Origin of the sequence: Streptosporangium becharense (assembly GCF_014204985.1) — a bacterium.
GTDB classification, from domain to species: domain Bacteria; phylum Actinomycetota; class Actinomycetes; order Streptosporangiales; family Streptosporangiaceae; genus Streptosporangium; species Streptosporangium becharense.
This window is the reverse complement of the sequence record NZ_JACHMP010000001.1, coordinates 5,790,187-6,019,086: the sequence shown is the minus strand read 5'-3', so window position 1 is coordinate 6,019,086 and position 228,900 is coordinate 5,790,187. Positions and strand designations below refer to the sequence as shown.

Genomic DNA, 228,900 nt, shown 5'->3' with positions numbered 1-228,900 from the left:
ACCATGGGGAAGTAGTCGTCGCCGTACGTCCCCCAGGCCAGCCAGTCGGAGGACAGGTTGAGCTGTTCGGGGGTGGCGTCCGCGTGGATCATCGCGGCGCAGTGGGCCAGGTCCATGCCGAGGAAGCGCCGCTCGTCCCAGACCCCGCCGAACTCCACGCCGGGAACCGCGTCGAACATGCCCATCCTGTGTGCCCAGCCGACCGCGTAGCGGCGCGCGGCGTCGAGGTGCGGGCTGGTGCGGATCGGATAGGGCATGTGGAAGCCGGGCAGCGGCAGATGCCCCACCGGCCGGAACGGCACATGGGAGTGCTGCCGGGACCTCCCGCGCAGTCCCGGCCCCGCCGGGGACAGGAGCGCCGCGACGGCGGAGGTGCCCAGGCCGGTCGGGCCCCCCGGCGCACCGAACGGCACGCGGGCCGCCCCCGAGGTGACGCCCTCGTTCATGTATCGGCTGGATCGCGCGTGCCACTCGTGCCCGCCGGACTGCCAGTCCTGCAGGCCCTTGACGTAGGCGACCACCCCGGCCTGCTCGTGCGGGGGCACGGCGTGCTCCGCCAGGAGCGCCGGGACCTCGGTCAACGCCGTGTTCTCGAACTGCTGCAACCGTGAGGTGAGCAGGTCGTTGACGAGCTCGGCGGCCTCCTGCGTGGAACAGTCGAGGAACCGCTCGAAGACGAGCACCGCGTTGGAGTTCTCCCCCTCCTCACGGACCTCGCGCTGATAGGAGAACAGGTCGTTGCGCAGGTGCACCGCGTCCGAGAACGCGTCCGAGAGGACCCGCATCGGCCTCGTGTCGGCGAGGCCGGCCGGGATCTCGGCGTGGACGGCGTACTCGACGAGGTTCGCCGACCACGGCGCCCCGCCGACCCTGCGCCGCATCTGCACGTACTCGATCGGGTTGGCCACACGCCCCCGGTCGATGTTGTCCAGCTCCCACATCGACTCGACCATGAGGTTGTGCGTGCTGGTGACGAAGCGCCGCCGCCATTGCGGTGACATCTCCGGCACCGTGCGCTCCCACAGGTCCTTCAACCCCGCCTCCGCCGCGTTCTCCGGCTCCGGGGGCGTCTGACCGTCCGCGGTCATGAACAGTTCGAGGCGGTCCAGGTACGCCTTCGCGCCGCGCAGGTCACGGGAGTACTTGAAGTGCTCGAGGAAGTGGTCGTCGAAGAAGAAGACCCAGACGTACCAGTCGGTGATCAGATCCAGGGTGGGGCCGTCGCAGTCGGGATGGGTGTAGGCGCACATCAGCGCGTAGTCCATCCTGGCCAGCGCCTCCTCGTCCCAGACGACGCCGCCGCCCGGCGTCGGCGCGTCGAGCATGCCCATCCGCCGGGCCCAGGCCGTGCTGTGCTCGCGGGAGCGCTCCAGGTTCGGGTTGAGCCTGGCCGGATGCGGGATGTAGAAGTCGGGCAGGGTGAAAGCCTGCATGAAGGTGCCTACTCTCTTGAACCGACCGCCGTCTCCTGCCGGGTCAGCGGTCGCGGCGGGTGACAAGGCGAGCGAGGGCGTCCAGTTCGGCGGCCGGACGCGGGCATGGATCGGCCGACCGCAGGTGGCATGTCGCCTGCGCGAGCATCTCGTCGGCCTTCGCCTGGCTCCAGGCCCGCCCGCCGGCGGCCTCGACCAGCTCGGCGACCCGGGCCAGGTCCGCCTCGGCCAGCGGCGCCTCCCCCCGGTAGAGGACGGCCAGTTCGTCCCCGGCCGGGGTGCCCGAGGCGAGGGCGGCGACGACGGGCAGCGACTTCTTGCGGCTGCGCAGGTCGGAGTGGACCGGCTTGCCGGTCGTCTCCGGGTCGCCCCAGATGCCCAGCAGGTCGTCGACGAGCTGGAAGGCCAGCCCGAGATCCCTGCCGAACGCGGCCAGGCGGTCGATCTGCTCGGGGCTGCCGCCGCCGGCCAGCGCACCCAGGGCACACGCGCACCCCAGCAGCGCGCCGGTCTTGCCCGCCGCCATGGCCAGGCACTCGACCGGATCGACGTCGTCGCGTTCCTCGAAGGCGAGGTCGGCGCTCTGGCCGTCCAGCAGTTGCTGCACCGCGGCGCTGAAGATCTTCGCCGCCTCCGCGGCGGCCCGGTCTCCGGCCGTGAGCACGTCGAAGGCGAGCGTCAGCAGGGCGTCGCCGGCGAGGATGGCCGGGCTGACACCGAAGACGGTCCAGGCGGCGGGCCGGTGCCGGCGGGTCCGGTCACCGTCCATCACGTCGTCGTGCAGCAGGGAGAACTCGTGCGCCAGCTCCACCGCCGCCGCCGGACGCAGCGCCGTCCCGGCGGCGGCGCCGACGGCCTCGGCCGACAGCAGGACCAGCGCCGGGCGGATCGCCTTGCCCCCGGCGGCCGTGATCGGCCGGCCGTGTTCGTCCCACCAGCCGAAGTGGTAGCCGGCGATGCGCCGCATCGACGCGGGAAGCGTCTCCGCCGCCGGACGCAGCACGGCCTCCACCGCCTCCCGGCTCCGGGCCAGCACCTCGCGGGTGGGCCGGACGCCGACCGGCGGGTGGACGCCGGAGAGCTCCAATGGCTGCATGACGGGCACCCTCAGTGCCCGATCTCGACGTCTTCGAGGATGCCGAGCGCGTCGGGCACCAGGACGGCGACCGAGTAGTAGGCGCTCACCAGGTAGGAGATGATCGCCTTCTCGCTGATGTTCATGAACCGGACCGAGAGGCTGGGCTGGTACTCGTCGGGGATGCCGGTCTGGTGCAGGCCGACGACGCCCTGGTTGTCCTCGCCGACGCGCATGGCCAGGATCGAGGTGGTGCGGGTACCGGTGATGGGGATCTTGTTGCAGGAGAAGATGGGGACGCCGCGCCAGGCGGGCACCCCGCTGCCGCCGACGTCGACCCCCTGGGGGTAGAGCCCGCGCTTGTTGCACTCACGCCCGAACGCGGCGATGGCGTGCGGGTGGGCCAGGAAGAAACTGGTGCTCCTGCGGCGGCTGAGCAGCTCGTCGAGGTCGTCCGGGGTGGGCGGCCCGGAACGGGTGTGGATGCGCTGCTTGAGGTCGGCGTTGTGCAGCAGCCCGAACTCACGGTTGTTGATCATCTCGTGCTCCTGCCGTTCGCGGAGCACCTCGATCGTCAGCCGGAGCTGCTGCTCGATCTGGTCCATCGGGTCGTTGTAGAGGTCGGCCACGCGGGTGTGCACCCGCAGGACGGTCTGGGCGACGCTCAGTTCGTACTCGCGCGGGGAGAGCTCGTAGTCGACGAAGGTGCCGGGCAGTTCGGCCTCGCCATGGTGACCTGCGGCCACCTCGACGGCGGCCTCGCCGTACTTGTTCTGCGGCCCCCTGGCGGCGCTCTCGACCCGGCGCAGGTGGGCCTGGAGCGTCTCGGTCTGCTCGGCCAGCTCCAGGAACGTACGCCGGGGCAGCACCAGGGCGGTGCCGTTGGTGACCGCCTTGGCGGTGAACTCCCAGTCGCGGTCGGGGCCGACGAGCGTCTCGTCGCCGAAGTGGTCGCCGTGGGCCAGCACCTTGAGGATGATCTGGTCGCCGTACGGCCCCGTGCCGATCTTGTTGACCTTGCCGTGCGCGATGAGCACCACCTCGTCGGCCGGACGCCCGCTCTCGGCGAGCACGTCCCCGGCGCGGAACTCACGCTGGACGAAGTGGCCGGCCAGGGCGGTGAGCACGTCGGTGTCGTCGAACTCGCGCAGGACGGGCAGCTCGCACAGCTCGGCGGGGATGACCGCCGCCTGCGACCCCGTGGTGGTGAAGCTCACCCGGCCGTCGCCGACCGTGTAGGTCAGACGGCGGTTGACCCGGTAGGTGCCGCCGGACACCTGCACCCAGGGGAGCATCCGCAGCAGCCACCGCGAGGAGATCTCCTGCATCTGGGGCGTCGACTTGGTCGTCGTCGCGAGGTTCCGCGCGGCGTCCGTGCCCAGGCTCAGCCGCGACCGGCCGGCTTCGAACTCCGTCACAACACACACCACCGATCCGTACTCGTAATGACAGGGGAGAGTGAAACAGGAATGGAACAGGGGAGACGTCGCACACGGCGACGGAAATACGGATTGCCCGGTTCGGTGCGCGGAAAGAGGCGGGCACACCGTGGACGCCTCAATACTGGGTGGCCGTTAAATATCCTGTCAAGCATCGGGCATCTCCGGGTCGAGATTTGTCGCCGCCCCCTCGCCGGACAATGAGAAAAATGCTCGATGTCTTGTTTGTGATGATAGATCTATCTCTATGGAGATGCCTACCAGCTGGGCGTTCTTCCGTTCACCTCTCCCACGGAAGGCTCCGCTCCCGCCGGGAGGCCGGGCCGGACAGCGGACATCGGATCGTTACCTCGGAAATCCGGCACACCGCGCTTACGCGGCTCCTCGAAAGGGCCAAGCCGGACGAAAAAACGAGGAAAACAATTATCTCCCGACAATTTTCGGGAGCGCGGCTCCGGCGTGACAGGTCCGGAAAACGGTCCCGGCGTGATGGACGCGGGAACCGGCCCCACCGCACCCGACACGGAGGGGGCACCGGCACGGCGGCAGGGGAATCCCGTCGGCGCACCCGACGCATACGGGAGAGGGTGGAAGGCACCGGGCACTCCGCCGGAGGCTCGGCCGGGGTTCCCGGGGTCTCTGGGGCTTCCGGGGTCTCTGGGGCTTCTGGGGCTCAGCCGGGATTCCCGGGGTTCCCCGGGTCCCGGCCCAGGAGGTCGGCGAACAGCCTCTCCCAGACGGGCATGATCACCGAAGGCGAGTAGTCACGCGCGGTCACGGCGGCGGCGGCGCCCATCCGGTCCCGCAGATCCCGGTCCTCGACGAGCCGGATCATCGCCGCGGCCAGCGCGTCGACGTCCTGGGGCGGGACGAGCAGGCCGTCGATCCCCGGGGTGATCAGGTCGCGCGGACCGGTCGGGCAGTCGAAGGCCACGACGGGCAGCGCCTGGGTCATCGCCTCGATCATCACCATCGGCAGCCCCTCGAACCGGGAGCTGAGCACGTAGAAGGACGCCTTGGCCAGCTCCTCGTCGAGGTGGTCGGTCCGGCCCATCAGGGTGACGTTGTCCCGCAGCCCGCACTCCCTGATCAGGGCCCGCAACCGGTCCTTCTTGGGACCGGTGCCGTAGATGCGCAGCCGCCAGTCCGGGTGCCGGTCGACCACCTGGCGGAAGGCGGGGATCAGCAGGTCGAAGCCCTTCTGCCCGACGAGCCGCCCGGCGGCGACCACGAGCCGGTCCTCCTGCCAGGACGGCGGCGGGGCGGCGCCGTGCACCGCGTTGGGGATCCGCACGACCGGGGTGCCGGGCAGGAGCCGCTCGTACGCCCGCCGGTCGGCCTCGGTGAGCACCACCACCGTGTCCAGCCCGCCGTAGTGCCGGGCGATCGCCGCCCGGACGCCGTCGGGGTAGGTGGCCAGGTTCATGTGCTCCTGGGCGACCCGCACCACCCCGGGGGCGGCCCGGCGGGCGGCGATGAGGTTCAACGCCGGGCGGGTGGTGACGAGGACGCCGTCGTCCAGCGCGGAGACGTAGTCGATGACGGCCTTCTCCACCCGTTCGGTGAAGTAGGACGCCGCGAACTCCCCCGCGGGCACGATCTTGCCGCGGACCCGCCGCCACGCCCGGCGTGCCAGGGAGTCGACCGGCCTGCCCCCGCGCTGGTCCGACAGCGCCATGAGGCGGACCCGCCCGTCGATCGGGAACTGGGGCCGGTCCCGCCGCCGTACCACGCTGACGATCTCCACCCGGTGCCCGGCGGCGGCCATCGCGTTCGCCTGGTTGACCACGGTGCGGATCGTGCCGCCCATGCCGTACGCGTGCAGGAGCAGGTAGCGGATCCGCATGGGCCCGAGCCGCGGCGCCGTCGTCACGCCCGCTCCACGGTGCCCGGCAGGTAGCCCCAGCTCTCGCACATGGGCCGGAGCGAGGACGGTATCTCCGCCGGGGAGGGCGGCTCGCGTCCGGGCTGGACGCTTCCGGTGCGGATCTTGTCCTTCCAGTCGCCGAGTCCCTTGCGCAGCACGGCCTGCTCACCGTAGGCGAGCATCCCCGCCTCCCACGGAACTCCGAGGAACTCGCAGACACGGCGCGTCTCGGTCTCGGGGTCGGCGGTGAGGTCCTCGTACCGCACGGTGCACCCGGGCAGGGCCCCCCGCGCGCGCTGCACCGCCTTCATGTACCGCAGCGCGTCGAGCGCCGCCTCCTCCGGCGTCCGTTTGCCGGCGCCGGCCTCGTACCAGGACCGGGCTATGGACGCCGGGTGGCGCAGCAGGAAGACGAACCGGGCGTCCGGCCAGCAGGCGGCGATGCGCTCGTACGCGAAGGCGTTGGCCGGGGTCTTGTCCACGACGACGGCCTTGCCGCTCCTGACCAGCTCGCGGTGGAGCACCCGGTCCCAGAGCAGGTGCTCCAGGTCGGCCCGGTCGTGACCGAGCTCTTCCATCGCCCGCTCCGCGAGCGAGGTGCCGAACTCCACCCGGAGGCGCCGGACGTGCAGCTCGTGCGGGGCGTGCAGCATGGAGTGGGCGTTGAGCAGCGCCCGCAGCAGCGTCGAGCCGGATCTCACCGGAGACAGGACGAACACCGGGGCGACCAGGAGCCGGTCGGCCGCGGGGTCGGCGGGCGGGCGGAACGCCTCCCGCGCCGGAGGGGCGGTCCTGGGGTGAGCCGGGCCGGCGGCCTCCGCCGCCCGGCTGACGCGGAATCCGGTCAGCCTGACCAGGACGTCGTTGGCCTTACGCTGCCAGTTCATGCCGAGGGAGGCTACCCGCCTTTTCTGGGGTTTCACTGTGTGTTTCCACATGACCCCGCTCAGGTCAACGGAGAAGAGGGTGGTTCGCCCGCCTCTGACGGGGTTCGGACGCTGGTTCACCACGACCCGCGCGGACGGGAACCGGAGACTCACCACGACCGGCGCGGACGGGAACCGGAGACTCACCACGACCGGCGCGGGCGGGAATCGGAGATTCACCGCGACCGGCGCGGGTAGGGAAACGTCTCCGCAGCTCATGCGGCACATCCGGTGCCGTGCGAAGGAGGTCGAGTGACTGGCGACGTACGACCGCAGACGCCCGCCGACCGGTTGGAGACGCCCGTCCACGAGGCGTCCGCCGACCAGCGCAGGCCGCCCGCCGAGGAGCCGCCCGCCGACCGGTGGAAGGCGCCCGTCGACGAGGCGACCGCCGAGGCGCTGGGCAAGCTGTCGGAGGCGCTGGAGACGACCGAGCGGGCCCGCGGCCACCTGTACTCCTTCCACCAGCTGACCGGCCACGCCGACCTGCAACTCGACGAGGCCGTGGAACTGCTGCGCGCCGCCGGGCACCCCGAGGCGGCCGACATCGTGGTCTCGGAGCTGGTCGGCCGCGACGTGCTGCCCGGCCGGTGGACCTTCCAGATCGTGGAGGAGTACGAGGACGGCTACTACTCCGTCTTCGCCGACGTGGAGCGGCGGATCCGGGAGCGGCTGGCGGACGGGCGCCGCCACCTGCACGAGGCGCGGATGAGGGAACGCCGCCAGGGCCGCCGGACCATGGAGTGACGTGGCCGGCCGGACGCCCCTCGGCCGGACATCGGGCCGCGGGGTGACGCCGGTCGCCGGACGTCCTTCGCGCGGGCGATGGGCCACGGCTCGTGGACCGGCCCGGGCTTCCGCGTGTGCGCTCCCCGTACAGTGGGGTCCATGGGGATGGTCAAGACCGTAGGGCTGGTTCTGCACCCGCGGCGCGACTCGAAGGTGGCCATCGACACGATCGTGAAGTGGGCCCAGGCACACGATGTCACGGTCTACGGGCTGCCCGAGGAAGTGGGGCGGATCGACTGCAGCGCCGTCCCGGTCGACGCCGCGACGCTGGTCGAGCGCGCCGACCTGCTCGTCAGCCTGGGCGGCGACGGCACGATGCTGCGCACCATGCGGCTCATCCAGGGGCGCCCCACCCCGATCCTCGGGGTCAACCTCGGCAAGCTGGGCTTCCTGGCCGAGATCGACGTCGACGAGTTGCCGCCCGCGCTGTCGGCCATCGACGACCACGACTACACGGTCGAGCCGCGCATGGCGGTCCGGGCCTCCCTCCCCGACGGCACGACGGTGAACGCGTTCAACGACATCGCCCTGGTGCGGATACCCGGCGCCGGGCTGTCGGCGGTGTCGATCACCGTGGAGGGCCATCCCTTCGTGCGGTACGCCGCCGACGCCGTCATCGTGGCCACCCCCACCGGGTCGACGGCCTACAGCTTCTCCGCGGGCGGGCCCATCGTCTCCCCCACCGTCGAGGGTTTCCTGGTCGTCCCGGCCGCGGCGCACTCGGCGTTCAACCGTGCCCTCGTGCTGTCGGCGGACGAGAAGGTCGAGCTCGACCTGCTGCCGACGAGCGGCCGGCTGGCCGTGGAGGTGGACGGCGGGGTGGCCGCCCACCTGCTGCCCGGTGACAGGCTCACCGTCACCTCCATACGCGCCGCCGCCTGGGTGGTCCGCCTGGGCACCAAGAGCTTCTACGACCGGGCCCGGCGCAAGCTCCGCGTCAACGGCAGCGCCGAGGTCGACTGACCGGTCCCGGCCCTCGTCCCCCCCTCGTTCCGGGCGGCGTGCCGGCCGCCGCGCCGAGCGCCGCGCCACCGGATGCCGGGATATCAGGACACCAGGCATGGAAGATCACATTTGACATGAAACTTTCACAAAGGATTGACATCGGGAAAGCGCTTACCTACGGTGTGACTGTTCGCTCACACGTACGTGATCACAGATGTGAACGGCGAGTACTCGCTGGGGGGATTCGGATCGCAGGCCGCACCGGCCTGCCGGACCAGCAAGGAGCTCAACTGTGCGACGCAGAATCAACCGCAAGGCCGCCGGAGTGATCGTCGCCGGCATGACCCTCGCCCTGTCGGGAGCGGCGGCCGGAGTCTCCACCGCCTCCGCCGCCCCGGCTACCGGGAACCACACCCCGGCGAAGTCGGCGGCCGCTCCGGCCGGCCTGGTCGGCTGGGCGACCCAGGGTGGCGGTACCACCGGCGGCGGCAGCACCCCGCCGGTCACGGTCACCACCTCCTCCGCGCTGGCCAGCGCGGTCTCCGGCACCAACGCGGCGGTCGTCCGGGTCTCGGGCACGATCTCCTGCTCCGGAATGATCAGGGTCGGCTCCAACAAGACGATCGTCGGCAACTCCGGGGCGACCATCGACGGCTGCGGCCTCAACATCTCCCGGGCGTCCAACGTCATCGTCCAGAACCTGACCTTCCGCGACTGGAACGACGACGCCATCAACGTCCAGTACTCCACGCGGGTGTGGATCGACCACAACACCTTCAGCAACGGCAACGACGGCGCCGTCGACATCAAGCGGGCCAGCGACTACATCACCGTCTCCTGGAACAAGGTCTACGACCACGACAAGTCCATGCTGCTCGGCCACAGCGACGGCAACGGCGGCGAGGACATCGGGCACCTGCGGGTCACCTACCACCACAACTGGTTCGACGGCTCCACCCAGCGCCACCCGCGCGTGCGGTTCGGCAACCCGGTGCACGTCTACAACAACTACTACGGCGGCGTCACCGGCTACGGCGTGGCCTCCACCGAGAACGCGGGCGTCCTGGTCGAGGGCAACTACTTCGAGAACACCGAGGACCCCTACCACCTGGGTGAGGGCGACTCCGGGCCGGGCACGCTGGTCGCCCGCAACAACCACTTCGTCAACTCCGGCACCGGGCAGACCGGCGGCAGCGTCGCCTCCATCCCCTACTCCTACACGCTCGACGCCGCCTCCAGCGTCAAGTCGATCGTGACCGCCGGCGCCGGCGCCCACTAGGTCTCCGTCCGATTCCGGCGGCGCTTCCCTCCGCGACCCGGCACGCCGCTCCCGGCCACGGGAGCGGTCCGGCGCGGCGGAACGCGACACGGCACCCGCCCCGAGCGTGACCGGACCCCTCGCACGGGGCCCGGTCACCGGCGTTCACGCCCACGGCCCGGGGCCACGGACCGGAAACCAGGGCGGAGAACGGCGGTCGGATCCGGGGACCCGCGGTCAGCGGCCGGGGGACGAGCCGTTCACGGTCAGCACCTGCTCGGTCTCGATGGCGGGGAAGGTTCCGGTGTCGACGATGCCGTGCTCGTTGTAGGCGGCCTCCAGCAGGGCGTGCGCCTTGGGCTCCAGCTTCCACAGCGCCCGGTACTCGCGGGCGGTGGCCGGCGAGATGCCCACCTCGTGGGCGATGTCGGCCGCGCGCGGCACGAACCTCCGCTCGATCTGCTTGTCCCAGTACTCCCGCGCGGCGCGCATCAGGGCCGCGCGCTGCGCGGTGTCGACGACCGGCGACGGGACCTCGTCCACCACGTGCGGCTCGTCGTCGTCATCGTCGTCCACCACCTCCGCGGGCGGTCCGGCGGCCACCGCCTGGCGTACCGGCACGGCCCGGTGCGCGGGCCGCTCCGGTGAGTCCGGGTTCCACGGCACCGGCGGGGACAGGTCGATCAGGGCGGAGGTGTTGTAGAGCGCCCCGATCTGGGAGAGAAGCGCCTCCTGCCGGGCGGAGTCGACCGCCAGCCCGCTGTGCTCCACCGCCTGGTCCATGGCGCGGTCCAGCTTGGCGAGCGCCGCGCGCATCTTCCGCTCGGACGCGCCGGAGGCGCGGAGCGCGCGGGCCCGCTTGGCGGCCAGCGCGACCCGGGTCAGCCTGCGGTGGGCGTCGACCTCGCTCGCCGTCCGGTCGCTGACCTCGGCCAGCCCGATGCGGACCAGCGCCCGTTCCGGGGTGATCCGCCAGTTGATGCGGGAGCGTCCGGTGATGCGGTGCCGTTCGATGGCCATGCCGCGCTCCCAGAGCCAGGCCGCCACCAGCGGCGCGGCGAGCCGGAAGACGGCTTCGGCCGCGCTGCGGGCGTCCATGCTCGACAGCACCGCGGTCAGGCCGGTGAGCACCCACACGGCGACGCCGTCGATGCCCGCGGAGAAGTTCTCCCGCATGTTGCGGCGGGCCCGGACGGCGCTGGTGATGACGGCGACCTCGATGAAGGCGAAGAGCAGCAGCCGCAGCGGCCCGTCGAAACCGAGGACGTCGCTGGAGAAGCGCCACATGCCCTGCGCGGAGACGCCGGTGGCGATGCTGGCGGCGACGATGGTGAGGATGTCCTCCGCCGGGCGGGGGGCGACCTGCCGCTGGTAGACGTGGACCGCGAGGCGCAGCAGCGCGCGGAGCGCGAAGTAGGCCACGGCCAGCAGGACCAGGCCGAACACGGCGATGACGACTGTTAAGACCGGCTGGTCCTTGGCGAAGGCGGTGATCTGGTCGATGGGGGGCATCAGTCACTGTCCGTCAGTCTCGATGTCCGACAGATAACCAGCCGATCATTCCAGAATGTCGGCACCTTGTTTGCGAAACGGGCGCTCACGCATGTGACAGAAGTGAACAGAAGCCCCGGCACCCTGGCGCTTCCGTGTTGCTTTCAGTTGCTCTCATGTTACTTTCAGTTACCTTCTGGTTGCTCTCAGTTGCTCCCGGGTTGCTCCCGGGTGCTTCCTCAGGAGCGGTACGCGCGCCGCAGGTGCTCGACGACCCGGTCGAGCGTCTCGGCCGGCGCGGTGTACGGCACCCGGAGCCGGTCGGTCAGGGTGCCGTCCGGGGAGAACGCCGGCCCCGGGAGCAGGTTCAGCCCCGCCTCCGCCGCCCGTCTGGCCACGGTCTCGCCGGACACGCCGTTGAGGCGCAGCCACAGCGTCAGGCCCCCCGGAGGCAGGGAGAAGGTCCAGCGGTCGTCGCCGCCCAGGGCGGCCGCCAGGTGGTCACGCTGGTGCCGCAGCTCGGCCCGGCGCCGGACCAGCAGCTCCCCGAGGAGGGGGATGATCTCGCAGGCCACGAGCTGCTCCATGGGCGGCGGGGTGTGCAGGCCGCTCACCGGGTTGAGGAGCAGGGCCCTGACCAGCTCGGCCGGGCCGCGGATCCACCCGATCCGCAGCCCGCCCCACACGCTCTTGCTCAGCGAGCCGATCGTGATGGACCGGGGGACGCGGGGTTCGGGCGCCGGGTGATCGCGCAGATCGAGATCGCTCGTGGTCTCGTCGACGATCACGGTCACCCGGTGCCGGGCGGCCAGCTCGGCCACCTCCCGGCGGACGTCGGACTCCATCAGCGCGCCGGTCGGGTTCTGGAAGTCGGGGACCAGCACGGCGATGCCCCCGGCGGCCTCGCGGAACGCGGTGGTGAGCTGGCCCGGGTCCCAGCCCCGCGTGGTGACCCGCACCGGGACGAGCCTGGTCCCGGAACGCCGCAGGGTGGCGAGGGTGTCGAAGAAGGCGGGGTTCTCCACCACCGTCCTGCGCGGGGCGAGATGCGCCACGAGCAGCGCGAGCGCGGCCCGCGCGCCTGAGGTGACCAGAACCTGCTCGGGCCGGGTGGCGAGCCCCTCTGCGGTGTGGCGCCGGGCGATCAGCTCCCGCAGCTCGGGCAGGCCGGCTCCGGACTCGCCGCTCTCCAGGAGCAGCCGGGCCGACCGGCCGAGCGCGCGGGTGACGGCTTCGGTGACGATCGAACGCGGGGCGGCGGGGACGGCGCGGCGCAGGTCCAGGATGTCCTGCCCGTCCACCGACAGAGGCGCGTAGCGCTCGCCCAGGTCACGGGGGAGCCGCACCCCGCTGCCGCTGCCGCGTCCGGTCACCAGCCAGCCCTCCTCGCGCAGCGCGGAGAACGCCGCCACGATCGTCCCCCGGCTCACTCCGAGCTCGGCGGCCAGGCGCCGTTCGGAGGGCAACCGGTCGCCGACGCGCAACCGCCCGTCGAGCACCGCCTCGCGCACCGCGCGGGCCAACGCCTCGGCGAGCGGCACGCCGGGACGCCGCCAACCGGTCAGAACATTCGCGAACACTGGTCCAGTTTGCCGCAAGTGGACCAGGACACAGCCATGACCTGCGCTCTAACGTCGAAGAATGAACACCCGACCCGACACCACCGCCCTCGGCCCCACCGCCTCCGACGCCGGCCCCACCGCCGCTCCCGATCTCCTCGACGCCGACCACACCCGCGAGCCCGAACTGCTAGAGGCCGTCCGCGCGTACGCCGTCCGCATCCTGAACGGGCTCGACGACCGGCCGGCGGCGCAGACCCCGGCGAAGCACCGGCCGGTGCCGTTGCCGGAGCGCGGCATCGGCCTGAAGGGGGCGATGGAGGCGTTCGCGCGGCGTTGGGAGCCCGGCTTCTCGGGCAGCGCGGGTCCCCGTTACCTGGGGTTCGTCACCGGTGGTGTGACCCCGGCGGCGCTCGCCGGTGACTGGCTGACCTCGGTCCTGGACCAGAACCCCAACTCAGGACTGGACTCGCGCGCCCCCGACCTCGAACGGGAGGCGGTCGCCTGGCTGCGCGAGCTCTTCGGGCTGCCCGCCGAACACGAGGGGGCCTTCGTCAGCGGGGCGACGATGTCCAACCTCGTGGGCCTGGCGATCGCCCGGGAGTGGGTGGGCGAGCGGCGCGGTGTGTCCGTCGCCGAGGAGGGCGTCGCCGCGCTCGGCCCGGTGCCCGTGCTGTCCGGCAGCCCGCACTCCAGCATCGGCAAGGCGCTGTCCGTGCTCGGCCTGGGCCGCTCGGCCGTCCGGCACGTCGGCGTCCTGCCGGACCGCGAGGCGGTGGACGTGAACCGGCTCGACGAGGAGCTCGACCGGCTCGACGGCGCGCCGGCGATCGTGGTCGCCAACGCGGGCACGGTCAACACGGTCGACTTCGACGACCTGCGCGCCATCGCCGCCCTGCGCGAACGCCACCGCTTCTGGTTGCACGTGGACGCCGCGTTCGGAGCCTTCGCCGCGCTCTCCCCCGGCCACGCGCATCTCGTCGCGGGGCTGGCCGAGGCCGACTCGGTCTGCGTGGACCTGCACAAGTGGCTGAACGTGCCCTACGACAGCGCGGTCCAGTTCACCCGGCGCCGCGATCTGCAGACCCGCGTCTTCCAGAACTCCGCCGCCTACCTCGGACCGCTCGGTCCCGACCCCGACTTCGTGCACCTGACACCGGAGAACTCCCGCCGCCTGCGCGCGCTGCCCGCCTGGTTCACCCTGGCCGCGTACGGGCGTGAGGGACACGCCGGGATCGTCCGGCGGGACGCCGATCTGGCCGCCGCGTTCGGTCTGCGGATCGTCATGATGCCCGCCTACCGGTTGCTGGCGCCGGTCCGGCTCAACGTGGTCTGCTTCACCCTCGCCGACTCCCCCTCCGCCGAGCGGGTCGCGGAGGTGGTCCGGGCGGTCACCGACTCCGGCGAGGCGTTCCTCACCCCCACCGTCTACGCCGGGATGCCGGCGCTGCGCGCCGCGTTCAGCAACTGGCGCACCACCGAGGCCGACGTCGACCGCGTCGCGAAGGCCCTGGAGGCGGCCGTCCCGCCCCGGCCCTGACCCCGGCCCCGACTTCGGCGCGGGCCTGCCCCGTCCGGCGGAGCCGCGCCGTGACGCGGACCGCCTCACGGATCACATCCGCGGTGGACCCGCTCCCGGAGGTCAGCGAAGAAGTACGCCCCGCGCCGGGGTGGGAAAAACCGGCCGGGGCGTAATCCTCAGGACACTCTAGTAGCGGTAGTAGAGGTCGTACCCGGGGTTGACGGGCGTGCACTTGAATTCGATGTTGGCGCCGTTCTTGATGGCCCTGATGGCGGTGTTGACGCAGTCGCCGTAGTAGTTGTAGTGACCCACGAACTGCCAGCCGTCGGAGAGCTGAGCGTGGGTGGCCGTGGCAGCCGTGGCGGGAGCGGCCATGGTGCCGGCGAGGATTCCCCCGGCCATCAGCGCCGTTGCGACCAGACGACGAGCTTTCATTTTTTTCTGCCCTTCGTGAAGAAACACGTGCCGCGTGGAGGGCGATTCCGGTGGGAATCGCGTCCCGGACACGTGGCGTTCTGCCGTCAGAGTGCACGGGCACGCTTGGGAACAGCTTGGGAAGTGCCAGGAAGGCCGCTAGGAATGGCCGGTCCTCGCCGGGCCCGCGCCACCGCGGGCAGGCCCGGCCCGTCATCGGGCCCGCTGTGCCGCGGCTCAGCTGTTCGCGCGGATGGTCTTGTTGATCCAGTCGCTGTAGGCGGGCACATTGGTGTAGAGGCCGGGACCCTGCTCGCAGGAGGGGCTCTTGGCGCCGGGACCGGAGGTGACGCCGATCAGCTCCCAGCGGCCGCCGCGGCCGCGCTGGATCTGGGGGCCGCCGGAGTCGCCGTTGCAGGCCATGGCCTTGGGCTTCTGGCTGACCGTGCACAGGCGGGTGTCATCGGCGAAGCCGGGGCCGCACTCGGAGACCGCACCGCGGCGGGTGTCGAGCTGGCGCAGCTTCCTGGCCATCTTCCACTCAGCCGGGTCGGTGCTGAACGTGGTGATGCCGAAGCCGATGATCCGGGTCGGCGTGCCGGGCCTGCCCGCCTGCTCGGCGATCTTGATGGGCTTGATGCCGACCGGGCGGTCCAGGCGAATCAGCGCGATGTCGTTGTCGTTCGGCGAGTTCTGGGCGTAGTCCGGGTGCAGGAACGCTTGCGCGATCTTGCGGACGGTTCCGCCGGACTTGCGCTGGTCGCTGCCGATGCGGACCGTGCCCTCCGAGATCGAGCCGATCTCCATGTCGAGGCAGTGCGCGGCGGTCACGACCCACTGCGGGTCGATCAGGGCCGCGCCGCAGTTACCGTCCGTCAACCCCATGAGCGGGGCCGTGGTCGGGACGGTGGCCATGAAGGGGTAGGACTCGGTGGGCTCGGAGCCGTTGATGATCGCTCCGGCGCTCCCGGCGGTGACCGCGAGGCAGGCCACACCGGCCAGTGTGACGACGGCGGAACGGGTGACGATACGGCGGAACGGCGTGGTGCCAGACACGAGCGAAGCCCTTCATCGGTTGTTTGTGAGGTTATGAAGCTATATGTCTGACTGCGCCGAGGTGATCATGCCAGCAGGCCGATACTCGGTAGGGATAACCTCACCCGACCAGGGCGGATGTGCCCAGTGGTGCGCCGCAGCCATGGTTGTTCGATACGTCTTGCGGCCCCGCTTACGCTCCACCGTGCCAAGGACGTCCCCGAGGACGGTCCCTTCCACTTCTCCCTCGACCGCCCCTGATCCACAGTCACAGGAAGGCGGTCAAGCCGGTTCTCACCTTCGCCCGACACCGCAGGTTCCCGACCGCCCGTTCAGGCGTAGCGTCCCGGCGTGCGGTCAATCCCCGCCCCCGGCACTTGCGACCCCCGGCATCCGGCGCCAGGCGACCAGCTGGAACCAGACCGATTTTCCGTAGGGGTTGAGAGTCCAGCCCCAATTACGAGAAAGTTCCTGGACTATGGCGAGGCCCCGGCCCGACACCTCCAGGTCACCGGCTCGCCTCATTCTCGGAACCGCGATGCACGAGTCGTGGACATCCACGGTCAGCAGTTCCTTCTCCCCGCTGACCGTGATGCGGATGGGGCTTACGGTGGAGGTGTCCCCCGAGCCGTAGGCCATGGCATTGGTGACGAGTTCCGAGGTCAGGAGTTCGGCGATTTCCGGGACGTCCCCCATCGCGTTCCAGTCGGCGGCGACGTCGCGCACGAACCGGCGGGCGGAGGCGATGTTCCGCGCTTCGCGCGGCACCCACTTCTCGCCCAGCGGGGAAAGGGCGGGGTTCATTGTGTAACGGCATTCGGTCAGCGCCGCGCTCGCCTTGACGGCCTCTTCCATGACTTCCCTTCCCGTCTCGGAATTCGTGTGGCCAGCGTGCCGAGACGTAGATACCCTCGGTAGTCAAATGATTACGAAGGTCGCAGGCTGGAGTTCTCCAGCATTCTGTTGAACTCCGGCGGGGAGGGCGTCATGGGCAATCTCTACACACCCCAGTCGATCTGGGGCAGGGAGCTGCGTCACTACCGGAAGGCCGCTGGTCTCACCCAGGGCCAGCTGGCGGAGAGGATCCACTTCAGCGAGTCCCTGATCAGCGGGGTGGAGACGGGGCAGCTCCCGGCCAGCCCGGAGTTCGCAGAGACCTGCGACAGGACCCTCGACACAGGCGGCGCACTGGGCCGTCTGCTCGACTGGCGGAAGGGGCAGATCTTCCCCTCCTGGTTCGGGAGATGGAGGGACAAGGAGCAGGAGGCGATCGCACTACGCGCTTACGAACCGCTCGTCTTCCCTGGGCTGCTCCAGACCAAGGCATATGCTCGCGTGCTGTTGCAAGGGGATGAGACGGCCGTGGAAGCCCGCCTGGACCGCCAGAGCATTCTCACACGCGAAGATCCCCGGCCTCCGACACTCCGCTGCGTGATAGACGAGGCGGTTCTCTACCGTCCGATCGGCGATCCTGAAGTGATGAAGGAGCAGTTGGAGCACCTCACGTCGGTGATCAGTCCACGGCTTAGCGTTCAGATAGTCCCTCACGGAATGCACTCAGGCTTGATGGGCGGGTTCGCAATCGCCACTCTGGCCGCAGGAAGCGACGTACTGTATGCAGAGACGGCTGTGCGCGGTATCACCACAAGCGACCCGGAAGACGTCACCATAGCCGTGGAGCGTTTCGAGGCCATCCGGAGTGAAGCGCTGCCAATGAGTATGTCTATCGATCTCATTCAGAAAGCGGTAGTGGAAAAATGGACCTGACCGGCGCCAAATGGTTCAAGTCAAGCCTCTCCGGTGACAACGGCGGAAACTGCGTCGAGGTCGCGGAGCTCACGGACACCGCCGACGGCCCCGCCCACAAGGCCGGACACCCCGACCTGATCGCCGTGCGCGACTCCAAGGACCCCGACGGCCCCAAGCTCTTCTTCACCCCCGCCGAGTGGGCGGCCTTCGTCAACGGTGTGAAGGCCGCCGAGTTCGACCCGCCCCACCACACCTGAGACCCCTTGTCACCCGCGTCTCCCGCCGCGGCCACCGTGCACGGCGAGAGGCGCGGGTTCGTTTTCCCGTCTCCTACGCAGGACCGGTTCCCCGACCCGGTTCGGCGTCCGGTCCGATCGCGGTTCGTGCGGCGCGCGCTCGGAGTGACACGGCCACCATCACGATCCCCAACGCCGTGACACCGGCCCCGCGGATGAGGCGAAGGTCATCCCCCGGCGATGGCCTCGCGGGCGGCGGGGACGACCTCCTCGGCGAAGATCTGCGACTGGCGCTCACGGTCGCGGCTGGGCCAGAACACGAAGGTGTTCATCCCGTACTCGGTGTAGAGGGCGGTCAGCGTCTCCACCCACTGCCCGACCGGGCCACCGAAGGTGTCGCCGCCCGCAGCGTCGATGGTTCCCATGACGTTGTAGAGGCGGACGATCCGGCCGGGGTCGCGACCCGCCTCCTCGGCGGCGGCGGTGATGACGGCGTTGAGTTCGGGAAGCCTGGGCGGTGGGACGTAACCGGAGGAGACCGACCAGCCGTCCGCCTTGGCGCCGACGAGCCGCACGGCGCGCGGGCCGACGACGCCCAGCCACAGGCCGATGTCATGGGCGGGCTGCGGTCCGGGCTGCGCGCCGGGGATGCGGTAGTGCTCGCCCTCGAAGGCGAAGGGCCGGTCCGCCCAGCTCGCCCTGATGATGTCGACGGCCTCCGCGAGCGCCGCCCTGGCCTGCCCGGTGTCGCGGCTGGGGCCGCCCATGCCGGTGATCCCCTCGGGGAAGGCCCCCGCGCCGAGGCCGAGTTCGAAGCGTCCGCCGGTGAGGATGTCGATGGTGGCGGCCTGCTTGGCGAGCATGACGGGCGGACGCAGCGGCAGGTTGGCCACGTTGGGGAAGAAGTGGACGTTCCTCGTCTCGGCGGCCAGCCAGGTGATGAGGGTCAGGGTGTCGAGGAAACCGGTGTTGTACGGGTGGTCCTGCACTCCCACATACTCCAGACCGTTGTCATCGGCGATCCTGCTGATGCGCCGGGCGATCGCCAGGCCACCCGTGTTGGGGTCGACGTTCAGGCCGAACTGGACCGGTCGGTTCATGGAAGGTCTCCCTGGTACGTGTCACGGCCACCCGGGCCGGCCTGCGGACGTCACCCCCCTGCCCGCCACGGGGCCTGTCAGGCTCGACCGTATCGGGTGGATGTTCCGCCGCGGGACGCCGCACCGGATATGACGATCTACCGGAATCTTGCCCGTCCTGCCCGGCGGCACCCTTGCCGGGCACGAACCTCCGGTGCGCGGGCGTCACCTGGCGTAGTCATTCGCGCGCTCTCGGCTTCTGTCCGCTGTCGGAGAGTAATCCGAGCGGCTCAAGGCTTTGAGCTTCCCTAACCGACCGCCGAAGTCTCCTGCCTTTAACGTGGGACTCAGGTTCTCACGCCGTGTCGGCGTCGCCTTCGAGATCGGCTCGGCGTGCCGTCAGCCCGGGCAGTGCCCAGGGCGCTACCAATTACGACATGGAGTGATTCGCCATGCCCACGATCAGGAACGCTCTCGCCGCCGGGACGATGATGGCCTCCGCCCTCGTCATACCCATGACGATGCCTGGCGCGTTCGCCGCCGACAGCGCGGCCGTGACCGCCTCCGCCTCCCCCGTCCTCACCTCCGCCGAGAAGCCCTGCCGTCAGCACAAGAACCCCGAACGATGTCGTGCCCGCCGCGGTGCCGGTCACGGCCTCGATCGGGACACCGGCGGCGGCATCGACGACAGCCTCGAAGAAGACCGCGAGGGCCGCGGCGGCGGTGGAGGTGTCAACAACTGACGGACGACGGCCGGGACGGAGCGGGCCACCCGCATCCCGTCCCGGCCACTGTGTCCGGATCTCGTGCGGTCACCGGCCGGACGGGCCGTCTCGTGCGGTCACCGGCCGGACGGGCTCACCCCTTCCGGTCGCACGATCATCGTCGGCTCGTGGGCGGCGACCAGCCGCTGGGGAGCCGTCAGGAGCCATGCCTCGGTGACCAGCTCGAACAGTTCCTCCGCGTCGATCTTCGCGAGGTGCACCACGACCCAGCCGAACCGGCCCGCGGTGAACTGTGCCTCGAACACCTCCGGGCGCTCGGCCACCAGTGCGATCTGCTCCTCGATCGTCGACTTGAGACCGACGGTCTCCGTCTTCTCCCACAGGTAGCCGAACCCCTTGTCATGCACCCTCAGCGAGATCCAGTTTCCGCCGTCGGCCTGCTCGGTCTCGGGCAGCTTGGCCACCATGTCCAGGAACTCATCGACACTCACACCCATGGCGCACATCTATCAGACCATGCTGACATTTCCCTCGGGAGGATCGAATCGGGCAGGTGGCGGCGGGTGAGGACCGAGCCGGACAGGAGGTGATCACGACCGGGAGCGACAGCCGGGGCGAGGTTGTCCCGTCCGCGCCACCGGTTCCACGCATGACCGGATTGATCACGGGTAGTCCCCGCTGGCCCCACCGACCGAAAGGACTCCCGATGCTCACCCTCATCCTGCTGATCTTCGCTCTCGCCTGCTTCCTGCTCGCCGCGTTCAACATCGGCGGGGCCCGGGTCAACCTGGTCGCCCTCGGCCTGGCCCTGTGGGTGCTGAGCGAGCTGATCCCGCAGATCGGCGACCTCTGACCGCGCACCGCGGCGTCCGGCGGTCCCGGCCGACCGGGCTCCGGAGGTCCCGCCCGGCCGGCCGGGAGATCCGGCGGTCCCGCCCGGCCGGGACGGGAACGGGGGTCTCAGCCGAGACGGGAGCGGAGGTCGAGCGCGATGTCGACGATCATGTCCTCCTGCCCGCCGACCATCCCGCGGCGGCCCACCTCGACGAGGATGTCGCGGGTGTCGAGGCCGTAGCGTTCGGCGGCGTCCTCGGCGTGGCGCAGGAAGCTGGAGTAGACCCCCGCGTAGCCGAGCGTCAGCGTCTCCCGGTCGACCTGGACGGGACGGCTCTGCAACGGGCGGACCAGGTCGTCGGCGGCGTCCATCAGCGCGAAGAGGTCGCAGCCGTGTTCCCAGCCCATCAGGTCGGCCACGGCGACGAACGCCTCCAGCGGGCAGTTCCCCGCACCGGCGCCCATCCCGGCGAGGGAGGCGTCGACCCGGGTCACCCCGTGCTCGACGGCGACCACCGAGTTGGCGACCCCGAGCCCCAGGTTGTGGTGGGCGTGCACGCCGACCTCGGTCCCGGCGTCGAGCACGTCGCGGTAGGCGCGGACCCGTTCGCGCACGCCGTCCATGGTGAGCCGCCCGCCGGAGTCGGTGACGTAGACGCAGCGCGCTCCGTACGACTCCATCAGCTTCGCCTGCCGCGCCAGCTCGGCGGGCGGCGCCATGTGCGACATCATGAGGAACCCGGCCACGTCCATGCCGAGGTCGCGGGCGACCCCGATGTGCTGGGCGGCGATGTCGGCCTCGGTGCAGTGCGTGGCCACCCGCACCGAGCGCACCCCCAGCGCGTGAGCGCGGCGCAGGTCGGCGACGGTGCCGATGCCGGGCAGCAGCAGCGTGGTCAGCACGGCGCCGGACACGGCCGAGGCCGCCGCCTCGATCCACTCCTCGTCCGCGCACGCCCCCGGGCCGTAGTTGACGCTGCCGCCGGCGAGCCCGTCGCCGTGCGCGATCTCGATCGCGGCGACACCGGCCCGGTCGAGCGCACCGGCGATCTTCGCGACCTGGTCGGCCGTGTAGCGGTGCCTGATCGCGTGCATGCCGTCCCGCAGCGTCACGTCCTGCACGTAGAGCCTCATCGGGCGGCCATCCTCTCCGCGACGCGGAGCGCCGCCGACGTCATGATGTCCAGGTTGCCGGCGTACGCGGGCAGGTAGTGGGCGGCGCCTTCGACCTCCAGGAACACCGAGACGAGCAGGCCCGCTCCGCCGAGGCCGGCGAGCGGGTCGCCGGCGCCGACCCGGCGGAACTGCACCTCCTGCTTGAGCCGGTAGCCCGGCACGTAGGCGCTCACCTCGGCGACCATCTCCTTCACCGAGGCGGTGACGGCGACCGGGTCGCACTCCTCGACCAGGCAGTACACGGTGTCCCGCATGATCACGGGCGGGTCGGCCGGGTTGAGCACGATGACCGCCTTGCCGCGCCGGGCTCCGCCGACGACCTCCAGGGCCCGCGCGGTGGTCTCGGTGAACTCGTCGATGTTGGCCCGGGTCCCGGGTCCCGCCGACTTCGACGCGATCGAGGCGACGATCTCGGCGTACGCCACCGGGGTCACCCGGGACACGGCGGCGACGACGGGCACGGTGGCCTGCCCGCCGCAGGTCACCATGTTCACGTTGTCCTCCGCCAGGTGGCGGCCGAGGTTGACCGCGGGGACGACGTAGGGGCCGATCGCCGCGGGCGTCAGGTCGACGAGCCGCTTGCCGTACGGACGCAGCGCCGCGTCGTTGCGCCGGTGCGCACCGGCCGAGGTCGCGTCCAGGACCACGGAGACCTCGTCGAAGCAGGGGAGCCCGATCAGCCCCTCGACGCCCTCGTGCGTCGTCGCCACACCCAGGCGCGCGGCCCTGGCCAGGCCGTCGGAGCCGGGGTCGATCCCGGCCATCGCCGCGACCTCCAGCGACGTCGACGTCCTCATCACCTTGAACATCAGGTCGGTGCCGATGTTCCCCGACCCGATGATCGCTACCTTGGCTCTGCTCATTCCTCTGCCTCCTCGCCGCGGCAGAACCGGGCGAACTCATCGGTCATCGACCGTGCCAGTTCCTCCACCTCGGGTCCCGAGCCGGTGAGGGGACCGCCGTGGGTGCCGAGGTAGAGGGGTACGTCCACGAGATGGCACGCGCCGAGCGCGACCCCGCCGTGGCTCATGGGTGAGCGGTGAGCGCAGACCAGGTGCCGGGCCGGGCCGCGGTGCATCCGGACGATCTCCTCCGCGGGACGCCCGAAGACCTCCCGCGTTCCGGGGTCCCTCCCGCCGATCGCGACGAACAGCCGCGTCTCCTCCGTCGTCGTCGTCACCAGCAGCGGCACCGGGGCCGCGTCCCCGGAGCGGATCGCGTCCACGGGGTGGGCGGTCAGCAGGTCGCCGTCTATGACGGGCGCGACCGGCAGCAGCCCGCCGACCGGTGGCGCGGACCGTACGGCCGCGCTCTCCGCCGCCAGCAGGTCCTCCAGCGGGGCGGCGGCCGGGTCCGCGCCGAGCGCACGGCGGGCCGCCGACGTCCAGGCGCTCGCCTCGGCCGGGGTGGCGAAGCCGTACGGCACCGGGCTCATGGCCACGGCCCGCGCGAACAGTCCCGGCGCGCAGGTCAGCAGGGCCAGCACGCTGGTCCCGCCCGCCGAGTGGCCGCCGAGGGTCACCTCGGCCGGGTCCCCGCCGAACGCCGTGATGTTGTCGCGCACCCACTCCAGCGCGGCGATCTGGTCGCGCAGGGCGAGGTTGGCGGGGACGCCGTCGCCGTACCAGAATCCGGGCAGGCCGAGCCGGTAGTTCACGGTCACCACGACGAGCCCGTGGTCGCGGGCGAGTGCGGTGCCGTCGTACATCGGCTGCGCGCCGGAGCCGAACACGAACGCGCCGCCGTGCAGGAACACCAGCACCGGCCGCCGCCCCTCGCACGAGGGGGTCCAGACGTTCAGGTGGAGGCAGTCCTCGCGTCCCGTCGAGGGGTCGATCTCCAGGCCGGGCACCCAGCCCATCCGCCCCGGCCGTTGCGGGGCGGGCGGGCCGGGGACGGCGGCGTCGGCGATCCCCCGCCAGGACGGGGCGGGCGACGGGGCGGTGAGACGGCGGGCCGGGGCGGCGTACCGGACGCCCCTGAACGCGCAGACCCTGGCGGAGCGGACGCCGCGCAGCGTGCCCAGGGCTGTGTGCGCGAGGGGTGCGGCCCCGCCGTCGGCGTCGTTCCCGTTCCCGGCCCCGCCGCCTGCGGTCCCCTTCCCGTTCCCGGCCCCGCTCCCGGCCCCGAGGGTCATGCCCCCAGCCCGAGGAACCTCGCCGCGTTGCCGCCGAGGATCGCGGCCCGGTCGGCCTCGTCGAGGCCGGGGCAGTCGCGGACGACCGTGCCCGGCTCCTGCTCGCCCAGCGGGAACGGGAAGTCGGTGCCGAGCATGACCCGTTCGACGCCCATCACGTCGATGAGCAGGCGCAACGCCCGCGGGTCGAAGACGGCCGAGTCGACGTGGAAGCGGTCGGTGTACGCCGAGGGGGGTTTGGGGGAGTCCTTCCGGACGATGTCGCGGTTGCGCCAGGCGTTGTCGGCGCGGCCGAGGAGGAAGGCGAAGCTGCCCCCGCCGTGGCAGAAGCACAGCCGCAGCGACGAGGGCAGCCTCTCGAACGCGCCGGACAGCATCAGCGACAGGATGCCGAGCTGGGTCTCCGCCCCCATCCCGACCAGCCACGGCAGCATGTACCGTCCCATGCGGTCCGCGGCGAGCATGTCCCACGGGTGCACGAGCACCGGCATGTCCTCGTCGGCGCAGTGGGTGAGGAACTCGACGATCTCCGGATCGTCCAGGTCGCGCGGGCCGACGTGGTTGCCGATGTGCACTCCCCGGTGCCCCGCGGCCTTCGCCTTGGTGACCGCCGTGACGGCCAGGCTCAGGTCCTGCAACGGGACCTGGCACAGCGGCAGCAGGCGGTCGGGCTCCTGGGAGCAGTAGGCGAGGATCCGGTCGTTGACCATCTCGCACCAGTCGGCGGCGCGTTCCGCCTCCGCCGCGTACCCGAACAGCAGCGGCGTCGACGAGACCGCCTGCACGTCCACGCCGGAGCGGTCCATCGCCTCCAGCCGCGCGCCCGCGTCCCACAACTCGGGGGTGACGGGCCGGTAGTCCTCCTCGCCGCTCATCATCATGCCCTCGCGCAGCCAGGGCTCGCCCGCCCCGGCGAGGATCCGGCCCTCCTCACGCGAGATCCGCGGGAAGACGTGGGCGTGCACGTCGATGACGGTCATCGGATCACGGGCCGCAGGTGCTCGGGCCATTCCTTGCCGGGGTGCGCCGCCCCGCAGTGCGGGCAGACGGGGTCGCCGGCGTAGAACGCCCGGAAGACGGGCGGCAGGTCGTCGACGATCGACTCCAGCTGCACCTCGGCGCGGTGGACGAGCCGGTGGCAGTTCACGCAGTACCACTCGAAGGCGTCCAGCGCGCCTTTCGGGCGGGCGTACTCCACCACCAGGCCGATCGAGCCGGGCACCGGCCGCTGCGGGGAGTGCCGGACGTGCGGCGGCAGCAGGAAGACGTCGCCCTCCTTGATCTGCACGTCCACCGGGGGCTTGCCCTCCTCCTCCATCACCCGCAGCACCATGTCGCCCTTGAGCTGGTAGAAGAACTCCTCAATCGGGTCGTCGTGGAAGTCGGTGCGCTGGTTGGGGCCGCCCACGATGGTGACCATCAGGTCGGCGTCCTTCCAGATCTGCACGTTGCCGACGGGCGGCTTGAGCAGGTCCCGGTGCTCGTCGATCCAGGTGTTGAGGTTGAAGGGCGGGATCATGCTGCGCTCCTCTGCGGGATGTGGGCGATACAGGAGATCTCGATGAGCAGGTGCGGGTGCGGGAGCTGGTGGACCGCGACGGTGGTGCGGGCGGGGCCGCTCTCGTCGAAGTACTCCCCGTAGACCTCGTTGTAACCGCCGAAGTCGTTCATGTTGACCAGGTACGTCGTCACGCTGACCGCGTCCGACAGCTCACCGCCCGCGGCGGCGAGCAGGTCGCGGATGTTCTCGATGACCGCCCTGGTCTGTTCGCGGATGTCCAGGGTGGTGGTGCCCATGGCGTCCGCGCTCGCCCCGGCGAACGAGCCGTCGGGGCGGCGCGAGCTGGTGCCGGAGACGAACACGAAGTCACCGGCCCGCCTGACGTGCGGGAACCTGCCACGCGGGGTGGCCTTGCCCTCGACGAGCAGCGCGTCGCTCATCGTGTCGCTCATCGTGTCGTCACCTCCACGTGACCGAGTCCGGCGGCGCTGACGCGGACGTGCGCGCCACAGGGAAGCGGGACGGCCGCCGTGGCCGCACCGGCGAGGACGACCCAGCCGGGTTGCAGCTCGATCCCGGCGGCCTGGGCCAGCCGCGCGGCGGCGGTCAGCGACCGCAGCGGGTCGCCGAGGATCGCCGCGGACGACCCGCTCGCCACCGGACGGCCGTCGATCTCCATGAGCAGGCCGACGTTGCCCACGTCCCCGAGGGGACGCCAGGGGCCGTGGCCGAAGCCGCAGGCCGAGGCGTTGTCGGCGATGACGTCCGCCAGGGTGAAGTCGAAGTCGCGGTAGCGGGAGTCGATCACCTCGTAGCCCACCGCGACCCCGCCGACGGCGGCGACCGCGTCGGAAGGGGTGCGCACCGGCCGGTCCAGCAGGAACGCTATCTCCGGTTCGATGCGCGGGTGGATCAGGCCGCCGGTGTCCAGGTGGGACTCGACCAGCATGGTGTCGGTGAGCAGGCCCCAGATGACGTCGTCCACGCCCATCTGGGCCATCTTGGCGCGGCTGGTGAACCCCATCTTGACCCCGATGAGCCGCTCACCGCGCGAGCGCCGCCGTTCGATTCCCGCCCGCTGCACCTCGTAGGCGGCGGGCACGTCCAGGGGGACCATGTCGGTGAGTTTGGGGACCGCCCGGCCGGACAGCGTCGCCTCGTCCAGGATCTCGGCGAGCCGGTTCATGATTCCTCCTCGTGGGCGAACGCGGTCCGCACGTCGCCGAGCCCGTCGATGCGGGCTTCGAGCACGTCGCCGGGCTTGACCGGGACCACCGGTCCGAGGGCCCCGGTCAGCACGGTGTCCCCGGCGCGGAGCGGGGTGCCGAGCCGGGCCAGCGTGTCGGCCAGCCACACCGCGGCGTGCAACGGGTGGCCGAGGCAGGCGGCGCCGACGCCGGTCGACACCTGCTCGCCGCGCCGCTCGATGACCATCCCGGCCATCCGCAGGTCGACGTCGCGCAGGAGCACCGGCCGGGTGCCGAGGACGTACATGCCGGCGGAGGCGTTGTCGGCGACGGTGTCGGCCAGGGTGATGTCCCAGTCGCGGATGCGGCTGCCGACCACCTCGATCGCGGGCAGCGCGAAGGCCGTCGCGCGGATCACGTCGGCGACCGTGTGCCGTCCGTGCGTCAGGTCGCGTTCGAGCACGAGCGCCACCTCGGCCTCGGCACGCGGTTGCAGGACCGCCCCGGCCGGGATCTCCTCGCCGTCCGGTACGGCCATGTCGGCGAGGAGCACCCCGAAGTCCGGCGAGTCCACCCCCAGCTGCCGCTGCACCGCCCTGCTCGTCAGACCGATCTTGCGGCCGGTGAGGCGCCGCCCGTCCGCCAGCCACCGCTCGGTGAGCAGGTGCTGCACGGCGTACGCGGAGTCCACGCCGTCGATCAGGTCGCGGACCGGTTCGCACGGGCGGCCGGACGCGTACGCCTCCAGCAGCCGGGACGCGGCGGCCTGTTGTCTGTCTGTCACCGATGACCTCATATCTTCACGCACACGTTGACGGGCTCGGAGAAGAAGTCGAGCGAGTACTCGCCGCCCTCACGCCCGATGCCGGACGCCTTCACACCGCCGAAGGGCGTCCGCAGGTCCCGCAGGTTCCAGCAGTTGACCCAGACGATCCCGGCCTCGACGCGCGGCGCCACCCGGTGGGCACGTGACAGGTCGGTGGTCCACACCGTGGCGGCCAGCCCGTACGGGCTGTCGTTGGCCAGCCGGACCGCCTCGTCCTCCTCGTCGAACGGCGCCACGTGGCAGACGGGTCCGAAGATCTCCTCGCGGACCGTCCTGGCGCTCTCGGGCAGCCCGGTGAGAACGGTCGGCTCGACGTAGAACCCGCCGTCGCGCTCGTCCCCGAAGCGGGGCACGCCGCCTCCGGCGACCACGGTGGCACCCTCCTCGCGGGCGAGACGGTAGTAGGAGAGCACCTTGTCGCGGTGCTCGGCCGAGATCATCGGCCCGTAGTCCCGCTGTGCCCTCGCCCGCTCGGCGAGGGCCTGCACGAACTCCTCGTACACGGGACGCTGCACGTAGACCCGCTCGGTGCACAGGCAGATCTGGCCCGAGTGGGTGAAGGTGGACCGGGCGGTCCCCTCGACCGCCTCCGCCAGGTCGGCGTCCGCGAAGACCAGCGCCGGGTTCTTCCCGCCGAGTTCGAACGAGACCGGGGTGACGTGGTCGGCCGCGTTGCGCATGATGGCGGCTCCGGTGGCCGACGCGCCGGTGAAGGCGATCGCGTCGACGCCCGGGTGCGAGGTGAGGTACTCCCCCGCCGCGTTCGCGCCGTGCCCGTGCACCAGGTTGAAGGCGCCGGGCGGCAGTCCCGCCGCGTCGATCACCTCGGCGAGCAGGGTCGCGGTGGACGGGGTCTCCTCCGACGGCTTGGCGACGACCGCGTTGCCGGCGGCGAGCGCGGGCGCCACCTTCCAGGTGAGCAGCAGCAGCGGCAGGTTCCACGGCGAGATGACCGCGACCACGCCGAGCGGGCGGCGTACGGTGTAGTTGAGCGCTTGGCCGCTGCCGCTCCAGCCGGGCACGGTGGTGGGGTAGGCGCGTTCCGGGCGGCCGTAGGCCAGGTCGGCGTAGGCGCGGAAGTTGCCGATCGCCCGCGGGATGTCGACCGTGGCGGCCAGTTCACGCGGCTTGCCCGTGTCGGCGACCTCCGCGTCGACGAACTCCTCGAACCGGGCCTCGACACCGTCGGCGATCCGCCGCAGAAGCGCGCATCGCTCCCCGACGTCCGTCCGCCCCCAGGCGCCGGCGAGCGCCGCCCCGGCCGCGTTCACCGCCTCGTCCACGGTCTCGCGGGTGGCTTCGGGGACGACGCCCATCTGGTTTCCGTCGACGGGTGAACGCAGCGGGAACGCCGCTCCGGACGTCGAGAAGACGCCGTTGACGTAGTGCGCGGGCTTCATGGCCGTCATTGTGCTGCCCGCCAGACATAACAGTCCAATACCTGAACGCGCGGTAGATATGCGATTTCCGTCATATGTCGAGACAGTTATGGCGGACGCCCAGATGAGTATTCGTCCTGGCATAGCACCTGCGTGCATCCTCGTCCCTACTCCCGACCGGAAGGCACAGGTGTGATGGACACAGACCGCCGCCAGGCCGCGCGCCGCGTCTCGTGGGCGACCTTCATCGGCACGACCATCGAGTGGTACGACTTCTTCCTCTACGGCACGGCCGCCGCGCTCGTCTTCAACAAGCAGTTCTTCCCGGCGATGGATCCGGTCGCGGGCTCCATCGCGGCGTTCGGGACCATGACCGTGGGCTTCCTCGCCCGCCCCCTCGGCGGCATCGTCTTCGGCCACTTCGGCGACCGGATCGGCCGGCGCAACACCCTCGTCGTCTCACTGCTGATCATGGGGATCGGGACCACGCTGATCGGCCTGCTCCCGACCTACTCCAGCATCGGGGTGTGGGCCGCGGTCCTCCTCGTGGTGATGCGCGTCGCCCAGGGCATCGGCCTCGGCGGCGAGCTGGGCGGTGCCGTGGTGCTGACCATGGAGCACGCCCCGAAGGGCCGCCGCGGGCTCTTCGGCGCCTTCCCGATGATGGGCACGCCCGCCGGGATGCTCTGCGCGAACCTCGTCTTCCTCGGCACCTCGTCACTGCTCGGCGAGGAGAGCTTCATGGCGTGGGGCTGGCGGGTGCCGTTCCTGCTCAGCATCGTGCTGGTCGGGGTCGGGCTGTACCTGCGGCTGCAGATCGAGGAGAGCCCCGACTACGAGAACCTCGTCGAGCGCCGCGAGCCGGTGCGGCTGCCGATCGCGATCGTGCTGCGCGACCACTGGCGCGGCGTCCTCCACACCATCGCGGTGATCATCGGCAACAGCTCGATCGCCTACGTCTTCATGGTCTACATCCTCAACTACGGCCAGGCCGAGGTGGGGCTGTCCCGCACCTACCTGCTGACCTGCGTGATCGGCGGTGCCGCCGTGTGGCTGGCCACCGCGCCGCTGTGGGCCCACCTCGGCGATCGGCGGGGGCTGCGGGCGATCTTCACCTGGGGTTCCGTGGTCCTCCTGGCGGGGGCCGTGGCGATCCTCCCGGTCGTCGAGACCGGCGACACCGTCCTGATCGCGGTCTTCATGGTGGCGATGGGCGCCGTGCTGGCGATGACCCACGCGCCGCAGGGCACGCTCACCGCGAGCTTCTTCCCGGTGGCCATCCGCTACTCGGGCACCTCCGTCGCCTACCAGATGGCCTCGCTGCTGGGCGGCGGCATCACCCCGCTGATCGCCGCCTCGCTCTACGCCTCGACGGGCACCTCGCTGTCCATCACCGGCTATCTGACCGCCGTGGCCGCCGTCAGCCTGGTCGCCGCCCTGGTGATCCCACGCAACGACGCCGAGCGCCTGGGCGACCGCCCCCTGGCCGATATAGCGAAATGAGGCGGGATTCCCCACCTCATATGATGCGCTGGTGACATCCCGCCCGCTGGACCTGCTGAGCGGCCGGCTCAAGCTCCGGCACCTGGTGCTCGTGACGACCATCGCCGAGCAGGGCAGCGTCCTGCGCGCCGCCGAGCACCTGCACCTGGCGCAGCCCGCCGTGACACGCGGGCTGCGGGAGGTGGAGCAGATCCTCGGGGTGGAGCTGTTCTCGCGCGGGCCCCGCGGCGTCACCCCCACCCTCTTCGGCGAGGCGTTCGTCGACCACGCGAGAGCCGTGCAGGCCGAGCTGCGCCGGGCGGGCGACCGGATCGCCGGTCTCGCCGACGGAGAGACCGGCACCGTCACCGTCGGCACCCTGCTGGCCGCCACCAACGTGCTGCTGCCCCGCGCCATCGCCTCCCTCAAGGCCGAGCGGCCGGGCATCACGGTGATCGTCAAGGAGGGGACCTTCGACTCGCTCGTCCCCCGCCTGATCGACGGGGAGACCGACCTGGTGGTCGGCCGGCTCAACCCCATCGAGGACCGGCCGGGCCTCCGCCAGATCCCCCTCTACAACGAGCCCGTCACTCTGGTCGCCCGAGCCGGGCACCCGGCCGGGCAGGCGCGCACCCTGCCGGAGCTGCTCGACTACCCGTGGATCCTCCCCCTGGAGCAGACCGCCCTGCGGCACGAACTGGAGCAGGTGTTCCACCGGGAAGGGCTGTCGATGCCCGGCAACAGGGTCGAGTGCACCTCCATCCTGACGATCCGCTCACTGCTCCTCGAAACAGACATGATCGCCGCTCTTCCGGCGCTGGTCGTCAGGACCGACAACCGACTCGCCGAACTCCCGGTGCCGCTCCCCTCGGTACGACGCTCGGTCGGCGTGACGCTGCCCGACGCCCGCGCGCTCACCCCCGCGGCCAAGGCCATGCTCGACCACCTGCGCCACCAGGCGGAGACGCTCCAGCGCGGGCTGCCCGCCGGCCCCGAAGGGTCGGACCTCGAAGGGTCGGACCTCGAAGGGCACCGTGACCGCCCCCGTGCCCGACCCTGAAGGTCACCGTGACGCCGACTCCGCGACCGACCCTAAGGAGGCAGCGTGACGCCGACTCCGCGACCGACCCTGAAGGTCACCGTGACGCCGGCTCCGGGAGCCGGTCGAGGATCCAGGTGCAGAGCTCTTCGGTGACCAGCGAGTGCTCCTCGTTTGCGGACGCGCACCGAAACTCGTCCAGCTCGCTCTCGGACGGGGAAAGAGCGCTGATGTCGGCGTACACGTCGTCCTGGCGGTCGAGGTCACGGATCGCCACGGCGCTGACCGCGGGGACGAAGCAGACGGAGCGGTGGTACACCTCGGCCCGGCCGTACTCGTTCAGGGCGTCGGCCAGGATGCCGAAGGACTCCAGCGTCCCGCCGGGCGCGCCGTCCATCTCGGGCAGCCCGCTGGTGTAGATGTCCTCGGCCCCGCCGAGGATGCTCCTGAGCGTGGCCACCTGCTGGTCGTCCCCGGTGGACTGGGTGTAGAGCACGGTGCCGTTGAACACCAGGCCGGTGCACTTGAGCGCCTCGACACCGGCCGGGACCCCGTTGCCGGTGCCGTTCCCCGACCCGTTGGCGACCCCGATCCGCCTTGGGATCTTCGGCCACGAACCGACCGCGTCCAGCTCGTCGAGGAAGGCCGTGCGCAGCGGGTCCTGCTGCGGCTCGTTGTCGACCTCGGCGATGTGCCGCCACAGCAGCTGGCGCGCGGCCGGGCTGTTGATCTGGTTGGAGAAGGCGGCGTCGCCCTTCCGGAGGAAGTGCGCGAACGCCTGCAGCGAGATCGGGATCCACGCACCCCGGTGCGGGCTGTCGTAGGAGACGTAGAGGTCGGTCTGGTGGGCGATGCCGTCGTGCTCCATCTTGGCCAGCGCGTAGCGGGTGACCAGGCCGCCCATGCTGAAGCCGCCGACGGTGAGCCGCGTGTCCCCGAACCGTTCCGCGATCGTCTGGGAGATGGCGGCCATCGCGGTCCGCGCATTGTCCAGGATCGACGCGCTGCGCTCGGCGAAGCCGAGAATGATGAGATCGCGGCCGCGGCGGCGCAGCTCACTGGCGAGGGGGTAGCCCTTCCGCTCCAGGAACTGCCAGGCCCCGTGCAGGTTGGACGGACCGGAGTTGAAACCGTCGGCCAGGATGACCGGGTTGACCAGGCACTGGTTGCCTTCGCCGTAGTAGATCCAGGCGGTGCCACCGGGAAGCTCCCAGGCCCTGTCCGGCCTGGGAGCCGGTTCCGTGACCTCCAGTGGCGTCATCAGCCCGATCGGGCCGACGGCCTGCTCCGCCTGTACTGCCTGCTCTTCGCTCATCGGCTTGCCTCTCTGGTGCGTGCCGGCGACCTCGCCGGATCATCGCAATCATCACTCGGTGTGACATGGCGGCCACGACAAGGAATCGCACGACAGAGACAGGAATTTACTATCCGTCACAATCTGATGACGCAGACGTGTTCTCCCTGGCGCCGGGAGTGTCCGGGTGTATGTCGCGCCGCCGGTACGCCATGAGGTCCTCGGCGACGACCCGGCGGTGCCTCCCGACCATCCGGTAGGGGATCTTTCCGGTTTCCAGCAGTCCGATCAGGTGCGGACGGGACACGTTCAGCACGTCCGCCGCCTACTGGGTGGTCAGTTCGGCGTGTGACGGGACGACCGACACGCCCCGCCCGCCGCGCGACCTGGAGAAGAACGTGGGCGAGCAGGCCCACGACCTCGCGCGGGAGGACCAGATCCCCCTGGTCGCCAGGCCGTCCGGCGATCGGGACGACCTCCGCACCGGGGTGCCGCACGAGGTGTTCCTCGACCCGGCTCAGGGCACGGGCCGCGATTCGGGCGTCCACCGCCCCCGGTTCGATCGAGCGCTTGACGCGAATGACGGCCACGTCTATCTTCCCCTCTTAATCGCATCATTCGAAACGAATGAAGTAAACGAAAGAACGACGACGGGAGCGCAGCGCTGACAGGGGCCCACCCTTGTCGATATGAATAGTTAGTATTCAGTGTGATATTCGGCTTTTTCTTCCATCGCGGAGTCCTGGAGAGGACGGGGGCGGCGTGGCCGAGCCGATGGTGCCCAACCCCTGGCACGAGCGGTTGAGACACCTGCTCGTGGAGGCCGAAAACCGGTCTCACGAGGTGCGGCAGGCATACCAGCGCGCCTTCGGCGCGATGCGGGCGGGACAGGTCTGGACAGGGCCGACGGCCGTCGCCTGGGCCGCCGAGCTGGAAGAGCGACACCACCGGCTGGCGCGGCTCGCACAGCGGGTGGTCGACGCGATCGAGGAGGAACTCCACCGGCACCCTCCGCTGGTGACCGAGACCGAGGCGAACGCCGCACGCCGGGAGATGGCCGGACGCATGTGACCGCGCCGACCGCCTGCTCCGCCGCAGGTGACCACACCGGCCGCAAGAACCACGGCGGTGACCGCGCCGACCGCGGACGGCCTGAAACCTGCGGTGTCCACACCGACCGCACGACCACGCCGACCGCGAAGGGGAACGCTCCATGGCACCCACCGACGAGTTCTGCGGGATCGACCCCGGCGAGATGGGGAAACTCGCCGCCTCCCTGCGCGGGGCGGCCGACCGGCTGACCGCGTTCCACCAGGAGTTCGGGAGAAAGCTCGGCCAGCACGGGATCAGCACCCCCGCGCTGCGGGAGATCGCCGACATCGCCGACTGGGGCCGGACGCAGGTCTCCATGCTCCATGGCCGAGCCGAGCTGATCCAGGCACTGGACGCCGAGGGCGGCCCGGGGTCGAAGGGAGCCAGCGGGCAGGGGCTCGTCCGCCTCCCCGACGAACTGGCGGGCTTCGAGTTCGCCCAGGCACTGGCCAGGACATACGGCGACGACATCCTCGTGAAGCACAGCGGCGAGCTTCAGGCCGCGCTCATCCACCAGCACGCGGGCGAGATCGCCCAGCTGGCGGAGAACCCCCAGGCCGCCGCCGCGTTCTTCGCCCTGCTGCCCGCGAAGGCCCGCGACGCACTGCCCACCGTCATCGCGGCCACGGGCAGCAAGACCGCTGAGCAGGACCTGGCTGCCTTCAGCAAAGCCCTGGGCGCCGCGCTGCGTGCCCCCACCCTCGTCCCGGCGTTCGCCAAGGTCAGGAGCGACCTGGTGAAACCGGTCAAAGGGAAGATCGTCGCATGGAACCGGCTCGCCCTGCTCAAGGGTGCGAACGCCCCTTCCGGCGTCCGCAGCGCGGCGGCCCGCGCATTGGTCCTGGACGACTTCACCGAGAACCCTCATCAGGACTGGCGCGCCGGAACCATCGGATCCCAACCGCACGGCCTGCCCCCCGACCTGGTCGCCATGGGCCTGGAGGTGCTCACCGGCGACGGCGCGGCCACCCGTGACGCGTTCGCCAAGATGGGCGGGGACGGCGTCACACTCAACCAGTCCGAGAAGATGAAAAGGTTCCTCGACTACGCCAAGGAGGTGGCCACCGGAGACGACGTCGCCGACGCCTTCGGCCGGGTGATGGAGGCGGGCAGCGAGGCCACGACCGAGAAACCCGGACAGCACAGCCCGGCGGCCGCCGCCTTCACCCTGGACATGATGAAGGTGGCGGGGTCCTTCGGCGACGACCTGCCGCAACGGGCCAAGGACTCCATGGGTGTGATCGCGAAGTCGTACATCCACGAACTGGCCTCGGGTGCCCGCTTCGACAGAGCCGCCAACCGAGCATCGGGCATGGAAATCCCTCGGCACTGGAACCCTCTTCCCGGGGTGACCCCCGCGTTCTACCTCAGCCCCGGTGACACGTCTCGATTCTTGAAGACCTTCGTGGGTGAGGAGCAGGTCGTCAAGGAATTCAACTCGGCGGTGGCACGGTTCCGTCATGACACCTTGCTGTCCGCCGCTCGCCTGGACGCACAAGGCAGCGCTGACTACTTCAGCGACACCTCAATAATGTTCGGCGACCTCGGCAGTGTGGCATTCAAGACCGCGAAAGACGTACTCGGCGCGGAGGACACCGTCTCCGACATGGCCCGCAACTTCACCAAGAACACCGCAGCCTTCATTCTTGGCGGTCTTCCCCTCGCGGATCCGATTGTCGATTCGGTTGCCGAACTCGGATGGGAGATCACCCAGGCTTACATCATCAGCTCTGCTTCGGACGAATGGGCCGACAGTTTCGAGACACAGGTTCAAGCAGCCACCAACGAACGGGCTGATCTTGCCAAGCGTCTGAAGTACGACATGGCGTACCTGCTTCACAGCGGTGGTTACCCGGCGAATGAGCTTCCTGAAGAACTCGTCAGCACCACTACCGGCGCCCTCAAGACCTATGACGAGTTTGTGGCCGACGCCAAGCACGAAGCCACAGATGGTAAGAAATGGGAGCAAATACTACAAGAAAAGCTGACCGTTTATGATGACTGGATGGACAGCAACGACACACTCGACAAGAAGATCGAACGATCTTCACGCACTCAGACCAGCGATCTGGCTGAGAATCTACTAAAGGCCGTGAATTGACAGGCCGATCCCTTTAGCGTGGCAGGCATATGGTCTCCGCGCGAAGTCGCCAGGTCGGCGCCTCCGGCGCTACATACACATTCACCACGACCCCTACTTGCTTCCTGCCATGAATAAACCTTCCCTCCAAGGCATCCAACTGCGTTAAATCCTCTTCCACCTCGTAATCCAGGATCTGAGAGAGAGTGTTCTCCATAACCTGCTCAGATTTGTCCAGGTGAGAGTCCAGGTCTTCTCCCTTGACGCGCTCGTCGTCCGCCGTCGCCCGTAGCACTCGCTTGAACCTGTCCTTGGCGCAGGGAATGTCTTCATCCGGACGCTGGAGGATGCGGAGTTTCATGAGCGGGTTCTTGAAGAGGTCGTCGGTCTCCAGCCTCTTCGTGTCCTTCTGCAACTCCGCCGCCGCCTCTTTCAGAGAAGGCCCGGAAGCGCATCCCGATGCCACCATCACCAGCATCGAACCGATGGCCAGTAACCGGACGACGCGCATGCCATACCTCCGAGGGTGATCGACATCGAGATATATCGATCTTCACCCAATCGGCCGCCCGCCGCCACACCCTCCGGATATCCGCTCGTCAACATTCGGCCACTCTGAACCAGACCGATCCGCCGGATTCACCGCGATATGACCCCCATGTGGTCGCGAGCAGGTTCACCAGCCACAGGCCGCGGCCGCCGTCCTCTTCGAGGTCCGGCACACGCACGGCCGGCGCGCTGACGGCCGAGCCGTCGTCGATCACCTCCACGTGGACGTCACCGGAGACGCAGGCCATCCGCACCGCCACCCGGCCGCCCGCCGTACGTCCCGAGTCCGAGTGCGCGATCGCGTTGGTGACCACCTCGCTCAGCAGGAGCAGCACGTCGTCGAGGACCGGGGCCGCGATCCGCCCGGCCAGCAGTTCCCTCGCCCATTCGCGGGCGGCGGGGACGGACATCTCCTTTCCCGGGAATTCCCGCTGCCAGGTGCGGTCACGTGAATTCACGGACCTCTTCCCCGGCGGGTCACCGTGATCGCGGGTCGGCCTCCGCCCTCTCACCCGCCCACCTCCGCCATGATGATGTCGGCGGCGTTCTCGGCGTCGGCCACCACCCACCTGTCCCGCCGCCACAGTCGTGCCCGCCACGGGCGCCAGGTGAAGACCCAGCCGCAGTAACGCCGTATGGCGGTGATGTGGACCGGGGCACCGAACGCCGGCTGAATCTCCAGAACCGGCTGTCCGGCCACGGGAAGCACCAGCGACGTGTGAACGCCGAGGCCGTGCAGTGCCCAGCCCAGCCGGACCAGATGATCGAACCTCTCGTACTGCCCAACCGCCGCCACGGCCCGCCTCCAGAGTGATTTCCGATAAACACGACCGGGGCCCGGAATGACATCGCGATATTCGTGCGCACCCCGGCCCGTTCCCGATTGGAAAGGTGATGACTTGCTTTCTTCCCTGCGATTTCCAGAAGATCTGCGTTTAGACTGCCCTCCGGGTAACGGGTTGACGACCGGTTCGGCAACCCAGGGCAGGGTGGATGATGACGGCGCCCGGTCTGCCCCGGGCTGAATTCGGCATCGCGACTTGGCCCACAGGTCCGCTTTTTCTAATTCGGGAGGAATGCGATGGATGTGGTGCCGTCTCTCGACCCCGGGTCCCCACGGGTGCGGTTCGGCGTCGAGATGCGCCGGTTGAGGGAGGCGGCGCAGCTCTCCCAGGCCGCCGTGGCCTCCCGCCTCGGCTGCACCCAGACCCAGGTGAGCCGTCTGGAGAAGGCCACCCGGACCCCGTCGAGGTCCGACGCCGAGAGGCTGGACCGCCTCTTCGGCACGGCGAACGGCGTCTCCTTCATCCGGCTCCACCAGCGCATCATCACCCAGCCGGGTGGCCCGACCTGGTTCCGGAGCTGGGCCGAGGAGGTCGAGCCCACCGCCCGCGTCCTGCGTTCCTGGGATCCCCTCCTCGTGCCGGGACTCCTCCAGACGGAGTCCTATGCCCGGTACGTACTCAGTCAGGAACCTCGGATCACTTCTGAGGATGTGGAGGAACGTGTTCAAGCCCGCATACAGCGTCGGCAGATCCTCGAAGGGGACGCCCCTCCACTGTTGCTGGCTCTCATCGACGCAGGCGTACTACGTCGTCCAGTCGGGGATCCCGCAGTGATGCGTGAACAGCTTGACTACCTGCTGGAGATCGAAAAGCACCCCAGCGTCTTCATCCAACTCGTCGATCAACGGTGCCTGTCAGGGCTCCTCGGCGCATTCATGATCGCTGAACTTCCGAACGGACAGCCAGATGCCATCCACTCAGATTCATCAACCGAGGGGAAGATATCCACAGACTCCGAACTCGTAGCCTCGATATGGAATCGATATGAGGCGATTCGACGTTGGGCTTATCCTGATCACATGTCCCTCAAAATGATCGAGGATGCGAGGCAGGAATGGACCTGAGCACTGCCCTATGGCGGAAGTCTTCGCGTTCCGGATCGAACGGTGGCCAGTGTGTCGAAGTGGCCACCAACCTGCCCGGGGTCGTGGCCGTCCGGGACAGCAAGGATCCCGGCGGCCCCAAGCTGCTCTTCACCCCCGCCGACTGGCAGGCGTTCGTCGGAGGGGTCAAGAACGGCGAGTTCGACCGCTGATCCGGGCCCGGTCCTGCACGGACCGGTCCCGCACGGACCGGTTCTACACGGACCGGTTCTACACGGACCGGTCCCGCACGGACCGGACCTGTATGGAGGGGTCGTCTCCTCCGCACCGGATCCCGCCGGTCGCTCCCGCTCACGTCCACCACCCGAGCGGCGGCCCGTCTTCCGGCGCGAGCGAACTCGCGCATCGCTTCAACCGCCCGGCGGACGGGCCGGCGACCGCAGGTTCAACGGTGATCGACGTCGGTGGAAGTCCTGTCTTCCCAACCCCATATGTGCATGTTCAAGCCGCTTCTCAGTTTCTCCTCCACCTCAGCTGAGCTGGCGGAAGGCAGTGCGCTTTCCATGATGCGGATGGGGGCTGGGCCGCAGAACCAGCGGTCCAGCGAGACCTGCCACTCCTTGTCGTGGTCCATGAAGTGCTCGAACAACCGGATGTGCTTCGCGACATGCAGTGCCGCGGCCTCGTTCCCGGCGCTCTCCTCCCACTTGGTCAGGTAGGCGTCCAGGTCGAGACCGAGCATCTCCACGATGATTTCGAGCATCTCCACAATGTCGATGTCCGGTGGGTCTCCGGCGGCACGCGGCGGCCGGTGCAGCGTGAACCGCCACCAGGCGTCGATGACGGCCAGGACGGCCTCCTGCTCGTCCTGCGGCCAGTCACGCCAGTGTTCGCCGAGCATGCGCATGAGCATCTCGCCGTAGTAGGAGTGGTCGAATTCCCCCCTGACCAGAAGCTCCATCACGCGGGGAAGGTAGTACTTGAGGTCCCTCACATCGCCCCACGTGCCGAAGGGGGCGTTCGCCGCGTAGCGTTCCAGCGTCGACGCGGAGAGCGTGCGGAGCGGCTCCGTGCGGGCCGCGTGGATCGTTTCCGGCAGGACGCAGTGGTCGCACGCGACGCTGTCCTCCGGAATCGAGTGACGCGCGAAGGTCCGGTAGAGGTTCTCCAGCGCCGGGCCTGGACCAAGGTCGGTGTCCACGAGGCCGGATGCTACTACTCCCCGAACGGCTCCGACCCGCGCCGACGGGCACCGGGCGATCTCCGATCCGGAGTCCGACGGTCACGAATGGCGTGCCAGGCCGTCCGGTTACCAGGCGATGTCGTACAACGCCCGCTCGCCCTGCCAGACCCTGACCCTGGGCAGGTCGAGAGAGGGAACGTCTCCGTGGCGGTACGTGTTGGACACCGTCGAACCGGACCTGCCCTGCAGATCCACCCGGAACAGCTCGTACGGCGGGGCGTCTCCGCAGGCGGGCTCGGGCGGGTCTCCCACCAGCATTCCGGCCTGGTTGTCCACACCGACCAGTAGGTACCGGCCCGAAGGATCCAGCGTGAACGCCGCGATGCCCCCGCACCCGGAGGCGAAGACCGATCCGGTCGGTCGTTTCGCGGGCGGCTCGACCACGACGATCCCCTGGTCCCGGTCGCGCGATGTCCCCACCTGCGAGACGACCATCCGGGTCCGGCCGGGGAGCGTGAGCGCGGTGCCGTCGCCGAAGGTCTCCATGGTGTGGAGCGTCTCGACGGCGAGCAGGTCCGTGCCCGGCCGGCGGACGTCGAGCATCACCAGGCGGGGTGACTCGGCCTTGGGCGGCACGGCGTGGAACACCAGCCGGTCCGCATCCCGCCAGTGCAACCCCAGCGCACCGTCGCGGGACATGCCGACCCCGTGACCGCCCGGGGAGGCGAGGGTCGGTTCTCATCTGTACGGTGGGCGTCCATCAGGGCCTCCTGCGAAGTGGCCGCCTGGAGTGACCTCCGCCTCCTGAGGAGAGCTGCGACGTCGACCGGTTCCTTGTCGTGGCGGTTCAGCGCGACGGTGTCGGCCACGATGGGCAGGCTCACCTCCACGGCCACCGCCGCGTCTCCGGTCTCGGCGCGGGCTTTGACCAGGATGCCCCGTACCAGGCACGATCGCGCCTGTAGCTCTCCGGCAGACCGGACAGCCCTTCCGTCAGCAGGTCGATCGCCTTCGGTCAACTGGCAAGGTGCAGCTCGATCATGCCGTGCTGGAGGTGGAACCACGTCTCGTCGTAGAAGTACATCCACACCTGCTCAGCGGCTTGGCGGATCAGCGCCTCGGCCTCGTCCAGGAGCATGTGGGCAGGTCTGGCCTCGCTTTGACGGGCATGGAGCCGAATCCGCCGACGCCCGCTCTGTCTCACTTGCCGGCCTGCTTTTCGCTGATCAGTAGTGTGGAGGCATGCCGGACGAACAGACCCAGCGGCCACGCCCCGAGCCTCCGTCTGAGTGGCAGAACGTGTACGGCTTCCTGGAGGAGGTGCGACACCGGCCAGGGATGTGGCTCCGCGACGGTTCTCTCCGTGACCTGGAAATGATCCTGATCGGGTATCGGGTCGCGCTGGATGTTCACGGTGTTGAGGAACGGTTCGACTTCTGGCCGAGCGGGCCTTTCTCTGCATGGCTCGCTCGCTACGGCCGGTGGAGCGCGCTGGGCTGGGCAGCCGAGATCGAACGCCAGGTGGAGCCCGGCACTACCCCCTTGGAGTCGTTCTTCGCCTTCCTGGACGAGTATCGAGCTGAGCAGCGCGAGGACAACGACTCCACAGCGAAATAGCGCACCGTCCTCCATCAGGGGACTTCTTTCGGCGTTGCGCTGAATCACCACAGCTTCGTCTCACCGCTGTCGGCCTCCGGCGTCCCGATCGAGGACATCTCGCGCCTGGTCGGCCACCGCAACACAGTGGTCACCGAGACCGTCTACCGCAAGCAGATCCGGCCGGTGCTCATGCAGGGCGCGGAGGCCATGGACGACATCTTCGGGAGTCAGTCACCCGGTTGGTCACCCACGCCCCGTTCCGAAGATCAGGAACGGGGCGTTTTTGCTGGTGGGCACTACTGGGTTCGAACCAGTGACATCTCGCTTGTAAGGCGAGCGCTCTACCGCTGAGCTAAGCGCCCGAAGGTCCCGTCGGACAGACGGGACAACACCTTACGCTACACGCGGGATTTCGGCACATCGACGGACCATGCGACGCCCGCGTCGGCGAATCCGGCGGCCCGCCAGCCCAGGAGGGCGGCGCCGAGCATTCCGGCGTTCACGCCCAGCGCGGCGTGGCGCAGCGGCGGGGCGTCGCGGAAGCTCAGGCGCCCGCGGAGGCGTTCGGTCAGGGGGTCCGAGAGCAGGGGGCCCGCCTCGGCGAGGCCACCGCCGAGGACGATGACCGAGGGGTCGAGCAGCAGCGTGTAGGTGGCCAAGGCGAGGGAGAGCGCCTCGACGGCGTCGTCCCAGACCTCGCGGGCGACGGGGTCGCCGGCGGCGGTGAGCGCGGCGATCCGCTCGGCGGTGACGGCTGCGGCCCCGGCGGGGGCTGCGGAGGCGACCGCGGCCCCTGCGACCGTGGTCCCCGTGCCGGGGACCACCCCGGCGGAGGCGGCTCCACCGGAGAGCGTCTCGGGGAGCGTGACCCCGGCGCGGGCCTCGGCGGAGATTCCGGCGGCGGTGGTCGCCTCGGCCTCCGCCGTGTCCGTGCCGGCGGCCAGGCGGGCGGCGTAGCGGCGGGCCACGGCGGAGGCCGAGGCGTAGGTCTCCAGGCAGCCGGTCTGGCCGCAGGCGCACGGCTCGCCCTGCGGGAAGACCGGGATGTGGCCGATCTCCCCGCCCCAGCCCGCGGCGCCGCCGTACGGCTCACCGTTGACGATCACGGCGCCGGCGATGCCGGTACCGATGGGCAGGAACAGGAAGTCGGACACCCCTCGGCCGGCACCGAGGACGCTCTCGGCGAGACCGCCGGTGCGTACGTCGTGGCCGAGCATGACGGGCACGTCCAGTGGAACGAAGTCCGCCGCGGGGACGTCACGCCAGCCGATGTTGGCGGAGTAGAGCGCCGCGTCCGCGGCGACCAGGCCGGGGACGGCGAGGCCGACTCCTTCGGGGGTGCCGCCGCCCCGCGCGGCGAGGTCGTCGATGAAGGAGCGGATCTCTCCGATCACGGCGACCGGTCCCCTGTCACGCGGGGTCGCGCGGCGGTCGATGTGCAGGATCTCGCCGGTGCGGCCGACCAGGCCGCCCTTCATCGACGTTCCGCCGACGTCGAGGGCCACAACGAAGGAGCTCATGCACCCATCCAGCGCGTAGGGGAGCGGGACCGAGCCGACCCTAGCGCACGCCGGGACGACCGCATACGCGGGGAGACGATCACATACATTGAAAGATGATCACATATCCGGAAAATCTGCCATACGTTCCTAAAGCAGGGCAGATGACCGTAAAACCGCCCGCGCGCAGAGGGGCCGGATGCGCGGAGACGCACCGCGACACACCGGCCGGGGAAACCTCCGTAAGTGTCAGGGGACCCGGCGCAGGACCCTGGCCAGGGCGGCCTCCACCTCGTCGGCCAGGCCGGGAGCGCAGGAGTGCGGCAGTTCGTCCCCCTCGCGTGCGAGCCACACCGCGCCGCACGAGCGGCACTCCACCTCGCCGAGCCGGCAGATGAGGGTGGCCGAGCCGCAGGAGGAACACGTGTCGAGGTCGAGGTCGCGCGTGCGCCGGCAGTCCGGGCAGATGAGCACCTGCGCCTGGTGGCGCACCCCGCGTGTCCACGGGCTGGCGCCGCGGACCGGGTCGGTCTGCCTGGCCCCGCAGGAGAAGCAGGGCATGATCGCCTCCGAGAAGGTCGAGCCCGGTGGACGCCCCGGAGAGCGGCCGCCGGATACGCTCAGGGAAGGTCGGCGAGCACCTTGCGGTACTCGGCGAGGTCGCGTGCCTGCGAGATCGGGTTCACCACGCTCCAGCGGACCACACCCTCACCGTCGATGACGAAGGTGGCGCGCCGCGCGACACCGCCCTCCTCATCGAACACACCGTACGCCTTCGCCGCCGCTCCGTGCGGCCAGAAGTCGGAGAGCAGCGGGAAGGTGTATCCCTGCTGGTCCGCCCAGGTGCGGTGGGCGAACATCGAGTCGACCGAGACGGTCAGCAGCAGCACGTCGTCGGGCAGCTCGGGGGCGAACTCGTCGCGGACGGCGTCGAGTTCGCGACCGCAGACGCCGGTGAAGGCGAGCGGGTAGAAGATCAGCACAATCTTTTTGCCCCGGTGCTGCGACAGCTTGACCGGGGTGCCGTGCTGGTCCTTCAGTTCGAAGTCCGGAGCCTGGGCTCCCACCTCCACGGCCATACCCGATGGTCCTCTCGTCCGATGGCGGCAGGCACCATCATCCTGCCGTACGGCTCACCCGAGCCGTACGGCAGGGCGGACCTTCAGCGGCGCGCCTTGGGCGTCGCCAGACGCGTCCCCGACCAGTCGGGGGCGGCGCTGATGCTGCTGGTCTGCGACAGACCCGCGGTCGTGGCGTCCTCCCCGATGTCGCTCGGCTCCACGTGCCCGTCCCGGCCTGCCTTGGGAGTGAGCAGCCAAATCTGGCCACCGTCGGTCAGGTTGGTCATCACGGTGCTCAAGGCGTCGAACAGATCACCGTCGCCGTCGCGCCACCAGAGCAGCACGACGTCGACGACGTCCTCGAAGTCTTCGTCGACCAGCTCGTTGCCGGTCAGCTCCTCGATGGAGTCGCGCAGATCGTCGTCGGCGTCTTCATCCCAGCCGACCTCCTGCACCACCTGACCCGGCTTGAGGCCGAGTCGTTCGGCCAGGCTGCGTTCGCCCTGCGCCTGACCCGCGGTCGCGCTCACGTTTGTCCCTCCTGCTTGAATGGCCCCGCAATCACACGGTGCTCAGAGTGCTTCGGCACAGTCCACACGCTGTGACCCTCAGTCGTCAACGGTCGCCACGGCAACGAGTGGGCTACGTATGAACTAGTCCGACAAAAATGACAAACGGATCTGGCGTTCCCGATTGTCGACATTGAGATCCACCAGGGCGACGGACTGCCAGGTGCCCAGTGCGAGCCGCCCCGACAGGACCGGGACGGTGGCGTACGGCGGAATGAGGGCGGGCATGACATGCGATCGTCCATGCCCCCTGGATCCGTGCGCATGCCTCCATCTGTCGTCGGCCGGCAGGAGGTCCTCCAGAGCCGCGAGCAGGTCGTCGTCGCTGCCCGACCCGAGTTCGAGCAGCGCGACCCCCGCGGTCGCGTGGGGTACGAAGACGTGCAGCAGCCCGTCTCCCCCGCATGACCGGACGAAGCTCTCGCACTCGGAAGTGATGTCGTGCACCCGTTCCCGGGAACCCGTCACCACCTCGATCGTCTGAGATCTCACACACCGATCCTACGATCCATCCTGAGCTGGGATGACGACCGTGCTCGGTCTGTGACACACCGCGGGGGCCCGGTCCCGGCGCGGACGGCCGCCCGCGCATCGCGCTGTACGGTTTCCTTTCACCGCTTCCACGGCGGGTTCCCCGAGGGGCGGGCCCGGATCCGGCTCAGGCGGGGGGCGGCGGATTCCCGGTGAGGGGAGCCTGTAAAAAGAGAGCAACCTCGATGTAACCTTTGGTAGCAATTCGTCCTACCATCGGTGGTCTAGGCCACTTATACACCCCTGCCAGCAGGGATATCCTGGTTACCGGTCAGTAGAGATGCACTTTCCGGGGTAAGCGACCAGGATGGAAGACGACCTACACCAGACAAAAGTCCATCCTCGGAAGGCGAGACCCAGTGGCTTCCGGACGCCAGCGTTTCTCGATCATCAGCGACGGCCTACCCAGCCAGCTTCCTGATGTCGACCCCAGCGAGACCCAGGAGTGGCTCGAGTCGCTCGACAACGTCGTCAAGACGGAAGGTCGCACTCGCGCCCGTTATCTGATGTTGCGGCTGTTGGAGCGGGCCCGCGAGCACCAGGTCGGTGTTCCCGGTCTGCGCAGCACCGACTACATCAACACCATCCCGCCGGAGCGCGAGCCCTGGTTCCCCGGCGACGAATACGTCGAGCGGCGGATCCGCGCCTACACACGGTGGAACGCCGCCGTCATGGTGACCCGCGCCAACGCCCGCACCAACGTCGGCGGGCACATCGCCACCTACGCCTCGGCCGCCTCGCTCTACGAGGTGGGCTTCAACCACTTCTTCCGTGGCAAGGACCACGGGGAGTCCGGGGACCAGGTTTTCATCCAGGGCCACGCGGCGCCGGGCATCTACGCCCGCGCGTTCCTGGAGGGCCGCCTCAACGAGTCCCAGCTGGACGCCTTCCGGCAGGAGCTCTCCCACGGCTTCCGGGGGCTGCCCTCCTACCCGCACCCGCGCCTGATGCCCGACTTCTGGGAGTTCCCCACGGTCTCCATGGGCCTGGGCCCCATCTCGGCGATCTACCAGGCCCGGTTCAACCGCTACCTGCTGAACCGGAAGATCAAGGACACCAGCCGCAGCCACGTCTGGTGCTTCCTCGGCGACGGCGAGATGGACGAGCCCGAGTCGCTCGGCGCCATCGGGCTCGCCGCCCGTGAGGAGCTCGACAACCTCACCTTCGTCATCAACTGCAACCTGCAGCGTCTCGACGGACCGGTGCGCGGCAACGGAAAGATCATCCAGGAGCTGGAGTCCTACTTCCGCGGCGCCGGCTGGAACGTCATCAAGGTCGTCTGGGGCCGCGACTGGGACCCGCTGCTCGCGGCCGACGTCGACGGCGTGCTCGTCAACAAGATGAACACCGTCCCCGACGGCCAGTTCCAGACCTACTCCGTCGAGTCGGGCGCCTACATCCGCGAGAACTTCTTCGGCGACGACCCGCGCCTGCGCAAGATGGTCGAGCACCTGTCGGACGAGGACATCCGCAAGCTGTCGCGCGGCGGCCACGACTACCGCAAGGTCTACGCCGCCTACAAGGCCGCCCGTGAGCACGTCGGCCAGCCCACGGTCATCCTCGCCCAGACCATCAAGGGCTGGACCCTCGGCAAGGACTTCGAGGCGCGCAACGCGACGCACCAGATGAAGAAGATGTCCAAGGCCGACCTGAAGGAGTTCCGCGACCGGCTCTACCTGCCGATCCCCGACTCCGCCCTCGAGGCCGACCTGCCGCCCTACTTCCACCCGGGCGAGAACGACCCCGAGATCCAGTACATGAAGGAGCGCCGCGCGGCCCTGGGCGGGTTCCTGCCCCGGCGCGTGGTCCGGGCCAAGCCGCTCGCGCTGCCGGGCGACAACGCCTACGCGCAGCTGAAGAAGGGCTCCGGCAAGCAGAACGTCGCCACCACCATGGCGTTCGTCCGCCTGCTCAAGGACCTCATGCGCGACAAGGAGGTCGGTCACCGCTTCGTGCCGATCATCCCGGACGAGGCCCGCACCTTCGGCCTCGACGCGATCTTCCCGACCGCGAAGATCTACTCGCCCCACGGGCAGACGTACGAGGCGGTGGACCGCGAGCTGCTGCTGTCGTACAAGGAGTCGACCGAGGGTCAGATCCTGCACGAGGGCATCAGCGAGTCCGGCTCGATGGCCTCGACGGTCGCGGTCGGCACGTCGTACGCCACGCACGGCGAGCACATGATCCCGATCTACATCTTCTACTCGATGTTCGGCTGGCAGCGCACCGCCGACCAGATGTGGCAGCTCGCCGACCAGATGGGCCGCGGCTTCCTGCTGGGTGCGACCGCCGGTCGCACCACGCTGAACGGTGAGGGCCTCCAGCACGAGGACGGCCACACCCCGCTGATCGCCTCGACGAACCCGGCCGCCGTGTCGTACGACCCCTCGTGGGCGTTCGAGGTGGCCCACATCGTCAAGGACGGCCTGCGCAGGATGTACGGCGAGCAGGCGGAGAACGTCTTCTACTACCTGACCGTCTACAACGAGCCCTACGCCCAGCCCGCCGAGCCGGCGGACCTGGACGTCGACGGCCTGCTCAAGGGCCTGTACAGGTTCGCGCCCGCACCGCAGGTCCAGGGCCCGCGGGCCAACATCCTGGCCTCCGGCGTCGCCGGGCCGTGGGCGATGGAGGCCCAGCGGATGCTGGCCGAGGAGTGGGGCGTGGCGGCCGAGGTCTGGTCGGCCACCTCCTGGTCGGAGCTGCGGCGTGAGGCGCTGGCCGTGGAGGAGCACAACCTGCTCAACCCCGACAGCGAGCAGCGCGTGCCGTACGTGACGCGGGCGTTGTCGGCGGCGCACGGGCCCTTCGTGGGCGTCAGCGACTACATGCGGGCCGTGCAGGACCAGATCTCCCAGTGGGTACCGGGTGACTGGGCCTCCCTGGGCACCGACGGCTTCGGCCTGTCGGACACCCGGTCGGCGCTGCGCCGTCACTTCCACGTCGACGCGGCCTCGATCACCCTGGCCGTGCTCACCCAGCTGGTCAAGCGGGGCGAGCTCGACTCCCGGGTGCTGAGCGACGCGATCGCCAGGTACCACCTGAAGAACGGCGTGACCGAGGCCGGTGGCGCCGAGAGCAACGACACGCAGTCCATGGGTCTGTGATCGCTTCCGGGCGGGTTCTTCTTTCTTAAGAGGGGTCCGCCCGGTTAGTGTGGAATCGCTTCCCCCGGCGATCGAGACCAGGGGGGCAGTTCATGCCAGTGAAGCTGAAAGGGGCCGCGGCTGTCGCGGCCCTCTCCACCGCGCTCGCCGCCTGTAGCGTGAGCTCCGGGGAGGGCGGCACCACCGCGCGAGTCTCCGGGCCGCCCGGCCCGCCGGCCGCGAGCCCGTCCCCGGCGGCCCAGACGATCGCCTGGGGCCCGTGCACCGACCTCAGGCGCCCCTCCGGGCAGTCCCCGCGGGCCGAGCCCGCGCAGCAGTGCGGCAAGCTCAGGGTCCCCCTCGACTACGCCAAGCCCGACGGCGAGTCCGTGGAGCTCGCGTTGATCCGGTACCGGGCCGGCGACCCCGGCCGGCGGATCGGCTCGCTGGTGTTCAACTTCGGCGGTCCCGGCGCCTCGGGCGTCGACACCCTCGCCCAGGCGTCCAAAGTCTTCGCCACCCTGAACGCCCGTTACGACCTGGTCAGTTTCGACCCGCGGGGCGTCGAGCGCAGCTCCGGCGTCCGGTGCGACGGCAGCGCGGTCATGGACAAGTACACCTCCATGAACACCCCGGCCCGCGACGCCACCGAGCGGGCCGAGACGGATGCGACCACCAAGGAGTTCGTGACCGCCTGCATGCGGACGTCGGGCAAGCTCCTCCCCCACGTCGGCACCGTGAACGCCGCCCGCGACATGGACCGGATCCGCGCGGCCCTGGGCGACGCGCGGCTGCACTACTTCGGCATCTCCTACGGCACTCAGCTCGGCGCGGTCTACGCGACCCAGTTCCCGCGGAACGTGGGCCGGTTCGTACTGGACGCCCCGCTGGACCCGAGCGTCACCCTGGAGCAACGCGCGATCGTCCAGACGAGAGGGTTCCAGAAAGCCTACGAGGCGTTCCTGAGAGACTGCGTGCGCGAACCCGGCCAGTGCGAGATCGGCTCCGACCGGGACGTCGCGAACAAGAACGTCGACCAGCTCCTCGACGACCTGAGGAGTTCCCCGATCCCGGTCGGCGACCGGCGGCTGACCCAGGGGCTGGCCGGCACCGCCATCGCCGCGGCGCTGTACTCGGAGCTGACCTGGCCGCTGCTGGACCAAGGGCTCGGCCAGGCGATCAAGCAACGTGACGGCCGGCTCCTGATGGCCCTGGCCGACAACTACAACGGCCGCCAGGCCGACGGCCGCTACACGACCCTGATGAGCAGCTTCCCGGCGATCAGCTGCGTCGACACCGCGGAACGGCCCGACCGTGCGCAGCTCACCGCGATCGAGGACAGGACCCTGAAGATCTCCCCGCTGTTCGGCGGCGCGGGCATGGGCGCGGTCTGCTCGGTGTGGCCGGTTCCCGGCGACAACGAGGCCAAAAGGGTCGACGCCTCCGGCTCCGCACCGATCGTGGTGATCGGCGGCACCGGCGACCCCGCCACCCCGTACGAGTGGGCACCCAAGCTGACCGACCAGCTCAAGACGGGGGTGCTGGTGACGTACAAGGGCGAGGGGCACGGCGCCTACCTCTCCGGGGACGCGTGCGTCAAGAAGGTCACCGACGACTACCTGCTCGGCGGGAAGGTCCCCGAGACGGGCACCACCTGTCCCACCTCCTGACCCCGGCCGGTCACGCGGGCGGGGTCAGGACAGACGCGCCGCGGAGCGGCGGAGCCGGTCGAGGGCACCGGGCAGGCCGGCGTGGCGGAGGCGGCCGGCGCGCTTCACGACGCGGCCCGCGACGACCACGGCGTCCACGTCCGCGGTGCCCGCGGCGGTCACCACGGCCGCCACCGGGTCGCAGGCCGGGGCCATGGCGGGTGAGTCGGCGCGCAGAAGCACCAGGTCGGCCTGCTTGCCCGGGCGTAGCGACCCGATCCGGTCGGCCATGCCGAGCACCTCGGCACCCCCGATCGTGGCCATCCGCAGCGTCTCGGCCGCGGTGAGCGGCTCGCCGCGCAGGCGGGCCGCCGCGAGGGCGGCCCGCATGACGGAGAACATGTCGCCCGGCGCGTCGGTCACGGTGTCGACGCCGAGGCCGGTGGGGATCCCGAAGGCGCGGAACCGTCCGGTCTCCGGATGCCCGTGTCCCATCTGCGACTCCACCACGGGTGCGACCGAGGCGGTGCCGCCGCTGTCCGCGACGAGCTTCATCGCCTCGTCGGAGAAGCCGTTGCCGTGCACGAACATGACGTCCGATCCGAGCAGGCCACCGGCGTGCAGTCGTTCGACGGCGCCGGTCCCGGTGGCGTGCAGACTGATCCGCAAACCGAGCTCGCGGGCCAGCCGCCAGTCGGCCGCGGCCGCGGAGAGTGAGCCGTAGACGGGGCCCCACGCCGCCAGCGCGGGCGTCACGAGGCCGGACGCGGTGAGCGAGGCGACGCGCCGCACCTCGTCCTCGCGGCGCGCGCCGTCGTCGACGGCCGGGTGCGCGTAACCGAACACCGCGCGGATGCCGGCTTCGCGCAGGCCGTCGAGCGCGGCGTCGGTGTGGGCCGGGGTGAGCTGGATGTGCGACCAGTCGTAGACCGTGGTGACGCCGGAGTCGAGCGCCTCCAGCGCACCCCACAGGTTCGCCGCGTGCACGTCTTCGGCGCGGAAGGCGGGGGCGAGTTCGCCCAGGACGAGTGTGAGGTAGTCGCCGAGCGTCGCGTCGGCGGCGATCGAGCGGAGCACGCTCTGCCAGACGTGCCGGTGGGTGTCGACGAACCCCGGCAGCAGGATCCGGTCGGTCGCGTCGAGGGTCTCGGCTCCGGCCGCGGTGAGCCCCCGGCCCACCTCGGTGATGACCCCGTCCTCGACGAGCATGTCGGTCGCGGGCAGGACACGGGGATGCGGCTCGGTGTCGACCATGGTCGCGTCGGTGATGAGCAGGCGCACGGCGCTTCTCCAATCGGAAAGCAATAAAGAAAGCTTTTACGAAAGCTATCACCGCAGGGGGATATCCTCAACACCATGGGCCGGCAGGAAGCGGGGCGACGCGACCGCGTCGACGAGATGATGGACGGCTGGCGGGCGGAGCTCCCCGAGGCGGCCACCGTCCAATTGGAGATCATCAAGCGCGCCTCACGCTTCAAGGCCCTCGTCGAGGAGGTCACCCAGTCCGTACTCGGCGAGTACGGACTGACGTACGCGGAGTTCGACGTGCTGGCGACACTGCGCCGGGCCGGTGCCCCATACCGTCTCAAGCCCAGCCGGCTCGCCGCGCGCTCGTCGCTCACCACGGGAGGAACGAGCAACATCCTGCAGCGACTCACGGCCGCCGGCCTGGTCGAGCGTGAGCCCGACCCCGACGACGGCCGCAGCTCCTGGGTGCGCCTCACGGACCTGGGCGTGCGGCGGGCCGAGGAGTTGGCCATGGCCACGACCGACGCCCACGGGAATCTGCTGGCCGGCGTGCCGGACGAGACCGCGCGGGCCCTGGCCGACCTGCTCCGGGAGGTGCTCGTCGCGCTCGGCGACCGGCCCGTCCCTCCACATCGGGCCTGACCGGCCAGGCGGCCCGGCGAACGACCGGAGCCGCCCGCGGGGGATCCGGCCGGTCCGGCTCGCCGTGCCCCCCCGGGGCCGGGCACGAACCACGTGCGCCTCAGGACACCCGGGCTCGCCGTGTCCGGCCCCGGCCGGTGTCAGGCCCCGGCGGGCCGCGGCGGGGTGAAGACGCCGAAGAGGTTGCCGGAGACGTCGCGGATGTAGGCGAAGTCGGGGCCGTTGGGGTTGTCCAGCAGCTTGAACGTCACCTCCCCGCCCAGAGCCTCGGCCCGGTCACAGGCGGCGGCGGTGTCGGCGACGACGACCGAGAAGACCGCGTGACCGGGCGTGGCGCCGCCGGTGGCGTAGACGCCGCCCGCCGGCCCCTCGGCGCCCGGGTAGCCGATGAGCCGGTAGTCCATCCCTCCCTGCGCCGCGGCCTCGTCGGCGGCGAAGGACCAGCCGAACAGCTCCCCGTAGAACTTCTCCGCGCCTTGCGGGTCGTCGGTGGCGATCTCGAACCAGGCGACGGTGTTGATCATCAAGTGTCTCCTTGAACCGGTTTCTGCGGACGGACCCACGATGAACCGGTCGGGCGACACCCTTATGTCGGTGTTTTATGGCGAATTCCGGTCGATCCTCAATCGAGCTTCGGGTTCCACGTGGTGATGCCGGGGATGTCCGGGGCGAAGAGCTCGGGCGGATGCTCGGGAGCGGTCTCGTCGGTCTCCTCGGCCCAGGCGATGCGGTCGAGGCGGAAGACCCGGACGTCCTCCCGCAGGCGGCACATCCCCACGAGATACCAGTGGCCGCCTCGCCCGCCGACGAAGATCGTCGGCTCGACCTCGCGGACGGTGGTCCGGCCCTTCTGGTCCTCGTACCGGAGCCGGAGCACACGCCGGTGGAGCAGTGACCGCTCGATCACCCGCGACACCCGGGGGTAGGGCTCCGGCTCGGCGACCATGTGCACCCGGGCCGCGAGCGCCCTGGCCCCGGCACCCTCGGACGGCGACATCGCGGCGACCAGTTTGCGCAACGCGCTGTGGGCGTGGCCGGCGAAGGGGTTGTCCCGGGCACGGCCCAGCGCCACCGCGACGGCCACCGCCTCGGCGGAGGTGAAGTTCAGCGGGGGCAGGGACATGCTCTTCTCGAGGGCGTACCCCCCGCGCCTGCCGGGCTCGGCGTACACGGGGACGCCGGACTGCTGGAGCGCGGAGATGTCACGCTCGATCGTGCGGGCGCTCACCTCGAACCTCGCGGCCAGCTGACGCGCCGACCTGCACCGAGGCGCGACCGCGCGGAGCTCCTCGACGATGGCGTAGAGCCGGTCGGTGCGGTTCACAAACGTCACGCTACGCCTCCGCACCGACGTTCTCCGCCTCCTAAGATCGGGTTGAACAGACAAAACCACCTCGATACCCTGTTGCGACGCATCTCATTGGAGCCCGATGGCCGAACGACCGAAGCACCCCCTCGCCGCGCCTCCCAACCGTCCACGCGGACACACCTCGTCGTCCTCCGGCCCCAAGGCCTCGACGGTCATCACCCTCACGAGCATGGGAGTGGTCACGCTGCTCCTGGTCGGATACTGCGCCGCGCAGGGCGACTACGAGGAGGTGGGCGCCGAGTGCGTCGACCTCAGCAGCCCGCAGCCGGACGGCACATACCTGATCGTCGACGAGGACTACTGCGACGACGACCACGGCTCCGGTCACAGCTCCGGCCACGGCTACTACAGCGGCTCGCGCGGCGCCTACGGCTGGTACTACGGCGGCACGAGGAGCGGTAACCACGTGCGCTCCGGCACGACCGTACGGCCCTCGGACGTCAAGATCGTCACCGGCAAGGGCACCGTGATCCAACGCGGCGGCTTCGGCGGGCGCGGGTCGAGCGGAAGCTGACCCGGCGCAGATGAGACGCGAGACCGCGCTCCCCCGCGACGGCTGGGAGAGCATCATCGAAGGTCATGGCCTGGCCTACCACCGTTCGGCGCATCCCGTCGGCCTCGACCGCCCCTACTGGGACGAGAGCGTCCAGTACGTCTTCTCCATGGACGAGGTCCTCGAACTGGAGAACCAGGTCGAGGAACTGCACCGGATGTGCCTGCACGCCGTGGAGCACGTCATCGAGCACGGCCGCTACGCCGACTTCGCCATCCCCGGATGGGTGGCGCCGGAGATCGCCGCCTCCTGGGAGCGCAACGACCCGCACCTGTTCGGCCGCTTCGACCTGCGCTACGACGGGACCGGCCCGGCCAAGCTGCTGGAGTACAACGCCGACACCCCCACCAGCCTGCTGGAGAGCTCGGTGGTGCAGTGGTTCTGGCTGCGCGACCGCTACCCGGCCGACGACCAGTGGAACTCCATCCACGAGCGGCTGATCGACCGCTGGCAGCAGATCTCGGCCGCCCTGCCCACCGGCCCGGCGCACTTCGCCTGGACCAGCATGGACTCCTCGGGCGAGGAGGCGATGACCGTCGCCTACCTTCAGGAGACCGCCGACCAGGCCGGTCTGAAGACCGTCGCGGTGGCCATGGAGGACATCGGCTGGGACGCGCTCAACCTGCGGTTCGTCGACATGGAGCACCGGGTGATCCGCACGCTCTGCAAGCTGTACCCGTGGGAGTGGGTGGTCGCCGACCCGTTCGGCGAGCGGGCGCTCCGCCAGCAGGCCTCGATGACCTGGATCGAGCCGCTGTGGAAGATGCTGTTGTCCAACAAGGCGCTGCTGGCGGTGCTCTGGGAACTGTACCCGGGGCACCCGAACCTGCTGCCCGCCTATCTCGACGGCCCTCGCGAGATGTCCTCCTACATCGTCAAGCCGCTGCTCGGCCGTGAGGGGGCGAGCATGCGGATCGTGACCCCCGGCGACCGCGTCGAGACCTCCGGCGGCTACGGCGCCGAGGGCCACGTGTACCAGGAGTTCCAGGCGCTGCCCGACTTCGACGGCTGGCGTCCCGTACTCGGCGCGTGGGTGATCCACGACGAGGCGGCGGGAGCCGGCATCCGCGAGACCTCGGGATTGATCACCGACAACACGTCGTCCTTCGTCCCCCATCGCATCGAGCTCTGAGTCCCGGAAAGAGAAGACACCCACATGAGTCCCACCCCCGCGCCGTCCCCCGCCTCCTCGCCCGGCACGGCCGGCGTCGACGCGTTCTCCCTCGCCGAGCACCTGGGGCTCGGCGCGCTGGCCATCGTCTCCTACGCCGTGCTCGGCGTGCTCCTGCTGATCATCGGCTTCTACGTGATCGACCTCGCCATCCCCGGCAAGCTCAGCAAGATGATCAAGGAGGACCGCAACCCCAACGCCACCCTGCTGACCACCTCGGGGCTGGCCGCCGTCGGGCTGATCGTCGCGGCCTCCATCTGGTCCGCGGGCGGCGCCCTGCACGAGGGCCTGCTCGTCACCCTCGTCTTCGGCCTGGTCGGCATCGCCGTGCAGACCGTCGGGATGGTCGCCTTCGACAAGGTGGCGGGGATCTCGGTGCGCGAACTGGTCCAGGAGCCCGAGCTCCAGCCGGGTGCCCGCCTCCTCGCGGTCACCCACCTGGCCATCGGTCTGGTCACCGCCATCGCCGTCATCTGAGCGTCACCGCCATCGCCGTGATCCGAGCGTCGGGTCCGGCGCATCCTCCGCGACCTGGCACCCTTAGGGGCGTGAGGGAACGGAACGAGTCAGCGGTCAAGCACGACGACGTGGCCGGCGTCCGCGCCGGGGAGGCCGGGCCGGACGCCGAGGACTCCAGGCTGGACCAGACCCGCCAGGACACCACGCGCCGGCTGGAGCGGGCCATGGGAGCGCTGGGCACGGCCGCCATGGCCCGGATGGACGAACGGCTGATGTGGTTCCGCGCCTTGTCCGCCGAAGACAGGTCGTGGGTCGGGCTGGTGGCCCAGGCCGGGATCGCCGCGTTCGTGGAGTGGTTCCAGCACGCCGGCGAGGGCCGTCCGACGCCCAGCATCGAGTTCTTCGGCACCGCCCCCCGGGAACTGAAGCGGTCCATCTCGCTGCAGCAGACCGTCGACATCGTCCGGGTCGTGGTCGAGGTGGTCGAGGCGCAGACCGGGGATCTCGCCGCTCCGGGCGGCGAGGACCAGCTGCAGCAGGCCATGCTCCGCTACACCCGCGACGTCGCCTTCGCCGCCGCCCAGGTCTACGCCCGGGAGGCCGAGGCGCGCGGCGCGTGGGACGCCCGGCTGGAAGCGCTGATCGTCGACGCGCTGGTCAGGGGCGAGGTCGACGACGGCCTGCACTCGTGGGCCGCCGCGCTCGGCTGGACCTCCTCCCCCGTCGTGGTGCTGGCCGGGCAGACACCCGACAACGACCCGCAGGCGGTGATCGACGGGTTGCGCGAACGGGGCCGCAGGTCGGGGCTCGACATGCTGGCCGGGGTGCAGGGCGACCGGCTGATCGTGATCGTGGGCGGGGCCGACAGCGTCGCCGCGGCGGCCAGGCACGTGGTGCCGCGCTTCGGACCGGGGCCGATCGTGATCGGCCCCGAGGTGCCCGACCTGCACGCCGCGGCGCGGTCCGCGCGGGCGGCGATGGCCGGGCTGCGGGCCGCCGCGGGGTGGCCGGACGCCCCCCGGCCGGTTCACACCGAGGATCTGCTGGCCGAGCGGGCCATCGACGGCGACGCCGACGCCCGGGCCCAGCTCGTCGAGAACGTCTACCTGCCGCTGGTCGGCACGCCGCTTCTCGACACGCTCGCGACCTACCTGGAGCAGGGCACCTCGCTGGAGGCGACGGCCCGCCTGCTCTTCGTCCACCCCAACACGGTGCGCTACCGCCTGCGCAAGATCACCGAGCTGACCGGCTACCAGCCGACGGAGGGCCGGTCCGCATTCACCCTGCAGGTGGGGCTCATCTTGGGACGGTTGTCCGAAACGATCGTGACATAGCCGCTTTAACGTAATCTTGAGGAAACCCAAGTTGTGGGCTTCCTACAAAATAATGCGGACAAAGTTCGTTCGGATCTCCACCCGGTATTGGACTCCTACAGGGCAGGCTAGGTTTCGTGCTCGTCATCGTCGCTCCGGGCCAAGGCGCCCAGACCCCAGGATTCCTGAACCCCTGGCTCGAACTCCCGGGCCTGGCGGACCGTCTGGCCGCATGGTCCGATCTCGTCGGACTCGACCTGATCACCTACGGGACCACCGCCGACGCGGACGAGATCCGTGACACCGCCGTCGCCCAGCCCCTGCTCGTGGCCGCCGGGCTCGCGGTCGCCGAGGTCCTGGGGGCCTCCCCCGGTCTCGTGGCCGGACACAGCGTCGGCGAGTTCACCGCCGCGGCCCTGGCCGGGGTGCTCACCCCCGAGCAGTCCCTGACCCTGGTGCGCGAACGCGGACAGGCGATGGCCAAGGCCGCCGCGATCACCCAGACCGGCATGTCCGCCGTCCTCGGCGGCGCCGAGGAGGAGGTGCTGGCGGCCATCGCCGAGCACGGCCTCACCCCCGCCAACACCAACGGCGCCGGCCAGATCGTGGCCGGCGGCACGCTGGAGCAGCTGGCGGCCTTCAAGGCCGCGCCGCCCGCCCGCGCCAGGGTGATCCCCCTGTCGGTCGCCGGAGCGTTCCACACCGTGCACATGGCCCCCGCCGTCGACCACCTGCGCGAGGCCGCCTCGGGCGTCACCCCGGCCGACCCCGCCGTGACCCTGCTGTCCAACGCCGACGGCGCGGCGATCGCGAGCGGCGCCGAGTTCCTGCGGCGCCTGGTCTCCCAGGTCGCCAGCCCGGTCCGCTGGGACGCCTGCATGGCGACCATGGCCGACCACGGCGCCACCACGATGATCGAGCTCCTCCCCGGCGGCACGCTCACCGGCCTGGCCAAGCGTGCGCTGCGCGGGGTGGCCACCGTCGCCCTGAAGACCCCCGCCGACCTGGAGGCCGCGCGCCAGGCCATCTCGTCCCACGAGTCCAGCGAAGAACGGTGATCGGCGAATGAAGATCTCTCAGGGTGCCCCCGGGGCGAAGATCCTGGCCTTCGGCCACTACCAGCCCTCCAACGTGGTCACCAACGACGACCTGTCGGCGACGATGGAGACCAACGACGAGTGGATCCAGAGCCGCGTCGGGATCAAGGAGCGGCGGATCGCCCCGGACGGCGAGTCCGAGATCGACCTGGCCGTGCAGGCGGGCGGCAAGGCCCTCGCCGCGAGCGGCCTGTCGGCCTCCGACATCGACCTGGTGATCGTGGCCACCTGCACCCTGGAGAGCCAGATCCCCAACGCCGCGGGCCGGGTGGCCACCCGGCTGGGCATCGACGCCCCCGGCGCGTTCGACGTCAACACCGCCTGCTCCGGCTTCTGCTACGCCCTCGCGGTCGCCAACGACGCGGTCCGCGCGGGATCGGCCACCCACGTGCTGGTCGTCGGCACCGAGAAGCTCTCGCAGTGGATCGACTGGACCGACCGGGCCACCGCGGTGATCTTCGCCGACGGCGCGGGCGCCGCGGTCGTCGGCCCGTCCGACACGCCGGGGATCGGCCCGGTGGTCTGGGGCAGCGCCGGCGACAAGTTCGACGCGATCATCATCAAGGACCGCGACTCCTTCCTGCACCAGGAAGGTCAGACCGTATTCCGCTGGGCGACCACCGCTCTCCACCCGGTGGCCAAGGAGATCTGCGAGCGTGCCGGGGTCGACCCCGCCGACCTCGCGGCCTTCGTGCCCCACCAGGCCAACCTCCGCATCATCGAGTCGATCGCCCGCAGGCTCGGCGCCGACAAGGCCGTCGTCGCCAAGGACATCGTCCTGGCGGGCAACACCTCGGCGGCCTCCATCCCGCTGGCCCTGTCAAGGATGATCGAGCGCGGAGAGGTCCAGTCGGGCGGGCTCGCCCTGCTGCTGGGCTTCGGCGCGGGCCTGACCTACGCGGGTCAGGTCATCGAGATCCCCTGAAGCCTCCACCCAGTTCCCCCGCCCGGCGGTGCCGGGCGGAACCCGAGAAAAACCGATTCAAGGAGAGAACGCGACATGGCTCTTAGCGAGCAGGAGATCCTGGCCGGCATCGGCAAGATCGTCAACGAGATCACCGGGATCTCGGCCTCCGAGGTCACCCCGGAGAAGAGCTTCGTCGACGACCTCGACATCGACTCGCTGTCCATGGTCGAGATCGCCGTCGCCGCCCAGGACGAGTTCGGCGTGGAGATCCCCGACGACCAGCTCAAGAACCTGAAGACCGTCAAGGACGTCATCAACTTCATCCAGAACTGAGATATCCGAAGCATTTCCGGCCCTGACCCGCGATTCAGAAGGAGCGCAGAAGTGAGTAAAGACCAGGTTCGTGTCGTCGTCACCGGGCTCGGCGCGACGACGCCCCTCGGTGGGGACGCCGCCTCGACCTGGTCGGCGCTCCTCGCCGGTCGGTCCGGGGTCCGTCCCATCACCGAAGACTGGGTCGACTCCGTCCCGGTGAAGTTCGCCGCCGTCGCCGCCGTCGACCCGGCCGAGGTACTGCCCCGACCGGAGGCGCGGCGGCTGGATCGGGCCGAGCAGTTCGCTCTGATCGCCGCCCGTGAGGCCTGGGCCGACGCCGGGATCGAGAAGGTCGACTCCGAACGGCTCGGCGTCGTCGTGGGCAGCGGCATCGGCGGCATCACCACGATCCTGTCGGCCTACGACACCTTCAAGGAGAAGGGCTGGCAGCGGCTGTCGCCGTTCACCGTGCCCATGCTGATGCCGAACGGCGCCGCCGGCTGGATCGGCATCGAGGTCGGCGCGCGCGCCGGCGTCCACGCCACGGTGAGCGCCTGCGCCACCGGTGCCGAGTCGATCGGCTACGGCATCGAGATGATCCGCTCCGGCCGGGCCGACGTGGTCGTGGCCGGTGGCACCGAGGCGGCCATCCACCCGCTGAACATCGGGTCCTTCGCCGCCATGCGCGCCATGTCGACCCGGAACGACGAGCCCGAGCGCGCCTCACGGCCATGGGACAAGAGCCGTGACGGCTTCGTCCTCGGCGAAGGCGCCGGCATCGTCGTACTGGAGTCCGAGGAGCACGCCCGGGCCCGCGGCGCCAAGATCTACGCGGTGGCCGCCGGCGTCGGCTACTCGGCCGACGCGCACCACATCGCCCAGCCCGAGCCGACCGGCGCCGGGGTCATGCTGGCCATGCGCCGAGCCCTGGAGTCCTCCGGCCTCACCGGGCAGGACATCAAGCACGTGAACGCGCACGCCACCTCCACGCCCGCGGGCGACGTGGTGGAGACGGTGGCGATCCACCAGGTCATCGGCGACCACCCGCTGGTCACCAGCACCAAGTCGATGACCGGCCACCTGCTCGGCGGCGCCGGCGGCATCGAGTCGGTCTTCACCGTCCTCGCACTGCACGAGCGGCGGGTGCCGGGCACGATCAACGTGGACGACCTCGACGACGGCGTCGTCGTCGACATCGTGCGGGGTGAGTCCCGCGCGCTGCCCGAAGGTCAGATCGCCGCGATCAACAACTCCTTCGGGTTCGGCGGGCACGACGTCGCCGTGGCCTTCGCCAGCATCTGACAGGGAGCCCGTGATGACCGTGCTCGACAACAGGGTGGTGGACGAGGCCTCCGACAAGGAGTCCGCCGATCCCCGTGACCCCCTGACCCGCCTGGCCGCCCTGCTCGACGAGGACTCGATCCGGCTGATCTCCCCGGTCGACCGCAGCGGCTTCCTCGCCGCGACGGGCCGGGTGGAGGGCGTGCCGGTCGTGGCCTTCGTCAGCGACGCCCGGATCCAGGGCGGGGCGATGGGCAGCGAGGGGTGCGAGCACATCATGCACGCCTACGACGTCGCCCTCCGCGAGCGGCTCCCGATCATCGGCGTGTGGCACTCCGGCGGGGCCCGGCTCGCCGAGGGCGTCGAGTCGCTGCACGCGGTCGGCCGCGTCTTCGCCGCGATGACCCGCGCCTCCGGCGTGGTGCCGCAACTGTCGGTGGTGGTCGGTCCCGCGGCCGGCGGCGCCGCCTACGGGCCGGCGCTGACCGACATCGTGATCCTGGCCGACGAGGGCCGCATCTTCGTGACCGGTCCCGACGTGGTCCGCAGTGTCACCGGCGAACAGATCGACATGGCCGCGCTGGGCGGCCCCGAGCCGCACAGCAAGCGCAGCGGTGTCGTCCACGTGGTCACCAAGACCGAGGCCGACGCCTACGTGCAGGCCAGGCGCCTGGCGACGCTCCTCGGGCACCAGGGCCAGGTCCGCACCGAAGTGGAGGAGGTCGACTTCTCCGGCCTCCTGCCGGAGAACCCGCGCCGCGCCTACGACGTGAAGCCGCTGGTGAAGGGCCTGCTGGACGAACCCGGCGTGGAGCTGCACGCCAAGTGGGCGCCCAACATGGTCACCACCCTGGGCCGCATCGGCGGCCGGACGGTGGGCGTGGTGGCCAACAACCCGATGCGTCTGGGCGGCTGCCTGGACGCCACCTCGGCGGAGAAGGCCGCGCGGTTCGTCCGCATGTGCGATGCCTTCGGGGTACCCCTGGTCGTCCTGGTGGACGTCCCCGGTTACCTGCCCGGCGTCGGTCAGGAGCACGACGGCGTGGTCCGCCGCGGCGCCAAGCTCCTGCACGCCTTCGCCGAGGCCTCGGTGCCGCGGATCACCCTGGTGACCCGCAAGGCCTACGGCGGCGCCTACATCGCCATGAACTCCCGCGCGCTGGGTGCGACCCGGGTCTTCGGCTGGCCGACGACCCAGATCGCGGTCATGGGAGCGGTCGCCGCCGTGCGCATCCTCAAGCGCCGCGAGCTGGCCGCCGCCCCCGAGGAGGAGCGCGCGGCTCTGGAGACCAGGCTCGCCGAGGAGCACGAGATCCTCGCCGGCGGTCTCGGCCGGGCCGTCGAACTCGGCGTGGTGGACGAGGTCATCAAGCCCGAGGAGACCCGCGGTGCCATCGCCAGGGTGCTGGCCACGGCCACCCCCGCCCGGGGCGCCCACGGCAACATCCCGCTCTGATCTCCGATTCGCTCCACGAGCCCCCGCCTGGCCCTCGCCGGCGGGGGCTCGCCTTTTCCCGCCCCACCGGCGTCGAGGGCGTGGGAAACCAGGGAAGGCGCGGAAAGCCGGGAGAGTGAAAGAGTGAAGGGGCGCACTCGGCTCAGCGGGCGGGCGGACCGGCACGCCTCAGCGGACCGGCCCGGCAGACCGGCGGGACTCCGGCAGGCCGGCGCTCAGCGGACCGGCCCGGCAGGCCGGCAAGACTCCGGCAGACCGGCTCAGCGGGCGCCGGATCAGACGGCGGCGTGCAGCCAGCGCACCGGGGCTCCCTCGCCGGCGTGCCGGAACGACTCGAGCTCGGCATCCCACTGCTTGCCCAGGAGCCGGTCGAGCTCCTCCTCCAGCACCACGCGGCCCTGGCGGGCCTGGAGCATGACGGAGCGTAGCCGGTCTTCGGGGATGAGGATGTCTCCCGTGGCGCCGATCAGCGCCGTGAAGGCGCCCAGGGACGGCGTGTAGGCGTGCCGGGACCCGTCGGCGCCGGGTGAGGCGTCCTCGGTGATCTCGAACCGGATCCGCTGCCACCCCATCAACGACGAGGTGATGGCGGCCGCGGTCCCGGCTCGGCCCACCCACTCGGCCTGTGCGCGCACGTGACCGGGCGCGGCGGGCTGTGGGGTCCAGGTCAGGTCTACGGGCACGCCAAGAACACCTGCGACCGCCCATTCGATATGAGGGCACAGCGCAGGCTGAGCTGAGTGGACGTAAAGCACGCCACGAGCAGACACCGGACCTCCCGTTTCGTACGAGGTGCGCCTTCCCCAACGGCCTCATACCAGGATGATCACAAGTGACTGAAGGAGAGACTACCGTCGGTTGTGACGCCGCACCAGAGGGGGGTCATACCGAGATGTTGCGACGTTAGCACTTGACGCCCCGGGTCCCGGGGAATGATCCGGAGCCCAGCGAGCCGGCGGTCGATCTCCGGAGGACCGAATGGACGACGACATCGAGCGGGTGGAACCCACCCCCGGAGCCCCCGCTCTGATCAGGAGGGGGCAGGTGCTCACCGACGCCTCCGGTACGGCCGCCGTCGCCCGGTGGGCCGTCGCCGTGGTCGAGGCCGACGGGATCCACCGGGTGCGGCTCTCACCGGGTGTGGACGTCTGCGAGCTGGTGGCGACGCTCCGCGATCGGGGCGTGCGCGCCTCCCCCAACCACGTGATGACGGGCCAGCCGCTGTTCTTCGGCGGCCCGGCGTCCCGCCCCTTCCCCATCGACGCCCTCCCGGTTCCGGAGGAGGGTGAGACCGGCGCGGACCGGGTCACGGTGGCTCTGGCCGACACCGGCCTGGCCGCCCATCCGTGGTGGCGGGAGAAGCCGTGGTTCACCGGGCGCGAGCACGACGGCGCCGAGGTGCCGGACGGTGACGGCGACGGCGAACTGGACCCCCAGGCCGGGCATGGCACGTTCATCGCCGGGTTGATCATGCGGTCCGCACCCGGAGTGCGGATCCGGCCGGTCCGCGTGCTGGACGGGCGGGGCGTCGGGGACGAGGCCGGGCTGCTGCGGGTGCTGGGCAGGCTCAGGGACGATCCGCCCCAGGTGCTCAACCTGTCCTTCGGCGGGCACACCTTCGACGACCTCCCCTCCCCTCTGGTGGAGACGGCGCTGGCGGAGCTGGCCGGCACGGTCACGGTGGCATGCGCGGGCAACACGGCCTCGCAGCGGCCGTTCTGGCCTGCGGCCTGCCCCCGGGTGATCGCGGTCGGGGCGCTCGACGCGGCGGAGCGGGCCAGGGCACCGTTCTCCGCGTACGGGCCGTGGGTCGACGCGTGCGCGCGGGGTGAATGGCTGCCGAGCACCTTCCTGGACCATGGAGCGTTCCACGGTTACGCCCGTTGGAGCGGGACCTCCTTCGCCGCGGCCGTGGTCAGCGGGGCCGTCGCCGCGGCGGCGCGGAACCTGTCGCCGGGGGAGGCGGCCGCGCGGGTGCTCGCCCGGGAAGGAGGCAGGCTGATCCCGGATTTGGGGGTCGCTATCCCGACCTCGGGCTAAAATCTCACTCTTGGTATCTGATCGAACACGTAAAGTGTTCAGAGGTTCTGGAGGTGCCGGTGAGCGACCAGCGCACGATCGACGGCGTCCTGGCGGACGACCAGACGGCCTGGGACACCCTGGTCGCCCGGTTCACAGGTCCGCTGTGGTCCGTCGTCCGCGCCTACGATCTGAGTCCGGCGGACGCCGCGGACGCGGTCCAGGGCACGTGGCTGCGCCTGGTCGAGAGCCTGCACACCATCCGCGATCCCGCTCTGATCGGTCCCTGGCTGTTCACCACGGCCAGGCGGGAGGCGGCCCTGCTGAGCAGGCGCCGGCGAGGCGAGCGGCTGGTCGCGGATCCCGCCGACGCCGAACACGCCCGCTCCGCGTCGGCCGACTTCGGGCAGGCCCACGCCGATCCGATGCTGGCCGTGCTGACCGCCGACGAGGGGCGCCGCCTCTGGCAGGCCGTGGACGAGATGCACGAGCCGTGCCGCTCGCTGTTCCGGCTGATGGCCAGCGCTCCCGACGCGGGCGTTCGCCAGTTGGCCGGCCGCCTCGGCATGCCCAGCGGCAGTTACGGCCCCACCCGGGGCCGCTGCCTGAACCGACTCCGCACCATGCTCACCGCCCGGGAGGCGACACCGTGACCCGACATCCGTCGACGATCGACGACGAGTTCCTGATAGCGGCACTCCGCCTGGCCTCCGGTAGCGACCCGGTGCCCGCCCGGGTGACGGAGGCTGCCCGCGCGGTCTTCGGCCTGCGGCTGCCCGGCGCGGCCACGGCGCACCCGATGGCCACGCCCGTTCCGCGGGGTGTGCGCTCCACCGGGCAGCCTCAGCTGCTGCGGTTCGGCGCCGGCGAACTCACGGTGGAGCTGGAGGTGTCGTCCCTGGACGGCCTGGTCGACCTGGCGGGCCAGATCTCCCCCTGCCCGGACGCCGGGGCGCTGGTCGAGATCCGCACCCTGCACGTCGTCGAGTCGCGCAGGCTCTCCCCCACGGGGCAGTTCGCCGTCACCGGCCTGCCCCCCGGCTGGTTCAGCGTGGTGTGCCACCGGCCGGAGCGCTCCCCGGTGGCCACCAGCTGGACCCGGATCCGCCCGTAGGTGACCCCCGACGAGATCCTCTCCGCCGCCGAGCACGCGGTCGAGCTGTCCGGTAGCGACCCGGCCGGCGCGCGTTCCCTCGCCCGCACCGTACTGGACCGCCTGCCCCCGTCATGCGCGGGCACGGCGATGTTCTCCACCGCGACGACGGCGGACACGACGGTGCTCCCCACAGGCACGATGGTGCTCTCCACGGGTACGGCGGTGGACACGACGAGGAGAACGGCAACGGACGCGGCAGCCGCCACCGCGGGTGCGGCCGGGGACGTCGCGGGCGCCGGACACGGCGCGGACCGGCCGGGTTGCCGGTGGTGCGAGGCCGCAGCGGTGGGGCACCGCGCCTTGGCGGTGGCGGCGCGGGAGCTGGGTGACCTGCCGATGGCCGCGGAACACCTCGGCCTGGCGGTGGGTGTGGCGCTGGCCGCGGGATTACCGCACCGGGCGGCGCAGGCGCGCCTGTCGTTGGTCCACGTCCGCACCGAACTCGGGCACCCCGAGCAGGCCCTGGCCGTCGCGGCGGTCGCCGAACCCGACCTGCCTCCAGCCGAGGTGGGCAGACTCGACGTGCACCGGGCGGTGGCGTTGAGCAGGCTCGGCCGCTACCGCGAGGCCGTCGAGTGCTGCGACCGCGCCGCGGGTGTGCTCGGCGACGACGTCAGGTTCCTGGCCGGGGCGATGCTGAACCGGGGGCTCGCCCGGGTCTTCCTCGCGGAGTTCGAGGCCGCCGAGGCCGACCTGGGCCGGTGCGCCGGACTGGCCAGGGGGGCGGGCCTGGACCACGTGCTCGCGCTGGCCGAGGGCAACCTGCCGTTCCTGGCGGCGCGGCGCGGTGACCTGCCCGCGGCGTTCACCGCCTACCGGCGGGCGGAGGAGAGCCTGTTCGGCTACCCGGAGCGGCTGGCCACGGTCCGCTGCGACCTGGCCGAGGCGCTGGTGGCCGCCCGTCTGCCCGGAGAGGCGCGGGCGCTGCTCGACCTGGCGGTCCCGGAGCTGGCCGCGGCCGGCGCCGAGGTCGCCCTGGCCGAGGCCCGGCTGCTGCTGGCCCAGGTCGAGCTGGCCACCGGCGACCCGCGCCGGGCGCGGGAGAGCGCCGAGCTGGCCGCGGCGGGGCTGGCAGCGCAGGGCCGGACGGTCTTCGCGCCGCTGGCCGCGGAGATCCTGCTGCGTGCCCGGCTCGCGCTGGACCCGCCCGATGAGGCGCTGCTCGCCGAGATGCTCGCGTGCGCCGCCGACCTCGACGCCGCAGGGCATCGGAACGCCTCGGCCGCGCTGAGGCTGACCGGGGCGGAGGTCGCGCTCCGGCTGGGCGACCGGGCGTTCGCCGACGGGCAGCTGACCCGCCTCGCCCGCTTCGCACCGGGGGTGGTGGGTCGCCAGGCGACGGCGCTGCGACGGGCACTGGCCGGAGACCGGCGTGGGGCGTTCGCCGCGGTGCTGGCCGGTCTGGCGGAGGTGGGCGCCGGGACGAGGACGCTGACCGACCCCGTGATCCGCGCCCACGCCGTCAGAGCCGGCGAGTCGCTCGCCGCGCTGGGACTGGCCCTGGCCGTGGAGAGCAGGCGGGGCCGCGCCGTCCTGGCCTGGGCCGAACGGTGGCGGGCGGTCGCCGGCGGCGCCGTGCGGCCCGTCGCGCCGGACCTGGCCGCGCTCCGGGCCGCGCTGGGCGAGTCGGCACTGGTGGAGTTCATCCGCCACGCCGGCGAGTTGGTCGCGGTGGCGGTCACCCCGTCCCGCGTGGCGCTGCGCCGGTTGGGCCCGGCCGGGCCCGTCGCCGAGGCCACCGTCCGCCTTCGGTATGGTCTGCGCCGGACGCACCTGCTCGACGGGAGCGCCGCCCGGCCCGCCGCGGGGGCCGGGGTGGAGGCCGCCGAGCTGGAACGCCTGCTGTTCGGATCGCTGCGCGGCCCGCTCGGCGACCGCCCGCTGGTGATCGTGCCGACGGGGGCCCTGCACACGCTGCCCTGGCCGCTGCTGCCGATGAACTCCGATCGGCCGGTGACCGTGGCGGCGAGCGCCGCGTCCTGGCTGGCGGCCCACCCGGCGCCGCCGTCCCCGCCGCCGGAGAGGGGGGCGAGGGGACGGCTCACTCCGTCGCCGGAGAGCGCGCCGTCCCCACCGCCGGGCGGAAGGACGCGGGACGCCCGGGTCGCGGTGGTGGCCGGCCCGGGGTTGCGTTGCGCCGGCGCCGAAGCCGACATGGTCGGCGCGTGCCATCCGGCGGCGGTCCGGGTGGCGGCGCGGCGGGCGGAGGTGCTGGCGGCGCTGGAACGGTCCGACGTCGCGCACCTGGCGGCACACGGGATGTTCTCCCCGCGCAGCCCGCTGTTGTCGAGCATCGACCTCGACGACGGCCCGCTGATGGCCTACGACCTGCTGCGGCTGCGCACCCCGCCCGGGCTGGTGGTGCTGTCCGCGTGCGACGCGGGGATGGCGCACGCCCCGGCCGACGGGGCGCCCCTCGGGCTGGCCGGGACGTTCCTGTCGCTGGGCACGCTGTGTGTGATCGCCAGCCTGGTGCCGGTGCGCGACGAGGAGACCCTGACGTTGATGACGGCCTTCCACGAGGCGCTGTCTGCAGGCGACCCGCCCGCCCGGGCACTGGCCACCGCGAGCGGCAAGACCGGCGTGGCGGGTTTCGCCTGCTTCGGGTACGGGGATCAGCCGGTGGCGACCGGCCGGGACGGATCGCTCACCCAGTCGGACCACGAACCGACGTAGAGGGCGGCGGGGATGCCGGCCACCTCCAGTGCCAGCACCTGGTGAGCGGCCGTCACCCCCGAACCGCAGTAGGCGCCGACCTCCACTCCCGGGACGGCGCCCAGGGTGTTGAAGCGCTCACGCAGGAACTCGGGCAGGTGGAAGCGGCCGGAGGGGTCGACGTTCTCCCCCGTCGGGGCGCTCACCGCGCCGGGGATGTGCCCGGCCACCGGGTCGATCGGCTCGACCTCCCCGCGGTAGCGTTCGGCGGCCCGAGCGTCCAGGAGCAGGCCGTCCGCGGCGAGCCGGGCGGCCCGGTCGGCGTCGAGCACGGGCATACCGCCGGGGCGGGCGGTGAAGTCGCCGGGTTCGGCGGCCTCGTCGCCCTCGGCGAGCGGCCTGCCTTCGGCGGTCCACGCGCGCAGGCCGCCGTCGAGGACGCGCACGTCGGGGTGGCCGAAGTGGCGCAGCGCCCACCAGGCACGGGCGGCGGCGGTGGAGTCGGCGGCGTCGTAGACGACGACGGGCCGGGAAGCGGAGACGCCGAGACGGCGCATCGACTCCTGGAACGCCTCCGGGGAGGGGAGCGGATGGCGTCCGCCCCGTCCGGGGGACGCGGCCAGGTCGGCCTCCAGGTCGCAGAAGACCGCGCCGGGGATGTGCCCCGCCCGGTAGGCATCGATCCCGGGCGGCCCGCCGAGCTTCCATCGCACGTCGAGAACGGCCGCCCCGGCCATGCCCGCCAGCTCGGCGGGGTCGATCAGCGGGCTCATCGGGTGCTTACCTCCAGTAGCGGGACGTACTGCTCGGCGGGGGTCAGCGAGCCGTGACAGCCGATGGCCGCCGACTCACGCGGCTCGGTGACCGTGGCGACGATGGCGGAGTGGTCGGACGGCACGGCGACGACGTCGCCGATCCTCGGCAGCCACTCGTCGCGGACGCGGGGCCCGAACCAGCCGGAGTCGACCGCCTCCTCCCGGGAGACCACCCACGCCCTGCCGTCGAGGACCCCGCGCCAGGCGTCGAGGACGGCTCCGGCCCGGCCCGGCACGGCGTAGACGTGACGGGACCGGGAGTCGCCGCCGAGGAGGGCGACGCCCTCGCGCAGCTCGGGGAGGGCGTCGACGTCGATCCGGTCAGTGGCGTTGATCATGCCGTGGTCGGCGGTGACGTACATCACCGAACCGGGCGGGAGGGTCTCGGCCAGCCGCTCGGCCATGCAGTCGACCAAGGCGAGCTGTTCGAGCCAGGCGGGGGTGCCCCAGCCGGCCCGGTGGCCGGTGGAGTCGAGGTCGCCGTAGTAGACGGAGACGTGCGCGCGGGGTTCGGCCAGTGCGCGGCGGGCCGCGGCGACCCGGTCGTCGATCTCGTCGGCGCCGATGAAGGTGACGCCGCGGTAGACGGCCCGGTTGAAGCCGGTCGTCTCGAACCTGGTGGGACCGACGTAGCTGATGGGGACGCCGGACGCCGCCGCGCGCTCGTAGACGGTGGGGGTGGGCTGCCATTCGGCCGGTTCGATCAACGGGCCCGTGCTGGTCCAGCCCAGGCAGTTGAGCAGGTGGTCGGTGCCGGGCACGGCGAGCTGGTAACCGAGCATGCCGTGCTCGCCCGGCGGCAGGCCGGTGCCGAGGGTGCCCAGGCTGGTAGCGGTGGTGGCGGGGAAACCCGCGGTGAGCACCCTGCCGAGCAGGGACGACAGGAACGGTGCCGTCTCCGGGTGGGCACGGAGCAGCTCGGCGCCCATTCCGTCGACGAGGAACAGGAGCACCCGCTCGGCCGGGGCGAGATCGAGGGGGTTGTCCTCACCTATCCCGAGTGCGGCGAGCAACGAGGAGGACAGGTCGGCGAGGGAGGTTGCGCCGTACGCGGGAACGAGGGGCGTCACGAGGCGGCACGCGCCGTGGCCTCCGACAGTGCCTTGGCGAAGGCCAGCACGTGGGAGACCGCCTCGGATCCGTCCGCCGCCTCGCTCACCCGCAGGGAGAGGTCGTCGGCCGTGATGGCGCCGGTGTACCCGTGGTCGGCTTCGCAGTTCTCGTCACCACAGGTGGCCGGTTCCAGGTCGACGTGGGAGATGGCGCCCCAGCCGATGGTCAGCGTGACCTCCGTGGGCGGCACCCCGGGCACGTACGAGGCGGGGTCGGGGACGACCCGCGTGACGGCGACCGACTGGATCCGGTTCAGGCGTACGGCCTCGGTGGTCGTGGACGCGTGGGAGGGTGCGGTCCCCTCCGCCGGAGGGTGTTCGTCGGTGTGGCAGACGAGCAGCCGGGTGGGTGAGAGCACCAGCACCGTGACGTGCCTGCGGACCTCCATGGCCGGGTCGAAGGTGGCCTCGTGGTGCACCACGTAGGCGTTCACCTGCTCCTTGCCGAGTGCGGACTCGACCGCGTCGGCGACCAGGTCGGGATAGTAGCCGCTGCGGTCGATGGCGTCGCGCAGGCCGGTGGACGAGAGTCGGGTTTCCCTCATGGGTCCATCCTGCCCTGTCCGGGGCGGCGCTTTCACCTGGAGCGCGCCGGTCCGGGCCCGCCACGTGAATCGTGATCGTTCCGCGCCGCCGCCGTGGCTCCCGCCCGGGACGGCACGGGCCCGCCGTCCCGGCACCCCCGGCGGCACCGGCCGGGGCGGCGGAACCGCCGGGCGGCCGGGACGCGGAGCTGCCGGAACGGCAGGGCGAGGGGCGTTGGGCGAGGGCGATCAGCTCAGCCGGCGGGGGCCGCCGTCCGGACGGGGGCCCTCCGGGTGGCGCAGCACGGCGCGGGCACCCAGCACGACCACCTCGGACTCCCCCACCAGCACCGGGTCGAGGTCGAGCCGAGCGACCTCGGGCAGGTCGTCGGCCAGCCGGCCGAGGCGGATCAGCAGCTCCTCCAGCTCCTCCACCGCCACCGGCGGGTAGCCGTACTCGCCGAAGAGCAGCGGAGCCGTGCGCGGCGACCTGATCAGGGCAGCCGCGTCCTCCCGGGTCAGCGGAGCCAGCCGGTACGCCTCGTCGCGCAGCAGCCTGGCGGTCACCTCGCCGAGCCCGAAGGAGACCACGGCGCCGAACGCGGGGTCCTCCATCACGCTGGCCAGGGCCGGCACCGCGGGCTGCGGCGCCATCCGCTGCACCGCGAGCACCACGCCGGGCCCGAGCTGGCGGGTCAGGTCGGCGAAGGCGTCGCGTACCCCGTCGGGGCCGGCCAGCCCCAGGCGCACGGTTCCGGCGCGCTTGGCCGCCTCGGGGTCGGCGGCCTTCAGCACCACCGGCCAGCCGAGCCGGGCCGCCGCCGTGACGGCCTCCTCGGGCGAGGCCACCACTTCCGACGGCCAGACGTCCACTCCGTAGCAGGCGAGCAGCTCCGAGGCGTCGATCTCGGCGGGGGCCTCGCCGAGCCGCGCGAACACGAGGTCACGGGCCGCGGCGGTGTCGACGCCCTCGATCTCCTCGGGCAGACCGGCGGGATGTTCCAGCCAGCGCGCGTACCGCACGACGTGGGCGAGCGCGCGGACCGCCTCCTCGGGTGCCGCGTAGGAGGGGATCGACCCCCGTTCGGGGACGGCGCCGGCCTGCAGCTCCCGCAGCATGCCGATCCTGCCCTCGAACGTGGCCAGCACCGGTTTGCCGCAGTCACGGGAGACCCGCAGCAGTTCCGCGGCGATCTCGTCGGCCGGGCCGGGGATGGGGGGCATGTAGATCGCGACCACCGCGTCGACGTCCGGGACGACCGATGTCAGGGCCGCGCCGAACTCGGCCGCGCCCGCCCGGGCACCGAGGTTGACCGGGGGCCGGGGCTCCAGCCCGGCACGCACGCAGGCGTCGGCCGCGAGCAGCGCCAGCGCGTCGGAGTTGCTCACCACGCCCACCCTGGGCCCGGCGGGCAGCGGCTGGTAGGCCACGAGCTGGGCCACGTCGAACTGCTGGATCAGGTCGTCGACCCTGATCACCCCGGCCTGCTCGAACAGAGCGCTGAGGGCACTGTCGGGCAGGCCGAGCACGGGAGCGGCGTGCCCGCTGGGGACGTTCTGGGTGGTGCCGCCGCTCTTGACGACCACGATCGGTTTGCGCCGCGAGATGCGCCGGGCCAGGCGGGCGAACTTGCGCGGGTTTCCCAGCGACTCCAGATAGAGCAGGATCACGTCGGTGTGCGGGTCCTCCTCCCAGTACTGCAGCAGGTCGTTGCCGGAGACGTCGGCGCGGTTGCCCGCGGACACGAACGAGGAGATGCCCATGCCGCGCTGGGCCACCCGCTGCAGCAGGGCGGTGCCCAGGGCTCCGGACTGGCTGAAGAAGCCGACCCGGCCGCGTCCCGGCACGGTCGCGGCGAGCGTGGCGTTCAGCCGGACCGACGGGTCGGTGTTGGCGACGCCGAGGCAGTTGGGGCCGACGACGCGCAGGCCGTACGCCCTCGCGATGCGGACCAGTTCCTCCTGCCTGGCCCGTCCCTCGGGGCCGGTCTCGCCGAATCCGGAGGAGACCACGATCAGCCCGCGCACGCCCTTGCGCGCGCACTCCTTCACCACGTCGATCACGCCGTCGGCGGGTACGGCGAGCACGGCGAGGTCCACCTCGCCGTCGATGGCCGTTACGCTCGGGTAGGCCCGCACCCCGGCGACGGCCCGCGCCTCACGGTGCACCGGGTAGACCGGGCCGGTGAAGTCGGCGGCGAGCAGGTTGCGCAGCACGGTCTGGCCGACGCCGCCCGGCTCGCGGCCGGCGCCGACGACCGCCACCGAGCCCGGGGAGAGCAGCCGCTCGATGGAGCGCGCCTCGGCCCGGTGCTCGCGTGAGGCGGTCACCGCCTGGGCGGTCTCGGTCGGGGTGAGGTCGAGGGTCATCCGGACGACACCGTCGGCGAAGCGGCTCTGCGCGGTGTAACCCGCCTGTTTGAGCACCGCCATCATCTTCTGGTTGGCGGGCAGCACGTCGGCGATGAAGCGGGCGATCCCCCGCTCCCGCGCGGTCTCGGCCAGGTGTTCCAGCAGCACCGATGCGACCCCCCGGCCCTGGTGGGCGTCCTCGACGAGGAACGCCACCTCCGCCTCGGCCGGCTCGATCCGGTCGTAGCGGATCACCGCCACCATGTCGGTGCCGATCGTCGCGATCAGCGCCACCCGGTCGACGTAGTCGACGTTCGTGAACCAGGTGATCTCACGGTCCGACAACCGGGGGTGGGGCCCGAAGAAGCGGAAGTAGATCGACTCGTCGGACAGCCGGCTGTAGAAGGACCGCAGCCGATCGGCGTCGGCGGGCCGGATCGGGCGTACGTGTGCGGTTCCGCCGTCCGACAGGACGACGTCCGCTTCCCAGTGAGCAGGATACTGAGCAACCTCCACAGTCCCGAGAGTAGACGCGAATCCCAAATGACGGACGAACTGGTCGAATTCCCGCAACGCTTGTGCATCGACTCCGGTCCGGTCTCCGTTCAAGACCCCATACGCTGGCCGGTAGCTGTTAAGTTTTTCGCGGCTACAGGCATGTCCACAGGCACGCAGGCATCGAAGGCAGCAAGGTGGTGGCATCATGACGCGGGTGGTCGTGGTGGGCGATCTCATGACCGACGCGGTCGCGCGGGCCCGCTACCCGCTGGCCAGAGCCAGCGACACCCCGGCGATCGTCACCATGCACGGTGGCGGCTCGGGTGCGAACATCGCTTCCTGGCTGGCCGTGGAGGGCACCGAGGTCGCCTTCATCGGCCGCCGCGGCGCCGACATCACCGGCCGCAACCGCGACATGGAGCTGATGGGATACGGCGTCGACGCCCGCCTGGTCATGGATCCCGAACGCCCCACCGGCACCTGCGTCGTGCTCATCACCCACAAGGGTGAGCGGACCATGCTGTCCGACCCCGGAGCCAACGCCGCCCTCGCACCCGACGACCTGCCCCGCGACCTGTTCACCCAGGGCGCCCACCTGCACCTGTCGGGTTACACGCTGATCAACGAGGGGTCGCGCGAGGCGGGTCTCGCCGCCCTGGAGACGGCCCGTCGGGCGGGGATGTCCGTCTCGGTCGACTGCTCCTCCTCCGCCCCGCTGGAGCGCACCGGGGCCGAGCCGTTCCTGGAGTGGACCGAGAGCGCCAAGCTGCTGTTCGCCAACGCCGACCAGGCCAAGGTCCTCACCGGCCGCGACGACGCCGCCGCCGCGGCCAAGGTGCTCACCGCCTGGTTCCCGCAGGTCGTCGTCAAGCTCGGCGAGGAAGGCGCGCTGTGGTACGGCAACAGCCGCCCCGAGCCGGTGCAGGTGCCCGCCGACACCGTGGAGCGCGTGGTCGACGGCACCGGCGCGGGCGACGCCTTCACCGCCGGTTTCCTGCCGGCCTGGCTGGGGGGCAAGCCCCCGGCCGAGGCGCTCACCGCGGGCTGCCAGCTGGCCGCCAGGGCCATCTCCCACCTGGGCGCCCGCCCCCGCCTCTGAGCCCCCGCGGTCAGCCGGTGACGGCCAGGGCCAAGGGCAGCACGGCCGGGGCACCGGCGTGACGGAGCATGGCGGCGCCCAGGGTCATCGTCCAGCCCGTGTCGACGAGGTCGTCCACCAGCAGGACCGGACCGCCGGCCGAGGCGACGGCCGCGCTCAGGGCGGCCGGCATGGCGAGGGTGGCCCGGACGGCCTGGACCCGCTGCGCGCTGTTGAACTGCCGTCCCGGCGGCCCCGAGCGGTAGCCGAGATCTCCCAGGTAGGTCAGACGGCCCACCTGAGCCAGCCGCTCGGCCAGGCTGCGGACCAGCTGAGGCCGGGCGGCCGAGGGCACCGCCACCACGCTGGAGGGACGCTGCGTCCACTCCCACGACGAGAGCACCTTCACGACGGCGGCGAAGACGTCGTCGGGGACCGGCCCGTCGGGTGCCCCCTCGGCGAGCATGCCACGCAGGCGGTTGCCCCAGCCGATGTCGGTGAGCCGGCCCAGTGCCCGGCCCGTCTCGGCACCCAGCTCCGGCTTGATCCGGCCCTTGAGGTCGGCCAGACCGGTGGGCCACTGGCGGCGCGGCTCGATCTCCACACCGGGCCGGCGCAGGCGGTCGGCCGCCGCCCGCACGGCCTCCTCCTCCACCTCGGCCGAGCGGTGCGTTCCGGTGCAGTTGTCGCAGCGCCCGCAGGCGACGGCCGCGTTGTCGTCGAGGCGGCGGCGCAGGAACTCCTCACGGCATGCGGTGGTGTCGAGGTATTCGAGCATGGCCCGCTGCTCGGCCTCGCGCTCGGCGGCGACCCGGGCGTAGCGTTCGGCGTCGTAGGCCCACGGCTCGCCGGTGGCCTCCCAACCGCCCTTCACCCGGCGTACCGCGCCGTCGACGTCGAGGACCTTCAGCATGGTCTCCAACCGGCTCCTGCTGAGATCCACCCGGTTCTCCAGGGCGGCTGTCGACATCACCCCGCCCTCTTCCAGGGCGGCGAGCACGGCCCGCACGACCGGCTCGGGCGGGAAGGCCAGGGAGGCGAAGTAGGCCCAGATGTCGCGATCTTCCGCACCGGGCAGGAGGATCACCTCGGCCCGCTCGACCCCGCGGCCGGCCCGGCCCACCTGCTGGTAGTAGGCGACCGGCGACGGCGGCGCGCCGACGTGGACGACGAAGCCGAGGTCGGGCTTGTCGTAGCCCATCCCGAGTGCGGACGTGGCGACCAGCGCCTTGACCTTGTTGTCGAGCAGCGCCTGCTCGGCGGCGAGCCGTTCGGCCTGCTCGGTCTGCCCGGAGTAGGCGATCACCTCGTGCCCCTGCTCGCGAAGGTAGGCGGCGATCTCCTGGGCCGCGGCCACGGTGAGGGTGTAGACGATCCCCGAGCCGGGGAGCTCGTGGAGCGTCCGGGCGAGCCACGCCAGGCGCTGCTCGGCGCCGCGCAGGCGCACGACCGACAGGTGGAGGCTCTCACGCTCCAGGGGCCCGCGCAGCACGAGGGTCTGCTCGCCCATCTGCTCGGCGACGTCGCGGGTCACCCGGGCGTTGGCCGTGGCGGTGGTGGCCAGGACCGGCACGCCTTCGGGGAGGTCTTCGAACAGGGTGCGCAGCCGCCGGTAGTCGGGGCGGAAGTCGTGACCCCAGTCGGAGATGCAGTGCGCCTCGTCGATCACGACCAGGCCCGCGCTCTCGGCCAGCTCGGGCAGCACCTGGTCGCGGAAGTCGGGGTTGTTGAGCCGTTCGGGGCTGACCAGCAACACGTCGACCGTGCCCTCGGCGACCTGCCCGTAGACCTGCTCCCACTCCTCGGGGTTGGCCGAGTTGACCGTGACGGCGTGGATCCCGGCGCGCTCGGCGGCGGAGATCTGGTTGCGCATCAGGGCCAGCAGCGGCGACACGATGACGGTCGGCCCCTCGCCCAGCTTGCGCAGCAGCGCGGTGGCGATGAAGTAGACCGCCGACTTGCCCCAGCCGGTGCGCTGCACCACGAGCACCCGCCGCCGGTCCTCCACCAGCGCCTTGATGGCCGCCCACTGGTCGTCGCGCAGCCGGGCGTGCTCCCCGGCGAGCGCCCGCAACCGCTCTTCGGCTTCTTCCCGCAGCATCAGCTCTTCGCTCACCCGGTCATTGGTACCAGGTCCGGCCGACTGTTCGCCTCCGGCGGGGACACAGCCGGGGACACAGCCGGGGACGCGGCGGGCTCGGCGCCCGTCCGGCGGGGGCGGGCGTGCCACCGGAAGGGCGGGGACGGGCGTGCCACCGGAGCGCCGGGCGGGTGGCGGGTACGGTGTCGGAGCGGCGTGCCGGGCGGGCGGCGCGGGTCAGGCGTCCCGGTGCTCGGGGAAGGCGTCGATCGTCACGCGGTGCATACGGCGGCGCTCGGTGTAGTCGGCCACCGCGTAGTGCTGGGTGCTGCGGTTGTCCCAGAAGGCCAGGGTGCCGGGGCGCCAGGTGAGCCGGACCTGGTACTCGGGCGAGCGGATGTGGTCGACCAGGTACGGCAGCAGGGCCTCGTTCTCCCGGTCGGACAGCTGCACCAGCCGGGTGGTCGAGGCCCGGTTGACGAACAACGCCCTTCGCCCGGTCTCCGCGTGCACCCGCACCACCGGGCGCTCGATCGGCGGCCACCTGGCCTGCACCTCGGCCAGGTCGAAGTCGTGGCCCTTGGCGATGGCCTTCCTCATGGAGGCGGTGATGTCGTGCACGGCGGTGAGTTCCTCGCACAGCCGCCGGACGGGCGGCGAGAGGGTCTCGTAGGCCAGTTGGGCGTCGGCCCAGAGGGTGTCGCCGCCGACGCCGGGCAGCCGCACACAGCGCAGCAGCGAGCCCATGGGCGGGACCGGCTCGAAGGTGCTGTCGCTGTGCCACTCGTCGCCGCCCTCGCCCTTGGGGTCGGTCTGATCGAGGACGTGGACGGCGCCGTCCCCCGCTTTCTTGAACGCGGGGTGGTTGACCGTGCCGAAGTTCTCCGCGAACCGGATGTGCTCCTCGTCGGTGATGTGCTGGTCGCGGAAGAACAGGACCTTGTACTCCAGCCAGCCCCGGCGGATCCGTGCGACCTCGTCCTCCGCCAGCGGCCCGCGAAGGTCGACGCCGCTCACCTCGGCACCGATGTTCCTGGTCACGGGCCTGAACTCGATCATGATCGGATGCCCCTCCGTCGGCGGTCGCGTGCCGGGTGGGAAGGCCGGGCCCGTCTCGCCCCGGCCCCTCCGCCGAGCGTAGCCCGGCCAGCCGAATCAAACAATCGCTTGGTTGAACAGTCGTGGAGGCGGCCGGGCCGGGGAGCGCGGGACGGTTCATGTTCCACGCCGTGGTTGGATGCACTCACTATGGACGTCACCACCTGGTACCTCGAACAGACCTCGCACTCGGACTTGATCGCCGCCAAGTCGCCGTCGATGGAGGTCGACATCGTGCGCGCCGAGGTGCCATCACCCGAGTTCGGCCGCTTCCTGTACACGGCCGTCGGCGGCGACTGGAGCTGGACCGAACGGCTGCCCTGGACATGGCGGGAGTGGGCCGACTGGCTGGACGGCGTCGAGACGTGGGTGGCCTACCATCGCGGCACCCCGGCGGGCTACGTCGAGCTCGCCCTCCAGGAGGACGCCACGGTGGAGATCACCTATTTCGGCCTCCTGCCGTGGGCGACCGGCAAGGGCGTCGGCGGGCACCTGCTGGAGGTCGGCACGGCCCGCGCCTGGGACATCGCCGAACGCCGGCCGGAGCGCGAGCCGACCCGGCGGGTGTGGTTGCACACCTGCTCCCTGGACGGCCCCGCCGCCCTGGCGAACTACCGGGCGCGCGGCTTCCGCGTCTACGACACCAGACTCAACGTCCCCGGCGACGAGTACGAGGGCGACCCTCCGGGGCCGTGGCCCGGCGCCGGTCCGCGCACACGCGGCGGCTCCGGCGCCGTGGATTCCGAATAGCCCTCGCGGACAGCACCGGAAGGCCGGGAAGTGTCGGGCGGGCTGGGTATGGTATCGGTCTCGGCACGATGCCCGGTCAGCCCTTCACCGGCCACCCGCCACCCGCCCCGGCCCAGGGCTCTCCCAGCGAGCCGACGGCCACTGACACACCACGAAGACAGAAGGAGGATGCGCTCCCCCTCGGCCTGACGGCCGAGGCGTCCGCGCAGGAAATCAGATGGCTCGACGGACGACCACACCCCCGACCGACGAGGGCTTCGAGGAGCGGATCGTCGACATCGACGTTTCCACCGAGATGCGCACCAGCTTCCTCGAATACGCATACTCGGTGATCTATCAGCGTGCGCTGCCCGACGCCCGGGACGGCCTCAAGCCGGTCCAGCGCCGCATCCTCTACTCGATGAGCGAGATGGGCCTGCGGCCCGACCGGGGTCACGTCAAGTCGTCGCGGGTCGTCGGCGACGTGATGGGCAAGCTGCACCCCCACGGCGACACCGCCATCTACGACGCGCTGGTCCGCATGGCCCAGCCGTTCTCGATGCGCCTGCCGCTGATCGACGGGCACGGCAACTTCGGCTCCCCCGACGACCTGCCCGCCGCGATGCGTTACACCGAGGCCCGCCTGGCCTCGGCGGCCATGGCGATGGTGCAGTCGATCGACGAGGACACGGTCGATTTCAAACCCAACTACGACGGCCAGGAGACCGAGCCCACGGTCATGCCGTCGGCCTTCCCGAACCTGCTGGTCAACGGCGCCACCGGCATCGCGGTCGGCATGGCCACCAACATGGCGCCGCACAACCTGGTCGAGGTCGTCGCGGCCGCCCGCCACCTCATCAAGAAGCCCGACGCGACCCTTGACGACCTGATGCGGTTCATCCCGGGGCCCGACCTGCCGACCGGCGGCACGATCATCGGCCTCGACGGCGTCCGCGACGCGTACGCCAAGGGCCGCGGCACCTTCCGGATGCGCGCCAGGTGCAGTATCGAGCAGGTCAGCCCGCGCCGCAAGGGCATCGTCGTCACCGAGCTCCCGTTCAACGTCGGCCCCGAGCGCGTGGTGACCAAGATCAAGGAGCTGGTCACCGCCAAGAAGCTCCAGGGCATCTCCGACCTCAAGGACCTCAGCGACCGCCACAAGGGCCTCAACCTGGTCATCGAGATCAAGAACGGCTTCATCCCCGAGGCCGTGCTGGAGGAGCTCTACCGGCTCACGCCGATGGAGGAGAGTTTCGGCATCAACAACGTCGCGCTGGTCGACGGCCAGCCGCGCACGCTGGGGCTGCGCGAGCTCCTCCAGGTCTACGTCGACCACCGTATCGACGTGGTCCGCCGCCGCTCCGAGCACCGCCGGCGCAAGCGCCAGGAACGCCTGCACCTCGTCGAGGGCCTCATCGTCGCCCTGCTGAACATCGACGAGGTCATCCAGGTCATCCGCTCCTCCGACGACTCCGCCCAGGCCCGCGAGCGCCTGACGCAGGTCTTCGAGCTGACCGACACCCAGGCCCACTACATCCTCGACACCCCGCTGCGCCGCCTGACCCGCTACGACAAGTTGGAACTGGAGAGCGAGGGGCAGACCCTACGCGACGAGATCGCCGAGCTGACCGAGATCCTGTCCTCCGACACCAAGCTCCGCAAGGTCGTCTCCGACGAGCTCGCCCAGGTCTCCAAGACCTTCGGCACGCCTCGCCGCACGGTGCTGCTGGAGTCCTCCGGTGTCACCCGGAACACCTCGGTCCCGCTCGAGGTCGCCGACGACCCCTGCATGGTGCTGTACTCCTCGACCGGCCTGCTGGCCCGCACCGCCGACGCCTCCCCGCTGCCCGCGGAGGGTGACCGCTCGGCCCACGACGTGCTGGTCTCCGCCGTCAGGAGCACTGTGCGGGGCGAGATCGGCGTGGTCACCAACCAGGGACGCATGATCCGCATCCAGGTGGTCGACCTTCCGACGCTGCCGCCCACGGCCAACCCGCCGTCACTGTCCGGCGGCCACCACGTCTCGGAGTACGTCGCCTTCAACCCCGGCGAGACGGTCGTCGGCATCGGCTCGCTCGACCCCGACGGGCCCGGTCTGGCACTCGGCACGGCGCAGGGCGTGGTCAAGCGGGTCGTCCCCGACTACCCGGCCAACCGCGACGACTTCGAGGTGATCGGCCTCAAGGAGGGCGACACCGTGGTCGGGGCCGTGGAGCTGACGAGCGAGGAGCACGACCTGGTCTTCATCACCTCCGACGCCCAGCTGCTGCGCTACCCGGCCTCGGTGGTCCGCCCACAGGGCCGCCCTGCGGGCGGCATGGCCGGTGTCCGGCTCGACAACGGCGCCTCGGTGATCTGGTTCGGCGTGGTCGACCCGTCCCGCGAGTCACGTGTGGTGACGATCGCGGGCTCCTCCACAGCGCTTCCCGGCACCCAGACCGGCGGGGCCAAGGTCTCCGACTTCGCCGAGTACCCGCCGAAGGGTCGTGGCACCGGCGGCGTCCGCGTCCAGCGGTTCCTCAAGGGCGAAGACGTGCTGCTGCTCGCCTGGGCCGGGCCGGCCCCGGCCCGCGCGGTCTCGACGGTCGGCAAGCCCGTGCCACTGCCGGAGGAACTCGGCCGACGCGACGGCTCCGGTGTCCGGCTCACCCACAGTGTCGGCGCGGTGGGCGGCGCCATCGGGGCGGGCCCGGCGCCGGCCACCGGGCTCACGGACGGCACAGCCGACACAGCCGACGCCTCCGCCGAAGAGTGACGGAAGGCATGTGATCACGCGCAGGGCCCGCCGACCGGCGGGGCCCTGCCCTTCCCGTGAAGCCTCCCGCGCTGTCGCTCTTGCCGTGAAGCCTCCCGCGCTCCGTGAAGCCTCCCGGGCTGTCGCTCTTCCCGTGAGCCTCCTGCGCGCTCGCGCCGTCGCGCCTTCCATGGTCTCCCGCGCGCTCGCGCCGCTCGCGGCCCCTTCGCTCCGGGATTCTCTCTGGCCCTTGACGCACCCCGCGGGCCCCGCATGTGCCCCGGGCCGTCGCGAAGGGCACGCACTGCGGGCCGAGGGTCACCGCCGAGGAGGCCGTCGGCAGAAAAGCCCGCAGAGCGCTCAGGACGGCCTGTCGACGCAGAGGCAGAACGGATGCCCGGCGGGGTCGAGATAGACCCGGAAGGCGTCGTCCTGGCTCGGCTGGTGGGCGTGCTTGATCCCGCCGAGCGCGAGCACGCTCGCCTCAGCCGCGTCCAGATCGTCCACCGTCAGGTCGAGGTGGAACTGCTGGGCCCGCTCCGCGCCGGGCCACTCCGGTGGCCGGTAGCCGGGCACCAGCTGGAAGCAGAGCCGCTCCGGCTCGCCGTCGGTGACCACCACCCACTCGGGCTCGACACTGGTGATCTGCCAGCCCAGCAGAGCGCTGTAGAAGTCGGCCAGCTGCTTGGGATCGGGACAGTCGACAACGACCGATCTCATTCGTGCGATTGCCATGCTTCCTCCCCGTTTGACACCAGTGAAAATATTATGCCGGTGTTACGGGAACCTCAAGGGAGCCGACACCGATGGGCCGTGACCGCCGGCCGCCCCGGCCGACCGCCTCACCGCCCCTGCCGACCATCTGGCGTCCCGGCCCGCTACCCACGTCCCGGCCAGTCATTCACCGTCCCGGCCCGCCATCCCAGCCAGCCGTCCCGGCCCCCGCCACCCACCGTCCCAACCCCCGCCACCCACCGTCCCGGCCGCCTCACCGTCACGCCGGAGCCTCCTGGAGCGCGAACCGGATCGACGCCAGGAGTTGCCGGGGCTCTCCCGCCTCCCAGAAACGGACGACCATGGCCACCTCACTCGTCGGCCGAAACCCGTCGCGCCCGTACGGGCCGAAACAGCCGGCCTCGACGAGAGCGAGCAGCACCGGGTCGTCCTCCTCCAACGCCCGCGTGTAGACGGCCGCGTCGAGCAGGGCCAGCGCGGAGCGCGCGTTGCGTCCCCCGTCTCTCGCCTCGACCCGGTCGAGCTTCCACCTGCCCTGGTCGCGGAGGTATTCGGCCAGCGACTCACTCCTGCTCATGACCCTCCCCACACTTCCACACCTTACGTCACGACATCATCACGCATCGTGATGGACGGTTGTGGGATCTTCACCGGGTCGCCGCGCAACAAGGACCCCGAAACCTTCGCGAAACGGGCATGAAGCATGATTGAGCCGCCGATTCCACCGACTGAGGGGACTTGACGTGACCGCATTCGACGACCTGCTGTCCGCCAACGAGGAGTTCTCCGCCACGTTCTCGGACGCCGAGCTGACCGGCAGAGCCGCGCGTGGCCTCGCCGTGGTCACCTGCATGGACTCACGGATCGACCCCCTGGGTGTCTTCGACCTAAAGCCTGGAGACGCCAAGATCCTGCGCAACGCCGGCGCCAGGGTCACCGACGACGTACTGCGTACGCTCGTACTGGCGGTCTATCTGCTGGGAGTCGAGCGGGTGCTGGTCATGCCGCACACGGACTGCGGCATGACCAAGGTGACCGACGACGACGTGCACGCGATCGCCGCCGAACGCGGGGTCGACACCCGCAGCCTGGACTTCCACACCGTCCCCGATCAGGGTGCGGCGCTGCGCCACGACCTCACCAAGATCACTACCAGCCCGTTCCTTCCGGCGGGCATGCCGGTCGGCGGCGTCATCTACGACGTGCGGACCGGGAAACTGATCCCGATCGAGCTGTGAGATCCGCGCCGGGGCGCCTCGCGGGCCACAGCCGCGACGCTCCGGCGCCAGGACCGCCCGCCCCGGGGCTCGGAGCGGGCGGATCCGATGCTCGGAGTGAACGGCTCCGGCGCCGAGAACGGTTGCCCGCCCCCGGGTCGGCCGCTCCGGCGCCTCCGGCGCCCGGCGGGCGGCCGGGCGCCGTCAGGCGTCGATGTGGTCGCGGTCGACCTCGGCCGCGTTGCCCACGATGAACTCCCGCCGCGGGGCCACGTCGCTGCCCATCAGGAGGGCGAAGATCTGCTCGGCCGCCTCGGCGTCCTCGATCCGGACCCGGCGCAGGGTACGGTGACGGGGCTCCATGGTCGTCTCGGCCAGCTGGTCGGCGTCCATCTCGCCGAGACCCTTGTACCGCTGGACCGGGTCCTTCCAGCGCTTGCCGCGACGCTGCAGGTCCGCCAGGACCTTGTGCAGCTCGGCGTCGGAGTAGCAGTAGACGTACTTGCTCTGGCCACGGCCGGGATTGGTGATCTCGATCCGGTGCAGCGGCGGGACCGCCGCGAAGACCCGGCCCGCCTCGATCATCGGGCGCATGTAGCGGTGGAACAGGGTCAGCAGGAGGCAGCGGATGTGCGCGCCGTCGACGTCGGCGTCGGCCATCAGGATGACCTTGCCGTAACGGGCGGCCCCGATGTCGAAGGAGCGGCCGGAGCCCGCCCCGATGACCTGGATGATCGCGGCGCACTCGGCGTTCTTCAGCATGTCGGCGACGGACGCCTTCTGCACGTTCAGGATCTTGCCGCGGATCGGCAGCAGCGCCTGGAACTCCGAGTCGCGGGCCGCGCGGGCCGTGCCCAGCGCGGAGTCGCCCTCGACGATGAACAGCTCGCTGCGGTCGACCTCGTCGCTGCGGCAGTCGACCAGCTTGGCGGGGAGCGCCGAGTTCTCCAACGCGGTCTTGCGGCGCTGGTTGTCACGGTGCTCACGGGCGGCGATGCGGGCCTTGGCCGCAGCGGCGATCTTCTCCAGCACCGCGCGAAGCTGCTGCTTGGCCGCACGTGACGCGTTGGTGAAGATCTCCTTCAGCTCACGCGAGACGACGTGGGCGACGATCCTGGACGCCGCGGAGGTGCCCAGCACCTCCTTGGTCTGCCCCTCGAACTGCGGCTCGGGCACCCGGACCGTGACGACCGCGGTGAGCCCCTCCACGATGTCCTCGCGGGTGACCGGGGCGTCGCCGTTTTTGAGCAGGCGGGTCTCACGGAGCTGCTCGTTGAGCGTGCGGACCAGGGCACGCTCGAAGCCGTTGACGTGGGTGCCGCCCTTGGGGGTGGCGATGACGTTGACGAAGGAGCGGACGGTGGAGTCGTAACCCTTGCCCCATCGCAGCGCCACGTCGACGGTGAGCTCGCGCTGGACCTCGGTGGGGATCATGTGCCCCTGGTCGTCGAGGACCGGCACGGTCTCGTGGAAGTGACCCACGCCCTGCAGGCGCAGCACCTCGCAGACGGGCTCGTCGCGGGCGAGGAACTCGGTGAACTCCGAGATGCCGCCGTCGAAGCGGAACTCCTCCTCGGTGACCTCCTCGCCGCGGCTGTCACGCACGGCCAGGGTCAGGCCGGGGACCAGGAACGCGGTCTGGCGCAGGCGCACGTGGATCTCGTCGAGGGAGACCTCCGCGTCGGGCAGGAAGATCTGGTGATCGATCCAGAAGCGGACACGGGTGCCGGTCACCCCGGGGGCGACGGCGCCGCCGTCGCGCAGGCCCGACTTCTTCTTGAACTTGGCCTTGGGGCCCTCGCCGTCGAAGACGCCGGGGACCCCGCGGCGGAAGCTGATCTCGTGGACCTTGCCGTCACGGTCGACCTCGACGTCCAGCCGCGCGGAGAGGGCGTTGACCACCGAGGCGCCGACGCCGTGCAGGCCGCCGGAGGCGCTGTAGGAGCCGCCACCGAACTTGCCGCCCGCGTGGAGCTTCGTGTAGACGAGCTCGACACCCGGCAGGCCGCTCTTGGGCTCGATGTCGACGGGGATGCCACGGCCGTTGTCGCGGACCTCGATGGAGCCGTCGGCGTGGAGCTCGACCTCGATGCGGTTGCAGTAACCCGCCAGGGCCTCGTCGACCCCGTTGTCGACGATCTCCCAGAGGCAGTGCATGAGACCGCGACTGTCGGTTGACCCGATGTACATGCCGGGGCGCTTGCGAACGGCTTCGAGGCCCTCCAGCACCGACAGGTGGCGGGCCGTATAACCAGTCTCCGCCCTAACTGCGGTCACTCCCACTCCCACTCCTATCGAACACGTGTGCGCAGCTTACCGTCCTTCCCGCTGCGGCGGGTACCAGCTTGCCATCGGTGGACATCAGCGTTACCTCTGACAGCTTGATCGTTACTTTCGGCCACTTTCCGCTCTGGGCGTAGCAGGGGGTCGGTTGGGAACGTTCGAATCGGGTTAGATGTTCTCTCAAGTGACTGACGCCAGATCCTCTACCTCAGGGGATGACCTGAAAGGCGATACGTGACTGGAACCCTCGCCCCCGCCAAGCAGCTGACGCCCGCGGACCGCTGTGACCGGTGCGGCGCCCAGGCCTACATCCGCGCGACCCTGCCCGTCGGTGGGGAGCTGCTGTTCTGCGCCCACCACGGGCGGCAGCACGTGGCCGTGCTGAGAGACAAGGGTGCCCACATCCAGGACGAGTCGGCACGTCTCAGCGACACCCCTGCGAGCGCCCGCAACGACGAAAGGTAACCCGACGGTGGGGTCACCGGACCCGGTAGTGATAGCGGCCCGCGACGGCGAAACCCTGTCGCTCGTAGAGCGACCTGGCCACAGCGTTCGACTCCACCACGACCATATATGCCCGTCGCGTGCCCTGCCTGCGCGCATGTGAGAGCAGGGCACGCAGAACCCTCCCACCGAGGCCGGAGCGCCGCGCGTGCGGAACGACGGCCATGCAGTAGACACCGAACCACTCACCCTGCACCACACCCCGCCCGACGGCCTGCCCGTCGAGCGAGGCGTACGTGGCGGGCACGCCGGTGAGGATCCGCGCCGCGGTCGCCAGGCCGTCGTCGCCGAACCTGCCGTCCACGCTCCACCAGGCGTCGAGCCATGCCTGGGAGGGGGCCTCAGCGAGCTCGACACCCTCGTCCTCCGCCGCCGTACCGTGGTCCAGCGGGGCCGTCATCACCAGCGTGGGGTCGACCACGCGGTAGCCCCGCGCCTCCAGCGCCGCGTCCAGGCCGGACGGGGCGCCGCCGCCGACGGAGAAGACGCATGGCAGACCCCGGTCGGCGTAGAACTCCTCGGCCTCACCGATGGCCGCCGCCAGGTCCGCACGCTCGCCCAGCGGAAGCACGGAGTTGGCCCGCTTGGTCACCCCGGCTGCGGCGCGCAGGGACCAGCCCCCGGCGTCCACCCGCTCGATCGCCGGCCACGCCCGGTCGACGAGCCGGTCGAAGACCTCGTTCGCCATGTTCAAGAATCCTTAATCTCCGGTCGCCGCACTACGCTCGGCGACTGTGCTGATTCTGCTGCCCCCATCCGAGGGAAAGGCCGCGCGGGGTGACGGCCCTGCTCTCGATCTGACCCGCCTGAGCTTCCCGTCCCTGAATCCGTCCCGGGAGGCCGTCCTCACCGCACTCGGCGCGCTCTGTGAAGGCCCCGGCGCGCAGGCGGTGCTCGGACTGTCGCCGGGGCAGCTCGGCGAGATCGACAGGAACCGCGTCCTGCGGGCGGCACCCACCCTGCCGGCCGGCGAGCTCTACACGGGCGTGCTCTACCACAACCTCGGCCTGTCCTCGCTGCCGGCTGAGGCCGCCGCACGGGCGGCGGAGAGCCTGGTGATCTTCTCGGGGCTGTGGGGCCTGCTCCGCATCACCGACCGCGTGCCGCCGTACCGGCTGTCGATGGCGGTGCGGTTGCCGCCGCTGGGCGGGCTGGGCGTCTTCTGGCGAAGGTCCGTCACATCGGTGCTGGACGCCGAACCGGGCCTGGTGGTCGACCTGCGCTCGGGCACCTACGGCGCGGCCTGGCGGCCCGGCGTCCGAGCCGTGGCCGTGCGCGTGCTCAAAGACGGCAAGGTGGTCAGCCACATGGCCAAAGCCACCCGTGGCACGGTCGCCCGTCGCCTGCTGGAGAGCGGCGCGAACCCGCGGAGCCCCGAGGAACTCCTCAAGGTCCTGGCCGACCACGGCCATATCGTCACTCTGGGTGATCGTCCTCGCGACGGGAAACCGTGGACCCTGAATATCGAGGCGTGATTTTTGTCACATGTTCCGGATTCGGTGGTGTCCGGCCGCCGGAGCGGACCTGGACCGCTCGACCCGGCCACCCGCCGGGCCCGAACTGCCGCGACCGTGTCAACGCCGCCGGAGGACCCTCGCCCGATGGGTGGGGCCCTCCGGCGGGGAATCAGTCGAGGTAGTCGCGCAGGACCTGCGAGCGGGAGGGGTGACGGAGCTTGGACATGGTCTTGGACTCGATCTGCCGGATGCGCTCACGCGTCACCCCGTAGACCTTGCCGATCTCGTCCAGAGTCTTCGGCTGGCCGTCGGTCAGGCCGAAACGCATGGAGACCACACCCGCCTCACGCTCGGACAGAGTGTCCAGCACCGAGTGGAGCTGCTCCTGCAGGAGCGTGAAGCTGACCGCGTCGGCGGGAACGATCGCCTCGGAGTCTTCGATGAGGTCACCGAACTCGCTGTCGCCCTCCTCACCCAGGGGGGTGTGCAGGGAGATCGGCTCGCGGCCGTACTTCTGGACCTCGACGACCTTCTCGGGGGTCATGTCGAGCTCGCGGGCCAGCTCCTCCGGGGTGGGCTCGCGGCCCAGGTCCTGGAGCATCTGGCGCTGGACACGGGCCAGCTTGTTGATCACTTCGACCATGTGGACCGGGATGCGGATGGTCCGCGCCTGGTCGGCCATGGCGCGGGTGATCGCCTGCCGGATCCACCACGTGGCGTAGGTGGAGAACTTGTAGCCCTTGGTGTAGTCGAACTTCTCCACCGCGCGGATCAGACCGAGGTTGCCCTCCTGGATGAGGTCCAGGAAGAGCATGCCGCGGCCGGTGTAACGCTTGGCCAGCGAGACCACGAGGCGGAGGTTGGCCTCCAGCAGGTGGTTCTTGGCCCGGCGCCCGTCTTCGGCGATCCACTCCAGCTCGGCGCGGACGTCGACCGGGAGTCTCTCACCGTCGGCACCGAGCTGTTCCTCGGCGAACAGACCGGCCTCGATGCGCTTGGCCAGCTCGACCTCCTGCTCGGCGTTGAGCAGGGGGACCTTTCCGATCTGCTTGAGGTAGTCCTTGACCGGGTCGGCGGTGGCGCCCGCGGCGGCGACCTGCGGCACCGGAGCGTCGTCGTCGTCGTCGGAAAGGATCAGGACCTCGTCCTCGTTGACCTCGACGGCCTCGGCCTTGGGCTCCTCCTCGACCTCGATCTCGGCGTCGGGCTCCACCTCGACCTCGACGTCGACCTCGACGGATTCCAGATCGAAGTCCTCGATCTCGACGTCCTCAAGGTCGATGTCCTCGTCGTCCTCGGCGGCGACGGCCGACTTCGGCTTGGGCTCGGCGGCGGGAACGGGTGCGGCGGCCTCCGGCCCGGCCTTCTTCGGCGGGGCGGGGACCGGCTTCTTGGCGGCCGGTGCGGCCTTCTTCGCCGGAGCGGCCGGCTTGCCCGCGGCGGGTGCCGGCTTCTTCGCGGCGGGCTGCGGCTCGGACCCGCCGACGACCGCGGTGACGGTCTCCGGCTGTTCCTTGGCCGCGGCGGCGGTCTTGGTCTTCCTGACGGTGGCGGGAGCGGCGGGGGTGGTGCGGCGCTTGGCAGAAGTGCGGGACTTCTTCGGGGCCGCGGAGTCCTCAGCGGTCAGCCGTACGGTGATGCCCTCTTTGCTGAGGCTACGCAGGATCCCAGCGACCTGCGCCATCGGAATGTCCGCTTCCTCGACGGCCTTGCGGACATCCTCGGACTCGAGGAACCCCTGCGAGCGTCCCCGCTCCATCAGCTGCTGAATGACGGGCTCGTTCAGCTCGGATGGCTTCGAGCGAGTCGAACTTGCAGGCGACACGAACACCTCTCGAAGGAAAGCGTGACGAGAATGGACCCAGATGCCCAACTAGGGGCGGTTACCTCTAGTTGTGATTAGCGAGGCCGCGCGGACCGCGACGTACCTGCCCAGCATTGTGACATGACACCGTGATCCATACGGCCGCCTCCTGGCGGTTGCCCTCCACCCTAGGCCGACCAAGAGAGTAGTGCGTACGGAAGCGAGGCACCGATACCCGAAAGCAACCGTTATGACTGTTTCATTCAGTCACTCTTCGTGGTGGCGGGCACGTGAATCGCGAGCACTGTGACGTCGTCGTCCTGCTCATATCCAGACAGCATGCGGTCTACCAGAAAATCTAGCAACATATGCGGACTTGCCACCACCTCAGGTGGCGCTTCGGTCACAACAGAGCAAAGATCCGCGAGTCCGGCGTCCAGCCCGCGCTTCCGGTTCTCCACCAGACCGTCCGAGTACAGCACGGCTGTGTGGCCCGGCGGGACGCAGAACCTGAACTGCCTGCGGCTGGTCGGCCAGCCGAGCGGGGTGCCCGGCTCGCCCTCCACCAGCAGCGGAACGCCCTGCGGCGAGACCAGCAGCGGCGGCGGGTGGCCCGCGAGCGCCAGCGTGCCCTCACCGGTGCCGGGCTCGACCACCATGTAGGCCAGAGTCGTGACCTGCTCCTCCTCCTCGGTGGCCTCGAAGACCCGGTCGAGACCGCTGAGGACCGCCGCGGGAGGCGGGTTCGTCAGCGCCAGGGCCCGCATGGCGTTGCGGATGCGGCCCATCCCGGCCGCGGCCTTGACACCCTTGCCCATGACGTCGCCGACCACCGCTGCGACCCGGCCGTCCTGGAGCACGAAGGCGTCGTACCAGTCGCCGCCGACCTGCACGTGACGGCTGCCGGAGCGGAACCGCTGGGCGAGCACCAGGCCGCGGACCACCGGCAGGCGGTCGGGGAGCAGGCTGCGCTGGAGCGTCTCGGCGGTGCGGTGCTCACGCTCGAACAGCGTGGCCCGCTCCACGGCGAGAGCGCACTGCCCGGCGAGCGCCTCCAGGAACACCCCGTCTTCTTGGGAGATCTTCTGCGGCCGGGTGAAGGAGAAGCGCAGCGCGCCGAGCGCGCGCCCGGCGGCCAGCAGCGGCAGGCCCACCCAGGCCCGCTCGTCGCTGTGGGCGAGGAAACCGGCGATGCTCCCTTCGTCGCCTCCGGCGTCGACCAGCTGGGAGCGCAGGCTCTCCGGCGATTCGGCGAAGACCGGGCGCCGGCTGTTGACGGCCATGGTCATCACGCTGGAGTGCGACAGCGGGATCTCCTCCCCGGGTGCGCCGGGGACGTCGGGGATCCCGCCGTTGTTGACGAGTTTGAGCGCGGCCCGGTCGACGTCGAGCAGCGCCACGGCCGACCGGTCCGCGGCCAGCGCCGTGCGGCCCACGTCAATGATCACCTGGACGACCTGCTCGACCGTGAGCGCCTCGGCGAGCATCGCGGTGGCGCCCTGCAGGCGGGCGGTGCGCAGGGCAGCCGCGCCGAGCTGGTCGGTCAGGCGGCCGCGCATCTCCTCGGCCTCGCGCTGCGGGGTGACGTCGGTGTTGGCGCCCACCCACTCCACCACCCGCCCGTGCCGGATGATCGGCACGGCGCGCACCTCGAAATGGCGATAACCGCTGGCCCGGGTGCGGACCCGGTAGTTCCACTCGAACATCGTCCGGCCGCGCAGGGCCTCGCGCCAGGCCTCCTCGGTGTGCGGGCGGTCGTCCGGGTGGACGGCCTCCAGCCAGCCGTGGGCGAGATACTCCTCCAGCCCCTGGCCGGTGATGGCCCGCCACTGCGGCGCGTCCTCGACGACGGCGCCGTTGGGTGCGGTGATCCACACGAGCTGGGACTGCGCCTCGACCAGCGAGCGGTAACGCTCCTCGCTGCGCCGCAGGTCCTCCTCGATCTGCTTGCTCTCGGTGACGTCGACCCCGATCAGGCAGATCGCGCGCAGGGTGTTGTCGTCGTCGCGGACCGGGGAGAACGTCAGCGACCAGTGGCGGGTCCGGCCGTCCTCGGTGCGCACGCGGATCCGCTGGTCGCCCTCGATCTCGGTCTCCTCGGCGAGGCCGCGGACGCAGCTCTCGATGAGCGCGGTGAGATCGGCGGAGAGCACCTCGCCGGGCGCCCGGCCCGTCAGCTGCTCGGCGGGCAGGCCGACCAGGCCGGCGAAGACGTCGTCGACCCGCTGGAAACGACCGGCGGGGTCGAAGAACGCGAAGGCGAACGGCGACTGCGACAGCAGGCCCTGCAACAGGCCGGAGTCTGAGATGTCCACACCCGACTCCCGGGGACGGGGCACGGAGGTTTCGGCGCTCACTGTCGGCACCTCCGTCGCGTGCCAGGGTCTCCCACGAGGCACATCTCCAAACTTGCGAATTGGCGTAACGCGGCTCCGGGGGACCGGATCCTGCAGTACATCATCGGCGATGGGCGGGCACGGACGGAAGCCCCGCCCAGGATGCGGTCCGCCCGTCCCACGAACATCCCCGGTCCTGCGGCCGTAATCCGCACGGCGTCCGCCCGAACCGGCCCGCGCGAGCGCCGACCGGCGTGGCGCCTTCGAACGTTCGCGGCCAGGACCCTAGCAGGATCGGGCCGGACCGTCCGGGCAACCGCGCACCTCGCCCTCACCGGGGCCGCGGACGGGATCGGGGTGCGACTCCGCCACCCGCCGGGTCTCCCCCTCGACCACACCCGCCGACCCCCGAGTTGAAGATTTCAGTCAAGACACGGGATCAGCTTTCCATATCACAAGCTCGAGGGTTGACACTCACGAGATAAGTTGTGAAATGAAAACGCACATCCCCGCCGACCACCCGGGGAATGCCCCCCGGATAGACCGGAGGAATGCGACATCCATGCCGACTCTCGCCACCAGCCGGCTCACCGGCACGCCGACGTCGTTCCACGAGCCCGTGAGCGCTCGCCTGGCCGATGAGTTCCTGACCGTCTCGGTCGACACCGTGGACAGATGCGTCACGGAGGTGTGGGCCTGTGCCGAGCACCTCGGCATCGAGGCGACGCCCGAGGTCGTCGAGCGTGTCGCCCGCGAGCACCTGCTCGCCCTGGTGAACTCCGCGCCGCCGCCCCGGGGTCCCCGGTAACATCGGGAACACCCGGCCGTCTTCCGCGCACCGTTTGGCCCGGGAATGCGAGAAGGTTGGGGCGTGAGCGAGCGAAGCGAGCGGGCCAATCAGCGCGCCGGAACCGGCCGCGGCGGGCTCACGCATCGGCCCGGGGAGGCTGAGACCGCGTGACCCGGCGATATCGTCGAGACCCCCGGGAGAGCCAGTCTCCCGACGCGGTCTTCTCCGAGATGCTGGTCGCCGCCCGCGAGCTGCTGGCCGTGCGCAGCCCCCTCGACGCCGAGCTCATGGTCTCCGACATGGTCGGGGCCTGGTGGGGGCGCCGCCTGCGGCGCGGGGACGCCGAGCAGGTCCTCGGCGAAGGCCTGGTCGACTACGCGGCCAAGGCGGGCTCCCCCGCGGCGCTCACCCTGCTGATCGCGCTGGCCTACCTGGGCACCGCCCGCCAGGCCGCCAAGGCGGAGGGGGCGGCGCTGGCCCTGATGGAGCGCGGCGTGGCCAGGCCCCTGTGGGCGGAGCGCCTGGGCGCGGTCAAGCCGACCGGCTGCTACGTCTCCCGTGACGCCTACGGCGACCAGGACACCGTGGTGTGCACCTTCGCCTACCGGGGTTCCGGCGGCGGCGAGGACCGTCACGCCCTGGTCGTGATCGTCGACTACAACATGCGGGGCATCGCCCGCGACGCCTGGGTCTCCTCGCACGTCGACAAGCTGCTGGAGCAGGTCAGGGCCGAGGCCGAGGGCAACCGGATGCTCATGTTCGGCGAGATCGAGCCGCAGCAGGCCAGGGCGTTGCTGGAGTCGGCGATGAAGGCCACCGTGGAGTACGGCCACCGCCGGACCGCGGCCCCGGTCAGCGACAGTTACAGCGCCTACCACGCCTTCGCCAGGGCCCGGATCAAGGCGTTGCCCCCCGGCCGCAAACGCCCCGCCCCGTTGCACAGCGAGGCCCCCTACAGCCGCGACCGCCGGGCGATGCTGGCCGCCGAGTTCCTCGCCTCGGACGCGGCCGAGCACCTGTCGGACCCGTCGGCCGCCTCCCGCTGCGCCGACCACATCATCGACTACGGGTGTGACCAGGATTTCGGCCGCCCGCTGCGGGTAAGTCCGACCAAGTGCGAGACGTTCCTCCTCGACTGGCTGCCGCGCAAGGTGATGCTCACCACCGCCGAGCAGGAGGCCGTGCCGCACGTGCTGGGTGCCTGGGCGCGCTTCGCCGCGGGCCGGACCGGGTTGCCGGAGGAGGGGCTGCGCGCCACGCTCGACGCGATCTGGGAGGCGACGGGCAAGTTCGCCGAGGCGTACCGCGACCCGACGTCCTTCGGGATCGACCGCGTCCTGCTCGACCGGCTGCTGCCGGACGGCGACCTGTCGGCGCTGGCCAGGCGGGTGTTCGCGTTCCCCTTCCTGGAGGGCACGCACGGCGAGATCAACCTCGACCTGCTCGACCCGGCCGACGACGCCGACCGGCGGATCCTGCTGGGCATCGACCACGGCCACGAGCTCAGGCGGCCCGACTACGACGAGCACCTGGCCTGGCACGGGGAGATCGCCGGGCGGCTCTGGGACGGCGACCCGCCGCAGCTGTGGGAGGCCGCACAACGGCTGCTGGACCTCGGCCACGACCGGCACGACGTGCTGCACGTGCTGATCGAGATCATCGAGCGGATCGGCGACGACCCGGAGGAACTCGCCATCGCCCTCGACGACATCGCGGACATTCCCGACGAGCCTCCGGTGTAGGTGAGCCATGGTGATCGATCTCAACGCCGACCTGGGCGAGGGTTTCGGCGTCTGGCGGCTGGGTGACGACGAGGCCCTGCTCGACGTGGTCACCAGCGCCAACATCGCCTGCGGGTTCCACGCGGGCGACCCGCTGACCATCCGCCGCACGTGCGCGGCGGCGGTCGACCGGGGCGTGACGATCGGCGCCCAGGTGTCCTACCGCGACCTGGTCGGGTTCGGCCGCCGCGAGATGGACGTCGAGCCGGAGGAGCTCTGCGCCGAGGTGCTGTACCAGCTGGGGGCGGTCGACGGCATCGCCAGGGCGATGGGCGGCGCGGTCTCCTACGTCAAGCCGCACGGCGCGTTGTACAACCGGATCTGCCGCGACCCCGAGCAGGCCGAGGCGGTCGTGGCCGCGGTCGCCGACTACGATCGCGCACTGCCGGTGCTTACCCTGTCCGGCTCGGTCGTCCACGAGATCGCCGCCCGCGAGGGGGTCACCACCGTCGTCGAGGCCTTCGCCGACCGCGCCTACACCGGCGCGGGCACCCTGCTCTCCCGGCGTTTCCCCGACGCGGTGCTGCACGACCCCGGCACGGTGGCCGCCCGGGCCGTGCGCATGGCGACCGAGCGGCTGGTCGACGCGGTCGACGGCACCCGGGTCACCGTGGACGCGCGCTCGATCTGCGTGCACGGCGACACACCGGACGCCGTGGCGCTGGCACGGGCCGTGCGCGAGGGCCTGATCGCCGCCGGGGTGACCCTGAAGGCGTTCGCTTGACCCTGCGGCGGGCGGGAGAGCACGGACTGCTGGTGGAGACCGGTTCGCTGGAGGTCTCGCACCGGTTGGACGCCCTGTTGCGGGCGGACCGCCCCGCCGGTGTGGTGGAGATCGTGCCCGGCCCGGCGACCGTGCTCGTCACCATGCTCGTCACCATGCCTGGCGCCGACCTGCCGCCGCTGCGCGCGCTGCTGTCCCGGCTGCTGGACGAGGCGCGTCACGGTGACGCGGGCGGCGGGGCGGCGGCCCGGACCGTGACCGTCCCGGTGATCTACGACGGTGCGGACCTCGGGGACGTCGCCGCTCTGTGCGGCCTGTCCACCGGCGAGGTGGTGGCGCGGCACACAGGGCGAGAACTGGTGGTGGGCTGGCTGGGCTTCTCGCCCGGGTTCGCCTACCTCACCGGACTGGACCCGGCGCTGCACGTGCCGCGGCTGGACACCCCCCGCACCTCGGTGCCCGCCGGCGCCGTCGCGGTCGCCGGCCCCTACTCCGCGGTCTACCCCACGCCCTCCCCCGGCGGGTGGCGGCTGCTCGGCCGCTCCCCCATGACGGTCTGGGACACGAGCGCCGACCCGCCGGCCCTGCTCACTCCGGGCACCCGGGTGCGTTTCCGGGCGGTCACCGGGCCATGATCGAGGTGATCGCGCCGGGGCCTTACGCCACCGTCCAGGACCTCGGCCGACCCGGATACGCCCACCTCGGGGTGCCACGTTCCGGTGCGGCGGACACGCCCAGTCTGCGGCTGGCCAACCGGCTGGTGGGCAACCCGGAGGGCGTCGCCGGGGTGGAACTGACCTTCGGCGGGGCCAGGCTGCGCTTCACCGCCGGCGCCTGGGTGGCCGTCACCGGAGCCGCCTGCCGGGTGACGCTCGCCCGGACCGGCGGAACGGACGCGGGGGCAGACCCGGGTACGGGTGCGGGTACGGGTGCCGGCGTGGGTGCGCCGGGAATGTACGCGCCGTTCTGGGTGCCCGCGGGCGGCGAGCTGCGGATGGGGACTCCCTCGTCCGGGCTGCGCACCTACCTGGCGGTCCGGGGTGGCGTCGACGTGCCCGCCACCATGGGCAGCCGGTCGACCGACTCGCTCTCCGGGCTGGGTCCCGCTCCGCTCCGCGCCGGCTCCAGGCTCCCGGTGGGCCCCACCGGGGCGCTGCCGCCGATCACGGTGGACGCCGCCCCGCAGCCGGCACCCGTCCCGGACGTCCCGTCTGTCCTGCGTGTCCTGCCGGGGCCCCGGGACGACTGGTTCGCCCCGGGTGCCCTCGCGGTGCTGTGCGGCGGGCCGTACGAGGTCGGCCAGGACAGCAACCGGGTAGGCGTACGGCTGAGTGGCGCCGCCCTGGAGCGGGCCCGGCCGGGGGAGCTTCCCAGCGAGGGCATGGTGGCCGGGGCCGTCCAGGTGCCGCCCGGCGGTCAGCCGATCGTCTTCCTCGCCGACCATCCACCGACCGGGGGCTACCCGGTCATCGCCGTTCTGACCTCAGCCTCCCTGGCCGGAGCCGCCCAGCTCCGCCCTGGAGACCGGGTCCGCTTCCGCCTCTGACGCCTCCTCGCGACCCGGGGGACGCCACAGCCCACGGGCGGCCTCACGCACCGGCGAGCTCGTCGACCGCGGCGCGCAGGTCGGCGCTGGTGATGGTGGTCAGATCGTCGGCCGTGGCGGCGCCGCTCAGGGCGGCCAGGCGGACGTCCCTTCGCATCGCGGCGCGCTCGAACAGCGAGCGTGCGAAACGGCCGTTGCCGAGCCCGTCGATCAGGCCTTCCCGGCAGACCCAGGTGAAGACCTCGATCAGATCGCGCCGGGCGGCGTCGTCGAACCGGTCGCCCGAGCCCTCGGCGAGCAGCACGGCGATGTCGGCGAGCTCCTGCGGGGTGTAGGAGGGGAACAGCACCCGCTGGTTGAACCGGCTGGACAGGCCGGGGTTGGAGGACAGGAAGGAGGACATCTCCTTCTCGTACCCGGCCAGGATGATCACGAGCCGGTCGCGGTCGTCCTCGGCGCGCTTGAGCAGGGTCTGCACGGCCTCGGCGCCGAAGGCGTCACCGCCCGTGTAACCCGGGTTGATCAGGCTGTACGCCTCATCGACGAACAGCACCCCGCCGAGCGCCCGGTCGACCAGCTCGTTCGTCTTGATCGCGGTGGCCCCGAGGTGCTGGCCGACCAGGTCGGCCCGCTGGGCCTCCACCACGTGCGGCTGGGAGAGCAGGCCCAGCGCGGCGAAGATGCGGCCCACGATGCGGGCCACGGTGGTCTTGCCGGTACCGGGCGGCCCGGCGAAGACGAAGTGCCGCATCTGCGGCGGAGTGGGCAGGCCGCGTTCCTGGCGCATCTTCGCCACGCGCAGCTGGGCGGCGATCGCGTGCACCTGGCGTTTCACGGGTTCCAGACCGGCCATCCGGTCCAGGTCGGCGAGTGCCTCCTCCAGGGACGGCGCCTCCTGGTAGCCGCGGTAGCGGGCGGTGAGCTCGTCGAACGCCTTGACGACGTCATGCTCGACCGTCGTCACCAGGTCGTCGGTGGTGGGCGAACCGCCCGCCCCGACCACCCGGACGTCTCTGGCCTGGGCCGCGGCCTCCACCAGGCTGCGGACGAACCGGGCGTTCCCCAGCTCGTCGACCAGCGCGCGCCGGTGGATGTCGTCGTACCTGGCCAGCAGCGCCGACCTGGCGTCACCGGTCATCCGGTCGCCGCGCCGCAGCTGCAGCAGCTCGGTGATCTCCAGCAGCTCCTGCGGGGCGTAACCGGGGAAGTTCACCCGGGTGGAGAACCGGCTGGACAGGCCGGGGTTGGAGGACAGGAAGGAGGACATCTCCTTCTCGTACCCGGCCAATATGACGATCAGCCGATCACGGTCGTCCTCGGCGCGTTTGAGCAGGGTCTGCACGGCCTCGGCGCCGAACCGGTCGGGCTGTCCGTCGCCGGAGTTGATCAGGCTGTACGCCTCGTCGACGAACAGCACCCCGCCGAGCGCCCGGTCGACCAGCTCGTTCGTCTTGATCGCGGTGGCTCCGAGGAACTCGCCCACCAGATCGGCCCGCTGGGCCTCCACCACGTAGGGGGTCTCCAGCAGGCCGAACGCGTAGAAGATCTTCGCGACGGTTCTGGCGACGCTGGTCTTGCCGGTGCCGGGCGGGCCGACGAAGACGAAATGGCGCATGGGCGGCTCGGTGGCGTACCCCGCCTCCCTGCGCAGCCTCGCCGCCTCGATCGAGGCGGCGATCGAGCGGACCTGCTCCTTCACCGGCTCCAGGCCGATCATCGCCTCCAGCTCGCCGAGCGCCTCCTCCACCGTGATCGGCGGCGGCCCGGCGTGTTCGCCGGGCCCCGCGGCCGGAACGGCGTGGCCGCCCTCGCGGACCCTGTGCCCGGCCTGCCGCTGCTCCCCCGCGACCACCGCCGCCCGCACCCGCCGCGCCTGGAGGAACCGGTGGACGAGCACGGCGGCGGCCGCGGCGTACGCGGTCCAGATGGCGACGGCGGGCCCCAGGACGCCGAGGAGCGTGCCGAGCACGGCGGCCACCAGGCCCGCCGGGGCCAGCGCCATGACGGTGGTCAGCCAGGGGGGGACCCAGCGGATGAGGTGGGCGGCCCCGCCCACCAGGGGGCCCAGGAACATCAGGGCGGTGATGACCGGCGAGCTCCAGCCGTATCCGTCCCGCATGAGCGTGAGCATCGCGAGCCAGGCGAACACCACCAGCACGGTGGCGGCGGCCCGCGGGAAGCGCAGGGTCAGCACCGCGAAGGAGAGCAGCGTCAGGGTGACGAAGAACGCGGCGAGCGGCGACCAGCCCATCCCGAACGCCAGCCCGACCGCCGCGACCAGCACCCCGGCGTAGATCAGTCTGCGCAGGGGCGGAGCGAGCCGGAAGTATCCCAGCCGCACCTGCTCGAACAGATCCCGTGCCGCCGCGCGCCCCGCCGGCCGGGCCCTGCCGGATTCCCGCATCACGCCTCCCCGGTCCGCCCCCCGGTTATACCGCACCGGAAGGCCGATTGCGCGTGCCTGAGCGTCGCGCCACGCCGCCCCGCGGCCACGATCCGATATGTGGATGAGGACGGATGAACATCACCATCCGGGCGGCGATTTCCGGTCCGGTGTCGCGCCGGGCGCCTCCCGGCACCGCCACCCTGCCCCGCGACGGGGGCCGGGCGACGGCCGGGCAGAGGAATGTCACCAACCGGCAAGCTCGCCCCCCGGCAGGCCCTGCTCCGGCGGCCTTCCGGCCCCGCCCTCCGGCGCACCCGAAGCCCTGCCCTCCGGAGCCGCACCCCCGGGCCCCGCCCTGTCGCTTCCTCGATGCCGCCCGTCAGGGCCGGAGAGAGCGGCCCCGGTGGACGTGGGGCCGGTCACCCACCACGACCTGCTTGGGGGTGACCCGCAGCAGGCCGGTCTCGGTGTCGCCGACGGCGACGCCCCGCACCTCGGCCCGGAAGGGGCGGCCCAGCGGGCCGGTGACGAACACCGCCACTCTCGGGTCGTGCTCGGCGGCCTCCCACGCCTCGGGGGCGGCGGCCAGGCGCAGTTCGCCACTCGGGGTGACCGAACTGACGGCGCCGACGGCCAGCGCGCGCGGTCCGGCAGGGCCGAGGCAGGCGAGCACCACGTCCCGCCCGCGGGTGAAGGCCGCGCGCACCTCCGCGCCGAGCTCCACCGGCGGCCCCACGTCACCCGGCAGGTGGCTCCCGCGGCTCTCGCACATCACCAAGGACGCGCGCCACGGCCCCGGCACCCCCCGCCACCAGGCCCGTGCCGACCTGCCGGCGAACACCGCCACCGGGCCGCCGAGCAACACGGCCCCGGCCCACCAGGGACCGTCCCCGGCGGACGGAAGCGTCCCCGACGTGGAGACGACGGCCGACGCGCCGAGCAGGAGCGCCGACACGACGGACAGGGCGAACGCCGCGGCCAGCCCACGGTCCTCGGCCAGTGCCCCGGCGGTCAGGGAGGCCGCCCCGTCCAGGCCGCGGAGGCGGACGAGCGTCCAGCCGAGGGCGAGCGGCGCGACCAGCGCGGCCAGCGCCCAGCGCCGGTCGTCCAGGACCGGCGCGACGCACGCGACCACCGTGGGCACGGACCAGATCCGGCCCGCCAACAGCCAGAGCGCGACGCCGGCGTCGCGCCGGGCCGTACGGTCACCGCGGGCGGCGGCGAAGTGGGCCAACGCCCGCACCGGCCGTCCGAGCCATGCCTCGGCCACCACCCGCAGCACGAGCACGGCGAGACCGTTGAGGAGCACGAGAGCGGCGAGAGCGGCCCAGAGCCCGCCCCGTCGGTCGGGCGCCGGGCCGGTGAGGGACGGCAGGATCAGCGGAAGCCCTGCGGGAAGGGTCGCGATCGCCGCGACGTACGCGGCCACCGAGACCAGGGTGATCGACACCGAGACGGCGAGCCACAGGTCCCGGGCGAGCATGCCGGGCACGTACGGCCAGAGCCTGACCCGGTGCGCCCGCCGCAGGGTGATCACCAGGACGGCCGCGAGCACCAGCCAGCCGCCGGTCTTCACCGCGGCGGCCGGCCCGGGGCCGGAAGCCGTCGCGCAGACCGCGACCAGCGCCACGGCCAGCAGGAGACGGATCTGCCGGGACCACGTCTCCAGGGCACGCCTGGTCCGGCCGGTCTCCTGCGGATCGACCGGCCATGCGGGGTCGTGGTGGCCGCGCGGGCGCCTCCAGCGCAGCGCGGCCAGGCCGAGGTTGACCCGGGCGCCGGGATGGTCCGGCATGCGGCGCAGCGCGTCACGGTAGGCGGCCTCCGCGCGGCGGTGCTCACCGCGCAGCAACTCCAGGTCTCCGAGGAGGACGTGCGGCTCCGGCTCCTCCGGTGCGTAGCGGACGGCCCTGACCGCCTGGGCCCACGACTCGCGCCAGCGGCCCGGCACCCGGCGCAGCGCCGCCCCCAGGCGCATCCGCGCGGCCCAGGACCCGGGCGCCAGCCGCACCGCTTCTTCGGCGGCGGCCACGGCCTCGGCGTCCCGGCCGAGCCGCTCGAAGGCGAGGCTGGCCAGACGGTAGCTCCAGTCGGCCCCGGACTCGGCCCGCGGGTCGAGGTCCATCGCCGTACGCGCGGCCTCCAGCGCGGCCTCCGGCTGGTCACGGCCGAGCCGGGCGGCGGCGACCGCGCACCAGTCCCGTGGGGAGACCGGGTCGCGGGGAGGGTCGTCCGCGTCCTCCCCGGCATGTGAGGGCCGCCGGAGCCCGTTCGATACGCGGCCGGACTCCCGGAGATCGTCCCGGTCGTCCCGGGTGCCCCGATCGCTCCGGGTGCCCCGGTCGTCCTGGCCATCCTGGCCATCCTGGTCGTCCTGGTCGTCCCGATCCTTCCGGTCGTCCTGGTCGTCCTGGTCGTCCCGGTGCCGGACCCGTCCGGGATCCGGCCCGCCGGACCCGTTCACCGCCGCGGCTCACGGACCGCGCGCTGACTTCTCACGACCGCCATGCTGGGTGCGAACTGACCGATTTGCCTAGGCGACGGTACAGGGCTGTAGCTCTCTAGAGAGGTCGCGGACACCGGTCGCCGGATTCGCAAACCAGCGCGAACGGATCGGCCGATGCCGACCCATCCAGTGCCGGACTTCGCCTAAGCTGCGACGCATGTTCGTCCAGGCCGAGATCTCTGAGCAGCCATGATCACTGTGGGTGCCGCGGCCGGAGTCGGGCACGCCGGAGACGACCCGCGGGCGCACGGTGCCGGCCGGTGGTCGATCCTGGTCCTTCTGTGCTTCAGCCTGCTGCTGATCACGGTGGACTCCACCGTGCTGCACATCGCCGTGCCCGCGCTGACCGCGGCGCTCGAACCGTCCTCGGTGCAGCTTCTGTGGATCATCGACGTCTACTCGCTGGTGGTCGCCCCGCTCCTGCTGACCTTCGGCACGCTCGGCGACCGCTACGGGCGAAAACGCCTGGTGCTCGCCGGTTACCTGGTCTTCGGCGCCGCCTCGGCGGCGGCCGCGTTCGCCTCCTCGCCCCCGGCGCTGATCGTCGCGCGTGCTTTCCTGGGCGTCGGCGGGGCGATGATCATGCCGGCCACCCTGTCCATCATCCGGCAGGTCTTCACCGACCGGCAGGAACGCGCGTTCGCGCTGGGAGTGTGGAGTGCGGTCGCGGCGGCCGGCGCGGCGGTCGGGCCGGTCTTCGGCGGGCTGCTCGTCGAGCATGTCTGGTGGGGCGCCGTCTTTCTGATCAACGTCCCCGTCCTGCTGGTTCTGCTGCCCGCCGCGGCCAGGATCCTGCCCGAGTCGGGCGTGCGCGCCGGCCACCCGTGGGACGCCCCCGGCGCGCTGCTGTCCGTCCTCGGCATCCTGGGGGTGGCCTTCGGCGTGAAGGAGGCGGGCTCCGGGCATCCCGGCGGGGTGGCGGCCCTGCTGTGCGGGGCGGCGTTGCTGGCGTGTTTCGTCCGCAGGCAGCACCGGCTGGCCTTCCCGCTGCTCGACCTCGGCCTGTTCCGGCGCAGGGCGTTCTGCGCCGGCGTCGGCGGCGTGCTCCTGACGGTCTTCGCCCTGGTCGGGCTACAGCTGATGCTGGCCCAGTATCTGCAGCTGGTGCTCGGTGACAGCCCGCTCCAGGCGGCGGCGCGCATGCTGCCGCTGATGATCGCCGCGATCACGGGCGGACTGACCGGATCGCGGCTGCTGCGCCGGTTCGGACTGCGGGCCACCATGACCGGCGGTCTGGCGCTGACCGCCCTGTCGCTGGCGCCCACCCTGGCCTGGGGCACCGAACGGCACTCCGTCGCGCTGCTCCTGTGCTTCGTCGGCATCGGCTTCGGCATCCAGGTGACCCTGCTGGCCGCCTCCGACACGATCATGTCGTCCGTCCCGGAGTCGCGGGCGGGCGGTGCCGCCGCGATCGAGGAGACCTCCTACGAGCTGGGTGCCGGACTGGGAGTCGCGGTGCTCGGCACGGTCACCACGGCCGTGTACGCCCCCGCGCTGGCCCCGGTCCGGGGAGTTCCCGCCGCGGAGATGACCCAGGCCCGCCAGTCGCTCGCCTCCGCCGCCCATGTCGCCCACGAGGTCGGCGGACCCGCCGGGCGGGCCCTGCTGGACGCGGCCCGCGTGGCGTTCGTCGGCGGTCTGCACTCAACGATCATGGTGAGTGTGTTCCTGCTCGGCGCCACCGCGGCGGCCGTGGCCCTGCTGGTGCCCCGCCAGCCCAGCCACGACGGAGAGGATTCACCATTCGAGGCCGTCGTGGAGGCATCCCGCCGCGAGGGGTGACACCCGGCCCGCCGGTCCGGTGAGGCGGCCCTGCCCGCCGTATGGGGTTTGGACGGCCCCCGTTCGGTCATCTAACGGTCAAGCGCCGGCAGGAACGGGGAATCCGACCAGGATGAGGAGTCGTGCGACGAACCCTCCATGATCTCGCCTCCCTCGCCGCCCGGCTGGGCGTCGGCGGGATCTTCTTCGCCAACGGCTGGCACAAGCTCGAGGCGGGCCTGACCGCCACCGCCGGGCAGTTCGCCACGCTGGAGGCCCCCGCCCCGGGTGTGTGGGCCGCCGTCACGATGTTGACGGAGTTGCTCGGCGGGGTGCTGATGGTGGCCGGCCTCGCCGTCGCCGTGTGCGGGCTGCTGCTGTTCGCCGAGGCCCTCGCCGTGTTCGTCGTGGCCAGCGGCGGGACGGGCCTGCCGCTGACCGGGGGCGACGTCAAGCTGATCGTGGCGCTCGGCGCGGCCTCCGTGCTGCTCGCGGTCGGCGGGGCGGGCCGCCTGTCGGTCGACCACCTGGTGGTGATCAAGCGACGCGAGGCCGAGGCCGCCGAGGACTTCGCCGCCGAGACCGAGGCCGACGACGTCATCGCCTCGCTCCGCGAGCCGGAGACCTCCGCGGCCTCCACCTCGGCCTCCACCGGGAGGAGACCCTACGGCGCGGACGGGCCCGCCCGGCCCGGCCCGGCGCCTTCACCGGTGAGCCCGCCGGCTGCGGGTCGCGCGGAAACCCCGCGAAGCCCAAGCACCGGGGAAGACCCGGGGGCCAGAGGAAATCCGGAGAGCACCGTCGACACCGCGGAGTTCCCCGCCGTCCCCCGGACCGGGACCCCTCCCCGTCGCGACCCTGCCCCCGCCCCCGGTACGACCGACGACATCCTCGTGGCGGGAAAGAAGGACGGCTCCCCCGAAGGCTGACCGCCCCCGCCGGTACCGGCGCCCCGAAAGGGGACGCCACATCCGGGCCCCGGCGACGCCGCTTTCCAGCGCGACGGCGGTGCGCGGCCGGGGCCCGGGCAGCCTGATCGTTTCTTTTCCGGTCCGGTCGGGTAGGGAGAACGGACCGGGCCGCCCGGCTCCGGCCGGGCACGGGCCCGGCATGGCGCGCAGGCCGGCGGTGGCCCGGTGAGGCCGCCGCCCGGGCCGGACGGGACCACCGTGTCGCCGCGGCCCCGGCGGGAGGTCGTCGTCTACGCTCTGCGCATGATCAACCGAGGATGGGGGGCTTCCGTGGCGGAGGAACTGGCCGGGTTGACGGATCTGCTGTATGAGATCGGCCTGCTCAAGCGGTACAGACGCACGGGCTGGCTGGTCGCCGGAGTCCGGGATCCGGAGAGCATCGCCGACCACTCCTTCCGGACGGCGGTCATCGCGAGCGTGATCGCGGCCCTGGAGGGCGGCAACCCCGAACGGGCGGCGTTCATGAGCCTGTTCCACGACACCCAGGAGACGCGGATCACCGACATCCCCTACCTCGGCAAGCTCTACCTGAAGGCCGCGCCGAACGAGGAGGTCACCGCCGAGCAGGTGCGTGACCTGCCCGAACGTGTGGCGGAGATGGTGACCGGCGCGGTCGGCGAGTATGAGGAGAAGACCACCCTCGAAGCCGTGTGCGCGCGCGACGCCGACAAGCTGGAGTGCCTGCTCCAGGCGGTCGAGTATCGCGAGCAGGGACACCAGAACGTCCAGCCGTGGATCGACAGTTCCCTGGCCGCTCTCAGGACCCCCTCCGCGAAACGTCTGGCGGACGAGGCGCTCAACACGGGGTCGCTGGAGTGGGTGACCCGCGTCCTCAACGGCGGCCGGGAGAGCTGACGGGGAACCGGCCGGGCCGCCGGGGGCTCCCGGCCGAGCCCGGCACGGGCCGGTCGCCTCACACCCCCGCTTCGACGCGGTCCACGATCGCGGCGGCCCCCTCCTGGCGGGCGCAGTGCGCGCAGCAGAACCAGCGCCGACCCGCCTGGACCCCGTGCCCGACGATCCGGACCTGGCAGTGCTCGCAGATCGGCGCCATCCGCTGGATGGCGCACTCGAAGCTGTCGAAGACGTGCACCTTCCCCTGGGCGTGCACCTCGAAGCTCATGTCGTAGTCGTTGCCGCAGACCTCACACTGAGCCATGTTCTCCCCCGAAGGACGTCGGTGACGGCGGACCGGTCCCCGGCCCGCCTGGGGGGATATCAACTACTTTGACCCTGAAAAGGACGACTTCGTCCCTCCAGCAGTCTCTCATGGCCTCCCCCCGGCGCATGGAGGGCTCGCCGTTTCCAAGACGAGTCCGGTCAGCGGAAGCCCGCCAGGGTGAGCACGGAGGCGAGCAGGGCCAGCACCACGAGGACGGCCAGCACGACGGGGACGGGCCGGGCGGGGCGGGGATCCCGGCAGCCGTGCGGGGGTGCCGGCTCTCCTGCATCCATCGGCCCAGCCTCGGCCAGGCGTACGGAAGCGCCGGATGGACCAGGCACGCCTCACTCCCCCGCCGGACGATCAACTGTCCGAACGCCTCGACGATCTCCTCCTCCGGCACCGGTGCCCATCGGAGGGCGGGCTCGCCGTCGGCGGACAGGGTGACGAGCCGGAGGAACACCTTCGATGCGAGCTCGCGTCCGGCCGGGTCGAGCGCCGCGTAGGCGTTCTCGGCGATCGCCCCCAGCCCGGGGTCGTCGTACGACGTGCGCAGTCCCGCCGCCACGTCGCCACCCCTGGCGAACAGGGCTGGCAGGACGGACTTATCGGACGGATCGGGCAGGGAGGGCACAGCAAGCGCGGCAGGCACGGCAGGCGCGGTCTCCCCTTCCAGCAAGATGTTCAGCAGGTCGCGGGCGGTGGGCCGGTCGTCCGGGTCCTTGGACAGCGCGGCGGAGGCCAGGGAGCGCAACGGGCCGGGAAGCGGACCGAGGTCGGGGTCGGTGCACAGGACGCGCTGCATGACGGCGCCCATGCTGGGCGCCTCGAACGGGTCGGTGCCCGTCGCGGCGTAGAGCATGATCGCCCCCCAGGCGAACACGTCGGCCGCGGCGTCCCCCGGTCCGCCGGTGAACTGCTCGGGTGCCGTGTAGGCCGCGGTCCAGGTTCTGAAGCGCGGGGACGTCGGCACCGCCACCAGAGCGGACGCGATCCCGAACCCGGTCACCCGGGGCCCCTCGGGACCGAGCAGCACGGTGTCCGGGTTGAGGTCGCGGTGGACGACGCCCGTGCTGTGGATCGCGGCCAGCGCGGTCGCCACGGCGGTGGCCAGGCGGTACAGGTCGTCGCCGCCGAAGACGCGGCCGGCCCGGCGCAGGGTCGGCCCCGGGACGTACTCGCTGACGACGTACGGTCTGGGCCCGTCGAGCTCGGCGTCGAGCACAGCCGCCGTGCAGGCGCGCGGGACACCGCGGGCCGCGGCGATCTCCCGGCGGCAACGCTCGCGCAGCGCCGGATCACCGGAGAGCGTCACCCGCGCCGGGGTGCGGTCCGGGTCGCCGTACAGCGCCTTCAGCACCACCCGCCGCCCGGCCGCGTCGTACGCCTCGTACACCACTCCCCGCCGGGCCGTCCCCAGACGCCCGGCGATCCGGTACGCCCCCAACCGCCATGGATCGCCTTCGATCGGTCCCTCCACCACTCTCATGCGATGTTGGATGCGGGTTTCGGACATTAGGTTGCCGCTAAGCAGGACAAACGTTGCGATATGGCAGATCGTTCAGGTAGGTGCGCCACTCCTGGCGGGACAGGGTACGGCCCGCCCGCCCGCAGACCGCACGGGCGACGTCCTCCGGCTGCACCGGGTACTCCGTCAGGGTGCCGGCCGCGTCGACGACGACCAGCCGGGATCCGTCGGCGCTGAAGGCCAGGGACCGGAAGTCCCCCATATGGGTCGCGATCGGCGGCCCCAGGCGCTGCCCGGTCGCGATGTCCCACAGGGCCACCGACCGGTCGCCCACCGCCGCGGCGATCACGTCGCCGCGGGGCGAGTAGGCCAGGCCGCGCTCGCTGGTGGCGCCGCTCCGGATGAGGGTGCCCACCCGGCCCCTGCCGCCCGTCGCGAAGACGGACATCCGCCCGACCTGGTCGGCGGTGACGAAGCGGGCGCCGCCCTCGCCGAAGGCGATCGCGACGGTCGGGATGCTGCCGCTGGGCGAGCCGTAGACGTCGCCGAACGGTTCCCCGGTCGAGGCGTCCAGCATCCGGTGCTCTCCCCCCGCGACCGCGACGGACCTGCCGTCCGGGCTGAAGGCCAGCGCATTGACGGAGTCCTGGGGTCGTGACCAGCGCAGCCGGCCGCCGGGCACGTCCCAGACGCGGATCTCCCCGGCGGGTTCGATGTCGGCCTCGTAGTAGGAGATGTAGGAGGCCACCGCGGTGCCGTCGGGGCTGATCGCCGCGGCGAGCACCTTGCCCTCGCGGCGGGTGGCGACGGCGGCGACCCGCTTGAAGGTGGAGGTGTCCCACACGGTCAGCCGGGAGCTGTCGCCGCCGCTGTTGACCGCCAGCCGGCGGCCGTCGGCGCTGAAGGCCACGTCGAAGTAGTATTCGGCGCCGCCGGGGCCGGTGTTCAGGGAGCCCAGACGGGTGCGCCGCCGCACGTCCCGGAGCACGACCTCGTCCGCCCCGTCGTCCCGCGAGGCCAGCAGACGCCCGTCGGGGCTGAGCTGCGCCCAGCGGGTGCCGGCCCCCTTCAGGGTGACCGGTGTGATCAGCGTGGCGATGTCGAGGGTCGTCACCGAGTCTTCGGTCAGGTAGCGCAGCACGCGCGCGTCCAGGTCGAAGGCCACGACGGGCGTGATCGCGTCGATCCTCTGGGTGAGGAGGATCCGGCCGTCCCGGACCCGCCAGACCCGGATGGCCGTGTCGGTCACCCCGGCCAGGAAGCGCCCGTCGGAGCTGAAGACGAGATCGTCGGCGGCGCCCTCCTCGAAGGTGCGGCCGAGGTCCGCCCCGGTGGCGGCGTCGCGCAGCTCCAGCTTCTTCCCGCGCAGGACCGCGACGGTCCTGCCGTCCGGGCTGTAGGCGACGCGCAGCGCGCAGCCACAGTGGGCGCCCAACGGGACCTTGCGTGCGTCCTGCAGGGTGTAGGCGACCGGATCCCCGTCCAGGCCGCCGAAGGCGAGACCGCGCCCGTCGGCCGAGACGTCGTAGTCGGCGCCTCCGGCGATCGAGCTCTGGGTCCTGCCGGTGACGAGGTTCCAGACGGTGAGCCCCTGCCCGTGGGTGACCATGAGCCACTCCTCCGACTGGCCGAAGGCCACCTCGCTGTCCCCCAGCGCGTTGCTCAGGTGCACGGTGAGGGTACGCCCGGTGGGCTTGCCCGTCGGCACGTCCCATACCTTCAGCTCCGTGCCGTCGACCACCGCGAGGAGCCTGCCGCCCGGGCTCAGCGCGATCGAGCGCAGGTTGCCGCCGAGGCCGCCGAAGACGCCGACGCGTCCGCCGGTCCGCATGTCCCAGACGCGCGCCTGGCCCTCGCTCACACTGACGAACGTGTGCCCGTCACGGCTGAGTGCCCTGAGGGTCTGTATCCCGGTGGCCGGATCGTGGAAGGCCGCCGTCTCCCGCTGGGTCAGCGACCCGGTCAGACCCGCTCTGGCCTCGGTCACCGGGGCCAGCCGCCAGGCGGCGACACTGAGCAGCATGGCCCGGACCGGCTCGGCGGTCCGCAGCGAGTCGGCGGTCGCGGCGAGCCGGGCCGCCGTCGCCTGGTCCCGCTGGGAGGCGATGGTGGCGTTGCGCGCCTCGGCGACCCTGCTCTGCTGCACCGCGAGCGCCCCGGCGGCCAGCGCGGCCACCAGCGACACGGCCAGCGTGGCGGAGAGCAGCCGGCCCCGGCGGGTGCGGCGCCGGGTGAGGGCGGCGCCCGCCTCCAGGAAGTCGCGCTCGACCGGACTGAGCGTGATGTTGCGGCGGCCGGTCGCCGCCCACCGCATGGCACGCTCCAGGCTGCCGCCCTGCAACAGGTCCCCGTCCCTGCGCCCCTGCACATGCCAGCGCCGCGCGGCGGTCATGATGGACCGGTGGACGGCCAGGCCGTCCCGGTTGGCCCGCACCCACGCGCGCAGCCGCGGCCACGCCTGCGGCAGTGCGGGCCGCGACAGCCAGATCTCCTGGTCGTCGTGGACGACCAGGTACGCGAAGACCTGGAGCAGGCGCCGGACGGCGTCGGCCTCCTCGTCCCGGCGGCCGTCGAGAAACTCGGCCCATTGTGCCCGCCGCATGATCAGCTGGTCGTCGTCGGTCACCGTGACCAGCCGCAGGAAGACCTCGGGGGCGATCTCGCGCTCGTCCGGGCCGAGCGCGGCGTAGGCGTCCTCGGCGAGGGTGCCGAGTTCGGGATCCGCGGAGGCGGCGCGGATCCGGGACCCGGCGTCGCTTCCGGCCGCCAGCAGCCGGGGGACGTCGGCGCCGCCATCAGCGCTGACCAGGGCGAGCAGCAGATCTCTCGCGGTGGGCCTGGCCTCGGGGTCCTTGGCGAGCGAGGCGGCGACGAGCGGCCGCAGCAGCTCGGGCAGCATGTCCAGCTGCGGTTCGACGGACAGCACCCGGTGCATGATCCCGCCCAGGCTCTCCGCCCGGAACGGATCGGAGCCGGTGGCGGCGAAGACCACGATCCCGCCCCAGGCGAAGACGTCGACGGCCGAGGTGGCCCGCCGGCCCATGAAGATCTCCGGGGCCATGTAGGTGGGGGTGCCGGCCACCATGCCCGTCGCGGTCAGCGACATGTCCTCGGTCCGGGCGATACCGAAGTCGATCACGCGCGGGCCGTCCGGCCCCAGGAGCACGTTGTCGGGTTTGAGGTCGCGGTGGATGACCCCGGCCTCGTGGACGGCGGTCAGCGCGGTGGCGATCGCGGTCGCCAGACGGTGCAGGTCGCCCCCGGTGAAACGACGCCCCTGCTCGACGGCCCCGCGCAGGCTGGGGCCCGCCACGTACTCGGAGACGATGTACGGCCGGGGCCCGTCCAGGTCGGCGTCCAGCACGCCCGCGATGCAGAAGGAGGCGACACGGCGGGCGGCGGCGGCCTCACGGCCGAACCGTTCGCGCAGTCCGGGGTCGCCGGCCGCGTCGCCGTGCAGCACCTTCACCGCGACCCGCCGTCCCTCGGCGTCGTACGCCTCGTAGACCACGCCCTGACCGCCCGCCCCCAGACGGCCGGACAGCCAGTAACCGCCCAGCCGCTGCGGATCCCCGTCGATCAGCCCCGTGCTCAACCCCGCACTCCGTTCGACGGCGCGGTTCGCGGGATGTCACACACTCGGGGCATGTCTCGTCCTCCTTACGTGAACAGCGATGAAGATCTCGCAGCCGAGTTCGGCACCATCCGGCCCCGGCTGGTGGGCGTGGCCTACGGCCTGCTGGGCAGCCTGGACGAGGCCGAGGACGTCGTCCAGGATGCCTGGTTCCGGCTGGGCCGGGCGGACCGTTCGGCGATCGAGGACGTCACGGGCTGGCTGGTGGTCACAGTATCCAGGCTGGCGCTGGACGTACTGCGTTCGGCGCGCGTGCGTCGTGAGGAGTACGTCGGCCCGTGGCTGCCGGAGCCGGTGGTGACCGACGGCGACCCGGCCGACCGGGTGACCCTGGATGAGTCGATGAGCCTGGCGATGCTGGTCGTCCTGGAGTCGCTGAGCCCCGCCGAGCGCACCTCGTTCGTGCTGCACGACGTGTTCGGCCTGTCGTTCGGGGAGGTGGCGCGGGCGGTGGGCCGCACCCCCGCGGCCTGCCGCCAGCTCGCCGCCCGTGCCCGCAGGCACGTCGCGGCGCGGGCGCCGCGGTTCGAGGTGGACGCCGCCGAACACCGCCGGGTGGTCGAGGCGTTCGCCAGGGCCAGCCAGGGCCGGGACATCGACGCCCTGCTCGCGCTGCTCGACCCGGAGGTGGTGCTGCGCAGCGACGGCGGCGGCGTGGTGCGGGCGGCACGCCGGCCCATCCACGGCGCGGCGCGGGTGGCCCGCTTCCTGGTCGGGGTGGCCGAGCGGTACGGCGCGGGCAGGCGGCTGGCCCCGGTCACGGTCAACGGCCTGGCCGGCCTGCTGTGGTCGTGGAACGGCGAGGTAGGCGGCGTCTACGGACTGACCGTCTCGGACGGCCGGATCACCGAGATCGACATCGTGATGAACCCGGAGAAACTGAGGAGTGTCCGATGAAGGAACGCATCAACGTCGCCCAGCTCGCCCCCGAGGCGTACCGGGCGATGCTGGGACTGGAGAAGTTCCTGGCCGGCAGTGGGCTGCCGCACATCACGAAGGAGCTGGTGAAGCTTCGGGTCAGCCAGATCAACGGCTGCGCCTTCTGCGTGGACATGCACAGCCACGACCTGAAGCAGGCCGGGGAGAGCGACGAGCGGCTGTTCGCGGTGGCGGTCTGGCGCGAGACGCCGTTCTTCACCGACGCGGAGCGGGCGGCGCTGGCCCTGGCCGAGGAGGCCACCCGACTCGCCGACCGCGGGGAGACCGTACCCGACCACGTCTGGGACGAGGCCGCGGCGCACTACGAGCCGGAGACGCTGGCCGCGCTGGTGGTCGCGATCGCGACGATCAACGCGTGGAACCGGATAGCGGTCACCACCCGCATCGTGCCGGGGTCCCTCCGCCGGGAGGGCTGACCCGGACGGTCGGCGTGGGGTTGACCGGCGCGGAGATCCGGCCGGTCGGCCCTGCAAGCCTCCGACAACCGGCTGTCAAGTGATGTGGCGCACAGTGGGCCCAAGGAAAAGGGGGCAGGAAATGCGACGTATCAGGATCAGCCATACGAGCCCGCGCCGTCCGGCCCGGCCGACCGAGGTGGATCTGCGGACACCGGCGGGCCGCCGACTTCCCTATTGATCGTCTCTTTACACCAGCTTTATGGGTGGATCTGTAGATATTTCATATAACGGAACCATCACGCCGGGGGGCTCAATGAAGAGACTTGTGGTTGTGCCACCGTATGTCGCGCGGCTCAAGACCAGGGACATCCGTTCCGCGGCGCGTCACGGGCGGAACAGGGGGGGCGGCGAGGCGAAGGTCGTCGACCTGCGCGCCTACGCCGGGCGGAACGTCGTGCGGTTCCCACGTCCGGGCGGGCCCACGTCCGCCGCCTGACGATCTTCCGGAAAGACCCGCCTCGCGGGTCTTTCCGCATTTCCCGGCCGGTACATCCCCGGCCGGCCGGACCGCCGCGGGACCGCACGTCGGCCGCTACGGGACCGCGCACGGATCGCCGCAGGCCGGCACGCCGACCGCGGCGGGGCCGCACACCAAGTGCGGCGGGGCCGCACACCAAGTGCGGCGGGGCCGCACACCAAGTGCGGCGGGGCCGCACACCGGCTGCGGCGGGGTCGCCGCCCGGCTTCCGTGTCGGCCGGTTCGTCACCGCGAGGCCCGCACCTGATTGAATGCCGACCCATGACCGATCTGTCCTCAACGGAGCGCACCCGGCACCGGCGCTTCTCCGAGAAGGGCCGCACCGACCGGGCCGCCCTCCACGAGGTGCTGCGCGCCGGATTCGTCTGCCACCTGGGCGTGGTCGTCGACGGCGTGCCCATGGTGGTTCCCACGGTGTACGGCTTCGACGTCGACCATCTCTACGTGCACGGCTCAGTGGCCAGCAGGAGCATGACCGGCGGCGGACCCACCGGACGGCGACCGACCGCGGAGATGGGGACGGTCTGCGTGACGGTCACCCATGTGGACGGCCTGGTGCTGGCCAGGTCGGTGTTCGAGCACGGGGTCAACTACCGCTCCGCCATGATCTATAGCGAGCCCCGGAGACTGGAGGGCGAGGAGAAGCTGGAAGGGCTGCGGATCCTGACCGAGCAGGCGGCCCCCGGCCAGTGGGACTACGCCAGACGGCCCAGCCGCAAGGAGTTGGCGGCGACGACCGTCCTCGCGATCCCCCTGGCCGAGGCGTCGGTCAAGGTGAGTTCGGGCCCGCCCGACGACGGCGACGGGCCCGACGCCGAGCTGGGACTGTGGGCCGGCGTGCTGCCGCTGGCCACCACCTGGCTTCCCCCGGTGCCCGACCCGCTGCTGCCGGAGGGGACCGCGCTCCCCGGCCACATCGCCGGACGCGCGGGCACACCGCTCACCTGACACGACGGTGCGGGCCCCGATCCCGGCGCTCGCGGGCTCCGCGGGATCCGGGCGGCAGGCGATCCCGCCGGGCCGTACGGATGACTCACCCGGTCGAACCGTGCGGGCGGTTCACCCGGCCAGGCCGTACGGACGGTTCATCCGATCGAACCGTGCGGACGGTTCACCCGGTCGGGTCGCCCGGTGCGAACAGGTCGACGCCGTTGCCGTCCGGGTCGTGGACCAGAGCGTACCGCTGCCCCCAGAACGCGTCCCACGGTTCCCTGACCCCTTCGTACCCCAGGGAGACCAGCTCCCGGTACGCCTCGTCCACCTCGGCGGGGGTGTCGAACCGGAACGCCAGCGAGACGCCCTGCCCGCTGCCGGGCTCCCAGTCGGGGTGGAACGAGCGGATCGTCTCGACCGTGTCCCAGGCGATCCGGAGCCCGCCGGGCAGGGTGGCCTCGACGTGCGGCCGGCCGTCGGCCTCGGGCGGCACCTCAAGGCCGAGCAGCCGGTAGAAGGCCAGCGAGCGGCCCATGTCCTCCACGACGATGCCGATGACGTCCAGCTGGGCTTTCATGGCAGATATCTCCGATCGGAACGCGAACGGTGGGATGTCACGGTTGACGGGAGCGGACGGCGTGAAACGCGCCCCCTGCCCGTACGGCCCAACCTAGTCACGCCTCCTGCCGCGGTCTTGTAGGAAACGGACACCCGCCGCCCGAGACTCTCCGCACGATCCCTCGCGCCCGCCTTGACGGAAACGACGCGAGAACGGCCACGGGGGATCCGGAACGACTCCGGACCCCCCGCTGATGAGAACCGTCAGGCGTTATGCGATCCTCTCCGCCCCACCGGACATCTCAGCCGATGAGGCATCGTGCACATCTCAGCTGCAGCCGCTGGTGGAGCCGCAGCCCTCGCAGACGTAGCAGCTGCCGGCCGGACGCATCTTGGTGCCGCAGGTCATGCAGAGCGGCGCGTCGGCGGTGCGGCCCTGGTGGGACTCCAGAGAGCCGGGCTGCCGCGGCGCCTCCACGGCGACGGTCGCGGACCGGGGCTGCGGCTGAGGCTGAGGCTGCTCCTCGATCGGCGCCGAGGTGGCGAGCTCGGCGATGACCTCGTCGGTGTTGGCCGGGGCAGGGTCCTCGCCGCGCTGCTGGGCGGCACGCTCGGAGGCGGAGAAGATGCCGAGGGCCGCGCGCTCCTCATACGGCAGGTGGTCCAGGGCCAGGCGGCGGAAGATGTAGTCCATCACCGAGGCGGCCATGCGGATGTCCGGGTCGTCGGTCATGCCGGCCGGGTCGAAGCGCATGTTGACGAACTTGCCGACGTAGGTCTCCAGCGGCACGCCGTACTGCAGGCCGATGGAGATGGCCACCGAGAAGGCGTCCATGACGCCCGCGAGCGTGGAGCCCTGCTTGGACATCTTCAGGAACACCTCGCCCAGGCCGTCGTCGGGGTAGGACGAGGCGGTCATGTAACCCTTCGCGCCGCCCACGGTGAAGCGGGTGGTGGTGCTGGGGCGCTGGTTGGGCATGCGACGGCGGGTCGGGCGGCTGATCTCCACGACCTGGATCGCGGGCTCGGCGGAGACCGCCTGCTCCGCGACCTGCTCCCCGGCCTTCTCCTCGGTCTTCTTGCCGGCCGCGGAGAGCGGCTGGCCGACCTTGCAGTTGTCGCGGTAGACCGCCAGGGCCTTCAGGCCGAGCTTCCAGCCCTCCAGGTAGACCTGCTCGATGTCCTCGATCGTCGCGGACTCGGGCAGGTTGACCGTCTTGGAGATGGCGCCGGACAGGAACGGCTGGACCGCCGCCATCATGCGGACGTGGCCCATGGGTGCGATCGCGCGCTCACCCATGGCGCAGTCGAACACCTCGTAGTGCTCGGCCCGCAGGCCGGGGGCGTCGACGACGTGGCCGTGCTCGGCGATGTACTCGACGATCGCCTCGACCTGCTCCTCCTGGTACCCGAGGCGGCGCAGGGCACGCGGGATCGTCTGGTTGACGATCTGCATGGAGCCGCCGCCGACGAGCTTCTTGAACTTGACCAGGGCGAGGTCGGGCTCGATGCCGGTGGTGTCGCAGTCCATCATCAGGCCGATGGTGCCGGTCGGGGCGAGCAGCGAGGCCTGCGCGTTGCGGTAGCCGTTCCGCTCGCCGAGCCGCAGGCACTCGGCCCACTGCTTGGTGGCCTCACGGTGGATGGACTCGTCCATCGCCTCGAAGGTGGGCAGGACGTCGTTGGCGTCGCTGTGCTTGCGCATGACCCGCTTGTGGGCCTCGGCGTTGCGGGCGTACCCCTCGTACGGCCCGACGACCGCGGCGAGCTCGGCGCTGCGCCGGTAGGAGGCGCCGGTCATCAGCGAGGTGATGGCGCCGGCGATGGCACGGCCGCCGTCGGAGTCGTAGGCGTGGCCGGTGGCCATGAGCAGCGCACCCAGGTTGGCGTAGCCGATGCCGAGCTGGCGGTAGGCCCGGGTGGTCTGGTCGATCTTCTCGGTCGGGAAGTCGGCGAAGGTGATGGAGACGTCCATCGCGGTGATGATCAGCTCTGTGATCTTCACGAAGCTCTCGACGTCGAAGGAGTCGTCGTCCCTGAGGAACTTCAGCAGGTTGATGCTCGCCAGGTTGCACGAGGAGTTGTCCAGGTGCATGTACTCCGAGCAGGGGTTGCTGGCGGTGATGCGGCCGGTCTCCGGGCTGGTGTGCCAGTCGTTGATCGTGTCGTCGTACTGGACGCCGGGGTCGGCGCACTCCCAGGCGGCCTTGGCCATCTTGCGGAACAGGCCCTTGGCGTCGACCTTCTCGAGGATCTCACCGGTGAGGCGGGCACGCAGACCGAAGTCTCCGCCCTGCTCCACTGCGCGCATGAACTCGTCGGAGACGCGCACGGAGTTGTTGGCGTTCTGGTACTGGACGGAGACGATGTCCTTGCCGCCCAGGTCCATGTCGAACCCGGCGTCACGGAGAGCGCGGACCTTGTCCTCCTCGCGCGCCTTGGTCTCGATGAACTCCTCGATGTCGGGGTGGTCGACGTCCAGGACGACCATCTTGGCGGCGCGACGGGTGGCGCCGCCCGACTTGATCGTGCCCGCCGAGGCGTCGGCCCCGCGCATGAAGGAGACCGGGCCGCTGGCCGTGCCACCGCTGGAGAGCAGTTCCTTGGAGGAGCGGATCCGGGAGAGGTTGACGCCGGAACCCGACCCCCCCTTGAAGATCACACCCTCTTCCTTGTACCAGTCGAGGATGGACTCCATCGTGTCGTCGACCGACAGGATGAAGCAGGCGCTGACCTGTTGCGGCGAGGCGGTGCCGACGTTGAACCAGACCGGCGAGTTGAAGCTGAAGACCTGGTTGACCAGGGCGTGCTTGAGCTCGTGGTCGAAGATCTCGGCGTCCTCGTCGGTCGCGAAGTAACCCTCCTCGACCGCGGTGCGCGTGTAGACGCCCACGACGCGGTCGACGAGCTGCTTGAGACTCCACTCGCGCTGTGGGGTGCCGACCGCGCCGCGGAAGTACTTCGTCGTCACGATGTTGGCGGCGTTGACCGACCACGACTCGGGGAACTCGACCCCGCGCTGCTCGAAGTTGATCGAACCGTCGCGCCAGTTGGTCATGACGACGTCACGGCGCTCCCATGACACCTGGTCGTAGGGATGCACACCCGGCGTGGTGAAGATGCGCTTCATCTTCAAGCCCTTGCGCACCCGCTTGCCGCCACGTGAAACTGCGCCACTGACGGTCTCCGTCATGACTTCCCCCTCCCGGGGCCCCGTAGAACCCTCGAATCGGACCACATCAACGCGCCGCTTCACCCCCGGCGCCCGGGGTTTGCATTCAGTCCTGCTTTTCGGAGCGCTCCGCACGGAGCTGCTTGATCTCCGCCTCGAAGTCGGCCAGGGTCTCGAACCCCCGGTAGACGGAGGCGAAGCGCAGGTAGGCCACCTCGTCCAGTTCGCGGAGCGGGCCCAGGATCGCCAGCCCGACCTCGTGGGCGGGGATCTCCGCGCACCCGGTCGCCCGGATGCTCTCCTCGACCCGCTGGCCCAGCTGGGCCAGGGAGTCCTCACCCACCGGCCGGCCCTGGCAGGCCCGCCGGACGCCCGCGATCACCTTCTCCCGGGAGAACGGCTCAGTCACGCCGCTGCGCTTGCTCACCATGAGCAGGACGGTCTCCTGTGTGGTGAACCTGCGTCCGCACTCCGGGCACGTGCGTCGACGCCGGATGGCGCCACCGTCATCAGTGGACCGGCTGTCGATGACCCGTGTATCCGGATGACGACAGAACGGACAATGCACGCGCGCCGCCTCCTTGACCTGCCGAGCGGCTCACTCGTCTCCCCTGCCCCACAGCATGCGCGCCGGGACGCTCGCGCGCGCCCCCCGAATAGTCGAGATGCGGTAATAGAAACACAATTTGTGGTGCAGTGCCTTGATTAAGCCACTAGATGTTGTGGTCCAACCGTAGAAGTGCGCGACCATGAACGCAAGTTGGCCGGGCCCCGCCACGCGAAGTGGCTGATCAGCACAGGCGCCCCGGCGTGTCGCCCGCGCATCTCACGTCGCGGCCGTCTCCGATGTCGCCCGAAGCCCCATGAGCACCTCGCCCACCCGCCTCCGACACCCCCGGCCGCCTCCCGGCGGGCCTCCGGACGCCCTTCCGGGAACCCTTCTCCCAGAATGCTCCGCGGGTCCGTGGGCACGCCCGGCGCCTGCGGAGGCGTTCCCGCGGGCCTCATGAGACGGACGTGCGGCCCGCCCGGCAAGACTCCGGACACCCCCCGCGACGGGCCGCCCCGGGGGCCACCCGGCATCCAGGGGACACCTCCGGGAGTCAGGCCCCGTCCGCGCCTCGCGGAACGCCCGGCGGAGCGGGACGCCCTCGGACACACACCGGGCGACCGCCCGGGACACCGGCACCGCGACGGCACAGCACCGACACGGCGACGGGCCCCTCACACCCGAGCCCGGGACGGGCGACCCCTGGGATCGCGGAGACTCCTGGGATCCTAGAGACTTTCACGACCGCCCGCGGACGGCACCCCGGGAAGAACCGCTCCGCCGGCCCGGACGGCGCCGATCGACATGGGGCCGTTCACACAGAGCCGACCGGCCACGCGGAGCCGTCACGCACGGAACCGGCCGGCCACACGAAGCCGGACGCTCGCACAGGAGCCGGTCGGTCACACGGAGCCGATTGGCCACATGGAGCCGGTCGATCGCACGCAGAGCCAGAGGATTCCGAAGGCGAGCAGCACGACCACCGCCGCCACGGTGGCCTTCCCCCGGCGGGTCAACCGGAGCGGCGGACGGGCGGAGCCGCGAACGGGGCCGCGAACAGAGCCCCGCGTGCGCTCCGGCGCGGGACGCCGCCCGGGAGGGAGCGGCCCGCGGCCCGCGCCACGTGACGGCCGCGGGTTGCGTCCGCCCCGGCCCGGACGCGCCTCGGCGCCGCCCGAGGAGCCCCGCGCGGACCCGGAAGCCCCGCGGCTCGGCACGGAAGGCGACCGGACCCCGGCGATCTTGACAACCCCGGCCGTCCCGGCGACCTTGGCGGCCCTGGAGGCCTTGGTGGCGCCAGCGGATTCGGCGGATTCGCCGGGCCCGGTGGCTCGGCGCGCACCCCCCGGGGCCCTGCGAGCCGGAGATGCGGGCCGGCGTACCTCCGGCCTCGGCGGCGGGACCAGCCGGAGATGCGGCACCTCCGGCGGGGACGGCACCCCCTGAGGTCGTGGCGCCTCACCGGGACGCCACCCGTTACGCACTCCTGCCGCGGCCCTGGATCGCCGTGGTGTCGCGGTCGGCTTCACGATGGCCCCCCATCCCCTCGACCTGGCCGAACACATGTCGAAGAAAGATCGGTGAATCGAACACGATGTCGATCGAACTCCCGTACGATGTTGTACACCACGACGTCGCCGATTTCGAGGACATTCGAACATCTGTTTGAGTATGATCTTCGACCGCGATACGGTCGCTGCGTGCGACGCATCAGATACAGACCGGGAGGCGAGGAGTTCGTATGAGCGAACGCAACGAGAACGGTTCGGCCGCCGACGACCTGGCGGTTCGCAGGCGTGACTCCCTCGGCCTCACCCCCAGGCAGCGGAAGATCCTTGAGGTGATCCGCGACTCCGTGCAGCAGCGGGGCTACCCGCCGTCCATGCGCGAGATCGGTGAGGCGGTCCAGCTCACCAGCACCTCCAGCGTGTCGCACCAGCTGACGGCGTTGCAGCGCAAGGGCTACCTGCGGCGCGACCCGCACCGCCCGCGCGCGCTGGAGGTCCGCCTTCCCGGCGAGCCCGTGCTGTGGGTCGACCCCGACTCCAACAACGAGGACGAGACGCCGGTCAGCCGCCCGACCGCCGCGTACGTCCCGCTGGTGGGCCGGATCGCCGCCGGTGGGCCCATCCTCGCCGAGGAGAGCATCGAGGACGTGTTCGCCCTGCCCAAGCAGCTCGTGGGCGAGGGCACTCTCTTCCTGCTCCAGGTGAGCGGTGACTCGATGATCGAAGCGGCCATCGCCGACGGAGACTGGGTGGTCGTGCGCCAGCAGCCGGTGGCCGACAACGGCGACGTGGTCGCGGCGATGATCGACGGCGAGGCCACGGTCAAGACCTTCAAGCGCAAGGACGGCCATGTCTGGCTGGTCCCGCACAACCCCAACTACGACCCGATCCCGGGTGACGAGGCCACCGTCCTCGGCAAGGTCGTGGCGGTGCTGCGCAAACTCTGAGACGCCGCGCTTCAGGAGCGGATCCCCACCACCGGGGGACCCGCTCCTTTTTGCGTCACCGCTTCCCGCACATCGTTCCCCGCACGCCTCTTCGCGCACGTCGCTCTCCGAGCGCCGCTCTCCGCGTGCCGTGCCGGGCGCCCATGCCCCTCGCGGTCCGGGACGGCTCCCGGTGGACCCGCACGCTCCCGGCGGGCCGTCCCCGGGGCTCCCGTGGAGGGACGCCCCGGGAGACCGCTACGGAACGATGTTGACCAGCTTCGGCGCGCGGACGATGACCTTGCGCGGCGTGCCGGACAGGAACGCCTTGACCTTCTCCGAGGCCAGCGCCAGCGCCTCCAGGTCGGCGTCCGAGATCTCCGGGGAGACCTCCAGCCGGTCGCGCACCTTGCCCGCGACCTGGACGACGCAGATGAGGGACTCCTGAACCAGCAGGGCCGGGTCGGCGACCGGCCAGCCGGCCCCGGCGACCGAGGCGGGGTGCCCCAGCCGCTCCCATCCTTCCTCCGCCGTGTACGGCGCGACCAGCGACAGCATGACCGCCAGCGCCTCGGCGGCCTCCCGGACCGCCGGGTCGGCGGCGCCGGGCCCGGAGTCGATCGCCCGGCGGGCCGCACTCGTCAGCTCCATCATGCGGGCCACCGCGACATTGAAGCGGTAGGAGTCGACCAGCTTGGTGACCTCGTCGACGGTCCGGTGGACGATCTTGCGCAGCTCCGGGTCGCCGCCGGCGAAGTCGGCTCCCGGCGCGGAGGCGGCACCGGCCTCGGCCATGACGCGGAACGCTCGGGCCAGGAACTTCTGCGAGGCGGCCGGCGACAGGTCCGCCCAGTCGATGTCGTCCTCCGGCGGGCCGGCGAACACCATCGTCAGCCGGACGGCGTCGACACCGTAGGCGTCGATCTGCTGGCCCAGGTCGACGCCGTTGCCCAGCGACTTCGACATCGCCTTGCCCTGGTTGATCACCTGCCCCTGGTTCAGCAGGCGGGTGAAGGGCTCGGTGAAGTCGACCATCCCCATGTCGTGCAGGACCTTGGTGAAGAACCGTGAGTACAGCAGGTGCAGCACCGCGTGCTCGACGCCGCCGACATACTGGTCGACCGGGCCCCACTGGCGGAGCTTCTCCACGTCGAACGGGCCGTCGGAGTAGTCGGGGTCGACGTAACGCAGGAAATACCACGACGAGTCGACGAAGGTGTCCATGGTGTCGGTGTCACGCTGCGCGGAGCCGCCGCACTTGGGACAGGAGACGTTGACCCACTCCCCGGCCGAGGCCAGCGGGGAGACGCCCTTGGGAGACAGGGCCTCGCCGCGCAGGTCGGGCAGGGTGACGGGCAGCTGGTCGTCCGGGACGGGGACCTCTCCGCAGTCGAGACAGTGGATGATCGGGATGGGGCAACCCCAGAAGCGCTGGCGGGACAGCAGCCAGTCGCGCAGGCGGAAGTTGACCGCCGCCTTGCCGGTGCCGCGCTCGCCCAGCACCTCGATGATCTTCCGGATCGCGTCGGCCTTGCTCAGGCCGTCCAGGGGGCCGGAGTTGACCAGCGCGCCGTCGCCGGGGGTGGCCACGCCGGTCTCGCCGGGGTCGGCCAGGCCGGTGTGCACCACGACCCGCACCGGCAGGTCGAAGGCGCGGGCGAAGTCGAGGTCGCGCTGGTCGTGCGCGGGCACGGCCATGATGGCGCCGTGGCCGTAGTCGGACAGCACGTAGTCGGCCGCCCAGACCGGCATCCGCTCACCGTTGACCGGGTTGACGGCGTAGCGGCCCAGGAAGACACCGGTCTTCTTCTTCTCGGTGGACAGGCGGTCGATGTCGGACAGCTTCGCCACCTCCGCGCGGTACGCCTCGAACGCGGCGCGCTGCTCCTCTGCGACGATCTCCTCGGCCAGCGGCGCGTCCGGGGCGACCACGAAGAAGGTGGCGCCGTACAGGGTGTCGGGGCGGGTGGTGTAGACGGTGACCGGCTCGTCGCGGCCCTCGATCACGAAGTCGACGTCGGCGCCCTCGGAGCGGCCGATCCAGTTGCGCTGCATGGCCAGCACGCGCTCCGGCCAGGTCTCCTCCAGCTGCGCCATGTCGTCCAGCAGCCGGTCCGCGTATTCAGTGATCTTGAAGTACCACTGGGTCAACTCACGGCGGACGACCTCGGCGCCGCAGCGCTCGCACCTGCCGCCGACGACCTGCTCGTTGGCCAGCACGGTCTGGTCGTTGGGGCACCAGTTGACCAGGCCGCCCTTGCGGTAGGCCAGGCCGCGCTCGAAGAAGCGCAGGAACAGCCACTGGGTCCAGCGGTAGTAACCGGTGTCGCTGGTGTGCAGGCGGGTCGACCAGTCGAAGGAGACCCCGTACCGCTTGAAGGAGGCGGCCTGGGTCTCGATGTTGGCGTACGTCCACTCGGCGGGGTGCGCGTTACGCTTGATCGCGGCGTTCTCCGCGGGCAGACCGAAGGAGTCCCAGCCGATGGGGTGCAGGACGTTGTAGCCCCGCTGGCGCCAGTAACGCGAGACGACGTCGCCGATGCCGAACGCCTCGGCGTGGCCCATGTGCAGGTCCCCGGAGGGGTAGGGGAACATGTCGAGCACGTAGCGCTTCTCACGCGTGTCGGCGGGGTCGTCGGAGGCCCGGAAGGGGTCGATCTCCTCCCACCGCCGCTGCCACTTGACCTGCAGCGCCTGCGGGTCGTAGTGCTGCTCGTCGCTCGCCGTGTCGGCTCTGTCGCTCACTGAATCTTCCCTCGGTCTACGTCTGCGCGGATGATCTGACCCGTCCGGCCCAATGAAAAACCCCCCGCTCACGCGGAGGGCAGCCGCATCGGCCGGGCGCTCAGAGACGGGAAAGCCGATGCGGCCCGGTAAGCAGGGTCGCGGCACGCATAGTCCAAGCCTATCGCAGCCCGCAAGGCGTATTCATGGGCTGGGAAAACATGTGCGATCATGCGAAACGAGGGACAGGCGGGTCCAGGGTCAGCAGAATGGGGCTCGTATCCATACCGAGATGGATGAGATCCGATGGCTACGTGCCTGTTGTGACCTCGTTTGTCCTTCCCGTCTACTCTTTTCACCGTGGCACATTCAGTCGAGCCGGGGCAGGGCCCGGATCCGTTGGAGGTCGGTCTCCCCTTGCAGGACCCGCCGACCGATCCCACCGGGCTCCAGTTCAGGGGTGCGTTCTCCGGTTTCCCTGCGAACCCCCCCGTCTCACGTGAGACCATGCCCAATACTCATAATTCGGGCAACCGCGCGGGAGGTAAGGAAAGCATGGCCTCGGAGCAGTCCAGCCAGCCCCACCCGCCTCCGGCATGGCCGGAGGCAGCTGAGCCGGTGCCCTCCTGGGCGAACGACCCGCTGGGCACCGGCCCGCGGCTCCCCCGCCCCCAGGAGGACGCCGAGAACGGTGCCCGGCAGAACGCCTCCCCCGGCGGTAACGGCTGGCCCCAGCCCACCCCGGCGCAGGACGGCACCCGGCAGAACGCCTCAGACCCCCGGAACGGCGGGCACGGGAGCACCTCCCCCGGCGGCTGGGCACAGGCCACGGCACCTCAGGGCGACGTGTGGCAGAACTCGTCGGGTGCGCAGGGCGACACCTGGCAGAACACCTCGGGTGCGCAGAGCGATGTGTGGCAGAACGCCTCCACCCCGCGCAACGACACCTGGCAGAACACCTCGGGATCCCAGGGCGACGTGTGGCAGAACACCTCCGGCCCGCGCAACGACGGACACGGGCAGGGTTTCGGGGCGCCGCAGAGCGATCCCGGCCGGGCCGCAGGACACCCGGAAAGCGGCTCCCGGCCGTCGGCTTCGCCCGCGGAGAGCGCCGTGTGGCCGCCCGCGGGCAACGGCTCCTGGCCGCCTGCGGCGTCAGCGGACGGCTCCGCGTACGGCACCGGCACCGCCGGAACACAGGACCGGATGTTCTCTCCGCCTGCGTGGGCGAGCGCGTCGATCGACGCCCCCGCCGACCCCGGCGGGGCGTCCTTCGGCGGCGCCGAGCAGAACGGCCGCGGCGAGTACGGCGGCCCCGGCGCGCACAACGAACCCGGCAGGTCCGGCGGCTCCGGGAACGGTGACGCCTTCGGCGCCGGGAACGGCAACGGCGTAACCGGCGGCACCGGTCACGGCGGACTCGCCAACGGCGGGGCGGCCGAGCAGACCGTACGCCTCAGCTACGGCGTACCGGACAACCCCGCCATGTGGGCCATGGCCGCGGCCAGCGCCGCGCAGGCCGCGCCCGCCCCGGCGCCCCAGGAGTCTCCGGGCCGGCCCGGCGGCACCGGTCCGCATCCCACGCACGGCCACCCCACGCATTCCGGGCAGCCGGGTCAGCCCGGACAGTTCGGTCACCCCGGGCAGTTCGGCCGGCCGGACGGCACCGGCCAGCCCGACCACCGCGGGCAGCCGGGACAGTTCGGCCGTCCCGACCAGCCCGGGCATCACCTGAGCCGCGACCCCTCCGACCCGAGCAAGCCGTTCGTGACCGCGGGTCAGATCAGCGGCCCGAAGACGCCTCCCCCGGAGCGTCAGCAGGAGCTGTGGGACACGGTCTTCGGCGAGAGCTACGAGGGTCTGGCGGAAGGCGAGCTCGAGGGCCGGGGCAGGCCCGTATGGATCTTCGCGCTGGCCGGGTCCGTGGTCATCGCACTGGTCGGTGCGACGGTCTGGGCGTTCCTGGCCGGGCCCCTGGCCTCCGACGAGGAGATCGTCGCGGACTCCCCCAAGCCCTCGGCGACCGCGAAGAAGACCACCAAGCCCGCCGCCGTCGGCCGCCTGCCGCGGTTCAGCGGTAAGGCGTCCCCGGTGGCCGGTACGCTCACCGACCAGCCGGCGGGGATCACGCTGGCCAAGCTCGGCGCTCCCTGGCGGCAGGATCAGCGTCCGACGGTGCCCACCAGCTACGGCTTCACGACCCGCCAGTACCTGCCGGCGGGTACCGACTCGACGGGCAAGGCCCAGTTCGCCCAGATCATGTCGGGTCCGCTGTCGCCGCGGTTGAAGAGCAAGTACACCTCGCCGAAGAACCTCGCGCCGGTCATCAACGCGGTGGCCTCCACCGGCCGTAAGAAGTTCTTCCCGGAGGACAACAGCGCCCGCAAGACCGCGCAGCAGACCCTGTCGGTGAACGGCATGCCGGGTCAGCTGGCGGCGTACGAGATCACCTCGGGTGACACCAAGACGACCATGGTGGTGGCGGCGGTGAGCACCGGTGCCGACGTTCCGGCGATCGTCTACATGTCGGTTCCGGACAGCAAGAAGGAGCTGCTGCCCGACGTGAACACCGTGTTCAAGTCGATCAAGGTGCAGGGCCAGTGAGTCAGAACGTGCAGCCCATGTGCTTGATGCCGTTGATGAAGCTGGACCGCAGGCGGTCGGGCTCACCGACGGAACGGATCTCCGGCAGGCGGGTGAACAGCTCGCGGAACATCACGGTGATCTCCCGGCGAGCCAGGTGAGCGCCTAGGCAGAAGTGCGGGCCCGGGCCGCCGAATCCCACGTGCGGCCCCTCCGTGCGCGTGATGTCGAAGCGGTACGGGTCGGTGAAGACCGCCTCGTCGCGGTTGGCGGCCCAGTAGAAGAGCAGCACCTTGTCGCCCTCGCGGTAGAGGTGGCCGTTCATCTCGTGGTCGCGGGTGAGGCTGCGGCGCATCCAGGCCACGGGCGAGGCCAGCCGGACGATCTCCTCGACCGCGCCGGGCATGCGTCCGTCGAGATCCTCCCGCAGCAGTGCGCGCTGGCCGGGGTTCTCGGTGAACAGGTGCAGGCCGTGGGAGATGGCGTTGCGGGTGGTCTCGTTGCCCGCCACCACCAGCAGGATGAAGAACGAGCCGAGCTCCTGCATCGTCAGCTTCTCACCGTCGATGTTGGCGCTGGTCAGGGCGGTGGTGAGGTTGTCGCCGCCCTCCTCGGCCAGGGCGACGACGAGTTCCTGGAGCGTCTGTCCCGCGCCGAGGAGCAGTTCGGCGGCGCGGGAGACGTCGGTGATGAACTCCGGGTCGCCGCCCGAGAGGATGATGCTGGTGGCGTCGAAGACCTTCTGGTAGTCGCGCTGCGGGATGCCCATCATGTCGCAGATGATCTTCAGGGGCAGCTTGGCGGCCACCTCGGTCACGAAGTCACAGCCCGGCCCGGTGGCGATCAGGTCGTCGACGATCCGCACGGCGGCGGCCTCGACGTCGGCCTCGAACTGCTTGATCATCTTTGGGGTGAACGCCCGGGAGACGATCCGGCGGAGGCGCGCGTGCCGCGGGTCGTCCATATTGATCATCGAACCGAAGTACTCGTTGAACTCGGGTCCGAGGTCCTGGATGGACGTCGACCCACGCCCGGAGGAGAAGATCTCGGGGTGGCGGCTGGCCTCGATGATGTCGGCGTGCCGCACCAGGGCGTAGTAGCCGCGACCGGGAGGCGCGAAGGGGATCTCGGGCTCGGAGAACAGGACCGGACCCGGCTGGGCACGGAGCACCGCGAAGGCCGCCTCGCGCTCGGCCATCGGCCGCTCCCAGAAGGCGATGTCCGACAGGTTGATGTCCGCGAGCGAAACCGACACATCAGCCTCCACTAGAATGGCATTCTGTTTTGCAGATCCTGCCACATGACGCTCAGGCCAACCAGCCCAGAACGAGATTGTTGACCTCGCGGGGTCGCTCCAGGTGGAGGAAGTGCCCGGCTTGTAGAACATGTTCCATCCGGGAGCCGGGTGGGAGGAAACTCACCGCCCCGTCGACCTGCTCCACCCCCAGGCAGCCGTCACGCACCCCGTGCAGATAGAGGATCGGCACGTCCCGGCCGGCCGCGGGCCGTCCGGCGGCATGGTGGCCGGTGGGTGCCACCGTGCCGAGCATGGCGCGGTAGTAGCCGATCGCGGCGGTGAGGTTCGCCGGGGCGCCCAGGCTTCGCCGGACGAACGCGACGTCCTCGGTCGCGTCGTAGCCCGGTGACCAGTCGCGCCACAGTCCTTCGACGAACCCCTCCCGCGCCGCCGCGGTCTCGGCCAGGCCGGTCTGGAAGAGGAAGACGTAGAACGACCGTTTGAGCTGCTCGTAGTCGAAGAACGTCTCCAGCAGGGTGCCCGCCGGGGGCAGCGCCATCGCGATCCCGGTACGCCAGCGCTCGGGGGCGAGGGCGGTGGCGCCGTAGACGGGCAGGGCCCCCCAGTCGTGTCCGATGAGCACCGCGTCACCGTCACCGCCGAGCGCCTCGTGCAGCGCGCAGGCGTCGGCGACCAGGGCGTCACCCTCGTAGGCGCCGTCCGGAGGGACGGAGGTCGGCGCGTAGCCGCGCATGAAAGGCGCCACCGCCCGGTAGCCGCGCGCGGCCAGCTCCGGCATCAGGTGCCGCCAGGTGTACGCGGTGTCGGGGAAACCGTGCAGGCACAGCGCCAGCGGCCCCCGCCCCGCCTCCAGGTAGGCGAACTCGACACCGTTGGCGGTGACGGTCTTGATCTCTCCGGCGTGCCCGCCGTCTGCCGGGCGGATGTCCATGAGGTGGAACCTAGCACCTGCTTGGCCTTCCGGAGCGGGGATGCCGCGAGGTCGCCTGCTGCGTGGCCGCCCGGCATCCGGCTTCCCGGCGGCGGACTCTCCCGGACGATCCGGTCGATCCGGGGGCATCGGCGCGATGTCGTCGGACGAGCACCGACCCGGGGCCGCACGGCGGTCGTCGGCGTGAGACGGCTCGCCGGAATCTGACTCACAACCGCAGGACCGCGAGTCCGGAGTCCTCCGGCAGGATTTCCTCGACACGCCGCTGCAGGTCCGTCACGAGCCGCTCGTACTCGGGCGTCCCGCCCCTCGGCGCGCGGGAGACCAGGCGCATGGTCTCACCGTAGAAAGAGGAGTAACGGTCCGCCTCGGGGTGCTCCACCCAGCCGGTGCGCCGGTGCCATCCACTGTCCGCGAAGGCGACGCCGACCAGCAGTCCGGCGTCGAACACCCTCCCGACGGCGATGGCCGCGGCCAGCAGCGTGTCGGCGAGTTCCCCGTCGTGCACACGGCCGGAGAGGAGCAGCCGCCCGACCTCGAAGATCGACTCGTTGTCCGGCGCCATCGCCGCGATCGTCTCCTCGCGCCACCTGGGCCCCAGATAGCGCCGGCTCTTGAACAGGGAGCTCAGCTCCGGCGGCACGAGGCGGACGCAGGCGGCGATCCTGGTGTCCGACCCGAGGTGCGCGCTGATGTGCCAGGAACCGAAGTCGATCTCCTCGGCGTCGATGTAGCGGCCGACATCGTCGCAGAAGTACGGTCGCCTGCCGTTGTCGTACATGATCTTCCCGCGGAACTCGCGGATCCGGGTCAGCCACGCCTCGATCGGGCCGAGCGCCGACTGGCGGCCGATTCGCAGCTCGATCCCGTCACCGCGGGCGGAGATGGGTCTCACCCGCGGCTCCGGAGCGGGAGACGGGACAGGACGGACGTCCGCCGCCCTCACGGGCATGTCGCCGAGACCGTTCCCCCGCGGGGTCCGGCACTGATCCGTCATGCGTTTCACGCTGCCTTCTTCGTCGTCACTCACCTGACACGAGTCGGCGGCCACGACCCGTGAGGCGCCGGAGGACGCGCACCGTCCCCGGTGTCCCGCCCGCGCACCGCACGACGACGCGCGCCGCGACCCGCCCCATCGCCGCTTCGCGGGGATCGCGCGGGTGCGTCCTCACGCTAGGGCCGGGCGGACTCTCGCTCACTCCCCCGGACGACCGATTTCCGATCATCCGTCAGGTTGACGACTCACGACGTCCGGCGAGCGGGATCGCACCCCGCCCTCCGGACGAGCCCCGTCGCGGGCACCGTCACCGGAACCGGCACGGGCACCGGCCTCGACGGCGGCCGGTTCCCGTGCCGGCCGGGCTCCTGCGCCGGCGGGTGCCGGTGTCAGCCCCGCTGCGCCGGGCCGTTCAACACGATGTCGTCGACCGCCATGGCGCCGCCGTTGTGCAGGGTCCAGAGCAGGTAGTAGTCGGCGAACTCGCCGGTGGTGAACGTGACCGTCTTCGACCGCACGTCGCCGTCCGCGGGCTCGGACCAGCTCGTGACCCCGAGGTCCTTGGAGAAGCCTCCGGTGGCGCTGCGGACGAGGAAATAGGGGTTCGTCCGGGTCCCCTCCGCGCCGAGGAGCCGATACTTGAACGTCACCGTGTAGGTGGTGCGGGGTGCCAGCTTCAGCTTGGTCCGATCCGACCACAGGAACTCGTGCCATTCCTGCGTGACCGGGGACTCAGCGTAGACGGAGTGGCCACCCGCCACCCGCCTGGCCTGGTCCGACGTGATCTGCCCGCCGTGCGCCGGGGAGTAGAGCGACCTGTCGAACGTGCCCTCCTCGAAGTTCTCCCGGACGCAGCGGCACGGCCCGGCAGAACCGTCGTAGCGCTTCTTCCACTCGCTGTCGAAGCCCACGGAGACGTTCTTCGCCGTGACGGTGATCTCCTGTCCGTCCAGGGTCGCGGGGATCGTCGTCTCGAACCCGTGGGCCGGTCCGTACTGGGGGTACCTGATGGCGACATCCGGCCGGTCGGCGTTCGCCGAGACGGTCTTGACGACCTTGCCGTCGGCGCGGATCGTCACCGAGACGGGGCCCGTCGTGTCCCAGTCGATCGCCCAGCCCCGCACCAGGATGTTCTCGCCCTGCCAGCCCACCTCGTCGAGATACCCGTGCGGGTTGTGTCTCTCGTCGTGGTCCTCGCAGGCCACCATGGTGCGCACGCCTGCGGAGAGGCTGTGCACGCACACCATGTGGTTGCCGTCCGCGGAGACGTGCTCGACCCACACCTCGTAGCCGTGGTCGGGGCCGAAGGCGGGGAACGCCCCGGCCGCCTTCGGGTGCGGGGCGGACGCCGACGCCGTGAGGCGCGGTGTCCCGCCCACGGTGACGTCGAGCTGCGCCGGGCCCGCGGTGTAGGGGTCGATCAGCCAGCCGCGGAAGACCGAGAACTGCCCGTTGGGGGTCGCCACGCTGCGCAGGTGCTGCTCCAGCATGCCGAACGGCCGGGTGTCGTAGCCGATGCAGCCCAGGCTCGTGTACGTGGAGGCCGCCTGGGCGGACACGCACACGGTGTGCGCACCCCGGCCCGGAGGGAGGGGGACGGTGAAGTCGAAACCATGGTGGTCACCGTGTCCGACGTCGGGCCGGTACTTGTCCGCCACGCTCCAGACCCTCACCCCGTTCTCGCCCACGGCGAAGACCCGGAGACCCGTCGCGGGGGCGAACTCGTCGAGGGCCCATCCCCTGAGCCTGAGTTTCCCGGGCTCGAAGGTGACCTCGTCGAAGTACCCCACGACGCTGACCTCGGGGAGGGCGGCGGCTCCGCGGGCGGGGGCCGGCGGTGTGGGCGTGGGGAAGCCGGCCGGGGGCTCCTTCAGCCTGGTCGTCGCGGGGGCCACCGGCGTGCCGTCGGGCGGCGCCGGGAGTGCCCTGCGGTCGAGCTCGCTGGGCGTGTAGGGCTCGACCTCGCCCTTCCTTTTCCCTTCTTCCTTCTTTCCGGGTTTGCCGGAGAACGGGTGGTCCGGGTCCTTGCCGGTGGCGGCCCGGAAGAGGCCCGCGGGCTGCGCCGCCACCCGGCCTGGCGGACCGGCCGGGACGGCGGGCGCCGCCGGGTCGGCCTGGGCCGACGGAGCCGTCAGGGCCAGCAGCAACGGGCAGAGCAGACTCGCCGCCAGGGTGGCGGCCGTTCTTCTTCGCATCGATGTTCCCTTGGTTGCCTTCGCAGGCGGTCGGTTCCACGGGGATACCGGCGGGATGCGGACCGGATGCGGTCCGCATCCCGCGGAGGGGCGGTGCTACGCCGCGTCGGCGCGGAACAGCGCGTCGACGCCCTGCAGCAGCTTGATCGTGTCCTTGACCTCGGGGATGCCCTCGGTGTAGACGCCTTCGGCGATCTCCTTGGAGTGCTGTTCGTACTGCGCCAGCAGGACGCCCGTCCCGTGCCGCGCGAACGCCAGGAGCGTGTTCCCGATCGGGTCGCCGGTCCACGCGTCGACCGGCAGGCGGCTCCTGCCGTACCAGCTCGTGCAGTCGAGCAACCACTGGCGGGACTGGCCCACGAACGGGTCGAAGGCGACGGAGTTCCCGCAGGGCGAGCCGGTCCCGGCGGAGGGGTTGCATTCGGCGTAGTTCTGCTGGGCTCTGCGGAAGATCTCGGTGATCACCGCCTCCTCGCCCACGTCCGACGGCAGCCGCTCGGCTCCCGCCAGCACCGTCTGCATGATCGGGTCCTTGGCGAACGCGGTCGCCCAGCCGGCCCGGGTGTACGCCTGGAGCAGCCGCATGGTCCTGGTCACCGTGGCGTTGGCCTCGGACAGGGGCTTGCCCGCGGTGGTCAGGTCACCGACCACCCTGTCGTAGTAGGCCTTCTGCCGCCCGGCGAGGAAGCGCGCCGCCCTGTCCCGCACGGAGGCCAGGACCGCGGCGTCGTCGGTGACCGTCGCGAGCGCCTCGAAGTACTTCCGGTAACCGTCCTCCGCCCACCGGTCGAGGTAGTGCTTGTCCTCGTTGCAGAAGTAGACGGTGGTGTCGCCCTGCTGGGGCGGCCCCAGACGGGTCCGGCAGACCACGCCGAGGGGCTGGGCGTGCGACCACGTGCGATAGGTCTCCACCTTGCCGTCCGGCCACGTGAGCTGCATCTTCATCACGACGGACAGGTCCGCCGTCTTCGTCAGCACCTGCCCCTCGGTGCTCGACTGCTGGTTGGTCAGGCCCGAGGTGTGACAGACCGTCAGCGTGGGCCGGTCGGCCTCGGGGAAGGCGTGCTCGGCCAGCAGGATCGCGTTCGGGAGCTGTCCCTTCACGACCTTGAGCCTCGGGCGGGCGAGCTCTCGGGGCGGGGCGGGTGCGCACGACGGGACGGTGTCGGGCCACTCCTGTGTGGTGCCCGCGGGCAGCGCCTGGTCCGCCGTGCCGAACAGCCGGTAGTCCTTGCCGTCGGTGATCTCCTCCTGGATCGGGACCAGCGCCGCGGACAGGTCGCCGACGGCCTTCCGGTAGTCGCCGACCAGGCCGGTGAACAGCCTGTTGGTGCGGGTTTCGTCATCCTGGGGCTTGCTCAGCTCCTGCGCCAGGCCGTCGATGTCCAGTCCCGCGGCGACGATGTCCGCGGTGCGCTTGGGGTCGAGCTCCTTGGCGTAGACCGGGTTCTCCGTCATCAGCTGCACGTAGCCGTGGGCCATGGTGAGCCAGGCCGCCAGGTTGCGGGGGGTGGGAACCTCCGTGGGCCAGCTGTGCTTCTTCTCGCCGTACCAGCTGAGGAAGCCGCCGACGCCGCCGGACGCCTCATAGGTGTCCAGGCACCGCGACGGGGTTCGCCTCGTGCTGCTGGTGGTTACCGGGGCTCGGCACGAACGGCTCCTCCCTGGTCTGGGTGACCGCCGTGTAGTGCACCTTGTTGATGACGCCGGCGTATTCCCCGTACGTCGGGATCGGGATCTTGTGCAACCTCTCGTACCCCAGGTACTCGTTCAGCGCCTCCCGGGAGCTGTGCAACGCGCCGTTCTGCAGCGACTTGATGATCTCGGCCGCCCAGACGTCCACGCTCTGCTGGATGTTCTGCAGTTGGCCCTGGATCTGCGTCAGCTGGGCGGCCGTCGCGCGCTGGAGCTTGAGGACCTGCTCGAACTTGCCCATCATGTCGCCGTAGATGGTGTTCAGGGTCTCGTTCACCCGGCTGAACTGCTCGTTCATGGCGTTGTGCAGGTTGGCGACCTCCTGGCGGAGCTTGCCGAGCTGCTGCACGAGCTGCGGCTCCGGGCTGCCCAGGAAGATCGGGAGCAGGTCGCTGATCGCACCGATGATGTTCCCGGTCAGCGCCACGGTCCCCATGGAGAAGAACGCCTTGCCGAACGACTTCCCGGCGATCTTGGGGAGGTAGTCGTTGACCGCGGTGGCGATCCTGGCGGCCGCGGTCCCCACTCCCGCCACCTGCTTGGCGGCATTGGGATCGAGGCGTTCCATCAGCTTGGCGAGGACGTTTATCCCGTCCTTGACCTGGTCGATCTTCTCCTGACGCTTCTTGGCCTCCGCCAGAGCCGCGTCATGGGCGGACGGCGGTGCGGCAGGCGCGTCGGTCTTCCACTGGAAGGCGCCGTCGTCGCCGTTCTGCAGCTTGTCGATCGACTGGACCGCTTCCCTGACGAGGTCGTTGTTGTGCCCCAGGAGCTTGGCCAGCTGTTTTTCGATCTCCTGCCGGTATCCGGGGTCGCCCTGCGGGATCTGCAGGATCCGCCGCACGTCGACGACGGCGTCCAACCCCGAGTTCGCGACCAGCTGCTCGGTGGTGGCGGTGGCGCCGATGCCGACGGAGGACCCGATCCGGCTGTCCCAGACCTTCACGTGGGGGTTGTCTCCGCCGAGGGTGGCCGCCATCCCGCGCACGCCCGCGGCGACCGCCCGGCCCCATTCGTCCAGGACGGCGGCGGCGTTGCCGGTGAGGGCGTGGTTCGCGGCCACGGCGTTCTGCCAGCTGTCGAACTGCTGCGCGGGCGTCGCGGCGAACCCGCGGAGTGCCGCGCCGAGGGACGCGGCGGCGGGAGCGAGCTCCGGGTGTTCGCCGACCATCCGGCTGATCTCCCCGAGTGCCGCCACCGGGTCCCCGCCGGGGGACGCCCCGAGCTCCTCCAGCTGTTCGTCGAGAAGCTCCGACACGCTGAGGAACTCCTGGACGATCTCCTGCTCCGGCCGGTCGGGTTTCTTCTTCGACCAGGCCACGAGAAGTGAGCTGAGCAGGACGTGCCTGTAGTACTGCGAACTGCGCACGCGCACGTTCAGGGCGTGCAGCTGGCTGTTCAGCGCCTCCGTGCCGGTCTGCTCCGGCGCGGCGGAGGCCGGGACCCCGCGCAGCAGGGTCGCCGCCAGGACGAACGTCAGCGTGGCCGCGAGCACCCGGGACAGCCGGGCCGTCCCCTTCCACCGACGGCGCGCTCCGCCGTCGTCTCTTCGTCTCGATCTCACTGATCATCTTCTCTCGGGTGGGCACGTGTACCGGGTCCCCGGAGCCACCGCCCGTCATCACGGCGGCACGGCGGAGCCGCGGGCTCTCGTTCCGTGCGGACTTCCGGGCAGTGCGAAAAGCGCTCGTGGCCCTTCTCGGCGGACACGGCACGACGGAAAACGGGGGTGTGGAACGCCGGCTCCGGCCGACGGTGCGGCGTCCACACGCGTGAACAGCCTTTTCCCCGGTTACCGGAGGGCCGTTATCCGGGGAAAGGCGCCTTCTGCTGGAAACGCGGCGTCAGAGGGGGCACATGACGCGAAATCGTGAGCCGCCCGTGTGAACCGGGGCGGCGGGGAGACGACATCCTCCTCTCTGGCGCATACGCGCGAACGGGGACTCCGCTGAGCACGGCCCCTCGTCCGGCCGGTTTCCCGCGAATTCGCGCCAACACTAATCCGCTCCGGAAATGTGGCTATCCGCCTGCACGATGATCGGAGATCAGCCTTCGGGATGACGACCTCCGCGACGGTCGCGCTCCTCGCGCGGCCCCTCCGGCCCGCCGGGCGGCCTTCACCTGTCGGCGAGGATGAGGTCGGCGGCCTTCTCCGCGATCATGACGACCGGGGCCTGGGTGTGACCCCGATTGATGACCGGCATGATCGAGGCGTCGGCGACTCTGAGCCCGGCGACGCCTCGAACCCGCAGGGCCGGGTCCACCACCGAGTCGTCGTCCTCGCCCATCCGGCAGGTGCCGACCGGGTGGTAGAGGGTCTCACTGCGCTCACGGATCCAGCGGGCCAGTTCCTCGTCGGTCCCGGCGCCCCAGTACGGGTCCATGGGCGGCCCGGCGAGCGGGGCGAGCGCCTCGGTGGCGAACAGTTCCCCGGCCTTCCGGAGTCCCGCGACCTGCCGCCGGAGGTCGGCCTCCGCGGTGAGGTAGCCGGGGTCGATCACCACGTCACGCCCGTTCAGGAAGACCCGGCCCCGGCTCTCCGGTTGCAGCAGGACCGACGCGATGGTCAGGCCGTGGCCGGGCGGCGGGGTGAGGCCGTGGTTGATGAAGGGAGCCGGGGCGAAGATCAGCTCTATGTCGGGGGCGGGCTCGTCCGGCGAGGTGCGGATGAACGCCACGGCCTCACCGACGTTGGAGGTGAGCTTGCCGGTGCGGCCGACCAGGAAGCGGAGCAGGTTGCCGGGCGACTCGGCGCCGACGAGCGTGATCGGCCGCCGGCAGTGCAGGAAGATCCCCGACGCGAGGTGGTCCTGGAGGTTCCCGCCGACCCCGGGCAGGTCGCGGACCGGCTCGATCCCCTCGGCCCGCAGTTCGTCGGCCGGGCCGACGCCGGAGAGCATCAGCAGGTGCGGCGAGCCGATCGTCCCGGCCGCCAGCACCACCTCGGCGCGGGCCCGCACCACCGCGCCGTCGCCGTACACCACGCCGGCCGCCCGGCCGTCCTCGATCAGGACCGACCGCACGGGCGAGGAGGTCAGCACGGTGAGGTTGGGCCGCCCGGCCGCGGGCCTGAGGTAGGCGTCGGCCGAGCTCCAGCGGCGGCCCCGGTGCTGGGTGACGGGGGTGGGCGAGCAGCCCTCGTTGGAGGGGCCGTTGAGCTCGTCCAGGCGGACGATGCCCAGCTCCTCGCAGGCCCGCAGGAACAGCTCGGTGGCGGGGTTCGGGGAGCGCAGCTCGCAGATGCGCACGGGCCCGCCGGTGCCGTACACACCGCCGCGGTTGCTGCCGACGCGGCGCTCACTGCGCAGGAAGTACGGCAGGACCTCGTCGTAGGACCAGCCCGGCACGTTCCAGCCGTCGTAGTCGGCGCGGTGCCCGCGCACCCACATCTGGCCGTTCATCGACGAGGAGCCGCCGATCATCCGGCCGCGCGGCCAGTAGAGCTCCCTGCCGACCAGCCCCGCCTGCGCGGCGGTGGTGAAGTTCCAGTCGCGCTCGGTCTTGAAGAGCCTGGCGAACCCCGCGGGCATCCGGACCTCGATCCGGTCGTCGGACCCGCCCGCCTCGACCAGGGCGACGGTGACACCGGGGACCGCCGAGAGCCGGTCGGCCAGGACGCACCCGGCCGACCCGGCCCCGACGACGACGTAGTCGTACTCCACGCTCACTGACCCCTCCTCGGACAGACGGTCAGCTCGCCTCCCCCGTAAGCGGGCTCCTGCCTGCTCTCCTTATCCCCCCTTCTTTTGCCCGTCAATTTGTAATGCGGGTTACCTACCGGTCGGTATCTTCGGCTGCCAGTATGGGCACCGTCAGAGCCTGCTCGGAGGAGGACGCACCATGCTCAACCTGTCGATCGCACTGGAGGACAGCGCCCGGGAGTGCCCCGACCGCACCGCACTGGTCTTCGGTGACCTGCGTCTGCCGTACTCGCTGGTCGACACCGTTGCGAATCAGGTTGCCAACCTGTTGGTCTCCCGGGGGATCGGCAAGGGTGACAAGGTGGCGATCGCCTGCCCCAATCTGCCGTACTTCCCGTTCGTCTACTACGGCATCCTCAAGACCGGCGCCGTGGTCGTGCCGCTCAACGTGTTGCTGCAGTCGAGGGAGATCGCCTACCACCTGGAAGACTCCCAGGCCAAGGCGTTGTTCTGCTTCGAGGGCACCCCCGAGCTGCCGCTGGGTGAGCGTGGCAGAGCGGGTTTCGAGGAGGCCCCGTCGACCGAGCACTTCTTCGTGCTGCCCGCCACCGCCTTCGCCACCGAGTCGGAGTACGGCCAGACGCTGTGGGCGGCGCTGGACGGGGTGTCCGGTGAGTTCGAGACCGCGCAGACCTCCCCCGACGACACCGCGGTGATCCTCTACACCAGCGGCACCACGGGCCGGCCCAAGGGTGCCGAGCTGACCCATCAGAACATGCTGCTCAACGCCATGGTCGCGGACGAGATGTTCCCCCGCACCGTGGGCGGTGACGCCTACCTGGCGGCGCTGCCGCTCTTCCACTCCTTCGGGCAGACCGTCATCATGAACGCCGGGTTCCGGCGCCGGGCGACCCTCGTGCTCACACCGCGTTTCGAGCCCGGTCCGGCCCTGGAGCTGATGCGCGCCGAGAACATCACGTTGTTCGCGGGCGTGCCGACCATGTACTGGGCCATGCTGGCGAAGATCCACGCCGACGGCGACGAGGTGCCGGCCTCGCTCAGGGTGGCGGTCGCCGGCGGCGCCTCCTGTCCCGTCGAGGTGCTCAAGGACTTCGAGAGGACCTTCGGCATCGGCATCCTGGAGGGGTACGGCCTGTCGGAGACCTCCCCGGTGGCCAGCTTCAACCAGCTCGGCAGGCCCACCAAGCCCGGCACGATCGGCACGCCGATCTGGGGCGTGCAGATGCGGCTGATCGACGGCGACTGGAAGACCGTCGAGGGCGAGGGCCCCGGTGAGATCGCGATCCGCGGTCACAACGTCATGAAGGGCTACTACAACCGGCCCGAGGCGACCGCGGAGGTGATGAGGGACGGCTGGTTCCGCACCGGCGACATCGCCACCCGGGACGCGGACGGTTACTACGCCATCATCGACCGGGCCAAGGACATGATCATCCGTGGCGGTTTCAACGTCTACCCGCGCGAGGTCGAGGAGGTCCTGGTCACGCACCCGCAGGTCTCCCTGGCGGCGGTGCTGGGCGTCGCCCACGACTCGCACGGCGAGGAGGTCAAGGCCTACGTGATCCGCACCCCCGGGGCGACCCTCACCGAGGAGGAGCTGATCGGCTGGTGCAAGGAGAACATGGCTGCCTACAAGTATCCGCGGATCGTCGAGTTCCGCGACGCCCTGCCGATGACCGCCACCGGGAAGATCCTCAAGCGCGAGCTCCGCTGACCGCGCCGCGTGGGGACGCCGCCCGGCCCATCGGGCGGCGTCCCCGCGCTCCGCGTCCCCGGCCGGACAGCCGGGCGGGCAGGGAGGCGGGCGGGGTCAGGCAGCCGGGCGGACGGACGAGGGCATAGGCCGGGTCTTGCCCCTGTGAGAGGTGGGTCAAGCGGTGTTTTCACCTCGGGGGCCGGGGTAGGCACGGCGGAACCGATCCGGGGGGAAATCATGGCAGATCAGACAGAGAGCATCATCGACGTCCTGACCACCGACCACCGCGAGGTGGAACAGCTTTTCGGCCAGCTGGAGATGCTCCGCGGCGTCGACGAGAGCGAACGGCGCCGGGATCTCACCGAGAAAGTGATCACTGAGCTCATCAGGCACTCCATCGCCGAGGAGGCGTACCTCTACCCGGCCACCCGCAAGTTCGTCCCCGGCGGGGACGCGCTGGCCGACCGGGAGCTCTCCGAGCACGCCGAGGCCGAGCAGCTCATGAAGGACCTGGAGAAGACCGACGTCGGCGACCCGCGGTTCGACCAACTGCTCACCCGGTTCATGGGCGTGATCCGGCAGCACGTCCAGGAGGAGGAGGGCGAGCTGTTCCCGCAGTTGGCGCGGCACGCCGGAACCGAGGAGCTGCGGGAGCTGGGCGGCAAGGTCCAGGCCATCAAGAAGGTCGCCCCGACCCGGCCGCACCCCATGGCTCCTGACACGCCACCGGCCAACAAGCTGCTCGCACCGGGCGTCGGACTGGTGGATCGTGTCCGTGACGCGCTGAGCGGGCGGGGAAAGGGCTGAGCACCGCTCGCGCTCGCCTGGAGCGGGGTGCCCTCCCCGCGGCGTGCGGGTGTTCCGGGTGATCAGGAACCGCCGGTCGATTCCGGATCACCCGGAACCGCCGGTCCCCGCTGGTGAGCGGGGACCGGCGGACGGGAGCCTGAAGCGGCGGGTCAGGGCCAGTCGAGGGACGGGCGGAGCGGTACGCGCGCCTCGCCCGCGGCGTCGAGCCTGACGGCGAGGACCTGGTGGAGCTGGACCTTGTTGCGCTCGAAGCCGACCGCGGAGGCAGCCATGTAGAGCCGCCAGACCCGTGCCGTGCCCTCACCGACCTCCATGACCGCCTCGTTCCAGTGCTCGTCGAGGTTGGCGCACCAGTGGCGGAGCGTCTGCGCGTAGTGTTCGCGCAGGTTCTCCTCGTGACGGATCTCGAAGCCGGTGTCCTCGATCTGCCGGGCCAGGTGGCCGACCGACTCCAGCTCCCCGTCCGGGAAGACGTAGCGGTTGATGAAGCCGCCGGGGTTGATGGTCGGCTCGGTGCCCGTCGGCCGGGTGATGCAGTGGTTCAGCAGCCGTCCGCCGGGGACGAGCTTGTCGTACAGGAAGCGGAAGTAGAACGGCAGCTGGTTCTTGCCGATGTGCTCGGTCAGGCCGATCGAGCTGACGGCGTCGAACCCGGTCTCCCGCACGTCGCGGTAGTCCATGTGGCGGACCTCCGCGAGCTCACCGAGACCGGCCTCGGCGATCGCCTTCTGTGCCCATTCGGCCTGCTGGCGTGAGAGGGTGACTCCGAGGGCCTTGACCCCGTACTCCCGGGCCGCGTGCATGACCATGCCGCCCCAGCCGCAGCCCACGTCCAGCAGCCGCATGCCGGGCTTGAGACCGAGCTTGCGGGCGACGAGGTCGAACTTGACGCGCTGGGCCTCCTCCAGCGTGGCGTCCCGCTCGGGGAAGACCGCGCAGGTGTAGGCCATGGACGGTCCCAGCACCCACCGGTAGAAGGCGTTGGAGACGTCGTAGTGATGGTGGATCGCCTCCGCGTCGCGCCGCTTGGCGTGCCTGCTGCCCAGCCGGGCCATCACGCTGCGCCGCACCTCCTGGGGGGGCGGGGGCACCCTCATCAGCAGGGGACGGATGCCGAGAGCCCGCGCCGCCGCGAGCTTCTCACCGAGGGGGATGTCGTTGACGGTGAGCGTCCACATGCGTGACAGAAGGGTGTACATGTCACCGTGGACGTCGATGTGGCCGGACACGTAGGCCCTCGCGAGCCCCAGCTCTCCCGGCGCCTGAGCCAGATACGCGACGGCGGTCGGGGTCTTGACCTCGACGGTGATGTCGGCGCCGTCGGCTCCTGCCTTGCTTCCGTCGTACGCGACCAGGCGCACTCCGGTCTCGGGGCCCATGACCTTTTCGAAGATCTCTGCCAGCAACACGGAATCAGCCTTTCCTAACGCCCCCGAACACACTTGTCGTAGAGGTCGAGCAACCGGCCACCCCCGTCGTATGCCTGTTTCACCGGCCAATAGGCTTTTTCGTTATAGAAACGCCAAAATTCATCGCGAGGGTAGTAGGAGGTCGAGTACAGCGATTTATGCCCCTCCAGCTCGTGGACACGCTTCTCGATGAGACGGTTGTGGTATCCGTCGAACTGGCCGCGGGGCAGCGGAACCATTCCCCAGAAACCGAAGTTCACATAGAGCCGGTCGGGCTCCAGGGGATAGAGCGGCCACTCGCCCGTCGCCCGCAGCGGGCACATCCAGACCGGCGTCATGCCGACCTTCTCGTGGAAGAACTCCAGGAACTCCGCGCCGCGCTCGACGGGCACCTCGATGTCCTGGATGACGGACTCCTGCACGGGCAGGCCGCGCCAGCGGTCGACCCGGGCGACCACCCCGTATCTGCGGTCGAGGCCGACCAGCCTGCGATAGACGTCGGAGCGCATCCACTTGCGCGGCATCAGCGAGCGCACCACCGGATGCTGCACGCCGAAGGCCCGTGAGCACCAGAACCAGTCGGTGTCCCAGCGCCAGAGGTAGTCGCGCACGGTCAGCCAGTCACGGGTCCTGGCCTGGATCGACCGGTAGTAGATCCGCATGCCGGTGTAGTCGGACAGGTAGGGGGCACGGTCGGCGAAGCGGCCCACGGTGACGTAGAGCTCCCCGGGCCCGAAGAACGTGCCGTCCACGAAGTCGACCGGCTCGCCCTCGTGCCGGCCGCTCTCGCAGATCTCCCGCAGGGCGACCATGCACTTGTCGGCGTCGCCGAAGGGGATGTGGGTCAGGCGGACGTACGGCTTGACCGGCTTGAGCCTGATCCGGATCCGGAGCGCGTAGCCGAGCGTGCCGTAGGAGTTGGGGAAGGCCCGGAACAGGTCACGGTGCTCGTTGTCGTCGCGGGCCACCACGACCCGGCCGTCGCCGGTGAGGATCTCCAGCTCCTCCACCGACTCGTGCGGCAGCCCGTCCTTGAAGCTGGTGGACTCGATGCCGAGACCGGTGACCGCCCCGCCGAGGGTGATGGTCTTCAGCTGGGGCACGACGTACGGCATGAGACCGTGCGCCAGCGTGGCGTCGACCAGGTTCTCGTAGGTCGTCATGCCCTGGACCTCGGCGGTCATCGTCACCGGATCGACCTCGATGACCCGGTCCAGGTCCTTGGCGGAGAGCTTCGCCGCCCGCCCGCCCTCACGGAACCGGAACAGGTTGGTGGTGGCCTTGGAGAGCCGGGGCACGGCGTCGCCGGGGATGGCGGCGTAGGACTCCCTGATCAGTTCCACCGCTCGCCGGTGCGCAGCCATCTCCGTCATCCGCCGCACGGTGATCACCCCCATGACCGTCGTTGTGAAGATCGCCCTTAGGCAAGTTATAACTCGGATCTCTCCGGAGCCAGGCGGGACGCGTTAAACAAGCGAAAACTCTACGGCGCCGTGATCCTGTGCTTCGGCCCCGGCGCGCCGAATCACGGCGCGGCGGGGAGTGACGTCCCCCGGTCGCGTCACCCCCCGGCCGGAGCGGACACCCCCCGGTCACGTCATTCCCCGCCGCGGGGGTGGAAGCTGGCGAAGATCCGGTTCATCAGGGCCCGCTGGGCCTGCCACTCGTCGTCGTGGGTGGTCCAGCTGAGCACGATGGCCGTGTCGCCGACCGCGACGAAGCGCCGGACCTCGTGGTAGGTCACCCCCGGCTTCGCCCAAGGCGCCCCGCCGCTGTCCTTCATGCTCCAGGTGAACTCCCACTGGAGCCCGGACCCGTAGGCGAGGGGTACGGCGGCCGTGTCCTCGGAGTGGATCTCGCTCCACTGGGCCGCGTTCTCCCTGACGGTCCGCTGGAGCTGTTCCAGCCCCTCGGTGGAACCCTCCAGCAACTCCACCGACATGTGCGCGCCACCGTCGCGGCGCAGCCACTGGGTGTAGCCCGTCTCGGGTGACCAGTCGCCGGTCCAGCCGGCCGGGTAGGAGATGCTCCAGTTCTCCGGCGGGCGGGCCCGCCAGGTCCGCAGTCCGAGCGCCGCCCCGGGTGCGGGTGCGGCCGTGGTCCGGGTGGGGGTGGGCCGTGGGGTGGGCGTGTCCCGTTCGGCGTTCCTGGTCCGCTCGGGCTTGGCGGCGGCGGAGGTGGAGGCGGAGGTGGGCCGGGAGCCGGCCGTGTTCTCCGATCCGGAGCCGGACATCGCGACGGCCACCGCTCCACCGCCGACCGCCAGGACCGCCACCGCGGCGAGGATCAGCGGGACCCGGCCGGCACCGCGGCGCCGCCGTTCCGGCGGCAGGGTCGGGGACACACCCGGGAACGGAGGGTGGGACGAGGGTGCGCCGGGGAACGGCTGGGACGGGGGGAACCCGGGGGGAGGCGTGGCCGAGGGGCCGGTCCGCAGGTTCTGCCGCTCTCCGGTCTGGCGGCTCTCCCACTCACCGGTCCGGCGGACGGCGGCCGCCGGATCGGCCACCACCTCGGCGAGCAGGGCGTCGGCCTGCTGCGCGGTCAACCGGTGGGCGGGCTCCCGCTGGAGCATGCCCATGAGCACCGCGCGCATCTCCACGGGCACCGGACGGAAGTCGGGCTCCTCGGTGAGCAGGGCACTGAGGGTGGCGATGGCGTCACGCCGCTCGAAGGGACCTCGGCCGACGAGGGTCGCGTAAAGGGTGGCTCCGAGTGCCCACAGGTCGGACCAGGGGCCCGCGGCGGTGCCGGTGGCGCGCTCGGGCGGCAGGAAGCTGGGCGAGCCCGTGACCATTCCGGTCTGGGTCAGGGAGGTGTCGCCCTCCACCACCGCGATGCCGAAGTCGGAGAGCACGGCGCGGCCCGTCTCGTCGAGCAGGATGTTGCTCGGTTTGACGTCGCGGTGGAGGATGCCCGCGTCGTGGGCGGCCCGCAGGGCCGACAGCACCTGCCGGCCGATCTCGGCGACCTGCGGCACCGGCAGCCGGCCGACCTGGTCCAGGGCACGTGCCCGGACGAGTTCCATGATGATCCAGGGGCGGCCGTCCTCCTCCGCCACGTCGTAGATCGCGACGATGCCGTGGTGGTTGAGCCGGGCGGCGGTCCTCGCCTCGCGGGAGGTCCGGGTCAGCTGGACCTGGTGCTCGGCCGCCGAGAGGTTCGGCGGCAGCAGCACCTCCTTGATCGCCACCGCACGGTTGAGCAGGGTGTCGTAGCCCTCCCACACCACGCCCATGCCGCCCCGGCCGAGCTCCCGCAGCAATCTATAGCGCCCAGCGACCACCCGTTCACTGTGCGGATTCGTCATCGTGAAACCCCTAGATCCCATTTGGAGAGGCCGCAAGTTTTTCATACGCGCGGGCGCCACTTTCCCACACGGGAGCAGGCGGCACGCGGTACCGGCACGGATCTCTTGCCACGGAAAGCCGAATGTTGTTCTACTTGGCCGGGAGGGGCGGCGCCCCGCCGCCGGGGTGCCGGCCGGTCGCGACCGCCCGCTCCGCAGCAGAGACCGCACCCGAGGAGACGCCTATGGAGCGCTTGACCAGGAAGGGCCCGCTGGCCGGGGTCCGTGTGCTCGAACTGGCCGGACTGGCCCCCGGGCCGTTCGCCGGGATGATGCTGGCCGACCACGGGGCCGAGGTGCTGCGCGTCGACCGGGTGGGCCCCGTCGCCAAGGCCGGGGACAGGCCGCGCGCCGACGTGATGGACCGCGGCAAGCGGACGATCGGCCTGGACCTGAAGTCACCCGAGGGCGTGGCCGCTTTCCGGGAGCTCGCGGCCCACGCCGACGTGGTCGTCGAGGTCTTCCGGCCCGGCGTCGCCGAGCGTCTCGGCATCGGCCCCGCCGACCTGCACGCGGTCAACCCGCGCCTGGTCTACGCGCGGATGACCGGCTGGGGGCAGGAAGGGCCGCTGGCGCCGACCGCCGGGCACGACATCGGCTACATCGCGATCTCGGGTGTGCTGTCGATGCTGGGTCGCGCGGGCGAGCCGCCCACCCCGCCGATCAACATCCTCGGCGACTTCGCCGGCGGCGGCCTCATGCTGGCGTACGGCGTACTGCTGGCGCTGCTCGAGCGGGAGCGGACCGGCGAGGGCCGGGTGATCGACGCCGCCATGGTGGACGGCTCGGCGGCGCTGTTCGCGATGTTCTACCACGGCGTGCAGAACGGGTCCTGGGGGCCGCGGGGCACGAACCTCCTCGACACCGGCGCCCCGATGTACGACACCTATGAGACCTCCGACGGCGGATACATGGCGGTCGGCGCCCTGGAGCCCCAGTTCTGGGCGGAGATGATCCGGTTGATGGGTCTGTCCGACCTGCCCGACCGCGACGACCGGTCGCGCTGGCCGGAGCTGCGCGCACGGCTGGCCGAGGCGTTCCGGTCGCGGACGCGCGCCGAGTGGGAGGCGGTGTTCGACGGCACGGACGCGTGCGTCTCCCCCGTCCTGGGAATGGGCGAGGCCGCCGACCATCCGCACAACAGGGCCCGCGGCACGTTCGTCGAGGTCGGCGGGGTCCGCCAGCCCGCTCCGGCGCCGCGCCTGCTCGGCGTGCCCGAGCAGGACCTCGCACCGGCCACCCGGCTGTCGGACCTGTCCTCCTGGGGGCTGCCCGACGACACCGCGGCGAAGCTGCGCGAGGCGGGGGTGCTGGCGTGAGCGACGAGGCGATGGACGTCTTCGAGGCCCTCTACACGACCCGGGCGATGCGCCGGGTCAAGCCGGACCCGATCCCCGAGCAGGTGCAGCGGAGCATCCTGGACGCCGCGGTCCGCGCACCCAGCGCGGGCAACACGCAGGGCTGGCGCTTCATGCTGGTGGACGACCCCGGGGTGAAGGCGTCCCTCGGGCCGCTCTACCGCGACGCGCTCGACAAGCTCTTCGAGGGCCACTACCGGCCGATGCGGGAGAGGGCCGAGGCCGAGGGCGACACCGGCACGCTCAACGTCCTGAGGTCGGCCCGGCACCTGGCCGACCACTTCGAGGACTACCCGCTGCTGCTGTTCGCGTTCACCCGCAACGACCCGTCCGGCGGCTCGATCTTCCCCGCGGTGTGGAGTGCCCAGCTCGCCGCGCGTGCCCACGGCGTGGGCAGCGCGCTGACCAGCGTGCTCGGCGTCTTCCACGCGGAGGAGACGATGCGCGTCCTGGGCGTCCCCGAGGGCAGGGGCTGGAGCGTGGCCTGCACGGTCACCTTCGGCTACCCCACCGGCCGCTGGGGCGTCGCACCCCGCCGCCCGGTCCACGAGGTCAGCTACCGCAACCGGTGGGGCGAGCCCGTCGGCTTCGAGATCCACGAGCCTCTGTGGGGCTACGGGAACCGACCACCGGCCGCCGGTGACGCCGAGACCCGTACAGCGATCACCTCGGCTCCGGACGTGATCTCCCACTGAGATTGCAGCCATCTTCAAGTGCTCCACCACCATGCGCCAAGAAGATCAGGCCCCTTCTCTATGAGTTCTCTGTGAGAGCAAAGGGGTGTGATGTGAAAACGACACCGTTCGTCCTGAGTTTGGGCACGGCCGCCGTCCTGTTCTCCGGGCTGCTGGCCGGGCCCGCTCAGGCGTCGGTCACCGACGGGTCCGCGGCTCAGGTCAGGGTGAGCGTGGGCAACGTCAAGGCCGGACCGGCCCGCTACTCGGGCGCCTGCCCCACCACGGTCGGCTTCTCCGCCAGCCTGGTGGCGCGCGGCTCCGGCACGGTGCGCTACCGCTGGGTCCGCAGTGACGGCACCCGTAGCGCCGTCAAGACCGTCACGGTCAAGGGCACCCGCAAACTCCTCGTCCGCGACCGGCAGACCTTCGACTGGGAGGCCCGCGGCTGGCAGGCCGTGGAGATCATCGGCAGGAAGGGCCTGTCCCGCAAGGCCCACTTCACCGTCGGCTGCGCCGGCAGCGAACCCATCGTCTACGACGGCAGCCACCCGCTGCCGGCCACCCCACCGGCCCGACCGCACACCCCGCAGTCCCCCCAGACCCCACAGGGCGGAGGCGGCGGACCGCACACCCCCACCGAGCCGATCCGCGCCGCCGCCTCGGTCACCGCGCATCCGGCGACCTACAAGGGCCAGTGCCCGGCCACCGGGCAGCCGGTCCGCTTCAACGGGCTCATCCAGGTCTCCCAGCTGCCCGCCCGGGTCGGCTACCAGTGGATCGACAGCACCGGCGGTGAGGGCCCCATCCAGCAGCTGGACTTCCCGGCCAACGGCCCGCGCAGCCGCCCGGTCGTCGTCACCCACCCGGTCAAGGCCACCTCCACCGGATGGAAGGCCATCCGGATCGTCAGCCCGTCCGGCATCGACTCGCCGCGGGCGACCTACAGCGTCACCTGCGACGACCCCGGCCCCGACCTGGTGGTGACGCCGGCCGCCGCGGTGGACAGGCCCACCTACACCGGCGCCTGCCCCACGACCCTGACCTTCACCGGCACGATCGCCGTCAACCGGGTCCCGGCCGAGGTGAGGTACCAGTGGCTCGACAGCGAGGGCGGCGCCGGCCCGGTCAACACGCTGTCCTTCACCGGCGCCCCGGGGGCCAAGGACGTCGTGCCGCACACCCTGACGGTCCGGGGCGACCGTGAGGTGCCCGTCGTCAAGGGCTCGGGCACCCTCAAGATCATCTCCCCGGTGACGGTCCCGGACACCGCGCAGGCCGCCTTCACCGTCACCTGCGACGAGAAGCCCGATCCGACCGCGACCGCCTCCGACATGAAGGTCGAGCCGGCCAGCTACACCGGCCGGTGCGGTATGCCGCTCGACGTGGCGCAGCACATCCTCACCGCGCGGATCACGGTCACCAAGCCGATGACCGTGAAGTACCGGTGGGTCACGCACCGGGGTCCCGTGCAGGCCGAGTACTCCATGACGTTCGACGCCCCCGGCAGCAAGACCGCCAAGATCCATTCGTTCTACAGCGAGAACAATCCGAACGGCTGGGCACGGCTGGAGATCGTCGACCCCGCCGGCGGCGGCCGGAGCGAGACCGCGACGTTCACCACGGTCTGCGTGGGCCCGGCGATCATCCGCGTGACCGGCACCCAGAAGGACAAGTGCGAGGTCGAGCGACCCGCCGCGTTCGAGCTCGGCGCGGAGATCACCATGTCCGACGGTCCGGCCTCCGTCGGCTACCGGTGGTACCGCAAGAGCAACCTGACCAGGGACCAGTGGCTGCCGATCGGGGAGTCGCAGACCATCTCGTTCGCCGCCGGGAAACAGACGGAGAAGATCTCCGCCCCGTACGGCACGAGCCGGTCGGAGACCGGCCACTTCAAGCTGGAGCTCGAATCACCCCACAAGGGATACGGGACGACCGCCTTCTCCGTCACCTGCCCCCCGGCGCCCAGGTGATCCGCCACCCGTAACGTCCGAGAACCGACCGGGCGGTGCACCTGACACAGGTGTACCGCCCTTTGTCGTATGACTTGGCACAAATGTAGTACACCTACTACATTCGTTCACATGAGTACTGCGGTAAGCGTCCGCGGGCTGCGGATGAACTACGGCGCGGCCGAGGTGCTGCGCGGCGTCGACCTCGACATCCGGCGCGGGGAGATCTTCACGCTGCTCGGTCCCAACGGTGCGGGGAAGCCGACTAGCAAGTTAAGGCACTAAGTGTGTCCTGATCGTTATCAGTTTCCGCAGGTCACGCCGCTTCGACTAAGCCTTTGCCACGCGATCACCCGTACATCTTTCCCCTGGCCTGCTCATCCCGTCTGCCGTCGTCCCGCCCGTAGGGGTAGCGGGCCGGTGCCAGGGCGCCAAAGTGGAGCGCCCTACCGGACGAACGACTTTGGCGCCCTGGTGCCGGTCTGCTACGGCTTGTTCCGGGACGACGGCAGACGGGATGAGCAGGCCCTACCTCAGCCACCATCAAACCTGCGCGCTGCACACTTTGCCCCATCCCGGAGCCGGAGTACCCCCGCCGGAGGCGTTTTCTCCAACCAAGTCTTCCCGCAGCGATGATCAGGACGGACGGTCACTCTTACGTAGCGTTCATCTCGGTGGATCAATGAACCAACTAGTCTGGTGGGCAATTCACGACGGTGAAAGGGCGCACCATGCATGGGAGCACCACACTGGGCAAACGCCTCCGGACGCTGCGACTGGAGCGTGGTTATAGCCAGCAAGAGCTGGCTAATCGGGCTGGACTGAGCGTCGATCTCCTCTCCCTGCTGGAACGTGATGTCAGGGAGTCCATGTCCTGGGCATCCATGGTGAAGTTGGCGCGGGCGCTAGACGTCGATCCAGGCGTTATCGCTGGTAAAAAGCCAGCCTTAGAACGAGTGCCTGGCGCTGCGGTGCTCACTGTCCGAGATGCTGTGCTTAATCCCAGCTTGCTGGGGATTCATCCCGATCATGACAGGGAACCCGCTGCTGCCTCTGACCTATGGCCACTGCTTGAACGTGCTTACGGCGCTTACTTCGGTGGGGAGTTCGGCGTACTAGCCGCTGACCTCCCAAACCTGATCAACGAAGCTCGCCTACTACATGCCACTGATCCCCAAGCAGGTGCGCCGACGCTAGCGCATGCGTGGCAGTTGGCCGCCTGCCTTCTCGTGCACACCGGACGTGACGACGCTGCGGCCATTGCTGCTGAGCGCGCCATCAACACAGCGAAAGACGGCGATGATCGCTATCGACTGGCGACTCTGTACGGAACGTACTCCTGGGTGATGTTGCATCAGGGACGACTTCACGAAGCGGAGCAACTGGCCGTAACGGCAGCCGAAGAGATCGAACCGTCCATGTCGAAGTCCCCGCCGCAGCAAATCACCGCCTGGGGAGGCTTGATCCTAAATGCTGCGGTTGCTTCGGGAGGGCGGGCGGACGGTGACCGCGCAGAGGAGTATCTCCGTATCGCTTCGGCGGGGGCCGTCCGCGTAGGCGCCGACCGCCATGATTACTGGGTGTCCTTCGGGCCGTCACACGTGGCAGTTCAGACCACACACATCATGACGGCGCTCAACAAGCCTGATCGGGCGCTCAAGGCGGCAGCGCAGGTGAACCGGAACGTCCTGTTCAAAGTCCAGTACGGGCGGCACCTACTCAACGAGTCCCGCGCTCTACTTGACCGTAGACGCACGGAACAGGCCATTGAAGTAGCAGCCCATGCTCATGACATTTCGCCTGAATGGTTCCGCCACCAAGGATTCGCTCAGACGCTAACGGCTGACATCGCAGAGCGTAAAGCGCGGCTTTCGGGGCCTTTGAGAACTCTGGTCCAGGCGTTCCAAGATTAGATAGCTCCCTACCCGTACACGGTGTACGGGTAGGGAGATCAGTACGGGCAATCTCCGAATGCTTGTCCGTGGTAGATGAGTGGTGCTTTCTCTAGCGTCTAATGCATGGCATTCAGGGACACGAGCGATCTGCACTACTGGGACGCAGACGACGACGAACCCTTGCGTCGCCTGCGTGCCTGTTTCCTGCGCTGGCGCATCTGGCGGGGGAAGGACGAACACTTGCAGCCTGTCGGCTGGTACGCCGCGCGTCGAGAGACGGTCTCTGACGAGGCGATTACGCAGGGCTTGCAGCAGAGCGTAGACGCTTCCAGCGCTGAGGAATTGGCGGTCCTGCTGAATGAGCAGGACCAGCTCTACCAGAGATTCCGCGCAGCTTCAGAGCAGTAGCGACGGTAGATGAGCCTGACACTCGTTTTCCCTGGTGAGGTCAAGATTAAGACCTGTAGTTAGGCGGATCTGCCGCAGTGTTCGCCCACTGCGGCAGATCCTTAACCGCACGCTGGAGGTGCGATCCATGGACAACTCTAGAGCCATGCCTGCCGTCGATGAAACGGCGGTGTGGATGCATGACGGGGCGCTGGCGGTCGTGCAGCGGCTCCTGAATGAGCGGGGTATCCGGGCCTGGCTTCAGCACACGCTCAAGCTCGAACTGCGGGCCGACCGGGAGGCGGACTACGCATGGCCGGACGCGCCGCCGCTGCGGATACATCTGGAGCGGTACGCGCCGGAGCTGGTCGTCACGGGGGCGGCGGGTGCGCGGGAGGCCACGATCGTCGTCGGGCCGGATGCGGCCTTCTACCTGGTGTTGCTGCGCTGCGGCTCCCTGCACACGGTCGAGAGCCAACATCCGGAACAGGTCGCGGACCTGATCACGGCGGCGGAGGCGGCATAGATGGGGCCGCATCGGCAGCACCCGAGAGGTGCGGTGCCCGTGCAGGACTCGGCGGCGCTGGGGGCGGCGCGACGGCTGGGGGAGGCCCTGGCACGGTACGGGATCGCGGTCATCGTCAAGGGGGAGCGTGACCTGGCGGTGGTGTCGGTCTGCGAGGGCCTGACCGTGTGGTGCAACGGGGAACGGTTCTGGTGGCAGGCCGGATGGGACCCGCAGCGCCGATGCCTGGTGAACGCCTCGCAGGAGGTCAGTGCGCTGGATCGGGCCGCCGGGCGGATCGCTGAGCACTACGCGACTTTTCGGCAACGCCCCTCCGGCTGCGGGGGGCAGGTGTGAGAGGGACGACGGGTCAGGAGGTGGCGGTCCGGATCGCGGACAGAGTGGTTCTCGCGCGGCCTGCGGCGGAACTGCGGGCCGGTGACGGGCTGCTGCTTCGGCGGGATGAGGGCATGCCGTTCGGGCTCGTGGTGCTGCGGGCGGAGAACTGGCGGCCGGAGGGTGACCCTGCGGTCTTGGTGTGGTCGCGCGTCGTGGAGCTGCATGCGCCGTCCGGTAGGGAGGGCGTGTACTCCATCGCCCTGTGCTGTGAGGTCATGGCGGCCGGTTCGCTGGCCGTGACGGTGCTCAGTGACGCCCTGGTGGTGACGGACCCCCGATCCCCTCTGTGAGGCGCTGGGGCGTCACTGGTTGAGCGGCACGGCGGCGCACTCTTCCCCGTATGCGTCGCCGTGTCTGGCCGGGAAGGTTCGGCGCGGGCCTTCCCGGCCTTCGCGTGCCGCGCGTATCGGTGAGTGCTGGTCAGATGAGAAAAGGGCCGTGCTGACGAACTTGGGCGCCGATGTGCGCGCTGGGTACAGCGCCACCGCTTTACGGGGAGAGCGGGTTACGGGAGCGTAGGCGGCCGGCGCCAATGCGAAGCACCCCAAAGGGGCCGCGTAGCGGTTGGGGCCTGCGGCCGGAGCGCCCCGATACGGGGAGAGCAAGTTTCGCTTGTCCTATCTCGCCTCATCTTCTTGCCGCGTCTTCTTGAGGGTCCATATAGTCTCGATCACGCGATTTCGATTACTTCTCTTCGGGAGGCTTAGTGACCCTGCCTGAGCAAGTGGACGAGATGCCGCCGGATGTCAGAACGGCGCGGCGGCTGATGTGGGTGCAGATCGTGATAGCGGTGGTGGGGTTTCTGCTCCTGGTCCTGCTCGTCTTCTTCGCCGGAGGGTTTGCCGCCGAAGGCATCTCCGTAACTACGGATGTACCTACGTCCTTCTATGCCGGGGTGGCGTTCATCATGCTGATGGGCGTACTCGCGGCGAACCTTGCCACACGTAAGAAGTGGATTCGCAATCTCGCTGCGGTGCTTGAGGCCCTGCTGATTCTGAATCAGATCTACCTCTGGATCACTGCGGGGCTGACGATTCTGTCCCTGTTCGACTTCCTTCTCGCCGTGGTCGTGATTACCCAGCTCTATGGTCGGCACGCGCGGCGCTGGTTCGATCGGTAGAGGGGCGGGCGGCGGCGCGTACCCGGTGCGGTGGGATCGGTCGGTAGGGCGGGTGGCTGGTGCGGCGGGCGGCGTGGTCCGCGCGGGCGTGCCGGGCGGGCGCGGGCCGGGACCGGCCGTCAGGCCGCATGCCCGGTCCCGATGGCCGCCCGGCGCGAACGGGCGTGCCGCGCCGGGCGGCGGCGCGGAGCGCTGCCGCCTTGATACCTATAAGAACAATTCGGCAATGCATCGGATTCGGTTTACGGGCTGCTCCGATTCCGGATTAAAGATGTGCTTGGTAAGTGTGTGATTTGAGGAACTTTGCGGGGCTTTCGGCCGTTGGTCGGGTACAAGTTATCCGGAACGACGGAAGGGGCCATCGTTGGCTTTGCAGGGTCCGATCCCTGTGTCTCATCATCTGGTGTTCCCCCACGGCTGCTACGTCGTGGGTGAGGTTACCCCGGTGCTCGATTTCGAGGCGAGTACCCAAGACAGGCCGGTTCCCGCCCGTGATAAGGCGACGGGCGAACTGATGTGGTCGGTGCCGGTAATGGACGCCGACCCTTCGGTCAAGGCTGCGGCCAAGTCGGTTGCGGTCAAAGTCATCTCTCCTGTCGAGCCGGTGATTCCTCCGGCTCCTCCCGCGATGGCGGGTTTGCCGTTCGTCCCGGTGGAATTCGAGGGGCTGACGGTCACGCCCTGAGTCAACGGGCAGAACCGCATGGCGTATTCGTATAAGGCGCGCGGGTTGCGCGGGGTGACCTTGCCTGACAATGCGGCGGGTCAGGGTGCTCGGGGCGCCGATGGGGTGAAGCGGGGTAACCCGCTGGCGTAGTCGGTAGGAAGGCCGCCGGAGAACTATCCGGCGGCCTTTACCGCATCCCCGTTCTTCATTCTTTCGTGGCCGCTTCGGGGCGCTTGTGCGTGCGGCCGTTTCACGAACCGTTCATTCGGGGTCATCGGAAAGGGTGGCTGAGTTCGTGCTGCGCAAACTTCCGGGGGCGGAGGTACAGGGGGTCGTCTCGACGACTCCGGATACGGCGGTGGTCTTCGCGCCGACCGTGGTCAAGACGCCTGCGATCGTCGTCATCGTCGTATGGCTGTGGCGGCTGGTCGTGGGCCTGGGCAGGGCGGTGTGGCGGCATCCGGTCGTCTGCGCGCTGGCCGGAGGTACGGCGGCGCTGGTCGTGCTGCTGGGCTGGCGGGATGCGCTGGTCGTCTGGGGCGGGCTGGTGTGCGCGGTCTCGTCGTGGGCGGGTCTGTGGCCGGAGGCGGGGATGCGCTGGCTGGTCTGGCCCGCGCTGAGCTGGTGGCGCTGGGTGTGGGTGTATCGGCGCAAGTGGCGCTCCGTGGTGGCGGTCGCCGGGCTGGTGCGGGTGGTGCGGGGACGCGGGTATGCCCCTGACCTGGTGCGGGTGGTCTCTGACCGGTGGGTGGATCGGGTCACCGTCCGCATGCTGGACGGGCAGGACGATACCGAGTACGCCGAACGGTCGCCGGGTCTCGCGCATGGCTTCGGCGCGGTGAACTGCCGGGTCTCCTCGCTCCGGCCGGGCTGGGTGACGTTGACCTTCCCCCGGCGGGATGCGCTGGTGCGGGTGGTGCCCGCACGCCCGTTTCCTCGGCGTCCGGACGTGGCGACGGTGGATGTCGGGATGGATGAGCGGGGGCGCCCGTACCGGCTGAAGGTGCATGGGACACATGTGCTGATCGCGGGGGCGACGGGGGCCGGTAAGGGCTCGTGGCTGTGGTCGGTGGTGCGCGGGCTGCTGCCTGCGGCCGGTGAGGGTCTGGTGGAGCTGTGGGCGTTGGACCCCAAGCTCATGGAGCTGTCTTTCGGGCTGGAGCTGTTCGATCGGTACGCGGGCACGCCGGAGGACTGCGCGGAGCTGCTGGAAGCGGCGGTGGCGGTGATGCAGGAGCGGGCGGGCCGGTATGCGGGGGTGCGGCGCAGCCACGAGCCGTCCACGCAAGACCCGTTCATTCTCGTCATCGTCGATGAGGTGGCGTTCCTGACCGCCTATCAGCGGGACCGGGATCTCAAGGTGCGGATCATGGCGGCGTTGGCGACGCTGACCACGCAGGGCCGCGCGGTCGGGGTGGGTGTCCTGGCCGCACTCCAGGACCCGCGCAAAGACGTACTGAGCATCCGCAACCTGTTTCCCGACCGGATCGCGCTACGGCTGGATGAGGCCGAACAGGTGGACATGGTCCTCGGGGATGGGGCGCGGGATCGGGGCGCGCTGGCTGATCAGATCCCGCGTGACCCGTCTGACCCCAGCGTCGGGGCGGGGGTGGCGTATGTGCGGCTGGAGAACGCGCCGGAGCCGGTGCGGGTGCGGGCGGCGTACGTCTCGGATGCCGATATCCGGCAGATGGTCCTGCGGTACTCGGTCGTGAGTGAGGCGGTGTGATGACGCTCTACGTGGTGTTGTACGGGCTGAGCTGCGCGTCCTGCGGGGTGGATGACCGGCTCTGGCAAGACGTGATCCGGGGAGTGGTCGAGTGCCGGGCCTGCGGGGAGCGGGCCGTGGTGGGCGCAGACATCGGCGGCGAACCGTCCGACCTCGACGGCGAAGGACTCGACCTCGACGGGTTCGATCTCGACGGCGAAGGGTTCGATCTCGACGCGGAGATGTTCGACGGCGCGGAGTTCGACCTCGACGCGGGGGAGTTCGACGGTGACCCCGGCTGCGGGCGGGGGTGGCTTGGCCGCTGAGGTTGAGCAGCGGGGGCCGCGTGTCCTGCGGGAGGCGCGGCTTTTGGCCCGGCAGGTCGCCGAACAGGTCGCGACCGAGCATGGGGTGTGTATCCGGCCGGTGCCGTACTGGCGGACGGATGTACGCACGGGGCGGCGTGAGGTGGTGGCCGTGCCGTGCGGGGCGACGCTGGAAAGCGCGTGTCCGCCGTGCGCGCGGCGGACCCGTCAGATACGGATGGCGCAGTGCCGGGAGGGCTGGCATCTGGAGGCCGAACCGGTCGCCTCGGCGGTGAAGGCGAACGAGGAACAGCGGTGGCTGATCGAGTTCCGGGCCGACCTGCAAGCCCAGCGGGACGAGGCGGAGCACGCGGGTGAGGCTGCGGCGGTGGCGGATCTGGACGCGGCGATTACCGATGTGGACGCTGAGATCATCACGGCGGGGATGTCCGGGAGCGTGGCGGGCCGGACGGGCGGGCCGCGTACCCGCTCGACGCGGCGGCGGCAGGACGCGCCGGATCTGCCTCGGCGGGTGATGCGGGACACGACGCTCGGGCGCACATTCGCCTCCCCGGACGGGAAGGTGTTCCGGCCGTCGATGTTCCTCACGCTCACCTTGCCGTCGTATGGGCGGGTGCGCAACGGGGTCCCGGTCGACCCGGACAGCTACGACTACCGGCGGGCGGCACGGGACGCGCTGCACTTCTCCAAGCTGATCGATCGGTTCGTGCAGAACCTTCGCCGGGTGGCGGGGTTCGACGTGCAGTACTTCGCCACGGTGGAGCCACAGAAGCGGCTGGCGCCGCACCTGCACATGGCGATTCGGGGCACGCTGCCCCGTGCGGAGCTGCGACAGGTCGTGGCGGCGACGTATCACCAGGTGTGGTGGCCCGCGGCCGATGAGGTCCGCTTCGACGGGGAGCATCTGCCGGTGTGGTCGGAGGACACAGGTTACGTCGATCCGGTCTCCGGGGCGGTGCTGCCGACCTGGGATGAGGCTCTTGACCGGCTGGATGCGGACGCGGACGCGGAGCCGCTGCATGTGGTGCGGTTCGGGGCTCAGCTCGACGTTCAAGGGGTGTTGGCGGGTACGCCGGATGCTGACCAGCGGGTTCGGTACCTGGCGAAGTATCTGACCAAGAGCCTGGGTGATCCGGTCGGGGACGGCGCCGATGATGTGGCGCGGCGGGATCACGTGGGGCGGCTGGTGGCGGCGCTGCGGTGGGAGCCGTGCGCGCCGACGTGCGCGAACTGGCTGCGGTACGGAGTACAGCCGAAGGGCGCCAAGCAGGGGTTGCTGCCGGGGCGGTGCCGGAGCAAGGCGCATCGGGCGGCGCACTTGGGTTATGCCGGGCGGCGGGTGCTGGTGTCGCGCAAGTGGTCGGGCAAGACCATGGGGGAGCACAAGGCCGACCGGCGGGCGTGGGCGCTGGCGGCGCTCGGGATGCAAGCGGAGCAGCAGAGCGACCGGCACCGGTATGTGTGGCGGCGGGCGTCGGCGAGTGATCCGGATGTGCCGTCACGCGGGCTGTTGCTGCTGCGGATGGTGGCGGAGCGGCGGCGCTGGCGGGCGGAGCTGGAGCGGGTGAGGGCACGGGCCGATGGGGTGGCGCTGGATGTTCCGGCAGTCACCTTGCCGGGGCAAGCGTGCTCTCTGGGCGAAGTCACACTCTTCTAGCTTTCGGGAGGTAGCTCTACGGTGCTCATGACCTTCGCGGTATGGCTCGGTCTCGCTGGGGTGATCGTCGCCCTGATCCGGCGGGAGTTCCGTCACCAGATCTACATTCAGCGGGCACAGGCGCAGCGGTATACGCCGTGGCCGGTGGAGCGGTACGTGGTCGGTGCCACCCTGAACGAGGGCTGGCGCATCGAGGCGCGGACGGTCACGACGACGTGGCCTCAGGTCGCGCGGTGGGCGGAGCAGCGCTCAAGCAGTCCGGCGGTGGCGGAGGCGTATGTGATCCGGCGTGACCCGTGGTGGCGGGTGACCACGTGGACGTGGCAGGACGGGCGGCAGGTCCGCAGGGTCTCGGGGAGCGAGTACGCGCGGGAGGTGGCGCGATGAGTGGTCCTCTGGCGGCGCTGGCGATCGTGACGGTGGCCTTCGTGGTCGTGGCGTCGGTGGTCGAGTGGTGGCGGGATCGGTCGTGGATGTCGTCACAGGAGCGGCAGGTCAAGCGGACGTGGGCGGATCAGGCGCGGCGGGTGAGGGAGGCCCGGTGGCCGGACTACTACCGGTAGGCGGAGTGGGAAAGTGAGTCCGCGAGCGCAGACGGCCTGCGCGGCGGTTCGACGCTCGGGGGTGGTGGCGCGCGGTGGGCGGGCTGCGCCCGGCAGCTCAGCTCTCGGCGGTGGTGATGCGCGCTGGGAGGGCGTGCCGAAGGCTCCGACTATGCCTGTCTGGGGGTGCGGGGCCTGTGCTGGTGTGCGGCGGCGGGCCGGTGCGGACCCCTGGGCGGGTGGGCGGGCCGATGACGGGAGGTGGCACAGAACGACCGGGGTCGGTGATCTTGGGCAGGGGGACAGTAGGGAGACGAGACAGGACAACCGCCGCAAGTCACGCGCCCGTAGCGCCACGGGTAGTAAGCCGGTAGCGGCGGAGACGTCGGAGTATGCGGAGTTCATCCGCGAGATGGTGAGTGGCTGGCCTCCGCTGTCGGAACGGCAGCGTGATCGGCTGGCGCTGCTGCTGCGCACCACGCGATAACGTCAAGGGCCGCCCCTGCTGATTCGTGCTCAGCGGGGGCGGCTTCGTCGTGGGGCAGAATCAGAGGTTCGGAACGATCGTCACGCGCTGGTGGATCGGTGCCCGCTTCCCCCGCCCGACAGGCCACAGAGTGATCGTGACCAGCATCCGGATAATCTCGCGCTTACGACCTCGCGTGAGCTGGTTCCATGTCCGGGCCGCGTCGTCGGAGATCACAAACTCCTGTAGCGGATGCTCCGACGACGCGGCCGTGATCTGGGTGTTGATCTCCCTGCGTCGCTTGTCGATCTCGGCTTGCGCGACCTCCGCCACGGTGAGACTCAGCGTCTTCCGGGCCAGTGACAGACCGATCTCCTTCTCCTGGGCGTCCAACAGGGTGAGTTCTTCGCGTAGGGCGGTCACGTCCACGCTGGCATGCTGCGGCAACAGATCGGCAATGTCCTCACGCGACAGGCGCGCGATCATGACCTGCTGTACGAACTCATCCGCTGCCTCGGCGGGGGTCGAACAATGCCCGTTGTCCCTGCACTGGTAAGTGAGCAAACCTTGGGAGTTCCTGCGAACGATCGCGGTAACCGGGCTGCCGTCCTGATTGCGGTCTCCGGCCTGCTTGCAGAAACCGCACTCATAGATCAGGCTGCCCAACCACTTGGGCGTGTTGCCTGGGCTGGTCTTGCGCGTCGGGTCAGCGAACAAGGTGATCAGTGCTTGGCGCTCATCCTCGGTGATGATCGGCGGATAGACGTTGCGCGCTACGATCTCCCCCCGGTAGACCGAGTGTCCGGCCGTGCGGGGGTGGGTCAGGATCTGCTGCACGGTCTTGGAATTCCACCCGCCGTGTTTGACCTGCTCACCGCCTCTGCGCACTATGCGACCGTCCTTCTGAGCCACGGTGAGTACCTTCCGGTCGGCAAGATCAGCCAATACCTGGTTCATGGATACTCCGGCGAGTATGTCTCTCTTCCATCGCCGGATCTCCTCGGCCTCTTCTTGGTTGTGCTGGCCCATGTCCAGTACCGGGACGTCCCGGTACTCGCGCAGTTCGGGCGACTCCTTGGGGTTGATGCACACGCGGCGGGTACGGCCGGTGTCCACTCCCCATCCGTACGGGCGCACGCCTCCACCGTAAGTGCCGGTGCGGGCCTGCCGCCTGCGAGCAAGCGCCACCCGTTCCCCTCGGTGCTCGCTCTCCTCCTGCGCGGTCACCGTGTCGCGTAACAGGTCGGCACGGCCGGATGCCCTTGTCAGCCGGTACTCCCCGCCCCGCTTCACTGAGAACAGGCGAACTCCGTACTCAAGGGCAACCTTGATGAAACGGTTCGCCTCCTCGACGTTGCGGTGTAGCCGGTTGGCGTGCCAGATGATGATCACGGCAATGATGCCCGCGCGGATGTCGTCGATCATCCGGTCATAGTCGGGACGGTCGGCGAACGTGCCGTCAGGGCGCGCCTTGGCCGAACGGTCGTTATCGGTGTAGCTCGCCTGCACCGGGAAACCGATCTCCTCGCCGAACTCCTCGTTCTCGCTGTGCTGACTGTCGGCTCCGAGTGCTGCCCCGGTCCTGTCCTGGCTGATCCGGGCGTAATCGACGGTGAGCTTCACGCTTCCTCCCGTTTTGGCTGATCAGTGGATATATCCCTCAATTTAGTAGTCGGGAAGACCACCACGATCGAGATCCTGGAGGGTTTCCGGAACCGCTCGGCGGGCGAGGTGAGCGTGCTCGGGGCCGACCCCGAACGGGCCGGTGAGTCCTGGCGGGCGAAGCTGGGCATCGTCCTGCAGAGCTGGCGCGACCATCCCCGGTGGAGCGCCCGCGAGCTGCTCGCCCACATCGGCTCCTTCTACGACGACCCCCGCGACCCCGACGAGCTGCTGGCCGCACTCGGCCTGACCGCCCAGGCCGCGCAGCGGGTCAGCCGTCTGTCGGGCGGTCAGCGCCGGCGGCTGGACGTGGCGCTGGGCATCGTCGGCCGCCCCGAGCTGCTGTTCCTGGACGAGCCGACCACCGGGTTCGACCCGGAGGCCCGGCGCGAGTTCCACCTGCTGGTCCAAAGGCTCGCGGCGGAGGAGGGCATCACGATCCTGCTCACCACCCACGACCTCGCCGAGGCCGAGAAGCTGGCGCACCGCACCGCGATCCTGATCGCCGGTGAGATCGCCGTCTGCGGCACCCCGGCCGAACTCGCCGCGGCCGTGCGGAGCGAGTCGCACGTGCGCTGGGTGGAGGACGGCGAGGAGCGGGTCCTGCGCACCGCGGACCCCTCGCGGGCGGCCTGGGAGCTGCACCGCAGGTTCGACGGCCCCGTGCCGGGCCTGGAGGTCCGGCGGCCGTCGCTGGAGGAGAGCTATCTGAACCTGATCGGGAGGGCCGCATGAACGCCAAGGCACTGCGCATCGGGCTGCGGCGCGGCTGGTTGGAGCACGCGCACCTCGTCAAGGACCGCCGGGAGCTGATCACCACGCTGGTCGGCACGGTCGGGGTCTTCGTCATGCTGACGGCGTGGATCGGCGACCAGCAGGTGGAGGGCACGAACGTCTCCAGCGGCACATACATGACGATCGGCTTCCTGGCCTTCACCGTCTTCTCCAACGGCCTGATGACGCTGCCGATCGCGATCGCCACCGACCGCGAGGACGGCACCCTCCTGCGGCTGCGGAGCATCCCCGGCGGCGTCCCCGCCTACCTCGTGGGGCGGGCGGTGACCGTCCTGTGCCAGATCGTCGTCCAGGGCACGCTGATCCTGGCCACGGGAGTGGCCCTGGGCAACGTCGCGATGCCCCGCGACTGGGTGACCCTGGCCTGGGTGACGCTGCTGGGCACGCTCGCCGTGGTGCCGCTGGGAGCGGCGATCGGCTGCATGCTCCCCGGCCCGAAGGCCGGGGCGGGGATCCTGGCGCTGCCGACGATGATCCTGATGGTCACCTCGGGGGTCATGCTGCCCGTCACGTTCATGCCGGAGGCCGTGCAGTGGGTCTCCCAGGCGTTCCCGCTCTACTGGCAGGGCCTGGGCCTGCGGGCCGCCTTCCTGCCCGACACCATGCTCGCCGCCGAGATCGGCGGCAGCTGGCGGCTGCCGTGGGCCGCAGCGGCGCTGACGGCGTGGACGGTGGCCGGGACGCTGCTGGTGCCCTGGCTGATCCGCCGGGTCACCCGCCGCGAGTCGGGCTCGCGCCTCGCCGAGCGCCAACTGGCCGCGCAGGGGATCTGAGTGCTGGGAGACTACTGGGATGCCCGCGGAAGACGTGTACAACCGGATCTCGGTGCTGAGGGCCGAACGGGGGATCTCGCGCAAGGATCTGGCGGCCGCCCTGGGCGTCCACTACCAGACCATCGGCTACCTGGAGCGGGGCGAGTACAGCCCGAGCCTCTTCCTCGCCCTGCGCATCGCCGAGTACTTCGACGTGCCGCTGGAAGTCGTGTTCTCGCTCAGGCCGTTCCCGCGGCTGGGCAGCGGTAGGACGGGGTGAAAGCCGTGAGGGGTTGGAAGACACGCTGGCGCCGGAGCCAGCTGGAGGCCATGCAACGCGACTACCTTCCCGGCTGGTACGCCACCCGGGCCCGCAGGCGGCTGCTCGCCGGGGCGGTGGCCTTCGCGCTGGCGACCTTCTGGGTGAACGCCGTCGTCACCTGGGTCACGCCGGGCGCCGGGGCCGGCTGGGCCGACGGCGGGGCCAGCTGGGCCGACGTCGTCCTGTGGGCGGCCATCCTGGTGGTCTACCTGCCCTCGGTGACGCTGCTCAACGTCGCCACCCGCGGCGTCACCGCCCTGGCCGAGCGCGACCTGGACGAGCGCCAGGTGAGTGAGCGCCTGCGGGCCGTCGGCATCACCCACCGCATCATGACGGGGATCCTGGTCGCCCTGTTCGCCGCGACGCTCGCCGTGAGCCTCTACCACGGACGCGGTTACTCCGTCCCCGGAGTGGCGCTGCTCATGCTGGCGATCGCGCTGTTCATGACGCACTTCGTGCTGCCGCTCATCGTCTCCGGCTGGCGGCTGCCCGATCCGCCGCCGGACGACGACTGAGCCCGTCCCGGTGGGCTGAGCCCGGCGCGAGGGCCCCGGGCTCGGACGCCGGTGCGCACCGCTTCCCCACCCGGTCCGCTCCGCGGTGGGAGCCGACCGGGTGGGCGCCTGCGGGCTTCCCCATGGATCGAGGGAAGCCCGCAGAACCCCCGGCTTCAGCCGGTGATCTGGACGGTGCCGTCCACGAACGACGAGACGCCGTCCCGCTGGTTGTCGTAGACCAGCTCACCGTTCTTGCGCCAGACCTTCACCCCGAGCTGGTCGTAGCCGGTCTTTGCGGCATCGATGGCCGTGACCTCGAACGTGACCTCGACGACGCCGTCGAGCAGCACTCCTTCTCCGCGTAGGAACGCCGTGCCGTCCGCGGCGGCGAGCACCGTGTACGACTGGCCGCGCAGCCTGAGACCGGGGACGTCGTATTCCACCTCGCCCGTCGGCCCGTAGTCCGGCAGCACGTACGCGGCTGCGATGGTGAAGGTCGCCGTGCCCGCCGTGTCGCAGGCGGTGTTCAGCCGGCAGGAGCCGGCCGGTGAGGCCACCTTCCCCTCGGCGAACAGCGTGCCGGTCGTGTTGTAGACGGTCACGTACGCCTTCTTCCCGCCGACGGTGTCGGTGGTGATGGTGCCGCCGTCGTCGTCGGTGACCGTCACCGAGATCGGATAGCGGCCAGCCTTGGTGAAGGTGTGCGTGTGGGCGACCGTGCCCACGCCGTCGTGCTCGGCCAGGGCCCCGGTCATCCGCTGGTCGCCGATGGTCCAGGTGGCGGTGTGGGTGTCGGCGACGCCCTCGTCGGTGAAGGTCGCCTTCAGCGGCACCGCGGCGCCCACGGCCACGATCGTTTCGGCGGTCGCCGGCTCCTTCAGCACCGCCTGGGGTGCCTTGTTGATGATCTTCACCGTCAGCTTGGCCGTTCCGGTGGCGCCCTTGTCGTCGGTGACCTTCACCGTGACGGTGCGCTCACCGTCGTCGGTGGCGACGAGTTCCACCGGCAGTTTCCCGCCGTCCACGGGCACGGCCCTCGGCCCCGAACCGTCGCCGTAGTCGACGGTCGCGCTCCAGGCGGTGGAGTCGGGATCGGTGACGACCGCGTCGGTACGCCAGGTGCTTCCCTCCGCGAGGGCGGAGGGTCCGTCCAGTTCCACCCTGGGCGCCTGGTTGGGCGTCTGCCCTGGAACGACGGTGGCGGTGAAGACCGCCGAGGTCTGCAGGCCGCCGTCGTCGCGCACGGTCACGATGACCGGGTACGTCCCGGCGGTGGCCCACCGGTGCTCCAGGGTGATCTCCTGCCCGGCCGGGGTCACCGGCTGAGGGCCGGCGCCGTCGCCGTAGTCGACGGTCGCCGTCCAGGACGTGGAGCCGGGGTCGGTGAAGGACACCACCCGGTTGAGCGTCTCGTTCACGGTCAGCTCGACGTCCGGGCCCGCGGTCACGACGGGAGCGGTGTTGGACCCCGCCTCCTCGATGACGTAGGACACCGTGGCATCGTAGGCCCAAGTTATGTCGCCCTTGCTGTCGGTCACCCCCAGCAGGGCCTCTCCCGTGAACGGGGCTTCGAAGGTCCTGGTCGCGGTGATGATACCGCCGCCGCCGGCGGGGTTCGGCGCCACCTGAACCTCGACACCGGGTCCGTCACCCCATTCGATCACCGCGGTGTGGGTGTCGGTGATGTCGGCGTCGGTGTACTCGTAGCGCAGGGTGAACGGCCGGCCCACGGTGCCCCGGGTGGGGCCGGGCAGGAACTTGATCACCGGCTTGGCGTTGCGCTCGATTCCCCGGCCGGTGAGGGTCACCACATGCGACGGTTCGGTGCCCTCGGTGGTGAAGGTGAGCTTCCCGCTCGCCGGTCCCACCTGAGTCGGCGCGAACATCACCTTCACGGTGCACCCGGTCCCGGGCTCGAGCTTCTCATCCCCTCTCGGACAGTCGTTGATCTGACGGAAAGGACTCTCGGTGGCGACGGCCTTGACGGGCATCGCCTTGTCCCCGCGGTTGGTCAGCGTCACCTCGACCTCGTGACTGGTCTCATCGACACGGACGGGGTCGGCCCAGCTGATCGCGGTGCGGTTCAGCGCGTGACGGACCGTGGCGGTGGCCTCCGCGGCGTTGTTGTCGGGCTCGGGGTCGACCACCTCCGTGCTGGCCGCCGTCGCCCTGGCCTTGAGCACCGTGCCCTCGGCCGCGTCGGCCGGGACGGTGGCGGTCACCTCGACGGTGGCGCTCCAGCCCGGCTCCAGGACCTCGGCCACGTTGCGGAACCCGCCGTTGATCGCGGTGCAGACGCCCCGCCAGGTCTCACAGGCCGCGCCGGTGACCTCCTGCGGAACGAGCACGTCCAGCCGGACGTCGGTCGCGGCGTGCTCGCCCTTGTTGGTCACCGTGGCCGTCCAGGTCACCTTCGACCCCGGACCCGGCTCGGCGACCGAGACCGTGTGCTTGACCTCCAGGTCCGCCCGGGCGGGGGTGGGGGTCAGCAGAAGCGCCCGCCCGGTCTGGACGAACCCGGCCTGTGCGGCCGACCGGTCGCGGACGAAGCCCCGCACCAGGATCTGGCCCGAGGAGTTGAGGTCCAGCACCTCCCCGACGCCCACGCACGGCTGGGTCGTCTTCTGGGCGTCCCCCGGGCACCACGGCCGTGACAGCACGCCCGACAGCTGGTGCTTCACACCGTCGACCCACAGCACCGGCGGCTTCAGCACGTTGCGGAGATCCCCCGGGTCGGAACCGGCGATCACCCCGTGGTCGTTGACCGCGGTCGCCTCACCGGCGCCCAGATCGGTCGGCTCACCGTCCTTCCACACATATGCGTGCTTGGTCGTCGTGCCTTCGTAGCGGCCGCACCGCAGGGTGCCGACCACCAGGCCGGCGTCGTTGACGTCGGAGGCCCGGCCGCCCGTCTCGACGCACCCCTCGACCGTGCCCGGGAGCTTGGTCAGCACATCGCGGGCATACAGCATCGGACCGGTGTCCCGGATGCTGCCGTCGGAGTTGCGGCTGCGGGCGTAGCCGCCCGCGACCGCGCCGCTGCCGTTGATCCGCGGGAGACGGTTCTGGCTCCACTCGTTGTCGTAGCCGTAACCTCCTCCGGCGTAGTCCGCAGGCAGCGTGACCGTGGCCCCCTGATCCCAGAGCACGCCCCCGGACCTCGTGTAACCGAGCGTCTGGTCGTTGTCGTTCAGGACGACGGCGCTCGAGTTCGACGAGGTGCCCGGCTGCAGGTCGGTGACCGAGCCGTCGGCGCGCCAGACGACGGCGTGCTCGGCGTTGCCACCACCCACCGACGCGTGGGCCCAGCCGACCACCTCCCCGGCCTCGTTGATGCCCGTGGCGGCGGCTTCGCACTTGACCGCGCCGTCGGTGCAGGCCGGCCCGGCCAGCTCGGTGAACGCACCGTCCTGCCAGCGCACCGCGCGCCGCTTGCCGTCCTTGTCGGCCACCGTGGCCGCGACCTGACCGCGGTCGTTCAGCGACTCGGCCTCGGTCCGCGACGCATCCCCGCCGGGCAGCGCGCCGATCTCGGTCACCGTGTAGGTGCCGAACCGGGCCTCCACCGTGTGCGGGCCGTCCATGGTGATGGTCAGCGCACCCGGGCCCCGCTTCTCGCCGTCGACGGTCCAGCCGATCGGGACCCGCCCGGCCTCGGGGGTCGCGGTGAGCTTCACCTCGGTGCCGGCCCGGTATTTGTCCTGCGCCGGGGACGCGGTCACCGACCCGCCCGGCGTGGCCGACAGCTTGAGCTCGAACTCGCGGGTGTCGGGCTTGGCCACCTCCACGATCCCGCGGTCGGTCCGCAGGCCCTTGGCCGTGTCCGCCTTGGTCACCAGGTAGTACCGGTCATCGGCCAGGGCGTCGGTGCGCGCGCCGTAGACGCCGTCACCGGCGGCGCCGTCGCCGCTGGCGCCGTCGTCGTTCAGCGTCAGCTCGACGCGGGCCGAGGCCTGCTCGACCCCGACCAGCCACGCCTGCACCGTCGCGCCGGTGACCGGCTGCCCGCCGTCGGTGACCGCGGCCTTCACCGTCACCCGGCCGTCGTCCGCCGCCTCGGTCTCGGCCGCCACCTTCACCGGGTTGCCGGTGACCCACGCGGCCAGGTCGGCCTTCACCGCCTGCGCGGCCGTGTTGGTCACCTCCAGCGTCCACGCACCCGCCTGCGGGTCAGTGGCGCTCAGCCCCTGGAAGGGCTGCTTGGCCTGGTCGCTGCCCGCCGTGTAGGAGGCGGTCACCTTGCCCGACGGGTCCCGCAGCGCCAGCCCCACCGTCTCGGGCAGCACGCCGGTGACGCCGAACGCCAGGCCCTGCGGCACCTGCAACGGCAGCTTCGCCGTCTGGCCCGGCTCCACCGTCGCCGCCGGTCCGGCGAACACCGACAGCGAGTTCTCCTGTCCCGCGCCGTCAGCGGCCGGAACGGTCGCGCCGGCCTTCCGGTCCGGCTTCGCGGCCGACCGCTCGCCCGTCAGGCCGGGGACGGGGTCGGGGTCGGGGGCGCCGAACGTCAGCGACGCCAGCCGCGGCAGCACGTACTCCTTGAACATGTCCTCGGAGAACGTCATGAACGAGTGAGGCATGACGGCGGAGTGGTGATCGTCCCAACCGGGAAGGGGGAGCAGCGCGCTCCACCACGGAACGACGGTGTCGCCCAGGTGCGGGAACGGGTCCATCATCGTGGTGCAGGGAACCGGCAGCTTCACGCCGACGAGGTTGGAGGCCCGCACGCCCCTCAGGTTCGTGATCCTGTCGTTGAACCCGTTGCGCTTCTCCTCCTCACCGATCATCCAATCCGTGGTGAGCTCGATGACCGCCGGGTACCAGGGGGACAGCCTCTCTATGATCGCTTTCTCCACGAGCATGTCCGCGCACGGGCTGCCCGCGTTCGGCACGCCCATCCCGATCAGGCGGGTCACCGCCGGCTTGTGGTCCGGTGTGCTCGGCATCTTCGTCTGGACGTACTGCCGCGTGATCAGACCACCCATCGAATGGGCCACCACGTTGACGTAGAAGGCACCCGTCTTCTTGCGCACGCCTTCGATGTACGTCGCCAGCTCGTCGACGTTCTGCCACACGCGGTAGCTCTCGTGCAGCGGGTTCCACTTCTCGCCGGTGTCCATCCGGCCCTCCGCCTGGCCGTCGCCGACCGCGAACACGTGGCCCTCCGGATGCCCCAGCTCCTTCATCATCTCGTCGAACTCACCGAAGGTGTCCTCGGCGTCGCTGCGGAAGCCGTGTACCGCCACCACGGGCTTCGGCGTGATGACGATGCCCTCGGTCTCGTCGTCCACCGGCGTGCCGCCGTAGTAGAGCTTCGCGACCACCGCACGGTCCGACTGCGGTTTGGCGATCTTCTCCCAGGCCCAGTCCGTGGTGTCCCAGATCTCACGCGCGGTGACCGTCTCGTGCGGGTCCAGCTCGAGGATCTGCGCTCCCTTGACGATGCTCCGGCCGCTCACCCCGTCGACCAGCCGGACCTCCGCGGTCAGCGGGAAGCCGCTGGGGTTGGTGACCCGGGTGGTGACGCGGACCTTGTTGCCCTCGACCGTTCTGCCCGCGCCGTCCGGCACGGAGGTCCACTCCGTGGAGGGATACCTCTGGGTCTCGACGGTGAGCGCGTCGATGACGGGCCGGGTTCCGAGGTCGATCAGGTATGCCTGGTCCCAGATCGTCTGCTTGCCCAACCGGCCGATGACGGCGATCTCACCGCGGTCGTTGATACCGGTGGCGTACCGGAGGGTCACGTCGTAGCCCGCGGCCCGTGCCAGGTCGGTCAGGTCGACTGCCTGGTTGTCAACGTAGAGGGCGGCTCGTGGCGCGCCGTTGGCGGCCAGATGCACTCCGACGCCCACACCGGCGTTGTTGATCGCACTGACCCTGCCGCCGAAGTCGGTGTGCTGCCTGTGGGCTTCTCCGTCCTCGTCCCAGATCACCGCGATCTCGCCGCCGGCCTCGCTCAGCGCGAAGCCGGCGGTCTCGCCGTTGTCGTTGATGTCGAGGGCTTGGACATGATGACTTTCGAAGTCACCACTCTCGTAGACCAGGGAGTCTCGCGGGAAGGCCAGGGGCTGACCTGGCGTGCTGCGGAAGGCGTCGAAACTGTTACCCCCCCGGTTGATGATGCCGACGGCCGAACCGGAGTTGTTCAGCGCCTTTGCAGTGATCTGACCGGTTTCGGTACCCGGTGGCTGTTTCCCCAGCAGCAGCGTGGAGGCGCCCGCGTCTCGTATCCAGTTACCCCCTGTCATCTGCCCTTTGTCGTTCATGTCTTCTACGGCGTCATAGGCTTCACTCAGCCACCGCACCTCGCCGCCCTGGTAAAGGAAGCGATTGAAGGCGTATTCTTCCCTGCCCCAACCGAGCACGCTGCCGCGGTTGTTGACTATCTGGGCCGCGCTGGAGATTCGCCCCGTGAGGAGCTCATGGATATTGGTGTTCCCCCCGGAGGAGAACAGGGCAGCTCTGGACGGCCTGGCGCTGTCTGTGCCATGACCTATGCTTCCGGCGATCTGGCCCTTGTTGTTGATGTTGCCGAGTGTGCCCTGGGAGGTCTCGAGGTCACCCAGATGGGTGAGCTTGATCTCGGGTACTTCGGCCGTCGTTTTCGCGTCCCGCGATGATGCGGAACCCGCCGCGGCCGTCGCGGGTAAGGGTGCGGCGAGGGAGCCGACCACCGCCGCGAGGGCGAGAGCCGCGACCCGCCGAACGGAGGCGCGGTGGAATGACGTGGTCAAGGAGATTTCTCCGGTACTGAGGCCGCGCACCGGGCACGGCACGGAAATGTGGAGCAGGAATCGGTCCTGAGATCGGGGTCTCTCGATCGCGCGCATTACCGTGACCTGCGCGAAGAGGACAGAAGTGCCGTCTTCGCGAGGTCAGCCGGCTCTTCGGCTACGCATGCGCGCCTTCCCCTGGAATGCGGATCCCGGCGGGGGTGAAGCAGGTCCCCTTCTGCGAAGAAGGTGTTTCCGCGTCCTCGCAGGACACCGGCGCGAATGCCTCACATGGTTTCGAGGTCGCCCCCCTGGCGGGGACCCGTCGCGGACCCCTGGACCGATTACCTCCCCAGGGTGGCGAATCACCCTTGTGGGTCGCTTGAGCCGCTTGTGAAGCTTGCTGCAACTTTGCGGCGCAGCCCCTTGACCTCGTCACGGATCACAAGCTTTCGTCGCACGACCTCATGGAGCCGCCCAAGGACATTCCGAAATGGCACGCTTATAGCTATTTGTCCGATTTCAGACGCTCATAAATTCTGGATAAATTACCCAAACCGGCGAATTTGGCGTGGCCTTGTGGGGCTGCTGACGTGGCCTTATGGGGCTGCCGGCCTGACCGCCGGTGGACGCGGCCCACCCCGGCGTCCGTGCTCATCGGCCGCCCGCCGCCATGCTCACCGCCGGGATCAGGCAAGGATCCGGCGGCCGCCCTGGACGGCCGCAACCAGACCGCCGGCTGTCTGGAGCGCGGCGAGTACAGCCCGAGCCTCTTCCTCGCCCTGCGCATCGCCGAGCACTTCGACGTGCCGTTGGAAGTCGTGTACTTCGATGTGCCGTTGGAAGCCGAGTGCTGGGAAGTCGTGTGCTTCGAGGCGCCGTTGGAAGTCGTGTTCTCGCTCAAGCCGTTCCCGCGGCCGGGCGGCGGGCGGGCGGAGTGAGGCCCGGAGCGGTCGGAGAGAGCGCCTGCGGCGCAGCCGGGGATCGAGGCCCGGCGACTGGACTGCCCACCGGCCGGTACGCCACCCGGCGCCGCCGGACGACGACTGAGCCCGCCCCGGTGGGCTGAGCCCGGCGCGAAGACGCCAGGCCCGGCCCGGCGGTGCCCGGCCCGGTACGAGGTGCCCGGCTCAGTACCCGGTGCCCGGCCCGGCACGGGGGCACCGGCTCCACCCCGAACTCCGCCGGCGCCTCGGCGGCGTGCCCGGCCCGGTACGACGGCGCCGGGCTCAGCCCATCGGCGGGAAGATCGCCGCGTAGATGTCGACGCCCCCCAGGTGGTGCACCTCCAGATCGGTGGTGAAGGCCCGCGCCGGGGTCCCCCCCGACTCGGTGTGCTTCCACAGCCGCTGCCACGACTCCAGCAGGGCCCCCGGCATCGGCCCCCTGGCCTCCAGCTTCAGCGACGGCACCGCCGGGACCCGTACCGCCACCATGCCCTCGGGCAGCGCCGCGGCACTGCGCACCGCGACCCCGACGATCTGGGTGTAGGCGCCGTGGTGGTCACTCTCGTAGTCGGTGAGAACCGCGTAGAGGTTCTCGTCCACCCGCCCCGGCACGTAGGCGAAGGCGCCGGGCACGCTCGCCCGCGCCCACAGCGCGCCGAGCCGTCCGCGGCCCGGCTCCATCTCGTCGGCGTTCGACGTCCGCACGGCATGGCCGATGACAAGCATCTCGGGCCGGTCAACCACGATCACAGCGCCTCCAGTCGGCCTTTCGATTCACGCAAACCGGATCTTAGCCTCCCTTTCCCAGCGGTCGGTCCTCATGGACTCCCCCGAAACGGGGAACGCTCCTGTCTGCCAATTCACGGGATAAGGTGGATGAACGTGAAATTTCTCAATGGGATGGCACCGGCCTACGACCTGACCTACAGCGACGTGTTCATGGTTCCGTCGCGCTCCTCGGTCGGCTCCCGGCTGGCCGTCGACCTCTCCACGCAGGACGGCACCGGAACGACCATCCCCGTCGTCGTCGCCAACATGACGGCGGTCTCGGGGCGGCGGATGGCCGAGACCGTCGCACGGCGGGGCGGGATCGCGGTGATCCCCCAGGACATCCCGATCGACGTCGTCGCCGACGTCGTCGAGTGGGTCAAGAAGCGCGACCTGGTGCACGACACACCGCTCACCCTCACCCCGCACGCCACGGTCGGCGAGGCGCTCAACCTGCTGCCCAAGCGCGCCCATGGCGCGATCATCATCGTCGACTGGGACAACCGGCCGGTGGGTGTGGTCACCGAGAGCGACTGCTCGGGTGTCGACATGTACACGCAGCTGTCGCAGGTCATGTCCGACCACCTGCTGACCCTGCCCGCCGGGCTCGACCCGCGCGAGGCGTTCGACCGTCTCCACGAGGGCCGCCACCGGCTCGCCCCCATCGTGGACGGCGAGGGCCGCCTGGTCGGCATCCTGACCAGGACAGGCGCGCTGCGCGCCACCTTGTACCGGCCCGCCGTCGACGCCGCGGGCAGGCTCAGGATCGCCGCGGCCGTGGGCGTCAACGGCGACGTGGCCGCCAAGGCCAAGGAACTGCTGGCGGCGGGGGTGGACTGCCTCGTCGTCGACACCGCCCACGGCCACCAGGAGAAGATGATCGCCGCCCTGCGCGCGGTCCGCGCGCTCGACCCCGCGGTCCCGGTGGCGGCGGGCAACGTCGTCACCGCCGCGGGGGTACGCGACCTGGTCGACGCCGGAGCGGACATCCTGAAGGTCGGCGTCGGTCCCGGGGCGATGTGCACCACCCGGATGATGACCGGTGTGGGCCGCCCGCAGTTCTCCGCGGTGCTGGAGTGCTCCACCGAGGCCCGCCGCCTGGGCCGCCACGTCTGGGCCGACGGGGGTGTCCGCCACCCGCGTGACGTGGCCCTGGCCCTGGCCGCGGGAGCCGCCAACGTGATGATCGGCTCCTGGTTCGCCGGAACCTACGAGTCACCCGGCGACACCCGCACCGCGCCGGACGGACGCAAGTACAAGGAGAACTTCGGCATGGCCTCGGCCCGCGCGGTGAAGCTGCGCACCGCCGACGACTCCCCCTTCGAACGGGCACGCAAGGCGCTGTTCGAGGAGGGCATCTCCACCTCCAGGATGTATCTCGACCCGGCCATGCCCAGCGTCGAGGACCAGATCGACTCCATCGTGGCCGGTCTGCGCTCGGCGTGCACCTACGCGGGCGCCGCGGACCTGGAGGAGTTCCACGAGCGCGCCGTGGTCGGCGTGCAGAGCTCCTCCGGCTACACCGAGGGCATGCCGCTGCACCAGAGCTGGTGAACCGGGCCGCGCCGCCGGACCCGGGCCGGTGATCCCCCGGCCGGGGACGGCGGCGCCTCCGCGGCCGACGGCGTGTCTCCCCCTGTCTCCCCGCGTCTCCCCTGTCTCCCCGGCCTCCGCGGTGGGCTCGGCGATCGCCCCGGCGTGCCAGATGTCCGCGGCGGCGGCGCATTCTCGCGCGGAGGCGGGGTAGTCGGCCCTACGCCGATCCCCCACTCCGAAAGGCGGGCAGACATGAGACAGACACCCACCGGGCCGAACACACAGGTCGTGGTGGACCGGAGGGTCCTCGCGGGCTACGACAACTACGCGGCGGCACAGCGGACCGTGGACAGGCTCTCCGACGCGGGTTTCCCCGTGGAGAACGTGGCGATCGTCGGCAGCGACCTGCGGCTGGAGGAGGTCGTCACCGGCCGGATGACGAAGGGGCGTGCCGCGCTCGCCGGGGCGGGCAGCGGCGCGCTCTTCGGTGCCGTGGTGGGCATGTTCCTCGGCCTGTTCACCTCGACCACCCTGTCGTTCTTCATGCTCATGCTGTGGGCGGCGCTGTGGGGCACTGTGATGGGTGCCGCGTTCGGCTTCATCAACCACCTGTTCACCGGCGGGAAGCGTGACTTCGCCTCGCGCAGCGCGATCGTCGCCGGTCGCTACGACGTCCTGGTCGCGGCCTCGCACCTGGAGCACGCCCACGCCGTCCTCGACAGCGTGGCCGAGCCCGCCGACACCATGGTGGTCGAGACCCCGCCGGCCGGCGGGTACGTCCCCGCCTCGTCCGGTCACACCGTGTCCGGCCAGGCGGTCTCCGCCGCCGAGCCCGGATCCGTCCCCGCGCGGCCGGTTCCCGGCGGACACTCCGTCCCCGCCCAGCCCTCCTCGCCCGACCGGCCCGTGGCCGCCCGGTCGGCGCACGAGGAAGGACGCCGTTTCTGACCCCGGACCGTCCCGCACCGGAAGGACGTGGAGCCAGCCGCACCGCGCCGGCCGGGAAGGACGCGGAGCCGCACGAGCCGTACCGCACCTGGGAACGCGGCCCCGGGCACCCGGCCGGCCCGGTCTCCGGCACCGGAACCGGGCCGCGCGCCGCTCGGTGAGGAACGGCGCGCGGCCCGGCCGGGGCGGCTGAGAGGTCAGCCCTTGACGCTGCCCGCGAGCAGGCCGCGGACGAAGTAGCGCTGCATCGACAGGAAAACGATCAGCGGGATGACGATCGAGACGAACGCCCCGGAGGTCAGCCGCTGCCACTCGTTGCCCCTGGTACCGGCCATCTGGGCCAGGCGTACCGTCATCGGGGCGTTCTCCGCGGTGCCCCCGGCGAAGATCAGGGCGACCAGGAGGTCGTTCCAGACCCAGAGGAACTGGAAGATCGCGAAGGTGGCGAGCGCGGGCCCCACCAGGGGGAGGACGAGCTTGCGCAGGACCATGCCGTGGCTGGCCCCGTCCACCCTGGCCGCCTCCATGAGCTCGCCGGGCAGCTCGGACATGAAGTTGTGGATCAGGAAGACGCCCAGCGGCAGCGCGAAGCAGGTGTGCGCGAACCAGACCTGCACGAAGCGCTCGGGGCCCTCCAGGTCCCAGGCGGGCAGCAGCTGGACGCCGAAGAGGTCGACGCCCTGCGAGAAGAAGGACAACAGCGGGACGAGCGACATCTGCAGCGGCACGATCTGCAGCGCGAACACCCCGATGTAGATCCACTCACGTCCCCTGAACGGCACCCAGGCCAGCGCGTAGGCGGCGAAGGTGGCCAGGGCCAGCGGGAAGAGCACCGACGGGACCGTGATGACGATCGAGTTGATCAGGAAGCTCATCATCTGGCCGGAGGACGAGGAGGCCCCGAACAGCACCTCCTGGTAGTTCTCCAGCGTGATCTGGGGGTCGGCGAAGAACGTCCACCAGCCGGTGGTCTTGATCTGGTCCTCCGGACGCAGCGAGGACAGCAGCAGCCCGAAGGTCGGGGTGGTCCACAGCACGGCGATGGCGATCGCGACCGCGCTGGCGATCCGGCCGCTCAGCCGCCGCCGCACACGCCGTGGCGCGGTCTCCGCCCCGGCCCGGGCCACGGTCTGGGTCAACGTGGTCACGCCGCCTCCTCCGTCCGCTCTCCCGCGGTTCGCGCGGCGTCGTGCCGGCCGACTCGCCCGCTCACCTGACGGCCTCCCTGCGCTGGCGGACCTGGTAGATCACGATGGGCGTCACCAGGACGAACAGGAAGACCGCGAGCGCCGACCCCTGGCCGAGCTCCTGGTACCGGAACGTCTGGTTGTACATCTCGTTGGCGATGACGCTGGTGTCGAACTGGCCGCCGGTCATGGTGCGGACGATGTCGAACAGCTTGAGCGTGCCGATCGACTGGGTGACCATCACCACGACCACGGCCGAGCGGATGGACGGCAGCGTCACCCGGAAGAACATCTGCAGCGGGGTCGCCCCGTCCAGCCGGGCGGCCTCGATGATCTCGGCGGGTATCCCCTTGATCGCCGCGGAGAGCACCACGGTGGCGAACCCCGCCTGGATCCAGACCATGACCACGATCAGGAACAGCGTGTTGAGCGGGGGCTCCTGGAGCCACTGCCGCGGCTCGCCGCCCAGGGACACCACGATCTGGTTGAGCAGGCCGATCTGCTCCTGCCCCTCGGAGCGGTAGGCGTAGACGAACCGCCAGATGATGCCCGCGCCGACGAAGGAGATCGCCATGGGCAGGAAGACCAGCGACTTGGCGATCGACTCGAAGCGGGTGCGGTCGACCAGGACCGCGTAGACCAGCCCGACCGAGGTGACGAGGATCGGGACGAGCAGCACCCAGATGAGCGTGTTACGCAGCACGATCAACGCGTCGGGCTGGGTGAACATCCAGGCGTAGTTGTCGAGGCCGACCCACTTCCGCCCGTCGCCGTCGAGGAACGACAGCACGGTGGTGCGCACGGCCGGGATCACCAGGCCGATGGCGAGCAGCGCCAGCGCGGGGGTGAGCAGGACCGTGGCATGGGACCAGGCACGCCAGCGCATGGGGACGCTGTCGACCAGCAGCACGATCAGCGCGACCACCACGAGGAACGCGGCGATGCCGGTCAGTAGTTGGACGAGCTTGGGAAGCTCGCCGGCGAAGTCGAAGTCCATCGGAGGGATCTCCTGGAAGGATCGGGCCTGGACGGGCGGGTCCGGTCCCACGGGACGCGTGGGGCCGCGCGGCGCCGGCGTGGGACCGCGTGGGGCCGGACCCGCCCGCCGGGCGTCAGGACTTGGGCCAGGAGGCCTCGATGTAGTCGAGGATCGTCTTGGTGTCCTTGCCGTTGATCCAGTCCGTCATGCCCTTCCAGAAGGTGCCCGCCCCCACGGCGGCCGGCATCAGGTCGGAGCCGTCGAAGCGGAAGATCGTGCTCGGGTCCTGAAGCATCTCGATCGAGAGCTTGTCGATCGGGTTCTGCGCGTTGGCCGGGTCGACGCCCTTGCGTGCGGAGACGTACGTGCCGAGCTTCATGCGGGCGTTGGGGAACTCCGCGGAGGCCAGGTACGCCTGCACGGCCTGCACCTCGGGACGGTCGGTGAAGGCCGCCACGAACTCACCCGCGCCGAGGACCGGCTTCTTGGCGGGGTCGTTGCCCGGCAGGTAGAACGCGAACACGTCGCCGTCCTGGGCGACCTTGGTGCCCTCGGGCCAGAAGTTGGCGTAGAAGGACGCCTGGCGGTGCAGCGCGCACTTGCCCTCGGTGATCGGGACGCCGCCCTCCTGGAAGGCGGTGCTGGCGATCGACTTGACCGGGCCGTAGCCGCCGTTGACGAACTTCTCGTTCTTCAGGATCGCACCCACCTTGTCGACCGCCGCGACGACCTTCGGGTCGTTGAACGCGGTCTTGTGGCTCACCCAGTCGTCGTAACCCTCGGGGCCGAGCTCACGCAGCAGGATGTCCTCGACCCAGTCGGTGGCCGGCCAGCCGGTCGCGTCACCGGACTCGATGCCCGCGCACCAGGGCTTGACGCCGCTGCCGGCGATCGTGTTGGTGAGCGTCATGAGCTCGTCCCAGGTCTTGGGGACGGCCCAGCCCTTCTCGGTGAACATCTTCGGCGAGTACCACACGAAGGACTTCACGCTCGCACCCAGCGGAGCGCCGTAGAAGGTGCCGTCGACCGTGGCGTACTTGGCCCAGTCGGCCGACCAGCCCTCGTCGGTGAGCTTCTTGACCTCGGCGGAGGCGGGCTTGAGCTTCCCGGCCCTGGCGAAGCGCTCCAGCAGGCCCGGCTGGGGGAAGAAGGCGATGTCCGGCGGGTTGCCGCCGTCGGCCCGGACCTGGATCTGGGCCTCGAACTCGCCGGTGCCCTCATAAGTGATCTTCATGCCGGTGCACTCGGCGAACGGCTTCCACGCCTTCTCGAAGAGGTCGGCCTCGGTGTCGCGGATCGGCGAGTAGATGCTGACGGTCTTGCCGTCGTGCTTGCCGTACTTGGTGAAGGCGGCGCATTCTGCGGAGGTGCCGTTGCCGTCACCCGCCGACGGCTTGGTCTCCGAGGACGCGCAGGCGGTGGCGAGGAGCGCCAGTCCCATGGTGCCTGCCACCAGGGTGACACGGTGAGACCGGGAGAGGAGCGACATAGACCTTCCTCCGTATACGTCTTTTGGGGAGTGTGAGAGCGCTCTCTGGAAGAATCGTCGGCCCACAACACGATGTCAACGGCTGTGATGTTACGGTTACAGTCGCATTTTTCTTGACAGCTCGCCGCCCTACCCTGATGCTCCAAAGAGCGCTCTCTCACAAATGCGACAAAGAATGGAGCGGTGAGGACATGACCGTGTCCGTCGAGAAGTCCTGCGAGACCCAGGACTCCGGCGCGCTGAGGTTCCCCGAGGGCTTCGTCTGGGGGGCTGCCACGGCGGCCTACCAGATCGAAGGCGCCGCCCGGGAGGACGGCAGGGGACCGTCGATCTGGGACACCTTCTCCCGCACCCCCGGAAAGGTCCACGCCGGTCACACCGGCGACGTCGCCTGCGACCACTACCACCGCTATCCCGACGACGTGCGCATCATACGCGACCTGGGCCTTTCCACCTATCGTTTCTCCATCTCCTGGCCCCGGGTGCAGCCTGACGGATCGGGCCCGGTCAACCCGCGCGGCCTCGACTTCTACGACCGCCTGGTGGACGAGCTCCGAGCAGGCGGCATCACCCCGATCGTGACGCTCTACCACTGGGACCTGCCGCAGACCCTGGAGGACCGGGGCGGCTGGACCGACCGGGAGACCGCCGAGCGCTTCGCCGAGTACGCCGCGATCACGCACGCCCGGCTGGGCGACCGGGTCGAGACGTGGACGACACTGAACGAGCCCTGGTGCTCGGCCTTCCTCGGCTACGCCTCCGGCATCCACGCCCCGGGCCGCTCCGAACCCGCGCTGGGCTTCGCCGCCGCGCACCACCTGCTGCTCGGTCACGGCCTGGCAATCCAGGCGCTGCGCGCCTCCGGCGCCGGCACGGTCGGCATCACCCTCAATCTCGCCCCCGTGCTCGGCGACGACACCGAGGCCGTCTCCCTCGTCGACGGCCTGCAGAACCGGATCTTCCTGGACCCGGTACTCCGCGGCGAGTACCCCGCCGACGTCATGGAACGTGCCCGCCGTTTCACCGACTGGTCCTTCGTCCGCGACGGCGACCTGGACGTCATCAGCCGGCCGATCGACCTGCTGGGGGTGAACTACTACCACCCGCAGACCGTGGCCGCCCGCACCGGCGAGCCCGCCAACCCGGTCTACCCGGGCAGTGAGGGCATCGTCTTCGGCGGCGCCGACGCGCCGAGGACCGCGATGGGCTGGCCGGTGCAGCCGTTCGGCCTGACCGACCTGCTCGTGCGGCTCTCCCGCGACTACCCCGGCACCCCGCTGATCATCACCGAGAACGGTGCCGCGTTCGACGACGTCGTCGAGGACGGCGAGGTGCACGACGTCGGCCGCCTGTCGTATCTCGACGGGCACCTGCGCGCGGCGCACGCGGCCATCCAGCAGGGTGCGGACCTACGCGGTTACCTCGTCTGGTCCCTGCTGGACAACTTCGAGTGGGCCGAGGGCTACCGCAAGCGGTTCGGCATCGTGCACGTCGACTACGCGACGCAGCGCCGCACTCCCAAGGACAGCGCTCTGTGGTACAGCGAGGTCGTCCGCCGGAACGGGCTGTGAGGGCTCGTCCGACACTGGAGAAGGTGGCCGCCCGGGCCGGCGTGTCCCGGGCGACCGCCTCACGCGTGGTCAACGGCTCCACCCGCGTGGCGCCGGAGATCCGCGAAGCCGTCAACCGCGCCGTGGAGGAACTGGGCTACGTGCCCAATCAGGCGGCCCGCAGCCTCGTCACCCAGCGGACCGACTCGGTCGCCCTGGTCTTCCCCGAGCCGGCGACCCGGGTCTTCTCCGACGACCCCACCTTCGCCGGGATCATCCGCGGGGTCAGCATGGAGATCGAGCAGGCCGACAAGCAACTCGTGCTGATGCTCACCGGCACACCGGGCGGTTACCAGCGGGTCGAGCGCTACGCCACCAACGGGCACGTGGACGGGGTGATCATCGCCTCGATGCACGGCACCGACCCGCTGCCCGGTCTTCTGTCCCGGCGCGGCGTACCGGTGGTCTGCAGCGGCCGGCCCGTCCTGCCCGGAGACCTTCCGTACGTGGACATGGACAACCTCGGCGGCGCCGAACGCGCGGTCCGGCACCTGCTGGAGCGGGGCAGGCGCCGGATCGCGACGATCTCCGGGCCGTTGGACATGATCGCCGGTCAGGATCGTCTGACGGGGTATCGGGAGGTGTTGCGTGATTCCGACCGGCGTTCGATCATCGCGGTGGGTGACTTCACCCGTGAGTCGGGGGCGGTGGCGATGCGGCAGCTCCTCGCCGACGATCCGGAGATCGACGCGGTGTTCGCGGCCAACGACCTGATGGCGCTGGGTGCCCTGCGAACGCTCCGGGACCAGCGCCGCCGGGTCCCGGACGACGTCGCGGTGGTCGGCTTCGACGACATCCCCGCGGCCTCCTATGCCGAGCCGCCGCTGACCACGATCAGGCAACCGACCGTCGAGATGGGACGGCTCCTCGCGCGCATGGTGCTGAACCCGGAGGAGACAGGGCAGATCGTGCTCCCCACCGAGCTGGTGGTCCGCGGCTCCACGGCCTCACGCCCCCCTGCGTCGGTGACCCCGCGGGGGTGCGGGGGCAGGTGAGCCCGGACCTCAGACGGAGGCTCGGACGTCAGCAAAGGCCCAGACGTCAGATGAAGGCCCGGACCTCAAGTGGGAACCCGAACCTCAGACAGAGGCCCAGACCTCAAGGAGACCCGAACCTCAGACAGAGGCTCGGACCTCAGGTGGGAACCCGAACCTCAGACAGAGACCCGAACCTCAGGTGGAGGCTCGGACCTCAGGTGGAGGCTCGGACGACGAGCTCGGTCGGCATGATCACCGGGTCGGCGGGACCTCCGCCGAGCAATCCGAGCAGCAGGCGAACCATGACCGCGGCCTGCTCGGCGTGCGGATTACGGACCGTGGTCAGCGGCGGGTCGGTGTAGCGGACGGCCTCTATGTCGTCGTATCCCACGACGGCCACGTCGTCGGGAACTCGCCGCCCGGCCCGCCGCAGAGTGTGCAGAGCGCCGATCGCCATCAGGTCGTTGGCCGCGAACACCGCGTCGATCTCCGGATCGTCGGCGAGGAGCTGCCGCATCGCCACCGCCCCCGACTCACGGGTGAAGTCACCCACCGCGATGATCGAACGCCGGTCGGAATCACGCAACACCTCCCGATACCCCGTCAGACGATCCTGACCGGCGATCATGTCCAACGGCCCGGAGATCGTCGCGATCCGGCGCCTGCCCCGCTCCAGCAGGTGCCGGACGGCCCCGGCCGCCCCCCCGATGTTGTCGCCGTCGACGTACGGGATCTCCACGGGAACCGCCGGCCTGCCGTAGGAGACGACCGGGACCCGCAGCCGGGTGAGCGCGACGGGCAGCGGATCGGCACCGTGGCTGGAGACGAGCATGACACCGTCGACGTGCCCCCCGGCGATGTAAGTCTCCACCCGGCCGTGGCTCTCCGGTGACCCGGCCAGCAACAGGACGACCTGTTTGTTGGCGGCCTCCAACTCCAGGCTGACCGAGCGGATGACGGTGGCGAACGTCGGGTCGTCGGAGAACACCCGCTTCGGCGACTCCGAGACGACCAGCGCGACCGAGTTGGTGCGCCGGGTCGCCAGATTGCGCGCCGCCCCGTTGGGGACGTAGCCGAGTTCGTCCACCGCGCGCAGCACCTGCTCGCGGATGTCGGCGGCGACCGTGGCCTGACCGTTCACCACCCGGGAGACGGTCGCCCTGGAAACCCCGGCACGGGCGGCGACCGCCTCCAGGGTTGGTCGTCTCATTTCTCTCCCCTACGGTCCGTCTCACGCGGCGACCTCATGGTGTCGCCGCACACTGCCCTTGGGTTCGCATTCCTATCCGCGGGAAGGCACCTCCGGCTCTTGAGCATGCGCCGCCGGTTCCCCGGCGGGCCCCCCTCGGTTCCCCAGCGGGCGTCCTCTTTCCTCGGGCGCGCGGCGCCGGACGGCGGAACCGGCGCGCCGCCCGCGCCGATGTCCTTCGGCCCACCAGAAATTATCCAGCAGCGACCGGGCGAATGATCCCGCAGATCCGCCCGTCGGCGTTCGATCCCATGCACCGCGCGTCGCACCCACGGCCCTGCCCAACCCCGCGCGCGTGACACTCCCGCCCCCGCCTGCCTCGCCTCCAGCCCCGGTCGACGGCCCCCCTTGCCACCCGTCACGGCGCTGGACCCCGTAGAGTCGTTCGGCCGGGCGGACATCGACCGGCGCGTATACAACCGAGGAGAACCACGTGGCACTGGAGAAGCCGGAGATCGACTTTCCGGAAGGCGCCCCGCCCGCCGAGCTGGAGATCGTCGACATCGTCGTAGGGGACGGCCCGGAGGCCAAGCCGGGGCACCAGGTCACCGTGCACTACGTCGGTGTCGCCTTCTCGACCGGTGAGGAGTTCGACGCGTCGTGGAACCGTGGCGACGCCTTCCAGTTCCCGCTGGGGGCCGGCCGGGTCATCCAGGGCTGGGACCAGGGTGTCGCGGGCATGCGGGTCGGCGGCCGCCGCCGCCTGACCATCCCGCCGCACCTGGGCTACGGCAACGCCGGCGCGGGTAACCGCATCAAGCCCGGTGAGACGCTGATCTTCGTCGTCGACCTGCTCGGCGTGAGCTGAACCTCGGCGACGGCGGAAGATCTCGACCGGGCGGGCCGTACCCTTCGGGGGCGGCCCGCCCGGCGTTTTCCGGAACGACCCGCCCGGCATCCTCGAAAGGAGAAAGATCGGCAGGGAAAGAGGGATTCTCTTTCCCGAAATGTCGTCCGCAGCTTCTAAGCTGGCCATTGTGCTGTTGATCGACCTTGCGCGCACTTCCGCAGCCGTAGCCGCCGGCTCCGCCCGGCTGGCGAAGATCGCCCACCTCGCAGAGCTGCTCGGCCGGGTCGAACCCGACGAGGCGGAGATCGCCATCGCCTACCTCTCCGGAGAGTTGCCGCAGCGCTACATAGGCGTGGGCTGGAAGAGCCTGCAAGACCCTCCCGAGCCGCGACTGGCGGCCACCGCCACCCTCCGCCAGGTCGACGGCTTCCTCGACCGCATCAAGGCGCAGTCCGGCACCGGCTCGCAGGCCGCCCGCAGATCGCTGCTCAACGAGCTGTTCGGTGCTCTCACCCGCCCCGAGCAGGTGTTCTTGACCCGGCTTCTCAGCGGTGAGCTGCGCCAAGGAGCGCTTGACGGGGTGATGGTGGAGGCCGTCGCGAAGGCCGCCGAGGTGCCCGCCACCGAGGTCAGGCGGGCGCTGACCCTACGCGGCTGGCTGCCCGCCGTCGGCGCCGCCGCCCTCGGCGGCGGGGTCGAGGCGCTACGCGCCTTCCATCTGGAGGTCGGCCGCCCGGTGTCGCCGATGCTCGCGCAGAGCGCCACGTCCATCGCCGCCGCGATGGGCAAGCTCACCGGTCCGGTGGCCATCGAGTGGAAGCTCGACGGGGTCAGGGTCCAGGCACACCGCACCGGGGACCAGGTGTCCGTCTTCACCCGCACCCTCGACGACATCACCGCCCAGGTTCCCGAGCTGGTCGAGGCGGTCAGCGCGTTGCCCTCCGGTGACCTGGTTCTGGATGGCGAGGTCATCGCGCTGCGCTCGAACGGCCGCCCCGAGCCCTTCCAGGTCACCTCCGGTCGCGTGTCGAGCCGCACCGACGTGGCCCGCGTGCGGGAGAAGACACCGCTGAGCATCTTCTTCTTCGACGCGCTCCGCGTCGACGGCGAGGATCTGCTGGACCTGCCGGGCGAGGCCCGCCACGCCGCCCTGACCACGGCCCTCCCGCCTGAGCTGGTCACCCCCCGTCTGGTCACTGATGACGCCGCGGAGGGAGAGGCGTTCTTCAAGGAGACGATCAGGAGTGGCCACGAGGGTGTGGTCGTCAAGTCCCTTCAGACGCCCTATGCGGCCGGGAGGCGCGGCGCGGGCTGGATCAAGGTGAAGCCCCGGCACACCCTCGACCTGGTCGTCCTGGCCGCGGAGTGGGGTCACGGCCGACGCGAGGGAAAACTCTCCAACCTGCACCTGGGTGCACGTGACCCGGAGAGCGGTGGCTTCGTCATGCTCGGTAAGACCTTCAAGGGCCTGACCGACGAGCTGCTGGCCTGGCAGACCGAACGTTTTCTCGCCCTCGCCGAGGGCCCCACCGACGGCTGGGCCGTCACCGTCCGCCCCGAGCTGGTCGTCGAGGTCGCCTTCGACGGGGTCCAGCAGTCGAGCCGTTACCCGGGCGGTGTGGCCCTGCGGTTCGCGCGGGTCATCCGCTACCGCTCCGACAAGCCCGTCGACCAGGCCGACACCATCGAGACGGTCCGCTCTCTCATGCTCTGAGCTCCCCGACTTCGTCCTCGGTCCTCACGTCCCTCAGGCAGGCTTCCCGGGTTCCTTCGGCCGTCCCAGACTGCCTCGACCGTCCCGGGCTTTCTCAGCCGTCCCGAACTTTCTCGGCCCTCCCGGACTTCCTCGACCGTCCCGGACTTCCTCGACCGTCCCGGGCTTTCTCCGCCGTCCCGGGCTTCGTTTGGCCTCTCTGATGCGCTTCGACCTCACCGGTTCGAGTCGGCCTCACCCGGGATCTTCCGCCGCTTCCCAGGGGGCCCGCCCCGGGCTTCTGACTTCTCCGAGGATCCAACCCTCCCGGGCGTTTCCGGCGTCTCAGAGATGCCCCGACCTCGCCAGGCCCGCTCCGGCTTCTCCCGGTTCCATTGTCACTCTTAGGGGCTTTCGTCACTCTTTGTCTCATTTATCAGGCAAAGTGACATAAATCACCATACGTTGTATTAACTTGCCTTTACCGATGGTTTGTCACGTATGGTCGTCCAGGTCAGGCGGGAAGTGCCCCATGCCCCCCGCCTGCGGGGACGGCCGCACCCCTCCCCATCCGTCGCGCGGTCGTCCCTCTCCTGCCCCCGATCTTGGACTGTGGTTTCCCTTGGGACAGCACTCGCACACCCCGTCCTCCAACGGCACCTCCGCGAAGAAGAACTCCCCGGAAAGCGCGATGCGCAGCAGGCCACGCCTGACCATGACGGCCACGGCCGCGGCCGCCGCCGTGCTCGTTACGGCGTCCGCCGCCGCCCTGTCGGTCTCCGGCGGTGACAGCTCGCAGGCCCCGGCTCAGACCCGGGCTCCGGCCGGCGCCGCCGCTCCCGGGCCGGCCGCTGATACCACTGCCTCCCGGCCCGGCGGACCGCCTCCGCAGGGGGTCTCCGGGTCCGCCGCCGACGAGACGACGGTCTCCGATGACAGCGGTGACGGTGACAAGACCGTCAGCCCGTCCGAGAACGTCGCGGCTACCAAGGCTGAGCACAGACCCGCAAAGGTCCTGCGTGCCACGATGACCCGTGAAACCTCGTCCGCGCCGAAGGCTCGCGTGCTGTCGACGGGGACGTGCGGCGCCTCCTTCTACTCGGATCCACAGGCGACCGCCAGCGGCGAACGCTTCAACCCGAACGCGATGACCGCCGCGCACAAGAGCCTGCCGATGGGCACCAAGGTCCGGGTGACCAACTCCGGCACCGGCGAATCGGTGACGGTTCGCATCAACGACCGCGGCCCTTACGTGGGCGGACGTTGCCTCGACCTGTCGAGGGCCGCGTTCTCCTCCATCGGCGACACCGGCTCCGGCGTCATGCGGGTCAAGTACGAGGTTCTCGCCGGCTGACGCTCGCCCCCGTCGACGGTCATCCTCCGCCTTCAAGTCCTTCCCGTCGTGTTCTCCTGCCCCGTTGTTCTCCTCATCCACGGTCATGGCGTCGTCCCCTCGTCGCCCCGCCAGGCCGCCTCCCCGTTTCACCATGCTCGTCCGCCGGCCTGGCGGCATCCTCGTCTTCCGCCGCCTCCGCCGGCCCGCACCCCGGCTGCCTCCACCAGGCCCCCCACCTGATCTCCGCCGGACTTCCCCCTCGTCCATCCCTGTTCGACTACTCCCGTTTGATTTCGCCCTCATCCGCACCCGCCCGGCTCGCCCTTCGTCCGCCCCCGTCGCGGCCCTCCCCGTCCGCCGACGCCCGGACCGGTGTACGGGTTGCCGGTGGGCCGGTTACTTCACCAGGCGCAGTGTCCAGGGGTAACGGAAGTCACCGCCGCCCAGGGCCGCGACCCCGGCGATCACGGACATGATCACGCCACCGATCCAGAGCACCGGCGTCAGGACGGCGCCCACGATCGTGATCGCCAGCACCACGCTGGCCGCGAGCATCGTCAGCTGGAAGTTGAGCGCCTCCACCGCGTGCCTCCGGATGTAGGGCGAACTCTTACCCGCGGTGAGCATCAGGATCAGCGGACCGATGGCGACCATGCCGACCAGGGGGAACATGTGCGCCGCGGCGGCGCCCAGGCGGTCGGCCCCGATGTCACTCCGCAGACCGGGATGAGCGGCGGGGGGCATGCCCGGCGAGAAGGGATACGGCGCGGGATGTGCCGGGCGTGAACCGTACAGCTCATGCATGATCGGCATGAGGTCACCGTGCACACGGGCCGTCATCGCCCGCTCCAGCCGGTCGTCGAACTCGAACTTGTCGAGTCTCCCCTCGGCGTAGGCAGCCTTGACATGCTCGACCACCTGCTCCCGATCCTGATTGCTCACCCGAAGCCCGGCGTACTCAGGCCGCATGCCTGCCGCCGGCGCTGCCCCCTGCCAGGGACCAGCCGCTGGTGTCGATGTGCCTGCCATGGAACCGTCACCCTTCCTTCGCCTGTTTCTCCCAATGCTTGTTCATGACGTCGGGCCGGCGCATCCGGAGGAACCCCTACAAGCCCCTGAGAACAACCCCTGGCCTCCTGCCGTGGAGCGGGAAGGAGAGGTATACAAGGAGACATGAGATGGCGAGATCGCTACGGGTTGAGGCGTCTGCGTGGGCCGAAGATCTCCAAGTTCGATCGTGAGGCGAACGACACCGACATCGAAGCGCTCATCGCCTTCGCAAAGTCGCGTCGCGGGGTGGAGTTCTACGTCGAGCCTGAGACCTTCGCCACCGACACCACGGCGATGGCGGTCGCCGACGACGGGGAGTGGACCCGGCGCCGGGTCGGCTCGCCTGCGGTGATCCGCAAGGTGGCGCGTGACCTCGGGTTACCCGTCTACGACGTGCAGTTGACCGGTTACCCGCCCAGGGTGCGGGCCTACAACGAGCGCCGTAGGCGTGAGGAGGGCTGAGAAGGGCTCGTGGTCGCCCCACGCCGTGAATCACATGGCTCGCCGGGGTCGTCCAATAACATGATCATTGGGAGCAGCCAGGCGGTTCGGGGGCTGCCCATCTCCTGATCGAGTTCCTCCGGGCCGGGCATCCCCTCCCGGAGGACACGCGGCGGGACCAGACTGCGCAGAGCGTGCATGAGCAGGTTGGCCATCGAGTATGAGGGGTCGATCTCAAGCGCCCGAGTGAGGGCTACGCCCGCCAGGGCGGAGTCTCCCTGCCGCCAGGCGACCATGCCGAGCAGGGAAGCCGCCGGTGGCACGAACCTGGGCTCCAGCCGCCGGGTGAGGTCGTGCCACAGTCGGAGATGGACGTCGTGATCGTCGTCCGTGACCAGTGTCCATGCCTCGTCGCGGACGCGGATGACCGCCAGATCAAGGCCGAGCCTGATCGCCTGTTCGTCGTCCAGTCGCCCGCCCGAGGCGCAGACGCCGATCGCCGCACGAACCCTGGCCACACCCTCCGCGACGAACTCCGCGGCGAACCTCTCGGCGTCTCCACACCCGGCCAGCCTGCTGCGCACCTCTCCGGTGATCCGGCCCGTCGCCCGGCGAACACCTTCGCGCGCGGGACCCTCGACCGGGTCAAGCGATCGTTCCAGGGTCTTGCGGTCGGGCAACGCTACCAGCCCCTGCAGAACGGCCTCGGCGGCCACCGCGGTGGCGCGATGCGCGTACGGTGTGCCGTCGGCGGGACAGCAGCCGACGCCCTGGCACCCGTAGGACCAGTAACGGTCTCCCTCGACCCGAAGCGTGTCGACGACGGTGAGGCCGCCGCTGCGGAAAAGTGCCGTGACCGCTTCCGCGGCGGGGGTGACGAGCGAGCCCGGCCCGTAGCCGGCCACGAGGACGTGGGTGACGCCTTCTTTGTGGAACAGCGGGACGACCTGGTCCGGGTCGCCGATGGCCAGGGGCAGATCCCATCGGACGGTGAGGTGCAGCCGGCTGCGCGGAGGGCCGCCGATGAGACCGACCACGACCAGACTGTCGGAGGGATGGAATCCCAGCAGGTAGGGAACGGCACCGAGGACGTCCTCGGTGGATTCGAGCAGGAGCCGGGGCGGTGTGGCGGATGCGGGGCGGGCGGGTGGCGAAGCCGGGGAGGCCGACGACGCCGGGCGATCGGTTGTCATGGCCGCAAGCTTCGCCGGATCGCGGGCCCCGTTTCGGAGGCGAACCACGTTCTGTGGAAAACGCCTCCGGCTGTCCACAGCCTCCTTCCGAGGCCTCTCACCGTGTCGGATCACCAAGGGCCGCTCAAGCCCCCGAAAGCAGAGGGCTGCTCAAGCCCCCGAAACGGGAGAACCACGCGGGCCCCCGAAACCGGAGGACCGCTCAGCTCCCCGAAACCGGAAGACCGCTCAGGCCCCCGAAACCGGAGGACCGCTCAGAACCTCCCGCCGAAACGCGGATCCCCACCCAGTCGCGGATCCTCCCCGAAACGCGGATCCCCAGCCGACCGGGGATCTCCGCCGAAGCGCGGGCCGGTGTTCGGTCCTCCGGCGGGGAAGGCAGGTGCCGTCAGGCGTGTGCGGACCATGATGGTCGCACCGACCACGGCGGCGGGCATGGCGATCACTGAGACGAAGGGCACGAGGAAGAGCAGGAAGAGCAGGACCCCGAAGCCGAGGGAGGTCGCCTTGTTGCTGCGGAGGAGGGCGAACCGGCTCTTGCGCACCATGCCCCTGCGCTCCAGGGCCAGTGTGGTCAGTTCGACCGTCAGGAAGAACCCGGAGACCAGCGCGCCGAGGACGGGCACCACCGTCTGCCCGATCACGGGGACGAACCCGAGGAAGAACAGCGGAACCGTGAACACCAGCACCCATCCGAGGGTGACCAGGCTGTCCTTGACGGACCTGGGGATCGATTTCCAGAACGGGGTCTCGTGCCCGGTCGGCACCTCGCCGTGGGTCTCCTCGACCTTCTCGGAGAGCCTCTCGTAGAAGGGCTCGCCCACGATGAGGGTGACGGCCGCGAAGGTCACCACGGACAGGACCACTCCCGCGCCGAAGAGCGCCAGCCCGACCACGCCGCGCAGCGCGTTCCTCGCCGTCTCACCCCATCCGTCGGCGAACGGCGTCGCCCAGTCCGCGATCTCCAGCGCGTTCGTGCCGAGGAAGTAGAGCCCCACCGCGTAGAGGACGAACACCACCAAGGCCGGGATCAGCCCGAACAGCCACCAGCGCGGATGCCGTGCCACCCAGCGCAGTCCCTGGAAGAAGAACCCGATGCCGTCCATGAAGGAACGGATATGACCCATGGCGGAAGATTATCGGGTTGGCTTCCACCGTATGTCCGAAGACAGGCGATTCGCGGACGCCCATCCCGCCGGACGGGTCAGGCCCGCTGCCACAGACCGGGAACGAAGACGTCCAGGGCAGCGAAGAGGCAGCGGAGCAAGGGCAGCGAGATGCCCAGGACATTGCCGTGGTCTCCGTCGATCCCCTCGACGAACCAGCCGCCGTGGCCGTCGAGCGTGAACGCGCCCGCGACGCGGAGGGGCTCACCGGTGGCGACGTAGGCGGCGATCTCGTCGTCACCCGGGGTCCCGAACCGCACGGTGGTCGCCCCCACCTCCGCCGCCTCCCGGCCCGTGGCCACGTCGATCACACAGTGGCCGGTCAGCAGGCGGCCCTCGCGCCCGCGCATGCGCCGCCACCGCGCCACGGCCTCCTCGGGGGAGGAAGGCTTGCCGTACGCCTGCCCGTCGAGCTCCAGCACCGAGTCGCAGCCGATGACGAGGCCGTCGGTCAGGCCGCCGGCCACCACGGCGGCCTTGGCGCGTGCCAGCGCGAGGCAGAGCTCACTCGGGCCGTCCGCGGTGACGGCGTCTTCGTCGACCCCGCTGACGATCACCTTGGGATCGAGTCCGGCGCTGCGGAGCAGGGCGAGGCGGGCGGGGGACGCGGAGGCGAGCACGATCTGGGTCACGCCCATCGAGCCTAGCGGGCCCACCGGTTCCCTTCACCACCCCGCCGCGGGGCACCCCGGAACGCCCGTACCCCAGAACGCCCGTGCCCCGGAACGCCATGAGCCCGGACGGCCGGTCGCACGCGGCGGAACGCCCCGCCCTCCGGTCCGGCGGCCGGTGCCCGCGCGGGCCGGTCGCTATCCGAGCCGCAGGGAGGAGACCGCGGTGTTGATGTCGCGCCAGTGCCCGCGCTGGCTGTCGGGAATGGTCACGAAGAGCATCGCGGGCTTGGCCCCGGGAACCTCCGTCACGGCGACGGCGGCCATCGAGGAACGCGGCTTGCCCTTGACCCTGTAGTTCACCCGGTAGGCGAGCAGCCAGCCCCTCTTGAGGGGCTGGGAGGCCACCCAGGAGATCCTGCTTCCCCTGGGATGGTGGTTGAGCGTCCAGCGGGCGGCCAGCAGCGCGGTGTCCTTCGGTGCCCGTTGCACCAGGGTCGGCACCGGGCAGCTCACGAGCATCGCCCGGTGACCGGCGCCCTTCGCCCTCGGCAGCACCTGCCTGGTCGAGAAAGGCGCCGCGCCGAAGATCTTCCAGGGCCTGCCGAGACGGACCAGCGACACACCCGCCTTGCGGTCCTGGATGCGGTGCTTGCTCCGGTACGACTTACCGGGCAGCCGGCCCAGGCGACGATCGCGCCGCAGCTCGGGGACGCGCGGGTCGGCCAGGGCGGCCACCACGGCGCTGCGGTCGGGCTCCGGGGTCGCCGTGCCGGTGTCACCGGGATCGCCGGACGACGCCGGCGCGGAGGGCGTGGCGCTCGCGGGCGCCGAGGCGGAGGGGGTCTGCGGTGGGGAGGCGGCCGGCACCTGCGCGGACTGTGCGGACTGCGTGGGCTGCACGGACTGTGTCGGTTGTGCCGGCTGCGTGGGTGCCGGCACGGGCGGAGAACTGGAACCGGGCGAGGGCGCCGCGGCAGATGGCGCGGCGATCGGCCCCGACGCATCCCCGCCCGGTTGATCTGAGGAGCCCGAGGAGAAGAACCCCGTCACCGCCGCGACCGCCGCCACGGCCAGCGCGGTGACCACGGCGAGGATGCGGTAGATCACACGCATCCGCAGGTCGCCGATGAGGGACCGCTTCACGGGCGAGGCGGACGGCTTCGGGCGGGGCCGCACCCCGGCCTGCGGCAGCTCCGGCGTGTCCGCCTCGGCGGCGCGCGTCGGTGCGGAACCCTTCTCCCGGGTCCCTTGAGTCCCACCCAGCCCATCGAGCACGATCGGGAGCGTACGACAAATCCAGTTTTCCTGTGCGACATACCCATCACACTTCGAGAACGAGTACCTGCCCCGTTCCCCGCTGCCGCACCCTGCGATGATTCCAGGATGTTCGTGGAACGCCAGGTGGAACTCCGGTTCGACGTCGTCTCGCGTGAGGCCGAAACGCACACCAATCTGTCGGCGGTCCGCGTCGACGGCGCCGACGTCTGGGTGGCGGGTGACGAGACCGCGACGGTGGAACGCCTGACGTTCCGTGACGACCGCTATGACGACCAGCGCACCTTCCACCTGGCCGACTTCGTGGACCTGCCGGCCGGACGCGAGGACGAGGCGGACATCGAGGGGCTGGCCCGCGCGGACGGCTGGCTGTGGGCCGTCGGTTCGCACAGCCTCAAGCGCAGGCGGGTCAAGGCGCACCACTCGCCGGACCGGGCCCGCCGCCGCCTCGCCGACGTGGTGCGCGAGGAGAACCGCTACATCCTCCTACGACTGCCGCTGGCCGGCGCCGTCCCGGTGCGCGAGGACGGCACCCGCAGGGCGGAGATCCTGTCCGGTGCCGGCCGCAACCTGGCCGACCTGATCGCGAAGGACCCGCATCTGGGCCCGTTCGTGTCGATCCCCAGCAAGGACAACGGCCTGGACATCGAGGGCATCGCCGTGGTCGGCACCCGTCTGTTCGTGGGCCTGCGCGGGCCGGTGCTGCGCGGCTGGGCGGTGCTGCTGGAGATCCGGCCGGAGAGCGACCCGCGGCGGCCCGGCCGGCTCAGGCTGGCCCCCATCGACGGCAGGCCCTACCGGACGCACTTCCTCGACCTGGGCGGGCTCGGAGTACGTGACCTGTGCCCGTACGGGGACGACCTGCTGATCCTCGCCGGGCCGACCATGAGTCTCGACGGCCCGATCCGGGTGCTGCGCTGGCGGCCCGAGGACGGGCCGTCCGTCACGCACCGGGTGGAGACGGTCGTGGATCTGCCGCACGGCGACAGGCACGACCACGCGGAGGGGATCGCGGTCGTCGACGACGGGCGTCTCCTGGTGGTCTACGACAACCCTGCGGCGGCGCGTCTCACCCCGGAGGGCGGCGTGTTCGCCGACATCGTCAAGATCACCGGGCCGGCCCCGGCCCTCCGGGTCTCCCCCGACGGGGAGACCCGGAGGGCACCGGGCGGTCTCAGCGCCGCGGGGCGGCCTGGAGGATCTCAGCCGAGCCCCGAGGGCGTCGGGTAGGGCCGATCGTGCGCGTGACCCCGGGGGCGGTCCACGACATCGTCTGATTACGCATCGCCGAGACGCGCGGCGGCAGGGAACCGTGCCCGCCCGTCGATCGTGGCGAACAGACCAGTGCCGCCGACCGGCTGACAGACCTGGGGGTACGGGCCGAGGAGCTTTCCGGCCCTAGCCGACCGCGAGGCGCAGCCAGGGGGCGTCCGCAACGACCGTGCACGACCCGGGTGCGATCTCCGTGAACCCCGCGTCCCGGACCACCGGCAGGCCGGAGGCGACCAGAGCGGCCCACGCGCCGGGGCCGGGTGTCCGCACGGAGACCGCCAGACCTCGGTCGCGCCACGCCCGCCGGGCCTCCTCGTCACTGCCCTGCCAGGCGAGCTGGGCGGCGTGCCCGGCCTGGGCCATGGCCTTGCCCGCGGACATCCTCAGCTCCGGGTTGAGCCAGAGGACCACCTCCCCCGGCGGTCCGGGCTCGGCGGCGTCGGTCAGCTCGGTGCCGGAGACCTGGAGCCGGGACAGGTCCTTGGGCCAGCCGTCGAGCGGGATCGGCGGGTGGACGCGGACCTCGGCGGTGCCGGAGACGACGGTGACGCCCGGCAGATCGAGGACCCGGCGCCACTCGGACCCGCGTGCCCGCCGGACGACCTTCCTGAACCTGCTGGTGTCCCAGGCCCGGACCGGCTCGGCCCACTCTCCGCCGTCGCGCGCCCGGGGATCGCCGAGCAGCGTCAGCACGGCGAGCGCCGCCGCCTCCAGGGCGTCGGAACGCCCGGGCGGGGAGGCGCGTTCGATCCGCACCACGAGCGGGAGCACCATCCTGTCCTCGCGCGGCGGATCGTCCGCTCCGTGCCGCGTGCCGGCCTGCTCTCCCGCCGGGCCTGTGGCGTGCCCGTCCTGTCGCCCTGTCACTTGCTCTGTCACGCCTTCAAGGATGCCTTCCTCGCGATGGCCACCGACATGAGGGCGGCGGCGAAGCAGAGGACGGCCGCGGTGTACCAGGCGAGGTCGTAGGTGCCGAGGTGGTCGCGGGTGAGTCCGGCGCCGACCGCGGCGATCGCGGCTCCGACCTGGTGGGAGGCGAAGACCCAGCCGAACACCACGGCCCCGTCCGGGCCGTAGATCTGACGACACAGGGCCACCGTGGGCGGGACCGTGGCCACCCAGTCGAGGCCGTAGAAGATGATGAACACGAGCATGCTGGGCTCGGCGGTGGCCGTGAACAGGCCGGGCAGCACCAGCAGTGACAGGCCACGCAGCCCGTAGTAGGCGCCGAGCAGGATGCGCGAGTCGACTCTGTCGCTCAGCCAGCCGGACACGACGGTTCCGGCGACGTCGAAGATCCCGACGAGCGCGAGCAGTCCGGCCGCAGTCGGCTCCGGCATGCCGTGGTCGTGGGCGGCGGGGATGAAGTGGGTGCCAACCAGGCCGTTGGTGCTCATCCCGCAGATCGCGAACCCTCCGGCGAGCAGCCAGAAGGGGCGGGTCCGCGCGGCGCTCCGCAGTACGCCGAGGGCCCGGAACGCGGCCTCACCGGCGCCGGTCGGGGCGGCGGACCGGACGGGCGGGGGTGCGGCGGGGTCGGCGCCCAGGGCCGTGGTGCCCACCTCCGCGGGGTGGTCGCGCAGCAGGAACCAGACGAGCGGGACCACGGCGAGGGCGGCCACCGCCACCGTGACGGCGGCCCAGCGCCAACCGTGGCCGGCGGCCAGGTGGGCGAGGACGGGTAGGAAGACCAGTTGCCCGGTGGCGCCGCCCGCGGTGAGCACACCGGTGACCAGGCCGCGGTGGCGGACGAACCACCGTTCGGTGAGGGTCGCCGCGAGGACCAGGGCCATCGACCCGGTCCCGAGGCCCACCAGGACGCCCCAGCACAGCACAAGCTGCCAGGGGGCGTTCATCAGGATGGTGAACCCGCTGCCTGCGGCGACCAGCAGCAGCGCGTACGTCACCACCCTGCGCATGCCGAAGCGGTCCATGAGGGCGGCGGCGAAGGGTGCGGTCAGCCCGTAGAGCATGAGGTTGACGGATACGGCGAGAGAGATCGTGCCCCGAGACCAGCCGAACTCCTCCTGCAGCGGAGTGATCAGCACGCCGGGCGTCGCCCGGAAGCCGGCGGCGCCGAGGATGGCCACGAACGCGACTCCCGCCACGATCCAGGCGCGGTGCAGTCCGCGTTCGCGTGTCCGAGGAGGCGTTGTCATGCGCCTCATCATCGAGGGCGGACGCCCCGCCGCACGAGTGGCCCGTGCGCCAAGCTGCGCAAGGATCAGGCCAACCGTCGAACCTGGTCCAGTGTTCGCGCCGTCACGCTTCCGGCGTCCGTACGTTGCGAAGTTTCATGGCAATCGACCTGCTTGTTACAGTTTTGCGCGGTGCCGACCTCAGGTCTGCGACACCCCGGTCGTCCGCTCGCCCATGGTGGAGACGCGGTGCCCGGCCGCGCTCGACCGGCACCGGCGGATGCCGAAGACCGGAGAGCCGAAGGAGTGTCGCCGTGTCCCTCGCGAGAACATCGGGCAGATCGTTGGCGGCGGCGATGACGGGGCTGCTCCTGCTGGGCGCCTGCGCGAACACCGAGCCGGTGGGCTCCCCTGCCGGCTCCAGCCCCGGGGCGACCTCGATCCCGGCTCAGACGATCGTCTACGCCTACGAGCAGGAGTTCCAGTCCTACAACAACAACACCACCGCGGAGAACGCCACCCGTAACGCCGCTCCGCTCCAACGGGTGCTGACGGGCTTCTGGTTCTACGGCGACAAGGGTGCGATCACCCCCGACAGAGACTTCGGCACCTATGCCAAGATCTCCGATGATCCGCTGACCGTCGAGTACCGGATCAACGACAAGGCGGTGTGGTCGGACGGCACCCCGATCGACTGCGACGACGTCATGCTGTGGTGGGCCTTCCGCTCCGGCAAGGTCAGAGGTTTCTCCGCGGCCGACACCAACGGCGTCGAGCACACCCGGACCCCCGACTGCGAGAGGGGCGGCAAGAGGTTCACCCTCGTCTACGACGAGCCGTTCGCGGACTGGGCGGCCGGCGGCCCGGCCGCGACCGAGCTGCTCCCCGCCCACGTGGTCGCCAGGCAGGACGGCCTGTCGGAGGAGGAGTTCATCGCGGCGGTCAAGGACTCCGACGAGAAGAGGATCGCCAGGGGCATCGCGTTCTTCAACAACGGCTGGGTCTCCGAGGGCAGGCTCCCGGCGGCCGAGCTGATCCCCTCCTCCGGCCCGTACAAGCTCTCCAAGCTGGACGCCGGGCACTCGCTGACCCTCGTCGCCAACGACAGGTGGTGGGGCACCCCGCCCGCGACCCCGACGATCGTCGAGCGCTTCATCACCCTCGACGAACAGGCTCAGGCGCTGCAGAACCGCGAGGTTCAGATCGTCGAGCCGCAGCCCGGCCCGGAGGTGCTGAAGCAGCTGCGCTCCCTCGACGGGGTGCAGGTCAGCGTGTCCGACAAGTACACCTACGAACACCTCGACTTCAACCTCTACTCCAGCCCCTTCCGGGACAGGACCCTGCGCAGGGCGTTCGCCAAGTGCGTGCCCCGGCAGCGGATCGTCGACGACCTGATCAGGCCCGTCGCCCCGCTGTCCGGGCCGTTGGAGATCCGCACCGTGGCCCCGTTCCAGGCCAACCACTCGGCCGTCGTGGCGGCCAGCGGCGGCTCCGGCGTCTACGGCGAGCAGGACATCGAGGGTGCCAGGGCCCTGCTGCGGAAGGCGGGCAAGATCGGCCTGGAGATCAAGATCGGCTACCAGACCCCGAACCCGCCCCGCACCGCCGCGGTGCAGCTCATCATCGACTCCTGCAACAAGGCCGGTTTCAACGTCGTCGACGGGGGCTCGGAGGACTTCTTCGGCACCGTGATGCCGGCCAACGGCTACGACGTGGCGCTGTTCGCCTGGAACGGGTCGGCCCTGGTCAGCGGCTGGGCCTCCAACTTCACCTCGCCGAGGAAGTGCACCGCCGACTTCAAGGGCAACAACAACGGCTGTTACTCCAGCAAGAAGGTCGACAGGCTCATCGCCACGCTGAACTCCACCGTGGACCTGGCCGCCCAGGACCCGATCATCGGTGAGATCGAGAAGGAGCTCTGGAAGGACCTGGCCACCATCCCGCTGTTCCAGCACCCGGGGCTCAGCGCGTGGGACGAGACGCTGCAGAACGTCGTTCCCAACCCGGCGCAGTCGACCATCACCTGGAACATGGACAAATGGCGGCGCTCCTAACCTCGTCCTTGGATCGGCCGGTTCGTTCGCGTACCGGCCCGAGTCCCGCCGGCGTCGGTGAGGCCGGGCCGTTCCCCGGCCGGAAACGTCCCGGTACCTGACATCACCTGACAGGTACGAAGGCCAGGATGGCAGCGGAACGGAACGTCCAGAGGAGAAAAACCATGCCGCGCGCCACCGGAACCTTCACCATCGACAGCTGGGAGCCGCACCCCTACGACGAGGCCGAGGGTGCAACGCTCACCCGGGTGCACCTCACCAAGACCTTCGCCGGTGACCTGGTCGGCACCAGCACCACCGACATCATCACCGCGGTTGCGGCGGTCGAGACCTCCGCGGCGTACGCGGGCTTCGAGCGCTTCTCCGGCACCGTGCACGGCCGCAGGGGAACCTTCGTGCTGCACCACACGGCGTCCAGGGACACCGGCCGATCCTCACTGGTCTGGGACATCCTCCCCGACTCGGGCACCGGCGAACTGGCGGGCATCCGGGGCGGGGGCCAGATCGTCAACGACGACGGCGACCACTCCTTCCACCTGGACTACGAGCGCGGCTGACCTGCCGGCTCCGGCGAACCAGTTCGCACCGACCCTTGACCCTCATGTCCGGTTCCTCTGGCCGGCCCGTCCCGGGCGGCTCGTGGGACGCGGGCGGATCGCACAGCGCCGCATAGCGCGGACGCGTCGGGCGTCGCTCGGTTTGTCCCATCTCGTCCGCTCGAAGGACTGCCGTGGATAGGGTTGCGCCATGATCGAATCAATGAGGTTCGACGCCGCCGTCGAGGTGGGGATCGCCGCGTTCTGCGCCGGTGAGGAGCCCCCGGGCGACGAGGAGGTGTGGGAGCGGCTGACCGGGGCCGGCGTCGAGCCGTGGCTGGCCGAGCGGCTGCTGCTCTTCCTGCCGATGGCGTACACGCGGCGGTTGCTGCCGGACGTCTCCTACCCGGACGGGCTGGTGACCCCCGGCGGGCGGGTGAGCCTGTCGGCCGAACCGGTGTTCGTGGCGGCGTCGGGCCGCGCGCAGCGGGCCGACCGTGGCGAGGTCGAGCGGATCGCGGTGCGCAGCAGCGAGTTCAGGGCGATCAACCACGCGCTGCACACCGGGTCGGAGCTGTCGGACCTGATGCTCGGTGAGCCCATGCTGGTCGAAGACCTGGAACCGGTCGAGCAAGGCGACGGCGGCGTACCATCGCCGCGAGCCGTGTTCGAGGCATTCCTTCGCGAGCACGGCGTGTCGCTCGACGGCGAGACGAAGATCGGCGCGCAGCTGTTCGTCCACCCCGCCCCGGCCGGCGTGGTGCTGGTTCAGGTCGACTTCACCGTGTCGCACCCGGCGCTGGCCAGGCCATGGCTGGTGGAGAGCTTCGTCGGGGACGGCACCACCTGGCGCGACGCGATCGGCGAGGCGGTGGGCAAGTTCAGGCTCGGCGCGCTGCACCCGATCGTCGACGGCCTCCTGCGTCCCGGCGCCGCCCCCGACCAGGTCGAGAGGGAGCGTTACGACCACCCGGGCGGCGCGTTCGAACTGGTGCTGGGCCCCCAGATCAACCTGTTCACCGACCGGTCGGTGCCATATGCCGGGCCCCTGCTCGACCGGCTGCTGGAGGCGCTGCGCGCCGAGCCGCTCACGCGGAAGGTGCACGGGCTACGCGTGTTCATCGCATACCACGACGGCCGGCTGCAGATCAACGAGGTGCTGCTGGACAACGAGCAGTGGCCCGGTGGCGAGGCGGTGGTCGCGGACAGCCGGGCACCGCTGCCCGACGGGAGGGTCGCGGTGCGGATCTTCGGCCTGCTCGTGCCTGTCGGCGACGCGTAGCGTTCCGGGCCGTGTCCTCGATGCGATCCAAGCGCGTGATGTGCCCGCGGTGCCCGCACGCCGCCCGTCCCCTTCCGCACGTGGGTCACCCGTAGGTCATCTGTAGGCGGCGAAGAAGTCCCGGACGTCATCAAGCAGCAGATCAGGGGCTTCCATCGCGGCGAAATGGCCGCCGCGATGGAAGTCGGACCAGCGCACGACGCTGTTGACCTTCTCTTCATCCCGGCGCGGCGCGATGTCCTGAGCGGTGAACAGTGCCACGGCCATCGGCACCCCGCAGGTCTCCTGCTCGCCCCACGCCTGTCCGTCCTCGTAGTAGGTTGACGTTGCCCGCGGTCACCACCAGGGCCAGGGGCCGGCCCCGGCCGTCGCAGGCCAGGTGGATCTTCGAGGTCGGCCCGCCCCGGAAGCGTCCGAGCACCGGAGCCGCGGCCCCTTTCTCCGCGCGCCCGCAGCGTGCTGGTGAGCGCGCACGACGGTGGAGTCCACCGCGACCGGCCAGTCGATGTCACCGGCGGCATCGGCCCGGGCCTGGGCCGCCCGCAGCATCGCGGTGAAGGTGCCGTCCTTGGTCTACCGATGCGACAACAGTTCGAGGGCGACAACCGCCAATGCGAGGGCGCTCTCTGCGGCGAGGATCGCGATCCGCTGGACACGAGGAACGGAGAGCCTACGGACAGCGAGGAGTCCGACCGCAGCGAGAGTGGCGATTGTGACCAGCATGGCGGCGAACAGACCGGTCGCCGTGTCGTAGAGGCCGACACGAGCGAGCGTGAGGCAGACCAGAGGCGGGACGGCGACAGCGCCCGCACCGAAGGTGCCGGTGATCATGTGCCGGTGTTCGCCGGCCGCGGGGAGGCGGGCGTGAATGACCATGTGGCTGAGGAGGTCAGCGACGTAGGCCGCGCATATGGTCGCTACGACGGTGATGGCGAGGGTGCCGAGTGCGAGGCTTGCCGCCGGATGCTGGTCGTGAGCGCGGAGTGCGATGATGACGGCGAGGGCCGTGAATGCGACGTAGATGCGCTCCTTCGGCGCCGATGCTCGGTGCGTCCGCGTCGCAGCTTCGCTGTCCGCGTCAGGGCGAGGAGCGGTCATTCGCGGCTGTTGCTTCGGGATGCGTAGGCACGCATGAACGCATGTGCGCCGTCGGTCATTATTCGCCGAACGTGCTCGGCCTCCGCGCGCCGGCGGAGCGGCTCGTTGAGGACCCGGAGCGTGGTAAGGGCGTGGAAGTGGTCGGCAGCAAGCCTGGGATCGTCGACGTCGAGCAGGCCAATGCTGGCGAGGTGTTCGAAGCGTTCTGCCAGCGCCTGTGTGTGGGCCTCATCCAGGGGATGGTCTTCGAGTTCGGGTAGTAGCGGCTCGTTCTCGGCGATCAGCTTGACCGCGGCCGCGTAGTCGGACGACACGAGCAGGGAGCTTCCAAGATCGGCCGCGAAGTCGGTCATGACTCGTTCCAGTTCGGCGGCGTCGATGACAGCAACCGCATCGGACAGATGCTGCTCGACGAGCCGGCGAAGCGTACCCAGTGCCGCTTCGCCGGCATCCTCGATGACGCCGAGCAGAAGTCGTCGTTTGTCGCCGTAGTAGTCGTAGACAGTCCGCTTTGATACTTCCGCCCGCGCTGCGACGGCATCCATGCTGGTGCGCTCCACGCCGGCCTGCACGAATAGTTCGCGCGCGGCGGCCAGGATAGCGGCGCGCTTGTGCGCCTGTCCTTGCCGCACGGGCTTCTGCGTTGCTTCGGTCATTGACGCGCCTTCCTGAGACTCGCGCACTGATCCTACACCGAACAGTGTAGATCTACACGGTACGGTGTAGTGTAGTCACATGCAGACCTCCACTCCGGCTTCGCTCCAAGCCCACGCGCTCGTCAAGCGCTACGGGGACATCACTGCGGTCGACGACCTCTCGTTCCAGGTCAGGTCAGGCGTCGTGACCGGTTTCCTCGGCCCGAACGGTGCCGGGAAGTCCACGACCCTGCGGATGTTCCTCGGCCTGGACAAGCCGACCAGTGGCGCGGCGAGCGTCGACGGACACCGGCTGGCAGAGCTGCCCCACCCCATGCGCGTGATCGGTGCGATGCTCGACGCGCGCGCCGTGCACCCGCGTCGCACGGCGGCTGATCATCTCGCGGCAGTCGCTCGCGCCGGGGGCGTGCCGCGAAGCCGGGTCGCCGAGACCCTGGACCTCGTCGGCCTGGCCGAGGACGGGGGCCGTCCGGCGGGCGATTTCTCCCTGGGGATGAAGCAGCGGCTCGGCATCGCCACGGCGCTGATCGGCGATCCCGGCATCGTCATCTTCGACGAACCACTCAACGGCCTCGACCCCGAGGGCATCCGGTGGGCGCGCTCCCTCATGCGCGACCTGGCAGCAGAAGGTCGCACCGTGCTGTTCTCCAGCCACCTGATGGGCGAGATGGAGCTGACCGCGGACCACCTCATCGTGATCCACCACGGAAAGCTCTTGGCCGACCAGCCCTTAAAGGCGTTCATCACCGCCCATACGAGCGAGCACGTCCGCGTCCGCACGCCTGACCGGGAAGGACTGCTCGACGCGCTCTCCCACGCCGGGTTCGCAACCACCTCGGACGCAGAAAGCGCTGACGTGCTCACCGTCCCCGACGCGACAACCGATCGCGTCGGCCACATCGCCGCCGCCTCCGCGATCGAGCTGTCCGAGCTCACGCTCGTTCGAGACTCCCTCGAAGACGCCTTCCTGACCATGACCGCCACCGACCACAAGGCCGCCTGACATGAACCTCCTCGCCTCAGAATGGATCAAGACCCGCAGCGTCCGCAGCACGTGGATCATCGCGGCAGCCACTGTCGTGGTCACCGTAATGGTCAGCCTCCTCGGTATCAGCGGCCTCATGGCCGATTGGCAGGCCGAACTTCCCGCCGACTTCGACCCCACTGGCAACAGCTTCAAGGGCATCCTCGTCGGCCAGATCCTCATCGCCACCCTCGGCGCACAGGCCATCACCAGCGAGTACGCCACCGGACAGATCATCACCAGCCTTACCATCGCCCCCAAGCGCGGAGCCCTCCTGGCGACCAAGCTGGCCGTCGCCGCGCTCGTCGCCCTCGCCACGGCCGTCGTCACCGTGGCGTGCAGCTTCGGCGCAAGCCAGGCAGCGCTCGCCGCAGCCGGACTACCGACCGCGAGCCTCGCCGACGCCGGCACCATCCGAGCGATCTTCTGCGCGGTCGCCTACCTCGTACTCACAGCCATCCTCGGCCTCGCGTTCGGCACCATCACCCGCAGCGCCTCCGGCGCGCTCGCGATCATCGTCACCGTCGCACTGCTCGTCCCCGCCCTCGCGCCAGGAATGCCCGGCATCCTCGGTGACATCGCAGGCACCTACTGGCCCACCACCGCCGGACAGACCTCGTACACGATCACAGGCACCGGCCTGTTCCCGCCCCTGGTCGGACTCGCGGTCATGGCGGTCTTCACACTTTGGACGGCACTCGCCGCCCACCTCACCCTCAAGACACGTGACGCATGACGACATATACCTACGAGCCGTCTTGTGCATCACTTTCAGCCAAGTGGTAGGACGCGCAACGGGCGGAGCAGGCGCTCTATCGAAACGGCGGGCGGCCCGATCGCTGGTGGAGTGGCTAGTGAGCCTCCAACCTGACTGAGTCACTCAGGCCGACGACGGACTCACGACACCGTGTTCGCCGTCGCCACCGTCATCGCCGCCGTGCTGTCGCTGTTCATCAAGACGCCGCCCAAGAACCAGCCCGCCGGAGCATGAGGCGGCGCTGTCCCGCACCCGTGCCATACGCCGCCTGTCCGGAAAGTCTTGGGCACCCCATACTGCTACTTCGTGTGCTCCGGGCGGCACTCCAAGCGCACCGACTGCCCCCGCGGGGCCATCCTGATCGAGGACGTCGAGAAGCTGATCGAGGACTACCACACCCGCGTGCAGATCAGTCCCGCCCAGCGCGACGCGCTGAACCCGCTCACCGACTGCGCCGGCATCTACCAGCGCTGCGACGACGCGAACCGGCGACTGTGCAACCAAGCCTTCTTCACCAAGGTGTACATCGACGAAGACGACGAACTGCGCGTCGAGAACAACCGGCCCTTCGAGATGCTGCTCGACCCCGACGTCAACGCCAACGCGCTGAACTGGGCACAGAATAGCGACAAGGCCCGAACCCCAGCCAACGGTTCTGTTGGCAAGGGTTCGAGCCTTGTGCGTGGGGTGGAGCTATGGGGATTCGAACCCCAGACCTCCTCCATGCCATGGAGGCGCGCTACCAGCTGCGCCATAGCCCCTGGGTGTCACATGACGCCCTGCGAATGGATCTCCGCCCGGCGGCACCTCGCCAGTGTATAGGACATCGCGCCGCACCCTGTAACCGTCGCGGTGGGCGGCGCCCGCGGCACGCGGCCGGCCGTCTCGGCGCGTCGCCGTCGGCCTCGGCGGGCGGGCCCGCCCGCCGAGGCGACCGGCCCGGGATCCGACGGGGACTCGCCCGGGACCCGACGGAGATCCGACGGAGCTCTACGCCCAACTGTCGAGTCATTTCCACATATCTCAAAAAAACACGACATATGATCCCCTACCATGCGCGTTTATCTCGGTCTGGCCGCCAAGGACCGGAGAGCCGGAATCCCGGAGACGATGCTCCACGTCGTCAGGGATGCGATCGACGCCGCTTTTCCCGTCCCGCCCGACACCATCAGATCCCGTGAATGGCACCGCCCCGGCGTCTCCATGTTCGCCTGGACCAACGAGCCGGACGACTCGCGGCGGCCGTCACTGCTGGTGACCGGGCACGACCGGGTCACCGGGGTCAACGGCTACCTGGCCGTGCCCGGCGAGGTGGACCGGCTCGCGGGCATACCCGTGCTGGGCACCGAGGCCGTCGCGGGATGCTTCTCCGCGTTCCGGGCGACCGGCGACGAACTGGCCGCCGCCACCGCGATCCACCGGGTCTGCCCGGTCTACTACGCCGAGACACCCGACGTGCACGTCATCGGCAGCAGGGCCCTGCTCGTCCACCTGGCCGCCCACGGCGAGCGGGTCGAGTGGGACGTGCTCGCGTTGCAGTCGATGGTCCGTCAGGGATACTTCCTGTCCGACGAGACCCCCTTCCGCGGGGTGACCGCGCTGCCGCCGTCCTCGACCATAACGGTCCGCGACGGCAGGTGCTCGATCACCGTGAACCCGCTCCCCACCGCCGGCCCCGCGCCCGAGACGCGCAAGCGGAAGAAGGACCTCGTCCGCGACCTGGCCAGGTCGCTGCTGGGCACCGTGGCGCCGCTGCGCGCGGCCGGCGAGCCGGTGAACCTGGCCCTGACCGGTGGCAGGGACAGCCGTCTGATCGCCGCGGTGCTGCACGCGGCGGGTGTCCCGTTCCGGGCGACCACCAACGGCCTGGACACCCACCCCGATGTGATCATCGCCAGGCGGATCGCCGGCGCGCTGGGCATCGAGCACACCGTCATCCCGCCCGTCCGCGCCGAGCGGAAGGACGCGATCGTCGTCGACCACCCGCTGGTGCGGGCGTACGAGACACTGCACGCCTGTGAGGGCATGACCTCGGCGTACGAGTCGATCGTCGGTTACCTGCCCTACAGCGCCAAGCCCACCATGTCGGGGCAGAGCGGCGAGATCCTCCGCGCCGGCGGCCTGCTGCTGCTCCAGAGCGACCTGAGCGACAAGGCGCTGCGCCGCCGGGTCGAGGTCACCTTCCTACGGGATCCGGCGTTGTTCAGCGACGCGGCCAACGAACACGCCCGGGAGCTGGCCGGGCCCTGGCTGGAGCGGGCGCCGCTGGAAGCGCTGGACCACATGTACATCGCCTACAAGGTCGGCCGCTGGCACGCCGGAGCGCGGGCCGGCTCGCTGCGCCGGGGCGACCAGATCTGGCCCTTCCTGGACAACCGGGTGGTCCGCGCCGCGCTCGGGCTCAACCAGACCTGGCGACTGTCGGAAGAGGTCATCTACGAGCTCCTCGGCGTCCTGGCACCGTCGCTGCGGAACATCCCGGTGGAGGGCAAGCCCTGGCGGTTCACCGTCGGCAGGCGGTACTACCCGTGGCAGCGCAGGCCGAGGGTGCTGACCGCGCCGAAGACCGGCGGCGGCTGGAACTGGCGGACCAGCCCGGGTGAGGAGCTGACCGGCCTGATACGCGACCACGTCCTCGGCCGTCTCGACCTGCTGGCTCCCATCGTCAAACCCGACGAGGTGCGCAAGCTGTTCGCCGAGCCCGTCCTGAAGAAGCCCAACCAGGCGTGGCACCTGTACACCGTCGCCACCATGCTGGGCGGCGACTACCCAGGAAAGGAACCCCAGGGCCTGCCGCGCGTCCACATCCCCATCCCGTCCTGAGGCCGCGCGCGGGTGATTGGAATCGGTCGTTCCCCGCTATCGTGACGGAATGCAACTTGACGCCGTTATGTGGCCGGATGCCCCGTGGCCGATGATCCGGGATGAATGGTCACATGCCGAGAAGATCGGCGTGGGCCGCGGATGGCTCTACGACCACCTGCTGCTGAACGACCGCGAGCGGTGGCACGAGGCGCACACCACGCTGGCCGCCGCCGCGGCGGTGACGTCGCGCATCGGCGTGGGCACCATGGTGACGTCGCCGAACTTCCGCCATCCCGTCACCTCCGCCAAGGCCGCCCTCAGCCTCGACGCCCTCTCGGAAGGGCGTTTCGTCCTCGGCGTCGGCGCCGGTGGGCCCGGTGGCGACTCGGACGCCTTCGGCGGCGGGCCGCTCAGCCGGGCCGAGCGCACGGCGCGCTTCGGCGAGTGGGTCGAGCTCACCGACCTGTTGCTGCGCCGCCCCGTCACCGACTTCACCGGCCGGTTCTTCTCCGCGCACCAGGTCGCCATCGGCGGCGGCGAGCCCCGCCGGCCGCCGCTCGCGATCGCCGCCACCGGAGCGCGCGGCATGGAGCTCGCGGCCCGCTTCGCCGATCTGTGGATCACCCAGGACGTCAGCCAGGACCCGAGGGCGTACGCCGGCACCCCGCACGCCGAAGTACGGCGCCAGACCGCCCTGCTGGACGAGATCTGCGCCGATCGGGGACGCGAGCCGGGCTCCCTGCCGCGCCTGGCGGTCCTCGGCTACGGGGGCGAGCGCCCGCTCGCCTCCATCGAGGCGTTCCGCGACTGCCTCGGCCGCTACGCGGAACTCGGCATCACCACCCTGGCCGTCCTGTGGCCCCGTGGCGAGCACGCCGCGGCCCGGCTGGCCGTCCTCGAACAGGCCGCCGAGGAGTGCCGGCAGGCCGTGTGAGCACTGCGTCACCATCTGTCCCCGGCTGTCCCCGGCCGGGGTCGCCGCTCGCCGGTCACGCACTCCGCCGGGGCACCCGATTTCATGATCACATCAACCGGCGTACCGTGCCCCCGCGTCATCCGGCGTGGGCGCCGGGTGGTGAACCGGGGCAGGGTGGGATACGTATGAAGGTCATGCGCCGATTGTTCACCGCACTGCTGGCCCTGGCCGCCCTCTCCGCGTGCGCGATGACCGACTCGAACGTGGTCGTCGCCGAAGGAGTGAGACGCGACACCCCGGTCGACCCGCCGGTCGCGGAGACCGTGCGCGGGCTGACCGCCTTCGGTCACGCGCTGTTCGCCGAGACCGCCGCCCCCGGAGCCAACACGGTCCTGTCGCCGCTGAGCATCGGCTACGCCTTCGGCATGGCGCGGGCGGGCGCGGCGGAGAGCACCGCCGCCGAGCTGGACCGGATCTTCGGCTTCCCCGCGCAGGGACCGCACACCTCCTTCAACGCGCTCACCCGCCGGATCGTCACCACCGACGATCCGCCCCCCACCGACCCGGACGCCGAGCGGGACGCCCAGGACGGCCCGGAGCCGCCGGTCGTCGCCGTCGCGGGCGGGCTGTTCACCCAGGAGGGGCTCCGCGTCGAACCCGGGTTCCTGCGCACGCTCGCGGCCCAGTACGGGACGGGCGTCCGCCAGGTGGACTTCGCGGGGGACGCCGCCGAAGTGATCGACGCGTGGGCCGAGCGTCAGACGGCCGGGCGGATCAAGAAGGTGTTCGACCGGCTGGACGCGCAGACCCGGCTCGTCCTCGCCAACACCGTGTACCTCAAGGCCGACTGGAAGACGCCGTTCACCGGCTCGTCGGAGCTGAACGCCGTCTTCACCCGGGCGGACGGCACGACCGTGCGAACGGAGCTGATGCGCCGGGAAGACGTCTTCCCCTACGCGGCCGGACCGGGCTGGCAGGCGGTGGAGCTCCGCTACGCGGGGGACGAGCTGGCCATGTGGGTCCTCCTCCCCCGGCCCGGCGGCTCCCCCGCCGCCCTGCTCGCCCCTGAGGTGATGACGCAGGTGGCCACCGGGCTGCGGGAGCGCTCGGTGCGCCTCGCGTTGCCTCGCTGGGACTTCTCCACGAGCCTGGACCTGGCGCGTTCGCTGGGCGAACTCGGCCTCACCCAGACCGACTACCCCGGCATCGTGGAGGGGGCCGCGCTGCGTCAGGCGGTCCACCGCGCCACCGTGACCGTGGACGAATGGGGCACCGAGGCCGCCGCCGTCACCGGACTCGCCTTCACCGTGACGGCCCCCGCCCCGGCCGAGACCGAGGTCCGCGCGGACCGGCCGTTCGCCTTCGCGATCGTCCACCGCCCGACGCTGACGCCGCTGTTCATCGGCCAGGTCGCCGACCCGACCGCGAAGGGTTGAGTCCCGCACCCACTCCGTTCCCGGCGGACCGGGCACCCGGCCCGCCGCGCCGCCGGACCGGCCGGGGAGGTCCGCGTCGGCTGTCCCGGCGACGACCTCTAGAACTTAAGGAGGGGGCGAGCGAGCCGTGGACGACCGTCACGAACGCGTGATCACCAGTTCGCCGAGCCGGATGACGTCCTGCCGCATCTTGCGCCGGAGCATCCTGCGCAACCTCGGGGCCTGCAGGCGCCGCATGCCGCGCAGGCGGATCCGCAGCGACATGGTGACCCGGCAGCGGTCGTCGCCCAGGGGGATCACCGCCCGGCCGCCGTCGACCTCCAGACCGGAGGTCGACCGCCAGGCGAACTCCCGGCCGGGGACGACCGAGGTCACCAACCCGCAGATCAGATAGGTACGCCCGGCGAAACGCAGGGTCTCGTCCGTGGTGGTGCCGGGGACGACGAGTCCGGGCGGGTCGGGCGCCATGGTGGTCACGCCCGCACGCCACCGGGGGTCCTGGCCGAAGTCGGCGACCATCTGCCAGATCTCGGCCGCCGGGCGGGCGATCTCAGCCGACACGTGCAGTTCGATCACAGCGGGTACACGGATCCGGCCAGCGGGCCGAGCCCGGCACCGATCTCCAGTTCGCTCGGCTCGGGCCGGTCAGGAATGTCGGCCCCCATGCGGCACCCAGCGGCCATCGCCCCACCGTTTCCATTTAATCGAGAATTAACTCATAAACCATATCGAATCTTTATTTGGTGTGAATGTTTACTAAATAGCGTGGGGTGGCGTGTCCTGGAGTCGCAACCTCACCGGGAGGCGGCGCTCTGCGGGAGGTCGGAGGCGGCGCTCTCCGGGACATCCGAGGTGGTGTCCGGCGCGACGGCGGCGTTCCGCGCACCGGACGAGGTTCCCCGCGGAACCTCCGCGGCGGTGTCGGATGGAACGTCCGCGGCGTCCCGGGGGACACGGATGGTGAGCCCGCCGGGGACGACCTTGGCCTTGAGTTCGGTCACGACCCCCTTGGCGCCGCCGTCCAGCTCGTAGGCCATGGGAGCCCCCAGCTTGACGGTGACCTTGCGCGCCCGGGTCATCCGGACGAACGGCGACTCGTCGGAGCGCCCGACGCTCATCCGGCCGAGCACGCGGGCCCACTGGATGGGCCCCTTGGCGGTCGTCACCCCGATCTCCAGCCACCCGTCATCGGGACGCGCGTCGTCGAACGCCTCGATGCCGCCGGTGATGGTGCCGACGTTGCCCAGCAGCAGGCAGCTCGCCTCCCCCTCGAACCAGGTGACCCCGTCGATCTCGACGTCCATCCGCACCGCTTCGCCGCGCACGTGGCGCAGGCCGGTCCAGACGTACGCGGCCCGGCCCAGGCGGTCCTTCAGCCCCCGGTCGGCATCCTTGATCATCGCCGCGTCGAAGCCGAGCCCGGCCATGACGGCGAAGTGCTCCCCGTTGACCTTCCCGAGGTCCAGTTTCCGGGTCGCACCGTGGAAGGCGATACGCACGGCCTCGGGCAGGTCCTCCGGGATGCCGAGGTTCTGGGCGAAGAGGTTCGCCGTGCCGGCGGGGATGACGCCCACGGGCACGCCGGAGCCGGCGAGCACGTCGACGCAGCGCTGCACCATGCCGTCACCGCCCCACACCAGGACCAGCTCGGCTCCCTTCTTGAGGGCCTTGCGAACCTTCTTCGGCGCCTTCTTGCTCTTGGGCACCTCGTACCAGAGCAGTTCACCGACACCCTCGTCCGCCAGAAGCCTGCGCAACTCGTCCAGTCCGCCGCCGAGCGACTTGCGCCGGTGGGCGACGACCGCGACCGGGCCGAGCTTCTCCTTCTGCCGCACCATGCCACTCTCCCGTCGTGCCGCGCGGATCGGACCAACGGCTGCCCCGGCCGCACGCCGGCAAACGCCGGGCTGTTCGGCCGGCCCGCGGCCGACGTCGATCGGAACGTCCGGAAAGCACGGTGAGAACGCGGCTCCGGCGGCCGTTCACCGTGGCCGGAGGATCCCGACGAGAGGGGCCACGAGGCGGGGACGTGGTCCGTGCCCGTGAATCGTGCGGTCACACCCCCGTCCGTCCCACCGGGCTGACGGGGGTGTGACCACGACGGGGCTCACGGGTTGTCGACGCCGATCCAGTTGACGTACCACCCGTTGGTGACGGCATCATCCGGGATGATGTGGGCGCCGTTGCTCCACCGGATGTAGACGCGGAAGCCGGTCGCTGTGGGGTTGTAGACGGCGCTGGTGCCCGTCAGCTCGAACATGTGGTCGGTGCCGCCGACGGAGACCGTGTAGACGGGGTTGCCGGTGAAGTGCGCCGACGTGGTGTCGACGTCGATGTACAGGCCGGCGCCGTTCAGGTAGTACGTCCACCCCTCTCCGGGCGCCGTCCTCCCGGCGGCGATCCGCTGGCTCGTCTTCCCCGACGACGCCTCGGCGCCCACCGGCTTCACGGCCGGACGATCTTCGGCGTGCGCACCCGCGCCGGTCACCAGGGTGGCCCCCAGCGCCAGGGCAGCGGCCAGGGCGACGGTCGTGGACCTCACGATGGACATGCGTTCTCCTTCGGTCGAGTCCTCGGCGGTCATGACCTCGGAGAGGCACCGTCCGCGAGTGCGGCCGGTGCCCGCCATGGCGTCTGAGGATGCGAGTGATCGTCACCGATGGTAGTCATCCGGAAGCTGTCGTAGGCGAACGCCACACGGCCGCCATGCACGCCGAGGCACACCGAGTGCGACGCCTTCGCGCCGAGGACGGGACACCCGCGCGAACGCGGACGGCGGGGAGACGGCACCTCGGTCTTCGGGCGAGGCCGGCGGTCCAGTGGGAGACGGTAGACGGACACGTGGGAACGTGACTCGGCGGTGAAGTCGACTCCGGCCCAGTCGGCGTGCCTGGTCTCCAGCTCGAACCCGGCCAGCCGGGCACTCCTCGCTCGGCGAGCGGCACGGCCACCCGGCCGGTTCCGATGGCGAACTCGAGTGCCCGCCCGTCGCCCGCGAGTCCGGCGAGGCAGTCCACGGCCGGCTCCAGAACCTCGGGGGCGAACACGCCCGTGCCCGGCGTGTCATAGCGCCGGGCGGCATCGATGTCCCAGATCTCCTCTTGCCGCATGCCGCCGACGATGGCAGCGCGGGTGCGCGTTGTCCAACGATTTCGGGGCCCCACGGTCGCGGGTTCGTTCACGAGGAGCGCTTCCCGGTGATCCGGCTCCTTCAGTCCCGCCTCACTTCACCGGCACCGGTGATGCCGGCCTGGATGCCGTCGAGAAGCCAGGCGAGACCGAGGGCGAAGCCGGTGTCGGAGTCGCTCTCCTCGACGAGCGGGCCGTGGGCGGCCAGGGCGGGGTAGCGCTCACGGTTGGCGTGCATGTGCTCCCGGGCGGCCCGCCGTACCTCCTGATCTGCGTTGGTCATCCAGGTGGCCTGCATCAGCGCCGAGCCGATGACGTAGTTGGACAGCCCGTACGCCGCGGCGGTGAGGTGAGGCTCGGTGAGCCCGGCGTCCAGGAGGGTCGCATACAGGTACTCGCTGCGGGCCAGCACGTTGGGGCCCAGCATCGGACGGCCCAGCAACGCCGCCGACCAGGGATGCCGCAGCAGGACGGCGCGCCATCCATTGATCAGAGCGGTGACACCGGCGCGCCACCCCCTGCCGTCCTCATCCGGTATCCCGACCTCGGCGAAGATCACATCAAGGGCGAGGTCGAGGACGTCGTCCTTGGTCTTCACATGCCAGTACAGCGTGGTGGAGCCGGTACCGAGCCGTTCGGCCAGACGCCGCATGGTCAGCCGGTCGGCGCCTTCGGCGTCCAAGAGGGCCACGGCCTCCTGGACGATCCGGTCCCGGCTGAGCGGCGGCGTGTCACCCCCCGTCCGCGCGGACGGCCGCAGCCACACGTCCCCTGCCGCTCCCGGACGGCGCGTCCCCGGTCCTGCCTTGCTCGTGTCCACGGACGTGAGTCTAGTATGGCGATCGGGTACCGGATCGTTGATCCGGTCGCTGGAACGACGATCCGGAAGTGGTGTGAAGCCGAGCCCGTATGAAGGAGGCGCCGTGGCAGGACATGTCGAGGCGGACCGGCTGACCTACGTGCTCCCGAACGGGCGGCTGCTCCTGCATGAGGTGTCGTTCCGCATCGGTGACGGGGTCAAGGCCGGGCTGGTCGGGCCGAACGGCGCGGGCAAGACCACCCTGATGCGGCTGATCGCCGGAGATCTGCAACCGGACGACGGTCGTGTGGTCTCCTCCGGAGGGCTGGGGGTGATGCGGCAGTTCATCGGCGGCGTCCGCGACGACCGGAGCGTGCACGACCTGCTGCTTTCGGTGGCACCGGAGCGGGTTCGCAACGCCGCCGTGACCATGGTGCGGGCGGAGGCGGCGGTGGCCGCCTGCGACGACGAGACGGCGCAACTGGCCTACGCGCAGGCCGTCGCCGACTACGCCGACGTCGGCGGCTATGACATGGAGGTCGTCTGGGACGTCTGCGCCACCGGGTCCATGGGCCTGCCCTACGACGCGGTTCGGGACCGCCCGGTGACCACCCTGTCGGGAGGCGAGCAGAAACGCCTCGTCCTGGAGGCCCTGCTGCGCGGCCCGGACGAGGTCCTGCTGCTGGACGAACCGGACAACTACCTGGACGTGCCCGGCAAGCAGTGGCTGGAGGACCGGTTACGGGCCACGGACAAGACCGTGCTGCTGGTCTCCCACGACCGCCGGCTCCTGGCAGGCGCCGCCGACCGGATCGTGACCGTTGAGGATCGCGGCGTCTGGATCCACGGCGGGGGCTTCGCCACCTACGCCAGAGCACGCGAGGAACGCATCAGCCGGCTGGAGGAGCGGCGCCGCCGCTGGAACGAGGAGCACGCCAAGCTGAGGCGACTGGTGCGCACCCTGCGGCAGACCGCGGCCAACAATGACGCGGTGGCCTCGTCCTACCGGGCCGCGCGCACCCGGCTGAGCCGCTTCGAGGAGGCCGGCCCGCCGGAACGTCCGCCCAGAGCGCAGAACGTGCGGATCCGGCTGCGCGGCGGCCGCACCGGCAAACGCGCCGTCGTCTGCGAGAACCTGGAGCTCACCGGGTTGATGCGGCCGTTCGACGCCGAGATCTGGTATGGCGAGCGCGTCGGGGTGCTCGGCTCCAACGGCTCGGGCAAGTCCACCTTCCTGCACCTGCTGGAGCAGTCCGCCGATGGCGCGGTGCCCGCCGTGCCGCACACCGGTTCGGCTCGGCTGGGAGCCCGGGTGGCACCTGGACGGTTCGTGCAGACCCATGCCCGGCCGGATCTGCACGGCCGTACCCCGGTCGAGCTGGTCATGACCGGTCACGCGCTCACCTTGAACGAGGCGATGGCCGCGCTGGCCCGCTACGAGCTCGCTCCCGCCGCCGGCCAGCCGTTCGAGACCCTGTCGGGCGGCCAGCAGGCCCGGCTGCAGATCCTGCTGCTGGAGCTGTCCGGCGCCACCCTGCTACTGCTGGATGAGCCCACCGACAACCTGGACCTGGCCAGTGCCGAGGCCCTGCAACAGGGCTTGGCCTCCTTCTCCGGCACCGTGCTGGCCGTCACGCACGACCGCTGGTTCGCCGCCGACCTCGACCGTTTCCTGATCTTCGGCGCTGACGGGACCGTTTACGAGAGCGACGAACCGGTCTGGCACGAGAGCCGGATCGAGCGCACGCGTTGACGACGCAGACCGCTGAGCGGTACTGCCGAGGCCGTCGGAGGTCACCGGCAGGAATCTCGCCGCACCGGAGATCTGCGCGGGCCGGCACTGTCGCGCCGAGGGCGACCGGCCTGCCTTCAGCTCCAGCGCCACCCCTCTCAACGGCCGCCCGCACCCGTTCGGACCAGCCCGCCGACGGCCATGACACCCGGGAAAACGACGAGATCCCGCCCGATCAAGCTGATCGGACGGGATCTCGTCACTACAAGGGTGGAGCTATGGGGATTCGAACCCCAGACCTCCTCCATGCCATGGAGGCGCGCTACCAGCTGCGCCATAGCCCCTTGCGACGCAGATGAAATCTTAGCCGACTCACGACACCTCTCGCGCCATCATTCCGGCCGCGAGGGCGACGGCCGCGGAACCGACGGCGCTCACGGTGATGAGCCCGAAGGAGATCACATAGGCCGAACGGGAGGGCAGGGAGGTCCCGGCGACGGTGACGGAGGCCAGGACGGCCGAGGTCACGGCACCGGAGACGCTGCCGCCGATGGAGCGGACCAGGGAGTTGACGCCGCTGGCGATGCCGCTCTGCCCCGCGGGGACGTGCTGTACGGCGAGCGCACCCAGCGCGGCGTAGGCGACGCCGAAGCCGAGTCCCTGCACGGCGTTGGAGGCGACCAGGTGCAGGACCGAGCCGTTGAACAGGGTGAACCAGCCGAACCCGGCGGCGCACAGCCCCGCGCCGAGGGCCAGGGAGTAGGCCGGACCGAGCCGTCCCGACAGGCGACCGGCCGCGGAGGAGGAGAGCAGCATGGTCACGGTGCTGGGCAGGCCGTAGAGACCGACGTCGAGGACCGAGCCGCCGAAGCCGTACCCGGCCGTGGGGGGCGTCTGGATGAAGCCGGAGATCAGGGTGAAGGACCCGAACATGGCGAAGCCCAGCAGCAGCGCGGCCAGGTTGGCCTGCAGGGAGTGGCGGCCGACGAGGAGTTGGAGCCGCACCATCGGTTCCCGGGCCCGCACCTGGCTGAGGACCCACACCCCGCACAGCGCGACCGCGCCCGCGAACAGGCCGACGACCAGCGGGGAGCCCCAGCCCCAGTCGTTGCCCTTGGAGACGGCCAGCAGCAGGCAGACGAGCCAGGCGGACAGCAGCGCGGCCCCGGTGAAGTCGGGACGGCCACCGGAGCCCGTCCCGGTGTCGTGGGTGCTGAGCGCGATGAGCACGATCGCGACCGCCGCGAGCCCCGCGGTGATCCAGAAAACCGGCTGGTGGCTGGTCGTCCGGTCGGCGATCACTCCTGTGACGATCATTCCGGCGCTGCCCCCGACGCCCATGGTGGCGCTGACCACACCGATGGCCGTCATGACCCGGTTGGGCGGGAAGCTGTCCTTGATCATGCCGATGGCCAGCGGGATCAGGGCCGCGGACGCTCCCTGCAGAGCGCGGCCCGCGATCAGCACCCCCAGCGAGTCCGACAGCGCGCAGACGACCGAGCCCAGGACGAGCAGGCCGACGGTGAACAGGATCATCCGCTTCTTGCCGTACATGTCGCCGAGGCGCGACAGCAGCGGCGTGGCCACGGCCGCGGCGAGCAGCGAGGCCGTGAAGACCCAGGTGACCTCGGCCACGGACACCCCGAAGGCGGTCGTCATCCGGGGCAGCAGCGGGATCACCACGGTCTGCTGGACGGATACCACCATTCCCGCCATGGAGAGCGCGAACAGGGTCAGCCGGAGCCGCCCGGCGTGTTCTACGGTGCCCGGCTCTGCGACCGTCGTTCCTGTCACGTTCTCCCCGCCCCCCTCGGTGACCTTCGCACCGAAATGGTAGACGAGAAGGGTAAACAGCTGTTTACCGGGTTGCCCCGGAGCGCGGGAGGCGCGATCCCCGGGCGTGGTCAGCCGGTCAGCCCGGTGTGCAGGGTCAGTTCGGTGTGCATGGTCAGTTCGGAGCCGTCGGCGGACAGCTCCAGGGTGACGGTGACCGCGCCGAGCTCGGAGGTGCGCGACAGGTGGGTGCCACCGCAGGGGATGGAGACCTCGGCGTCGGGGAGCTCGCAGTGCCAGGTGCGCCGGGCGGTCAGCTCGGGGCCCGGGACGTCGATCCGTACCGGGGCGTCGGCGGCGACCCATTCCTTGAGCCGGTCTTCGGTCCGCCGGGCGATCTCCGGCAGCTCGTCGGCCAGCCCGTCGGCGACGAAACCCTTGCGGCGCAGCGACTTGCCCAGGCGGTAGACGTCGCGGCTGCCGCCGGGCAGGATCCGGGAGGAGACGATGGCGGTCTGGTCGAAGTCGGGGTTGCCCAGCCCGTCGGCGGGCACCTCCTTGCGCCACCGCCCGGCCAGCGCCGCGTTCAGCGCGAGGGCGGCGAGGTGGCAGGCGGTGTGCCCGGCCGACAGCGCGCGGCGGCCGGCGGCGTCGACGGCCAGCTCGACCTCGGCGCCGGGCCCGCCGGGCACCGGCTCGGCGGTGACGTGGACGACCAGCCAGTGCCAGCCGGGGGTGCCGCGGCGCACCGGGATGTCGTCACCGAGGTGGACGGTCTCCCCGTCCTCCGCCACGGCCCCGGTCACGCAGTCGGCCACCGCGAGGCCGGCGATCGCCCCGGTGTCGGCGGGCTGGTCGGGCCAGGTGTGGTCGAGCGGGTGGAACGGGGTCTCGGCCACGATCGTCCCGTACCGGTCTCCCACCGGCACGGTCGCGACGATGGTCGAGCGTCCCGTGATCTCTCCCGAGGGATAGGTGACGTGCGTCGAATCGGCGATCGGCATCCCCCCATCATGCCAGTACGGCTCGCGCCGCCCCCGAGGGGCGCGAGCCGTACCGGAGGAGGTGGGAGTCAGCGCGCGACAGCGCCTTCGTCCTCCAGGTAACCGGGGCGGGCGGCGTACCAGCCGGTCGCGAACTGCACGCCGACCACCGCGAACAGCAGCAGGAACGGCAGCGTCCAGCCGCCCGTCGCCTCATACATGACGCCGATGAGCAGCGGCCCGGCACCCGCGATGAGATAGCCGACGCTCTGCCCGAAGGCCGACAGCGCGGCCGTGGCCTCGGGGGTGCGGGTACGCATCGCGAGGATGGTCAGGGCCAGCGGGAACGACCCCATCCCGATGCCGACCAGGACCGCGAACAGCCAGGCCGGGCCGGACGGCATCAGCCACAGGCCGAGGAAACCGGCGACGTAGAACGCCACGAAGGCCGCCACGACGGGCCGCTGGTCGGCGAACTTCGCGGCGATCCAGGGCACCACCAGCGAGACCGGGATGCCGATCGCGGTGAAGACGCCGAGGACCAGGCCGGCCTGGCCGGTGCTGTAACCGCCGTCGATGAGGATCTTGGGCAGGAAGCCGAACATGATGTAGGCGACCATGCTCTGCGTGCCGAAGTAGGCCGCGACCGCCCAGGCCAGCCTGCTGCGGACCAGGGCCCGCGCTCCCACCTGTCCGTTCACGGTGCGCCGCTCCGGCTCGGTGCGCGCGAGCGCGAGCCAGGGGACGGCGGCGACGGCGGCGAGCGCCGCCCACACACCCAGCGCGACGTGCCAGTTGCCGTCGGCGGCCCGCTCGATGGGCACGGTCGCGGCGGCCGCGAGCATCGTGCCCACCGCGAGGGCGGTGGTGTAGACGGTGGTCATGGTCCCGGCCCGGCCCGGGAAGTGGCGCTTGATCAGGCTGGGGATGAGCACGTTGCCCACCGCGCCACCGGAGAGCGCCAGGGCGCTGCTGTAGAGGAACACCTCGGCCGAGTCCACCATCGAGCGGATGAGCAGACCGGCGCCGAGGACGATGAGGGCGAACAGCAGCAGCCGGTGCTCTCCCACCCTCCTGGCCATCGCCGGGGTCAGCGCGCCGACCGAGGCGAAGATGAGCACGGGCAGGGTCGTGAGCAGACCGACCCCGACGCCGGTCATTCCGAGGCTGGAGGAGACCTGGTCGAGGACCGGGCCGACGCTCGTGACGGCGGTGCGCAGGTTCATCGCGGCGAGGACGATTCCCAACACGAGCAGCCAGGCGAGAGATCCTGTCGTCCTGTCGGTGCGGCCCCTGGTGTGGTGGGTGAGCACGCTCATGGTGGGGTTCAGTCCTCCTTCAGTCGGGTCGTCCAATCGTAGGATGATTGGCTGACTCCAACTGTAACAGGACTGAAACCAGGGTTTGTTCCTTACTGTACCTGCGTCTGGAAACAGGACATAAATCCATGACAACCTGAAAAGCGGGTCACAGCATCCTTTACAGCACGGAACTCGACTCCGACCCTCCGGCTCCGGAGACGCCTACGCCCGGCCCCGCAAGGCGGAGCCGGGCGTGAGACGGCGGAACGCGCTCCGGAACTGAGCGACCCAGGTGATGGGCGGCGCGTCAGAGACGCGGCCCCGGGGTGAACGGCGGCTCCTCGCCGGGGCGGCGGCCGGCCGGCGGCAGCGGGCCGCCACCGGGCGGAGGAAGCGGCGACTCCGGCGGGTACGTCCCGCCCACGGTCCGCGGCGGGGCCGGCTCGTCGAAGCCGGGACCGCCGACCGCTCCGGCGCCACCGACCGTGCCAGCGCCGCCCACAGTGCCGGTGCCGACTCCGCCGTGACCCTGCTGGTGCGGGCCGGGCACCTCGCCGCGCCAGGCCCCGGTCTCGGCGCCCCGCGACTCGATGAACGCCTTGAAACGCTCCAGGTCGCCGCGGACGCGCATGCGGACGATCTGCAGCCAGTCGCCGACGGTCTCGACGAAGCCCTCGGGGTCGTACTCCATCTGGAGCGTGACCCGGGTGGTGTCCGGGCCCAGGTGGTGGAAGGTCACCACCCCGGCCTGGTGCGGCCGGTCGACCGACTTCCAGGCCACCCGCTCGTCGGGGTGCTGCTCGGTGATCTCCGCCTCGAACTCCCGGCGGACCCCGGCGATCTCGACGATCCACGCGGTACGCGTGTCGCTCAACTGCTTGATCGACTCCACGCCCTCCATGAACTCCGGAAAGCTCTCGAACTGCGTCCACTGGTTGTACGCCGTCCGGATCGGGACGTTGACGTCGATGGACTGTTCAATCGTGCTCATGACCGTGCCTCCCCTGTGGTCTGGTCGGTTCGAAAGCCGACTGCCCGGCGAGGTCCCGGCCTAACTAGCGGCGCCGCAAAAGCCAGTAAAGCCCCAGGACCGGGAGCACAAGCGGGATGAAGAGGTACCCGCTTCCGTAGCCGGACCAGACCGTGGCACGCGGGAACGCCTCGGGGTCGATCACGCTGAGCGTGCCGACGACCAGTACCCCGGCCAGCTCGATTCCGCAGGCGAGCAGCGCGAGCCCTCGGCTCCCCCTGGCGAGGGCCACGGTGAGCACGACGTAGACGGCGGCGGCGAACGCCGAGAGCGCGTAGGCCAGCGGAGCCTCTCCGAAGCGCGTGGCGATCTGCACGCCGGCTCGGGCCCCCGCGGCGAGGGCGAACACCCCGTAGACCGCGACCAGGGCTCGCCCCGGCCCGGTACCGATCGCCGGCTCACTCATCGGCGGGCCCCCGCCGGACGCGCACGTCGCTCCTGCACCGGACGCCGTCACCCGCATGACCGCTCCACCGGGAGCGGCCGTCCGCACGACCGCTCCGCCGAGCCCCGCCGCTCACACCAGCCCCTGCCAGATCTGGAGCATCCGCCCGACCATGCCGGGGATCGCGAAGCCCGCGACCGCGATCACCGCCGGACCCCAGCGCGAGCGCTCACCGGCCCCCCAGAACGCCGCCACCGGCGGGATCGCCAGGGTGCCGCCGAGGTAGCCGATGAGCGTGGCCGTGTCCTGCGGCCCCTCGCCCCGTACCAGCGCGGCGATCACGAAGCCCGCCTGGACGAGCAGGCCGAGCTCCAGCACCCCGAGGGCGATGAGGAGCATGTTGCCCACGGTCTTGTTGCGCGCCGTGCTCAGGAGGGCGAACAGCCCGATCGCCAGGGACAGCAGGATCAGGCCCGTCGCGAGCGGGCCGATCATGGGAGCACCAGGTGATCGAAGAACATGAGCAGCAGGGTACTGCCCGGCCCTCTCGCTCCCCGAACCGCGCCGCGTAGTCTGTACCGGTGGAGAGAATCCTGGTCAGCGCCTGCCTGATGGGGCGGAAGGTCCGTTATGACGGGGCCGCCAAGACCAGCGGCGACGCGCTGCTGGCCGCCTGGCGGGAGGAGGGGCGGCTCATCCCCTTCTGCCCCGAGGTCGAGGGCGGGCTGCCCGTGCCCCGCCCGGCCGCCGAGATCGAGAACGGTGCCGGAGGGGCAGCGGTGCTCGCCGGGGCCGCCCGGGTGCTGACCACCGAGGGATCCGACGTCACGGGGGCCTTCCTGGCCGGCGCGCAGGCGGCGCTCGCCGTGGCCCGGTCCTTCGACGTGAAGGTGGCGATCCTCAAGGAGGGCAGCCCCTCGTGCGGCAGCCTGACCGTCTACGACGGCACCTTCCACGGCAACCGCATGCCCGGTCGCGGGGTCACCTCGGCCCTGCTGGAGCTGCACGGCGTCGCGGTCTTCGGCGAAGACCGCATCGCCGAGGCCGCCGCCCGGCTACGCGAGATCGAGGCGGCCCCGCGCTCCCCGGAGGGCGCCGGGGAGCGTCAGTAATCCCACAGGCCGACGCGGTTCTCCCCTCCGGCGCAGAAGGCCGCGGACCCGTGTCCCTCCCGTACCAGGTCGACCTGGATCCGGCCGGCGGCCGAGGTCGTCCTGGACTCGTAGCCCGCGCGGGGGATGGCGGCGACCAGACGGCACACGCCGTCTTCGATGACGAACGAGACCGAGCCGCCCCTGCCGCCCACCGTCCGCACGTTCCCGCCGGAGAAGGATCGCGCGGACGGGACGGGCGCCGCCGTCCCGGAGCCGGCGGTCCGGGTGGCGCCGGGAGCGGCCGGCGTGGGGAGCGTCCTGGGCACGGCGGGCACCGGCTCGCGGGTGGCCGGCACCACCACGACCTTCGACGGGGTCTCCCGGGGGCGGGGCGTCTCCCGTGCGGGCCCGTCCGGGACGGGGTGGGGTGCCGCGGCGCGCCGGGGCACAGGCGGGGCGGCCGGGGTGCGAGCGGGTTTCGACCCCGCCGGCGCGGAGGAAGGGAGCGCGGCTCCGGCCGTCCGGGCGACCGCGGCGCCGAGCGACTCGATCCTGGCGTCGTCGAAGACCTCGCTGCGGAGCACGTCGCGGACGCCGAACCAGGAGATCGACACGGCCAGAGTCGTCGCACCGCACCACACCGCGATGAACCCCAACGTCTGCCGCATGGGGTGAATTATTACCTCATGCGTCCCTTTCCTTACTACGGTTACCTCACATGGCGACAGTTCTGGTGGTGGAAGACGACGAGTACGTACGATCCGCGATCATTCAGGAACTGAGCAGACACCAGCACGCGGTGCGCAGCGCGGGCCGAGCCCTCGACGCGCTCCGGGAGATCACCCAGGACCCGCCGGACGCGGTGATCCTCGATCTGGGACTGCCCGACCTCGACGGGTCCGAGGCGCTCAAGATGGTGCGCAGCGTCTCCAGCGTGCCGGTCATCGTGGCCACGGCCCGGGACAACGAGGCGGAGGTCGTCCGGCTGCTCCAAGCGGGCGCCGACGACTACCTGGTCAAGCCGTTCTCCGGCGACCACCTCAACGCCCGGCTGGACGCCGTGCTGCGCCGGGCCCGTAACGCCGCCCCGTCCCCCACCCTGTGCGTCGGCGGGCTCTGGGTGGACCTCAACCGGCGCGAGGCCGGCCTCGACGGCGTACCTCTCACCCTGACCAGACGCGAATTCGACCTGCTCGCCTACCTCGCCGCCCGCGCCGACCGGGTGGTCCCGCGCAAGCAACTGCTCGCCGAGGTCTGGCAGCAGTCGTACGGCGACGACCAGACGATCGACGTGCACCTGTCGTGGCTGCGGCGCAAACTCGGCGAGAGCGCCGCCACCCCCCGCTACCTGCACACCGTACGCGGGGTGGGCGTCATGCTGACCACGCCCCGGTGAGGCGGACCCTGGCCCTGCTCGCCGTGGCGGGCACCTCGATGGTCGCCCTGGCCTTCCTCATTCCGCTGGCCCTCATCGTCAAGGAGACCGCCCACAGCCGGGCCCTGGCCGAAGCCGAGCGGCAGGCCGCCGCGCTGGTGCCGGTGCTGGCCATCACCTCCGACCCGGACCGGCTGACCCGCGCGCTGCTCAGCGTCGAGGCCCGTGAGCGGACCGCGATCCACCTGCCCGGCGACGTGGTCGGAACGGGCCGGGCACCCGCGGAGACCGTGGCCGCCGCCTCCCAGCGGGCCCGAGCCGTCACCGCGGAGACGGAAGGCGGCTCCCTGCTGCTGCGTCCGGTCGCGCTGGACGGCGGCCGGAGCGCGGTCGTCGAGGTCTTCATCCCTGCCGCCGACCTCACAAGAGGCGTCACCACGTCCTGGGCGGTGCTGACCGGGGTGGCGACGGTGCTGGTGGCGGGCTCCGTGCTGGTCGGCGACCGGCTGGGGGTGCGGGTGGTCCGCTCGGCGCAGCGGCTGGGCCGAGCGGCGGCCTCGCTCGGCGCAGGGGACCTGAGCGTCCGCATCGAGCCCGAGGGCCCACCCGAGCTGGTCGCGGCCGGGGAGGCGTTCAACAGCATGGCCGACCGCGTGGTCCAGTTGCTGGCCGCCGAACGGGAGATGGCCGCCGACCTGTCGCACCGGCTCCGCACGCCGCTGACCGCACTCCGGCTCAGCCTCGGCCATCTGGGGCCGGAAGCCGAGGAGAGCCGCGAGGCGCTCGGCCGGTTGGAGGCGGAGGTCGACAGGATCATCTCGGCGGCCCGGCAGCCCGCTCGCGCGCCCGTGCCGGTCCACTGCGACGCCGCCCAGGTGTTGCGTGAGCGGCTCGCCTTCTGGTCAGCCCTGGCCGAGGACCAGCGGCGCCCGTGCGAGCTGGTCGGCGCCGCGGAGCCCGTTCCGGTGCCGGTGGCCGCCGCCGAGCTCAGCGCCGTGGTGGACGCCCTGCTCGGCAACGTCTTCCGGCACACCCCCGAGGGCACGGCGTTCGCGGTGACCCTGCACCGGGGTGCGGGGACGGTGGGCATGCTGGTCGCGGACGCCGGCCCGGGAATCCCCGACCCGGAGGCGGCACTGCGACGCGGAGCCTCCGGGGCCGGGTCGACCGGGCTCGGGCTGGACATCGCCCGCCGGCTCGCCGAGTCCGCCGGAGGCACGCTGCGGATCGGCACCTCCGCTCTCGGCGGCGCCCAGGTTCAGCTCTGGTTCCGCACGGATCGGCACGACCGCACCCCGCGCACCGGCCGGCGCCTGGTCGGCGATCGCTGGCCGGGACGGAAGACCGCGCGCTGAGAGCGGCGGCCGGGTCGCGGGCCGGGTCCGCTGACGGGTATCGCCTCTCCCGGCGCCTGACCCGTGCGAGGCTCGCCGGCGATCTCCCCGACATCCGCTCGTCGCACACCTCGCCCAGAGGGCTTCCGGCAACCGGAAGGCGGCAACCACTAAAAAAGACTTATGCATAATCGCACAGCATGCGATCCGAAATCATGAAAAATGATTCTGGCCAGTGGGTGTCGCACGCATTAGATTGTCGATCGTGTCTACCGCCTATCACCTCATCCACTCCTACCGGACCGTCGGCACCGAGGAGTTGCATGGATTTCCCAAACACCTGGGAATGAGCGACAACTGGGTGCCGAACACGGTCACCCTGGGAACGCAGGGAGGATCCGGCACTCTCACCCTGGTCAGCGACCCGCCCTATGACTCGTCCCTGCACCCGTCCATCGGAGTCGGGAGTGGCACGTTCCAGTTCGACATGGCCACCCGGACCTCCAGAGGGTGGGGCGGCGCCATCGTCCGTTATCTCGAGATGGGCAAGCCCTGCGTGTGGACACCGGCGGAGCCGGGGGAGGGCACCTTCCGGTTGACGGTCGAGGTCTCCGCCGAGGACGCCGCCGCGGTTCGCACCGCCGAACGGGAGCACATCGAGGACTTCCAACTCGCCTGGGACAGCTCCTTCGGGGTGGTCGCCGGCCTGTTGCCCCGATGCTCCGCCGACTCGCCGGAAGAGGCGATCAAGGCACTGGTCACCCACCTGGTCGACGCGGGAGCCGCGTACCTGATCCCGGCCGAGCCCGATGACCCGGACAACTGGGGCCCTCGCCTCCTCACCGTTTACCAGGCACTGTGCGCTCACTCCTACAAACGCGACGAAAAAGGCCACCACTCACCGGTCAAGTACGAGTTCACCGTCCGCGGCGACGAAATTCTCATACGTTTCGTCACCGGCCCCAACCGCCCGAGCACGGAATATGTGATTCCCGGGGAAATCCCACCGGTGTTCACCGCGGCCGGCTACGAGGAGTACGCCCTGAAAAACAAGACCGCCGACCTCGGACTCCCCGTGGCGACCGATGCGGGGTTGGAAGTCGGCGTCAAGGTCGTGTGGTCCGACGCCGCCGACGGTCAGGCGTACGAGGAGTATCCGCAGGGACCGTCCCTAGAGGAGCAGATCATCCACGACATCCCCTCCCTCGACACCCTTCGGTACAAGGCAGACATCGGCGCCATCAACTCCCGGCTCCACTTCGAGGGGGGGACGGTGGTCGCACTGGACGACACCCACGCCTGGGTGAAGATCAATTTTCAGGACCGCGACGGTGAGGGCGAGGTCTTCTGGATCTCGGGGGCCGCGAAGGAACTCGATCTCCCCGGCGGGGACGGCTACGTACGGCTCCGCCGCCACATGCTGAAACCGAAGCCGAAGTCGAAGGCCTGACCGGCGTGATCGTTTCCCGGACACGGCTCCTTCCCCGTCTCGCCAGCATCACCAGCGTTTCAGCGAGACATAGCACGCGAGTGATCAGCTCCGGCTGTCCTTGGTCGAGGGTCGCTGTGCAGACGTTTGCTCCCACTCCGCTTGCCGGCGAGCCAGATAGGCGTCGGGGCCCTCCTTTGCCTCGAGCACGTCCTCGATCTTGATCCGCACGACGCCACAGTGACGCGGCGAGCAACTACGTGGCCAACTGCCGTCGATGAGGGAAACGCCGCGCAGCTCGTCATCGTCATAATCCGAGTAGACGCACAGAACCGGGTGGAAGGAGCAGTCCTCATATAGCTCGCCGACGCGGATTGGGCCGGAGTCGGCCATCAGCGTGCTTCCCGAAGGACAGTGGCCAGCGAACCCGCGATCGGGATTACGCGATTGTTCAGGGTGGTGTGTCTGCGCAATGGCGCCATGCCACTTGCACCTCCTCGATCCGTCGATCATGTTCCCGGACAACGCGCCCGACAAGCAAGGGTGAGCCGACCGGTATGTGCCGGGTGCGTCGTTGATGTGGGCTGGCGCAAGGCGGCCAGGGCGTGAACCGGGACATGCTGTGTCACGGGGGGTTTCACGAGTGGCCCTGACCCGCGGACGAGTCGGGGAATCGTTGATCGCTTCCCAGGGTGAAGATGATCGTTTCCCAGCCGGCCGCGCATTCAAGGCATGGGTAGGTGCCAGGAGGGGTCGCTGATGCGCGAGTGCCGCGCCTGGAACCAGTCGGTGGCGATGTCGGTTTCGGTGATCCGTCCGATCAGTGCCAGGGCCGAGCTGACGCTCTCCTCCACTTCCACGGGGTCGACGTTGTCATCGGTGATCTGGAAGCGCAGTCCGTCCATCAGGTGGTCGAGCGCGTGCGGATCGTCGCCGAACCGTTCCTTTGGCCAGGTTGCCTCGAAGGACACGGCCATGCGCCCGTCGCGGGTGTACGTGAAGTGCTGCCTGCCGTGGATGTTCATGCTGAAGCTGATGGCTTGACGGCCGCCCTGGGTGACGGACAGCAGGGACGCGTCATCGTCGAAGAGCGCTGGCACGATGCCGATCCAGCCGTTGACCTCGGCCACCCAGCGGGAGCCGTCGTCGAGGTGGTGGTCGAGGATCTCGCTCAGGTAGCAGGGGGTGCGGGTGGCGAGGTCCAGGTGGAAGGCCGGGGCGAGGGTGTCGAGGTTCGCGCCCTTGATCCACAGGGCGTTGAATCCCAGCGCCCACAGGTCCATCTCGGCATCGAGCCCTTCGGTGAAGATCGTCGAGACGAGAAGGTCGTACAGGTAGGTCCGTGACTGCATGACTGCCTCTCGAGGAGGGAGCGTCCGCAAGACGCCCCCTCCGGATGGTGGGGTTACGAGGTGCCCTGATCGATCTCCGAAGACGCTGGAGGGCAGGTTCATCACTCTGCCTTCGAGGGTTCCGCTGGTGGCCGGTCGGCCGGACGCTGCGGCGGTGAGTTCGGCCATCTCCAACGGCCGATACATCCCGGCGTTGTCGCGTCACAGGTGAACAACGCTCGGGCGCGCGTGGACGCGGCCATAGGCGAGGATGCGCCGCAACGCGTTCCGAAACTCCTCGATCGCTTCATCGTCTGCCTCGATGATCGCCTCGATCTCGGGATCGGGAAGGCCCAGCGCCTCCAGATCGTCCGGATCGAGCACGTTGCCGTGCAGGGTGAGCTCGTTGACGGCGCCGTAGGCGGTGCCTTGGTTCGCGTGGGTGTCCCAGCCCAGGGCGATGTCCTGCTCGTCGGGCTCGTACAGAGCGCACTGGAAGTCGAACAGCATGCCGTCGCCGTCCTCGGTCTCGGCGATACCGGCCGACAGGCAATCATCGGCCCCATCCTCGACTCCGACCACTCGGGCGATGAACCTGATCGTCATATCGCGGGAGAGTAGCGGCATACTGGTCCAGCAGATGAAGCAGGCAAGCTGCAGGCCAGCGGCGCGGCTGGTGCTGGCCCCGATCCGCTGCGCCGCCGATCGCAGTCACCTGGCGGGCTTTCGCGGCGACATCGGCATCGACACCACCGCCGTCGCCTCCTGGGCTCCGCCGCCCCGCACCGGCAAGCACCTGGCCCGCTGGAGATCTGTGCGGGCGGGCTGCACGACCGCGCGATCCGCTCCCCCACCGGCCAGTTGACCCCGCTGATCGCGGCCCGGGAGTCCTGCTATCTCAAGCTCAAGCAGGGCCCCGACAACCGCGGGACAATCCGGCTGCAGTGTCCGGCCGCCGGCTCCTCCGCAGCCGTGATCTGCCCGCGGTTCAACCGGCTGCATCCGGCCCCGATCACCGCTCCGGCCGTGGTGGAGCTGGCCGACGCCCGCAAACGCGCCGCGCAGACCATCCTGGTCTCACTCATGGCCTGCATCGCCAACCTGCACATCCTCACTGCGTGGCGGCAGACCACCGACCGGCGACCGGTCCCGCACACCGCAGCCACCCCCGTCCCTGGCCAGAACGCATCCTTGCTGCCGCCCGCGCACAGCGAGCCGCCACCATCCGACCGCTGACTCCGAACCTGGCCGACCGCACAGCACACCGCCACCGCGAGGACACGCATGCCTCGCAGCCGATCCGTGATGCGCCCGCAGCGGCCGCACACCGGCGACCCCCTTCTCCACGACCGCCGCGCCCGCTCAGACAAGCTCGCCGGCCCCGCAAAACGACGAGATCCCGCCCGATCAAGCCGATCGGACGGGATCTCGTCAACCACCTTCAGGCCGTTTCGAGAACGACCCCAGGTGGAGCTATGGGGATTCGAACCCCAGACCTCCTCCATGCCATGGAGGCGCGCTACCAGCTGCGCCATAGCCCCTGGTCACCGCTTCGAGTCTTCTCTCAGCGGCGCTCCGGAAGCATATAAGGAGACCGTCATGTTCACCTAATCGACGGCCGCGCGGCCCGTATCCGTCACGCGGGGACGCGCGGCACGTCACGCGGGGTCACTCCTGGGTGACCTCGGGACTGTCATCACTGTGGACTGGCTCGGGGAGGGTCCCGGCGTTGTGCTCCATCAGGCGCCACCCCTTGCGTCCCTCCTCCAGCACCGACCAGGAGCAGTTCCCCAGCCCGCCGAGAGCCGGCCAGATCTCCTGCGGCAGGTTCATGAGCTTGGCGATGCCGAGCCGCAGTGCCGCACCGTGCGAGGCCACGACCAGCAGCCCGTCGGTGTCCAGCCTGTCGGCCCACCGGCGGATCGCCGACGACACCCGGTCGGCGACGTCGGCGACGGTCTCACCGCCGGGCGCCTCCCAGTCGGCGAACTCCCGGGGCCAGCCGGTGGAGATCTGCTCGCGGGTGAGTCCCTCCCACTCGCCGCCGCCGCGCTCGCGCAGGTCCTTGTCGACCGACACGCTGAGCCCGGTGACCCGGGCCAGCGCCGAGGCGGTGTCGAAGGCCCGCTGGAGATCGGAGGAGACGATCATGCTGGGCCGCAACGCGGCGAGCAGGGAGGCCGCCCGGGCGGCCTGCGCCACGCCGGTCTCGTCCAGCGGGATGTCGCTGTGGCCCTGGAAGCGCTTCTCGACGTTCCACAGTGTCTGGCCGTGTCTCAGGCAGACGACACGGCGACTCACTCGGTTACCGCCTCGCCGCGGGCGCGCTGGGCGGCCACCTGGGTGACGCTGTCCGGCAGGGCGATGGAGGGGCAGTCCTTCCAGAGCCGCTCAAGGGCGTAGAAGGTGCGGTCTTCCTCGTGCTGGACGTGCACGACGATGTCGATGTAGTCGAGCAGGACCCAGCGACCCTCGCGTTCGCCCTCGCGGCGGACGGGCTTGGCGTCGGCCTCGATCCGCAGCCGGTCTTCGATCTCGTCGACGATGGCGCGGACCTGACGGTCGTTGGTGGCGGAGCAGAGCAGGAACGCGTCGGTGATGACGAGCTGGTCGCTCACGTCGTAGGCGAGGATGTCGTCGGCCAGCTTGTCGGCCGCCGCCTCAGCGGCGATCTTGATGAGCTGGATGGATCTGTCAGTTGCTGTCACGGTATGGGTCAGTCCTCCTGCTAGTCGACGCTGTCACCTATTAGGGTGCCCGATCCGGCGCCCGTTGAGGAGCCACCAGTCGAACAACACCTGTCGTATGCCGTCGGATTCCGCGCCGCGATCAGACAGGCGGCCCGGCCGAGGGCTCCGTGTCGGGGACGACGCCCGTCGATGTCCGGGGACGCGGCGACCCGGGTCTGCGACCTCGGTCATCGCAGGCTTGACCTGCGGATACGCGTCTCACTTGATGTGGTTGAATCATAGCGAACTCCGGCAGGCCACGCCCTGCGCCGGCCCGCCCCCACCCACCGCCGCCCGGCCGGTGAGAAGCAGGGACCACGATGTGAGCCGGGGATCGCGGTACCGGGCCGCGGCGGACGGCCCACGGCGGGCGGGTGACGTCCGCCCCGGTCAGCTCACCGGGTCCCGATACAGGCCGCGCTTGTTGATGTACTGGACGATGCCGTCCGGGACGAGGTACCAGATCGGCTCCCCCGCGGCCACCCGCTGGCGGCACTCCGACGAGGAGATGGCCAGCGCCGGGATCTCCACCAGGCTGACCTTTCCCTCCGGCAGACCGGGGTCGTGCAGGACGTGACCGGGGCGGGTGGCGCCGACGAAGTGGGCGATGGTGAACAGTTCGTCGACGTCGCGCCAGCTCAGGATCTGCGCGAGCGCGTCGGCGCCGGTGATGAAGTACAGGTCGACCTCGGGCCCCCAGATCTCGGAGATGTCCCGGAGGGTGTCGATGGTGAAGGTCGGCCCGGGACGGTCGATGTCGATGCGGCTGACCGAGAAACGGGGGTTGGAAGCGGTCGCGATGACCGTCATCAGGTAACGGTCCTCGGCGGCGGAGACATTCTGGTCCGCCTTCTGCCAGGGCCGCCCGGTGGGGACGAAGACCACCTCGTCGAGATCGAAGTGGTGGGCGACCTCACTGGCTGCCACGAGGTGCCCGTGATGGATCGGGTCGAAGGTGCCGCCCATGACCCCCAGCCGTCGCTTCCCCTGCCTCGTAGCCGCGTTCATCATGAAACGGACCATACGTGCAAGCCGCACAGAGCTTTTAATCACCCCCCGCGCATGGCAGGCGGACCCGACGTAGCATGCCGGACATGACCACCACCCCGGATCGCAACCGCGTGCAGCTTCCCGGTATCAGCTCGCGTGCCTATGAACACCCCGCCGACCGGTCCGCGCTGGTCGCCCTCCGTTCGCTCAGCGGGTTCGACACGGTGCTGAAGCAGATGTCCGGCCTGATCAGCGAGCGCCGGTTGCGCCTGATCTATCTCGCGTCGGCTGTGCGCACCAGCGACACGCAGTTCCGTGCCCTGTACGAGATGGGGCGCGACGCGGCCTACACGCTCGACCTCCACCGCATTCCCGAGGTCTACGTGCAGCAGAGCCCGCAGGTTCAGGCGAAGGCGATCGGTTTCGACGACCCGTTCATCGTCGTCACCACCGGTCTCCTCGACCTGATGGACGCCGAGGAGCAGCGCTTCGTCATCGGGCACGAGACCGCCCACATCCTGTCCGGCCACGCGGTCTACCGCACCATGCTGGACATCCTGACCCGCCTGGCCACACGCGTGGCGTGGATCCCGCTCGGCTACATCGGCCTGCGCGCGATCGTGGCGGGCCTGGAGGAGTGGCACCGCAAGTCCGAGCTCTCCGCCGACCGTGGCGGCCTGCTCTGCGGCCAAGACCCCGACGCGGCGATGCGCGCTCTGATGAAGCTCGCCGGCGGCTCGCGCCTGCACGAGATGAACATCGAGGCGTTCCTCGACCAGGCGCGCGAGTACGACACCGCCGGTGACGTCCGCGACGGCCTGCTCAAGGTTCTCAACCTGCTCGGCACCACCCACCCGTTCGCGGTCTCGCGCGTCGCCGAGCTCGACAAGTGGCGTCGCGGCGGCGAGTACAGCGGCATCATCGCCGGTGAGTACCCCCGCCGTGCCGACGACGCGCACGCGAAGATCTCCGAGGAGGTCAAGGCGGCCGCCCGGTCCTACCGCGAGTCCTGGTCCCAGTCGCAGGACCCGTTCATCGGCGTGCTGCGCGACGTCGCGGAGGGTGCCGTCAACGCGGGAGAGCGCATCTTCAACCGCTTCGCCCGCCGCGACAACTGACGGGAGGCTCCCCAGAGGGTCCGGAGGCGCACCTCCCGGACCCTTTCCCATTTCCGCGTTCCGCAGGACACGCGAACCCCCACAGGGCACGCGGCCCCCACAGGGCACGCGGCCCCCTGAGGGCACGTGAGAACGCGCTAGACCAGGAACGCGATCGCCCGTACCGCCGCGGAGCACAGGGCGACGAAACCGCCCAGCACGGCCAGCGCGCGCAGGCCCTCCTTGCGCAGGGCGGGCAGCGCCGCGCCGACCCGCTCGATCTCACGACTGAGGACGCCTCCGCTGACGAGGCCGCAGACGACACCCGCCACCGCGATCGGGGTGGGCTGGGTCCACCACTCCTGGGGGAAGGAACCGCCCAGGGCCGACCACAGGGCGAGGGCCGCGAGCGCCACCGCGGGTATCCCCGGCCAGAACAGAACGGTCAGCAGCGACCCGGCGAGAACCAGCGGGAAGGTGACCACCCGCAACGTCATCCGCACCCTGGCCGAGGCGCGTTTCCTGACCATCCGGTGCCCGGCCCAGATCGCGCGTGCCAGCCCGGCCGACACCCCCGTGACGGCGAAGGTCGCCAGCGGCCAGATGACCGTGGCGACGACACACGGAACGGCCAGCAACGCCAGCAGCAACAGGGCTCCGTTGCCGGCCGGTAAGGGCCCCGCCCTGCCCCCGCTCTCCGGCGCGGTGTCCACGCCCGTGGTCCGGCCCTCCCGAGCACCCCGGTGCCCACCGGCCGGTTTCCCCTCCGAGGCGGACCGCCCGCGCGTCCCCTCCGCCGCGGGCAGCCGGCCGCCTCGTGAGCCCTCTCCCTCCGCCGCGGGCGACCGGCCCCCTCGGTGAGCCTCACCGCCCGCCGCCGTCCTGCCCGCCCGGGGCCCTTCAGCCGTCACCGGACGCCCTCCACGGGACGTCTCACCGCTCGGCGGTGCCGCCCGCCCGTTCCGCGCTCCCTCCGCCACGGCGGACGATCGGCCATCCCGAGATGTCTCGATCGCCGCGGCGGACGGCCGGCCCGGCCGGGGCTCCGCCTCCGGCGCCGTCCCCACCCGGCCGCCGCGTGAGGCGCCTTCCCTGCCCGGGATGGCACGCTCCGTCCCAGGGGCGTCGTCGGCCACCCCGCCGGCCCTTCCCCGGGCGGGATCGGCCACTCGGGTGCGGACGCGCCTGGAGCGGCCCTCCGGCCTCCTCTCCGGTGCGCCGCCGACGCCGGACGGAGCCGCCCGCACCAGGCGGGTGAGGCGGCTGGCCAGCAGGGCGGCGGTGGGACGCTTGGCCGCCTCCCGGTGGAGAGCGGCGCGGATCAACGGCAGCAGGGCGGCCGGCACCCCTTCGAGATCGGCCTGACCGTTGAGGATCGCGTACATCTGCGCCTCGATGGGGCCCCGCCCGAAGGGAGGGCGGCCCGTCGCCGCGAAGGTGACGGTGGCCGCCCAGGCGTGCACGTCGGCCGGCTCGCCCACGTGCTCGTCGGCGAACAGTTCGGGGGCGGCGTAGCCGGGGGTGCCGAGGAAGGTGCCGGTGACGGTGAGCCGGGTGGCGTCCAGGACATGGGCGATGCCGAAGTCGATGAGGACGGGTTCGTCACCCGGGTTGACCAGCACGTTGGTGGGCTTCAGGTCACGATGCACGACTCCGGCCGCGTGGATGACCGACAGGGCGGTGGCCAGGCCGTGGGCGAGGGCCAGCAGACCGCCCCCCGCCAGCGGGCCGTCACGGCGCACCCGCTCCAGGAGGGTGTCGCCCTGGATGTGCTCCATGACGAGGTAGGGCCGGTCGCCGTCCAGGTCGGCGTCGAGGACCCGGGCGACGTAGGGACTCTCGACCCTGCGCAGCGCCCGCACCTCGCGTTCGAGGCGCATCCGGGCGTCCGAGTCGGCGTCGACGGCGTCGTGGAGCACCTTGAGCGCGACGTTGTCACCCCGGCGGCTGCCGGCGAGGTAGACCTCGCCCATGCCGCCCCTGCCGAGGCGTTCCAGCAACGTGTAGGGACCGACCCGCCCGAGACGACTCATGTCCCCTCCTGCATCGGCCACACGGGTCAAGGACCGCTGCGCCTGCCGGGTCGCTCACTTACGCTCGCTCCCCACTCTCCAGCCATAGGAGACCACACCATAGCGGGCGGGTGTGACGTTTTTCCGGCGGCACGCCGCACTCTCCGGAAGATGGTGACCGCAGCCCCGGCGGCCTGGATGGGCCCGGGTGGCGTCTTTCCAGGTCATGTGCCGGACCCGGCCGCGACGGGCCTGGCGCCACGCCGCGCGCTTCCTCACGTCCTGCGTGCGCCTTCGCGAGTCGGCTCGGCCGGCAGGCCGTCCAGCTCCGCGAGCGGGTCGGCCGATGGGCTGTCGGACTCCGCGGCCGGCTCGGCCAGCAGGCTGTCCAGCCCGGTGACCGGCTCGGCCGGCAGGTCGCGGCGCCCGGTCCGGCGCCAGTTGACGTGCCCGCGGCTTTCGAGCCAGAGCATCAGCCTGTCCACCCCGAAAAGGACCAGGGCCACAAAGAGGATTGCAACCACTATTTCCATGAAGTTCAGTCAAACGCGAAGCGACCGTCATTACATGGAGCGACACACCATAACACTCAGTATCGGGCAAGACGTTGGACCAGGTCCTCGATGAACCGGCGCAGGAGCAGCCTCACCACCGGCCCCTGGCCGGGCAGGCGCCCCCGGAACCGGGAACGCCACCGGATCGCCGTGCCGCCGCCCGGCAGCGGCTCCAGCGTGACGTCGGCGCGGTAGTCACGCGCCGGGATGCCATGCAGCAGCTCGTAGGCGAAGTGCCGGGGCTCGTCGAAGACGATCACACGCTCCCGGGTGACCTTCCGGCCACGCCGGAAGACCCGCACGGCCCCGACGCCGTCAGGCGCCGGGGAACCCGGCGACTCGAGGCCGGAGTCGTCGAAGGGAGCCCAGTTGCTCCAGGTGGAGGCGTCGGACAGCAGCGCCCAGATGCGCTCCGGCCCCGAGGGGGAATGGCAGGTGATGTCGATGTGCTGTTCGGCCATGAC

Annotated in this window: 205 protein-coding genes, 4 tRNA genes and 3 pseudogenes (1 of these 212 only partly in view); 100 read left to right on the top strand and 112 right to left on the bottom strand. The window is 70.7% G+C overall.

Going from position 1 to position 228,900, the window contains the following annotated elements; genetic code table 11:
* The 5 genes from F4562_RS26495 to F4562_RS26475 form a co-directional block, all read right to left on the bottom strand.
* Nucleotides 1–1,433: the 5' portion of a family 2 encapsulin nanocompartment cargo protein terpene cyclase gene (locus tag F4562_RS26495; RefSeq protein ID WP_184544571.1), read on the bottom strand. 829 nt of this gene lie to the left of the window's left edge; 1,433 of the gene's 2,262 nt are visible here — the first part of the coding sequence; its start codon is at nt 1,431–1,433; its stop codon lies beyond the left edge, outside the window.
* Between the two features lie 43 nt (nt 1,434–1,476).
* Entirely contained in the window at nt 1,477–2,529 is a 1,053-nt protein-coding gene (locus F4562_RS26490) for a family 2 encapsulin nanocompartment cargo protein polyprenyl transferase (protein ID WP_184544569.1), read from the bottom strand.
* A gap of 11 nt (nt 2,530–2,540) precedes the next feature.
* Nucleotides 2,541–3,926: a family 2B encapsulin nanocompartment shell protein gene (locus tag F4562_RS26485; protein ID WP_184544567.1), complete on the bottom strand. Its 1,386-nt coding sequence runs from the start codon at nt 3,924–3,926 to the stop codon at nt 2,541–2,543.
* A 694-nt stretch (nt 3,927–4,620) separates the two neighbouring features.
* Nucleotides 4,621–5,820 carry a glycosyltransferase family 4 protein gene (locus F4562_RS26480; RefSeq protein WP_311734136.1) on the bottom strand — a complete coding sequence of 400 codons (1,200 nt, stop codon included), beginning with the start codon at nt 5,818–5,820 and terminating at the stop codon, nt 4,621–4,623.
* Complete coding sequence (locus F4562_RS26475; RefSeq protein WP_184544565.1) at nt 5,817–6,701, bottom strand: sulfotransferase family protein; 885 nt, start codon at nt 6,699–6,701, stop codon at nt 5,817–5,819. Before F4562_RS26475 ends, F4562_RS26480 begins: the two co-directional genes overlap by 4 nt.
* 291 nt (nt 6,702–6,992) lie before the next feature.
* On the opposite strand from F4562_RS26475, the gene F4562_RS26470 reads away from it, so the two are divergent.
* The 3 genes from F4562_RS26470 to F4562_RS26460 all read left to right on the top strand — a co-directional run bounded on the left by F4562_RS26470 (nt 6,993) and on the right by F4562_RS26460 (nt 9,753).
* A complete protein-coding gene (locus F4562_RS26470; RefSeq protein ID WP_311734135.1) occupies nt 6,993–7,487 on the top strand; it encodes a hypothetical protein in 495 nt (164 codons plus the stop codon).
* 141 nt (nt 7,488–7,628) lie between these two features.
* Nucleotides 7,629–8,492, top strand: coding sequence for an NAD(+)/NADH kinase (locus F4562_RS26465; protein ID WP_184544563.1), 864 nt, complete (start codon nt 7,629–7,631; stop codon nt 8,490–8,492).
* A 274-nt stretch (nt 8,493–8,766) separates the two neighbouring features.
* Nucleotides 8,767–9,753, top strand: a complete 987-nt coding sequence (locus F4562_RS26460) for a pectate lyase family protein (protein ID WP_311734134.1) — start codon at nt 8,767–8,769, stop codon at nt 9,751–9,753.
* Between the two features lie 216 nt (nt 9,754–9,969).
* Here F4562_RS26460 and F4562_RS26455 read toward each other — a convergent pair whose 3' ends face one another.
* Together F4562_RS26455 and F4562_RS26450 are read right to left on the bottom strand one after the other, a co-directional pair.
* Nucleotides 9,970–11,244, bottom strand: coding sequence for a hypothetical protein (locus F4562_RS26455; protein WP_184544561.1), 1,275 nt, complete (start codon nt 11,242–11,244; stop codon nt 9,970–9,972).
* Nucleotides 11,245–11,462: 218 nt separating this feature from the next.
* On the bottom strand, nt 11,463–12,803 hold the full coding sequence (locus F4562_RS26450; protein ID WP_221207453.1) for an aminotransferase-like domain-containing protein: 1,341 nt from the start codon (nt 12,801–12,803) through the stop codon (nt 11,463–11,465).
* Between the two features lie 61 nt (nt 12,804–12,864).
* Here F4562_RS26450 and F4562_RS26445 point away from each other — a divergent pair, with 61 nt between their 5' ends.
* The gene (locus tag F4562_RS26445) at nt 12,865–14,322 is read left to right on the top strand and encodes a pyridoxal phosphate-dependent decarboxylase family protein (RefSeq protein WP_184544557.1); all 1,458 of its coding nucleotides are present in this window, start codon (nt 12,865–12,867) and stop codon (nt 14,320–14,322) included.
* 168 nt (nt 14,323–14,490) lie between these two features.
* On the opposite strand, the gene F4562_RS26440 is transcribed toward F4562_RS26445, so the two are convergent.
* The 3 genes from F4562_RS26440 to F4562_RS26430 all read right to left on the bottom strand — a co-directional run bounded on the left by F4562_RS26440 (nt 14,491) and on the right by F4562_RS26430 (nt 16,608).
* Nucleotides 14,491–14,739 carry a hypothetical protein gene (locus F4562_RS26440; protein ID WP_184544555.1) on the bottom strand — a complete coding sequence of 83 codons (249 nt, stop codon included), beginning with the start codon at nt 14,737–14,739 and terminating at the stop codon, nt 14,491–14,493.
* 216 nt (nt 14,740–14,955) lie between these two features.
* Entirely contained in the window at nt 14,956–15,774 is an 819-nt protein-coding gene (locus F4562_RS26435) for a S1 family peptidase (protein ID WP_311734133.1), read from the bottom strand.
* Nucleotides 15,775–16,110: 336 nt separating this feature from the next.
* A complete protein-coding gene (locus F4562_RS26430) occupies nt 16,111–16,608 on the bottom strand; it encodes an ATP-binding protein (RefSeq protein ID WP_184544553.1) in 498 nt (165 codons plus the stop codon).
* A 132-nt stretch (nt 16,609–16,740) separates the two neighbouring features.
* On the opposite strand from F4562_RS26430, the gene F4562_RS26425 reads away from it, so the two are divergent.
* Nucleotides 16,741–17,520 carry a helix-turn-helix domain-containing protein gene (locus F4562_RS26425; protein WP_184544551.1) on the top strand — a complete coding sequence of 260 codons (780 nt, stop codon included), beginning with the start codon at nt 16,741–16,743 and terminating at the stop codon, nt 17,518–17,520.
* Nucleotides 17,511–17,759, top strand: a complete 249-nt coding sequence (locus tag F4562_RS26420; RefSeq protein WP_184544549.1) for a DUF397 domain-containing protein — start codon at nt 17,511–17,513, stop codon at nt 17,757–17,759. Before F4562_RS26425 ends, F4562_RS26420 begins: the two co-directional genes overlap by 10 nt.
* Before the next feature lie 206 nt (nt 17,760–17,965).
* Here F4562_RS26420 and F4562_RS26415 read toward each other — a convergent pair whose 3' ends face one another.
* Nucleotides 17,966–18,838 (bottom strand): LLM class flavin-dependent oxidoreductase, encoded by an 873-nt coding sequence (locus tag F4562_RS26415; protein WP_184544547.1) that lies wholly within the window; start codon nt 18,836–18,838, stop codon nt 17,966–17,968.
* Between the two features lie 431 nt (nt 18,839–19,269).
* On the opposite strand from F4562_RS26415, the gene F4562_RS26410 reads away from it, so the two are divergent.
* Nucleotides 19,270–19,560, top strand: coding sequence for a hypothetical protein (locus F4562_RS26410; RefSeq protein WP_184544545.1), 291 nt, complete (start codon nt 19,270–19,272; stop codon nt 19,558–19,560).
* Between the two features lie 98 nt (nt 19,561–19,658).
* Here F4562_RS26410 and F4562_RS26405 read toward each other — a convergent pair whose 3' ends face one another.
* The gene (locus F4562_RS26405; protein ID WP_184544543.1) at nt 19,659–20,039 is read right to left on the bottom strand and encodes an MmcQ/YjbR family DNA-binding protein; all 381 of its coding nucleotides are present in this window, start codon (nt 20,037–20,039) and stop codon (nt 19,659–19,661) included.
* A 209-nt stretch (nt 20,040–20,248) separates the two neighbouring features.
* Here F4562_RS26405 and F4562_RS26400 point away from each other — a divergent pair, with 209 nt between their 5' ends.
* Nucleotides 20,249–20,395: a hypothetical protein gene (locus tag F4562_RS26400; protein WP_184544541.1), complete on the top strand. Its 147-nt coding sequence runs from the start codon at nt 20,249–20,251 to the stop codon at nt 20,393–20,395.
* 107 nt (nt 20,396–20,502) lie between these two features.
* On the opposite strand, the gene dmpG is transcribed toward F4562_RS26400, so the two are convergent.
* Genes dmpG through F4562_RS26355 form a run of 9 tightly spaced genes read right to left on the bottom strand, consistent with a single transcriptional unit; the run spans nt 20,503 to nt 28,603 of the window.
* The gene (gene dmpG / locus F4562_RS26395) at nt 20,503–21,510 is read right to left on the bottom strand and encodes a 4-hydroxy-2-oxovalerate aldolase (RefSeq protein ID WP_184544539.1); all 1,008 of its coding nucleotides are present in this window, start codon (nt 21,508–21,510) and stop codon (nt 20,503–20,505) included.
* Nucleotides 21,507–22,415, bottom strand: a complete 909-nt coding sequence (locus F4562_RS26390; protein WP_184544537.1) for an acetaldehyde dehydrogenase (acetylating) — start codon at nt 22,413–22,415, stop codon at nt 21,507–21,509. Before F4562_RS26390 ends, dmpG begins: the two co-directional genes overlap by 4 nt.
* Entirely contained in the window at nt 22,412–23,689 is a 1,278-nt protein-coding gene (locus F4562_RS26385) for a carboxylesterase family protein (RefSeq protein ID WP_184544535.1), read from the bottom strand. The genes F4562_RS26390 and F4562_RS26385 overlap by 4 nt, the downstream gene beginning before the upstream one ends.
* Nucleotides 23,686–24,669, bottom strand: a complete 984-nt coding sequence (locus F4562_RS26380) for an amidohydrolase family protein (protein WP_184544533.1) — start codon at nt 24,667–24,669, stop codon at nt 23,686–23,688. Before F4562_RS26380 ends, F4562_RS26385 begins: the two co-directional genes overlap by 4 nt.
* Nucleotides 24,666–25,208, bottom strand: coding sequence for a 3-hydroxyanthranilate 3,4-dioxygenase (locus F4562_RS26375; RefSeq protein ID WP_184544531.1), 543 nt, complete (start codon nt 25,206–25,208; stop codon nt 24,666–24,668). The genes F4562_RS26380 and F4562_RS26375 overlap by 4 nt, the downstream gene beginning before the upstream one ends.
* Nucleotides 25,205–25,642, bottom strand: coding sequence for a RidA family protein (locus tag F4562_RS26370; protein WP_246473568.1), 438 nt, complete (start codon nt 25,640–25,642; stop codon nt 25,205–25,207). Before F4562_RS26370 ends, F4562_RS26375 begins: the two co-directional genes overlap by 4 nt.
* Nucleotides 25,639–26,376 (bottom strand): 2-keto-4-pentenoate hydratase, encoded by a 738-nt coding sequence (locus F4562_RS26365; protein ID WP_184544529.1) that lies wholly within the window; start codon nt 26,374–26,376, stop codon nt 25,639–25,641. The genes F4562_RS26370 and F4562_RS26365 overlap by 4 nt, the downstream gene beginning before the upstream one ends.
* Nucleotides 26,373–27,161 (bottom strand): 2-keto-4-pentenoate hydratase, encoded by a 789-nt coding sequence (locus tag F4562_RS26360; RefSeq protein ID WP_311734132.1) that lies wholly within the window; start codon nt 27,159–27,161, stop codon nt 26,373–26,375. Before F4562_RS26360 ends, F4562_RS26365 begins: the two co-directional genes overlap by 4 nt.
* 8 nt (nt 27,162–27,169) lie before the next feature.
* Complete coding sequence (locus F4562_RS26355) at nt 27,170–28,603, bottom strand: 2-hydroxymuconic semialdehyde dehydrogenase (RefSeq protein ID WP_184544517.1); 1,434 nt, start codon at nt 28,601–28,603, stop codon at nt 27,170–27,172.
* 174 nt (nt 28,604–28,777) lie between these two features.
* Here F4562_RS26355 and F4562_RS26350 point away from each other — a divergent pair, with 174 nt between their 5' ends.
* Both F4562_RS26350 and F4562_RS26345 read left to right on the top strand, forming a co-directional pair.
* Nucleotides 28,778–30,085, top strand: a complete 1,308-nt coding sequence (locus F4562_RS26350) for an MFS transporter (RefSeq protein WP_184544515.1) — start codon at nt 28,778–28,780, stop codon at nt 30,083–30,085.
* Between the two features lie 31 nt (nt 30,086–30,116).
* Nucleotides 30,117–31,124, top strand: a complete 1,008-nt coding sequence (locus tag F4562_RS26345; protein ID WP_311734131.1) for a LysR substrate-binding domain-containing protein — start codon at nt 30,117–30,119, stop codon at nt 31,122–31,124.
* Between the two features lie 76 nt (nt 31,125–31,200).
* Here F4562_RS26345 and F4562_RS26340 read toward each other — a convergent pair whose 3' ends face one another.
* Both F4562_RS26340 and F4562_RS36720 read right to left on the bottom strand, forming a co-directional pair.
* Nucleotides 31,201–32,418 (bottom strand): esterase/lipase family protein, encoded by a 1,218-nt coding sequence (locus F4562_RS26340; RefSeq protein WP_184544513.1) that lies wholly within the window; start codon nt 32,416–32,418, stop codon nt 31,201–31,203.
* Between the two features lie 109 nt (nt 32,419–32,527).
* Nucleotides 32,528–32,704: a MerR family transcriptional regulator gene (locus F4562_RS36720; protein WP_375782486.1), complete on the bottom strand. Its 177-nt coding sequence runs from the start codon at nt 32,702–32,704 to the stop codon at nt 32,528–32,530.
* A gap of 91 nt (nt 32,705–32,795) precedes the next feature.
* On the opposite strand from F4562_RS36720, the gene F4562_RS26330 reads away from it, so the two are divergent.
* From F4562_RS26330 to F4562_RS26320, 3 genes are all read left to right on the top strand, one after another.
* The gene (locus F4562_RS26330; RefSeq protein ID WP_184544511.1) at nt 32,796–33,065 is read left to right on the top strand and encodes a hypothetical protein; all 270 of its coding nucleotides are present in this window, start codon (nt 32,796–32,798) and stop codon (nt 33,063–33,065) included.
* Nucleotides 33,066–33,159: 94 nt separating this feature from the next.
* Nucleotides 33,160–33,468 (top strand): hypothetical protein, encoded by a 309-nt coding sequence (locus F4562_RS26325; protein ID WP_184544509.1) that lies wholly within the window; start codon nt 33,160–33,162, stop codon nt 33,466–33,468.
* Nucleotides 33,469–33,610: 142 nt separating this feature from the next.
* The gene (locus F4562_RS26320) at nt 33,611–35,590 is read left to right on the top strand and encodes a hypothetical protein (RefSeq protein ID WP_184544507.1); all 1,980 of its coding nucleotides are present in this window, start codon (nt 33,611–33,613) and stop codon (nt 35,588–35,590) included.
* 13 nt (nt 35,591–35,603) lie between these two features.
* Here F4562_RS26320 and F4562_RS26315 read toward each other — a convergent pair whose 3' ends face one another.
* The 3 genes from F4562_RS26315 to F4562_RS26305 form a co-directional block, all read right to left on the bottom strand.
* Nucleotides 35,604–36,080 (bottom strand): hypothetical protein, encoded by a 477-nt coding sequence (locus tag F4562_RS26315; protein ID WP_184544505.1) that lies wholly within the window; start codon nt 36,078–36,080, stop codon nt 35,604–35,606.
* An 88-nt stretch (nt 36,081–36,168) separates the two neighbouring features.
* Complete coding sequence (locus F4562_RS26310) at nt 36,169–36,576, bottom strand: ATP-binding protein (protein ID WP_184544503.1); 408 nt, start codon at nt 36,574–36,576, stop codon at nt 36,169–36,171.
* 50 nt (nt 36,577–36,626) lie between these two features.
* Nucleotides 36,627–36,914, bottom strand: a complete 288-nt coding sequence (locus F4562_RS26305) for a hypothetical protein (RefSeq protein WP_184544501.1) — start codon at nt 36,912–36,914, stop codon at nt 36,627–36,629.
* 285 nt (nt 36,915–37,199) lie between these two features.
* On the opposite strand from F4562_RS26305, the gene F4562_RS26300 reads away from it, so the two are divergent.
* Both F4562_RS26300 and F4562_RS26295 read left to right on the top strand, forming a co-directional pair.
* Nucleotides 37,200–38,027 (top strand): helix-turn-helix domain-containing protein, encoded by an 828-nt coding sequence (locus F4562_RS26300; RefSeq protein ID WP_184544499.1) that lies wholly within the window; start codon nt 37,200–37,202, stop codon nt 38,025–38,027.
* The gene (locus F4562_RS26295) at nt 38,018–38,218 is read left to right on the top strand and encodes a DUF397 domain-containing protein (protein WP_184544497.1); all 201 of its coding nucleotides are present in this window, start codon (nt 38,018–38,020) and stop codon (nt 38,216–38,218) included. Before F4562_RS26300 ends, F4562_RS26295 begins: the two co-directional genes overlap by 10 nt.
* Before the next feature lie 233 nt (nt 38,219–38,451).
* On the opposite strand, the gene F4562_RS26290 is transcribed toward F4562_RS26295, so the two are convergent.
* From F4562_RS26290 to F4562_RS35970, 3 genes are all read right to left on the bottom strand, one after another.
* The gene (locus F4562_RS26290) at nt 38,452–39,207 is read right to left on the bottom strand and encodes a hypothetical protein (RefSeq protein WP_184544495.1); all 756 of its coding nucleotides are present in this window, start codon (nt 39,205–39,207) and stop codon (nt 38,452–38,454) included.
* Nucleotides 39,208–39,315: 108 nt separating this feature from the next.
* Nucleotides 39,316–39,888, bottom strand: a complete 573-nt coding sequence (locus F4562_RS26285; protein WP_184544493.1) for a hypothetical protein — start codon at nt 39,886–39,888, stop codon at nt 39,316–39,318.
* Nucleotides 39,889–40,204: 316 nt separating this feature from the next.
* Nucleotides 40,205–40,327: a hypothetical protein gene (locus tag F4562_RS35970; RefSeq protein WP_260316062.1), complete on the bottom strand. Its 123-nt coding sequence runs from the start codon at nt 40,325–40,327 to the stop codon at nt 40,205–40,207.
* A 104-nt stretch (nt 40,328–40,431) separates the two neighbouring features.
* On the opposite strand from F4562_RS35970, the gene F4562_RS26280 reads away from it, so the two are divergent.
* A complete protein-coding gene (locus tag F4562_RS26280) occupies nt 40,432–40,806 on the top strand; it encodes a hypothetical protein (RefSeq protein ID WP_221207451.1) in 375 nt (124 codons plus the stop codon).
* 269 nt (nt 40,807–41,075) lie between these two features.
* On the opposite strand, the gene F4562_RS26275 is transcribed toward F4562_RS26280, so the two are convergent.
* The 6 genes from F4562_RS26275 to F4562_RS26250 all read right to left on the bottom strand — a co-directional run bounded on the left by F4562_RS26275 (nt 41,076) and on the right by F4562_RS26250 (nt 44,409).
* A tRNA-Val gene (locus F4562_RS26275) sits at nt 41,076–41,150 on the bottom strand.
* A 36-nt stretch (nt 41,151–41,186) separates the two neighbouring features.
* Nucleotides 41,187–42,308 carry an ROK family protein gene (locus F4562_RS26270; protein ID WP_184544491.1) on the bottom strand — a complete coding sequence of 374 codons (1,122 nt, stop codon included), beginning with the start codon at nt 42,306–42,308 and terminating at the stop codon, nt 41,187–41,189.
* Between the two features lie 228 nt (nt 42,309–42,536).
* Nucleotides 42,537–42,848, bottom strand: coding sequence for a hypothetical protein (locus tag F4562_RS26265; protein ID WP_184544489.1), 312 nt, complete (start codon nt 42,846–42,848; stop codon nt 42,537–42,539).
* 59 nt (nt 42,849–42,907) lie between these two features.
* The gene (locus F4562_RS26260; protein WP_184544487.1) at nt 42,908–43,366 is read right to left on the bottom strand and encodes a peroxiredoxin; all 459 of its coding nucleotides are present in this window, start codon (nt 43,364–43,366) and stop codon (nt 42,908–42,910) included.
* An 83-nt stretch (nt 43,367–43,449) separates the two neighbouring features.
* The gene (locus F4562_RS26255) at nt 43,450–43,878 is read right to left on the bottom strand and encodes a DUF3052 domain-containing protein (RefSeq protein WP_184544485.1); all 429 of its coding nucleotides are present in this window, start codon (nt 43,876–43,878) and stop codon (nt 43,450–43,452) included.
* Between the two features lie 123 nt (nt 43,879–44,001).
* A complete protein-coding gene (locus F4562_RS26250; RefSeq protein ID WP_184544483.1) occupies nt 44,002–44,409 on the bottom strand; it encodes a secondary thiamine-phosphate synthase enzyme YjbQ in 408 nt (135 codons plus the stop codon).
* Nucleotides 44,410–44,807: 398 nt separating this feature from the next.
* Between F4562_RS26250 and aceE the strand changes: the two genes are divergently transcribed.
* Nucleotides 44,808–47,555, top strand: a complete 2,748-nt coding sequence (gene aceE, locus F4562_RS26245; protein WP_184544481.1) for a pyruvate dehydrogenase (acetyl-transferring), homodimeric type — start codon at nt 44,808–44,810, stop codon at nt 47,553–47,555.
* A 92-nt stretch (nt 47,556–47,647) separates the two neighbouring features.
* Nucleotides 47,648–49,204 carry an alpha/beta hydrolase gene (locus F4562_RS26240; protein ID WP_184544479.1) on the top strand — a complete coding sequence of 519 codons (1,557 nt, stop codon included), beginning with the start codon at nt 47,648–47,650 and terminating at the stop codon, nt 49,202–49,204.
* A 24-nt stretch (nt 49,205–49,228) separates the two neighbouring features.
* On the opposite strand, the gene F4562_RS26235 is transcribed toward F4562_RS26240, so the two are convergent.
* Nucleotides 49,229–50,464 carry an amidohydrolase family protein gene (locus F4562_RS26235; protein ID WP_221207450.1) on the bottom strand — a complete coding sequence of 412 codons (1,236 nt, stop codon included), beginning with the start codon at nt 50,462–50,464 and terminating at the stop codon, nt 49,229–49,231.
* A 75-nt stretch (nt 50,465–50,539) separates the two neighbouring features.
* On the opposite strand from F4562_RS26235, the gene F4562_RS26230 reads away from it, so the two are divergent.
* Nucleotides 50,540–51,073 (top strand): MarR family winged helix-turn-helix transcriptional regulator, encoded by a 534-nt coding sequence (locus tag F4562_RS26230; protein WP_184544477.1) that lies wholly within the window; start codon nt 50,540–50,542, stop codon nt 51,071–51,073.
* A gap of 140 nt (nt 51,074–51,213) precedes the next feature.
* On the opposite strand, the gene F4562_RS26225 is transcribed toward F4562_RS26230, so the two are convergent.
* Both F4562_RS26225 and F4562_RS26220 read right to left on the bottom strand, forming a co-directional pair.
* Complete coding sequence (locus tag F4562_RS26225; protein WP_184544475.1) at nt 51,214–51,597, bottom strand: VOC family protein; 384 nt, start codon at nt 51,595–51,597, stop codon at nt 51,214–51,216.
* Nucleotides 51,598–51,695: 98 nt separating this feature from the next.
* Nucleotides 51,696–52,406 (bottom strand): helix-turn-helix transcriptional regulator, encoded by a 711-nt coding sequence (locus F4562_RS26220; RefSeq protein WP_311734130.1) that lies wholly within the window; start codon nt 52,404–52,406, stop codon nt 51,696–51,698.
* A 97-nt stretch (nt 52,407–52,503) separates the two neighbouring features.
* Between F4562_RS26220 and F4562_RS26215 the strand changes: the two genes are divergently transcribed.
* The 9 genes from F4562_RS26215 (at nt 52,504) to F4562_RS26175 (ending at nt 60,994) form a co-directional block, all read left to right on the top strand.
* Nucleotides 52,504–52,956, top strand: coding sequence for a hypothetical protein (locus F4562_RS26215; protein WP_184544473.1), 453 nt, complete (start codon nt 52,504–52,506; stop codon nt 52,954–52,956).
* A 10-nt stretch (nt 52,957–52,966) separates the two neighbouring features.
* Nucleotides 52,967–54,127 carry a glutathionylspermidine synthase family protein gene (locus tag F4562_RS26210; RefSeq protein ID WP_184544470.1) on the top strand — a complete coding sequence of 387 codons (1,161 nt, stop codon included), beginning with the start codon at nt 52,967–52,969 and terminating at the stop codon, nt 54,125–54,127.
* A 24-nt stretch (nt 54,128–54,151) separates the two neighbouring features.
* A complete protein-coding gene (locus F4562_RS26205; protein ID WP_184544467.1) occupies nt 54,152–54,643 on the top strand; it encodes a DUF350 domain-containing protein in 492 nt (163 codons plus the stop codon).
* A 206-nt stretch (nt 54,644–54,849) separates the two neighbouring features.
* The gene (locus F4562_RS26200; RefSeq protein WP_184544664.1) at nt 54,850–55,959 is read left to right on the top strand and encodes a PucR family transcriptional regulator; all 1,110 of its coding nucleotides are present in this window, start codon (nt 54,850–54,852) and stop codon (nt 55,957–55,959) included.
* A 116-nt stretch (nt 55,960–56,075) separates the two neighbouring features.
* Nucleotides 56,076–56,996, top strand: coding sequence for an ACP S-malonyltransferase (locus F4562_RS26195; protein ID WP_184544465.1), 921 nt, complete (start codon nt 56,076–56,078; stop codon nt 56,994–56,996).
* Nucleotides 56,997–57,003: 7 nt separating this feature from the next.
* Nucleotides 57,004–57,960 (top strand): beta-ketoacyl-ACP synthase III, encoded by a 957-nt coding sequence (locus F4562_RS26190; RefSeq protein WP_184544463.1) that lies wholly within the window; start codon nt 57,004–57,006, stop codon nt 57,958–57,960.
* A 75-nt stretch (nt 57,961–58,035) separates the two neighbouring features.
* Entirely contained in the window at nt 58,036–58,275 is a 240-nt protein-coding gene (locus F4562_RS26185; RefSeq protein WP_184544461.1) for an acyl carrier protein, read from the top strand.
* 51 nt (nt 58,276–58,326) lie between these two features.
* A complete protein-coding gene (fabF, locus tag F4562_RS26180) occupies nt 58,327–59,559 on the top strand; it encodes a beta-ketoacyl-ACP synthase II (protein WP_184544459.1) in 1,233 nt (410 codons plus the stop codon).
* Nucleotides 59,560–59,572: 13 nt separating this feature from the next.
* A complete protein-coding gene (locus F4562_RS26175) occupies nt 59,573–60,994 on the top strand; it encodes an acyl-CoA carboxylase subunit beta (protein ID WP_184544456.1) in 1,422 nt (473 codons plus the stop codon).
* Nucleotides 60,995–61,269: 275 nt separating this feature from the next.
* On the opposite strand, the gene F4562_RS26170 is transcribed toward F4562_RS26175, so the two are convergent.
* Entirely contained in the window at nt 61,270–61,764 is a 495-nt protein-coding gene (locus F4562_RS26170) for a DUF3145 domain-containing protein (RefSeq protein WP_184544454.1), read from the bottom strand.
* A 208-nt stretch (nt 61,765–61,972) separates the two neighbouring features.
* Between F4562_RS26170 and F4562_RS26165 the strand changes: the two genes are divergently transcribed.
* The 4 genes from F4562_RS26165 to F4562_RS36455 are packed head-to-tail and all read left to right on the top strand — an operon-like array spanning nt 61,973 to nt 66,845.
* Nucleotides 61,973–63,034, top strand: coding sequence for a S8 family peptidase (locus tag F4562_RS26165; protein ID WP_184544452.1), 1,062 nt, complete (start codon nt 61,973–61,975; stop codon nt 63,032–63,034).
* A gap of 59 nt (nt 63,035–63,093) precedes the next feature.
* A complete protein-coding gene (locus F4562_RS26160) occupies nt 63,094–63,666 on the top strand; it encodes an RNA polymerase sigma factor (protein ID WP_184544450.1) in 573 nt (190 codons plus the stop codon).
* Nucleotides 63,663–64,127, top strand: a complete 465-nt coding sequence (locus F4562_RS26155) for a hypothetical protein (protein WP_184544448.1) — start codon at nt 63,663–63,665, stop codon at nt 64,125–64,127. Before F4562_RS26160 ends, F4562_RS26155 begins: the two co-directional genes overlap by 4 nt.
* Entirely contained in the window at nt 64,128–66,845 is a 2,718-nt protein-coding gene (locus F4562_RS36455; protein ID WP_184544446.1) for a CHAT domain-containing protein, read from the top strand.
* Here F4562_RS36455 and F4562_RS26145 read toward each other — a convergent pair.
* From F4562_RS26145 to F4562_RS26130, 4 genes are all read right to left on the bottom strand, one after another.
* Nucleotides 66,785–67,597, bottom strand: coding sequence for a sulfurtransferase (locus F4562_RS26145; RefSeq protein ID WP_184544444.1), 813 nt, complete (start codon nt 67,595–67,597; stop codon nt 66,785–66,787). The two genes, F4562_RS36455 and F4562_RS26145, sit on opposite strands and share 61 nt — an antisense overlap.
* The gene (locus F4562_RS26140; RefSeq protein WP_184544442.1) at nt 67,594–68,709 is read right to left on the bottom strand and encodes an alkaline phosphatase family protein; all 1,116 of its coding nucleotides are present in this window, start codon (nt 68,707–68,709) and stop codon (nt 67,594–67,596) included. Before F4562_RS26140 ends, F4562_RS26145 begins: the two co-directional genes overlap by 4 nt.
* Nucleotides 68,706–69,296 (bottom strand): DUF5998 family protein, encoded by a 591-nt coding sequence (locus tag F4562_RS26135; protein WP_184544439.1) that lies wholly within the window; start codon nt 69,294–69,296, stop codon nt 68,706–68,708. The genes F4562_RS26140 and F4562_RS26135 overlap by 4 nt, the downstream gene beginning before the upstream one ends.
* Before the next feature lie 228 nt (nt 69,297–69,524).
* A complete protein-coding gene (locus F4562_RS26130) occupies nt 69,525–72,143 on the bottom strand; it encodes a bifunctional acetate--CoA ligase family protein/GNAT family N-acetyltransferase (protein WP_311734129.1) in 2,619 nt (872 codons plus the stop codon).
* Nucleotides 72,144–72,330: 187 nt separating this feature from the next.
* Between F4562_RS26130 and F4562_RS26125 the strand changes: the two genes are divergently transcribed.
* Entirely contained in the window at nt 72,331–73,224 is an 894-nt protein-coding gene (locus tag F4562_RS26125) for a carbohydrate kinase family protein (protein WP_184544435.1), read from the top strand.
* Nucleotides 73,225–73,234: 10 nt separating this feature from the next.
* On the opposite strand, the gene F4562_RS26120 is transcribed toward F4562_RS26125, so the two are convergent.
* Both F4562_RS26120 and F4562_RS26115 read right to left on the bottom strand, forming a co-directional pair.
* The gene (locus F4562_RS26120; RefSeq protein ID WP_184544662.1) at nt 73,235–75,304 is read right to left on the bottom strand and encodes a RecQ family ATP-dependent DNA helicase; all 2,070 of its coding nucleotides are present in this window, start codon (nt 75,302–75,304) and stop codon (nt 73,235–73,237) included.
* 216 nt (nt 75,305–75,520) lie between these two features.
* A complete protein-coding gene (locus F4562_RS26115; RefSeq protein ID WP_184544433.1) occupies nt 75,521–76,342 on the bottom strand; it encodes a TauD/TfdA dioxygenase family protein in 822 nt (273 codons plus the stop codon).
* A gap of 189 nt (nt 76,343–76,531) precedes the next feature.
* Here F4562_RS26115 and F4562_RS26110 point away from each other — a divergent pair, with 189 nt between their 5' ends.
* Both F4562_RS26110 and F4562_RS26105 read left to right on the top strand, forming a co-directional pair.
* Entirely contained in the window at nt 76,532–77,131 is a 600-nt protein-coding gene (locus tag F4562_RS26110; RefSeq protein ID WP_184544431.1) for a GNAT family N-acetyltransferase, read from the top strand.
* 217 nt (nt 77,132–77,348) lie between these two features.
* Nucleotides 77,349–79,865, top strand: a complete 2,517-nt coding sequence (locus F4562_RS26105; protein ID WP_246473567.1) for a DNA gyrase/topoisomerase IV subunit A — start codon at nt 77,349–77,351, stop codon at nt 79,863–79,865.
* Between the two features lie 339 nt (nt 79,866–80,204).
* On the opposite strand, the gene F4562_RS26100 is transcribed toward F4562_RS26105, so the two are convergent.
* Complete coding sequence (locus F4562_RS26100) at nt 80,205–80,564, bottom strand: VOC family protein (protein WP_246473566.1); 360 nt, start codon at nt 80,562–80,564, stop codon at nt 80,205–80,207.
* 274 nt (nt 80,565–80,838) lie between these two features.
* A complete protein-coding gene (locus F4562_RS26095; protein ID WP_184544428.1) occupies nt 80,839–81,156 on the bottom strand; it encodes a hypothetical protein in 318 nt (105 codons plus the stop codon).
* A 166-nt stretch (nt 81,157–81,322) separates the two neighbouring features.
* Between F4562_RS26095 and F4562_RS26090 the strand changes: the two genes are divergently transcribed.
* Nucleotides 81,323–81,817, top strand: a complete 495-nt coding sequence (locus F4562_RS26090; RefSeq protein ID WP_184544426.1) for a beta-class carbonic anhydrase — start codon at nt 81,323–81,325, stop codon at nt 81,815–81,817.
* A 183-nt stretch (nt 81,818–82,000) separates the two neighbouring features.
* On the opposite strand, the gene F4562_RS26085 is transcribed toward F4562_RS26090, so the two are convergent.
* Entirely contained in the window at nt 82,001–84,073 is a 2,073-nt protein-coding gene (locus F4562_RS26085; protein ID WP_184544425.1) for a DNA gyrase/topoisomerase IV subunit B, read from the bottom strand.
* A 240-nt stretch (nt 84,074–84,313) separates the two neighbouring features.
* On the opposite strand from F4562_RS26085, the gene F4562_RS26080 reads away from it, so the two are divergent.
* Nucleotides 84,314–84,544 (top strand): DUF7455 domain-containing protein, encoded by a 231-nt coding sequence (locus F4562_RS26080; protein ID WP_184544424.1) that lies wholly within the window; start codon nt 84,314–84,316, stop codon nt 84,542–84,544.
* Nucleotides 84,545–84,557: 13 nt separating this feature from the next.
* On the opposite strand, the gene F4562_RS26075 is transcribed toward F4562_RS26080, so the two are convergent.
* Nucleotides 84,558–85,271 (bottom strand): GNAT family N-acetyltransferase, encoded by a 714-nt coding sequence (locus F4562_RS26075; protein ID WP_184544423.1) that lies wholly within the window; start codon nt 85,269–85,271, stop codon nt 84,558–84,560.
* Nucleotides 85,272–85,317: 46 nt separating this feature from the next.
* On the opposite strand from F4562_RS26075, the gene F4562_RS26070 reads away from it, so the two are divergent.
* Entirely contained in the window at nt 85,318–86,058 is a 741-nt protein-coding gene (locus F4562_RS26070) for a YaaA family protein (RefSeq protein WP_184544422.1), read from the top strand.
* Between the two features lie 151 nt (nt 86,059–86,209).
* On the opposite strand, the gene F4562_RS26065 is transcribed toward F4562_RS26070, so the two are convergent.
* Both F4562_RS26065 and F4562_RS26060 read right to left on the bottom strand, forming a co-directional pair.
* Complete coding sequence (locus tag F4562_RS26065; protein WP_184544421.1) at nt 86,210–87,865, bottom strand: RNA polymerase sigma factor; 1,656 nt, start codon at nt 87,863–87,865, stop codon at nt 86,210–86,212.
* Nucleotides 87,866–88,107: 242 nt separating this feature from the next.
* Nucleotides 88,108–90,159 (bottom strand): SpoIIE family protein phosphatase, encoded by a 2,052-nt coding sequence (locus tag F4562_RS26060; protein ID WP_375782485.1) that lies wholly within the window; start codon nt 90,157–90,159, stop codon nt 88,108–88,110.
* Between the two features lie 583 nt (nt 90,160–90,742).
* Between F4562_RS26060 and F4562_RS26055 the strand changes: the two genes are divergently transcribed.
* The 5 genes from F4562_RS26055 to F4562_RS26035 all read left to right on the top strand — a co-directional run bounded on the left by F4562_RS26055 (nt 90,743) and on the right by F4562_RS26035 (nt 95,021).
* Complete coding sequence (locus F4562_RS26055; RefSeq protein WP_184544419.1) at nt 90,743–90,988, top strand: hypothetical protein; 246 nt, start codon at nt 90,743–90,745, stop codon at nt 90,986–90,988.
* Nucleotides 90,989–91,200: 212 nt separating this feature from the next.
* Nucleotides 91,201–92,712 carry a hypothetical protein gene (locus F4562_RS26050; RefSeq protein WP_184544658.1) on the top strand — a complete coding sequence of 504 codons (1,512 nt, stop codon included), beginning with the start codon at nt 91,201–91,203 and terminating at the stop codon, nt 92,710–92,712.
* 7 nt (nt 92,713–92,719) lie between these two features.
* The gene (locus F4562_RS26045) at nt 92,720–93,475 is read left to right on the top strand and encodes a LamB/YcsF family protein (RefSeq protein WP_184544418.1); all 756 of its coding nucleotides are present in this window, start codon (nt 92,720–92,722) and stop codon (nt 93,473–93,475) included.
* Nucleotides 93,472–94,110, top strand: coding sequence for a 5-oxoprolinase subunit B family protein (locus F4562_RS26040; RefSeq protein WP_184544416.1), 639 nt, complete (start codon nt 93,472–93,474; stop codon nt 94,108–94,110). Before F4562_RS26045 ends, F4562_RS26040 begins: the two co-directional genes overlap by 4 nt.
* A complete protein-coding gene (locus F4562_RS26035; RefSeq protein WP_184544414.1) occupies nt 94,107–95,021 on the top strand; it encodes a 5-oxoprolinase subunit C family protein in 915 nt (304 codons plus the stop codon). The genes F4562_RS26040 and F4562_RS26035 overlap by 4 nt, the downstream gene beginning before the upstream one ends.
* A 43-nt stretch (nt 95,022–95,064) precedes the next feature.
* Here the strand turns inward: F4562_RS26035 and F4562_RS26030 are convergent, their stop codons facing one another.
* Nucleotides 95,065–97,425, bottom strand: a complete 2,361-nt coding sequence (locus F4562_RS26030; protein WP_184544412.1) for an AAA family ATPase — start codon at nt 97,423–97,425, stop codon at nt 95,065–95,067.
* A gap of 361 nt (nt 97,426–97,786) precedes the next feature.
* A complete protein-coding gene (locus tag F4562_RS26025) occupies nt 97,787–99,871 on the bottom strand; it encodes a tetratricopeptide repeat protein (protein WP_184544410.1) in 2,085 nt (694 codons plus the stop codon).
* Between the two features lie 231 nt (nt 99,872–100,102).
* Here F4562_RS26025 and F4562_RS26020 point away from each other — a divergent pair, with 231 nt between their 5' ends.
* The 3 genes from F4562_RS26020 (at nt 100,103) to F4562_RS26010 (ending at nt 103,500) form a co-directional block, all read left to right on the top strand.
* A complete protein-coding gene (locus tag F4562_RS26020) occupies nt 100,103–101,695 on the top strand; it encodes an MFS transporter (RefSeq protein ID WP_184544408.1) in 1,593 nt (530 codons plus the stop codon).
* A 122-nt stretch (nt 101,696–101,817) separates the two neighbouring features.
* Nucleotides 101,818–102,603: a DoxX family protein gene (locus F4562_RS26015; protein WP_184544406.1), complete on the top strand. Its 786-nt coding sequence runs from the start codon at nt 101,818–101,820 to the stop codon at nt 102,601–102,603.
* Nucleotides 102,604–102,888: 285 nt separating this feature from the next.
* Nucleotides 102,889–103,500: an HD domain-containing protein gene (locus tag F4562_RS26010; protein ID WP_184544405.1), complete on the top strand. Its 612-nt coding sequence runs from the start codon at nt 102,889–102,891 to the stop codon at nt 103,498–103,500.
* A 58-nt stretch (nt 103,501–103,558) separates the two neighbouring features.
* Here the strand turns inward: F4562_RS26010 and F4562_RS26005 are convergent, their stop codons facing one another.
* The 3 genes from F4562_RS26005 to F4562_RS25995 are packed head-to-tail and all read right to left on the bottom strand — an operon-like array spanning nt 103,559 to nt 108,870.
* Entirely contained in the window at nt 103,559–103,804 is a 246-nt protein-coding gene (locus F4562_RS26005) for a metallothionein (protein ID WP_184544403.1), read from the bottom strand.
* The gene (locus F4562_RS26000) at nt 103,791–105,296 is read right to left on the bottom strand and encodes a serine/threonine protein kinase (protein WP_184544401.1); all 1,506 of its coding nucleotides are present in this window, start codon (nt 105,294–105,296) and stop codon (nt 103,791–103,793) included. The genes F4562_RS26005 and F4562_RS26000 overlap by 14 nt, the downstream gene beginning before the upstream one ends.
* A 37-nt stretch (nt 105,297–105,333) precedes the next feature.
* Complete coding sequence (locus F4562_RS25995; protein WP_184544399.1) at nt 105,334–108,870, bottom strand: serine/threonine-protein kinase; 3,537 nt, start codon at nt 108,868–108,870, stop codon at nt 105,334–105,336.
* 51 nt (nt 108,871–108,921) lie between these two features.
* Here F4562_RS25995 and sigJ point away from each other — a divergent pair, with 51 nt between their 5' ends.
* The 4 genes from sigJ to F4562_RS25975 all read left to right on the top strand — a co-directional run bounded on the left by sigJ (nt 108,922) and on the right by F4562_RS25975 (nt 111,732).
* On the top strand, nt 108,922–109,806 hold the full coding sequence (sigJ, locus tag F4562_RS25990; RefSeq protein WP_246473565.1) for an RNA polymerase sigma factor SigJ: 885 nt from the start codon (nt 108,922–108,924) through the stop codon (nt 109,804–109,806).
* Complete coding sequence (locus F4562_RS25985) at nt 109,803–110,264, top strand: carboxymuconolactone decarboxylase family protein (RefSeq protein ID WP_184544394.1); 462 nt, start codon at nt 109,803–109,805, stop codon at nt 110,262–110,264. Before sigJ ends, F4562_RS25985 begins: the two co-directional genes overlap by 4 nt.
* Nucleotides 110,265–110,577: 313 nt before the next feature.
* The gene (locus F4562_RS25980) at nt 110,578–110,742 is read left to right on the top strand and encodes a hypothetical protein (protein ID WP_311734128.1); all 165 of its coding nucleotides are present in this window, start codon (nt 110,578–110,580) and stop codon (nt 110,740–110,742) included.
* 303 nt (nt 110,743–111,045) lie between these two features.
* Nucleotides 111,046–111,732 carry a pyridoxamine 5'-phosphate oxidase family protein gene (locus F4562_RS25975; RefSeq protein WP_184544391.1) on the top strand — a complete coding sequence of 229 codons (687 nt, stop codon included), beginning with the start codon at nt 111,046–111,048 and terminating at the stop codon, nt 111,730–111,732.
* A gap of 163 nt (nt 111,733–111,895) precedes the next feature.
* Here the strand turns inward: F4562_RS25975 and F4562_RS25970 are convergent, their stop codons facing one another.
* The 3 genes from F4562_RS25970 to nrdR form a co-directional block, all read right to left on the bottom strand.
* Entirely contained in the window at nt 111,896–112,294 is a 399-nt protein-coding gene (locus F4562_RS25970; RefSeq protein WP_184544389.1) for a VOC family protein, read from the bottom strand.
* A 309-nt stretch (nt 112,295–112,603) separates the two neighbouring features.
* Complete coding sequence (locus F4562_RS25965) at nt 112,604–115,468, bottom strand: vitamin B12-dependent ribonucleotide reductase (RefSeq protein WP_184544387.1); 2,865 nt, start codon at nt 115,466–115,468, stop codon at nt 112,604–112,606.
* Between the two features lie 85 nt (nt 115,469–115,553).
* Nucleotides 115,554–116,015, bottom strand: a complete 462-nt coding sequence (gene nrdR, locus F4562_RS25960) for a transcriptional regulator NrdR (protein ID WP_184544384.1) — start codon at nt 116,013–116,015, stop codon at nt 115,554–115,556.
* Nucleotides 116,016–117,738: 1,723 nt separating this feature from the next.
* Here nrdR and lexA point away from each other — a divergent pair.
* Nucleotides 117,739–118,452: a transcriptional repressor LexA gene (gene lexA, locus F4562_RS25955; protein WP_221207448.1), complete on the top strand. Its 714-nt coding sequence runs from the start codon at nt 117,739–117,741 to the stop codon at nt 118,450–118,452.
* 237 nt (nt 118,453–118,689) lie between these two features.
* Here the strand turns inward: lexA and leuS are convergent, their stop codons facing one another.
* Complete coding sequence (gene leuS, locus F4562_RS25950; RefSeq protein ID WP_184544382.1) at nt 118,690–121,176, bottom strand: leucine--tRNA ligase; 2,487 nt, start codon at nt 121,174–121,176, stop codon at nt 118,690–118,692.
* Between the two features lie 534 nt (nt 121,177–121,710).
* Between leuS and F4562_RS25945 the strand changes: the two genes are divergently transcribed.
* Complete coding sequence (locus F4562_RS25945) at nt 121,711–123,759, top strand: hypothetical protein (protein ID WP_184544380.1); 2,049 nt, start codon at nt 121,711–121,713, stop codon at nt 123,757–123,759.
* A 1-nt stretch (nt 123,760) separates the two neighbouring features.
* On the opposite strand, the gene F4562_RS25940 is transcribed toward F4562_RS25945, so the two are convergent.
* The 7 genes from F4562_RS25940 to F4562_RS25910 all read right to left on the bottom strand — a co-directional run bounded on the left by F4562_RS25940 (nt 123,761) and on the right by F4562_RS25910 (nt 134,482).
* On the bottom strand, nt 123,761–124,936 hold the full coding sequence (locus F4562_RS25940; protein WP_246474396.1) for a cytochrome P450: 1,176 nt from the start codon (nt 124,934–124,936) through the stop codon (nt 123,761–123,763).
* A 109-nt stretch (nt 124,937–125,045) separates the two neighbouring features.
* On the bottom strand, nt 125,046–125,927 hold the full coding sequence (locus tag F4562_RS25935) for an alpha/beta fold hydrolase (protein WP_184544375.1): 882 nt from the start codon (nt 125,925–125,927) through the stop codon (nt 125,046–125,048).
* A 208-nt stretch (nt 125,928–126,135) separates the two neighbouring features.
* On the bottom strand, nt 126,136–126,822 hold the full coding sequence (locus F4562_RS25930) for a hypothetical protein (protein WP_184544373.1): 687 nt from the start codon (nt 126,820–126,822) through the stop codon (nt 126,136–126,138).
* 491 nt (nt 126,823–127,313) lie between these two features.
* Nucleotides 127,314–129,119 carry a hypothetical protein gene (locus F4562_RS25925; RefSeq protein ID WP_184544372.1) on the bottom strand — a complete coding sequence of 602 codons (1,806 nt, stop codon included), beginning with the start codon at nt 129,117–129,119 and terminating at the stop codon, nt 127,314–127,316.
* A gap of 96 nt (nt 129,120–129,215) precedes the next feature.
* A complete protein-coding gene (locus F4562_RS25920; RefSeq protein WP_184544369.1) occupies nt 129,216–130,601 on the bottom strand; it encodes a hypothetical protein in 1,386 nt (461 codons plus the stop codon).
* Between the two features lie 103 nt (nt 130,602–130,704).
* A complete protein-coding gene (locus F4562_RS25915) occupies nt 130,705–132,378 on the bottom strand; it encodes a hypothetical protein (protein WP_184544367.1) in 1,674 nt (557 codons plus the stop codon).
* 553 nt (nt 132,379–132,931) lie between these two features.
* Nucleotides 132,932–134,482 carry a GMC family oxidoreductase gene (locus F4562_RS25910; protein ID WP_311734127.1) on the bottom strand — a complete coding sequence of 517 codons (1,551 nt, stop codon included), beginning with the start codon at nt 134,480–134,482 and terminating at the stop codon, nt 132,932–132,934.
* Nucleotides 134,483–134,654: 172 nt separating this feature from the next.
* Here F4562_RS25910 and F4562_RS25905 point away from each other — a divergent pair, with 172 nt between their 5' ends.
* Nucleotides 134,655–136,190, top strand: a complete 1,536-nt coding sequence (locus tag F4562_RS25905) for a long-chain-fatty-acid--CoA ligase (RefSeq protein WP_184544366.1) — start codon at nt 134,655–134,657, stop codon at nt 136,188–136,190.
* A 219-nt stretch (nt 136,191–136,409) separates the two neighbouring features.
* Complete coding sequence (locus F4562_RS25900; RefSeq protein WP_184544364.1) at nt 136,410–136,979, top strand: hemerythrin domain-containing protein; 570 nt, start codon at nt 136,410–136,412, stop codon at nt 136,977–136,979.
* A 152-nt stretch (nt 136,980–137,131) separates the two neighbouring features.
* Here the strand turns inward: F4562_RS25900 and F4562_RS25895 are convergent, their stop codons facing one another.
* The 3 genes from F4562_RS25895 to F4562_RS34315 all read right to left on the bottom strand — a co-directional run bounded on the left by F4562_RS25895 (nt 137,132) and on the right by F4562_RS34315 (nt 141,701).
* Nucleotides 137,132–138,391 (bottom strand): SAM-dependent methyltransferase, encoded by a 1,260-nt coding sequence (locus F4562_RS25895; RefSeq protein ID WP_184544362.1) that lies wholly within the window; start codon nt 138,389–138,391, stop codon nt 137,132–137,134.
* A gap of 14 nt (nt 138,392–138,405) precedes the next feature.
* Nucleotides 138,406–139,764, bottom strand: a complete 1,359-nt coding sequence (locus F4562_RS25890; RefSeq protein WP_184544360.1) for an FAD-binding oxidoreductase — start codon at nt 139,762–139,764, stop codon at nt 138,406–138,408.
* A gap of 224 nt (nt 139,765–139,988) precedes the next feature.
* Nucleotides 139,989–141,701, bottom strand: coding sequence for a serine/threonine-protein kinase (locus F4562_RS34315; protein WP_221207447.1), 1,713 nt, complete (start codon nt 141,699–141,701; stop codon nt 139,989–139,991).
* A 224-nt stretch (nt 141,702–141,925) separates the two neighbouring features.
* On the opposite strand from F4562_RS34315, the gene F4562_RS25880 reads away from it, so the two are divergent.
* From F4562_RS25880 to F4562_RS25805, 16 genes and pseudogenes are all read left to right on the top strand, one after another.
* Nucleotides 141,926–143,059 carry a CaiB/BaiF CoA transferase family protein gene (locus tag F4562_RS25880; RefSeq protein ID WP_184544358.1) on the top strand — a complete coding sequence of 378 codons (1,134 nt, stop codon included), beginning with the start codon at nt 141,926–141,928 and terminating at the stop codon, nt 143,057–143,059.
* Entirely contained in the window at nt 143,056–143,793 is a 738-nt protein-coding gene (locus F4562_RS25875; RefSeq protein WP_221207446.1) for a nitroreductase family protein, read from the top strand. The genes F4562_RS25880 and F4562_RS25875 overlap by 4 nt, the downstream gene beginning before the upstream one ends.
* A gap of 92 nt (nt 143,794–143,885) precedes the next feature.
* Nucleotides 143,886–145,745, top strand: a complete 1,860-nt coding sequence (locus F4562_RS25870) for a hypothetical protein (RefSeq protein WP_184544357.1) — start codon at nt 143,886–143,888, stop codon at nt 145,743–145,745.
* Between the two features lie 111 nt (nt 145,746–145,856).
* Nucleotides 145,857–145,994, top strand: a pseudogene (locus F4562_RS25865) (ATP-binding cassette domain-containing protein); the annotation flags it as partial.
* A gap of 461 nt (nt 145,995–146,455) precedes the next feature.
* Nucleotides 146,456–147,637, top strand: a complete 1,182-nt coding sequence (locus F4562_RS25860) for a helix-turn-helix domain-containing protein (RefSeq protein WP_184544355.1) — start codon at nt 146,456–146,458, stop codon at nt 147,635–147,637.
* 105 nt (nt 147,638–147,742) lie between these two features.
* Nucleotides 147,743–148,027 (top strand): hypothetical protein, encoded by a 285-nt coding sequence (locus F4562_RS25855; RefSeq protein ID WP_184544353.1) that lies wholly within the window; start codon nt 147,743–147,745, stop codon nt 148,025–148,027.
* A 127-nt stretch (nt 148,028–148,154) separates the two neighbouring features.
* A complete protein-coding gene (locus F4562_RS25850; protein WP_184544351.1) occupies nt 148,155–148,532 on the top strand; it encodes a hypothetical protein in 378 nt (125 codons plus the stop codon).
* A 33-nt stretch (nt 148,533–148,565) separates the two neighbouring features.
* Nucleotides 148,566–148,868 carry a hypothetical protein gene (locus F4562_RS25845; protein ID WP_184544349.1) on the top strand — a complete coding sequence of 101 codons (303 nt, stop codon included), beginning with the start codon at nt 148,566–148,568 and terminating at the stop codon, nt 148,866–148,868.
* Nucleotides 148,865–149,200 (top strand): hypothetical protein, encoded by a 336-nt coding sequence (locus F4562_RS25840; protein ID WP_184544347.1) that lies wholly within the window; start codon nt 148,865–148,867, stop codon nt 149,198–149,200. The genes F4562_RS25845 and F4562_RS25840 overlap by 4 nt, the downstream gene beginning before the upstream one ends.
* A gap of 416 nt (nt 149,201–149,616) precedes the next feature.
* On the top strand, nt 149,617–150,030 hold the full coding sequence (locus F4562_RS25835) for a hypothetical protein (protein ID WP_184544345.1): 414 nt from the start codon (nt 149,617–149,619) through the stop codon (nt 150,028–150,030).
* A gap of 445 nt (nt 150,031–150,475) precedes the next feature.
* Nucleotides 150,476–150,715 carry a hypothetical protein gene (locus F4562_RS25830; protein WP_184544343.1) on the top strand — a complete coding sequence of 80 codons (240 nt, stop codon included), beginning with the start codon at nt 150,476–150,478 and terminating at the stop codon, nt 150,713–150,715.
* A gap of 265 nt (nt 150,716–150,980) precedes the next feature.
* Nucleotides 150,981–152,426: an FtsK/SpoIIIE domain-containing protein gene (locus tag F4562_RS25825; protein ID WP_311734126.1), complete on the top strand. Its 1,446-nt coding sequence runs from the start codon at nt 150,981–150,983 to the stop codon at nt 152,424–152,426.
* The gene (locus F4562_RS25820) at nt 152,426–152,731 is read left to right on the top strand and encodes a hypothetical protein (protein ID WP_184544341.1); all 306 of its coding nucleotides are present in this window, start codon (nt 152,426–152,428) and stop codon (nt 152,729–152,731) included. The genes F4562_RS25825 and F4562_RS25820 overlap by 1 nt, the downstream gene beginning before the upstream one ends.
* Complete coding sequence (locus F4562_RS25815) at nt 152,721–154,388, top strand: replication initiator (RefSeq protein WP_246473564.1); 1,668 nt, start codon at nt 152,721–152,723, stop codon at nt 154,386–154,388. The genes F4562_RS25820 and F4562_RS25815 overlap by 11 nt, the downstream gene beginning before the upstream one ends.
* A 27-nt stretch (nt 154,389–154,415) precedes the next feature.
* Nucleotides 154,416–154,775, top strand: coding sequence for a hypothetical protein (locus F4562_RS25810; RefSeq protein WP_184544339.1), 360 nt, complete (start codon nt 154,416–154,418; stop codon nt 154,773–154,775).
* Entirely contained in the window at nt 154,772–154,951 is a 180-nt protein-coding gene (locus tag F4562_RS25805) for a hypothetical protein (protein ID WP_184544337.1), read from the top strand. Before F4562_RS25810 ends, F4562_RS25805 begins: the two co-directional genes overlap by 4 nt.
* A gap of 526 nt (nt 154,952–155,477) precedes the next feature.
* Here F4562_RS25805 and F4562_RS36450 read toward each other — a convergent pair.
* A complete protein-coding gene (locus F4562_RS36450) occupies nt 155,478–157,019 on the bottom strand; it encodes a recombinase family protein (protein WP_184544335.1) in 1,542 nt (513 codons plus the stop codon).
* Between the two features lie 24 nt (nt 157,020–157,043).
* On the opposite strand from F4562_RS36450, the gene F4562_RS25795 reads away from it, so the two are divergent.
* The 4 genes from F4562_RS25795 to F4562_RS25780 are packed head-to-tail and all read left to right on the top strand — an operon-like array spanning nt 157,044 to nt 159,442.
* Nucleotides 157,044–157,793, top strand: coding sequence for an ABC transporter ATP-binding protein (locus F4562_RS25795; RefSeq protein ID WP_184544333.1), 750 nt, complete (start codon nt 157,044–157,046; stop codon nt 157,791–157,793).
* Nucleotides 157,790–158,626 carry an ABC transporter permease gene (locus tag F4562_RS25790; protein ID WP_184544331.1) on the top strand — a complete coding sequence of 279 codons (837 nt, stop codon included), beginning with the start codon at nt 157,790–157,792 and terminating at the stop codon, nt 158,624–158,626. The genes F4562_RS25795 and F4562_RS25790 overlap by 4 nt, the downstream gene beginning before the upstream one ends.
* 19 nt (nt 158,627–158,645) lie before the next feature.
* Nucleotides 158,646–158,885 (top strand): helix-turn-helix transcriptional regulator, encoded by a 240-nt coding sequence (locus F4562_RS25785; protein WP_184544329.1) that lies wholly within the window; start codon nt 158,646–158,648, stop codon nt 158,883–158,885.
* A 5-nt stretch (nt 158,886–158,890) separates the two neighbouring features.
* Complete coding sequence (locus F4562_RS25780; protein WP_184544327.1) at nt 158,891–159,442, top strand: hypothetical protein; 552 nt, start codon at nt 158,891–158,893, stop codon at nt 159,440–159,442.
* A gap of 155 nt (nt 159,443–159,597) precedes the next feature.
* Here the strand turns inward: F4562_RS25780 and F4562_RS25775 are convergent, their stop codons facing one another.
* On the bottom strand, nt 159,598–165,690 hold the full coding sequence (locus F4562_RS25775; RefSeq protein ID WP_184544325.1) for a PKD domain-containing protein: 6,093 nt from the start codon (nt 165,688–165,690) through the stop codon (nt 159,598–159,600).
* Nucleotides 165,691–166,787: 1,097 nt separating this feature from the next.
* Between F4562_RS25775 and F4562_RS25770 the strand changes: the two genes are divergently transcribed.
* On the top strand, nt 166,788–167,078 hold the full coding sequence (locus tag F4562_RS25770) for a helix-turn-helix transcriptional regulator (protein WP_184544323.1): 291 nt from the start codon (nt 166,788–166,790) through the stop codon (nt 167,076–167,078).
* Nucleotides 167,079–167,366: 288 nt separating this feature from the next.
* On the opposite strand, the gene F4562_RS25765 is transcribed toward F4562_RS25770, so the two are convergent.
* Complete coding sequence (locus tag F4562_RS25765; protein ID WP_184544321.1) at nt 167,367–167,834, bottom strand: GyrI-like domain-containing protein; 468 nt, start codon at nt 167,832–167,834, stop codon at nt 167,367–167,369.
* A 132-nt stretch (nt 167,835–167,966) separates the two neighbouring features.
* Here F4562_RS25765 and F4562_RS25760 point away from each other — a divergent pair, with 132 nt between their 5' ends.
* Nucleotides 167,967–169,406 (top strand): GuaB1 family IMP dehydrogenase-related protein, encoded by a 1,440-nt coding sequence (locus tag F4562_RS25760; RefSeq protein ID WP_184544319.1) that lies wholly within the window; start codon nt 167,967–167,969, stop codon nt 169,404–169,406.
* 234 nt (nt 169,407–169,640) lie between these two features.
* Nucleotides 169,641–170,336, top strand: coding sequence for a YflT domain-containing protein (locus F4562_RS25755; RefSeq protein ID WP_184544317.1), 696 nt, complete (start codon nt 169,641–169,643; stop codon nt 170,334–170,336).
* 197 nt (nt 170,337–170,533) lie between these two features.
* Here F4562_RS25755 and F4562_RS25750 read toward each other — a convergent pair whose 3' ends face one another.
* From F4562_RS25750 to F4562_RS25740, 3 genes are all read right to left on the bottom strand, one after another.
* Complete coding sequence (locus tag F4562_RS25750; protein WP_184544315.1) at nt 170,534–171,484, bottom strand: carbohydrate ABC transporter permease; 951 nt, start codon at nt 171,482–171,484, stop codon at nt 170,534–170,536.
* A gap of 61 nt (nt 171,485–171,545) precedes the next feature.
* On the bottom strand, nt 171,546–172,520 hold the full coding sequence (locus tag F4562_RS25745; protein ID WP_184544313.1) for a carbohydrate ABC transporter permease: 975 nt from the start codon (nt 172,518–172,520) through the stop codon (nt 171,546–171,548).
* Between the two features lie 115 nt (nt 172,521–172,635).
* Nucleotides 172,636–173,943: an ABC transporter substrate-binding protein gene (locus F4562_RS25740; protein WP_246473563.1), complete on the bottom strand. Its 1,308-nt coding sequence runs from the start codon at nt 173,941–173,943 to the stop codon at nt 172,636–172,638.
* Nucleotides 173,944–174,182: 239 nt separating this feature from the next.
* Here F4562_RS25740 and F4562_RS25735 point away from each other — a divergent pair, with 239 nt between their 5' ends.
* Nucleotides 174,183–175,562, top strand: coding sequence for a GH1 family beta-glucosidase (locus tag F4562_RS25735; protein ID WP_184544310.1), 1,380 nt, complete (start codon nt 174,183–174,185; stop codon nt 175,560–175,562).
* A complete protein-coding gene (locus F4562_RS25730) occupies nt 175,559–176,596 on the top strand; it encodes a LacI family DNA-binding transcriptional regulator (protein WP_184544308.1) in 1,038 nt (345 codons plus the stop codon). The genes F4562_RS25735 and F4562_RS25730 overlap by 4 nt, the downstream gene beginning before the upstream one ends.
* 196 nt (nt 176,597–176,792) lie before the next feature.
* On the opposite strand, the gene F4562_RS25725 is transcribed toward F4562_RS25730, so the two are convergent.
* The gene (locus tag F4562_RS25725) at nt 176,793–177,788 is read right to left on the bottom strand and encodes a LacI family DNA-binding transcriptional regulator (protein ID WP_184544306.1); all 996 of its coding nucleotides are present in this window, start codon (nt 177,786–177,788) and stop codon (nt 176,793–176,795) included.
* A gap of 472 nt (nt 177,789–178,260) precedes the next feature.
* Between F4562_RS25725 and F4562_RS25720 the strand changes: the two genes are divergently transcribed.
* From F4562_RS25720 to F4562_RS25710, 3 genes are all read left to right on the top strand, one after another.
* On the top strand, nt 178,261–178,635 hold the full coding sequence (locus F4562_RS25720; RefSeq protein ID WP_184544304.1) for an FKBP-type peptidyl-prolyl cis-trans isomerase: 375 nt from the start codon (nt 178,261–178,263) through the stop codon (nt 178,633–178,635).
* Between the two features lie 169 nt (nt 178,636–178,804).
* Nucleotides 178,805–180,331 carry an ATP-dependent DNA ligase gene (locus tag F4562_RS25715; RefSeq protein ID WP_184544302.1) on the top strand — a complete coding sequence of 509 codons (1,527 nt, stop codon included), beginning with the start codon at nt 178,805–178,807 and terminating at the stop codon, nt 180,329–180,331.
* Nucleotides 180,332–180,932: 601 nt separating this feature from the next.
* Nucleotides 180,933–181,664: a septal ring lytic transglycosylase RlpA family protein gene (locus F4562_RS25710; protein ID WP_246473562.1), complete on the top strand. Its 732-nt coding sequence runs from the start codon at nt 180,933–180,935 to the stop codon at nt 181,662–181,664.
* A gap of 378 nt (nt 181,665–182,042) precedes the next feature.
* On the opposite strand, the gene F4562_RS25705 is transcribed toward F4562_RS25710, so the two are convergent.
* The gene (locus F4562_RS25705) at nt 182,043–182,588 is read right to left on the bottom strand and encodes a DUF1707 and DUF4870 domain-containing protein (RefSeq protein WP_311734124.1); all 546 of its coding nucleotides are present in this window, start codon (nt 182,586–182,588) and stop codon (nt 182,043–182,045) included.
* A gap of 231 nt (nt 182,589–182,819) precedes the next feature.
* Here F4562_RS25705 and F4562_RS25700 point away from each other — a divergent pair, with 231 nt between their 5' ends.
* The gene (locus F4562_RS25700; protein WP_184544298.1) at nt 182,820–183,158 is read left to right on the top strand and encodes a hypothetical protein; all 339 of its coding nucleotides are present in this window, start codon (nt 182,820–182,822) and stop codon (nt 183,156–183,158) included.
* Here the strand turns inward: F4562_RS25700 and F4562_RS25695 are convergent.
* The 4 genes from F4562_RS25695 to F4562_RS25680 all read right to left on the bottom strand — a co-directional run bounded on the left by F4562_RS25695 (nt 183,125) and on the right by F4562_RS25680 (nt 187,385).
* Entirely contained in the window at nt 183,125–184,330 is a 1,206-nt protein-coding gene (locus F4562_RS25695) for a DUF4192 domain-containing protein (RefSeq protein WP_184544296.1), read from the bottom strand. The two genes, F4562_RS25700 and F4562_RS25695, sit on opposite strands and share 34 nt — an antisense overlap.
* 254 nt (nt 184,331–184,584) lie before the next feature.
* Nucleotides 184,585–185,457: an EI24 domain-containing protein gene (locus tag F4562_RS25690; protein ID WP_184544294.1), complete on the bottom strand. Its 873-nt coding sequence runs from the start codon at nt 185,455–185,457 to the stop codon at nt 184,585–184,587.
* A 77-nt stretch (nt 185,458–185,534) separates the two neighbouring features.
* Entirely contained in the window at nt 185,535–186,128 is a 594-nt protein-coding gene (locus tag F4562_RS25685; RefSeq protein WP_311734123.1) for a Maf family protein, read from the bottom strand.
* Nucleotides 186,129–186,305: 177 nt separating this feature from the next.
* Nucleotides 186,306–187,385, bottom strand: coding sequence for a hypothetical protein (locus F4562_RS25680; RefSeq protein WP_184544290.1), 1,080 nt, complete (start codon nt 187,383–187,385; stop codon nt 186,306–186,308).
* A gap of 108 nt (nt 187,386–187,493) precedes the next feature.
* On the opposite strand from F4562_RS25680, the gene F4562_RS25675 reads away from it, so the two are divergent.
* Entirely contained in the window at nt 187,494–188,615 is a 1,122-nt protein-coding gene (locus F4562_RS25675) for a DUF3616 domain-containing protein (RefSeq protein ID WP_184544288.1), read from the top strand.
* A 168-nt stretch (nt 188,616–188,783) separates the two neighbouring features.
* On the opposite strand, the gene F4562_RS25670 is transcribed toward F4562_RS25675, so the two are convergent.
* Nucleotides 188,784–189,536: an aminoacyl-tRNA hydrolase gene (locus F4562_RS25670; RefSeq protein ID WP_311734122.1), complete on the bottom strand. Its 753-nt coding sequence runs from the start codon at nt 189,534–189,536 to the stop codon at nt 188,784–188,786.
* A complete protein-coding gene (locus tag F4562_RS25665; RefSeq protein WP_375782484.1) occupies nt 189,533–190,825 on the bottom strand; it encodes an MFS transporter in 1,293 nt (430 codons plus the stop codon). Before F4562_RS25665 ends, F4562_RS25670 begins: the two co-directional genes overlap by 4 nt.
* A gap of 284 nt (nt 190,826–191,109) precedes the next feature.
* Between F4562_RS25665 and F4562_RS25660 the strand changes: the two genes are divergently transcribed.
* From F4562_RS25660 to F4562_RS25650, 3 genes are all read left to right on the top strand, one after another.
* Nucleotides 191,110–192,849 (top strand): ABC transporter family substrate-binding protein, encoded by a 1,740-nt coding sequence (locus F4562_RS25660; RefSeq protein ID WP_184544284.1) that lies wholly within the window; start codon nt 191,110–191,112, stop codon nt 192,847–192,849.
* A gap of 164 nt (nt 192,850–193,013) precedes the next feature.
* On the top strand, nt 193,014–193,406 hold the full coding sequence (locus F4562_RS25655) for a DUF3224 domain-containing protein (protein ID WP_184544282.1): 393 nt from the start codon (nt 193,014–193,016) through the stop codon (nt 193,404–193,406).
* 190 nt (nt 193,407–193,596) lie between these two features.
* The gene (locus F4562_RS25650; protein ID WP_184544280.1) at nt 193,597–194,667 is read left to right on the top strand and encodes a DUF6348 family protein; all 1,071 of its coding nucleotides are present in this window, start codon (nt 193,597–193,599) and stop codon (nt 194,665–194,667) included.
* A gap of 96 nt (nt 194,668–194,763) precedes the next feature.
* On the opposite strand, the gene F4562_RS25645 is transcribed toward F4562_RS25650, so the two are convergent.
* From F4562_RS25645 to F4562_RS25635, 4 genes and pseudogenes are all read right to left on the bottom strand, one after another.
* A complete protein-coding gene (locus F4562_RS25645) occupies nt 194,764–194,940 on the bottom strand; it encodes a hypothetical protein (protein ID WP_184544710.1) in 177 nt (58 codons plus the stop codon).
* 46 nt (nt 194,941–194,986) lie between these two features.
* Nucleotides 194,987–195,159 (bottom strand): annotated as a pseudogene (locus F4562_RS35240) (transposase); the annotation flags it as partial.
* A gap of 81 nt (nt 195,160–195,240) precedes the next feature.
* Nucleotides 195,241–195,765: a hypothetical protein gene (locus tag F4562_RS25640; protein WP_184544279.1), complete on the bottom strand. Its 525-nt coding sequence runs from the start codon at nt 195,763–195,765 to the stop codon at nt 195,241–195,243.
* Nucleotides 195,762–196,421, bottom strand: coding sequence for a TetR/AcrR family transcriptional regulator (locus F4562_RS25635; RefSeq protein WP_184544277.1), 660 nt, complete (start codon nt 196,419–196,421; stop codon nt 195,762–195,764). The genes F4562_RS25640 and F4562_RS25635 overlap by 4 nt, the downstream gene beginning before the upstream one ends.
* 79 nt (nt 196,422–196,500) lie before the next feature.
* On the opposite strand from F4562_RS25635, the gene F4562_RS25630 reads away from it, so the two are divergent.
* Together F4562_RS25630 and F4562_RS25625 are read left to right on the top strand one after the other, a co-directional pair.
* Nucleotides 196,501–197,424: an ABC transporter ATP-binding protein gene (locus tag F4562_RS25630; RefSeq protein ID WP_184544275.1), complete on the top strand. Its 924-nt coding sequence runs from the start codon at nt 196,501–196,503 to the stop codon at nt 197,422–197,424.
* Between the two features lies 1 nt (nt 197,425).
* Nucleotides 197,426–198,181 (top strand): ABC transporter permease, encoded by a 756-nt coding sequence (locus F4562_RS25625; protein WP_184544273.1) that lies wholly within the window; start codon nt 197,426–197,428, stop codon nt 198,179–198,181.
* A gap of 709 nt (nt 198,182–198,890) precedes the next feature.
* Here F4562_RS25625 and F4562_RS25620 read toward each other — a convergent pair.
* A tRNA-Ala gene (locus F4562_RS25620) sits at nt 198,891–198,963 on the bottom strand.
* Between the two features lie 292 nt (nt 198,964–199,255).
* Between F4562_RS25620 and F4562_RS25615 the strand changes: the two genes are divergently transcribed.
* The 3 genes from F4562_RS25615 (at nt 199,256) to F4562_RS25605 (ending at nt 203,359) form a co-directional block, all read left to right on the top strand.
* On the top strand, nt 199,256–201,025 hold the full coding sequence (locus F4562_RS25615) for an asparagine synthase-related protein (RefSeq protein WP_184544271.1): 1,770 nt from the start codon (nt 199,256–199,258) through the stop codon (nt 201,023–201,025).
* Nucleotides 201,026–201,074: 49 nt separating this feature from the next.
* A complete protein-coding gene (locus F4562_RS25610; protein WP_311734121.1) occupies nt 201,075–201,941 on the top strand; it encodes an LLM class flavin-dependent oxidoreductase in 867 nt (288 codons plus the stop codon).
* Between the two features lie 167 nt (nt 201,942–202,108).
* The gene (locus tag F4562_RS25605) at nt 202,109–203,359 is read left to right on the top strand and encodes a serpin family protein (protein ID WP_184544267.1); all 1,251 of its coding nucleotides are present in this window, start codon (nt 202,109–202,111) and stop codon (nt 203,357–203,359) included.
* 138 nt (nt 203,360–203,497) lie between these two features.
* Here F4562_RS25605 and F4562_RS25600 read toward each other — a convergent pair whose 3' ends face one another.
* The 5 genes and pseudogenes from F4562_RS25600 to F4562_RS25585 form a co-directional block, all read right to left on the bottom strand.
* Complete coding sequence (locus tag F4562_RS25600; RefSeq protein WP_184544265.1) at nt 203,498–203,935, bottom strand: SRPBCC family protein; 438 nt, start codon at nt 203,933–203,935, stop codon at nt 203,498–203,500.
* A 218-nt stretch (nt 203,936–204,153) separates the two neighbouring features.
* Nucleotides 204,154–205,197, bottom strand: a complete 1,044-nt coding sequence (locus F4562_RS25595) for a diacylglycerol/lipid kinase family protein (protein ID WP_184544263.1) — start codon at nt 205,195–205,197, stop codon at nt 204,154–204,156.
* 269 nt (nt 205,198–205,466) lie between these two features.
* Nucleotides 205,467–205,910, bottom strand: coding sequence for a hypothetical protein (locus F4562_RS25590; RefSeq protein ID WP_184544261.1), 444 nt, complete (start codon nt 205,908–205,910; stop codon nt 205,467–205,469).
* Nucleotides 205,911–206,277: 367 nt separating this feature from the next.
* A pseudogene (locus F4562_RS35235) lies at nt 206,278–206,469 on the bottom strand (SAM-dependent methyltransferase); the annotation flags it as partial.
* 101 nt (nt 206,470–206,570) lie between these two features.
* Nucleotides 206,571–207,308: a TetR/AcrR family transcriptional regulator gene (locus F4562_RS25585; protein ID WP_184544259.1), complete on the bottom strand. Its 738-nt coding sequence runs from the start codon at nt 207,306–207,308 to the stop codon at nt 206,571–206,573.
* A gap of 103 nt (nt 207,309–207,411) precedes the next feature.
* Between F4562_RS25585 and F4562_RS25580 the strand changes: the two genes are divergently transcribed.
* Nucleotides 207,412–209,040, top strand: a complete 1,629-nt coding sequence (locus F4562_RS25580; RefSeq protein WP_184544257.1) for an ABC-F family ATP-binding cassette domain-containing protein — start codon at nt 207,412–207,414, stop codon at nt 209,038–209,040.
* Between the two features lie 250 nt (nt 209,041–209,290).
* On the opposite strand, the gene F4562_RS25575 is transcribed toward F4562_RS25580, so the two are convergent.
* The 7 genes from F4562_RS25575 to F4562_RS25545 form a co-directional block, all read right to left on the bottom strand.
* Nucleotides 209,291–209,363: transfer RNA gene (locus F4562_RS25575), tRNA-Ala, on the bottom strand.
* A 28-nt stretch (nt 209,364–209,391) separates the two neighbouring features.
* Nucleotides 209,392–210,813 (bottom strand): MFS transporter, encoded by a 1,422-nt coding sequence (locus F4562_RS25570; protein WP_311734120.1) that lies wholly within the window; start codon nt 210,811–210,813, stop codon nt 209,392–209,394.
* Nucleotides 210,814–210,923: 110 nt separating this feature from the next.
* Nucleotides 210,924–211,796, bottom strand: coding sequence for an alanyl-tRNA editing protein (locus tag F4562_RS25565; protein WP_184544255.1), 873 nt, complete (start codon nt 211,794–211,796; stop codon nt 210,924–210,926).
* A gap of 68 nt (nt 211,797–211,864) precedes the next feature.
* Nucleotides 211,865–213,094, bottom strand: coding sequence for a CynX/NimT family MFS transporter (locus F4562_RS25560; protein WP_184544253.1), 1,230 nt, complete (start codon nt 213,092–213,094; stop codon nt 211,865–211,867).
* A 289-nt stretch (nt 213,095–213,383) separates the two neighbouring features.
* Nucleotides 213,384–214,067 carry an SRPBCC family protein gene (locus F4562_RS25555; RefSeq protein ID WP_184544251.1) on the bottom strand — a complete coding sequence of 228 codons (684 nt, stop codon included), beginning with the start codon at nt 214,065–214,067 and terminating at the stop codon, nt 213,384–213,386.
* A gap of 64 nt (nt 214,068–214,131) precedes the next feature.
* Nucleotides 214,132–214,512: a hypothetical protein gene (locus F4562_RS25550; RefSeq protein WP_184544249.1), complete on the bottom strand. Its 381-nt coding sequence runs from the start codon at nt 214,510–214,512 to the stop codon at nt 214,132–214,134.
* 111 nt (nt 214,513–214,623) lie between these two features.
* A complete protein-coding gene (locus F4562_RS25545; RefSeq protein ID WP_184544247.1) occupies nt 214,624–214,986 on the bottom strand; it encodes a hypothetical protein in 363 nt (120 codons plus the stop codon).
* Between the two features lie 86 nt (nt 214,987–215,072).
* Between F4562_RS25545 and F4562_RS25540 the strand changes: the two genes are divergently transcribed.
* A complete protein-coding gene (locus F4562_RS25540) occupies nt 215,073–215,603 on the top strand; it encodes a 2-thiouracil desulfurase family protein (RefSeq protein ID WP_184544245.1) in 531 nt (176 codons plus the stop codon).
* Here F4562_RS25540 and F4562_RS25535 read toward each other — a convergent pair.
* Complete coding sequence (locus F4562_RS25535) at nt 215,597–216,253, bottom strand: hypothetical protein (protein ID WP_184544242.1); 657 nt, start codon at nt 216,251–216,253, stop codon at nt 215,597–215,599. The genes F4562_RS25540 and F4562_RS25535 overlap by 7 nt on opposite strands.
* 50 nt (nt 216,254–216,303) lie before the next feature.
* Between F4562_RS25535 and F4562_RS25530 the strand changes: the two genes are divergently transcribed.
* The 3 genes from F4562_RS25530 (at nt 216,304) to F4562_RS25520 (ending at nt 219,744) form a co-directional block, all read left to right on the top strand.
* Nucleotides 216,304–216,981 (top strand): response regulator transcription factor, encoded by a 678-nt coding sequence (locus F4562_RS25530; RefSeq protein ID WP_184544240.1) that lies wholly within the window; start codon nt 216,304–216,306, stop codon nt 216,979–216,981.
* The gene (locus F4562_RS25525; RefSeq protein WP_184544238.1) at nt 216,978–218,315 is read left to right on the top strand and encodes a HAMP domain-containing sensor histidine kinase; all 1,338 of its coding nucleotides are present in this window, start codon (nt 216,978–216,980) and stop codon (nt 218,313–218,315) included. The genes F4562_RS25530 and F4562_RS25525 overlap by 4 nt, the downstream gene beginning before the upstream one ends.
* A gap of 244 nt (nt 218,316–218,559) precedes the next feature.
* A complete protein-coding gene (locus tag F4562_RS25520) occupies nt 218,560–219,744 on the top strand; it encodes a hypothetical protein (RefSeq protein WP_184544236.1) in 1,185 nt (394 codons plus the stop codon).
* 84 nt (nt 219,745–219,828) lie between these two features.
* On the opposite strand, the gene F4562_RS25515 is transcribed toward F4562_RS25520, so the two are convergent.
* The 3 genes from F4562_RS25515 to F4562_RS25505 form a co-directional block, all read right to left on the bottom strand.
* A complete protein-coding gene (locus F4562_RS25515; RefSeq protein WP_184544234.1) occupies nt 219,829–220,116 on the bottom strand; it encodes a hypothetical protein in 288 nt (95 codons plus the stop codon).
* Between the two features lie 332 nt (nt 220,117–220,448).
* Nucleotides 220,449–221,075, bottom strand: a complete 627-nt coding sequence (locus tag F4562_RS25510; protein WP_184544232.1) for a DUF6461 domain-containing protein — start codon at nt 221,073–221,075, stop codon at nt 220,449–220,451.
* 201 nt (nt 221,076–221,276) lie between these two features.
* Complete coding sequence (locus tag F4562_RS25505) at nt 221,277–221,660, bottom strand: Imm10 family immunity protein (protein WP_184544230.1); 384 nt, start codon at nt 221,658–221,660, stop codon at nt 221,277–221,279.
* A gap of 34 nt (nt 221,661–221,694) precedes the next feature.
* Between F4562_RS25505 and F4562_RS25500 the strand changes: the two genes are divergently transcribed.
* Nucleotides 221,695–221,919 (top strand): hypothetical protein, encoded by a 225-nt coding sequence (locus F4562_RS25500; protein ID WP_184544228.1) that lies wholly within the window; start codon nt 221,695–221,697, stop codon nt 221,917–221,919.
* The gene (locus tag F4562_RS25495) at nt 221,916–222,290 is read left to right on the top strand and encodes a hypothetical protein (RefSeq protein WP_184544226.1); all 375 of its coding nucleotides are present in this window, start codon (nt 221,916–221,918) and stop codon (nt 222,288–222,290) included. The genes F4562_RS25500 and F4562_RS25495 overlap by 4 nt, the downstream gene beginning before the upstream one ends.
* 232 nt (nt 222,291–222,522) lie before the next feature.
* On the opposite strand, the gene F4562_RS25490 is transcribed toward F4562_RS25495, so the two are convergent.
* The 4 genes from F4562_RS25490 to nadD form a co-directional block, all read right to left on the bottom strand.
* Nucleotides 222,523–222,595, bottom strand: a tRNA-Ala gene (locus tag F4562_RS25490).
* A gap of 127 nt (nt 222,596–222,722) precedes the next feature.
* The gene (locus F4562_RS25485) at nt 222,723–223,355 is read right to left on the bottom strand and encodes a histidine phosphatase family protein (protein WP_184544224.1); all 633 of its coding nucleotides are present in this window, start codon (nt 223,353–223,355) and stop codon (nt 222,723–222,725) included.
* Nucleotides 223,352–223,762, bottom strand: a complete 411-nt coding sequence (gene rsfS, locus F4562_RS25480) for a ribosome silencing factor (protein WP_184544222.1) — start codon at nt 223,760–223,762, stop codon at nt 223,352–223,354. Before rsfS ends, F4562_RS25485 begins: the two co-directional genes overlap by 4 nt.
* A 411-nt stretch (nt 223,763–224,173) precedes the next feature.
* Entirely contained in the window at nt 224,174–224,794 is a 621-nt protein-coding gene (gene nadD, locus F4562_RS25475) for a nicotinate-nucleotide adenylyltransferase (protein WP_184544220.1), read from the bottom strand.
* Between the two features lie 74 nt (nt 224,795–224,868).
* Between nadD and F4562_RS25470 the strand changes: the two genes are divergently transcribed.
* Nucleotides 224,869–225,891 carry a M48 family metallopeptidase gene (locus tag F4562_RS25470; protein ID WP_184544218.1) on the top strand — a complete coding sequence of 341 codons (1,023 nt, stop codon included), beginning with the start codon at nt 224,869–224,871 and terminating at the stop codon, nt 225,889–225,891.
* Between the two features lie 137 nt (nt 225,892–226,028).
* On the opposite strand, the gene F4562_RS25465 is transcribed toward F4562_RS25470, so the two are convergent.
* The 3 genes from F4562_RS25465 to F4562_RS25455 form a co-directional block, all read right to left on the bottom strand.
* The gene (locus F4562_RS25465) at nt 226,029–227,903 is read right to left on the bottom strand and encodes a serine/threonine protein kinase (RefSeq protein WP_184544216.1); all 1,875 of its coding nucleotides are present in this window, start codon (nt 227,901–227,903) and stop codon (nt 226,029–226,031) included.
* A gap of 254 nt (nt 227,904–228,157) precedes the next feature.
* On the bottom strand, nt 228,158–228,388 hold the full coding sequence (locus F4562_RS25460) for a hypothetical protein (RefSeq protein WP_184544708.1): 231 nt from the start codon (nt 228,386–228,388) through the stop codon (nt 228,158–228,160).
* Nucleotides 228,389–228,471: 83 nt separating this feature from the next.
* A complete protein-coding gene (locus F4562_RS25455) occupies nt 228,472–228,897 on the bottom strand; it encodes an SRPBCC family protein (protein ID WP_184544214.1) in 426 nt (141 codons plus the stop codon).
* Nucleotides 228,898–228,900 lie beyond the last annotated feature (3 nt).

Excerpts from the sequence above, each read along its gene's own strand:
- F4562_RS25500 (WP_184544228.1), top strand. The coding sequence starts at position 221,695 with ATGAAGCAGGCAAGCTGCAGGCCAGCGGCGCGGCTGGTGCTGGCCCCG.
- F4562_RS26095 (WP_184544428.1), bottom strand. The coding sequence starts at position 81,156 with ATGAGCAGGAGTGAGTCGCTGGCCGAATACCTCCGCGACCAGGGCAGG.
- F4562_RS25880 (WP_184544358.1), top strand. The coding sequence starts at position 141,926 with ATGGAGCGCTTGACCAGGAAGGGCCCGCTGGCCGGGGTCCGTGTGCTC.
- F4562_RS25565 (WP_184544255.1), bottom strand. The coding sequence starts at position 211,796 with ATGCCGATCGCCGATTCGACGCACGTCACCTATCCCTCGGGAGAGATC.
- F4562_RS26125 (WP_184544435.1), top strand. The coding sequence starts at position 72,331 with ATGACGCGGGTGGTCGTGGTGGGCGATCTCATGACCGACGCGGTCGCG.
- F4562_RS26050 (WP_184544658.1), top strand. The coding sequence starts at position 91,201 with ATGCTGGTCGCCGCCCGCGAGCTGCTGGCCGTGCGCAGCCCCCTCGAC.
- F4562_RS25655 (WP_184544282.1), top strand. The coding sequence starts at position 193,014 with ATGCCGCGCGCCACCGGAACCTTCACCATCGACAGCTGGGAGCCGCAC.
- F4562_RS25850 (WP_184544351.1), top strand. The coding sequence starts at position 148,155 with ATGGACAACTCTAGAGCCATGCCTGCCGTCGATGAAACGGCGGTGTGG.
- F4562_RS26000 (WP_184544401.1), bottom strand. The coding sequence starts at position 105,296 with ATGAGAGTGGTGGAGGGACCGATCGAAGGCGATCCATGGCGGTTGGGG.
- F4562_RS25755 (WP_184544317.1), top strand. The coding sequence starts at position 169,641 with ATGAGACAGACACCCACCGGGCCGAACACACAGGTCGTGGTGGACCGG.
- F4562_RS25510 (WP_184544232.1), bottom strand. The coding sequence starts at position 221,075 with ATGCAGTCACGGACCTACCTGTACGACCTTCTCGTCTCGACGATCTTC.
- F4562_RS26390 (WP_184544537.1), bottom strand. The coding sequence starts at position 22,415 with ATGAGCAGAGCCAAGGTAGCGATCATCGGGTCGGGGAACATCGGCACC.
- F4562_RS26145 (WP_184544444.1), bottom strand. The coding sequence starts at position 67,597 with ATGAGCCCGCTGATCGACCCCGCCGAGCTGGCGGGCATGGCCGGGGCG.
- F4562_RS26270 (WP_184544491.1), bottom strand. The coding sequence starts at position 42,308 with ATGAGCTCCTTCGTTGTGGCCCTCGACGTCGGCGGAACGTCGATGAAG.
- F4562_RS25900 (WP_184544364.1), top strand. The coding sequence starts at position 136,410 with ATGGCAGATCAGACAGAGAGCATCATCGACGTCCTGACCACCGACCAC.
- F4562_RS26410 (WP_184544545.1), top strand. The coding sequence starts at position 19,270 with ATGCCCACGATCAGGAACGCTCTCGCCGCCGGGACGATGATGGCCTCC.
- F4562_RS25775 (WP_184544325.1), bottom strand. The coding sequence starts at position 165,690 with ATGAACGACAAAGGGCAGATGACAGGGGGTAACTGGATACGAGACGCG.
- F4562_RS25740 (WP_246473563.1), bottom strand. The coding sequence starts at position 173,943 with ATGGGACTGGCGCTCCTCGCCACCGCCTGCGCGTCCTCGGAGACCAAG.
- F4562_RS25940 (WP_246474396.1), bottom strand. The coding sequence starts at position 124,936 with ATGGCCGAGCGCGAGGCGGCCTTCGCGGTGCTCCGTGCCCAGCCGGGT.
- F4562_RS26105 (WP_246473567.1), top strand. The coding sequence starts at position 77,349 with ATGGCTCGACGGACGACCACACCCCCGACCGACGAGGGCTTCGAGGAG.
- F4562_RS26035 (WP_184544414.1), top strand. The coding sequence starts at position 94,107 with ATGATCGAGGTGATCGCGCCGGGGCCTTACGCCACCGTCCAGGACCTC.
- F4562_RS25745 (WP_184544313.1), bottom strand. The coding sequence starts at position 172,520 with ATGGACTTCGACTTCGCCGGCGAGCTTCCCAAGCTCGTCCAACTACTG.
- F4562_RS26010 (WP_184544405.1), top strand. The coding sequence starts at position 102,889 with ATGATCAACCGAGGATGGGGGGCTTCCGTGGCGGAGGAACTGGCCGGG.
- F4562_RS26225 (WP_184544475.1), bottom strand. The coding sequence starts at position 51,597 with ATGATCAACACCGTCGCCTGGTTCGAGATCGCCACCGACGACCCGCAA.
- F4562_RS25785 (WP_184544329.1), top strand. The coding sequence starts at position 158,646 with ATGCCCGCGGAAGACGTGTACAACCGGATCTCGGTGCTGAGGGCCGAA.
- F4562_RS26355 (WP_184544517.1), bottom strand. The coding sequence starts at position 28,603 with ATGAAGCCCGCGCACTACGTCAACGGCGTCTTCTCGACGTCCGGAGCG.
- F4562_RS25855 (WP_184544353.1), top strand. The coding sequence starts at position 147,743 with ATGGCATTCAGGGACACGAGCGATCTGCACTACTGGGACGCAGACGAC.
- F4562_RS25630 (WP_184544275.1), top strand. The coding sequence starts at position 196,501 with ATGCAGACCTCCACTCCGGCTTCGCTCCAAGCCCACGCGCTCGTCAAG.
- F4562_RS25465 (WP_184544216.1), bottom strand. The coding sequence starts at position 227,903 with ATGAGTCGTCTCGGGCGGGTCGGTCCCTACACGTTGCTGGAACGCCTC.
- F4562_RS26110 (WP_184544431.1), top strand. The coding sequence starts at position 76,532 with ATGGACGTCACCACCTGGTACCTCGAACAGACCTCGCACTCGGACTTG.
- F4562_RS25610 (WP_311734121.1), top strand. The coding sequence starts at position 201,075 with ATGCAACTTGACGCCGTTATGTGGCCGGATGCCCCGTGGCCGATGATC.
- F4562_RS26030 (WP_184544412.1), bottom strand. The coding sequence starts at position 97,425 with ATGCGGGAATCCGGCAGGGCCCGGCCGGCGGGGCGCGCGGCGGCACGG.
- F4562_RS25590 (WP_184544261.1), bottom strand. The coding sequence starts at position 205,910 with ATGTCCATCGTGAGGTCCACGACCGTCGCCCTGGCCGCTGCCCTGGCG.
- F4562_RS26380 (WP_184544533.1), bottom strand. The coding sequence starts at position 24,669 with ATGACCGTCATCGACGTGCACGCCCACGTCTTCCCGCGGATCTCGCGT.
- F4562_RS26265 (WP_184544489.1), bottom strand. The coding sequence starts at position 42,848 with ATGCCCTGCTTCTCCTGCGGGGCCAGGCAGACCGACCCGGTCCGCGGC.
- F4562_RS25965 (WP_184544387.1), bottom strand. The coding sequence starts at position 115,468 with ATGACGGAGACCGTCAGTGGCGCAGTTTCACGTGGCGGCAAGCGGGTG.
- F4562_RS26005 (WP_184544403.1), bottom strand. The coding sequence starts at position 103,804 with ATGGCTCAGTGTGAGGTCTGCGGCAACGACTACGACATGAGCTTCGAG.
- F4562_RS25805 (WP_184544337.1), top strand. The coding sequence starts at position 154,772 with ATGAGTGGTCCTCTGGCGGCGCTGGCGATCGTGACGGTGGCCTTCGTG.
- F4562_RS26295 (WP_184544497.1), top strand. The coding sequence starts at position 38,018 with ATGGACCTGAGCACTGCCCTATGGCGGAAGTCTTCGCGTTCCGGATCG.
- F4562_RS25530 (WP_184544240.1), top strand. The coding sequence starts at position 216,304 with ATGGCGACAGTTCTGGTGGTGGAAGACGACGAGTACGTACGATCCGCG.
- F4562_RS25920 (WP_184544369.1), bottom strand. The coding sequence starts at position 130,601 with ATGGCCCACGGCTACGTGCAGCTGATGACGGAGAACCCGGTCTACGCC.
- F4562_RS26075 (WP_184544423.1), bottom strand. The coding sequence starts at position 85,271 with ATGGCGAACGAGGTCTTCGACCGGCTCGTCGACCGGGCGTGGCCGGCG.
- F4562_RS26045 (WP_184544418.1), top strand. The coding sequence starts at position 92,720 with ATGGTGATCGATCTCAACGCCGACCTGGGCGAGGGTTTCGGCGTCTGG.
- F4562_RS25665 (WP_375782484.1), bottom strand. The coding sequence starts at position 190,825 with ATGAGGCGCATGACAACGCCTCCTCGGACACGCGAACGCGGACTGCAC.
- F4562_RS25860 (WP_184544355.1), top strand. The coding sequence starts at position 146,456 with ATGCATGGGAGCACCACACTGGGCAAACGCCTCCGGACGCTGCGACTG.
- F4562_RS25820 (WP_184544341.1), top strand. The coding sequence starts at position 152,426 with ATGACGCTCTACGTGGTGTTGTACGGGCTGAGCTGCGCGTCCTGCGGG.
- F4562_RS26340 (WP_184544513.1), bottom strand. The coding sequence starts at position 32,418 with ATGAGCGAAGAGCAGGCAGTACAGGCGGAGCAGGCCGTCGGCCCGATC.
- F4562_RS25810 (WP_184544339.1), top strand. The coding sequence starts at position 154,416 with ATGACCTTCGCGGTATGGCTCGGTCTCGCTGGGGTGATCGTCGCCCTG.
- F4562_RS25615 (WP_184544271.1), top strand. The coding sequence starts at position 199,256 with ATGCGCGTTTATCTCGGTCTGGCCGCCAAGGACCGGAGAGCCGGAATC.
- F4562_RS26370 (WP_246473568.1), bottom strand. The coding sequence starts at position 25,642 with ATGAGCGACACGATGAGCGACGCGCTGCTCGTCGAGGGCAAGGCCACC.
- F4562_RS26020 (WP_184544408.1), top strand. The coding sequence starts at position 100,103 with ATGATCACTGTGGGTGCCGCGGCCGGAGTCGGGCACGCCGGAGACGAC.
- F4562_RS26055 (WP_184544419.1), top strand. The coding sequence starts at position 90,743 with ATGCCGACTCTCGCCACCAGCCGGCTCACCGGCACGCCGACGTCGTTC.
- F4562_RS26115 (WP_184544433.1), bottom strand. The coding sequence starts at position 76,342 with ATGATCGAGTTCAGGCCCGTGACCAGGAACATCGGTGCCGAGGTGAGC.
- F4562_RS35970 (WP_260316062.1), bottom strand. The coding sequence starts at position 40,327 with ATGCTCCTGGACGAGGCCGAGGCGCTGATCCGCCAAGCCGCTGAGCAG.
- F4562_RS26445 (WP_184544557.1), top strand. The coding sequence starts at position 12,865 with ATGAACACCCGACCCGACACCACCGCCCTCGGCCCCACCGCCTCCGAC.
- F4562_RS26190 (WP_184544463.1), top strand. The coding sequence starts at position 57,004 with ATGAAGATCTCTCAGGGTGCCCCCGGGGCGAAGATCCTGGCCTTCGGC.
- F4562_RS25725 (WP_184544306.1), bottom strand. The coding sequence starts at position 177,788 with ATGAGACGACCAACCCTGGAGGCGGTCGCCGCCCGTGCCGGGGTTTCC.
- F4562_RS26280 (WP_221207451.1), top strand. The coding sequence starts at position 40,432 with ATGCCGGACGAACAGACCCAGCGGCCACGCCCCGAGCCTCCGTCTGAG.
- F4562_RS26185 (WP_184544461.1), top strand. The coding sequence starts at position 58,036 with ATGGCTCTTAGCGAGCAGGAGATCCTGGCCGGCATCGGCAAGATCGTC.
- F4562_RS26135 (WP_184544439.1), bottom strand. The coding sequence starts at position 69,296 with ATGAGGGAAACCCGACTCTCGTCCACCGGCCTGCGCGACGCCATCGAC.
- F4562_RS34315 (WP_221207447.1), bottom strand. The coding sequence starts at position 141,701 with ATGACGAATCCGCACAGTGAACGGGTGGTCGCTGGGCGCTATAGATTG.
- F4562_RS25550 (WP_184544249.1), bottom strand. The coding sequence starts at position 214,512 with ATGAGTGAGCCGGCGATCGGTACCGGGCCGGGGCGAGCCCTGGTCGCG.
- F4562_RS26215 (WP_184544473.1), top strand. The coding sequence starts at position 52,504 with ATGGCCGAACGACCGAAGCACCCCCTCGCCGCGCCTCCCAACCGTCCA.
- F4562_RS26165 (WP_184544452.1), top strand. The coding sequence starts at position 61,973 with ATGGACGACGACATCGAGCGGGTGGAACCCACCCCCGGAGCCCCCGCT.
- F4562_RS26175 (WP_184544456.1), top strand. The coding sequence starts at position 59,573 with ATGACCGTGCTCGACAACAGGGTGGTGGACGAGGCCTCCGACAAGGAG.
- F4562_RS26490 (WP_184544569.1), bottom strand. The coding sequence starts at position 2,529 with ATGCAGCCATTGGAGCTCTCCGGCGTCCACCCGCCGGTCGGCGTCCGG.
- sigJ (WP_246473565.1), top strand. The coding sequence starts at position 108,922 with ATGTCTCGTCCTCCTTACGTGAACAGCGATGAAGATCTCGCAGCCGAG.
- F4562_RS26285 (WP_184544493.1), bottom strand. The coding sequence starts at position 39,888 with ATGTCCCGCGACGGTGCGCTGGGGTTGCACTGGCGGGATGCGGACCGG.
- F4562_RS25985 (WP_184544394.1), top strand. The coding sequence starts at position 109,803 with ATGAAGGAACGCATCAACGTCGCCCAGCTCGCCCCCGAGGCGTACCGG.
- F4562_RS26100 (WP_246473566.1), bottom strand. The coding sequence starts at position 80,564 with ATGAGATCGGTCGTTGTCGACTGTCCCGATCCCAAGCAGCTGGCCGAC.
- F4562_RS26260 (WP_184544487.1), bottom strand. The coding sequence starts at position 43,366 with ATGGCCGTGGAGGTGGGAGCCCAGGCTCCGGACTTCGAACTGAAGGAC.
- F4562_RS25925 (WP_184544372.1), bottom strand. The coding sequence starts at position 129,119 with ATGCGAAGAAGAACGGCCGCCACCCTGGCGGCGAGTCTGCTCTGCCCG.
- F4562_RS26315 (WP_184544505.1), bottom strand. The coding sequence starts at position 36,080 with ATGCGCGTCGTCCGGTTACTGGCCATCGGTTCGATGCTGGTGATGGTG.
- F4562_RS26430 (WP_184544553.1), bottom strand. The coding sequence starts at position 16,608 with ATGGAAGAGGCCGTCAAGGCGAGCGCGGCGCTGACCGAATGCCGTTAC.
- F4562_RS26405 (WP_184544543.1), bottom strand. The coding sequence starts at position 20,039 with ATGGGTGTGAGTGTCGATGAGTTCCTGGACATGGTGGCCAAGCTGCCC.
- F4562_RS25505 (WP_184544230.1), bottom strand. The coding sequence starts at position 221,660 with ATGACGATCAGGTTCATCGCCCGAGTGGTCGGAGTCGAGGATGGGGCC.
- F4562_RS26240 (WP_184544479.1), top strand. The coding sequence starts at position 47,648 with ATGCCAGTGAAGCTGAAAGGGGCCGCGGCTGTCGCGGCCCTCTCCACC.
- F4562_RS26350 (WP_184544515.1), top strand. The coding sequence starts at position 28,778 with ATGGACACAGACCGCCGCCAGGCCGCGCGCCGCGTCTCGTGGGCGACC.
- F4562_RS25905 (WP_184544366.1), top strand. The coding sequence starts at position 134,655 with ATGCTCAACCTGTCGATCGCACTGGAGGACAGCGCCCGGGAGTGCCCC.
- F4562_RS25970 (WP_184544389.1), bottom strand. The coding sequence starts at position 112,294 with ATGAAAGCCCAGCTGGACGTCATCGGCATCGTCGTGGAGGACATGGGC.
- F4562_RS25735 (WP_184544310.1), top strand. The coding sequence starts at position 174,183 with ATGACCGTGTCCGTCGAGAAGTCCTGCGAGACCCAGGACTCCGGCGCG.
- F4562_RS26320 (WP_184544507.1), top strand. The coding sequence starts at position 33,611 with ATGGCACCCACCGACGAGTTCTGCGGGATCGACCCCGGCGAGATGGGG.
- F4562_RS25625 (WP_184544273.1), top strand. The coding sequence starts at position 197,426 with ATGAACCTCCTCGCCTCAGAATGGATCAAGACCCGCAGCGTCCGCAGC.
- F4562_RS25890 (WP_184544360.1), bottom strand. The coding sequence starts at position 139,764 with ATGACGGAGATGGCTGCGCACCGGCGAGCGGTGGAACTGATCAGGGAG.
- F4562_RS26385 (WP_184544535.1), bottom strand. The coding sequence starts at position 23,689 with ATGACCCTCGGGGCCGGGAGCGGGGCCGGGAACGGGAAGGGGACCGCA.
- F4562_RS26120 (WP_184544662.1), bottom strand. The coding sequence starts at position 75,304 with ATGCTGCGGGAAGAAGCCGAAGAGCGGTTGCGGGCGCTCGCCGGGGAG.
- F4562_RS25635 (WP_184544277.1), bottom strand. The coding sequence starts at position 196,421 with ATGACCGAAGCAACGCAGAAGCCCGTGCGGCAAGGACAGGCGCACAAG.
- dmpG (WP_184544539.1), bottom strand. The coding sequence starts at position 21,510 with ATGAGGCTCTACGTGCAGGACGTGACGCTGCGGGACGGCATGCACGCG.
- F4562_RS25605 (WP_184544267.1), top strand. The coding sequence starts at position 202,109 with ATGAAGGTCATGCGCCGATTGTTCACCGCACTGCTGGCCCTGGCCGCC.
- F4562_RS25945 (WP_184544380.1), top strand. The coding sequence starts at position 121,711 with ATGGCCTCGGAGCAGTCCAGCCAGCCCCACCCGCCTCCGGCATGGCCG.
- F4562_RS25935 (WP_184544375.1), bottom strand. The coding sequence starts at position 125,927 with ATGGACATCCGCCCGGCAGACGGCGGGCACGCCGGAGAGATCAAGACC.
- F4562_RS26200 (WP_184544664.1), top strand. The coding sequence starts at position 54,850 with ATGGGAGCGCTGGGCACGGCCGCCATGGCCCGGATGGACGAACGGCTG.
- F4562_RS26420 (WP_184544549.1), top strand. The coding sequence starts at position 17,511 with ATGGACCTGACCGGCGCCAAATGGTTCAAGTCAAGCCTCTCCGGTGAC.
- F4562_RS25560 (WP_184544253.1), bottom strand. The coding sequence starts at position 213,094 with ATGAGCGTGCTCACCCACCACACCAGGGGCCGCACCGACAGGACGACA.
- F4562_RS25515 (WP_184544234.1), bottom strand. The coding sequence starts at position 220,116 with ATGGCCGACTCCGGCCCAATCCGCGTCGGCGAGCTATATGAGGACTGC.
- F4562_RS25975 (WP_184544391.1), top strand. The coding sequence starts at position 111,046 with ATGACCGATCTGTCCTCAACGGAGCGCACCCGGCACCGGCGCTTCTCC.
- F4562_RS25695 (WP_184544296.1), bottom strand. The coding sequence starts at position 184,330 with ATGACAACCGATCGCCCGGCGTCGTCGGCCTCCCCGGCTTCGCCACCC.
- F4562_RS25455 (WP_184544214.1), bottom strand. The coding sequence starts at position 228,897 with ATGGCCGAACAGCACATCGACATCACCTGCCATTCCCCCTCGGGGCCG.
- F4562_RS25545 (WP_184544247.1), bottom strand. The coding sequence starts at position 214,986 with ATGATCGGCCCGCTCGCGACGGGCCTGATCCTGCTGTCCCTGGCGATC.
- F4562_RS26300 (WP_184544499.1), top strand. The coding sequence starts at position 37,200 with ATGGATGTGGTGCCGTCTCTCGACCCCGGGTCCCCACGGGTGCGGTTC.
- lexA (WP_221207448.1), top strand. The coding sequence starts at position 117,739 with ATGAGCGAACGCAACGAGAACGGTTCGGCCGCCGACGACCTGGCGGTT.
- F4562_RS25700 (WP_184544298.1), top strand. The coding sequence starts at position 182,820 with ATGAGATGGCGAGATCGCTACGGGTTGAGGCGTCTGCGTGGGCCGAAG.
- F4562_RS26400 (WP_184544541.1), top strand. The coding sequence starts at position 20,249 with ATGCTCACCCTCATCCTGCTGATCTTCGCTCTCGCCTGCTTCCTGCTC.
- F4562_RS26365 (WP_184544529.1), bottom strand. The coding sequence starts at position 26,376 with ATGAACCGGCTCGCCGAGATCCTGGACGAGGCGACGCTGTCCGGCCGG.
- F4562_RS25640 (WP_184544279.1), bottom strand. The coding sequence starts at position 195,765 with ATGACCGCTCCTCGCCCTGACGCGGACAGCGAAGCTGCGACGCGGACG.
- F4562_RS25690 (WP_184544294.1), bottom strand. The coding sequence starts at position 185,457 with ATGGGTCATATCCGTTCCTTCATGGACGGCATCGGGTTCTTCTTCCAG.
- F4562_RS26440 (WP_184544555.1), bottom strand. The coding sequence starts at position 14,739 with ATGAAAGCTCGTCGTCTGGTCGCAACGGCGCTGATGGCCGGGGGAATC.
- F4562_RS25650 (WP_184544280.1), top strand. The coding sequence starts at position 193,597 with ATGATCGAATCAATGAGGTTCGACGCCGCCGTCGAGGTGGGGATCGCC.
- F4562_RS26425 (WP_184544551.1), top strand. The coding sequence starts at position 16,741 with ATGGGCAATCTCTACACACCCCAGTCGATCTGGGGCAGGGAGCTGCGT.
- F4562_RS26230 (WP_184544477.1), top strand. The coding sequence starts at position 50,540 with ATGGGCCGGCAGGAAGCGGGGCGACGCGACCGCGTCGACGAGATGATG.
- F4562_RS26455 (WP_184544561.1), bottom strand. The coding sequence starts at position 11,244 with ATGCCCCCCATCGACCAGATCACCGCCTTCGCCAAGGACCAGCCGGTC.
- F4562_RS26465 (WP_184544563.1), top strand. The coding sequence starts at position 7,629 with ATGGGGATGGTCAAGACCGTAGGGCTGGTTCTGCACCCGCGGCGCGAC.
- F4562_RS26475 (WP_184544565.1), bottom strand. The coding sequence starts at position 6,701 with ATGAACTGGCAGCGTAAGGCCAACGACGTCCTGGTCAGGCTGACCGGA.
- F4562_RS25675 (WP_184544288.1), top strand. The coding sequence starts at position 187,494 with ATGTTCGTGGAACGCCAGGTGGAACTCCGGTTCGACGTCGTCTCGCGT.
- F4562_RS26415 (WP_184544547.1), bottom strand. The coding sequence starts at position 18,838 with ATGAACCGACCGGTCCAGTTCGGCCTGAACGTCGACCCCAACACGGGT.
- F4562_RS25595 (WP_184544263.1), bottom strand. The coding sequence starts at position 205,197 with ATGGTGCGGCAGAAGGAGAAGCTCGGCCCGGTCGCGGTCGTCGCCCAC.
- F4562_RS25790 (WP_184544331.1), top strand. The coding sequence starts at position 157,790 with ATGAACGCCAAGGCACTGCGCATCGGGCTGCGGCGCGGCTGGTTGGAG.
- F4562_RS26205 (WP_184544467.1), top strand. The coding sequence starts at position 54,152 with ATGAGTCCCACCCCCGCGCCGTCCCCCGCCTCCTCGCCCGGCACGGCC.
- F4562_RS25555 (WP_184544251.1), bottom strand. The coding sequence starts at position 214,067 with ATGAGCACGATTGAACAGTCCATCGACGTCAACGTCCCGATCCGGACG.
- F4562_RS26375 (WP_184544531.1), bottom strand. The coding sequence starts at position 25,208 with ATGATCCCGCCCTTCAACCTCAACACCTGGATCGACGAGCACCGGGAC.
- nadD (WP_184544220.1), bottom strand. The coding sequence starts at position 224,794 with ATGATGAACGCGGCTACGAGGCAGGGGAAGCGACGGCTGGGGGTCATG.
- F4562_RS25470 (WP_184544218.1), top strand. The coding sequence starts at position 224,869 with ATGCCGGACATGACCACCACCCCGGATCGCAACCGCGTGCAGCTTCCC.
- F4562_RS25535 (WP_184544242.1), bottom strand. The coding sequence starts at position 216,253 with ATGCGGCAGACGTTGGGGTTCATCGCGGTGTGGTGCGGTGCGACGACT.
- F4562_RS26210 (WP_184544470.1), top strand. The coding sequence starts at position 52,967 with ATGAGACGCGAGACCGCGCTCCCCCGCGACGGCTGGGAGAGCATCATC.